Source organism: Paraburkholderia sp. PAMB 6770, assembly GCF_057748135.1.
The window spans coordinates 3,150,079-3,375,879 of sequence record NZ_CM173238.1; the positions used below are offsets into that span (position 1 = coordinate 3,150,079).

The 225,801-nt window shown below is 67.5% G+C and carries 209 protein-coding genes and 2 tRNA genes (1 of these 211 only partly in view); 94 read left to right on the top strand and 117 right to left on the bottom strand.

The features are described from left to right. From AC3AP7_RS14205 to AC3AP7_RS14275, 15 genes are all read right to left on the bottom strand, one after another. Positions 1-952, bottom strand: the 5' portion of a protein-coding gene (locus AC3AP7_RS14205) for an acyl-CoA dehydrogenase C-terminal domain-containing protein (RefSeq protein WP_475761917.1). It extends 836 nt beyond the left edge of the window; the window shows 952 of its 1,788 coding nt (coding positions 1-952); its start codon is at positions 950-952; its stop codon lies beyond the left edge, outside the window. A gap of 97 nt (positions 953-1,049) precedes the next feature. Next, positions 1,050-1,649 carry a TetR/AcrR family transcriptional regulator gene (locus AC3AP7_RS14210; RefSeq protein WP_475761915.1) on the bottom strand — a complete coding sequence of 200 codons (600 nt, stop codon included), beginning with the start codon at positions 1,647-1,649 and terminating at the stop codon, positions 1,050-1,052. A 202-nt stretch (positions 1,650-1,851) separates the two neighbouring features. After that, the gene (gene clsB, locus AC3AP7_RS14215) at positions 1,852-3,108 is read right to left on the bottom strand and encodes a cardiolipin synthase ClsB (RefSeq protein ID WP_475761913.1); all 1,257 of its coding nucleotides are present in this window, start codon (positions 3,106-3,108) and stop codon (positions 1,852-1,854) included. Continuing rightward, positions 3,105-3,581, bottom strand: a complete 477-nt coding sequence (nudB, locus tag AC3AP7_RS14220; RefSeq protein WP_475761911.1) for a dihydroneopterin triphosphate diphosphatase — start codon at positions 3,579-3,581, stop codon at positions 3,105-3,107. Before nudB ends, clsB begins: the two co-directional genes overlap by 4 nt. A gap of 167 nt (positions 3,582-3,748) precedes the next feature. After that, the gene (gene aspS, locus AC3AP7_RS14225) at positions 3,749-5,548 is read right to left on the bottom strand and encodes an aspartate--tRNA ligase (protein WP_475761909.1); all 1,800 of its coding nucleotides are present in this window, start codon (positions 5,546-5,548) and stop codon (positions 3,749-3,751) included. A gap of 71 nt (positions 5,549-5,619) precedes the next feature. After that, on the bottom strand, positions 5,620-6,273 hold the full coding sequence (locus tag AC3AP7_RS14230; RefSeq protein WP_475761907.1) for a DUF502 domain-containing protein: 654 nt from the start codon (positions 6,271-6,273) through the stop codon (positions 5,620-5,622). A gap of 66 nt (positions 6,274-6,339) precedes the next feature. Beyond that, a complete protein-coding gene (locus tag AC3AP7_RS14235; protein ID WP_475761905.1) occupies positions 6,340-6,714 on the bottom strand; it encodes an FmdB family zinc ribbon protein in 375 nt (124 codons plus the stop codon). Positions 6,715-6,851: 137 nt separating this feature from the next. After that, a complete protein-coding gene (locus AC3AP7_RS14240) occupies positions 6,852-7,484 on the bottom strand; it encodes a class I SAM-dependent methyltransferase (RefSeq protein ID WP_475761903.1) in 633 nt (210 codons plus the stop codon). Positions 7,485-7,596: 112 nt separating this feature from the next. Continuing rightward, on the bottom strand, positions 7,597-9,174 hold the full coding sequence (gene ubiB / locus AC3AP7_RS14245) for a ubiquinone biosynthesis regulatory protein kinase UbiB (RefSeq protein ID WP_475761901.1): 1,578 nt from the start codon (positions 9,172-9,174) through the stop codon (positions 7,597-7,599). A gap of 15 nt (positions 9,175-9,189) precedes the next feature. Next, positions 9,190-9,834, bottom strand: a complete 645-nt coding sequence (locus AC3AP7_RS14250) for a ubiquinone biosynthesis accessory factor UbiJ (protein WP_475761899.1) — start codon at positions 9,832-9,834, stop codon at positions 9,190-9,192. A 127-nt stretch (positions 9,835-9,961) separates the two neighbouring features. Further along, on the bottom strand, positions 9,962-10,951 hold the full coding sequence (locus tag AC3AP7_RS14255; RefSeq protein ID WP_475761897.1) for a Tim44 domain-containing protein: 990 nt from the start codon (positions 10,949-10,951) through the stop codon (positions 9,962-9,964). A 36-nt stretch (positions 10,952-10,987) separates the two neighbouring features. Further along, positions 10,988-11,719, bottom strand: a complete 732-nt coding sequence (ubiE, locus tag AC3AP7_RS14260; protein WP_475761895.1) for a bifunctional demethylmenaquinone methyltransferase/2-methoxy-6-polyprenyl-1,4-benzoquinol methylase UbiE — start codon at positions 11,717-11,719, stop codon at positions 10,988-10,990. Between the two features lie 67 nt (positions 11,720-11,786). Next, complete coding sequence (locus AC3AP7_RS14265) at positions 11,787-12,197, bottom strand: gamma-butyrobetaine hydroxylase family protein (RefSeq protein ID WP_475761893.1); 411 nt, start codon at positions 12,195-12,197, stop codon at positions 11,787-11,789. 7 nt (positions 12,198-12,204) lie between these two features. After that, on the bottom strand, positions 12,205-12,633 hold the full coding sequence (locus AC3AP7_RS14270; RefSeq protein WP_475761891.1) for an HIT family protein: 429 nt from the start codon (positions 12,631-12,633) through the stop codon (positions 12,205-12,207). A 34-nt stretch (positions 12,634-12,667) separates the two neighbouring features. Continuing rightward, on the bottom strand, positions 12,668-16,693 hold the full coding sequence (locus AC3AP7_RS14275) for a DUF3683 domain-containing protein (RefSeq protein WP_475761889.1): 4,026 nt from the start codon (positions 16,691-16,693) through the stop codon (positions 12,668-12,670). A 502-nt stretch (positions 16,694-17,195) separates the two neighbouring features. Here AC3AP7_RS14275 and ilvA point away from each other — a divergent pair. From ilvA to queF, 3 genes are read left to right on the top strand one after another with little or no spacing between them, the layout of a single operon-like run. Next, positions 17,196-18,719: a threonine ammonia-lyase, biosynthetic gene (gene ilvA / locus AC3AP7_RS14280; RefSeq protein WP_475761887.1), complete on the top strand. Its 1,524-nt coding sequence runs from the start codon at positions 17,196-17,198 to the stop codon at positions 18,717-18,719. Between the two features lie 19 nt (positions 18,720-18,738). After that, complete coding sequence (locus AC3AP7_RS14285) at positions 18,739-19,656, top strand: 5'-nucleotidase (protein ID WP_475761885.1); 918 nt, start codon at positions 18,739-18,741, stop codon at positions 19,654-19,656. Continuing rightward, a complete protein-coding gene (queF, locus tag AC3AP7_RS14290; protein WP_475761883.1) occupies positions 19,653-20,477 on the top strand; it encodes an NADPH-dependent 7-cyano-7-deazaguanine reductase QueF in 825 nt (274 codons plus the stop codon). Before AC3AP7_RS14285 ends, queF begins: the two co-directional genes overlap by 4 nt. A gap of 76 nt (positions 20,478-20,553) precedes the next feature. Here queF and AC3AP7_RS14295 read toward each other — a convergent pair whose 3' ends face one another. The 3 genes from AC3AP7_RS14295 to AC3AP7_RS14305 form a co-directional block, all read right to left on the bottom strand. Next, on the bottom strand, positions 20,554-20,943 hold the full coding sequence (locus AC3AP7_RS14295; RefSeq protein ID WP_475761881.1) for a RidA family protein: 390 nt from the start codon (positions 20,941-20,943) through the stop codon (positions 20,554-20,556). A gap of 109 nt (positions 20,944-21,052) precedes the next feature. Continuing rightward, positions 21,053-22,534, bottom strand: a complete 1,482-nt coding sequence (locus tag AC3AP7_RS14300; protein WP_475761879.1) for an N-acyl-D-amino-acid deacylase family protein — start codon at positions 22,532-22,534, stop codon at positions 21,053-21,055. A 3-nt stretch (positions 22,535-22,537) separates the two neighbouring features. Next, positions 22,538-23,440, bottom strand: coding sequence for a MurR/RpiR family transcriptional regulator (locus AC3AP7_RS14305; RefSeq protein WP_475761877.1), 903 nt, complete (start codon positions 23,438-23,440; stop codon positions 22,538-22,540). A gap of 149 nt (positions 23,441-23,589) precedes the next feature. On the opposite strand from AC3AP7_RS14305, the gene AC3AP7_RS14310 reads away from it, so the two are divergent. Further along, complete coding sequence (locus tag AC3AP7_RS14310; RefSeq protein ID WP_475761875.1) at positions 23,590-24,867, top strand: amino acid deaminase; 1,278 nt, start codon at positions 23,590-23,592, stop codon at positions 24,865-24,867. Here the strand turns inward: AC3AP7_RS14310 and AC3AP7_RS14315 are convergent. Then, positions 24,831-25,310, bottom strand: coding sequence for a MarR family winged helix-turn-helix transcriptional regulator (locus AC3AP7_RS14315; RefSeq protein WP_475761873.1), 480 nt, complete (start codon positions 25,308-25,310; stop codon positions 24,831-24,833). The genes AC3AP7_RS14310 and AC3AP7_RS14315 overlap by 37 nt on opposite strands. A gap of 31 nt (positions 25,311-25,341) precedes the next feature. Further along, positions 25,342-26,937, bottom strand: coding sequence for an MDR family MFS transporter (locus AC3AP7_RS14320; protein WP_475761871.1), 1,596 nt, complete (start codon positions 26,935-26,937; stop codon positions 25,342-25,344). A gap of 135 nt (positions 26,938-27,072) precedes the next feature. On the opposite strand from AC3AP7_RS14320, the gene AC3AP7_RS14325 reads away from it, so the two are divergent. After that, positions 27,073-27,918, top strand: a complete 846-nt coding sequence (locus AC3AP7_RS14325; protein WP_475761869.1) for an EcsC family protein — start codon at positions 27,073-27,075, stop codon at positions 27,916-27,918. Here the strand turns inward: AC3AP7_RS14325 and AC3AP7_RS14330 are convergent. The 8 genes from AC3AP7_RS14330 to AC3AP7_RS14365 form a co-directional block, all read right to left on the bottom strand. Continuing rightward, entirely contained in the window at positions 27,888-28,832 is a 945-nt protein-coding gene (locus AC3AP7_RS14330) for an alpha/beta hydrolase (RefSeq protein ID WP_475761867.1), read from the bottom strand. The genes AC3AP7_RS14325 and AC3AP7_RS14330 overlap by 31 nt on opposite strands. A 71-nt stretch (positions 28,833-28,903) precedes the next feature. Further along, the gene (locus AC3AP7_RS14335; RefSeq protein WP_475767923.1) at positions 28,904-29,338 is read right to left on the bottom strand and encodes a CHRD domain-containing protein; all 435 of its coding nucleotides are present in this window, start codon (positions 29,336-29,338) and stop codon (positions 28,904-28,906) included. Between the two features lie 428 nt (positions 29,339-29,766). After that, a complete protein-coding gene (locus tag AC3AP7_RS14340; RefSeq protein WP_475761864.1) occupies positions 29,767-34,149 on the bottom strand; it encodes a transporter substrate-binding domain-containing protein in 4,383 nt (1,460 codons plus the stop codon). A 75-nt stretch (positions 34,150-34,224) separates the two neighbouring features. Next, entirely contained in the window at positions 34,225-34,980 is a 756-nt protein-coding gene (gene aqpZ / locus AC3AP7_RS14345) for an aquaporin Z (protein ID WP_475767921.1), read from the bottom strand. 227 nt (positions 34,981-35,207) lie between these two features. After that, positions 35,208-35,852 (bottom strand): response regulator, encoded by a 645-nt coding sequence (locus AC3AP7_RS14350; RefSeq protein WP_475761862.1) that lies wholly within the window; start codon positions 35,850-35,852, stop codon positions 35,208-35,210. Positions 35,853-35,959: 107 nt separating this feature from the next. After that, positions 35,960-36,652, bottom strand: a complete 693-nt coding sequence (locus tag AC3AP7_RS14355; RefSeq protein ID WP_475761859.1) for a response regulator — start codon at positions 36,650-36,652, stop codon at positions 35,960-35,962. A 165-nt stretch (positions 36,653-36,817) separates the two neighbouring features. Continuing rightward, a complete protein-coding gene (locus AC3AP7_RS14360) occupies positions 36,818-37,468 on the bottom strand; it encodes a response regulator (RefSeq protein ID WP_475761857.1) in 651 nt (216 codons plus the stop codon). Positions 37,469-38,071: 603 nt separating this feature from the next. Further along, on the bottom strand, positions 38,072-39,709 hold the full coding sequence (locus tag AC3AP7_RS14365) for a methyl-accepting chemotaxis protein (RefSeq protein WP_475761855.1): 1,638 nt from the start codon (positions 39,707-39,709) through the stop codon (positions 38,072-38,074). A 452-nt stretch (positions 39,710-40,161) separates the two neighbouring features. On the opposite strand from AC3AP7_RS14365, the gene AC3AP7_RS14370 reads away from it, so the two are divergent. After that, positions 40,162-40,965, top strand: a complete 804-nt coding sequence (locus tag AC3AP7_RS14370; protein ID WP_475761853.1) for a bestrophin-like domain — start codon at positions 40,162-40,164, stop codon at positions 40,963-40,965. A gap of 9 nt (positions 40,966-40,974) precedes the next feature. Here AC3AP7_RS14370 and AC3AP7_RS14375 read toward each other — a convergent pair whose 3' ends face one another. Continuing rightward, the gene (locus AC3AP7_RS14375; protein WP_475761851.1) at positions 40,975-42,048 is read right to left on the bottom strand and encodes a Leu/Phe/Val dehydrogenase; all 1,074 of its coding nucleotides are present in this window, start codon (positions 42,046-42,048) and stop codon (positions 40,975-40,977) included. Positions 42,049-42,321: 273 nt separating this feature from the next. On the opposite strand from AC3AP7_RS14375, the gene AC3AP7_RS14380 reads away from it, so the two are divergent. Then, a complete protein-coding gene (locus tag AC3AP7_RS14380) occupies positions 42,322-42,780 on the top strand; it encodes an Lrp/AsnC family transcriptional regulator (RefSeq protein ID WP_475761849.1) in 459 nt (152 codons plus the stop codon). 62 nt (positions 42,781-42,842) lie between these two features. Here AC3AP7_RS14380 and AC3AP7_RS14385 read toward each other — a convergent pair whose 3' ends face one another. Next, a complete protein-coding gene (locus tag AC3AP7_RS14385; protein WP_475767920.1) occupies positions 42,843-43,355 on the bottom strand; it encodes a single-stranded DNA-binding protein in 513 nt (170 codons plus the stop codon). A gap of 120 nt (positions 43,356-43,475) precedes the next feature. Next, positions 43,476-44,636, bottom strand: coding sequence for an MFS transporter (locus AC3AP7_RS14390; protein ID WP_475761846.1), 1,161 nt, complete (start codon positions 44,634-44,636; stop codon positions 43,476-43,478). 265 nt (positions 44,637-44,901) lie between these two features. On the opposite strand from AC3AP7_RS14390, the gene uvrA reads away from it, so the two are divergent. Both uvrA and AC3AP7_RS14400 read left to right on the top strand, forming a co-directional pair. Then, positions 44,902-47,778, top strand: coding sequence for an excinuclease ABC subunit UvrA (gene uvrA / locus AC3AP7_RS14395; RefSeq protein ID WP_475761844.1), 2,877 nt, complete (start codon positions 44,902-44,904; stop codon positions 47,776-47,778). Between the two features lie 34 nt (positions 47,779-47,812). Further along, positions 47,813-48,898, top strand: a complete 1,086-nt coding sequence (locus tag AC3AP7_RS14400; protein WP_475761842.1) for an AI-2E family transporter — start codon at positions 47,813-47,815, stop codon at positions 48,896-48,898. 67 nt (positions 48,899-48,965) lie between these two features. Here the strand turns inward: AC3AP7_RS14400 and purU are convergent, their stop codons facing one another. The 5 genes from purU to AC3AP7_RS14425 form a co-directional block, all read right to left on the bottom strand. Further along, a complete protein-coding gene (gene purU, locus AC3AP7_RS14405) occupies positions 48,966-49,835 on the bottom strand; it encodes a formyltetrahydrofolate deformylase (protein WP_475761840.1) in 870 nt (289 codons plus the stop codon). A gap of 55 nt (positions 49,836-49,890) precedes the next feature. Beyond that, on the bottom strand, positions 49,891-50,739 hold the full coding sequence (locus tag AC3AP7_RS14410; protein ID WP_475761838.1) for an NUDIX hydrolase: 849 nt from the start codon (positions 50,737-50,739) through the stop codon (positions 49,891-49,893). 24 nt (positions 50,740-50,763) lie between these two features. Further along, a complete protein-coding gene (locus AC3AP7_RS14415; protein WP_475761836.1) occupies positions 50,764-51,378 on the bottom strand; it encodes a LysE family translocator in 615 nt (204 codons plus the stop codon). 56 nt (positions 51,379-51,434) lie between these two features. Beyond that, complete coding sequence (locus AC3AP7_RS14420; protein WP_475761834.1) at positions 51,435-52,001, bottom strand: adenine phosphoribosyltransferase; 567 nt, start codon at positions 51,999-52,001, stop codon at positions 51,435-51,437. 95 nt (positions 52,002-52,096) lie between these two features. After that, on the bottom strand, positions 52,097-54,097 hold the full coding sequence (locus tag AC3AP7_RS14425) for a monovalent cation:proton antiporter family protein (protein WP_475761831.1): 2,001 nt from the start codon (positions 54,095-54,097) through the stop codon (positions 52,097-52,099). A 135-nt stretch (positions 54,098-54,232) separates the two neighbouring features. On the opposite strand from AC3AP7_RS14425, the gene kdsD reads away from it, so the two are divergent. From kdsD to AC3AP7_RS14480, 11 genes are all read left to right on the top strand, one after another. After that, positions 54,233-55,216, top strand: a complete 984-nt coding sequence (gene kdsD, locus AC3AP7_RS14430; RefSeq protein ID WP_475761829.1) for an arabinose 5-phosphate isomerase KdsD — start codon at positions 54,233-54,235, stop codon at positions 55,214-55,216. Then, positions 55,216-55,779, top strand: a complete 564-nt coding sequence (locus AC3AP7_RS14435; protein ID WP_475761827.1) for a KdsC family phosphatase — start codon at positions 55,216-55,218, stop codon at positions 55,777-55,779. Before kdsD ends, AC3AP7_RS14435 begins: the two co-directional genes overlap by 1 nt. Further along, on the top strand, positions 55,776-56,375 hold the full coding sequence (gene lptC, locus AC3AP7_RS14440; RefSeq protein ID WP_475761825.1) for an LPS export ABC transporter periplasmic protein LptC: 600 nt from the start codon (positions 55,776-55,778) through the stop codon (positions 56,373-56,375). Before AC3AP7_RS14435 ends, lptC begins: the two co-directional genes overlap by 4 nt. A 33-nt stretch (positions 56,376-56,408) precedes the next feature. Then, entirely contained in the window at positions 56,409-57,080 is a 672-nt protein-coding gene (gene lptA, locus AC3AP7_RS14445; protein ID WP_475761823.1) for a lipopolysaccharide transport periplasmic protein LptA, read from the top strand. A 23-nt stretch (positions 57,081-57,103) separates the two neighbouring features. Then, the gene (gene lptB, locus AC3AP7_RS14450; RefSeq protein WP_475767918.1) at positions 57,104-57,871 is read left to right on the top strand and encodes an LPS export ABC transporter ATP-binding protein; all 768 of its coding nucleotides are present in this window, start codon (positions 57,104-57,106) and stop codon (positions 57,869-57,871) included. Positions 57,872-58,072: 201 nt separating this feature from the next. After that, positions 58,073-59,581 (top strand): RNA polymerase factor sigma-54, encoded by a 1,509-nt coding sequence (locus tag AC3AP7_RS14455; protein WP_475761820.1) that lies wholly within the window; start codon positions 58,073-58,075, stop codon positions 59,579-59,581. 167 nt (positions 59,582-59,748) lie between these two features. Continuing rightward, on the top strand, positions 59,749-60,108 hold the full coding sequence (gene hpf, locus AC3AP7_RS14460) for a ribosome hibernation-promoting factor, HPF/YfiA family (protein WP_475761818.1): 360 nt from the start codon (positions 59,749-59,751) through the stop codon (positions 60,106-60,108). Positions 60,109-60,397: 289 nt separating this feature from the next. Then, positions 60,398-60,913: a PTS IIA-like nitrogen regulatory protein PtsN gene (gene ptsN / locus AC3AP7_RS14465; RefSeq protein WP_475761816.1), complete on the top strand. Its 516-nt coding sequence runs from the start codon at positions 60,398-60,400 to the stop codon at positions 60,911-60,913. A gap of 105 nt (positions 60,914-61,018) precedes the next feature. Then, a complete protein-coding gene (gene hprK, locus AC3AP7_RS14470) occupies positions 61,019-61,987 on the top strand; it encodes an HPr(Ser) kinase/phosphatase (protein ID WP_475761814.1) in 969 nt (322 codons plus the stop codon). A gap of 73 nt (positions 61,988-62,060) precedes the next feature. Beyond that, on the top strand, positions 62,061-62,948 hold the full coding sequence (gene rapZ, locus AC3AP7_RS14475; protein WP_475761811.1) for an RNase adapter RapZ: 888 nt from the start codon (positions 62,061-62,063) through the stop codon (positions 62,946-62,948). Between the two features lie 39 nt (positions 62,949-62,987). Next, complete coding sequence (locus AC3AP7_RS14480) at positions 62,988-63,620, top strand: LON peptidase substrate-binding domain-containing protein (RefSeq protein ID WP_475761809.1); 633 nt, start codon at positions 62,988-62,990, stop codon at positions 63,618-63,620. A 22-nt stretch (positions 63,621-63,642) separates the two neighbouring features. Here the strand turns inward: AC3AP7_RS14480 and mutY are convergent, their stop codons facing one another. Both mutY and mutM read right to left on the bottom strand, forming a co-directional pair. Beyond that, positions 63,643-64,803: an A/G-specific adenine glycosylase gene (mutY, locus tag AC3AP7_RS14485; protein ID WP_475761807.1), complete on the bottom strand. Its 1,161-nt coding sequence runs from the start codon at positions 64,801-64,803 to the stop codon at positions 63,643-63,645. 7 nt (positions 64,804-64,810) lie between these two features. Further along, a complete protein-coding gene (mutM, locus tag AC3AP7_RS14490; protein WP_475761805.1) occupies positions 64,811-65,641 on the bottom strand; it encodes a bifunctional DNA-formamidopyrimidine glycosylase/DNA-(apurinic or apyrimidinic site) lyase in 831 nt (276 codons plus the stop codon). An 87-nt stretch (positions 65,642-65,728) separates the two neighbouring features. On the opposite strand from mutM, the gene AC3AP7_RS14495 reads away from it, so the two are divergent. The 8 genes from AC3AP7_RS14495 to hisC all read left to right on the top strand — a co-directional run bounded on the left by AC3AP7_RS14495 (position 65,729) and on the right by hisC (position 72,908). Further along, positions 65,729-67,570 carry a tetratricopeptide repeat protein gene (locus AC3AP7_RS14495; protein ID WP_475761803.1) on the top strand — a complete coding sequence of 614 codons (1,842 nt, stop codon included), beginning with the start codon at positions 65,729-65,731 and terminating at the stop codon, positions 67,568-67,570. Beyond that, complete coding sequence (gene lolB / locus AC3AP7_RS14500) at positions 67,570-68,223, top strand: lipoprotein insertase outer membrane protein LolB (RefSeq protein WP_475761800.1); 654 nt, start codon at positions 67,570-67,572, stop codon at positions 68,221-68,223. Before AC3AP7_RS14495 ends, lolB begins: the two co-directional genes overlap by 1 nt. A gap of 25 nt (positions 68,224-68,248) precedes the next feature. Further along, on the top strand, positions 68,249-69,130 hold the full coding sequence (gene ispE / locus AC3AP7_RS14505) for a 4-(cytidine 5'-diphospho)-2-C-methyl-D-erythritol kinase (protein ID WP_475761798.1): 882 nt from the start codon (positions 68,249-68,251) through the stop codon (positions 69,128-69,130). A gap of 52 nt (positions 69,131-69,182) precedes the next feature. Then, positions 69,183-69,259, top strand: a tRNA-Gln gene (locus tag AC3AP7_RS14510). 44 nt (positions 69,260-69,303) lie between these two features. Continuing rightward, positions 69,304-70,260, top strand: coding sequence for a ribose-phosphate pyrophosphokinase (locus AC3AP7_RS14515; RefSeq protein ID WP_475767916.1), 957 nt, complete (start codon positions 69,304-69,306; stop codon positions 70,258-70,260). Between the two features lie 151 nt (positions 70,261-70,411). Next, positions 70,412-71,020 (top strand): 50S ribosomal protein L25/general stress protein Ctc, encoded by a 609-nt coding sequence (locus AC3AP7_RS14520; protein ID WP_475761796.1) that lies wholly within the window; start codon positions 70,412-70,414, stop codon positions 71,018-71,020. A gap of 123 nt (positions 71,021-71,143) precedes the next feature. After that, positions 71,144-71,746 carry an aminoacyl-tRNA hydrolase gene (pth, locus tag AC3AP7_RS14525; RefSeq protein WP_475761794.1) on the top strand — a complete coding sequence of 201 codons (603 nt, stop codon included), beginning with the start codon at positions 71,144-71,146 and terminating at the stop codon, positions 71,744-71,746. An 82-nt stretch (positions 71,747-71,828) separates the two neighbouring features. Then, complete coding sequence (gene hisC, locus AC3AP7_RS14530) at positions 71,829-72,908, top strand: histidinol-phosphate transaminase (protein WP_475761792.1); 1,080 nt, start codon at positions 71,829-71,831, stop codon at positions 72,906-72,908. Positions 72,909-72,961: 53 nt separating this feature from the next. On the opposite strand, the gene AC3AP7_RS14535 is transcribed toward hisC, so the two are convergent. The 3 genes from AC3AP7_RS14535 to rsmD form a co-directional block, all read right to left on the bottom strand. Further along, positions 72,962-73,219, bottom strand: coding sequence for a YfhL family 4Fe-4S dicluster ferredoxin (locus AC3AP7_RS14535; RefSeq protein WP_475761790.1), 258 nt, complete (start codon positions 73,217-73,219; stop codon positions 72,962-72,964). 190 nt (positions 73,220-73,409) lie between these two features. Next, a complete protein-coding gene (gene coaD / locus AC3AP7_RS14540; protein ID WP_475761789.1) occupies positions 73,410-73,922 on the bottom strand; it encodes a pantetheine-phosphate adenylyltransferase in 513 nt (170 codons plus the stop codon). 123 nt (positions 73,923-74,045) lie between these two features. After that, entirely contained in the window at positions 74,046-74,660 is a 615-nt protein-coding gene (gene rsmD, locus AC3AP7_RS14545; RefSeq protein ID WP_475761787.1) for a 16S rRNA (guanine(966)-N(2))-methyltransferase RsmD, read from the bottom strand. A 232-nt stretch (positions 74,661-74,892) separates the two neighbouring features. Between rsmD and ftsY the strand changes: the two genes are divergently transcribed. After that, a complete protein-coding gene (ftsY, locus tag AC3AP7_RS14550; protein ID WP_475761785.1) occupies positions 74,893-76,005 on the top strand; it encodes a signal recognition particle-docking protein FtsY in 1,113 nt (370 codons plus the stop codon). 148 nt (positions 76,006-76,153) lie between these two features. On the opposite strand, the gene maiA is transcribed toward ftsY, so the two are convergent. After that, positions 76,154-76,798 (bottom strand): maleylacetoacetate isomerase, encoded by a 645-nt coding sequence (gene maiA, locus AC3AP7_RS14555; protein ID WP_475761782.1) that lies wholly within the window; start codon positions 76,796-76,798, stop codon positions 76,154-76,156. A gap of 28 nt (positions 76,799-76,826) precedes the next feature. After that, positions 76,827-77,525, bottom strand: coding sequence for a fumarylacetoacetate hydrolase family protein (locus AC3AP7_RS14560; RefSeq protein WP_475761780.1), 699 nt, complete (start codon positions 77,523-77,525; stop codon positions 76,827-76,829). A gap of 310 nt (positions 77,526-77,835) precedes the next feature. Here AC3AP7_RS14560 and ybiB point away from each other — a divergent pair, with 310 nt between their 5' ends. Then, the gene (gene ybiB, locus AC3AP7_RS14565) at positions 77,836-78,807 is read left to right on the top strand and encodes a DNA-binding protein YbiB (RefSeq protein WP_475761778.1); all 972 of its coding nucleotides are present in this window, start codon (positions 77,836-77,838) and stop codon (positions 78,805-78,807) included. Between the two features lie 58 nt (positions 78,808-78,865). Here the strand turns inward: ybiB and AC3AP7_RS14570 are convergent, their stop codons facing one another. Beyond that, positions 78,866-79,249 (bottom strand): nuclear transport factor 2 family protein, encoded by a 384-nt coding sequence (locus AC3AP7_RS14570; protein WP_475761776.1) that lies wholly within the window; start codon positions 79,247-79,249, stop codon positions 78,866-78,868. A gap of 443 nt (positions 79,250-79,692) precedes the next feature. Between AC3AP7_RS14570 and rpoH the strand changes: the two genes are divergently transcribed. The 5 genes from rpoH to cydX all read left to right on the top strand — a co-directional run bounded on the left by rpoH (position 79,693) and on the right by cydX (position 84,109). Next, a complete protein-coding gene (rpoH, locus tag AC3AP7_RS14575; RefSeq protein ID WP_475761774.1) occupies positions 79,693-80,628 on the top strand; it encodes an RNA polymerase sigma factor RpoH in 936 nt (311 codons plus the stop codon). Between the two features lie 286 nt (positions 80,629-80,914). Further along, complete coding sequence (gene cydP / locus AC3AP7_RS14580) at positions 80,915-81,175, top strand: cytochrome oxidase putative small subunit CydP (RefSeq protein WP_475761772.1); 261 nt, start codon at positions 80,915-80,917, stop codon at positions 81,173-81,175. Next, positions 81,165-82,757, top strand: coding sequence for a cytochrome ubiquinol oxidase subunit I (locus AC3AP7_RS14585; RefSeq protein ID WP_475761770.1), 1,593 nt, complete (start codon positions 81,165-81,167; stop codon positions 82,755-82,757). Before cydP ends, AC3AP7_RS14585 begins: the two co-directional genes overlap by 11 nt. Positions 82,758-82,799: 42 nt before the next feature. Further along, positions 82,800-83,936, top strand: coding sequence for a cytochrome d ubiquinol oxidase subunit II (cydB, locus tag AC3AP7_RS14590; RefSeq protein ID WP_475761768.1), 1,137 nt, complete (start codon positions 82,800-82,802; stop codon positions 83,934-83,936). Positions 83,937-83,992: 56 nt separating this feature from the next. Then, positions 83,993-84,109 carry a cytochrome bd-I oxidase subunit CydX gene (gene cydX, locus AC3AP7_RS14595; protein ID WP_475761766.1) on the top strand — a complete coding sequence of 39 codons (117 nt, stop codon included), beginning with the start codon at positions 83,993-83,995 and terminating at the stop codon, positions 84,107-84,109. Positions 84,110-84,178: 69 nt separating this feature from the next. On the opposite strand, the gene nagE is transcribed toward cydX, so the two are convergent. From nagE to AC3AP7_RS14620, 5 genes are all read right to left on the bottom strand, one after another. Further along, a complete protein-coding gene (nagE, locus tag AC3AP7_RS14600) occupies positions 84,179-85,969 on the bottom strand; it encodes an N-acetylglucosamine-specific PTS transporter subunit IIBC (RefSeq protein WP_475761764.1) in 1,791 nt (596 codons plus the stop codon). A gap of 59 nt (positions 85,970-86,028) precedes the next feature. Further along, the gene (gene ptsP, locus AC3AP7_RS14605; protein WP_475761762.1) at positions 86,029-88,608 is read right to left on the bottom strand and encodes a phosphoenolpyruvate--protein phosphotransferase; all 2,580 of its coding nucleotides are present in this window, start codon (positions 88,606-88,608) and stop codon (positions 86,029-86,031) included. 12 nt (positions 88,609-88,620) lie between these two features. Beyond that, complete coding sequence (locus AC3AP7_RS14610; RefSeq protein WP_475761760.1) at positions 88,621-89,637, bottom strand: SIS domain-containing protein; 1,017 nt, start codon at positions 89,635-89,637, stop codon at positions 88,621-88,623. Then, positions 89,621-90,724 (bottom strand): N-acetylglucosamine-6-phosphate deacetylase, encoded by a 1,104-nt coding sequence (gene nagA, locus AC3AP7_RS14615; protein ID WP_475761758.1) that lies wholly within the window; start codon positions 90,722-90,724, stop codon positions 89,621-89,623. The genes AC3AP7_RS14610 and nagA overlap by 17 nt, the downstream gene beginning before the upstream one ends. Positions 90,725-90,806: 82 nt before the next feature. Continuing rightward, complete coding sequence (locus AC3AP7_RS14620) at positions 90,807-91,541, bottom strand: GntR family transcriptional regulator (protein ID WP_475761756.1); 735 nt, start codon at positions 91,539-91,541, stop codon at positions 90,807-90,809. 380 nt (positions 91,542-91,921) lie between these two features. On the opposite strand from AC3AP7_RS14620, the gene AC3AP7_RS14625 reads away from it, so the two are divergent. Next, on the top strand, positions 91,922-92,848 hold the full coding sequence (locus AC3AP7_RS14625; protein ID WP_475761754.1) for a bifunctional helix-turn-helix transcriptional regulator/GNAT family N-acetyltransferase: 927 nt from the start codon (positions 91,922-91,924) through the stop codon (positions 92,846-92,848). A gap of 103 nt (positions 92,849-92,951) precedes the next feature. On the opposite strand, the gene AC3AP7_RS14630 is transcribed toward AC3AP7_RS14625, so the two are convergent. From AC3AP7_RS14630 to AC3AP7_RS14650, 5 genes are all read right to left on the bottom strand, one after another. After that, positions 92,952-93,569: an SCO family protein gene (locus AC3AP7_RS14630; RefSeq protein WP_475761752.1), complete on the bottom strand. Its 618-nt coding sequence runs from the start codon at positions 93,567-93,569 to the stop codon at positions 92,952-92,954. Between the two features lie 7 nt (positions 93,570-93,576). Next, positions 93,577-94,482: a heme o synthase gene (gene cyoE, locus AC3AP7_RS14635; RefSeq protein WP_475761750.1), complete on the bottom strand. Its 906-nt coding sequence runs from the start codon at positions 94,480-94,482 to the stop codon at positions 93,577-93,579. A gap of 5 nt (positions 94,483-94,487) precedes the next feature. After that, a complete protein-coding gene (locus AC3AP7_RS14640; protein ID WP_475761748.1) occupies positions 94,488-95,597 on the bottom strand; it encodes a COX15/CtaA family protein in 1,110 nt (369 codons plus the stop codon). A gap of 117 nt (positions 95,598-95,714) precedes the next feature. After that, positions 95,715-96,389, bottom strand: coding sequence for an SCO family protein (locus AC3AP7_RS14645; RefSeq protein ID WP_475761746.1), 675 nt, complete (start codon positions 96,387-96,389; stop codon positions 95,715-95,717). A gap of 52 nt (positions 96,390-96,441) precedes the next feature. Further along, a complete protein-coding gene (locus AC3AP7_RS14650) occupies positions 96,442-97,158 on the bottom strand; it encodes an SURF1 family protein (RefSeq protein WP_475761744.1) in 717 nt (238 codons plus the stop codon). Between the two features lie 87 nt (positions 97,159-97,245). Here AC3AP7_RS14650 and AC3AP7_RS14655 point away from each other — a divergent pair, with 87 nt between their 5' ends. Beyond that, positions 97,246-97,455 carry a twin transmembrane helix small protein gene (locus AC3AP7_RS14655; protein WP_475761742.1) on the top strand — a complete coding sequence of 70 codons (210 nt, stop codon included), beginning with the start codon at positions 97,246-97,248 and terminating at the stop codon, positions 97,453-97,455. A 141-nt stretch (positions 97,456-97,596) separates the two neighbouring features. Here AC3AP7_RS14655 and AC3AP7_RS14660 read toward each other — a convergent pair whose 3' ends face one another. From AC3AP7_RS14660 to AC3AP7_RS14690, 7 genes are all read right to left on the bottom strand, one after another. Then, positions 97,597-98,454: a cytochrome c oxidase subunit 3 gene (locus AC3AP7_RS14660; protein WP_475761740.1), complete on the bottom strand. Its 858-nt coding sequence runs from the start codon at positions 98,452-98,454 to the stop codon at positions 97,597-97,599. Between the two features lie 103 nt (positions 98,455-98,557). Then, entirely contained in the window at positions 98,558-98,773 is a 216-nt protein-coding gene (locus AC3AP7_RS14665; protein ID WP_475767915.1) for a DUF2970 domain-containing protein, read from the bottom strand. Between the two features lie 88 nt (positions 98,774-98,861). Next, positions 98,862-98,996, bottom strand: coding sequence for a cytochrome oxidase small assembly protein (locus tag AC3AP7_RS14670; protein ID WP_475761738.1), 135 nt, complete (start codon positions 98,994-98,996; stop codon positions 98,862-98,864). 82 nt (positions 98,997-99,078) lie between these two features. Continuing rightward, positions 99,079-100,692, bottom strand: a complete 1,614-nt coding sequence (gene ctaD / locus AC3AP7_RS14675; protein WP_475761736.1) for a cytochrome c oxidase subunit I — start codon at positions 100,690-100,692, stop codon at positions 99,079-99,081. Between the two features lie 44 nt (positions 100,693-100,736). Continuing rightward, entirely contained in the window at positions 100,737-102,152 is a 1,416-nt protein-coding gene (gene coxB / locus AC3AP7_RS14680) for a cytochrome c oxidase subunit II (protein WP_475761734.1), read from the bottom strand. A gap of 67 nt (positions 102,153-102,219) precedes the next feature. After that, positions 102,220-102,693, bottom strand: coding sequence for a DUF2244 domain-containing protein (locus tag AC3AP7_RS14685; RefSeq protein WP_475761732.1), 474 nt, complete (start codon positions 102,691-102,693; stop codon positions 102,220-102,222). Between the two features lie 250 nt (positions 102,694-102,943). Further along, positions 102,944-103,909 (bottom strand): methyltransferase domain-containing protein, encoded by a 966-nt coding sequence (locus AC3AP7_RS14690; RefSeq protein WP_475761730.1) that lies wholly within the window; start codon positions 103,907-103,909, stop codon positions 102,944-102,946. 85 nt (positions 103,910-103,994) lie between these two features. Here AC3AP7_RS14690 and AC3AP7_RS14695 point away from each other — a divergent pair, with 85 nt between their 5' ends. Both AC3AP7_RS14695 and trmL read left to right on the top strand, forming a co-directional pair. After that, on the top strand, positions 103,995-104,777 hold the full coding sequence (locus AC3AP7_RS14695) for a phosphoribosyltransferase family protein (protein ID WP_475761728.1): 783 nt from the start codon (positions 103,995-103,997) through the stop codon (positions 104,775-104,777). Between the two features lie 19 nt (positions 104,778-104,796). Continuing rightward, positions 104,797-105,267: a tRNA (uridine(34)/cytosine(34)/5-carboxymethylaminomethyluridine(34)-2'-O)-methyltransferase TrmL gene (gene trmL, locus AC3AP7_RS14700; RefSeq protein WP_475761726.1), complete on the top strand. Its 471-nt coding sequence runs from the start codon at positions 104,797-104,799 to the stop codon at positions 105,265-105,267. On the opposite strand, the gene AC3AP7_RS14705 is transcribed toward trmL, so the two are convergent. The 5 genes from AC3AP7_RS14705 to AC3AP7_RS14725 all read right to left on the bottom strand — a co-directional run bounded on the left by AC3AP7_RS14705 (position 105,240) and on the right by AC3AP7_RS14725 (position 108,236). Further along, entirely contained in the window at positions 105,240-105,791 is a 552-nt protein-coding gene (locus tag AC3AP7_RS14705; RefSeq protein WP_475761724.1) for an O-acetyl-ADP-ribose deacetylase, read from the bottom strand. The two genes, trmL and AC3AP7_RS14705, sit on opposite strands and share 28 nt — an antisense overlap. 123 nt (positions 105,792-105,914) lie before the next feature. Beyond that, positions 105,915-106,913 (bottom strand): NAD(P)H-dependent glycerol-3-phosphate dehydrogenase, encoded by a 999-nt coding sequence (locus AC3AP7_RS14710; protein WP_475761722.1) that lies wholly within the window; start codon positions 106,911-106,913, stop codon positions 105,915-105,917. Between the two features lie 22 nt (positions 106,914-106,935). Continuing rightward, positions 106,936-107,415, bottom strand: a complete 480-nt coding sequence (gene secB / locus AC3AP7_RS14715; RefSeq protein WP_475761720.1) for a protein-export chaperone SecB — start codon at positions 107,413-107,415, stop codon at positions 106,936-106,938. A 138-nt stretch (positions 107,416-107,553) separates the two neighbouring features. Next, positions 107,554-107,814, bottom strand: a complete 261-nt coding sequence (gene grxC, locus AC3AP7_RS14720) for a glutaredoxin 3 (RefSeq protein WP_475761718.1) — start codon at positions 107,812-107,814, stop codon at positions 107,554-107,556. Continuing rightward, entirely contained in the window at positions 107,811-108,236 is a 426-nt protein-coding gene (locus tag AC3AP7_RS14725; protein ID WP_475761716.1) for a rhodanese-like domain-containing protein, read from the bottom strand. Before AC3AP7_RS14725 ends, grxC begins: the two co-directional genes overlap by 4 nt. Positions 108,237-108,377: 141 nt before the next feature. Here AC3AP7_RS14725 and gpmA point away from each other — a divergent pair, with 141 nt between their 5' ends. From gpmA to AC3AP7_RS14740, 3 genes are all read left to right on the top strand, one after another. Beyond that, entirely contained in the window at positions 108,378-109,124 is a 747-nt protein-coding gene (gene gpmA / locus AC3AP7_RS14730; RefSeq protein ID WP_475761714.1) for a 2,3-diphosphoglycerate-dependent phosphoglycerate mutase, read from the top strand. A 487-nt stretch (positions 109,125-109,611) separates the two neighbouring features. After that, positions 109,612-111,195 (top strand): S41 family peptidase, encoded by a 1,584-nt coding sequence (locus tag AC3AP7_RS14735; RefSeq protein ID WP_475761712.1) that lies wholly within the window; start codon positions 109,612-109,614, stop codon positions 111,193-111,195. Between the two features lie 147 nt (positions 111,196-111,342). Continuing rightward, the gene (locus AC3AP7_RS14740; RefSeq protein ID WP_475761709.1) at positions 111,343-112,095 is read left to right on the top strand and encodes a HesA/MoeB/ThiF family protein; all 753 of its coding nucleotides are present in this window, start codon (positions 111,343-111,345) and stop codon (positions 112,093-112,095) included. A gap of 33 nt (positions 112,096-112,128) precedes the next feature. Here AC3AP7_RS14740 and ptsP (AC3AP7_RS14745) read toward each other — a convergent pair whose 3' ends face one another. From ptsP (AC3AP7_RS14745) to AC3AP7_RS14775, 7 genes are all read right to left on the bottom strand, one after another. Beyond that, positions 112,129-113,877 (bottom strand): phosphoenolpyruvate--protein phosphotransferase, encoded by a 1,749-nt coding sequence (gene ptsP, locus AC3AP7_RS14745; RefSeq protein WP_475761707.1) that lies wholly within the window; start codon positions 113,875-113,877, stop codon positions 112,129-112,131. Between the two features lie 198 nt (positions 113,878-114,075). Further along, positions 114,076-114,345, bottom strand: coding sequence for an HPr family phosphocarrier protein (locus AC3AP7_RS14750; RefSeq protein ID WP_475761705.1), 270 nt, complete (start codon positions 114,343-114,345; stop codon positions 114,076-114,078). Positions 114,346-114,420: 75 nt separating this feature from the next. Beyond that, a complete protein-coding gene (locus tag AC3AP7_RS14755; protein WP_475761703.1) occupies positions 114,421-114,873 on the bottom strand; it encodes a PTS sugar transporter subunit IIA in 453 nt (150 codons plus the stop codon). A 222-nt stretch (positions 114,874-115,095) separates the two neighbouring features. After that, the gene (gshB, locus tag AC3AP7_RS14760; protein WP_475761701.1) at positions 115,096-116,064 is read right to left on the bottom strand and encodes a glutathione synthase; all 969 of its coding nucleotides are present in this window, start codon (positions 116,062-116,064) and stop codon (positions 115,096-115,098) included. Between the two features lie 113 nt (positions 116,065-116,177). Next, a complete protein-coding gene (gshA, locus tag AC3AP7_RS14765) occupies positions 116,178-117,467 on the bottom strand; it encodes a glutamate--cysteine ligase (protein ID WP_475761699.1) in 1,290 nt (429 codons plus the stop codon). A 225-nt stretch (positions 117,468-117,692) separates the two neighbouring features. Beyond that, positions 117,693-119,165: an ammonium transporter gene (locus tag AC3AP7_RS14770; RefSeq protein ID WP_475761697.1), complete on the bottom strand. Its 1,473-nt coding sequence runs from the start codon at positions 119,163-119,165 to the stop codon at positions 117,693-117,695. A gap of 29 nt (positions 119,166-119,194) precedes the next feature. After that, on the bottom strand, positions 119,195-119,533 hold the full coding sequence (locus tag AC3AP7_RS14775) for a P-II family nitrogen regulator (RefSeq protein WP_006048089.1): 339 nt from the start codon (positions 119,531-119,533) through the stop codon (positions 119,195-119,197). Positions 119,534-119,962: 429 nt separating this feature from the next. Here AC3AP7_RS14775 and AC3AP7_RS14780 point away from each other — a divergent pair, with 429 nt between their 5' ends. Together AC3AP7_RS14780 and AC3AP7_RS14785 are read left to right on the top strand one after the other, a co-directional pair. Next, positions 119,963-120,217, top strand: a complete 255-nt coding sequence (locus tag AC3AP7_RS14780) for an accessory factor UbiK family protein (RefSeq protein WP_475761691.1) — start codon at positions 119,963-119,965, stop codon at positions 120,215-120,217. Positions 120,218-120,311: 94 nt separating this feature from the next. After that, the gene (locus tag AC3AP7_RS14785; protein ID WP_475761689.1) at positions 120,312-121,841 is read left to right on the top strand and encodes a YifB family Mg chelatase-like AAA ATPase; all 1,530 of its coding nucleotides are present in this window, start codon (positions 120,312-120,314) and stop codon (positions 121,839-121,841) included. 343 nt (positions 121,842-122,184) lie between these two features. On the opposite strand, the gene AC3AP7_RS14790 is transcribed toward AC3AP7_RS14785, so the two are convergent. Further along, the gene (locus AC3AP7_RS14790; protein WP_475761686.1) at positions 122,185-122,757 is read right to left on the bottom strand and encodes a hypothetical protein; all 573 of its coding nucleotides are present in this window, start codon (positions 122,755-122,757) and stop codon (positions 122,185-122,187) included. Positions 122,758-122,910: 153 nt separating this feature from the next. Between AC3AP7_RS14790 and AC3AP7_RS14795 the strand changes: the two genes are divergently transcribed. Continuing rightward, positions 122,911-123,438 carry a TlpA disulfide reductase family protein gene (locus AC3AP7_RS14795; protein WP_475761684.1) on the top strand — a complete coding sequence of 176 codons (528 nt, stop codon included), beginning with the start codon at positions 122,911-122,913 and terminating at the stop codon, positions 123,436-123,438. Between the two features lie 78 nt (positions 123,439-123,516). Here the strand turns inward: AC3AP7_RS14795 and AC3AP7_RS14800 are convergent, their stop codons facing one another. From AC3AP7_RS14800 to AC3AP7_RS14810, 3 genes are all read right to left on the bottom strand, one after another. After that, on the bottom strand, positions 123,517-124,869 hold the full coding sequence (locus AC3AP7_RS14800; RefSeq protein WP_475761682.1) for a sigma-54-dependent transcriptional regulator: 1,353 nt from the start codon (positions 124,867-124,869) through the stop codon (positions 123,517-123,519). Between the two features lie 35 nt (positions 124,870-124,904). Continuing rightward, positions 124,905-126,824, bottom strand: coding sequence for a sensor histidine kinase (locus AC3AP7_RS14805; RefSeq protein ID WP_475761679.1), 1,920 nt, complete (start codon positions 126,822-126,824; stop codon positions 124,905-124,907). 78 nt (positions 126,825-126,902) lie between these two features. Next, the gene (locus tag AC3AP7_RS14810) at positions 126,903-128,195 is read right to left on the bottom strand and encodes a dicarboxylate/amino acid:cation symporter (RefSeq protein ID WP_475761677.1); all 1,293 of its coding nucleotides are present in this window, start codon (positions 128,193-128,195) and stop codon (positions 126,903-126,905) included. Between the two features lie 639 nt (positions 128,196-128,834). On the opposite strand from AC3AP7_RS14810, the gene AC3AP7_RS14815 reads away from it, so the two are divergent. After that, on the top strand, positions 128,835-129,275 hold the full coding sequence (locus tag AC3AP7_RS14815; protein ID WP_475761675.1) for a hypothetical protein: 441 nt from the start codon (positions 128,835-128,837) through the stop codon (positions 129,273-129,275). 14 nt (positions 129,276-129,289) lie between these two features. On the opposite strand, the gene AC3AP7_RS14820 is transcribed toward AC3AP7_RS14815, so the two are convergent. The 5 genes from AC3AP7_RS14820 to ugpQ all read right to left on the bottom strand — a co-directional run bounded on the left by AC3AP7_RS14820 (position 129,290) and on the right by ugpQ (position 134,197). Further along, positions 129,290-130,357 (bottom strand): ABC transporter ATP-binding protein, encoded by a 1,068-nt coding sequence (locus AC3AP7_RS14820; RefSeq protein WP_475761673.1) that lies wholly within the window; start codon positions 130,355-130,357, stop codon positions 129,290-129,292. A gap of 19 nt (positions 130,358-130,376) precedes the next feature. Further along, positions 130,377-131,180: an ABC transporter permease gene (locus tag AC3AP7_RS14825; protein WP_475761671.1), complete on the bottom strand. Its 804-nt coding sequence runs from the start codon at positions 131,178-131,180 to the stop codon at positions 130,377-130,379. Beyond that, entirely contained in the window at positions 131,177-132,103 is a 927-nt protein-coding gene (locus tag AC3AP7_RS14830) for an ABC transporter permease (RefSeq protein ID WP_475761669.1), read from the bottom strand. Before AC3AP7_RS14830 ends, AC3AP7_RS14825 begins: the two co-directional genes overlap by 4 nt. Positions 132,104-132,206: 103 nt before the next feature. Further along, entirely contained in the window at positions 132,207-133,319 is a 1,113-nt protein-coding gene (locus AC3AP7_RS14835; RefSeq protein WP_475761667.1) for an ABC transporter substrate-binding protein, read from the bottom strand. A 95-nt stretch (positions 133,320-133,414) separates the two neighbouring features. Further along, entirely contained in the window at positions 133,415-134,197 is a 783-nt protein-coding gene (gene ugpQ / locus AC3AP7_RS14840) for a glycerophosphodiester phosphodiesterase (RefSeq protein WP_475761665.1), read from the bottom strand. Positions 134,198-134,559: 362 nt separating this feature from the next. On the opposite strand from ugpQ, the gene AC3AP7_RS14845 reads away from it, so the two are divergent. Next, complete coding sequence (locus AC3AP7_RS14845; protein WP_475761663.1) at positions 134,560-135,333, top strand: DeoR/GlpR family DNA-binding transcription regulator; 774 nt, start codon at positions 134,560-134,562, stop codon at positions 135,331-135,333. A 143-nt stretch (positions 135,334-135,476) separates the two neighbouring features. Here the strand turns inward: AC3AP7_RS14845 and lipA are convergent, their stop codons facing one another. From lipA to AC3AP7_RS14860, 3 genes are all read right to left on the bottom strand, one after another. After that, positions 135,477-136,481 (bottom strand): lipoyl synthase, encoded by a 1,005-nt coding sequence (gene lipA, locus AC3AP7_RS14850; RefSeq protein WP_475761661.1) that lies wholly within the window; start codon positions 136,479-136,481, stop codon positions 135,477-135,479. 13 nt (positions 136,482-136,494) lie between these two features. Then, positions 136,495-137,265 (bottom strand): lipoyl(octanoyl) transferase LipB, encoded by a 771-nt coding sequence (lipB, locus tag AC3AP7_RS14855; protein WP_475761659.1) that lies wholly within the window; start codon positions 137,263-137,265, stop codon positions 136,495-136,497. Positions 137,266-137,445: 180 nt separating this feature from the next. Next, a complete protein-coding gene (locus AC3AP7_RS14860) occupies positions 137,446-137,772 on the bottom strand; it encodes a DUF2917 domain-containing protein (RefSeq protein WP_475761657.1) in 327 nt (108 codons plus the stop codon). A gap of 98 nt (positions 137,773-137,870) precedes the next feature. On the opposite strand from AC3AP7_RS14860, the gene AC3AP7_RS14865 reads away from it, so the two are divergent. Then, entirely contained in the window at positions 137,871-138,827 is a 957-nt protein-coding gene (locus AC3AP7_RS14865; protein WP_475761655.1) for a transcriptional regulator GcvA, read from the top strand. Positions 138,828-138,830: 3 nt separating this feature from the next. Here the strand turns inward: AC3AP7_RS14865 and AC3AP7_RS14870 are convergent, their stop codons facing one another. The 8 genes from AC3AP7_RS14870 to AC3AP7_RS14905 form a co-directional block, all read right to left on the bottom strand. Next, positions 138,831-139,100 carry a DUF493 family protein gene (locus tag AC3AP7_RS14870; RefSeq protein WP_475761652.1) on the bottom strand — a complete coding sequence of 90 codons (270 nt, stop codon included), beginning with the start codon at positions 139,098-139,100 and terminating at the stop codon, positions 138,831-138,833. A 166-nt stretch (positions 139,101-139,266) separates the two neighbouring features. Continuing rightward, positions 139,267-140,496, bottom strand: coding sequence for a D-alanyl-D-alanine carboxypeptidase family protein (locus tag AC3AP7_RS14875; protein ID WP_475761650.1), 1,230 nt, complete (start codon positions 140,494-140,496; stop codon positions 139,267-139,269). A gap of 307 nt (positions 140,497-140,803) precedes the next feature. Then, entirely contained in the window at positions 140,804-141,448 is a 645-nt protein-coding gene (locus AC3AP7_RS14880; protein ID WP_475761648.1) for an alpha/beta hydrolase, read from the bottom strand. Between the two features lie 8 nt (positions 141,449-141,456). Next, positions 141,457-141,780, bottom strand: a complete 324-nt coding sequence (locus AC3AP7_RS14885) for a (2Fe-2S) ferredoxin domain-containing protein (protein ID WP_475761646.1) — start codon at positions 141,778-141,780, stop codon at positions 141,457-141,459. 214 nt (positions 141,781-141,994) lie between these two features. Further along, positions 141,995-142,567 carry an ABC-type transport auxiliary lipoprotein family protein gene (locus AC3AP7_RS14890; RefSeq protein WP_475767913.1) on the bottom strand — a complete coding sequence of 191 codons (573 nt, stop codon included), beginning with the start codon at positions 142,565-142,567 and terminating at the stop codon, positions 141,995-141,997. Positions 142,568-142,687: 120 nt separating this feature from the next. Beyond that, positions 142,688-143,650, bottom strand: a complete 963-nt coding sequence (locus AC3AP7_RS14895) for an MlaD family protein (RefSeq protein WP_475761644.1) — start codon at positions 143,648-143,650, stop codon at positions 142,688-142,690. Positions 143,651-143,666: 16 nt separating this feature from the next. Further along, complete coding sequence (locus AC3AP7_RS14900) at positions 143,667-144,545, bottom strand: ABC transporter ATP-binding protein (RefSeq protein WP_475761642.1); 879 nt, start codon at positions 144,543-144,545, stop codon at positions 143,667-143,669. Continuing rightward, positions 144,542-145,675 (bottom strand): MlaE family ABC transporter permease, encoded by a 1,134-nt coding sequence (locus AC3AP7_RS14905; protein WP_475761640.1) that lies wholly within the window; start codon positions 145,673-145,675, stop codon positions 144,542-144,544. Before AC3AP7_RS14905 ends, AC3AP7_RS14900 begins: the two co-directional genes overlap by 4 nt. Positions 145,676-145,841: 166 nt before the next feature. Here AC3AP7_RS14905 and AC3AP7_RS14910 point away from each other — a divergent pair, with 166 nt between their 5' ends. Genes AC3AP7_RS14910 through AC3AP7_RS14920 form a run of 3 tightly spaced genes read left to right on the top strand, consistent with a single transcriptional unit; the run spans position 145,842 to position 147,837 of the window. Beyond that, positions 145,842-146,741 (top strand): biotin--[acetyl-CoA-carboxylase] ligase, encoded by a 900-nt coding sequence (locus tag AC3AP7_RS14910; protein ID WP_475761638.1) that lies wholly within the window; start codon positions 145,842-145,844, stop codon positions 146,739-146,741. Then, positions 146,738-147,553 (top strand): type III pantothenate kinase, encoded by an 816-nt coding sequence (locus AC3AP7_RS14915; protein WP_475761636.1) that lies wholly within the window; start codon positions 146,738-146,740, stop codon positions 147,551-147,553. Before AC3AP7_RS14910 ends, AC3AP7_RS14915 begins: the two co-directional genes overlap by 4 nt. A 44-nt stretch (positions 147,554-147,597) precedes the next feature. Then, positions 147,598-147,837, top strand: coding sequence for a hypothetical protein (locus AC3AP7_RS14920; protein WP_475767911.1), 240 nt, complete (start codon positions 147,598-147,600; stop codon positions 147,835-147,837). A 24-nt stretch (positions 147,838-147,861) separates the two neighbouring features. On the opposite strand, the gene rfaE2 is transcribed toward AC3AP7_RS14920, so the two are convergent. From rfaE2 to AC3AP7_RS14950, 6 genes are all read right to left on the bottom strand, one after another. Beyond that, entirely contained in the window at positions 147,862-148,344 is a 483-nt protein-coding gene (rfaE2, locus tag AC3AP7_RS14925) for a D-glycero-beta-D-manno-heptose 1-phosphate adenylyltransferase (RefSeq protein ID WP_475761633.1), read from the bottom strand. Between the two features lie 245 nt (positions 148,345-148,589). Further along, positions 148,590-149,462, bottom strand: a complete 873-nt coding sequence (locus AC3AP7_RS14930; protein WP_475761631.1) for a ferritin family protein — start codon at positions 149,460-149,462, stop codon at positions 148,590-148,592. Between the two features lie 626 nt (positions 149,463-150,088). Continuing rightward, positions 150,089-151,315: a patatin-like phospholipase family protein gene (locus tag AC3AP7_RS14935; RefSeq protein ID WP_475761628.1), complete on the bottom strand. Its 1,227-nt coding sequence runs from the start codon at positions 151,313-151,315 to the stop codon at positions 150,089-150,091. A 34-nt stretch (positions 151,316-151,349) separates the two neighbouring features. After that, positions 151,350-152,102: a PhaM family polyhydroxyalkanoate granule multifunctional regulatory protein gene (locus AC3AP7_RS14940; protein ID WP_475761626.1), complete on the bottom strand. Its 753-nt coding sequence runs from the start codon at positions 152,100-152,102 to the stop codon at positions 151,350-151,352. A gap of 399 nt (positions 152,103-152,501) precedes the next feature. Further along, a complete protein-coding gene (locus tag AC3AP7_RS14945) occupies positions 152,502-153,425 on the bottom strand; it encodes an enoyl-CoA hydratase/isomerase family protein (protein WP_475761624.1) in 924 nt (307 codons plus the stop codon). Positions 153,426-153,831: 406 nt separating this feature from the next. Further along, entirely contained in the window at positions 153,832-154,824 is a 993-nt protein-coding gene (locus AC3AP7_RS14950; protein ID WP_475761622.1) for a fumarylacetoacetate hydrolase family protein, read from the bottom strand. A gap of 591 nt (positions 154,825-155,415) precedes the next feature. Here AC3AP7_RS14950 and AC3AP7_RS14955 point away from each other — a divergent pair. From AC3AP7_RS14955 to metH, 5 genes are all read left to right on the top strand, one after another. After that, positions 155,416-157,023 carry a DUF3108 domain-containing protein gene (locus AC3AP7_RS14955; RefSeq protein WP_475767908.1) on the top strand — a complete coding sequence of 536 codons (1,608 nt, stop codon included), beginning with the start codon at positions 155,416-155,418 and terminating at the stop codon, positions 157,021-157,023. A 144-nt stretch (positions 157,024-157,167) separates the two neighbouring features. Continuing rightward, entirely contained in the window at positions 157,168-157,956 is a 789-nt protein-coding gene (gene pcaD, locus AC3AP7_RS14960) for a 3-oxoadipate enol-lactonase (RefSeq protein ID WP_475761620.1), read from the top strand. 118 nt (positions 157,957-158,074) lie between these two features. Beyond that, positions 158,075-158,332 carry a BTH_I0359 family protein gene (locus AC3AP7_RS14965; RefSeq protein ID WP_475761618.1) on the top strand — a complete coding sequence of 86 codons (258 nt, stop codon included), beginning with the start codon at positions 158,075-158,077 and terminating at the stop codon, positions 158,330-158,332. A 145-nt stretch (positions 158,333-158,477) separates the two neighbouring features. Further along, positions 158,478-159,551, top strand: coding sequence for a homocysteine S-methyltransferase family protein (locus AC3AP7_RS14970; protein WP_475761616.1), 1,074 nt, complete (start codon positions 158,478-158,480; stop codon positions 159,549-159,551). Continuing rightward, positions 159,548-162,355 carry a methionine synthase gene (gene metH / locus AC3AP7_RS14975; RefSeq protein WP_487362703.1) on the top strand — a complete coding sequence of 936 codons (2,808 nt, stop codon included), beginning with the start codon at positions 159,548-159,550 and terminating at the stop codon, positions 162,353-162,355. Before AC3AP7_RS14970 ends, metH begins: the two co-directional genes overlap by 4 nt. 157 nt (positions 162,356-162,512) lie before the next feature. Here metH and AC3AP7_RS14980 read toward each other — a convergent pair whose 3' ends face one another. Continuing rightward, a complete protein-coding gene (locus AC3AP7_RS14980) occupies positions 162,513-162,839 on the bottom strand; it encodes a DUF1840 domain-containing protein (RefSeq protein WP_475761614.1) in 327 nt (108 codons plus the stop codon). 400 nt (positions 162,840-163,239) lie between these two features. Between AC3AP7_RS14980 and argS the strand changes: the two genes are divergently transcribed. From argS to AC3AP7_RS15010, 6 genes are all read left to right on the top strand, one after another. Beyond that, the gene (argS, locus tag AC3AP7_RS14985) at positions 163,240-165,030 is read left to right on the top strand and encodes an arginine--tRNA ligase (protein ID WP_475761612.1); all 1,791 of its coding nucleotides are present in this window, start codon (positions 163,240-163,242) and stop codon (positions 165,028-165,030) included. A gap of 79 nt (positions 165,031-165,109) precedes the next feature. After that, positions 165,110-165,877 (top strand): SPOR domain-containing protein, encoded by a 768-nt coding sequence (locus tag AC3AP7_RS14990; RefSeq protein ID WP_475761610.1) that lies wholly within the window; start codon positions 165,110-165,112, stop codon positions 165,875-165,877. Between the two features lie 147 nt (positions 165,878-166,024). Further along, entirely contained in the window at positions 166,025-166,663 is a 639-nt protein-coding gene (locus AC3AP7_RS14995; protein ID WP_475761607.1) for a thiol:disulfide interchange protein DsbA/DsbL, read from the top strand. Between the two features lie 16 nt (positions 166,664-166,679). Beyond that, a complete protein-coding gene (locus tag AC3AP7_RS15000) occupies positions 166,680-167,450 on the top strand; it encodes an SDR family oxidoreductase (RefSeq protein WP_475761605.1) in 771 nt (256 codons plus the stop codon). 4 nt (positions 167,451-167,454) lie between these two features. Further along, the gene (locus AC3AP7_RS15005) at positions 167,455-168,276 is read left to right on the top strand and encodes a helical backbone metal receptor (RefSeq protein ID WP_475761603.1); all 822 of its coding nucleotides are present in this window, start codon (positions 167,455-167,457) and stop codon (positions 168,274-168,276) included. 205 nt (positions 168,277-168,481) lie between these two features. After that, positions 168,482-170,080 (top strand): ABC transporter substrate-binding protein, encoded by a 1,599-nt coding sequence (locus AC3AP7_RS15010; RefSeq protein WP_475761601.1) that lies wholly within the window; start codon positions 168,482-168,484, stop codon positions 170,078-170,080. 96 nt (positions 170,081-170,176) lie between these two features. Here AC3AP7_RS15010 and AC3AP7_RS15015 read toward each other — a convergent pair whose 3' ends face one another. Next, the gene (locus AC3AP7_RS15015; RefSeq protein ID WP_475761599.1) at positions 170,177-171,253 is read right to left on the bottom strand and encodes an MBL fold metallo-hydrolase; all 1,077 of its coding nucleotides are present in this window, start codon (positions 171,251-171,253) and stop codon (positions 170,177-170,179) included. 147 nt (positions 171,254-171,400) lie between these two features. Between AC3AP7_RS15015 and AC3AP7_RS15020 the strand changes: the two genes are divergently transcribed. The 17 genes from AC3AP7_RS15020 to AC3AP7_RS15100 all read left to right on the top strand — a co-directional run bounded on the left by AC3AP7_RS15020 (position 171,401) and on the right by AC3AP7_RS15100 (position 188,302). Next, positions 171,401-171,823 (top strand): MerR family transcriptional regulator, encoded by a 423-nt coding sequence (locus AC3AP7_RS15020; protein ID WP_475761597.1) that lies wholly within the window; start codon positions 171,401-171,403, stop codon positions 171,821-171,823. After that, positions 171,820-173,700 (top strand): bifunctional isocitrate dehydrogenase kinase/phosphatase, encoded by a 1,881-nt coding sequence (gene aceK, locus AC3AP7_RS15025; RefSeq protein WP_475761595.1) that lies wholly within the window; start codon positions 171,820-171,822, stop codon positions 173,698-173,700. The genes AC3AP7_RS15020 and aceK overlap by 4 nt, the downstream gene beginning before the upstream one ends. Positions 173,701-173,770: 70 nt before the next feature. Continuing rightward, a complete protein-coding gene (locus AC3AP7_RS15030; protein WP_475761593.1) occupies positions 173,771-174,976 on the top strand; it encodes an acetyl-CoA C-acetyltransferase in 1,206 nt (401 codons plus the stop codon). 29 nt (positions 174,977-175,005) lie between these two features. Next, entirely contained in the window at positions 175,006-175,683 is a 678-nt protein-coding gene (locus AC3AP7_RS15035) for an SDR family oxidoreductase (protein WP_475761591.1), read from the top strand. Between the two features lie 12 nt (positions 175,684-175,695). Next, positions 175,696-176,826: an acyl-CoA dehydrogenase family protein gene (locus tag AC3AP7_RS15040; protein ID WP_475761589.1), complete on the top strand. Its 1,131-nt coding sequence runs from the start codon at positions 175,696-175,698 to the stop codon at positions 176,824-176,826. 23 nt (positions 176,827-176,849) lie between these two features. Then, a complete protein-coding gene (locus AC3AP7_RS15045; protein WP_475761587.1) occupies positions 176,850-177,281 on the top strand; it encodes a YchJ family protein in 432 nt (143 codons plus the stop codon). 625 nt (positions 177,282-177,906) lie between these two features. Next, complete coding sequence (locus tag AC3AP7_RS15050) at positions 177,907-179,187, top strand: dienelactone hydrolase family protein (RefSeq protein ID WP_475761586.1); 1,281 nt, start codon at positions 177,907-177,909, stop codon at positions 179,185-179,187. A 447-nt stretch (positions 179,188-179,634) separates the two neighbouring features. Then, complete coding sequence (gene bioA, locus AC3AP7_RS15055) at positions 179,635-181,008, top strand: adenosylmethionine--8-amino-7-oxononanoate transaminase (RefSeq protein WP_475761584.1); 1,374 nt, start codon at positions 179,635-179,637, stop codon at positions 181,006-181,008. Continuing rightward, entirely contained in the window at positions 181,008-182,195 is a 1,188-nt protein-coding gene (gene bioF, locus AC3AP7_RS15060) for an 8-amino-7-oxononanoate synthase (RefSeq protein WP_475767904.1), read from the top strand. The genes bioA and bioF overlap by 1 nt, the downstream gene beginning before the upstream one ends. Beyond that, entirely contained in the window at positions 182,192-182,911 is a 720-nt protein-coding gene (gene bioD, locus AC3AP7_RS15065; protein ID WP_475761582.1) for a dethiobiotin synthase, read from the top strand. Before bioF ends, bioD begins: the two co-directional genes overlap by 4 nt. Positions 182,912-182,944: 33 nt before the next feature. After that, a complete protein-coding gene (gene bioB, locus AC3AP7_RS15070; RefSeq protein WP_475761580.1) occupies positions 182,945-184,012 on the top strand; it encodes a biotin synthase BioB in 1,068 nt (355 codons plus the stop codon). Positions 184,013-184,228: 216 nt separating this feature from the next. Beyond that, on the top strand, positions 184,229-185,197 hold the full coding sequence (locus AC3AP7_RS15075) for a 2-hydroxyacid dehydrogenase (RefSeq protein ID WP_475761578.1): 969 nt from the start codon (positions 184,229-184,231) through the stop codon (positions 185,195-185,197). Between the two features lie 47 nt (positions 185,198-185,244). Continuing rightward, positions 185,245-186,171: a hydroxymethylglutaryl-CoA lyase gene (locus tag AC3AP7_RS15080; protein ID WP_475761575.1), complete on the top strand. Its 927-nt coding sequence runs from the start codon at positions 185,245-185,247 to the stop codon at positions 186,169-186,171. 25 nt (positions 186,172-186,196) lie between these two features. Then, the gene (locus AC3AP7_RS15085; protein ID WP_475761573.1) at positions 186,197-186,718 is read left to right on the top strand and encodes a YbaK/EbsC family protein; all 522 of its coding nucleotides are present in this window, start codon (positions 186,197-186,199) and stop codon (positions 186,716-186,718) included. Next, positions 186,715-186,942 (top strand): DUF1289 domain-containing protein, encoded by a 228-nt coding sequence (locus AC3AP7_RS15090; RefSeq protein ID WP_475761571.1) that lies wholly within the window; start codon positions 186,715-186,717, stop codon positions 186,940-186,942. Before AC3AP7_RS15085 ends, AC3AP7_RS15090 begins: the two co-directional genes overlap by 4 nt. Next, on the top strand, positions 186,939-187,382 hold the full coding sequence (locus AC3AP7_RS15095; RefSeq protein ID WP_475761570.1) for a MaoC family dehydratase: 444 nt from the start codon (positions 186,939-186,941) through the stop codon (positions 187,380-187,382). The genes AC3AP7_RS15090 and AC3AP7_RS15095 overlap by 4 nt, the downstream gene beginning before the upstream one ends. Further along, a complete protein-coding gene (locus AC3AP7_RS15100) occupies positions 187,379-188,302 on the top strand; it encodes an MBL fold metallo-hydrolase (RefSeq protein ID WP_475761568.1) in 924 nt (307 codons plus the stop codon). Before AC3AP7_RS15095 ends, AC3AP7_RS15100 begins: the two co-directional genes overlap by 4 nt. A gap of 197 nt (positions 188,303-188,499) precedes the next feature. Here the strand turns inward: AC3AP7_RS15100 and AC3AP7_RS15105 are convergent, their stop codons facing one another. Continuing rightward, the gene (locus AC3AP7_RS15105) at positions 188,500-189,390 is read right to left on the bottom strand and encodes an alpha/beta fold hydrolase (protein WP_475761566.1); all 891 of its coding nucleotides are present in this window, start codon (positions 189,388-189,390) and stop codon (positions 188,500-188,502) included. A 310-nt stretch (positions 189,391-189,700) separates the two neighbouring features. Between AC3AP7_RS15105 and AC3AP7_RS15110 the strand changes: the two genes are divergently transcribed. After that, positions 189,701-190,660, top strand: coding sequence for an NAD(P)H-dependent flavin oxidoreductase (locus tag AC3AP7_RS15110; RefSeq protein ID WP_475761564.1), 960 nt, complete (start codon positions 189,701-189,703; stop codon positions 190,658-190,660). Between the two features lie 264 nt (positions 190,661-190,924). Here AC3AP7_RS15110 and AC3AP7_RS15115 read toward each other — a convergent pair whose 3' ends face one another. From AC3AP7_RS15115 to AC3AP7_RS15130, 4 genes are all read right to left on the bottom strand, one after another. Continuing rightward, on the bottom strand, positions 190,925-194,602 hold the full coding sequence (locus AC3AP7_RS15115) for a methylmalonyl-CoA mutase family protein (RefSeq protein WP_475761562.1): 3,678 nt from the start codon (positions 194,600-194,602) through the stop codon (positions 190,925-190,927). Positions 194,603-194,706: 104 nt separating this feature from the next. Then, a complete protein-coding gene (locus tag AC3AP7_RS15120; RefSeq protein ID WP_475761560.1) occupies positions 194,707-195,639 on the bottom strand; it encodes a LysR family transcriptional regulator in 933 nt (310 codons plus the stop codon). Positions 195,640-195,815: 176 nt separating this feature from the next. Further along, entirely contained in the window at positions 195,816-196,907 is a 1,092-nt protein-coding gene (locus AC3AP7_RS15125; protein WP_475761557.1) for a porin, read from the bottom strand. 648 nt (positions 196,908-197,555) lie between these two features. Further along, positions 197,556-198,011, bottom strand: coding sequence for a hypothetical protein (locus AC3AP7_RS15130; RefSeq protein WP_475761555.1), 456 nt, complete (start codon positions 198,009-198,011; stop codon positions 197,556-197,558). Between the two features lie 545 nt (positions 198,012-198,556). On the opposite strand from AC3AP7_RS15130, the gene AC3AP7_RS15135 reads away from it, so the two are divergent. The 9 genes from AC3AP7_RS15135 to AC3AP7_RS15175 all read left to right on the top strand — a co-directional run bounded on the left by AC3AP7_RS15135 (position 198,557) and on the right by AC3AP7_RS15175 (position 210,755). Continuing rightward, entirely contained in the window at positions 198,557-199,582 is a 1,026-nt protein-coding gene (locus AC3AP7_RS15135) for a bile acid:sodium symporter family protein (protein ID WP_475761553.1), read from the top strand. Positions 199,583-199,835: 253 nt separating this feature from the next. After that, the gene (locus AC3AP7_RS15140; protein WP_475761551.1) at positions 199,836-201,683 is read left to right on the top strand and encodes an EAL domain-containing protein; all 1,848 of its coding nucleotides are present in this window, start codon (positions 199,836-199,838) and stop codon (positions 201,681-201,683) included. 367 nt (positions 201,684-202,050) lie between these two features. Continuing rightward, the gene (locus AC3AP7_RS15145) at positions 202,051-203,037 is read left to right on the top strand and encodes a LacI family DNA-binding transcriptional regulator (RefSeq protein WP_475761549.1); all 987 of its coding nucleotides are present in this window, start codon (positions 202,051-202,053) and stop codon (positions 203,035-203,037) included. Further along, positions 203,034-204,320, top strand: a complete 1,287-nt coding sequence (locus AC3AP7_RS15150) for an AGE family epimerase/isomerase (protein WP_475761547.1) — start codon at positions 203,034-203,036, stop codon at positions 204,318-204,320. Before AC3AP7_RS15145 ends, AC3AP7_RS15150 begins: the two co-directional genes overlap by 4 nt. Continuing rightward, positions 204,317-205,228: a carbohydrate kinase family protein gene (locus tag AC3AP7_RS15155; protein WP_475761545.1), complete on the top strand. Its 912-nt coding sequence runs from the start codon at positions 204,317-204,319 to the stop codon at positions 205,226-205,228. Before AC3AP7_RS15150 ends, AC3AP7_RS15155 begins: the two co-directional genes overlap by 4 nt. Before the next feature lie 65 nt (positions 205,229-205,293). After that, positions 205,294-205,515, top strand: a complete 222-nt coding sequence (locus AC3AP7_RS15160; RefSeq protein ID WP_475761543.1) for a hypothetical protein — start codon at positions 205,294-205,296, stop codon at positions 205,513-205,515. 73 nt (positions 205,516-205,588) lie between these two features. Then, positions 205,589-205,834, top strand: coding sequence for a hypothetical protein (locus tag AC3AP7_RS15165; RefSeq protein ID WP_475761541.1), 246 nt, complete (start codon positions 205,589-205,591; stop codon positions 205,832-205,834). 175 nt (positions 205,835-206,009) lie between these two features. Further along, positions 206,010-206,972, top strand: coding sequence for an ion channel (locus AC3AP7_RS15170; RefSeq protein WP_475761539.1), 963 nt, complete (start codon positions 206,010-206,012; stop codon positions 206,970-206,972). A 183-nt stretch (positions 206,973-207,155) separates the two neighbouring features. Further along, positions 207,156-210,755 carry an indolepyruvate ferredoxin oxidoreductase family protein gene (locus AC3AP7_RS15175; RefSeq protein ID WP_475761537.1) on the top strand — a complete coding sequence of 1,200 codons (3,600 nt, stop codon included), beginning with the start codon at positions 207,156-207,158 and terminating at the stop codon, positions 210,753-210,755. Between the two features lie 49 nt (positions 210,756-210,804). Here the strand turns inward: AC3AP7_RS15175 and AC3AP7_RS15180 are convergent, their stop codons facing one another. Further along, on the bottom strand, positions 210,805-212,082 hold the full coding sequence (locus tag AC3AP7_RS15180) for an EAL domain-containing protein (RefSeq protein ID WP_475761535.1): 1,278 nt from the start codon (positions 212,080-212,082) through the stop codon (positions 210,805-210,807). Positions 212,083-212,531: 449 nt separating this feature from the next. Between AC3AP7_RS15180 and AC3AP7_RS15185 the strand changes: the two genes are divergently transcribed. Beyond that, on the top strand, positions 212,532-214,196 hold the full coding sequence (locus AC3AP7_RS15185) for a Na+/H+ antiporter (RefSeq protein WP_475761533.1): 1,665 nt from the start codon (positions 212,532-212,534) through the stop codon (positions 214,194-214,196). Positions 214,197-214,335: 139 nt separating this feature from the next. Here the strand turns inward: AC3AP7_RS15185 and AC3AP7_RS15190 are convergent, their stop codons facing one another. The 7 genes from AC3AP7_RS15190 to AC3AP7_RS15220 all read right to left on the bottom strand — a co-directional run bounded on the left by AC3AP7_RS15190 (position 214,336) and on the right by AC3AP7_RS15220 (position 219,653). Then, positions 214,336-215,643 (bottom strand): solute carrier family 23 protein, encoded by a 1,308-nt coding sequence (locus AC3AP7_RS15190; protein WP_475761531.1) that lies wholly within the window; start codon positions 215,641-215,643, stop codon positions 214,336-214,338. 407 nt (positions 215,644-216,050) lie between these two features. Next, complete coding sequence (locus AC3AP7_RS15195) at positions 216,051-216,437, bottom strand: DUF190 domain-containing protein (protein WP_475761529.1); 387 nt, start codon at positions 216,435-216,437, stop codon at positions 216,051-216,053. A 672-nt stretch (positions 216,438-217,109) separates the two neighbouring features. Continuing rightward, positions 217,110-217,185: transfer RNA gene (locus AC3AP7_RS15200), tRNA-Ala, on the bottom strand. A gap of 65 nt (positions 217,186-217,250) precedes the next feature. Next, positions 217,251-217,595: a c-type cytochrome gene (locus AC3AP7_RS15205; protein WP_475761527.1), complete on the bottom strand. Its 345-nt coding sequence runs from the start codon at positions 217,593-217,595 to the stop codon at positions 217,251-217,253. Then, positions 217,595-218,392: a BON domain-containing protein gene (locus AC3AP7_RS15210; protein WP_475761525.1), complete on the bottom strand. Its 798-nt coding sequence runs from the start codon at positions 218,390-218,392 to the stop codon at positions 217,595-217,597. The genes AC3AP7_RS15205 and AC3AP7_RS15210 overlap by 1 nt, the downstream gene beginning before the upstream one ends. Before the next feature lie 20 nt (positions 218,393-218,412). Beyond that, the gene (locus AC3AP7_RS15215) at positions 218,413-219,000 is read right to left on the bottom strand and encodes a phosphoheptose isomerase (RefSeq protein WP_475761523.1); all 588 of its coding nucleotides are present in this window, start codon (positions 218,998-219,000) and stop codon (positions 218,413-218,415) included. A gap of 182 nt (positions 219,001-219,182) precedes the next feature. Continuing rightward, on the bottom strand, positions 219,183-219,653 hold the full coding sequence (locus tag AC3AP7_RS15220; protein ID WP_475761521.1) for a YraN family protein: 471 nt from the start codon (positions 219,651-219,653) through the stop codon (positions 219,183-219,185). Here AC3AP7_RS15220 and rsmI point away from each other — a divergent pair. After that, positions 219,652-220,524 carry a 16S rRNA (cytidine(1402)-2'-O)-methyltransferase gene (gene rsmI, locus AC3AP7_RS15225; protein WP_475761519.1) on the top strand — a complete coding sequence of 291 codons (873 nt, stop codon included), beginning with the start codon at positions 219,652-219,654 and terminating at the stop codon, positions 220,522-220,524. The genes AC3AP7_RS15220 and rsmI overlap by 2 nt on opposite strands. Positions 220,525-220,716: 192 nt before the next feature. On the opposite strand, the gene AC3AP7_RS15230 is transcribed toward rsmI, so the two are convergent. Continuing rightward, positions 220,717-221,331 (bottom strand): septal ring lytic transglycosylase RlpA family protein, encoded by a 615-nt coding sequence (locus tag AC3AP7_RS15230; RefSeq protein ID WP_475761517.1) that lies wholly within the window; start codon positions 221,329-221,331, stop codon positions 220,717-220,719. A gap of 631 nt (positions 221,332-221,962) precedes the next feature. On the opposite strand from AC3AP7_RS15230, the gene AC3AP7_RS15235 reads away from it, so the two are divergent. The 3 genes from AC3AP7_RS15235 to AC3AP7_RS15245 all read left to right on the top strand — a co-directional run bounded on the left by AC3AP7_RS15235 (position 221,963) and on the right by AC3AP7_RS15245 (position 223,778). Next, the gene (locus tag AC3AP7_RS15235; protein ID WP_475761515.1) at positions 221,963-222,607 is read left to right on the top strand and encodes an MBL fold metallo-hydrolase; all 645 of its coding nucleotides are present in this window, start codon (positions 221,963-221,965) and stop codon (positions 222,605-222,607) included. After that, a complete protein-coding gene (locus AC3AP7_RS15240) occupies positions 222,604-223,230 on the top strand; it encodes a 3'-5' exonuclease family protein (protein WP_475761513.1) in 627 nt (208 codons plus the stop codon). The genes AC3AP7_RS15235 and AC3AP7_RS15240 overlap by 4 nt, the downstream gene beginning before the upstream one ends. 89 nt (positions 223,231-223,319) lie before the next feature. Beyond that, complete coding sequence (locus AC3AP7_RS15245; RefSeq protein WP_475767902.1) at positions 223,320-223,778, top strand: Lrp/AsnC family transcriptional regulator; 459 nt, start codon at positions 223,320-223,322, stop codon at positions 223,776-223,778. A gap of 36 nt (positions 223,779-223,814) precedes the next feature. On the opposite strand, the gene AC3AP7_RS15250 is transcribed toward AC3AP7_RS15245, so the two are convergent. Both AC3AP7_RS15250 and AC3AP7_RS15255 read right to left on the bottom strand, forming a co-directional pair. After that, positions 223,815-225,029, bottom strand: coding sequence for a cation diffusion facilitator family transporter (locus AC3AP7_RS15250; protein ID WP_475761511.1), 1,215 nt, complete (start codon positions 225,027-225,029; stop codon positions 223,815-223,817). Between the two features lie 280 nt (positions 225,030-225,309). Continuing rightward, complete coding sequence (locus AC3AP7_RS15255) at positions 225,310-225,609, bottom strand: H-NS histone family protein (RefSeq protein WP_475761509.1); 300 nt, start codon at positions 225,607-225,609, stop codon at positions 225,310-225,312. Between the last annotated feature and the right edge of the window lie 192 nt (positions 225,610-225,801).

Sequence of the window (225,801 nt, forward strand, 5' to 3'; positions counted from 1 at the left end):
ACGCGAGCGAGTTCTGGTACGCCACTTCTGTGAGGCCGAGGCTCTGCATGCCGACGCCCAGACGCGCCGCGTTCATCATCACGAACATCGCGTTCAGGCCTTTGTTCGGCTCGCCGACGAGCCAGCCCTGCGCGTTGTCGAGATTCATCACGCAGGTGGCGTTCGCGTGGATGCCCATCTTGTGCTCGATCGAGCCGCACCTGATGCCGTTGCGCTCGCCCGGCTCGCCCGCCGCGGTCGGGATGAACTTCGGCACGATGAAGAGCGAAATGCCCTTGGTGCCTTTCGGCGCATCGGGCAGACGCGCAAGCACGAGGTGGACGATGTTCTCGGCCAGATCGTGCTCGCCGCTCGAAATGAAGATCTTGGTGCCGCTCAGCGCGTACGAGCCGTCGCTGTTCGGCTCGGCCTTCGTGCGCAGGATGCCGAGGTCGGTGCCGCAATGCGGCTCGGTCAGGCACATCGTGCCGGTCCACGTGCCGGAGACAAGCTTCGGCAGATAGCGCTGCTGCAACTCGGGCGTGCCGTGCGCGTGCAGGCATTCGTATGCGCCGTGCGAGAGGCCCGGATACATCGTCCAGGCCTGGTTCGCCGAGTTCAGCATTTCGTACAGCGCGTTGTTGACGAACGCGGGCAGGCCCTGGCCGCCGTATTCGGGATCGCAGCCGAGCGCGGGCCAACCGGCCTCGACGTACTGGCTATAGGCATCCCTGAAACCGTGCGGCGTCGTGACGACGCCGTCGCCCGCGTACGTGCAGCCTTCCTGATCGCCGCTATGGTTGAGCGGGAACAGCACTTCGGCGCAGAACTTGCCGGCTTCTTCGAGCACCGCGTTGATCGTATCGGCGTCGAGGTCCGCGTGCTTCGGCATCTGCTTCAGTTCGGCTTCGACATTCAGCAGTTCGTGCAGCACGAATTGCATGTCGCGCAACGGCGCGGCGTACTGTCCCATGACTTTCTCCCAGGTTTGACAGACGCGAGGCCGTCAGCGCCGGTCCGCCGTCGGGACCGGTTCAGCGCCGTGGGATCCGCCGGATCCGCCGGTGCCGCTAGCAGCGCTCGCTTTGATACGAAACGATCAGTTTTTCCAGCGCGGCCCACGTCAGCGGCACGGCATCGGGCAGATGCAGAAAGCGCGCGTCGTGATGCAGACCGAGCGTGAAGCTATACAGTTCGAACAGCATCAGCTGCGGATGGGTGTCCGCGCGCAGATGCCCTTCGTGCACCGCCTGCGAAATGGCGCGCGTGAGCGCGGCACGCCACATCGTGACGCTCGCCACCAGCTGTTCGCGCACCGCGCTGTCGGCCCGGTCGTCGTATTCGACCGCCCCGCTGATGTAGATGCATCCCGTCGTGACTTCCTGAATGCGCCGCTCGATCCAGCGCGACAGCATGGCCCGCAGACGAGGCAAGCCGCGCGGCTCGCGCAGGCTTGGGAAAAACACCTCGTCTTCGAAACGCCGGTGGTACTCGCGCACCACCTCGACCTGCAAGTCCTCGCGCGATCCGAAGTGCGCAAACACGCCGCTCTTGCTCATCTGCATGCGCTCGGCCAGCAAGCCAATCGTCAGACCTTCGAGTCCGTCGCGGCTGGCCAGATCGAGCGCCGCGTCGAGAATCGCGGCTCGGGTTTGTTCGCCTTTTCGCATAGCAGTTTTACCGTTCTTCTGTGACCGAAATAAAATCGAACGGCCGTACTATTATTGAGTGCCGCCGTCCGCGAAACAAGGACTTTATTAGAAACCGGTTTCTAACCGGTACACCGATTTTGCGGCATCCGCCTCGCGGACGAGGAGAATTTTTTAGAATCCGCGATCGCTTGCCGGCCGCGGCGGGCGCGTCGTGCGGGCGCTAGTCGTAGTCGCCGACGGTGATGACCTTCATCACCGCGCGATAGACCGTGTAGGCGAGCCAGTTGAGCAGGCGCTCGCCGGCCGGACGCGCCTCGTAGCGCGCGAGGTCGATCCCGCGCGACTCCCCGAACGCGTCGAGGATCGCATCGCGCAGCGCGCCGATCTGCGGATCCTGCACGAGCACGACATTGGCCTCCTTGTTCAGCATCAGGCTGAGCGCGTCGAGGTTCGACGAGCCGACGGTGGCCCAGTTCGAATCGACCACCGCGACCTTGCCGTGCAGCATCGTCTTCTCGTATTCGGCGATCTTCACGCCGGCGCGCAGCAGCGCACGGTACAGGAATGGCACCGCATAGTCGAGCGCGGCGAACTCCTTGCGCCCGATCACGAGCCGCACGTCGATGCCGCGCCGCGCGGCCAGCACGAGCGCGCGCCTCAGCTTGCGCCCCGGCATGAAATACGGATTGGCGAGCAGCACTTCGTGACGCGCCTGGCCGATCGCCGTCAGGTACGACTTCTCGATCGCCCGACGGTTGATCAGATTGTCGCGCGCGACGAACGCCACAGCCGGCTCGCCGGCGGCGCGCAGGTCGGTGCCGCGCCGCTGGCGGCTGCGGCGGAATCCGCGCACGCTGCGCACGCCGCGCCCGACAGCCGGCGGACGCGGCCCCCCCGGCCGATAGCCGAAGCGGATCCGGTGCCACTGTGTCTCGAATGCGTCGCGCACCTGCGCGACCACGGGCCCCTGCAGTTCGACCGCGAAGTCCCAGCGCGGCAGCGGCAGTGCGGTGCCGCCGTTCAGGTAGTCGTCGACGATGTTGATGCCGCCGCACCATGCATAGCGCTCGTCGACGACCGCGAGCTTGCGATGCGTACGCGAAAGGCCGAAGCGGCCCAACAGATGCGGGTTGTAGATCAGATGCTCGACGCCGCGCTGCGGCCAGTCGTTGAAGAGCGGCAGGCGCGCGGTGCCGATGCCGTCGGTGACCACGCGCACGCGCACCCCGCGGGCGGCCGCGCGCAGCAGCGCGGCGCTCACCGCCTGGCCGGCGCTGTCGTCGCAGAAGATGTAGGTTTCGAGCATGACGTCGCGCTCGGCCGTGTCGATGCGCGCGACCAGCGACGCAAAGTACGCTTCGCCGGTACTCAGCAGCCGGACCTGGTTGCCGGCAGTGAAGTGCAAACGCGACCAGTAACGCCGGCCGAACAGCGTGTGACGGAGTCGCGCCAGTGCGCGCGCGTCACGCACCGTCACCGGATGCGCCCTTTCAGGCGCTGCGGCAACTGCAGGATCGCGTCGGCATTCGACGACGAGAAGCAGCGCGCCGCGGCTTCTTCGTGCGGCAGCCACAACCACGCGGTGTGTTCGCGCGGCGCGAGCGTCACGTCGCAGCGCTGCGGCACCTGCAGGCTGAACCAGTGCTCCGTGTTGCGCGTGACGCCGGGCGCGTAGCGATGCCGCCACACCGGATAGATCTCGTACTCGATCTGATAGCGCCAGTCGAACAACGCATCGCGCGGCAGCCCGGCGGTGCCGATCGCGATCCCGGTTTCCTCCGCGACTTCGCGCCTCGCGGTCTGTTCGAGTGGCTCGTCGAGCGTGTCTTTCGAGCCCGTCACCGATTGCCAGAACCCTGCGCGGTCGGCGCGCTCGATGATCAGCACCTCCAGCGCCGGCGTATGAATGACGACAAGAACGGATTCGGGAATTTTCGGCGATTTCGACATAGCGGTCGGACTTGACGCAAAGCGTGTGCGGTCGTGGCAGCCAGCGTTCGCCTGCGCGCGGCGCGCGATACTGCTGCGACTGTAACGCAAAAAACGAAAAAGGCGCATGGCGCGCCTTTGCTGTGTCGCACAGCGCCGCCGGCACAGCCGGCAGCGCCCGTGTGCCGTTACGCCTTCGGTTCGGGCTGGCGCAGGCGGATATGCAGCTCGCGCAACTGGCGCTCGTCCACTTCGCTCGGCGCTTGCGTGAGCAGGCACTGCGCACGCTGCGTCTTCGGGAAGGCGATCACGTCGCGGATCGAGTCGGCGCCGGCCATCATCGTGATGATGCGGTCGAGGCCAAACGCGATGCCGCCGTGCGGCGGCGCGCCGTATTGCAGCGCGTCGAGCAGGAAGCCGAACTTCGCGCGCGCTTCTTCCGCACCGATCTTCAGCGCGCGGAACACCTTGCTCTGCACTTCCTCGCGATGGATACGCACCGAGCCGCCGCCGATTTCCCAGCCGTTGAGCACCATGTCGTACGCCTTCGCGAGGCAGCGGCCCGGGTCCGTTTCCAGATACTCGAGGTGCTCGTCCTTCGGGCTCGTGAACGGGTGATGCGCGGCCACGTAGCGGTTTTCTTCCTCGTCGTATTCGAACATCGGGAAATCGACCACCCACAGCGGCTTCCAGCCGCTTTCGACGAGGCCGTTCGCCTTGCCGAACTCCGAATGGCCGATCTTCAGCCGCAGCGCGCCGAGGCTGTCGTTCACGACCTTCGCGCGATCCGCCGCGAAGAAGATGATGTCGCCGTCCTGCGCGCCGGTGCGCTCGACGATCGCCTTGATCGCCTCGTCGTGCAGGTTCTTCACGATCGGGCTCTGCAGCCCGTCGCGGCCCTTCGCGACCTCGTTGACCTTGATCCACGCGAGGCCCTTCGCGCCGTAGATGCGCACGAACTCCGTGTAGCTGTCGATATCGCCGCGCGACAGATCGCCGCCCTTCGGCACGCGCAACGCCGCCACCCGGCCGTCTTTCGTGTTGGCCGGCGCGCTGAACACCTTGAAGTCGACGTCCCTGACCGCGTCCGTGAGTTCGGTGAATTCGAGCTTCACGCGCAGGTCGGGCTTGTCGGAGCCGAAGCGGCGCATCGCTTCCGCGTATTCCATCACCGGGAACGGCGCGTCCAGTTCGACGCCGATCGTCACATTGAACACATGACGGATCATTGCTTCGAACAGATCGCGGATTTCCTGCTCGGACAGGAACGACGTTTCGCAGTCGATCTGCGTGAACTCCGGCTGGCGATCCGCGCGCAGATCTTCGTCGCGGAAGCACTTGACGATCTGGTAGTAGCGGTCGAAGTTCGCGACCATCAGCAGCTGCTTGAAGAGTTGCGGCGACTGCGGCAGCGCAAAGAACTGGCCCGCGTTCACGCGCGACGGCACGAGGTAGTCGCGCGCGCCTTCGGGCGTGCTCTTCGTGAGCATCGGCGTTTCGATGTCGATGAAGCCCTGCGAGTCGAGATACTTGCGCACCTCCATCGCGACGCGGTAGCGCAGCCGCAGGTTGTGCTGCATCTGCGGGCGGCGCAGGTCGAGCACGCGGTGCGTGAGGCGGGTGGTTTCGGACAGGTTGTCGTCGTCGAGCTGGAACGGCGGCGTGATCGACGCGTTCAGCACCGTCAGCTCGTGGCACAGCACCTCGATCTTGCCGCTCTTCAGCCCGGCGTTGAGCGTGCCTTCCGGACGGTTGCGCACGATGCCCTTGACCTGCACGCAGAACTCGTTGCGCACGCCCTCGGCGGTGCGGAACATCTCCGCGCGATCCGGGTCGCAGACGACCTGAACGAGGCCCTCGCGATCGCGCAGATCGATGAAGATAACGCCGCCATGATCGCGGCGGCGGCTCACCCAGCCGCACAGCGACACCGTTTGGCCCAGCAGATGTTCGGTCACCAGACCGCAGTATTCAGATCGCATCGACATGATGTTGGTCTTTCGTTATGCATGAGTTGAACGGCGCGCCGTCCCCGTTACCGGGACAGCCTGCGCCGGCATTACAGCGGCGGCTCGATGGTGGTGCGCCGCACGGGCGCAGCCGGCACGGACGGCGCCACGACGCCCATCGAGACGATGTACTTGAGCGCGGCGTCGACGGTCATGTCGAGCTCGACCACTTCGCTCTTCGGCACCATCAGGAAGAAGCCGGATGTCGGATTCGGCGTGGTCGGCACATACACGCTGACATGGTCTTCCTTCAGATGGTTGACCACGTCGCCCCCCGGAATGCCGGTCAGAAACGCGATCGTATAGGAACCGCGGCGCGGATACTCGATCAGCAGCGCCTTGCGGAACGCGTTGCCGCTGCTCGAAAGCAGCGTGTCGGACACCTGCTTGACGCTGGTGTAGATCGGCCCGACCACCGGGATGCGGCCGACCAGCAACTCCCACCACTGCACGAGCTTCTGCCCGACGAAGTTCTGCGTCAACAGCCCGACGACGAACACGAACGCGAGTGTCAGCACCGCCCCGAGCCCCGGCAAACGGTAGCCGAGCAGCCGCTCGGGCTGCCAGGCCGCGGGCAGCAGCAGCAGCGTCTGATCCATCGTGCCGATGATCAGGCCAAGCACCCAGAGCGTGATGGCAAGCGGCACCAGCACGAGCAGGCCCGTCAGAAACACCGATTTGAGCGTCGTTTTTTTCGTCGTCATGTGTATCGCCAGAGAGCCTGCCCGACATTGCCGGGCCCGATGACGCAGCCGCGCAGCGGCCGCGCGCTAGCTGCTGGTGGGCGACGCGGCCGCGGGTGCCGGTGCGGCCGCTGCGCCCGACGCGCCGCCCGCGCTGCTGTCGCCCGTTGCCGCCGTACCGCCGCCGTCGCTTTTCGTCGCGGCCGCTACGCCCTTGTCGTCGGCGGTTTGGGCCGGACTGGCCGCACCGTCGCTCCCCTTGGCGCTTGCGCCACTACTCCCGCCACGGAAATCGGTGACGTACCAGCCGGAGCCCTTCAACTGGAATCCGGCTGCCGTGACCTGCTTGCGGAATGTGCTCTTTCCGCATTCGGGGCAATCGGTCAGTGGCGCGTCGCTCATCTTCTGAAGCACGTCTTTACCGAAGCCGCATGACTCGCAGCGATAGGCGTAAATCGGCATGATTCCTTCCCTGCATTAATCTGATAAACGCTTGCAAAGCCTTGAATTATAGCCGCAAACAATCCCGCGTCCGGATTTTCGGCGGGCGCGGCCTGCGCGGACGCCCGCAGCGGAAACTGGGGGCTCGTCCGCGAAAATCAAGCCGCCTGCCTGCCGCGGCGGCGCCACGTCAGCCAGCGCTCGCGGCCCTCGAACACCGGCAGCGAGTCGCCGACCGGCTCGTCCTCGATCAGTTCGAAGGCCGGGCCGAGCAGCGCGTCGAGCACCGGGCGGTCAATCCCGAACGGCGGCCCCTTCGGCGTCGCGCCCAGAAAAAAGTAGCCGGCGAGCAGCGCGCCGGGCGGCAACAGGTCCGCCATGCGCTGCGCGTAATCGCCCCGGCGGGCCAGCGGCAAGGCGCACAGGAAGGCGCGTTCGTAGATCCAGCCGGGCGCGCCGGCCGGCTGCCACGTGAAGAAATCGGCCAGCTCGACCACCGCCTCGTACTGTCCCAACTGCACGCGCGCGGCCGCCACGGCTGCCGGGGAGAAATCGAGCGCCTGCACGCGACGCCCCTCGCGCGCGAGCCAGAGTGCTTCCCACGCGTTGCCGCAGCCCGGAACCAGCACGGCGGCGTCGGGGTGGCGCGCGGCAAAGCGCTGAAAGCCGGCCGGCACGCCCGCCTGATCCCAGGGCGTGAAACCGCGTTCGAAGCGCTCGTCCCAGAAGGTCGGGGAATCAGGGTCACGGGTGCTGAAAACGGGAACCGGCGGCTGGGTCGGATCGCTCATGAAACACCTCCCGCAGGCTCGCGGCGGATCGGCGCGCCGGCAAGCGAAGTCATGGGGACGGGGCGCGGCCGCGCCACGGCAACCCTCGCGCGTTGCGGCGCGCCTTGCACCGTCAACCGCCGTAAGCCACCGCCAGCCAGGCGCGGGCGGCCACTGCGCCGACGCCCACTGCAATACCGAACAGCAGCAGCCCTTGCAGCAGCCGGTTGGTCCGCCGCTGCTCGATCAGGATCTGCCGGATCGCGTCGTCGTTCTGGCCGCGCGGCCCGTCCTGATGCTGCGCGAGCGCCAGATGGAGCAGCCTCGGCAGCTGCGGCAGCGTCTTGCTCCATTGCGGCGCCTCGATCTTCAGCCGGTCGTACCAGCCGCGCAGGCCGATCTGCTCGTTCATCCAGCGCTCCAGATACGGCTTGGCGGTTTTCCACAGATCGAGTTCCGGGTCGAGCGAGCGGCCGAGCCCTTCGACGTTCAGCATGGTCTTCTGCAGCAGCACGAGTTGCGGCTGGATCTCGACATTGAAGCGCCTCGACGTCGAAAAGAGCCGCATCAGCACCTGGCCAAGGGAGATGTCTTTCAGCGCCCGATCGAAATACGGCTCGCAGACCGCGCGGATGGCGCTTTCGAGTTCCTCGACGCGGGTATTCGGCGGCACCCAGCCGGACTCCAGATGCAGGCTCGCGACACGATGGTAGTCGCGCTTGAAGAACGCCAGAAAATTCTGCGCGAGGTAGTTCTTGTCGAAGTCCGACAGCGCCCCGATGATGCCGAAATCCAGTGCGATATAGCGGCCGAACGTGGCCGGATCGAGGCTCACCTGGATATTGCCCGGATGCATGTCCGCGTGGAAGAAACCGTCGCGAAACACCTGCGTGAAGAAAATCTCGACACCTTCGCGCGCCAGCTTCGGAATGTCCACGCCGGCCGCGCGCAGCGTTTCCACCTGGCTGATCGGCACCCCGACCATCCGCTCCATCACGAGCACCGTCGGCGTGCAGAACTCCCAGTACATCTCCGGCACGAGCAGCAGGCCGAGACCGGCGAAATTGCGCCGCAACTGGCTGCCGTTGGCCGCCTCGCGCATCAGATCGAGCTCGTCGTGCAGATATTTGTCGAACTCGGCCACCACCTCGCGCGGCTTCAGGCGCTTGCCGTCCGCCCACAGGCGCTCGGCCCAGACCGCGATGTCGCGCAGCAGCGCAAGGTCGGAGTCGATGACCGGCAGCATGTTCGGGCGCAACACCTTGACCGCGACCGCCTTGCCCGCGTGCTGGCCGGCCTTCACCTTCGCGAAGTGCACCTGCGCGATCGACGCGCTCGCGACCGGCACCCGGTCGAAGTCGTCGAACAGCACGTCGACCGGCGCGCCCAGCGACTTCTCGACTAGCCCGATCGCCACCTCCGACGAAAACGGCGGCACCTGGTCCTGCAGCTTCGCGAGTTCGTTCGCGATATCGACCGGCAGCAGGTCGCGCCGCGTGGACAGCACCTGGCCGAACTTGACGAAGATCGGCCCCAGACTTTCGAGCGCGAGCCGCAGCCGCACGCCGGGCGGCTGATCGAACTTGCGGCCGATCGTGGTGATGCGCAACAGCAGCCGCACCCGGCGGTCCCTGACGCGCGCGAGCATCATCTCGTCGAGGCCGAAGCGGATGACCGTGTAGGAAATCTTCAGAAAACGCAGCAGACGCATGGTGGAGCCCGGTGACTAGCGCATGCCGCGCGATGGGGCGGCGCTACCCGGCGCACCGGCGCCACGGGCCACGACCTTCTGTTCGACACGCTCCAGACGCTTTTCGACGCGCGCGAGCGTGTCGCGCACCCGGGCCAGTTCCGCGTTGAAGTCGTCGAGTGCGGCGCGGCGCACCAGCTGCGGATTCTCGTCGAGCAGGTACTCGACGACCGCGCCGAGCAGGTTGCGCCCGCTGCGCCGCGCATGCTCGCCTGCCGAGCGCACCGTCGTGGCGACCCGCCATGCCGGCGCGTCGCCGATCAGCCGCGCGAGGTCTTCCTCGGGCTCCCAGCGCAAGTGCTCGGCGAGCTTCGCGATCGCGGTGGCGAACTCCGCGTCGCCCTCGATCCGCACGTGCTTCATCACGGCCGCCTGGCCGCCCTGGACAAACGCCGGCAACGCATCGGACGGCACCGACACGCTGACGTCGCATTGCCGCGCGTCGGTCTCGCCAAGCGCGCCGATGTAGCCGTCCGGCTGCACCACCAGTGTGAGGACCACCGGCGGGCACGCGAGCCTCGCGGTCTTTCCGGCATACGGGGCAAGACGCTCGCGGGCCCAGGTTTCACGGGCGAGCAGATGATTGACAGCGGCAGCGAAGGGCTTGGCGACGAGGGTCATTGAAGGTGACAGGAAAAAACCCGCGCGGGCGAGGTGCCCGCGCGGGTTCCTATTGTAACGTCGGGCCACGCCGGTTCGACGGCCGTCTGCCTCAGCCAGACGGCGATGCGCGACGGGCCGTGCGCGGTCAATGCACCGTCGGCGTGGTGCCGGGCTGCTGGATGCCGGCCAGCAGCCAGCCTTCGTTGCGCTGCGCCGCCTTCGACAGATTCCAGATTTCGACGAACGGCTCGGCCGCGGCCCCCGCCGTCTCGCGGATCAGGCCCGAGAAACGCACGCTCGCGAGCGACTCGCTGCCGCGATCCTCGATGCCGAGCAATTCGGCGTCCAGTTGCACCACGTCGGTCACGTTCGGCTGCGCGCCGCGCGCGTCGAGATCGAGCCTGATCTCGGCAAACATTTCCGGCGTCGTGAATTCACGGATGTCCTCCATGTTGCCGGCGTCCCACGCGGCCTGCAGGCGCACGAAGTACACCTTCGCGCTGCGCAGGAATGCGTCGGTATCGAAGCCTGCCGGCACGGCCGGCGCCGCGGCCGGCACATCACGCTCGAAGCCGGTGCTCGCGTACGGCGCGGCGGCCGCCGGCGCCTCGACCTCCGATGCGCGCGGCATGCCCACGCCGCCGAGACCGGGCACGCCTGCCGCATATGCGGGCGTCGCCGTCTCGCGGCGGCGGCCGACGAAGCGGCGGATCAGCCAGATCGCGGCAAAGGCGATGAGCGCGATGACGATTGCGTTCGCCATCGCACCGGCAAACGCGCCGCCCAGCCCGAAGTGCGACAGCAGCGCGGCAATACCGAGACCGGCCGCGAGACCGGCGATCGGCCCGAGCCAGCGCGAGCGGTTCGGCGTGGCGGCGGCCGCCGGAGCGGGCGCAGGCGCGGCCTGCGCGCGTTGCGCCTGCGTGGCCTGAGACGGCTGGGCGGGCGGAGTCTGACGCTGCGTGAGCGTGGATTGCTGACGGCCGACGCTGCGGCTGCCGCCGAGACGGCGCGCCTCTGCGTCGAGCGCGCCGAGCGTCGCCACGCTCACGAGGCCGACCATGGCTGCCAGTCCGATTCTTCTCGCCCACGCCGCTCGAATCTTACGAGAATATAACAAGCTTTGACCGAACATAGCAGAATTTCCTTTGAAAACGATGGTGAAGGGAACCTAATACTTCGTCCCCACATGAAGTGCAACGACGCCAGCTGACAAATTGTAATATTTGACGCCGTCGAGGCCCACTTGTTCCATCATTGTTTTCAAAGTTTCCTGGTCCGGATGCATCCGGATGGATTCGGCCAGGTACCGGTAGCTCTCGGGATCGTCCGCAAAGCGCTTGCCGAGCCAGGGCAAGACGCGGAATGAATAGACGTCGTATGCCTTCTTGAGCGGATCCCACACTTTTGAGAACTCCAGCACCAGCAGCCGGCCGCCCGGCTTCAGCACGCGGCGCATCTCGGTCAGCGCGACATCCTTGTGGGTCATGTTGCGCAACCCGAAGGCCACGGTGACGACGTCGAAGTAATTGTCCGGAAACGGGATTTTCTCCGCGTCGCACAGCAGGGACGGCGTGATGACCCCGTTGTCGAGCAACCGGTCGCGGCCCACGCGCAACATCGACTCGTTGATGTCGGTGTGCCACACCTCGCCGGACGGCCCCGCCCGGCGCGCGAACGCCTTCGTCAGATCGCCGGTGCCCGCGGCGATATCCAGCACCCGGAAGCCGGGGCGCACGTTCGCCTGCGCGATCGTGAACATCTTCCACGCCCGGTGCATACCGCCCGACATCAGGTCGTTCATCAGGTCGTAGTTCGCGGCGACGGAGTGAAACACGCCCGCCACCTTCTGTGCCTTGTCCTGTTCGTCGACTGACTGGAAGCCGAAGTGGGTTTTGCTCATCGCGTTCGTCCTCTCGCGTATTCTGGGGATGGATGCGCCGCATCCGCGCGGCCCGGAGCCGATCGTATCAGTGACAATGGCCGTGCGCAGCGCCGGCCGGCATCGGCGCGTCGCGGTCGACGCCGGCCGCCGCCAGTTTGTCGAGGTATGCGCGCCACAGTTCGTCCTGGCGGGTCGCGAGGTCGTACAGCAGGTCCCACGAGTACAGGCCCGTGTTGTGGCCGTCCGAGAAGGTCGGCTGCAGCGCGTAGTTGCCGACGCCTTCGAGCGCGGTGATCGTCACGTCGCGCTTGCCGGTCTGCAGCGTCTCCTCGCCCGGCCCGTGGCCGCGCACCTCCGCCGAAGGCGAATAGACGCGCAGCAGTTCGAACGGGACGCGGTACGACGCACCGCTCCCGTATTGCAGTTCCAGCACGCGCGACTGCGCATGCACGATGACACCGGTCGGCACCGGCGTGCCGTGAGTCAGTCCGCTCATGATGACCTCAGGCTAGAGCTTGATCGATTTCGTGCCGCACCGCGTCGCGCAGCAGCGTGGCCTGCGCGCGCCGCGACGACAGCAGCGCCTCGGATACGGTGCGCTGACGCGGCGCCCAGATCGGCAGCGGAAAATGGGGGTCGTTCGAGAAGCGCGGAATCACGTGCCAGTGCACGTGCGGCACCTGGTTGCCGAGGCTCGCGAGATTGACCTTGACCGGCTGCAGCACGCGCCGGATCGCGCGTTCCACCGCGTTGACGACGCGCATCACCCGATCCCGCTGGGCGTCGTCGAGATCCGAAAACTCGGCGACGTGGGCACCCCAGATCACCCGGCACAGGCCCGGGTAATCGTGTTCGTCGGCGAGGACGACGCGCAGCGTGTCGTCCTGCCACAGTACCGCGCCGCCATCCTCGCGGCAAAATACGCAGTCCATCGTCATCCCCGCCCGGAAAAGGTCAGCGCTGTCATTAAACCAGCACGCGCTCGATTCCGCCATGATTCGCGCGCTGCACGTAATCCGTGAGCCAGTTCTCGCCGAGCACGTGGCGCGCCATCTCGACGACGATGTAATCCGCCTCGATACCCGCATCCTCGTTGTAGCGCGACAGGCCCTGCAGGCAGGACGGGCAGCTCGTGAGGATCTTCACGTCGGCGGCGCCCGCCGGCGCGGCGCCCGCCGGTGCGCCGGCGTCACCGACCACCGGAATCGCGCGCAGCTTCGCCGCCCCTTTGCGGATTTCCTCTTCCTTGCGGAACCGCACCTGGGTCGACACGTCCGGCCGCGTGACCGCGAGCGTGCCCGACTCGCCGCAGCAGCGGTCGTTCTTCTCGATCCGGTAGCCGTCGTGCTCCGCGCCCATCAGCTGGTTGACGAGCTTCACCGGGTCCACCGTCTTGATCGGCGTGTGGCACGGGTCGTGATACATGTAGCGCACGCCGTTCACGCCGTCGAGCTTCATGCCCTTTTCGAGCAGGAACTCGTGAATGTCGATGATCCGGCAACCCGGGAAGATCTTGTCGAATTCGTAGCCGGCAAGCTGGTCGTAGCAGGTGCCGCAGGACACCACCACCGTCTTGATGTCCAGATAGTTCAGCGTGTTGGCGACCCGGTGGAACAGCACGCGGTTGTCCGTGACGATCTTCTCGGCCTTGTCGTACTGGCCCGAGCCGCGCTGCGGATAGCCGCAGCACAGGTAGCCGGGCGGCAGCACCGTCTGCACGCCGGCTTCCCACAGCATCGCCTGGGTCGCGAGGCCCACCTGCGAAAACAGGCGCTCCGAGCCGCAGCCGGGGAAATAGAACACCGCCTCAGAGTCGACCGTGGTCGTTTTCGGATTGCGGATGATCGGCACGATCTTGTTGTCCTCGATGTCGAGCAGCGCGCGCGCCGTTTTCTTCGGCAGGTTGCCCGGCATCTTCTTGTTGACGAAGTGGATCACCTGCTCGACCACCGGCGGCCGGCCGACCGTGGCCGGCGGATGGGCCGTCTGCTTCTTCGTGAACTTCTTCAGCAGGTCGTTGCCGAGGCGCTGCGCCTTGTAGCCGACGCCCATCATCGCGGAGCGCGCAAGGTTGATGGTCTGCGGATTGGTCGCGTTCAGGAAGAACATGCCCGCCGCGTTGCCCGCGTTGAACTTCTTCTTGCCCATCTTGCGCAGCAGGTTGCGCATGTTCATCGTCACGTCGCCGAAGTCGATCTTCACCGGGCACGGCGTCGCGCACTTGTGGCACACGGTGCAGTGATCGGCGACGTCGTTGAATTCGTCCCAGTGCTTGATCGATACGCCGCGGCGCGTCTGTTCCTCGTACAGGAACGCCTCGACCAGCAGCGACGTCGCGAGAATCTTGTTGCGCGGGCTGTACAGCAGGTTCGCGCGCGGCACGTGGGTTGCGCAGACCGGCTTGCACTTGCCGCAGCGCAGACAGTCCTTGATCGACTCGGAGATCGCGCCGATGTCGGACTGCTGCATGATCAGCGACTCGTAGCCCATCAGCCCGAAGCTCGGCGTGTACGCGTTGCGCAGGTCCGCGCCCGCGAGCAGCTTGCCCGCGTTGAAGCGCCCGTGCGGGTCGACGCGCTGCTTGTAGGCGCGAAACTCGCCGATCTCGTCGTCCGTGAGGAATTCGAGCTTCGTGATGCCGATGCCGTGCTCGCCGGAGATTACGCCGTCGAGCGAGCGCGCGAGCTTCATGATGCGCGCGACCGCGGTGTGCGCATCCTGCAGCATCTCGTAGTTGTCGGAGTTGACCGGGATGTTCGTGTGCACGTTGCCGTCGCCGGCGTGCATGTGCAGCGCGACGAACACGCGCCCGCGCAGCACCTTCTTGTGGATCGCCTGCGCCTCGTCGAGAATCGGCTTGAACGCGCCGCCGTTGAAGATCTGCCGCAGCTCCGCGCGGATCTCCTGCTTCCACGACACGCGCACGGTGCGGTCCTGCGCGACGTCGAACACGGTCGCGCCGGGCTGGCCGTCCACCCGGTCCGCGAACTTCTCCGCCAGCCCCGCGTAGCCGAGCTGCACCAGATAGTGCTGCGCCTCGCGCAGCGACATGTCGAGCCGGTCGCGCAAAAACGTCCAGCGCTCGCGCACCGCTTTCAGCAGGTCGAGCGCATGCTGCACGCGGTCTTCGAGCAGCTCGGCGCTCGGAATCTCGCTCGCGTCGTCGCTCTTGCCGAGCGGCAGCTTGCCGGACCGGAAGAACGCCTCCAGCGCGTCGACGAGCTGCAGCTTGTTCTTGATCGACAGCTCGATGTTAATGCGCTCGATTCCGTCGGTGTACTCGCCCATCCGGTTCAGCGGGATCACGACGTCTTCGTTGATCTTGAACGCGTTGGTGTGCTTCGCGATCGCCGCGGTCCGGCTGCGGTCGAGCCAGAAGCGCTTGCGCGCCTCGGCGTTGAGCGCGACGAACCCTTCGCCGCTCTTGCCGTTCGCCATGCGCACCACTTCGGAGGTCGCGTGCGCGACCGCGTCCGCATCGTCGCCGACGATGTCGCCGATCAGCACCATCTTCGGAAACGCGTTGCGCTTGCTCTTGGTCGCATAGCCGACCGCGCGCAGGTAACGCTCGTCGAGATGCTCGAGGCCGGCGAGAATCGCGCCGCCCCGCTTCGCCGTCTCGAACAGATAGTTCTTGATCTCGACGATGCTCGGAATCGCGTCGCGCGCCTGACCGAAGAATTCGAGGCACACGGTGCGCGTGTGCGCCGGCATCTTGTGCAGCACCCAGCGCGCCGACGTGATGAGGCCGTCGCAGCCTTCCTTCTGCACGCCGGGCAACCCGGCGAGAAACTTGTCCGTGACGTCCTTGCCGAGCCCTTCCTTACGGAACACGCTGCCGCGGATCGCAAGCGACTCGCTGCGCAGCAGCTTCTCGCCCGGCGCATGCGCGCCGTCGAACCACTTCAGCTCGAAGCGCGCGACCTCGACGTCATGGATCTTGCCCATGTTGTGATCGAGCCGGGTGACTTCGAGCCAGTTGCCCTCCGGGTCGACCATGCGCCACCACGCCAGATTGTCGAGCGCGGTGCCCCACAGCACGGCCTTCTTGCCGCCCGCGTTCATCGCGATGTTGCCGCCGATGCACGACGCGTCGAGCGACGTCGGGTCGACCGCGAACACGTAGCCGGCCTGCTCGGCCGCCTCGGTCACGCGGCGCGTGACGACGCCCGCGCCCGAGAAGATCGTCGCGACCTTGTGCGGCAGGCCCGGCAGTTCGGTCTGCTCGACCGCGCCCAGCTGTTCGAGCTTCTCGGTGTTGATGACCGCGGAAAACGGCGTGAGCGGCACCGCGCCGCCCGTATAGCCGGTGCCGCCGCCGCGCGGAATGACGGTCAGCCCCAGTTCGAAGCAGGCCTTCACCATCGGCGCGATCTCGGCCTCGCTGTCCGGCGTCAGCACGACGAACGGATATTCGACGCGCCAGTCGGTCGCATCGGTCACGTGCGCGACCCGCGACAGCCCGTCGAACTTGATGTTGTCTTTCTGCGTGACGCGCCCGAGCTCCTTCGTCGCGCGGCGGCGCAGCTCGGCCGTCTGGTCGAACTCGCTCGCGAACGCGTCGACCGCGCGGCGCGCGGCGAGCACCAGCGTCTCGACCCGCGCGGCGCGCTCGACGCCCGCGTCGTCGCCGTGCTCGCGCAGATCGGCGCGGCGGCGCTTTTCGATTTCCGACAGCCGGTGATGCAGCGCCTCGATCAGCATCGCGCGGCGTTTCGGGTTGTCGAGCAGGTCGTCCTGCAGATACGGGTTGCGGCGCACCACCCAGATGTCGCCCAGCACCTCGTACAGCATCCGCGCCGAGCGGCCGGTGCGCCGTTCGGCGCGCAATTCGGCGAGCGCCTCCCAGGCCTCGCCGCCGAGCAGACGGATGACGATCTCGCGATCGGAAAACGACGTGTAGTTGTACGGGATTTCGCGCAGGCGGGTTTCGGGGTCGGCAGCCACCGCGGCGGCCGCGCCGTGCGGATCGAATACTTGAGGTGCGTTCATGGTTGGACGACTCGGTAGCTCGGCCCGACCCGCGTGTTCGAAAGCGGGTCGGCCGACGGTGCGCGTGGGGCGCAATTCTGGAAATTTTCTGGTGAGGCGAAGCCCTCGCCGGCGGGCCACACACGCCGGGCGCTTCGCGGCGCTCAGAGGCCGCTACACGATCGTGCGTGGCGGACGTGCCGCTGCGCCGCGGGACGCGATTCTCGCGGGGCGGGCATCAAATGGGCGATCCGAGGCTGCCAGTGCATCTTCCGATCCTTGTTCCAAAACCGGATTCTACCGCATCATCCGCCCGCGCGTTGACGCGTGCGGCGGCCCGCCAGCCCCCGTGCACGGGGCTTTCTGCCGGGCCGCGCGCGCGCCGCGGGCACGCCATTGCCCGACCGGATGGTCGGCCGGCCCACGGCCGCGCGCGCGCCGCAAGGGCGCCGCGTCCAGAATGCCGGCCGATGGCGCTATCATTACAGATTCGTTCCCGACCGACGCGCAGCGCACTACCCGCATGGCCTCTCACGACTACCTGAAGAAAATCCTCACCGCCCGCGTCTACGACGTCGCGCGCGAAACCGAGCTCGAACCCGCGCCGAACCTGTCGGCGCGGCTGCGCAACCCGATTTATCTGAAGCGCGAAGACAACCAGCCGGTGTTCTCGTTCAAGCTGCGCGGCGCCTACAACAAGATGGCGCATACGCCCGCGGACGCACTGCAGCGCGGCGTGATCACCGCCTCGGCGGGCAATCACGCGCAGGGCGTCGCGCTGTCGGCGGCGCGCATGGGCGTGAAAGCGATCATCGTCGTGCCGGTCACCACGCCGCAGCTCAAGGTGGACGCGGTGCGCGCGCACGGCGGCCCGACCGTCGAGATCGTGCAGACCGGCGAATCGTACAGCGACGCCTATGCACACGCGCTCCAGCTGCAGCAGCAGCACGGCCTCACGTTCGTCCACCCGTTCGACGACCCTTACGTGATCGCCGGCCAGGGCACCGTCGCGATGGAAATCCTGAGCCAGCACCAGGGGCCGATCCATGCGATCTTCGTGCCGATCGGCGGCGGCGGCCTCGCCGCCGGCGTGGCCGCCTACGTGAAGGCGGTGCGCCCGGAGATCAAGGTGTTCGGCGTGCAGACCGACGACTCCTGCGCGATGGCGCAATCGCTGAAAGCCGGCGAGCGCGTGATGCTCGGCGAAGTCGGCCTCTTTTCGGACGGCACCGCGGTGAAGCAGGTCGGCGAGGAAACCTTCCGGCTGTGCCGCGAATTCCTCGACGGCGTGCTGACCGTCAACACCGACGCGCTGTGCGCGGCGATCAAGGACGTCTTCCAGGACACCCGCAGCGTGCTCGAACCGGCCGGCTCGCTCGCGGTCGCAGGGGCGAAGCAGTACGCGGAGCGCGAGGGCATCGAGAACCAGACGCTGATCGCGATCACGTCGGGCGCCAACATGAATTTCGACCGCATGCGCTTCGTCGCCGAGCGCGCCGAGGTCGGCGAGGCGCGCGAGGCCGTGTTCGCGGTGACGATTCCAGAGGAGCGCGGCAGCTTCAGACGCTTCTGCGAACTGGTCGGCACGCGCAGCGTCACCGAGTTCAATTACCGGATCGCCGATGCGAACTCCGCGCACATCTTCGTCGGCGTACAGATCCGCAACCGCAGCGAATCCGCGCAGATCGGCGGTCTGTTCGAGGCGCACGGTTTCGCCACCGTCGATCTCACCGGCGACGAACTGTCGAAGCAGCACATCCGTTACATGGTCGGCGGCCGCTCGCCGCTCGCGCGCGACGAACGCCTGTTCCGCTTCGAGTTTCCAGAGCGCCCGGGCGCGCTGATGAAGTTCCTGTCGTCGATGTCGCCGAACTGGAATATCAGCCTGTTCCACTACCGCAACCAGGGCGCGGACTACAGCTCGATCCTCGTCGGCATCCAGGTGCCGACCGCCGAGAACGGCGAGTTCGAGCGCTTCCTGTCGACGCTCGGCTATCCGCACTGGGAAGAGACGCACAACCCGGTGTACCGGCTGTTCCTCGCGTAGCCAGGACAGGACGCAACCGATGGCGCTCTCGCTGCACGACAAGCTGGTCGTTGCGATTTCTTCGCGCGCGCTGTTCGACTTCGAGGAAGAGAACCGCGTGTACGAACAGGGCGACCTGCGCGCGTACGAAACGCTGCAGCGCGCACGGCTTGCCGTGCCCGCCAAGCCGGGGGTCGCGTTTGCGCTGATCCGCAAGCTGCTCGCGCTGAATGCCGGCGCGCATCGCGTCGAAGTGGTGATCCTGTCGCGCAGCGATCCGATCAGCGGGCTGCGCGCCTTCCATTCGTGCCGCGAGCACGACCTGGCGATCGAGCGCGGCGTGTTCACGCGCGGGCGGCCGCCGTTCGGCTATCTGAAGCCGCTCAATGCGGCGCTGTTCCTGTCGGCCAATCAGGACGACGTGCGCGACGCGCTCGCCGCCGGCTTTCCGGCCGCGCGCGTGCTGCCGGAATCGGCTCGCACGGCGAGCCGCTACCCGGACGAGATCCGCATTGCGTTCGACGGCGACGCCGTGCTCTTTTCGGACGAAGCGGAACGCGTCTTCCAGCGCGACGGCCTGCGCGCGTTCGTCGGTCACGAGACCGACAACAAGGACCTGCCGCTCGCCGACGGTCCGCTCAAGCCGCTGCTCGAAGCGCTGCACCGGCTGCAGCGGCTCGCGAACGACGCGGCGCCGACCCGCGCCGCGCCGATGCAGATCCGCACCGCGCTCGTCACCGCACGCTCGGCGCCCGCGCACGAGCGCGCGATCCGCACGCTGATGGCCTGGAATATCGAAATCGACGAAGCGATGTTCCTCGGCGGCCTCGACAAGGGCGCGTTCCTGCGCGAGTTCGAGCCGGACTTTTTCTTCGACGATCAAATCCGCCACTGCGAATCGGCCCGCGTCGTCACCGCGACCGGGCACGTGCTCAGCGGCATCGTGAATGCATCATGACACCCGAACACTCCCCGCTCGGCAAACCCGCCGCCTACACCGAACACTACGACGCGTCGCTGCTGTTCCCGATTGCGCGCAAGGCCGCGCGGGACGCGATCGGCATCGGCGAGCGGCTGCCGTTCTTCGGCACCGACATCTGGAACGCCTACGAGCTGTCGTGGCTCAATACGCGCGGCAAGCCGCAGATCGCGCTCGCCACGTTCTACGTGCCGGCCGACTCGCCGAATATCGTCGAATCGAAGTCGTTCAAGCTCTATCTCGGCTCGTTTGCGCAAACCCCGTTCGAATCGGCCGATGCGGTGCGCGACACGCTGCGCCGCGACGCGAGCGCCGCGTGCGGCGCGAGCGTCCCGGTGCATCTCGCGGGCCCCGCCGAATTCGCGAAGCTGAAGCTCGACGAACCCGCCGGGCTGTCGCTCGACCGGCTGGACCTCGACACCGACATCTATCACCCGGACCCGACGCTGCTGAACGCCGCGCTCGACGAAGCGCCCGTCGAGGAAACGCTGTTCTCGAACCTGCTGAAATCGAACTGCCCGGTCACCGGCCAGCCCGACTGGGGCAGCGTGCAGATCCACTACGTCGGTCCGCAGATCGATCACGCGGGCCTGTTGCGCTACATCGTGTCGTACCGCAATCACACCGGCTTTCACGAACAGTGCGTCGAACGGATCTTCGTGGACATCCTGAAGGCCTGCCAGCCGGTCAAGCTCGCGGTCTACGCGCGCTACACGCGCCGGGGCGGGCTCGACATCAACCCGTTCCGCACCAACTTCAACCAGCCGATGCCGGACAACCTGCGCACCGCGCGGCAGTGAAGCGGTAGCGAAGCCGTCATGAAGCCATCGCGAAAGCAGCCTTGAAGCGGCCATCGGCCGGCGCCGCGCGTCGCGCTCAGCCCTTCGCGGGCGCCTTGTACGCGACGCAGTCCACTTCGACCTTGCAGTCGATCACCATGCTCGACACGACGCAGGCGCGCGCGGGCGGGTGATCGCCGAAGTACTCGCGAAACACCTTGTTGAACGACGCGAAATCGCGCGGATCGTCGAGCCAGACACCGCAGCGGACCACGTGGCTCGCGTCGTAGCCGGCTTCCTTCAGGATCCCGAAGACGTTCTGCAGCGCCTTGTGCGACTGCTCGACGATACCGCCGTTGATCACCTCGCCGTTCTCCATGGGCGTCTGTCCGGACACGTACAGCCAGCCGTCCGCTTCGACCGCGCGCGCAAACGGCATGTGCTGCCCGCCCGTTCCCTTGCCGCCTTCCACACCATATCGCTTCATGCTCTTCACTCCCTGAAAACGCCGGCGGCCCTGTGCGCGCGGCGCACCCGGTCCGCGCCGGCTTGCCGGCTGATCTGCCGGCCCACCCGGACCGGCTCGAATACGAAAATCAGAACGCCCCCTGCGCGGGCGCGTGCGACGCCGTGCCACGCGGCACGAAATGGCCCGCGCGCGCACCGGTCGGCTGGCCGTCGCGATACGACAGCACACCGTTGACCCACACCGCGTCGATCCCGTCGGCCGGCTGCTGCGGACGCTCGAACGTCGCCACGTCGCGCACCCGCGCCGGATCGAACAGCACGAGATCCGCGTGATAGCCGACCAGCACCTCGCCCCGCTTGTCGAGCCCGAAACGCCGCGCCGACAGCCCCGTCATCTTGCGGACCGCTTCCGCGAGCGGCAGCAGGCCGGCATCGCGCGCGTAATGGCCGAGCACGCGGGGAAACGCGCCCCACAGGCGCGGATGCGGCAGCGGATCGTTCGGCAGCCCGTCGGAGCCGACCATCGACGCGGGATGCGACAGAATCCGCCGCACGTCGTCCTCGGACATGTTGTGGTAGACCGCGCCGGCCGGCTGCAGCCGCTGCGCCGCTTCCTGCTGCGTGACGCCCCACTGCGCGGCGATCTCGCTGACGAGCTTGCCGGCCATCTCCGGATGCGGGCGCGACCATGTGACCGTGATGTCGATGTCGCCCGTCACCTGCTTCACGTCGAGCGTCGACGAACTGCGGCTGTACGGATAGCAGTCGCAGCCGATCGGCTGCAGGCGGCGCGCGCCGTCCAGCGACGCGAGCACCTCGACGCTGCGCCCCCAGTTCGACGGGCCCGCGCACTTCAGATGCGAGATCACCACCGGCACGCGCGCGTGCCGGCCGACGCGGTACGCCTCGTCCATTGCGTCGAGGATCGCGTCGAACTCGGTGCGCATGTGCGTCGTGTACAGCGCGCCGGCCGCGGCGAGCGGCTCGGCGAGCGCCATCACCTCCTCGGTCGGCGCCGCGTACGCGGAGCCGTACGCGAGGCCGCTGCTCAGGCCGAGCGCGCCGTGCGCGAGCGCCTCTTCGAGCTGCGCGCGCATCCGCGCAATCTCGTCGCCGCTCGCGGCGCGGTCGAGCCGGTCCATCTGGTTGTTGCGCAGCGCCGTATGGCCGACCAGCGCGCCGACATTGACCGCCGGCTGCGCCGCATTGACCGCGTCCACATAGGCGGCGAAGGTCGGATAGCGGAACGCGTCGCGCTCGCCGAGCAGATTCATCGGATCCGGCGGATCGCCGTCGAGCACCACCGGCGACGCGCTGATCCCGCAATTGCCGACGATCACCGTCGTCACCCCCTGGCTCAGCTTCGGCAGCATCTGCGGTGCGCGGATCACGTGCGTGTCGTCGTGCGTGTGGACATCGATGAAGCCCGGCGCGAGCGCCCGCCCGTTCGCATCGACGACCTCTTCGGCAAGCCAGTTCGACAGGTTGCCGATCGCGGCGATGCGGCCGTCGCGCAGCGCCACGTCGCGTTCGAGCGGCCGCGCGCCGGTGCCGTCGTACAGCTGCGCACCGACGATCAGCGTATCGGCAGCTTCGGGATGCGAATGCATGGCTCAATCTCCCAGGGGTTGACGCTCGCCGCCGCCGCGATGCGCGTCGAGCGCATGCTTCATCCGGCGCAGCAGTTCGCGGCTCTCGTCGCCGAGGCTCACCGCCAGTTCGGTGACGAGCACATCGAGCGCCATCAGCATGGCATAGCGCGACGACGAAGGCTTGTAGATGAAATCGGTTTCGAACGCAACGATCGGGATCACCCAGTCCGCCAGCTTCGCGAGCGGCGACGCGGGCGCGGTCAGCGTGATGAGCCGCGCGCCGTAGCTGCACGCGACGCGGCAGCTTTCGAGCATCTCAGGCACGCGGCCGGTGGTCGACAGCGCGATCACCACGGTGTCGCGCGACAGCGTGCTCGCGACCATTCGCTGCAGCAGCGCGTCCTGATACGTCGCGACCGGCCGCCCGAGGCGCACGAGGCGAAAGCGCATTTCGTCCGCGAGCGCGGTGGAGCCGCCGCCCATGCCGAACACGTAGATCATCCGCGCATCGCGCAGCGCCTGCGCGGCTTCGCCGAGCGGCGCGTGGCACAGCAGCTGATGATTGTGCGTGAGCGCCGTCTGCATCTCCTCGAACACGCGGGTCGCGAGGGACGCCGGGCTCGCCGGCGTCGCCGCGGACGCGGCGCGCGGCAGAAAGCGCTGTCCGACCGCCGCGGCCTGCGCGAGCCGCAGCTTCAGCTCGCGCACGTCCTGGCAGCCGACCGCCTTCGCAAAGCGGGTGACCGTCGCGACGCTCACGCCGGCCTGCTGCGCGAGCGCGCCGATGCTCGCGCGCGCCGCGCCGGTCAGGTCGTCGAGCAGCAGCGCCGCCACCTTGCGCTCGGCCGAGCGCAACTCGGGCGCGCTTTCGGCAATGCGCGCGACAATATCGAAATCGGGCAGCCCGGCAGTCGGATTCAGCATGGGGGACGGATCCGGCGCCGCGCGCGCAAGCGTGTATCAGGCGGCGCCGGGATCTTGGTATTAAATAACATGTCAGCGATCATCGTACTTTCTGTAACATGACAAAGTCAACTTCGCAGTAATTTATCTGGACGATGGAGCAAGGTTAGATGAAAGTTACAAACTATCAGGGCGCCACGATCGATCCGTATAGCAAGGGCCTGGGCATGGTTCCGGGCACGAGCATCCAGTTGCTGGACGTCGGCCGTCTTGAATGGAATCTGCTGGAGGAGAACGTCAGCCTGCCGGCGGCCGTGCTGTACGCGGACCGCCTCGAACACAACCTGAAGTGGATGCAGGCATTCGTCGAGAAGTACGGCGTGAACCTCGCGCCGCACGGCAAGACGACGATGGCGCCGCAACTGTTCCGGCGCCAGCTCGAAACGGGCGCATGGGGCATCACGCTCGCCACCGCGCATCAGGTGCGCGCGGCGTATCACAGCGGCGTGCCGCGCATCCTGATGGCCAACCAGCTGGTCGGACGCCGCAACATGCTGATGATCGCCGAGATGCTAAGCGATCCGGAATTCGAGTTTTACTGCCTGGTCGATTCGGTGGACGGCGTCGTGCAGCTCGGCGAATTTTTCGGCTCGGTGCGCAAGTCGCTGAACGTGCTGCTCGAACTGGGCGTGCCGGGCGGCCGCACCGGCGTGCGCGACGCCGCGCAGCGCGAGGCCGTGCTGGAAGCAGTCGGCCGCTATCCGGACACGCTCCGGCTGGCGGGCATCGAACTGTACGAAGGCGTGCTGCAGGACGAGCAGGCGATTCGCGCGTTCCTGCGCAGCGCGGTCGCGCTCACCCGCGAGCTGTCCGCGGCGGGCCGCTTCGCGCGCCAGCCGGCGATCCTGTCCGGCGCCGGGTCCGCATGGTACGACGTGGTGGCGGAGGAATTCGCGAAGGCGTCCGCGCAAGGACAGGTCGAGATCGTGCTGCGCCCGGGCTGTTACCTGACGCACGACGTCGGTGTCTACCGGAAAGCGCAGACCGAAATCTTCGCGCGCAATCCGGTGGCTCGCGAGATGGGTCAGGGGTTGCTGCCCGCGCTCCAGCTTTGGGCCTACGTGCAGTCGGTTCCGGAGCCGGAGCGTGCGATCGTCGGGTTCGGCAAGCGCGACGCCGCATTCGACGCAGGCATGCCAGAACCCGCCCGCCACTATCGGCCCGGCAATGCGGCGCCGCGCACGCTGTCGGCAAGCGACGGCTGGGAAGTCACCGGCATGATGGACCAGCACGCGTACCTGCGCATCCCGGCGGGCGCGGACCTGAAGGTCGGCGACATGGTGGCGTTCGACATCTCGCACCCCTGCCTGACGTTCGACAAGTGGCGCCAGTTGCTGGTGGTCGACCCGTCCTACCGGGTCGTCGAGGTAATCGAAACGTTCTTCTGAGCGGAGCGCGGCGTCGGCGCACACTCGCCGATCCGCGCTTCGAGCAGTTGCAGCGCGCCCGACAGCGCCGCGAGCGCATCGTCCGGCAAGCCCGCCATCGTATTGTCCAGGAACGCATTGCGCCGCGGCATGCTCGCTTGCGTGACGGCCCGCCCCGCGTCCGTGAAGCGGACGTTGGTGATCCGGTTGTCGCGCTCGTCCATGCTGCGCGAAATCCAGCCCAGCCCTTCGAGCCCCTTCAACTGGCGCGTGAGCGCGCCCGGATCCACCCGCAGGCGTTCGACGAGGCGCTTTTGCGACGCGTCCCCGCCAAGCTCGTGCAACGCGAGCATCACGCGCCAGCGCGGCAGCGGCAAGCCGACCTGCGCCTCGAATGCGGACATGAACGCCCGGTAAGTCCGGCCAAACTGCTGGACGATGGCGACGCGATCCTGTTTTTCCATGGTCTGACGATGCGGCACAAGAAATCGAAGCTCAGTCGGCCATCACGGCCGGCTCGGGCTGCCGGTGCAGCTTGATCGGCGGCACGCGGCGGCTCTGCCAGATCGACACGAGCGCAATCACCGCCGCGAGCGCGATGCCGAGGTGAATCGCCGCGACCAGCGCCTCGCGGGCCGCTTCCAGCAGCATCGCGCCGTCGTGACCGGCCCGGGTGAGCTCGCCGAGCAGCGTCGCCTGCGCGTCGTGATTGATCAGGATCTGCGGATCGCCCATGTCCTTGAACCAGGGCATCGCGTGATCGCGCGCGAGCGCGTTGCGCACGCCGCTCGCGTACATGTGCGTGACGAGCGTGCCGGTCAGCGCGGTCCCGATCATGCCGCCGATCATCCGCAGCGACTGCAGCAGCGCCGTCGCGATCCCCAGGTGCTCGCGGCCCGCGGTCTGCTGCGCGAAGATCGTGAGGTTCGGCATCACGAAACCGAGCCCGAGGCCGCCCACCACCATGAACGACATCAGCAGCCCGAGCGGCATCGCACGCGTGGCCACCACGATGCCGAGGCACGCGAGCGCCATCAGCGTGAAGCCGCTGTAGAGCATCAGATTCGGATTGCGCAGGCGCGGCACGATCCGCCCGTTCGCGATGCTGCCGATCGTGATGAACACGACGAGCGGCGTGATCACGAGCCCCGCCTCTTTCGGCGACATGCCGAAGCCGCCCTGGAACAGCAGCGGCGCGTAGAAGAGCAGCGAGAACATCGAGAAGCCGCCGAGAATCGCCAGCGTGAACAGCGCGGCAAGGCTGCGGTTGCGAAACATGTCGACCGGCAGGATCGCGTTCGGACAGCGCTGCTCCCACTTCCACAGCGCGTATGCGCACAGCACGCTGAGCGCGAGCAGCGCGGCGGCCGACAGCGTCAGCCCGTGCTTCGGCAGCCATTCGACGAACAGCTGCAGCGCGCCGAGCGACAGCGCGATCAGCAGCGCGCCGGGCCAGTCGAGGCGCATGCGCGTGTCGTGCTTCACATGGCGCAGATGCGGCAGATAACGCCAGACGAAGAACAGCGACAGCATGCCGACCGGCAGATTCACGTAGAACACCGACCGCCAGCCGTAATACTGCGTGAGAAAGCCGCCGAGCGACGGCCCGACCGCATTGGCGATGCCGAACGCGGAGCTCATCAGCACCTGCCAGCGCAGACGCACGACCGAGTCGGGGAACAGGTCGGGGATGCACGCGAACGCGGTGCCGACCAGCATGCCCCCGCCGATCCCCTGCAGGCCGCGCGCGAGGACCAGAAACAGCATGCTGTTGGCCATCCCGCACAACACCGATGCGCCGGTGAACACGAGAATCGACGCGATCAGGAACGGCTTGCGGCCGTAGTAGTCCCCGAGCCGGCCGAAGATCGGCACGGTGATCACCGACGTCAGCAGGTACGACGTCGCGACCCACGCGTACAGCTCGAAGCCCTTGAGTTCGGCGACGATCGTCGGCAACGCGGTGCCGACCACGGTCTGGTCGAGCGCGACGAGCATCGTCACGAAAGACACACCGAGCATCGCCATCAGCGACTCGCGGAATGGCAGGACCTGCTTGCTCGAATGGTGAGCGGTGGTGTGTACGGCCATTTTTGTTAGTGCAACAATTGACGCGTCAAACAATGGGGAATCATACCACGGCGTGACGCTCTAACCCGGCGAGCCCCGCAGCGCCAGGCGCGGCGGCGGCATACCGTCACCATTTTCCGGACCTCCGGGAGGACCATGGACTCATTGCCGCTCGTCGAAGCGGGCCTCGACGCCGCCGATCTGCAGGCACTGCGCCGCGCGAAGCAGAGCCTCGAACACCCGGCGCTGGCGATGAAGCTCGCGGGCATCGTCGGCGCGCCGCTTGAAAAGCTGCTCGCGCGCCTGCCCGGCGCCGCGAACGACAAGGTTGCCGAGGCCACCCAGCTTGCGTTGCGCAAATGCCTGCAGATCGCCCGCCGCACGCTCGGACGCACCGCCTCGGCCGACCCGGCCCCGCCGGCGCCGGACAAACCCAGCAATCTGCTGCACAAGTTCGCGGTCGCGACCACCGGCGCGGCCGGCGGCGCATTCGGCCTCGTGGCGCTGCCGGTCGAACTGCCGGTAACGACCACGCTGATGTTCCGCTCGATCTGCGACATTGCGCGCAGCGAAGGCGAGGATCTCGGATCGATCGACACGCAACTGCAGTGTCTCGCGGTGTTCGGCATGGGCGGCATCGCGCCGGCCGACGACGACGCCGACTACGGCTACTTCATCATGCGCGGCGCGCTCGCGCAGGCGGTGTCGAAGGCGTCCTCCGAAATGGCGACGAAGGGGCTCACCGGGCATAGCGCCACCGCGCTGCTGCGGCTGCTGAACACGATCGCGGCGCGCTTCTCGGTGCAGGTGAGCGAGCAGGTGGCGGCCAAGTCCATTCCGGCGATCGGCGCGGTGCTCGGGGCGATGGTCAACACGGTGTTCATGGACCATTTCCAGGCGGTCGCGCAGGGCCACTTCACCGTGCGGCGACTCGAACGCATTTATGGCGCGGAGCGCGTGCAGACCGCCTATCAGGCCATCGACGTCGCCGGCGACGCCTGAGCGCATCCCGCGGACTGCCGCACGAACGTGGCCGCGGCGTCGAGCGCCTGGCGCGCCTCGGGAATGAACGGCGCGAAAATCTGCCAGACGTGCGGCATCTTCGTCCAGATCTGCAACTCGACATCGACGCCCGCCGCTTTCGCATTCGCGGCGACACGCCGCGCGTCGTCCAGCAATACCTCGGTGCTGCCCGCCTGGATGAAGAGCGGCGGCAACCCCTGCAGGTCCGCATAAACCGGCGACGCGTACGGATGCGTCGCGTCCGCGTCGCCCAGATAGACCCGTGCCGCCCGTCCGATCGCCGCGCCGCTGAACATCGGATCGGCGCCGTCGTTGGTCTGCAGCGTGGCGCCGCGCGCCGCGAGATCGGTCCACGGGGAGAACAGCAGCCCGCCGGCAGGCAGCGGATCGCCCGCGTCGCGCAATGCAACCAGCGTCGCGAGCGCGAGGCCGCCGCCGGCGGAGTCGCCCGCTACCACGATCGATTCCGGCGGCGTGCCGGCCGCGACGAGCAGACGATAGGCCGCCAGCGCGTCATCGAGCGCCGCCGGAAAGCGGTGCTCGGGCGCGAGCCGGTAATCGACGGAGAACACCGGCCCACCCGCGCGCGTGGCTAGCGCGAAGACCAGCGGGCGGTGCGAGCGGGGCGAACAGAAATAATAGCCGCCGCCATGCAGATACAGCAGCGTGGGCGAAGCCGGGCGGCGACCGCCCGACGGTTCGAGCCATTCGCCGCGCGGCGCGTCCCCGGGACCGTACTGCTCGCGCAGTTGCCAGCCGGGCGGCACCTTCGGCGACCACACGCGTTTCGCGGTCAGCGCCCGCGCGCCCGCCACGTTGATCTCGGGCCTGAGCGTGGCCGGACGAAACTGCCGGCGCAGATACCAGCATGCGAGCGCACTTTGCCAACTCATCGTGACGCACTCCGTCGAAAAGAAACCGGCATGGTACGGACGAGTTCCGGTGTGCCGCGCGCCCGTCGGGCTCAGTTGACCGGCCAGAGCTGACCGCGAATCTCACCGGCCGGATTCTGCTGCGTCTGAATGCTGAAATACCATTGCCCGTCCATGACATCGGCCACCTGACGCTCGTCGAGCGTCGCCGAGCCTTCGATCGGGCTCGACAGCGCCCCGGACGCGGACGGAATCTCTTCCTCCCCGTTTTGCCCGACGGGTGCCGGCCCATGAAAATGCGCAGCGGTCACGCGGCTCGACAGTCCGGTGTACGTGACCGTCCAGTGCAACACCTGGCTCGCCGTATCGAAGGTAGCATTCAGCATGCCATGGCCGTGGCTGACGCACGGCGGCACTTCGCTCGACGGCTCGAGATCCGCTTTCAGCGCGACGGTATCCGCGCACGCCACGCCGCACGCCAGCGCCGACAGACCGATCACCGCCACGAGGTTCCGCATCCCGCTCATCATTGTTGTCTCTCTCCACGCCGTGCCCGCCGCCGCGCGTGCATGAGGCGACGCGCGACGCCTCCCATACTAAGACAAATCCGCGACCGGACCGTTTCGGCACGGCGTATGCCGATCGATGCCGGGCACCGCGCATCCGCAGCGGAGCACCGGGCCTTTCATCCTTTTGTTATTAACGCACGACATCCGGCATAGGACATACCTGTCCTCTTTAACATTTAAAAATACACAATTGCCGGATTTACACCCAATCAACCCCTGCGAACGCGCTATGCTTCCAAAAGCGAGAAGTGACTTCTTCATCGAAGGAAGTCTCCAATCTTCAACGCGGCTTCGGCCGCGTTTTTTTTTGCATGATCGCGCGCCGCGTGCCGGCGCAGCAGCGTCCGCCCGGGCGACAACCCGGCGCGTCCGGGGCGCGGCGCGGCTCAGGCGAGCAGCGCCGCCTGCTCCTCGATGCCGTCGAGAATCGCCTTGCCCTTGCGCACCAGCGCGAGCCCGTCCGCGCGGCGGCGCTGCGGCGAGCGGCCGGCAAGCCCGCGGCGGTAATGTTCGAGCGCTTCCAGCAGCGGCGGATACTGCAGGACGCCCGCCGCCCCCGCGACGCGATGATGCCACTCCCTCAATGTGGCGAGATCGCTCTGTTCCAGCAGCGACGGCAGTGCATCGAAGTCGTCGCGCATCGAAGAGACGAACGAAGTGAGCAGCGCCTTGACGGTGGACTCGCTGCCCCACAGACGCATCAGGTAGTCGAGGTCCACCGGAACGAATGACTCGCCGGCCTCCTCCCGGGCCTCGGGCGCCGGAACCGGCGCGTCCGGCTGCGCCAGCGCCGGCTGACGCGCGTTGTCCGCGCCGAACCAGCGGTTCAGATGCTCGCGCAGCGTGGCGAGCCGGGTCGGCTTCACGAGCCAGTCGTCCATGCCCGCTTCACGGCAGCGGTTCAGATCCTCGGGCGCGGTATTGGCCGTAATGCCGAGGATCGGCAGGCGGCGCGCGCCGCCCCGTGCGGCCTCGGCCTCGCGAATGAGCCGCGCGAGTTCGTAGCCGGACAGGTTCGGCATGTGGCAGTCGGTGATCAGGCAACCGTAACGGGTCCGTTCAAGCTCGGCGAGCGCCTCGCCGCCGTGATTGACGACGTCGCATGCAAACCCCAGCAGCGCCAGTTGATGCCGGATCAGTTCCTGATTGACCGGGTGATCTTCCGCGACGAGGATCAGCCGGCCGCTCGCGATCGCGCGCTCGCGGTCCGGCGCCCCCGCCGGTGCTTCCGCCTCGACGCGCGCGCGCGCCGGCGCGTTCGACAAGCCGGTCAACGCGGCGGCGCATGCCGCGCCCAGCCCGCGCCAGGAAACCGGATTGACGCTCACCCGCACCGCGTCGTCGGCGATCCGGTAGCCGGTGGGCTTCGACTTCTCGGTGAGGCGAATCACCCGCGGCGCCCCGCGCCCGTCACCGCGCCCGGCCGGCACGTCCATCCCGTCGCCGGTGAAGATCAGATCCACGTCGCCCATCATTGCGGGATCGCGCAGCGCGGGCGCGCCGGGCGGCAGCGCGCGCAGCGCAATTCCGAGCGCCGCGCCGAAATGCACGAGCGCCTGCGCGATCCGGCCGTCTTCGTACACGACGACGCCGCGCCTGCCGCGCAGCGCGCTTGCCTTGTAATCGCGCTGCGCGACCGGCATCGCGAGCCGCACGATCATGCACGTCCCCACGTTCGGCGTGCTTTGCAATTCGAGCCGCCCGCCCATCAGCGCAACGAGCTTGCGGCAGATCGTCAGGCCGAGGCCCGTGCCGCCAAACCGCCGTGTGGTCGACGATTCGGCCTGGGCGAACGGTTCGAACAGGTGCGCCTGCACTTCCGGCGCAATGCCGATGCCGGTGTCTTCGACCGTCATTTCGATGGTCTGCGTGTCGCGGACGTCGTCCAGCACCGCGACCCGCACGTCGACCTGCCCGGCAGGCGTGAACTTGATCGCATTGCCGAGCAGATTGAAGAGGATCTGCCGCAGCCGCACGCTGTCGCCAAGCAGGCTGGCGGCAATCCCGGCCGTCACGTCGACCCGCACCTTCAGCCCTTTTTCGTGCGCGCGGCCGGCGAGGAGACCCACCGCGTTGTCGACCAGTTCGCGCAGGTCGAGCGGCTCCGACTCGATCGTGAGCCGCCCGGCCTCGATCTTCGAATAGTCGAGCAGGTCGTCCAGAATCTGCAGCAATGCGCCGGCCGACTCGTGGATCATGCCGAGCATCTCGTTCTGATCGTCGTTCAGGCGCGTGCGCTCCAGCACCTCGACGAGACCGAGCACCCCATTCATCGGCGTGCGGATCTCGTGGCTCATCATCGCCAGAAAGTCGTCCTTTGCGCGCGACGCCGCCTCGGCCAGATCGCGCGCGCGCGCGAGCTCGTCGGCGCGCGCGCGCTCGGCGCTCGCGTCAACCCAGTAGCCGCTCCAGAGCACGCCGCCGTCGTCCTCCTCGCGCGGCGCGAGCTCCGCCCGCCCCCACTTGAACCCGTCGGCCGCATGCGTGCGAAACGCGATATGCACCGGCGTGCCGCGGCGTGCCGAGCGCTCCAGCGCGGCGAACAGCCTGGGCCGGTCTTCCGGCCATACGAGGCCGAAATCGACCTGCTGGCGCGCCTGGGCCTGATAGGCGCGATCCCCGAGCAGATGCCGCAGGTCGCCGCCGAGATACGGAAACGAGTAGCCGCCCTGCGGGTCGCGCCGCAACTGGAACACGATGAGGGGCAACGAACGCGTGACGTCGAATAGCCGCCGTTCGTTCTCGCGCGCGAGCATTTCGGCGCGACGGATATCGGTGATGTCGACCATCGTGCCGATCAGATACGACGGCTCGCCGTCGACACCCCTGCACAGGTTTGTCAGAAACAGGCCATGCCGGTTCTTGCCGGACGGACCGGCGAACAGCAGCTCCGTCTGGACGGGCTCGCCGCGCGCGAAGATCTCCTGCATCACGCGTTCAAGTTCGACGCCGTTCTGCTCGCCCCACGCGCCGACTTCGCGGCCGGTTCGCCCGATCACCTGCTCGCGCCGCAGGCCGCACGCCTGCTCGTAGGCGCGGTTCACCGCGATGTAGCGGCCGTCGATGTCTTTTGCGGCGAGCGGGTACGGCACGGACTCCATCATCGACTGCTGGAAGTTCAACTGCGCTTCGAGCGCCCGCTCGGTGTTCTTGCGCAGGCGCATCTCGCGTTGCAGCAGCGTGTAGGCGCGCAACGTCACGACGAGGACGACCGCGATGCCGATCAGCAGCGGCAACAGCCGCACCGCCGTCACGCTCCAGACAACGCTGCTGTCCGCGACGCCGCGCACCCATTTTTCGCGAATGCGCTCCTTCTGCGCCGGCGGCATCGCGAGCAGCGCGCGGTCGATCAGACCCGCCAGTTGCGCGAGATCGGGCCGCACCGCGAAGCCGAGCGAATCGGCCTCGCCCACGGTGCCGAGAATCTTCAGCGTGCCGTGATAGGTCTCTTTCAATTCGACGTCGATCGCGGCAACGTTGCCGACGACCGCGTCGACCTTGCCGTCGGCGAGCAACGCGAGCGCATCGGGCAGATTCGGGACGACGGTGACGTTCGCGTCCGGGATGTGGTAATCGGCCAACGAAATCGAGCCCACCGCCTGCGCCGACAACGCGACACGGCGGGTCGAGAAATCGACGAGACCGCGCACCGCGGGTTCGTCCTCGCGTCCGACGATGACGAGCGGATAACTCTCGTAGGGGCGCGAAAACCATGCGCCCCGCAAACGCGGATCGTCGGGCGACGACGTTGCGAGCATCGCCACATCGCCGTGTTCGAAGGCGCGGATCGTCGCCGGCCAGTCGCCCGTTTGAGCGCGCACGAAGTGCACGCCGAGCGTCGCGGCGATGTAATCGAGATAGTCCGCCGCGATGCCGCTCATGCGGCCCACGCCATCGACATAGCTGAACGGAGGCCAGCCGGCGTCGAAACCGACCGTGAGCGGCGGCAGCGCGGCCAGCCACGCCCGCTCGTCCGCGGTCAGGAGGAGGCCCTGCGAAACCGGCGGCGCATCGGCGCCCGGGCCGAGCCAGTGGGTGACGATCTCGGCCTGATCGGCGGGCGGCATCGCCGCCAGCGCGCGATCGAGCCGGTTGCGCAGCGCAGTGCGATCGCGGGCGAGCGCAAAGCGCAGTTCGCTGGACAGCGCGCTGCTTTCAAACGCGATATGCAACCCGGGGAATGCGCGATGCGCAAGCGCATGACGTACCGCGGGCGTGAATCCGACGTAGGCGTCCGCATCGCCGCGCTGGAGTGCGCGCAACGCGGACGCCGTATCGGCGAACGTGACGATTCGCGCGCGCGGGAAGCGCTCGCGCAGAAAGTGTTCCTGCGCGAAGCCGAGTTCGACCGCGACGCGCGCGTCGGCCAGTTGCGCGATGTCGCGTATCTGGCCGACGCGCGCATTGACCACCACCGCCGTGGACGAGCGGAAATAAGGCGCAGTGAAGCTCAGATGATGCTGACGCTCGGGCGTGCGCGCGATGCTCATCATCACGTCGACTTCGCCGCTTGCGGTTGCCGCCAGCAGATGCGGCATATCGGGATACAGCTTCGGTTCGAGCGTCACAGCAGAACCAACGAGCGCCTGCAGATAATCGACGCTGAGGCCGCGCAAATGCCCGCCCTCGAACTGCTCGAACGGCGGCCAGCCGCTGGCGAGCACCCCCACCTTGAGCACCGGCGGCAGCGTATCGCCTTGCGCCGCCGACGCTTCGCCCGCGCCCGAGGGGCGGGCCAGCGCGAACAGCAGCGCAAACAGCGGGAGCATCCGCGCGACGCGCCACAGCAGATGCCAGCGCGCAGCGCGAACAGAGGGAAAGGACGGGCGGCGCACGATGCGGGCTCAGCGTGTCGTGACGGAATGCGCAGCCGGCTTGGCGCGTGTGGCGTCTTGACCGCGCGCGCCGCCGCGCATCAGCGAATAGGCGACGCCGGCAATGATGCTGCCCGCGAGCGGCGCCGCCCAGAAAAGCCAGAGCTGGTCGAGGGCCCAGTCGCCGACGAATATGGCGGGGCCCGTGGAGCGCGCCGGATTCACCGATGCGTTCGTCACCGGCAGCGCGACCATGTACACGAGCGACATGCACGCGCCCTTGGCAAGCGGAGTGGAAAAGCGCGAGCCTGGCGAGCGCGGCATCAGCAGATACGCCATCATCAGCGCGAACGACATGACCAGCTCGATGGCGAGCGCGGAATGCAGGCGGTAATCCCAGGGCGAATGGTCGCCGAACCCGTTGGCGCCGAACTCGCTGCCGGCCAGTTCGAAGCCGGGACGCCCGCTCGCGATACAGACAAGCAGTGCCGCACCCGCCACCGCGCCGACGGTCTGTGCGGCAATGTACGGCACCAGTTCGCGCACCGGGAAGCGGTTGGCCGCGGCGAACCCGACGGTGACAGCCGGGTTGAAATGAGCGCCTGAAATCCGGCCGAGGACGAACGTCGCGGTGGCGAGCGCCGCACCGAACGCCAGCGACACGACGAGCAGGTTGCCGCCCCGCTCCAGCGCGCCCGCATTCAGCACGACGCTGCCGCAGCCGATGAACACCAGCCACGCCGTACCCGCGCCTTCCACGACCAACCGCTTAGCCAGACTTGCCATTTCGTACCCGCTCCGAATCATCATTAGTGAAACCGGCCGCACGTCAACGCCGGAACCATGGCGCATTTGATCTGGATGCCGAATGATGTTCGAAGAGTTAAATATGGCCGCATCTGTCAAGCGCATGCAGCTTGCAAGTATCAGACAGGAACGCAGGGCCAGTAATCGGACAAGTCCGAAACTTTGAAGCTAACCTGACAATCCGGGCGACTTTTCCCTACGTAAATTCAGGTCAGACCCAATTGCTGCGCGTACCGGATCAGCGCGGCGTCCGAGTCGAGCCCCAGCTTGCGCATCGCGCTGCGTTTCTGGGTGCTGATGGTCTTGCCGCTGCGGTCGAGCCGCTTCGCAATCTCATGGATCGGCATGCCGCTCACATACAGGCGGAACACCTCCCACTCGCGCACGCTCAGTACGCCGGCGCGCGGCGGCGGGAGCGCCCCGGCATCGGCAAACATCCGCTTCACCCGTCTCGACAGATAGCTGTCGCCGCACACCGCCACATCGATCGCGCTGACCAGCGAGTCGAGGGTATCGCGCTTGTCGACGATACCGGCCACGCCCATGCAAAGCAGTCCAGACAATGTCGGCGGATGGCAGACCATCGTCAGGATGACGACGCGCGGGCGGTGGGGATAGCGCAGAATGCGCCGCAGCATTGCGGTCGCGTTGCTCTGGCCATCGAGGTCCGGCATGCCGAGATCGGAAACGAGCACGTCGCACGGGCAGGCGTCGAGCACCTCGAGGAGCGTGCGCGCGTCGCACGCTTCCCCGACGACGCGAACATGCGGAAGGGTCTCCAGCAGTTGCCTCACGCCGAAACGCACGCAAGCGTGATCATCGGCCACAACGACTCGAATAGACGGATTCATCTTGTAGTTCTGGAGAGGGTGACCGCCGGCCCCCGCACATCGTGCATCCCCAGGGCCCCGGCGCGTCGTTCAGGTTGTGCCGCGCAACCGCGCGGCGAGGGACGGCATCAGCACCGGGGTTGCCGGGTCGCGCCCGGAAGCACGCCGTGATCCACCACGAAGCGAAACAGGTCGGCATCGCACTGCAGCGACAGCTTTCTCATGGCTGTGCATTTCTGCGCGCTGACCGTCTTGACGCTGCGGCCGAGTCGCGCCGCGATCTCCGACACGCGCCGGCCGGCCGCGTAATGCGTGAGCACTTCGAGTTCGCGGGGCGACAGCAGGTCGCGCACAAAGGCGAAACGCCGCGCGAGCGTGGCGTCGGCCAGCAGCGTGCGCACGGTCGGCCCGACGTAATGTTCGCCGGCCAGCGCGGTGACGATCGCAACGTGGATCAGGTCGATCCGGTCCCGCTTGCTGACGATGGCGCCAACGCCGAGCGCGATGAGACGCCGCAGCGTGTCGACGTCGATCTCCATGGTGAGCACCACGATCGCCGTGCGCGGGAAGCGCAGCCGGAAACGCCGCACCATCTCGAAGCCGACGTCTGCCGCGCCACACGGCATGTGCAGGTCCATCACGACGAGATCGCAGCCGGCGGCCTCCGCTTCGTCGAACAGTTCGACGCCGTCGCTCGCGCGTCCGACGACCTCCAGGTGAGGCTGGCTTGCCAGCAGGTTTTCGACCGCCAGCAGCACGAGCGGGTGGTCGTCTGCGACAATCGCCCTGGCTGGCCTCTTCGTCTCAACCCTTCTGTTCATTCCCGCCACCCCCAGTCGATCGGACTGACATCGCTCGCCTTCCGCGCATCCGGTCTGCGCGACGCGTCTCGCGCAAACCGCTTTCGGACAATATCGGACAGCCTGGTTGCAACGCCATCCTATCCATCGTCTTCACGCATTATTTAGCTATCCAATTCAATGACATCAGATTACACCCTTGCCCTTCAGGTATGCAAACAGACCGGGATCATTTTTGACGCCGATCTTCTTCATCGCTTCCCGCTTCTGACGACCGATCGCGCGCACGTTGCGTCCGCGTGCCCGCGCAATTTCAGAGACCGACATCCCGCGCGCATACATTCCTACGACATCCAACTCGTTCGGCGACAGCGACGGCTCCACCCGACGATCGGACATTGTCCGGTCGTCCTGCCCGAGCCACTGCAGAATCGCCCCGCTGATGTACGCGCGACCCGCGTGGGCGGAACGCACGGCGGCGATCAGTTCGTCCATCGGGGCCAGTTTCGTCAGCAGGCCGACACCGCCATCGGCCATCAGCGCACGCAGAACCGGGATGTTCGTCAGACCCGTCAGCACCACGATGCGCAGGCGCGGCCAGTCGCGCTGCAGCCGCCTGATCAGCGGCAGGCCGTCGGCGGCGTCGCCGTCCGCGAGCGGCATGGACAGATCGGTGACGAGCACGTCGCATGCGGTGGCATGCATCGTCGCGATCAACGCGCCGGCATCCGCCGCCTCCCCGACGACTGCGATGTCGGCGCAACTCGCAAGTGCGGTCCTTACGCCAAGCAGTACGAACGGATGATCGTCTGCCAGCACGACTTGAAGCGTGGTCATCTTGTGTCTCCGGGTTCGCAGGGAAAAGTGGGGCGGTGCAGCGACGGCGTTTATGGAATCAACCCGCAGCGGGAAGGGGAATCGGAGAGTTCTGATTCCGCAGAGGCAAAGTGCGGATATGTCGATACAAGAACGCGTCAGATATCGAGCGAAGGATCGCAACGACGCTCGCGGGATCGCGCGGCGATCAGATGATTTCGCGAGTCTGTCGGAAATAGGCGCGGACAAACCTCAGCCAATGCTGAGTGGACGCCAGATATAAAGGAGAGGGTGCATCAGAAAGGGGGATGTGCTCGAACGGGAACCCGCACGAGACGCCGCGCTGCCTGGCCGGTTCCCGGCCGCTGGAGCGGCGATGGGGCGCCGCGCCCGGCTCTTGCAGCCAGCCAGGCGCACACGCGGACCATCCATGCCGTGCCGTGCCGTGCCGTGCCGTGCCATGCCGTGCCGTGCCGTGCCGTGCCATGCCGTGCCGTGCCGTGCCGTGCCATGCCATGCCATGCCGTGCCTTACCACGCCACCCCGGACCGCCGCGCACCGCAAGCCTTCCGCGGCACACCGGCGCCGGGCGAGCACGCCACAGGCGCCGCCCGCGCCCGGTGCTCAGACCGCGAGCGCGGGCGTGCCGTGCATCGACTCGACGCTCGCTCGCGCGGCGCCGGCAGAGGAAAGGCGAGCGTGTGCCGCGTCGGTGCGGAACACCGCGACCGCCGCGCTCAGACGGCGCGCCTGGTCTTCGAGCGAACCGGCTGCCGCCGCGGCCTGCTCGACCAGTGCCGCGTTCTGCTGCGTGACCTCGTCCATTTGCGCGACTGCGCGGTTCACCTGATCGATACCGGTGCTCTGCTCCGCCGCCGCCCCCGCGATCTCGCCGATGATTGCGCTCACGCGGGTGATCGCCTGCACGATGTCGGTCATCGTGGCGCCCGAGCGCTCGACCAGTTCCGCGCCGCTTTGCACGCGCCCGGTCGACTCGTCGATGACGCTCTTGATCTCCTTGGCCGCACCGGCGCTGCGCTGCGCGAGCGAGCGCACCTCGCTCGCAACCACCGCGAAGCCGCGCCCCTGTTCGCCCGCGCGCGCCGCCTCGACGGCCGCGTTCAGCGCGAGGATATTGGTCTGGAACGCGATGCCCTCGATCACCCCGATGATGTCGGCGATCCGGCGCGAATCGTCGACCATCTGCTGCATCGTTCCCACCACCTGCTGCGTCAACTCTCCGCCCTGCGCGGCGAGCGTCGATGCGCTGTCGGCGAGCGTGCTCGCCTGCCTGGCGTTTTCCGCGGTCTGCCTGACCGTCGAGGTCAGTTCCTCGATGCTCGCGGCGGTCTCTTCGAGCGAGGCGGCCTGCTCCTCGGTCCGCTGCGACAGATCGGCGTTGCCGGCGGCGATTTCGCTCACGCCGGTGTTGATCGAATCGGTTCCGTCGCGCACCGTGCTGACGGTCGAGGTCAGCGCGTCCTGCATCGTGCGCAGCGCGCTGGCGAGACGCCCCATCTCGTTGCTGCTCGTCGCGGCGATCCGCCCGGTCAGATCGCCGCCTGCGATCCGCTGGAACTGCGCGATCGTCGCATCGACCGGATCGACGATCGCGCGAACGAGCACCACGCGCGCCAACCACGACAGCACGAGGGCCGCCGCCATGCCGACCGCCACCGCCACGCTGATTGCGTAGAAGCGGCTCTGCGCCTGCGCGTAGCGTTGCGCGCCGCTTTCGATCTGCAACCGCTCGAGCTTCATCATCGCCTTCTGGTACGCGTTGTAGAGCTTCGGCAGCTTGTGGCCCTGCAGTTCCTCGAAGGTCGGACGGTCGCCGGATTTGAGCGCCGCCAGCGCCGGATCGACGCCTTCGTGCAGGAACGTGTTGCGCGCATCCTGCATGTCCTTGACGAGCGGCTGCGAGTCCGCATCGGCGCCCGTTTCGTTCAGGTAGTGCGCGAGCAGCTTGTCCGACGTCGCGAGGTAGTTGTCGGAGCGGCCCAGCACGGCTTGCGCGCCGGCCTGGTCGTTCAGCGCGGTGAGCGACGCGTACGTCGCGAGCGCGAGTCGCAGCCGCAGCAGTTGGCCGGCGCTGCCTTCGAGGTCCGCAACCGCCGGCGTATCGACCGTGTACATGTGCTGCAGCGACGCGTTGCTCGCGCGCAGCGACAGCAGCCCGGCAGCCGCGCCGATCAGCAGGACGATGCCAAAGAACGCCACCATGACCGTGAGGCATGCGCGGATCGACAGGTTTTTCAACATGAACTGGGTCTCCTTCGGCTAACGGCTGAACGGCGCGCGGCCGTCTGCGTGCGGACGGACCGGAACGCGGCGCGCTGAGCGGGTCCGCAGCCGGAATGACTTTTTTAAACGGACGCCATACACGGAAGGTCAACGGCAAAATTAAAGAGAACTTTAGTTTTTTGAATGCAAACCTTTATCTCTTGTGCCTTACCGGGCGTTGCGCGTTTTCGCGACTCACGCGAAATCCTGGATACTGGCGCCGCCTCCCCGCGCTTGACCCCGGGCACCGCCAGCGCGCTCACCGCAAGGTCGGTCGCGCGTCGCTGCGACGCGGCGGATATTTCGATGCCCGGGAGATGGCGCGGCGCCGCGACTTCGCGCCGGAGGGCGCCTCCGCCTTGCGCCGGACTTGCGGCCACCTTCCCGTTGGCGGACAGTAAGGGGGCCCCTGTTTCGTGGAGTGCCGCATCATGTACGAGATCGGCTCTGCGCTGCTCGTGTTCGTCCTGCTGCTGGCCGGCACGGCTGCAGGCGTCGCGATTCGCCCGTTGCTGCCGGAGGAGCACAAGGCGCATGAGACGGTGCAACTGGTCCAACTGGTGATCGGCATGCTCGTCACGTTCGCGGCGCTCGTGCTCGGGCTCATGACCACCTCGGCGAAAAGCAGTTTCGACAATGTCGGCAATGACTTTCGCGCCTATTCCGCGGACCTGATCCAGTTGAATGCGACATTGCGCGAATACGGGGCCGACGCCCGGCCGATGCGGCAGATGCTGCGTGCCTACACGGCCGCGGCCATCGCCAGCACGTGGCCGCAGGAGCCGCGTCCGCCGGGCGCGTACTACCCGGCGGACATCCCGGTCGAACAGAATTCGGACAAGCTCGAAGACGTCCGCCTTGGCAACATGCTGGACCAGGTGGGCGAGGCCATGCGCAGCCTCGCGCCTGCCGACCTCCTTCGCCAGCGCCTGCTCGCGCGCGCCTTCGTCCAGTTCAACCAGTTGGTCGATGCGCGCTGGAAGCTGATCGAGGAAGCGCACAGCACGATTTCGCAGCCGTTCCTGAAGATGCTGACGTTCTGGCTGTTCGTCATCTTTCTGAGCTTCGGCCTGATCGCGCCGCGCAATGCGCTTGCGCTCGTGACGATCACGCTCGGCGCGTTGTCGATCGCCTCGGCCGTGTATGTGATCGTCGATCTGGATACGCCGTTCACCGGTCCGATCGTGGTCTCCAGCCAGCCGATGCGCGATGCGCTCGCGCACCTGAGCCGCTAGCGACGCGCGTCAGCCAGCCACCATTTTCTCCCGCGCCCACGCCACCGCGGCGCGCGCGGGTGCGGTGCCGGTCAGGCGGACGCGCTCGGCCAGCTCGAACACGCGCGGCCCGATCTTCGCCACTTCGTCGAGCACCGCCTGTTCGTGCGCATCGCCCAGATATTCGCGCACGCAACTGATGATGCCGCCCGCGTTCACGAGAAAATCCGGTGCATAGAAAATGCCGCGCTGGTGCAGCGCGTCGCCTTCGGCGAGCGACAGCAACTGGTTGTTCGCGCCGCCGGCAATCACGCGGAAACGGCACTGTGCGGCCACGGCGACGGTAATCGCTCCGCCCAGCGCGCAGGGCGCGAATACGTCGGCCTCGACGCCAGCGATCTGCCGCGTGTCGACGACTTGCGCGCCGAACTGCTGTTGCGCGCGCATCGTTTTGTCCGCGTCGATGTCGGACACGATCAGCCGCGCACCCGCCCGATGCAGCCGCTCGCACAGATCCCAGCCGACCGACCCGAGGCCTTGCACCGCGACCGACAACCCGTCGAGCGATGCGCGTTCCAGCGCGGCCTCGACCGCTGCCGACAGCCCGACGAAAACGCCGTAGGCCGTGCGCGGCGACGGATTGCCGCCGTATGCATCGCCGACGCGCGGGATGCCGCTGACGAAGCGCGTCGCCGCCTGGACGGAGCGCATGTCGTCGGCGGTGGTGCCGACGTCCTCGGCGGTGATATACACGCCGCCCAGCGATTCGACGAGCCTGCCGAACGCGCCGAAGAGCGCGGCGCGATCGGCGGTGCGGGGATGACGCAGAATCACGGCCTTGCCGCCGCCGAACGGCAGATCGGCCAGCGCGTTCTTGAAGGCCATACCGTGCGACAGACGCAGCGCGTCGTTGAAGGCTTCATGGTCCGACGCGTATTCCCAGTAGCGGCAGCCGCCGAATGCGGGACCGCGCACGGTGCTGTACACGGCGATAACGGCCTGCAGTCCGGTTGCGGCGTCGGACGCTAACACGATGCGCTCATGCGCGGACTCGCCGTGCAGGTTGAAAAGCGTGCCAGCGGCAGTGGAGGTCAATCGGTCCATCTGGATTCCTTCCTTGTGGGCGGGGCTTCGGCCGACGCGCGAGCGGGTCGCGCGCAATACCGCATGGCCTCCGGATCGCGGCGGCATGCGGGTCGGGTCGGAAGCGGCGCCATTGCAGTTGCACTTCGCGACCGGACCGCCAGAGTGTAGGGGCCCCATGCAGGAGGATTGTGCCGTTTTGCCGGAGGGTTCTCCCCATGTTCCCAGAAGCTTTATCTGTAAAATCCCGATTCTGAAAACGATTCTTTTGCCGCCGTGCTGCTGGAGCGCCTCATGAACCTGGACGCAATTGATCGCCGCATCTTGCGCGCGGTACGCAGCGAAGGCCGACTACCCAACGCGAAACTCGCAGAACGCGTGGGCTTGTCCGCAACGCCGTGCTGGAACCGGGTGCGCGCACTCGAAGAAGCAGGGGTAATCGAAGGCTACGCCGCGTTGCTGAACCAGAAGGCACTGGGCCTGCCGGATACCGTCATCATCGAGGTGACGCTCGACAGACATGACGAGCGCACGCTGGAGCGCTTCGGCGAAGCGCTCGCGGACCTGCCCGAGGTTGTCGAGGCGTTTCTCGTGTCCGGCGAATACGACTACCTGATCAAGGTCGCCGTGGCCGGCACCGAGGGTTACGAATCGTTCCTGCGCCGCAAGCTGTATCGGCTTCCGGGCTTCCAGAACAGCCGCTCGATCTTCGCGCTGCGCTGCCTGAAGCGGGCGGTGTCGGTCGAGCCGTAGGAGGAAAGAAAAACCCCGCCATCGAGGCGGGGTTTTTCTTTGCAGCTTCTGCTTGCGGGCGCCTAAAACGGAATATCGTCATCCATCTCATCAAACCCGCCGCCGGCCGGCGCGCTCGGCCGGCTGGCCGCACCGCCACCGCCACGCGGGGCACCGCCGCCCGACGCTGCGCGCGCACCGCCGCTGCGTTCAGCCGGTTCGCGGCTGTAGCCGCCGTCGTCGCCGCCGCCCATCGAACTGCTGCGGCCGCCAAGCATCTGCATCTGGTCCGCGACGATTTCGGTGGAGTACCGGTCCGTGCCGTCCTGCGCCTGCCATTTGCGGGTACGGATACGGCCTTCGATATAGACGGACGAGCCTTTCTTCAGGTATTCGTTGACGATTTCCGCCAGGCGGCCGAAAAACGCCACGCGGTGCCATTCGGTGGCTTCCTTCATCTCGCCCGACGCCTTGTCCTTGTAACGATCCGTCGTCGCCAGGCGAATGTTCGCCACAGCGTCGCCGCTCGGCAGATAGCGGACCTCCGGATCGGCGCCAAGATTGCCGACGAGAATGACCTTGTTCACGGATGCCATGTGTTTCTCCTGTTCAATCCAGTGCGGGCGGCGCAGCACGACGCGGCCCCGCTGTCACGGCCGCCGCGGCCGCCACGTCCGGGATCCGGACTGCGTCCCGGCAGGCCGCCTGCGCGTGTCTTACGCCTTCCTGAGTGGCGGCTGCTTCATGTTCGCCGCGATTATAAGCCAGCAGAACACCAGCCCCGAGCACGCGAAAAACACGATGCTGTCCCCGCTCGTTTTCAGCAGCCAGCCGCCGATCACGCCGCCCATTGCCAGCCCGATCGACTGGGTCGTGTTGTATACGCCGGTGGCCGCACCCTTGCGCGAGCCCGGTGCGAGCTTGGACACGAGCGACGGCTGCGAAGCCTCCAGAATATTGAAGCCGAGGAAGTAGACAAAAAGAATCCCCGCCACGCTCAGAATGGTATGGGGTGCGACGCCCAGCAGCAACTGGCCGATCAGGATAAGACCGACGGCGCTCACGAGCACGGCCTTCATCTTGCCGCGCTTTTCCGCCGCGATGATGGCCGGCACCATCAGCACAAACGACAGCCCCATCACCGGCAGATACACCTTCCAGTGCGAGGCGACCGGCAAGCCGCTCGCCACGAGAATGCGCGGTACGACGAGAAACAGCGCAGTCTGCGTCGCGTGCAGCACCAGCACGCCGAAATTCAGACGCAGCAGTTCGACGTTGTGCAGCACCTCCTTGAACGGCGCGCGCACATGCGTGGGCCGCGGCGCGTCCGGCACGATCCAGAACACCACGCCGATCGCGACGATCGCCAGCACGCCCACCAGCGTGAACAGGCCGCTCATGCCGACCCAGTGGAACACGATCGGCGCGCCGACGATCGCCACCGCGAACGACATGCCGATGCTGCCGCCGACCATCGCCATGGCCTTCGTGCGGTGCTCTTCGGCGGTCAGGTCCGCGACGAACGCAAGTACCGCCGAGGACACCGCGCCCATCCCCTGGATCACCCGGCCGACGATGATCCACTCGATGTTCGGCGCCGCCGCGGCCACGAAGCTGCCGATCGCGAAGATCGCAAGGCCCGCCGCGATCACCGGCTTGCGCCCGATCCTGTCGGACACCCAGCCATAAAAAATGTACAGCAGCGATTGCGTAAGGCCGTATGCCCCCAGCGCGACGCCCACGAGAAATACGTCGTCGCCGCCCGGAATCGTTTTCGCGTAGACCGAAAACACCGGCATGATCATGAACAGGCCCAGCATGCGCAGCGCGAAGATCGACGCGAGCGACGCGGTCGCGCGCATTTCGGACGGGCTCATGCGGGAAGATGTTGCGGACGAAGAGGAGGACATCGGATGCGTGGGTTGAATGAACGGGCCACCTGCCGCACGACGGCACAGGCGGGTCGTGGTTTCGACACGCCGCCACATTGAAAGGTCGCTTTCGAAGGCCCTTCATCGCGGCGCCGGGCCACTGCGGCGCGCGTCGCCACGCACCTTGCCGTGCATGGCCAGCAGCCGGAACAGCGGCCTTGAAAAGTCGTTATAGTAGCAGGTTTAGCCTCTTCTTCTTTCCGCCAGGTTCATGGAACACATCCGGATCCGTGGGGCCCGTACCCACAACCTGAAGAACGTCAACCTCGACCTGCCGCGCCACCAGCTCATCGTGATCACCGGCCTGTCCGGGTCGGGCAAATCGTCGCTCGCGTTCGATACGCTGTATGCCGAAGGGCAGCGCCGCTACGTCGAAAGCCTGTCCGCGTACGCCCGGCAGTTCCTGCAACTGATGGAAAAGCCCGACGTCGATCTGATCGAAGGCCTGTCGCCGGCAATCTCGATCGAGCAGAAGGCCACGTCGCACAATCCGCGCTCGACGGTCGGCACCGTCACCGAGATCCACGACTACCTGCGCCTGCTGTTCGCGCGGGTCGGCACGCCCTACTGCCCGGACCACGACATCCCGCTCGAGGCGCAAAGCGTCTCGCAGATGGTCGACGCCGCGCTCGCGCTGCCGGAGGACACGAAGCTGATGATCCTCGCGCCGGTCGTCACGAACCGCAAGGGCGAGCACGCGGAACTGTTCGACGACATGCAGACGCAGGGTTTCGTGCGCTTCCGGGTCCGCTCGGGCGGCGGCACCGCGAATGAAGGCGTCGCGCAGATCCACGACGTCGATACGCTGCCGAAGCTGAAAAAGAACGACAAGCACTCGATCGACGTCGTCGTCGACCGCCTGAAGGTGCGCGCCGACATGAAGCAGCGCCTCGCCGAATCGTTCGAAACCGCGCTGCGGCTCGCCGACGGCCGCGCGATCGCGCTCGAAATGGACAGCGAGCGCGAGCATCTGTTCAGCTCGAAGTTTGCGTGCCCGGTCTGCTCGTACTCGCTGCAGGAGCTCGAACCGCGCCTGTTCTCGTTCAACAATCCGATGGGGGCGTGCCCCGAGTGCGACGGGCTCGGCCAGATCACGTTCTTCGATCCGAAGCGCGTCGTCGCGCATCCGTCGCTGTCGCTCGCGGCCGGCGCGGTGAAGGGCTGGGACCGGCGCAACCAGTTCTACTTCCAGATGCTGCAAAGTCTCGCGGCATTCTACGAATTCGACGTCGAGCAGGCCTTCGAGGACCTGCCGGAAAAGATCCGCAAGATCCTGCTGTACGGCTCGGGCAAGCAGATGATCCCGTTTTCGTACATCAACGAGCGCGGCCGCGCGTCGGTGCGCGAGCATGTGTTCGAAGGCATCATCCCGAACCTCGAGCGGCGCTATCGCGAGACCGATTCGGTCGCGGTGCGCGAGGAGCTCGCGAAGTACCAGAACAACCAGCCCTGCCCCGCCTGCGACGGCACGCGTCTGCGGCGCGAGGCGCGCTTCGTGCGCATCGGCGCGGACGGGGCCGCGCGCGGCATCTTCGAAATCAGCGGCTGGCCGCTGCGCGATGCGCTCGGCTATTTCCAGACGCTGCGTCTGGAAGGCGCAAAACGCGAGATCGCCGACAAGGTGGTCAAGGAGATCGTCGCGCGGCTGATGTTCCTGAACAACGTCGGGCTCGACTATCTTTCGCTCGAACGCAGCGCGGAGACGCTCTCGGGCGGCGAAGCGCAGCGCATCCGGCTCGCGTCGCAGATCGGCTCGGGGCTCACCGGCGTCATGTACGTGCTCGACGAGCCGTCGATCGGCCTGCACCAGCGCGACAACGACCGGCTCATCTCGACGCTCAAGCACCTGCGCGATCTCGGCAACTCGGTGATCGTCGTCGAGCACGACGAGGACATGATCCGCATGGCCGACTACGTGGTCGACATGGGCCCCGGCGCGGGCGAGCACGGCGGCATGGTGATCGCCGAAGGCACGCCGAGGCAGATCGAGGCCGATGCGGCTTCGATCACCGGCCAGTATCTCGCGGGCGCGCGCCGCATCGACTACCCGGACGAGCGCAAGGCCCCGGACGAGCGCAGCCTGCGGATCGTCGAGGCCTACGGCAACAACCTGCGCCGCGTCACGCTCGACCTGCCGGTCGGGCTGCTCACCTGCGTGACGGGCGTGTCGGGCTCGGGCAAGTCCACGCTGATCAACGACACGCTCTACCATGCGGTCGCGCGCCATCTGTACGGTTCGTCGGCGGAGCCCGCGCCGTTCGAGGCGATCGAAGGCCTCGATCACTTCGACAAGGTGATCAACGTCGACCAGTCGCCGATCGGCCGCACGCCGCGCTCGAATCCGGCCACCTACACCGGCGTGTTCACGCCGATCCGCGAGCTGTTCGCCGGCGTGCCGGCCGCGCGCGAGCGCGGCTACGATCCAGGCCGCTTCTCGTTCAACGTGAAGGGCGGGCGCTGCGAAGCCTGCCAGGGCGACGGCATGCTGAAGGTGGAAATGCACTTCCTGCCCGACGTCTACGTGCCGTGCGACGTCTGCCACGGCAAGCGCTACAACCGCGAAACGCTCGAAGTGCAGTACAAGGGCAAGAACATCAGCGAGGTGCTGGAGCTGACCGTCGAGGCCGCGCACGAATTCTTCCGGCCGGTGCCGGTCGTCGCGCGCAAGCTGAAGACGCTGCTCGACGTCGGGCTCGGCTACATCCGGCTCGGCCAGTCCGCCACCACGCTCTCCGGCGGCGAGGCGCAGCGCGTGAAGCTGTCGCTCGAACTGAGCAAGCGCGACACCGGCCGCACGCTGTACATTCTCGACGAGCCGACCACCGGTCTGCACTTCCACGACATCGCGCTGCTGCTCGAAGTCATCCACCGTTTGCGCGATCAGGGCAACACGGTCGTGATCATCGAGCATAATCTGGATGTCATCAAAACCGCCGACTGGGTGATCGACCTCGGTCCGGAAGGCGGTGCCGGCGGCGGTCAGATCATTGCCCAGGGCACGCCCGAGCAGGTCGCCCGCTCGAAGGCCAGTTTTACCGGCAGGTACCTCGCGCCGCTGCTCAAGCGCGACGCCGCCGCGCAACAGTAACGCCGCACCCGCGGTCTGGAAATGGAAACGCGCGATGACCCAGCGTAACGAGGCGCCCGAAGAAAAGCCCGTGCAGGACCTGCGCCCGCGCCCGGTCAGGCTGACGAGCGACATGAGCCTGCCGAAGCTGTCCGCGGTGGAAACCGGCAGCTACGTGGTGATGCTCGCCGGCATGTGGGCCGTGCTGCAACTCAAGCTGCTCGGCGCGCTGCTCGCCGGGCTGCTCGTCTATCAGCTGATCCAGACCATCGCGCCGCGCATCGAGCGTCATATGCCGGGCCGGCGGGCTCGCTGGCTGGCGGTCGTGCTGCTGTCGGCGGTGATCGTCGGCGCGCTGACCGGCCTCGTGATCGGCCTGATCGACCACTTCGAGGGCGACGTGCCGGACGTGCAGAAGCTGCTCAACCAGGCGATGCAGCTGATCGACGAGGCACGCGACCGGATCCCGCAGTTCGTCGCCAACTACCTGCCGGTCGACGCCGACCAGATGAAGGCGCGCGCCGCTCAGCTGATGCAGACGCATGCGGGAATGCTGCAGCAAGGCGGCAAGAACATCGCGCGCATGTTCACGCACATTGTGATCGGCATGATCATCGGCGCGATCGTCGCCATCGGCGCGCAGCGGCAATCGCAGCGGCTGCCGCTGTCGACGGCGTTCGTCAGCCGCGTGGCCCGCTTCTCGGACGCGTTTCGCCGCATCGTGTTTGCGCAGGTCAAGATTTCGGCGCTCAACGCGGTGTTCACCGGCCTGTTCCTGCTGGTGTTCCTGCCGCTCTTTCACGACCGGCTGCCGCTTGCCAAGACGCTGGTGCTGATTACCTTCATCGTCGGCCTGCTGCCGGTGATCGGCAATCTGATCTCGAACACGATCATCGTCGCAGTGGCGCTGTCGGTGAGCTTTCCGGCCGCCGCGATGTCGCTCGCGTTCCTGATCCTGATCCACAAGCTCGAATACTTCCTGAACGCGCGGATCATCGGCGGACAGATCGAGGCGCGCGCGTGGGAGCTGCTGATCGCCATGCTCGTGATGGAGGCCGCGTTCGGCCTCCAGGGGGTGATCGCCGCGCCGATTTTCTACGCGTACATCAAGCGCGAACTGATCTATCTGCGGCTGGTGTGAGCCCGACCGGGCCCACACACGCATAAGCGCACGCATACGCGCACGCATACGCATACGCGCCCGCGGGCTAGCGGAACACCACCGTCTTGCTGCCGTTCAGCACGACGCGATGCTCGACGTGCCATTTCACCGCGCGCGCGAGCGTCACGCACTCGACGTCGCGGCCGATCGCGGTCAGTTGATCCGGCGTCATGCTGTGGTCGACGCGCTCCACTTCCTGCTCGATGATCGGCCCTTCGTCGAGATCCGTCGTGACGTAGTGCGCGGTCGCGCCAATCAGCTTCACGCCGCGATCGAACGCCTGATAGTACGGCTTCGCGCCCTTGAAGCTCGGCAGGAACGAATGGTGGATGTTGATCGCGCGGCCCGCGAGGCGCTCGCACAACTGCGGCGACAGAATCTGCATGTAGCGCGCCAGCACCACCAGATCCGCCTGGTGATCGGCGATCACTTCGAGCACGCGCGCTTCCTGGGCCGCTTTCGCATCCGGCGTACCGGCCAGCAGCGGAAAATGGTGGAACGGAATGTCGTAGCTCGCGGCAAGCTGATAGAAGTCCTTGTGATTCGAGATGATCGCCGGAATCTCGATCGCGAGCTGACCGGTGCGATAGCGGAACAGCAGGTCGTTCAGGCAGTGGCCGATCTTCGACACCATGATGACGACGCGCGGCTTCACGTTCGCGTCGTGCATCTCCCAGCGCATGCCGAACTCGTCGGCAAGCGCCGCGAACGACGCGCGCAGCGCGTCGAGTCCCGGATCGCCGCCCACCTGCTGGAAGTGCACGCGCATGAAGAATTCGCCGGTGCGGCTGTCGCCGAACTGCGCGGAATCGAGAATGTTGCTGCCCCGCTCGTACAGGAAGCCCGAGACCGCATGGACGATGCCGGGCCGGTCGGCGCACGACAGTTTGAGAATAAAGCTGTGATCGGTCGACATGACCTGGGTGACTCCCTTCTACAGTCCGAAATTCCGAAATGGGATGCGCAGCGCTTCAGCCCGGCTGCGGCGGCGCAAACAGCGCATCGATGCCTTCGCAGGCCTGCGGATCGATCCAGCGCCGGCGCAGCAGGCAGTCGAGCGTCGCGAGGCTTGCGTCGACCGTCAGCGCATTCTCCTCGATCCAGTTCGCCACTTCGTCGATGCGCGCGAGCCGGTGCTCGCCCACTTCGCCGTCCTGATTGCACGGCGCGAAATCGGCAGGCAGCGCGAGATCGTAGACGAAGATCTGCTCGGCCTGCGTGCCTTCCGGCAGCGACTGCAGCACGTGCACGGTCCGCCCGGGCGTCGCGCGCGACGCGATCGGCGCGGGGATGCCGGCCTCTTCCCAGCACTCCTTGACGATCGTCTCCGCGATGCCGAAACCCCAGCCGATGCCGCCCGCGACCACGTTGTCGAGCATGCCGGGATCGGTCGCCTTGGTCGGGCTGCGGCGCGCGATCCACAGCAGCGGTGCGCGATCCGCGTATTCTACGACGCCGTTCAGATGCACCGCGTAGGTCATCGTGCCGAAGAAGCGCGACGCCGCGCGCTCGATATAGGCGAGCGGCGCCACGTCGAACGCATTGCGGATCGCGTACGTCTCGTCGCGCCAGCCGGGAATCCGCCCGTCGGCGGCCAGCGCGCCGATGACCGCGCCGAGCGCCGCGCTGCGCGCATCGAGCGTGTCGAAGCGCGGCGACAGCGTGACGCCGGCCGCATCGATCGCGAATACGTCCGGCCAGCGCGCGAGCAGCGGCACGTCCGCCGCGCGGATCCAGCCGACCGGCTCGGCGCCGATCACGAAGGGCCGGTGGGCGCGCGCCTCGAAGCGGCGCGCGGCAGTGATGCAAGGCAAGGTCATCGGGGCAGCCTCCAAGCGCGGTGTCTAGTCGCGCAGCGCGACGCGGATGCCGATCGCAATGAACGTCGCACCCGCCAGCCGGTCGAGCCAGACGCCGACGCGCGGACGGCGCTTCAGCCACTCGCCGATCGCGCCCGCGCAGACGCCGAACAGCGAAAACACGACAACCGTCTGCAGCATGAACAGCAGCCCGAGTTCGAGCATCTGCAGCGTGACGTTCTGCATGCCGTGCGGCTCGACGAACTGCGGCAGGAACACGAGAAAGAACAGCGTGACCTTCGGGTTCATCATGTTGCCCAGCACGCTCTGGCGAAACACCGTGCGCAGCGGCTGCGCCGCGCGCGCGTGCGCGGTCGCGAGACCGTTGCTGCGCAGCGCCTTGATGCCGATCCAGATCAGGTACACGGCGCCCGCATACCTGATGCACTGGAACGCGAGCGGCGAGGAACGCAGCACGGCCGCCACGCCGAGCGCGGCGAGCGTCGTATGGAACGTGATGCCGGCCGCGAACCCGAGCGCCGCCACGAGCCCGGCGGCGCGGCCCTGGGCAATGCCGCGCGCGAGCACCTGCAGGTTGTCGGGGCCGGGGGCCAGCGTGATCGCCACCGAGGTGGCAAGAAACAGCGCGAAATTGGGCATGATGACGTGCGCGTCGCAAGGAGCAGGAACCGGCGTGCAGGCGCGCCGGGCGCGATTCAGTGGCCGCTGAACGCGGTCACCGTGAACAGCGGCAGGCCGGCCGCGCGCAGCAGCTTCGAGCCGCCGAGCTCCGGCAGGTCGATGATCGCCGCGCCCTCGACCACCACGGCGCCGAGCCGGTCGAGCAGGTTCTTGCCGGCCATCATCGTGCCGCCGGTCGCGATCAGATCGTCGACGATCACGATGCGGTCGCCGGCCGAACAGGCGTCCGCGTGAATCTCGACCGTCGCGTTGCCGTACTCCAGTTCGTACGACTGCGCCTCGGTCCGGTACGGCAGCTTGCCCTGCTTGCGGATCGGGATGAAGCCGATGTTCAGCTCATACGCGAGCACCGGCCCGATGATGAAGCCGCGCGCGTCGAGCCCGGCGATATAGTCGAGCTTCGCGTCGAGGTAGCGGTGCACGAACAGGTCGATCAGGATGCGAAACGTCTTCGGATGCTGCAGCAGCGGCGTGATGTCGCGAAACTGCACGCCCGGCTGCGGCCAGTCCGGCACCGTGCGGATCTGGCTGTGGATGTAACCGGCCGCGTCGAGCGGCGCGCCCGAAAGCGCATTGGACATGATGACTCCCGGCGGATCCGTGGGATCCGGAAAAAGGGCTGAAATCTCGAACGCGGCCGCCGCGGCGAGCACGGCGCCGCGCGCGGCGCCGCCCGTCAGGCCGCCGCGCCGCCCCGGCGATGCCGGGACAGGCGCTCCTCGGCGGTAGCCAGCGCTTCGGGCAGGCCGCGCAGCACGACGATGTCGCTTGCGCGCAGCCGTGTCGACGGATCCGGCTCGACGCCGCGGATGCCGTGGCGGCGGATCGCCGTCACCTCGACGCCGATCTCGAACAGCCCCACTTCGGAGAGCGTGCGGCCCACCGCGTCCGCGTTTTCGTCGACCGGCACCGATTGTAGTCGCACCTGCTCGTGACTGTCGTCGTCGCCGATGTCGTCGGCGCCGTGAAAGTAGCCGCGCAGCAGACTATACCGCGCGTCGCGCATCTCCTCGACGCGCCGCACGACGCGGCGCATCGGCACGCCCATCAGCACGAGCGTGTGCGACGCGAGCATCAGGCTGCCCTCGACGATCTCCGGGATCACCTCGGTTGCGCCGGCGGCGAGCAGCTTTTCCAGATCGGCATCGTCGACCGTGCGCACGATCGCCGGCAGCGCGGGTTCGAGCTCGTGCACGTTGTGCAGCACGCGCAGCGCGGACGGCGTGTTCGCGTAGGTGATCGCGACCGCGGCCGCGCGATGGATGCCCGCCGCGAGCAGCGACTCGCGCCGCGCCGCGTCGCCGAACACCACCGATTCGCCGGCCGCCGCGGCCGCCGCGACGCGATCCGGGTCGAGGTCGAGCGCGACGTACGACAGGCCCTCCTGTTCCAGCATGCGCGCGAGGTTCTGGCCGGAGCGGCCATAGCCGCAAATGATCGTATGGCCGCTTTGCTTGAGGCTCTGTGTCGCGATGCGCGTCATCTGCAGCGACTGCATCATCCATTCGCTCGACGACAGGCGCAGCACGATCCGGTCCGCGTTCTGGATCAGGAACGGCGCGGCAAGCATCGACAGCAGCATCGCGGCGAGAATCGCCTGCAGCAGCGTCGCGTCCACCAGATGCTTGTCGCGGATCAGGTTCAGCAGCACGAAGCCGAACTCGCCCGCCTGCGCGAGCCCGAGCCCGGTGCGCATCGCGACGCCCGGCGCCGCGCCGAACAGGCGTGCAAGCGCGGTGATCATCACCGCTTTCAGCAGGATCGGTCCGACGAGGAACGCCAGCACGATGAACGGGTGCGTCCAGATCACCTTCGGGCTCAGCAGCATGCCGGTGGTCACGAAGAAGAGCCCGAGCAGCACGTCGCGAAACGGCTTGATGTCCTCCTCCACCTGATGCCGGTACGGCGTCTCGGCGATCAGCATGCCCGCGATGAACGCGCCGAGCGCGAGCGACAGCCCGAACTTGTCCGTGACGAACGCCGCGCCGAGCGTCACGAGCAGCAGGTTCAGCACGAACAGTTCCTGCGAGCGGCGCCGCGCGACCACGTTGAACCAGCGCGTCATGAAGCGCTGCCCGACGATCAGAAGCAGCGCGAGCGCGACGACGATCTTCACCGCCGCGAGACCGAGCGCGACCATCAGATCCTTCGACGTGCCGCCGAGCGCGGAGATGATGATCAGCAGCGGCACCACGGCCAGATCCTGGAACAGCAGCACCCCGAAGATGTTGCGGCCGTGCTCCGTCTCGATCTCGAGACGCTCGGCGAGCAGCTTGCTCACGATCGCGGTCGACGACATCGCGAGCGCGCTGCCGAGCGCGACGCTGCCCTGCCACGTGATGTGCACCCAGCGCTGGAGCACGAAACCGAGCCCCACCGCGACGCCGACCGTGCCGAGCACCTGCAGCAGCCCGAGACCGAACACGAGGCGGCGCATCGTGCGCAGCTTGGCGAGCGAAAACTCGAGCCCGATCGAAAACATCAGGAACACGACGCCGAACTCGGCGAGATTCTGCGCGCCGCCGGTGTCCGGCACGATGCCCAGCGCATGCGGCCCGACGACGATGCCGACGGTCAGATAGCCGAGCATCGGCGGTAAATTGAGATAACGGAAAACAACGACGCCCACCACTGAGGCCAGCAGCAAAAACAGCGTCATTTCGAGCGGGGAAATCATCCGAAAGCGTCCCGGTTCGTCGTCGATACCGTCACACGCAAACCGCCGTGCGACAAGGCTGAAGGGCCGAAGAAAGCGGCGGCCGGGCACGCGCGGCCCGGCGCGGCGAACACACGCCTTTGCTATACTCCGCGCATGATAGCGAAAATCAATGGCGACCGGGCGCTCGCGCTGGCCCGGAACGTGCTCGACATCGAAGCGGACGCGGTACGCGCGCTGCAACATCAGCTCGACGACGACTTCGTCGAGGCAATCGATTTCATCCTGAGCTGCCGCGGACGCGTCGTCGTCTCCGGTATCGGCAAATCCGGCCATGTGGCGCGCAAGCTGGCGGCAACGTTCGCGAGCACCGGCACGCCCGCGTTTTTCGTGCATCCGGCCGAAGCGAGCCACGGCGACCTCGGCATGGTCACCGCGGACGACGTGTTCGTCGCGCTCTCCAACTCCGGCGAATCCGACGAGCTGATCGCGATCCTGCCCCTCATCAAGCGGCTCGGCGCGCGGCTGATCGCGATCACCGGCAAGCCGGCGTCGAGCCTCGCGCGGCTCGCGGACGTGCATCTGAACGCCGGCGTGGCGAAAGAAGCCTGCCCGATGAATCTGGCCCCGACCGCCAGCACCACCGCCGCGCTCGCGCTCGGCGACGCGCTCGCGGTGGCCGTGCTCGACGCGCGCGGCTTCGGCCCCGACGACTTCGCGCGCTCGCACCCGGGCGGCGCGCTCGGCCGCCGGCTGCTCACCTACGTGCGCGACGTGATGCGCACCGGCGACCAGGTGCCGATGGTCGCGCCCGAAGCCACCGTGCGCGACGCGCTGTTCCAGCTTACGGCCAAACGGATGGGCATGACCGCGATCGTCGACACCGCGCAGCGCGTGATGGGCATCTTCACCGACGGCGACCTGCGCCGCGTGCTCGAGCGCACCGGCGACTTCCGCGCGCTGCCGATCGCCGACGTGATGACGCACGGTCCGCGCACGATCGGCCCCGACCAGCTCGCCGTCGAGGCGGTGGAACTGATGGAGCGCCACCGGATCAATCAGATGCTGGTCGTCGACGCGCAAGGCAAGCTGATCGGCGCGCTCAACATGCACGACCTGTTCTCGAAGAAGGTGATCTGATGGCCGCTGCGCCCCTAACCGCCACCGACCGCGCCCGGCGCGTGAAGCTGATGATTTTCGACGTCGACGGCGTGCTGACCGACGGCGGGCTGCTGTTCACGGCCGAAGGCGACACGATGAAAGCCTTCAATTCGATGGACGGCCACGGCGCAAAACTGCTGCGCCTCGCCGGCATCGACACGGCGATCATCACCGGGCGCCAGTCGGGCATCGTCGCGGTGCGCGCGCGCGAACTGAAGGTCACGCACCTGTACCAGGGCGTCGAGAACAAGCCGGAAGCCCTGGCCGACCTGCTCGCGAAGACCGGCCTCGCCCCGGAAGACTGCGGCTACATGGGCGACGACTGGGTCGATCTCGCGGTGATGCTGAAGGTCGGCTTCGCCGCCGCGCCGGCCAACTCGCACCCCGAGGTCATCGCCCGCGCGCACTGGGTCAGCGAGGCGCGCGGCGGCCACGGTGCGGTCCGCGAAGTCTGCGACGCGCTGCTGCGCGCGCAGAACCGCTACGACGCGCTGCTCGCGGCGGCGTGCAGCGGCGAAGCGCCGCGGGGCCTCGTCGGATGAACCAGTTCCGCCTGAGCCTGACTTCGCTGATCCCGCTCATCGCGATGGCCGCGCTCGCGGGCATCACGTGGTGGCTGCTGCAGGCGACCCGCCCGCCGCCGCACGAGGGAGAAATCAAGCCGAAGGCGCACACGCCCGACTATTTCGCCGACGACCTCTCGGTGACCGAACTCGACGAATCCGGCGCGACGCAGTACCGGCTCACCGCCGAGCGCCTCACCCATTACGAGGACAACGCGCTCAGCGACCTCGTGAAACCGGCGATCCGCGCGTTCCAGCCCGGCAGGCCGGTGGTCACGGCCACCGGCGACACCGGCACGGTGAACGGCGACGCGTCGATCGTCGATCTGTACGGCAACGCGCGCATCGTTCGCGCGGCCGGCGACGGCGACCCACGCATGCAGGCCGATTCGACCCATTTCCGGGTGCTCGTGAACGACGATGTGATCGAGACCGAAAAGCCGGTTAAACTTCAGCGCGGCCTGTCCATCATGACCGCCGACGGCATGAACTACAACAACGTCACCCGGGTCATGCAGCTCTTCGGCAATGTCCGCGGCGCAATCGCCGCGTCCGACGCGTCCGGTGGCTCGTGAGTCGACCCGGGTAATCCCAACCAGCGTGACCGCATGAACGAATCGTTCCCCCGTTTTGAAACCGGCCGCGCGCGCCTGCGCGCCGCGTGGCGCGCCGCACTGGCCGCGCTGCTGGTCGCGTTGCCGCTCGCCGGCTTCGCGCCGCTGGCGCACGCCGAGCGCGCCGACAAGGACAAGCCGCTGAACATCGAGGCGGACAACATGACATACGACGATCTGAAGCAGGTGACGATCTTCACCGGCCACGTCGTCGCCACCAAGGGTACGATCGTGATCAAGGCGGACCGCGTCGAAGTCCGCCAGGATCCGCAGGGCTACCAGTACGCGACCGGCACGTCGAGCGACGGCCGCCTGTCGTACTTCCGGCAGAAGCGCGAGGGCGTGGACGAATACGTCGAGGGCACCGCGGTGCGCATCGACTACGACGGCAAGCGCGACTTCACGACGCTCACCACGGACGCCACCGTCAACCGCCTGCAGGGGCTGTCGACGATCCTCGACACCGTTCACGGCAGCGTGATCACGTACGACGGCCAGAACGATTTCTATACGGCGAAGTCGGGCAAGGATGTCGCCGGCCCCGGCAACCCGCACGGCCGCGTGCGCGCGATGCTCTCGCCGCGCACCGGCGGCGCCGCGCCGCTGTCCGGCGGGCCGGCCGCGCTCGCGCCGTCCACCTCGCTGAAGGGAGCGCCGAGCCCGTGAACGCCGCCGCCAATCCGCCGCCCCTGTCGCCGCGCAATCCGGCGGGCACCAGCAGCTCGCTCGTGGTGCGCAACCTGAAAAAGCGCTACGGTTCGCGTACCGTCGTCAAGGACGTTTCGCTCGACGTCAAAAGCGGCGAAGTGGTCGGCCTGCTCGGCCCGAACGGCGCCGGCAAGACCACGTCGTTCTACATGATCGTCGGCCTTGTGCCGCTCGATGCCGGCGAAATCGTGCTCGACGGCAAGTCGATCAGCCTGCTGCCGATCCACAAGCGCGCATCGCTCGGGCTGTCCTATCTGCCGCAGGAAGCGTCGGTGTTCCGCAAGCTGAGCGTCGAGGAAAACATCCGCGCGGTGCTCGAACTGCAGCATGACGAAAACGGCAAGCGGCTCGCGAAGGATGCGCTCGCCGCGCGCACCGAGGCCCTGCTCGACGAGCTGCAGATCGGCCATCTGCGCGGCAATCCGGCGCTCTCGCTGTCGGGCGGCGAGCGCCGCCGCGTCGAGATCGCGCGCGCGCTCGCCACCAATCCGAGCTTCATCCTGCTCGACGAGCCGTTTGCCGGCGTCGACCCGATCGCCGTGCTGGAAATCCAGAAGATCGTCCGCTTCCTGAAGCAGCGCAATATCGGCGTGCTGATCACGGACCACAACGTGCGCGAAACGCTCGGCATCTGCGACCACGCGTACATCATCAGCGACGGCTCGGTGCTCGCCGCCGGCGCGCCGGGCGAGATCATCGAAAACGAGAACGTGCGCCGCGTCTATCTCGGCGAACACTTTCGCATGTAAGCCGTTGTCGCCGGGCGAAGCGGCGGGCCGCCGCGCCCCGCCCGCCTCGCCGGCGCGGCCGTCCGCACCGCGGGGCCACGCCCCGCGCCGTGGCCCCGCCCGCCTCGCGCGCGCCGCGTCCCTCCCCCGCAAGCATGTCGTTGCGAGTCCCGCAAGGTATCGCGGTCGTGGCAAACTCTTTACAATGATTCTCAACCTGCCATGAAAGCCAGCCTCCAACTCCGCCTGTCGCAGCATCTTGCGCTGACCCCACAACTGCAGCAGTCCATCCGGCTGCTGCAGTTGTCGACGCTTGAACTGCAACAGGAAGTCGCCACGGCGATCGCGCAGAATCCGCTGCTGGAAAACGAGGACGACTGGATCGCAAGCCCGCTGCGCGTCGCGGCCGACGGCTCGGTGATCGCACAGGCGCCGCAGGCGTCGATGCCCGAGCCGGTGAGCGGCCCTGCCTCGTCATCAAGCGGGGCCGAATCAGCCGAAAACGGCGAGCCGCAAGGCGTCGACGAGTACAACGGCCTCGCCGCCGACGGCAACGGCGACGCGAGCCAATGGAATCTGGACGACTACGGCCGCTCCGGCAACGCATCCGACGACGACGACCTGCCGCCGCTGCAGATTCACGAGTCCAGCACGTCGCTGCGCGATCACCTGATGGCGCAGCTGCGCGTCACCGCCGCCGGCCAGCGCGACCGCGCACTGATTACGTTCCTGATCGAATCGCTCGACGACGACGGTTACCTGAGCGCCACCTTCGACGAAGTGCTGGCCGACCTGCCCGAGGAACTCGAAGTCGACACGGACGAACTCAGCGCGGCGCTCGCGCTGCTGCACAGCTTCGATCCGGCCGGCGTCGGGGCCCGCTCGGCCTCCGAGTGCCTGAAGCTGCAGCTCTTGCGCCTCGATGCCACGCCGACCCGCTCCCTCGCGCTCGACATCGTCGCCCACCATCTGGAACTGCTCGCCGCGCGCGACTTCACGCGCCTGCGCAAGCATCTGAAGGCGAACGACGACGAACTGCGCGACGCGCACGACCTGATCCGCTCGCTCGAACCGTTTCCCGGCGCCGCGTACGGCAAGGCCGAAGCGGACTACGTGGTGCCTGACATCATGGTGCGCAAGACCGCGCAGGGCTGGCAGGCCGAACTGAACCCCGAGGTGGTGCCGAAGCTGCGGATCAATCACCTTTACGCGAACATCCTGCGCAACAACCGCGGCGACCCGGGCAGCGGCTCGTTGCGCCAGCAACTGCAGGAGGCGCGCTGGCTCATCAAGAACATCCAGCAGCGCTTCGAGACGATCCTGCGCGTCGCGCAGGCCATCGTCGAGCGTCAGAAGAGCTTCTTCGTGCATGGGGAAATTGCCATGCGGCCCTTGGTTTTGCGAGAAATTGCTGATACGCTGGGCCTACACGAATCGACTGTCTCGCGTGTGACAACCGGTAAATACATGCTGACCCCTTTCGGGACACTTGAATTTAAGTACTTCTTCGGATCACACGTTTCAACGGACACGGGCGGCGCGGCTTCTTCAACCGCGATTCGTGCACTCATCAAGCAACTGATAGGAGCGGAAGACACGAAATCTCCTCTTTCGGACAGCCGCATAGCCGAACTGCTCGCGGAGCAGGGATTCGTGGTCGCACGGCGCACCGTTGCGAAATACCGTGAAGCCCTGAAAATTCCGGCAGTGAACCTGCGCAAGTCTCTTTAGCCCGCCGCTTTCCGCGGTAGGCATTTTCCGGCCGCTCCGCGCGTTGGCGGACAGGCCGGCCGATGCGACCTGCCAGTAGTCAGTCAACGGGGAACGACACAGGCGAGCCGACCGACCGGTACTGCTCTTTCGTACGGATCAAGTGGCCAATTGCTTGGAGAAGCACTATGAATCTGCAGATCAGTGGACACCATCTCGAAGTAACGCCAGCGTTGCGCGAATACGTGATCACCAAACTGGACAGGGTGCTAAGACATTTCGATCAGGTGATCGATGGCAGTGTTGTCCTCTCGGTCGACAACCACAAGGAAAAAGAAAAGAGGCAGAAGGTTGAGATCAACCTTCATCTGAAAGGCAAGGACATCTTCGTCGAGAGCTGCGACGGCGACCTGTACGCCGCCATCGATCTGATGATCGACAAGCTCGACCGGCAGGTGATTCGTCACAAGGACCGGCTGCAGGGTCATCAGCACGAAGCGATCAAGCATCAGCCGGTGGGGGCGCAGCTCGAAGTTCCCCCGCAATAGCACGAATTAGAAGGATTTCCTCACGACACGAAGCCGCCCGCCAACGGGCGGCTTTTTCGTTAGGCGCGGCCGGCCGTCCCACCGGCGCGGCGCAGGCGAGCCCTTCGCTGCATCTGCGGCCGTGCGGCGCGTGCATGGCGCGCCGCACCATCGAACGCCACCCTGATCTATAATGACCCGGTTAATATCGGGGTCCATTGGGGGGCCCTCGGGGTCCATCGGGGTCAAATCGGCGGGAGTCCTGCGCTTCGCAGATTGCCGTCCAAGTCGTTGTGAGCACCGCGCAAACATGCAGCATCCCACCTACGCCACAACGAGGAGCGTTCAGGCCACGTTTTCGCCTGCCAATATGAATCGTTTAGCCAAAATTCTTCCGCTTGAAAACGTCGTCGTCGGCCTGTCGGTCACCAGCAAAAAGCGTGTTTTCGAGCAAGCGGGCCTGATTTTCGAAAACCAGAACGGCATCGCCCGCAGCACGGTCACGGACAACCTGTTCGCCCGCGAGCGGCTCGGTTCCACCGGGCTCGGCGAAGGCGTCGCGATTCCGCACGGCCGGATCAAAGGTCTGAAGCAGCCGCTCGCCGCGTTCGTGCGCCTTGCCGAACCGATCCCGTTCGAGTCGCCCGACGGCCAGCCGGTTTCGCTGCTGATCTTCCTGCTGGTGCCGGAACAGGCCACCCAGCAGCACCTCGAAATCCTGTCGGAAATCGCCCAGTTGCTGTCCGACCGCGATACCCGGGAGCGGCTGCAAACGGAAGAAAACGCCGAAGCATTGCATCGGCTGCTCACTCAGTGGCAACCTTGATGCGTCGGGCGCGCGTGTGCGCCGCGCGCGTGTGCGCCGCGCGCGCGGCCGCGCTCGGGCAGCTCGCCTGAGCCGGATAACGGCTCAATCTGGAGTCAGGGATTCATGGATACGTCCAGCATCAACGCCCAAAGCATCTTCGACGACAACGCCGCTGCGCTCAAGCTCAGCTGGCTGACCGGGCACGAAGGCTGGGAGCGGGGTTTTTCAGCGGAGACTGTCGCGAACGCGACATCGAGCGCCGACCTCGTGGGCCACCTGAACCTGATTCACCCGAACCGGATCCAGGTGCTCGGCGAAGCCGAGGTCGAGTACTACCAGCGCCAATCGGACGAAGACCGTTCGCGGCACATGGCCGAACTCATCGCGCTCGAACCACCTTTCCTGGTCGTCGCGGGCGGCGTCGCGGCCCCGCCCGAACTGGTGCTGCGCTGTACACGCTCGTCGACCCCGCTCTTCACAACGCCGATGTCGGCCGCCGCGGTCATCGACAGCCTGCGTCTGTACATGTCGCGCATCCTCGCCCCGCGGGCGACGCTGCACGGCGTGTTTCTCGACATCCTCGGCATGGGTGTGCTGCTCACCGGCGACTCCGGTCTCGGCAAGAGCGAACTCGGCCTCGAACTGATCAGCCGCGGCCACGGCCTCGTCGCCGACGACGCGGTGGATTTCGTGCGGCTCGGGCCGGACTTTGTCGAAGGGCGTTGCCCGCCGCTGCTGCAGAATCTGCTCGAAGTCCGCGGCCTAGGCCTGCTCGACATCAAGACGATCTTCGGCGAAACCGCCGTGCGGCGCAAAATGAAGCTGAAGCTGATCGTGCAACTGGTGCGCCGCCCCGACGGCGAATTCCAGCGGCTGCCGCTCGAAAGCCAGACGGTCGACGTGCTGGGGCTGCCGATCAGCAAGGTCACCATTCAGGTGGCGGCCGGCCGCAACCTCGCGGTGCTGGTCGAAGCGGCCGTGCGCAATACGATCCTGCAGTTGCGCGGCATCGACACGCTGCGCGACTTCATGGACCGCCAGCGGCTCGCGATGCAGGATCCGGACAGCCAGTTTCCCGGCAAGCTGATCTAGGCGCAGGCGCGCCCGGCGCGGAGCGCGCCCCCGGACCAGATGCTATGATAAGGCCAACTGATTTCGGCCCACCATGCGCATCATCCTGATCACCGGCATCTCCGGCTCCGGCAAATCCGTGGCGCTGAACGCGCTCGAAGACTCAGGCTACTACTGCGTCGACAATCTGCCGCCGCGCATTCTGCCGCAGCTTGCCGCCTATCTCGCCGAAGACGGCAAGGAGCGCCTCGCGGTCGCCATCGACGCCCGTTCGAGCGCATCGCTCGACGAAATGCCGGCGATCATCCGCGACCTCTCGCAACGGCACGACGTCCGGGTGCTGTTCCTGAATGCGAGCACCCAGGCGCTGATCCAGCGCTTTTCGGAAACGCGACGCCGCCATCCGCTGTCCGGGCCGCCCTTCGCGGACGCCGACGTGCTGAGTTCGCTCGAAGAAGCCATCGAGCGCGAACGCGACCTCGTTGCCAGCCTCGCCGAATTCGGCCATCAGATCGACACCAGCAACCTGCGCGCAAACGTGCTGCGCGCGTGGGTCAAGCGCTTCATCGAAGACGAGCGCGCCGGTCTCGTGCTGATGTTCGAATCGTTCGGCTTCAAGCGCGGCGTACCGCTCGACGCGGATCTGGTGTTCGACGTGCGCACGCTGCCCAACCCGTACTACGACCACGAATTGCGCCCGCTCACCGGACTCGACCAGCCGGTGATCGACTTTCTCGGCGCGCTGCCGGTCGTGCAGGACCTGATCGGCGACATCGAGGCCTTCCTGCAGAAATGGCTCCCCCATTTTCGCGACGACAACCGCAGCTATCTGACCGTCGCAATCGGCTGTACCGGGGGCCAGCACCGTTCGGTGTTCATCGCGGAGACGCTGGCTGCGCGTCTGTCGAACACGGCCAACGTCATCGTGCGGCATCGCGATGCACCGATCGACGTCGGCGAGTCGTCCAAGCTGGTCGCTTAACCGGCCGCATCGCGCGGCCTTAACCGTAAGCGTTGCGCCATGTCCACTGCTGCCGTGCTTGCCGATCTGCCGCTTTTTCCGCTGCATACGGTGCTGTTTCCCGACGGGCTGCTGCCCTTGAAGATCTTCGAGGCTCGCTACCTGGACATGGTGCGCAACTGTCTGCGCGAAAGCGCGCCGTTCGGCGTGTGCCTGCTCAAGAGCGGCGGCGAGGTCGCGCATGCGCAGGAGCCCGCGGTGCCGGAGAGCATCGGGTGCCTCGCCCGGATCGAACAGTGCGATGTCGAAGCCTTCGGCATGCTGCTGATCCGCACACGCGGCACGCGGCGCTTCCGGCTGCTGTCGCACCGCGCCGAAGCGGACGGGTTGCTGGTCGGCATGGCCGAGCCGCTGCCGGACGACCGCCCGCTCGACGACGAGGAGCGGCTCGCGAAGTTCGGCGCCTGCGCCGAAGTGCTCGAACGCATCATTGCAGCCATCCGCGAGCGCGATCAGGACGGCCTGCCGTTTGCCGAGCCGTTCCGGCTCGACGATCCGACGTGGGTGTCGAACCGCCTGTCGGAAGTGCTGCCGATCCCGCTGCGCGCTCGTCAGGCATTGATGGAATTGACCGATGCGGGCACCCGCATCGATCTCGTCCATCATTACATGCAGCAGCACCAGTTGCTCTGAGCACACCCCGCGCGCCGCGGCGCTACAGCAGCGAACCCTGCAGCCCGTCCAGCAGCTTGCGCACGGGCGCCGGCACACCGTATGCGTCGATATCGCGCAGCGCGACCCACGCGGTCTGCGCATCGCCGGCTTCCACGGCCCCCGCCGACGCGGCGTCCGTCGCCGGCGCGAGTTCTGCCATGCGCGGCTCGATATCGAGCCTGAAATGCGTGAACGTGTGCGTGAGCGAGGCGAGCGGCGCAAGCGGCGCCGCGCCGCCGAAGGCGCGCACGCGCTCGGCGAGCGAACGCTCGTCGGCCGCCTCCGGCAGGCTCCACAACCCGCCCCAGATGCCCGACGGCGGCCGCTTCTCAAGCAGCACCTCGTCGCCGTCGCGCAGCACCAGCATCCACGTGCGGCGGGTCGGCACGGCTTTTTTCGGCCGCGCGGCGGGCAGCGCGCGCTGCCGGCCGGTCGTGTGCGCGACGCAATCGGGTGCGAACGGACAACGCGCGCAATCGGGCTTGCCGCGCACGCACAGCGTGGCGCCGAGGTCCATCAGGCCCTGGGTGTATGCGCTCACCGCGTCGCTGCTCGCCTCGGCCGGCAGAAGCGATTCGGCAAGCGTCCACATCGCGTTCTCGACACGCTTCTCGCCGGGAAAGCCTTCGATGCCGAACACGCGCGCGAGCACGCGCTTCACATTGCCATCGAGAATCGTCGCGCGCGCGCCGAATGCAAACGACGCGATCGCCGCCGCGGTCGAACGCCCGATGCCCGGCAGTTCGGCCAGCGCCTCGACCGCTTCGGGAAACGCGCCGCCATGCCGCTCGACCACCGTCTGCGCGCAGCGGTGCAGGTTGCGGGCGCGCGAGTAATAGCCGAGACCGGCCCAGAGCGCCATCACGTCGTCGAGCGGCGCCGCGGCAAGCGCGGCGACGTCGGGAAAGCGCGCCAGAAAGCGTGCGTAGTAAGGAATCACAGTGCCGACCTGGGTCTGCTGCAGCATGATCTCCGATAGCCAGATGCGGTACGCGTCGCGGGTATTCTGCCAGGGCAGGTCATGGCGTCCGTGCGCGCGCTGCCATGCGATCAGGCGCGTCGAGAAGTCGGGCAGAACGCCGGCAGCGGTAGCGGCGGTAGCGGCGGTAGCAGCGGCCGTGGCGGCCGTGGCGGCCGGAGGCGGTGTCAAACGGGAAGGCATGAGGAGTCTAGCGCTGGCAGGTTGGGCAGTAGTAGGTCGAGCGCTGGCCTTGCACGATCTGGCGTACCGGCGTCGCGCACACGCGGCACGGCAGGCCCGCGCGATCGTAGACGAAGTAATCGAGCTGAAAGTAGCCGCTTGCGCCGTCGCTGCCGACGAAATCGCGCAACGTGCTGCCGCCTTTCTCGATGGCGGCCGCGAGCGTCGCGCGCACCGCGTCGGCAAGCCGCTCGTAACGCGCGAGCGAGACACGGCCCGCCGGCGTCGTGGGCCGGATGCCGGCGCGAAACAGGCTTTCGGACGCGTAAATGTTGCCCACGCCGACGACGATCTCGCCCGCGAGCAGCGCCTGCTTGACCGACACGGTGCGCCCGCGCGTGAGCCGGTACATCAGCGCGCCGGAAAAGGCCGGCGAAAAAGGCTCGACGCCGAGCGCGGCGAGCAGCGGATGCGCGAGCACGTCGCCGGCCGCACGCGGATGCCACAACACGGCGCCGAAGCGCCGCGGATCACGGTAGCGCAGCACGAAACCGTCGAAGATCCAGTCCACGTGATCGTGCTTCGCCGCGGCCAGCAGCGCAGCTGAGCCCTGCAGCACGCGCAGCGTCCCGGTCATGCCGAGATGAACGATGAACCAGCCGGCGTCGGTTTCGAACAGCAGATACTTGCCGCGCCGCTCGACGGTGCGAATCACGTGTCCCTGCAAGGTTCCCGCAAGCTCGGGCGGAACCGGCCAGCGCAGCGCGGCCGTGCGCACGTCGACGCGCTCGACGCGGCGTCCGCGAACGTACGGTTCGACTCCCCTTCGGGTAACCTCAACTTCTGGCAACTCTGGCATGTCTAACTGGTCTGCAACTTGCGTGGCGGGTTGTGCGCTTATTGTAGCGAGCGCGTTACAATCGTCCGAAACATTGAACGGATTTCCATGAACTTATCCTTCGTGAAGCTGTTTTCGAGGCGCGAGGCGCGCGCCTCGCGGGTCCCGCACACCGTGTCGGCGCGCCGCCTCGCCGGTGCCGCCGTGCTGGCCGCATGGACCTTCACCGCGCTGCCGGCGCACGCGCAGGCGCCCGAGCCGAACACCGGCGTGAGCGTCGTGTCCGCGCCCGACGACTTCGACATGGAGTGGGCGGACGAAAAGAAGGATCTGCCGAACGTCCCGCTCACGAGCCAGATCGTGTTCCAGGTGCTCGCCGCCGAAATCGCGTTGCAGCGCGACGAGCCCGCGCCCGCCTATCAGACCTATCTGGCGCTCGCGCGCGACACGCACGACCCGCGCATGGCGCAGCGCGCCACCGAAATCGCGCTCGCCGCGCAAAGCCCGACCGACGCGCTGACGGCCGTGCAGTTGTGGCAGCAGTACGCGCCGGATTCCGAACGCGCCGCGCAGCTCGATGCGTCGCTGCTCGTGCTGTCCGGCAAGCCCGAGCAGGCCGAGCCGCTGCTCGCCAGGGAACTCGCGAAGATCCCGGACGAAAATCGCGGCACCGGCATCCTCTCGCTGCAATTGCTGCTCGCACGCGGACCGAACCGCGCCGGCGGGCTGCAGGTGCTGCAGGATCTCGTCAGAAACGACCTGAACCGCCCGGAAACGCAGCTCGCGCTCGCGCGCCAGCAGGTCATCGCGGGCGACCCGGCCGCCGCGCGCAAATCGCTCGAGCAGGCGCTCGTGCTGAAGCCCGACTATCTGCCGGCTGCACTCGCGCTGTCGCAGATGGGCCCGCAGGAGCGCGACGAGGCCATCGCGTCGCTCGACAAGTTCGTCCAGCAGAACCCGAAGTCGCACGACGCCCGCCTCGCGCTGGCGCAGATGTACCTCGCGAGCGACCGCCTCGACGACGCACAGAAGCAGTTCGAGGCGATGCACAAGGACAACGCGGACGACCTCACGCCGCTGATGGCGCTCGCGCTGATCGACATCCAGAAGAAAGACTTCGGCGATGCGCAAGACTATCTGAAGCAATACGCGAAGAAAGCCGAAGCGGTCCCCGGCGAAGATCCGGGCCAGGCCTACCTGTACCTTGCGCAGATCTCGCTCGAACAGAAAGACATGTCGGCCGCCAACCAGTGGCTCGACAAGGTCTCGCCGGCGAGCCAGCAATACGTGGCGGCGCAGATCACCCGCGCGCAGTTGCTCTCGCAGCAGGGCAAGCCGGATGACGCGCGCAAGCTGCTCGCCGACCTGCAGACGCCCGATCCGCACGAGCAGGCCATCATCGCCCGCACTGACGCAGCGATCCTGTTCGATGCGAAGCGCTACCCGGAGGCGGAAGCGCGCCTTGCGCAAGCCACCGCGGATTTCCCGGACGATCCCGACCTCACATACGACTACGCGATGGCGGCCGAGAAAAACGGCCACTACGACATCATGGAAGCGCAGTTGCGCAAGCTGATCGCGTCCGACCCGGACAACGCCCAGGCCTACAACGCGCTCGGCTACTCGCTCGCCGACCGCGGCTTGCGGCTGCACGAAGCGGACAAGCTCGTCGAGAAGGCCTCGGCGCTTGCGCCGAACGACGCGTACATCATGGATAGCGTCGGCTGGGTCAAATACCGGCTCGGCGACGACGCCGACGCCATCAAGCTGCTGCGCAAAGCGTTCACGCTGCAGCCGAACGCGGAAATCGGCGCGCATCTGGGCGAGGTCCTGTGGAAGAGCGGCGACCAGGCGCAGGCCATGCAGGCCTGGCGCGAAGCGCACAAGCTCGAACCCGATAACGACACGCTGCAGAAGACGCTCAAACGTTTCCAGATCAACGATCTCTGATGCCGATTCTGTCCCGCTCCATCCGTTTGTCCCGTCGCGTGCGCGCCGCCGGTGCGCCGCGCCGCGCGGTGTTTTGCCTCGTCGCCGCGGCGGCCGTCGCGCTGGGCGGCTGCGCGTCGGTGCGCCCGCAAGGCCCCGCGCTGTCGAAGGCCGCCACCGAACTCTCCACGCAGACGAGCCGGGCGTATCACGGCCGCTTCGCGATCGACTACGTCGACCAGAACGGCCAGCCGCGCAGCGCGTATGGCAACTTCGACTGGCAGGAAGCCGGCGACACCGTCACGCTGCAGTTGCGCAACCCGCTCGGGCAGACGCTCGCCATCGTGACGTCGTCGCCTGCGTCCGCCTCATTGGAATTGCCGAACCGCGAGCCGCTGACCGCGGACAACGTGTCGACGCTGATGCAGAACGCGCTCGGCTTCGCGCTGCCCGTGGAGGGGCTGCGCTACTGGCTGCAGCCATCGCCGGCACCGACCTCGCGCGCGAAGACCGAAATGGAACCGCAGCAACCGACGCGGCTAAAGCAAATCCGCCAGGACGGCTGGACCATCGACTATCTCGCGTATGCCGACGCACCGGCCACGGGCCCGCGGCGCATCAACCTGAGCCGCAGCCAGCCGCCGCTCGATATCAAGCTCGTGCTGGACCAGTAAGCCGCATCGTCTTTCGTCCCGACTCATGATCGAAACAACCGATTCGCTGCGCGCGTGCCTCGCGCCGGCGAAACTGAACCTCTTCCTGCATATCACCGGACGCCGGACGGACGGTTATCACGCGCTGCAGACGGTATTCCAGCTGCTCGACTGGGGCGACACGCTGCACTTCACACGGCGCGACGACGGCTGCGTCACGCGTCGCACCGATGTGCCCGGCGTGGCGGAAGCACACGACCTCACCGTGCGGGCAGCGCTGCTGCTCAAGCAGCACACCGGCACCCGGTTCGGCGTCGAGATCGAGATCGACAAGCGCCTGCCGATGGGCGCGGGTCTGGGCGGCGGCAGTTCGGACGCGGCCACCACGTTGCTGGCGCTGAACCGTCTCTGGAAACTCGATCTGCCACGCGCGCAGCTCGAGGCGCTCGCCCTCACGCTGGGCGCCGATGTTCCGTTCTTCGTGTTCGGAAGAAATGCGTTCGCGGAGGGTGTCGGAGAAGCATTGGAGGCGGTACAATTGCCGCCGCGTTATTTCCTGGTTGTGACGCCGCGGGTTCATGTTCCTACCGCAGCGATTTTTTCCGAAAGATCGTTGACAAGAGACTCGAAACCCATCACAATTACGGACTTTCTTGCACAGCAAAGTTGCAGCGCAGAATGGCCTGACAGTTTTGGCCGGAATGACATGCAGCCAGTTGTCGTGGGAAAATACGCGGAAGTCGCGCAGGTGCTCGAATGGTTTGATCACATCGCGCCAGCGCGGATGACCGGATCAGGTGCAAGTGTTTTTGCAGCGTTCCAGACTCGCAGCGAGGCGCAAGCCGTGCAAGCCAGGCTACCCGCCGAGTGGAACAGTGCAGTAACGGTAAGCCTCGATACGCATCCACTCTTTGCTTTCGCGTCATAGGTTTTGCGTCGTCGAACGGTCCTACACGGTCGGCGAAGCTCAAAGTTAGTGTAGGGGAGTCGCCAAGTTGGTTAAGGCACCGGATTTTGATTCCGGCATTCGAGGGTTCGAGTCCTTCCTCCCCTGCCAAAAATTCTCGCATATCCTCGCCCCCAGCCAGAAGCAGGTGCATGATGAGCAGCCATGACGGCCTGATGGTTTTTACTGGCAACGCGAATCCCGCGCTTGCACACGAAGTCGTCAAAATCCTCGGTATCCCCCTCGGCAAGGCGATGGTGAGCCGGTTCTCCGACGGCGAAATCCAGGTCGAAATTCAGGAAAACGTGCGCGGCAAGGACGTCTTCGTCCTGCAATCCACCTGCGCACCGGCGAACGACAACCTGATGGAACTGATGATCATGGTCGACGCGCTCAAGCGCGCCTCTGCCGGCCGGATCACCGCTGCCATCCCCTACTTCGGCTACGCGCGCCAGGATCGGCGCCCGCGTTCCGCGCGCGTCGCGATCTCCGCGAAAGTCGTTGCGAACATGCTGGAAATCGCCGGGGTCGAGCGGATCATCACCATGGATCTGCACGCTGACCAGATCCAGGGCTTCTTCGACATCCCGGTCGACAACATCTACGCCACGCCAGTGCTGCTCGGCGACCTGCGCAAGCAGAATCACGAGAACCTGCTGGTCGTGTCGCCGGACGTGGGCGGTGTGGTTCGCGCCCGTGCGCTCGCGAAACAGCTGAACTGCGATCTGGCGATCATCGACAAGCGTCGCCCGAAGGCGAACGTCGCCGAAGTCATGAACATCATCGGCGAAGTGGACGGGCGCACCTGCGTGATCATGGACGACATGGTCGACACCGCGGGCACGCTGTGCAAGGCCGCGCAAGTGCTCAAGGAGCGCGGCGCGAAGAAAGTGTTCGCGTACGCAACGCACCCGGTCCTGTCGGGTGGCGCGGGCGCGCGCATCGCTGCGTCGGCACTCGACGAACTGGTCATCACGGACACCATCCCGCTCGGCGAGGAAGCCCGTTCGTGCGCGAAGATCCGTTCGCTGACGAGTGCCGGTCTGCTGGCCGAAACGTTCTCGCGCATCCGCCGCGGCGACTCGGTGATCTCGCTGTTCGCGGAAGGTTAAGCATTGGCGAAGGCGCCGCGGTCAACGCGGCGCTTTTGCGTAATCGGCACAAACGGACGAAGGTTTGTGCCGTCGAGTCGGGGGCCTCAGCCAGACTGGCTTGCAGGCCCCATTTTTACTGCCTGGTCGCGGGCAGCATTGGAGAAACAAGATGAAAGTCGTCGCTTTCGAGCGTTCTTTGCAAGGTACGGGTGCGAGCCGCCGCCTGCGTAACTCGGGCAAGACCCCGGGTATCGTGTACGGCGCTGGCGCAGAACCGAAAATGGTCGAACTCGACCACAACGCGCTGTGGCACGCGCTGAAGAAGGAAGTTTTCCACTCGTCGATTCTCGACCTGGAAGTGGCCGGCAAGGCCGAAAAGGTTCTGCTGCGCGACGTGCAATACCATCCGTTCCGTCAACTCGTGCTGCACGTGGACTTCCAGCGCGTCGACCCGACGAAGAAGCTGCACACGAAGGTGCCGCTGCACTTCATGAACCAGGAATCGAATCCGGCCGTCAAGCTGTCGGGCGCGGTGATCTCGCACGTTCTGAACGAAATCGAAATCGAATGCCTGCCGGCCGCGCTGCCGGAGTTCCTCGAAGTCGACCTCGCGAAGATCGAAGCGGGCCAATCGGCGCACGCAAAAGACATCGTGCTGCCGGCTGGCGTGTCGCTGGTCGCGCACGTCGAAGCTGAGAACCCGGTGCTCGCAAGCGCGACGGTTCCGGCTGGCGCAGTCTCCGAAAGCAGCGCAGCGGGCGAAACGCCGGCAGCCTAAGCAGAGCGTCATCCTCTCGATCCGTTTCGCTGAAACGGACGATGTGACCCGCCGCGGTTCGCCCCGGCGGGTTTTTTTTCGGTCCTCGAGGGTCGCGCGGCCTGCCGCCGGCCCCTGTCAAACATGATCAAGCTGATCGTAGGGCTCGGCAACCCGGGCGCCGAATACACGGCGACACGACACAACGCGGGCTTCTGGCTGGTCGACCAGCTGGCGCGCGAAGCGGGCGCCACGCTGCGCGACGAGCGCCGCTTTCACGGTTTCTACGCGAAAGCACGTCTGTTTGGCGAGGAAGTGCATCTGCTCGAACCGCAGACGTACATGAACCGCTCGGGCCAGTCGGTGGTTGCGCTTGCGCACTTCTTCAAGATCCTGCCGGACGAAATCCTCGTCGCGCACGACGAACTCGATCTGCCGCCCGGCACCGTCAAGCTGAAGCTCGGGGGGGGCAGCGGCGGGCATAACGGGCTGAAGGACATCTCCGCGCATCTGTCGTCGCAGCAATACTGGCGTCTGCGGATCGGCATCGGCCACCCGCGCGATCTGATTCCGGAAAGCGCCCGCGCCGGCGCCAAACCCGATGTCGCCAGTTTCGTCCTGAAGCCGCCGCGCCGCGAGGAGCAGGCGGTGATCGACGCGTCGATCGAACGCGCGCTCGTGCAGATGCCGCTCGCCGTCAAAGGAGAGCTCGAGCGGGCGGTGATGCAGTTGCATCGCAACGGCTGAGCGCCGCGGTTGCCGTACACGCGCGGACGACGTTTCAATCCGCACCGCACGGGCTGATGCCCGCGCTCCACAGGAGATCCGCTTGAGCCCGTACTGGAGTGACATCGTTCATCGACTGACGCCGTACGTACCCGGCGAACAACCCGCGCTCGCCCATCCGGTCAAGCTCAACACGAACGAGAACCCGTATCCGCCGTCGCCGCGGGTGCTGGCGGCGATTCGCGACGAACTCGGGCCCGCGGGGGATTCGCTGCGCCGCTATCCGGATCCGGCCGCACGCCGGCTGCGTGAAACCGTAGCGGCCCACCACGGTTTGCGCGCCGATCAGGTCTTCGCCGGCAACGGCTCGGATGAAGTGCTCGCGCTGGCGTTTCAGGCGCTGCTGAAACACCGCGAACCGATTCTGTTTCCCGATATCACGTACAGCTTCTATCCGACTTACGCGCGCCTGTTCGACGTCGCCTACCGGACGGTGCCGGTGGACCCACGCTTCGCGATCCACGTCGATGACTTTCTGCAGCCCAACGGCGGCGTGCTGCTGCCGAACCCGAACGCACCCACCGGGCACGCGCTGGCCCTTGACGACATCGAACGGCTGGTTGCGGGGAATGCGGACTCGGTGGTTGTCGTCGACGAAGCGTATGTGGACTTCGGCGCCCAGTCCGCGCTGGCGCTGATCGAGCGCTATCCGAACCTGCTCGTCGTGCAGACGACGTCGAAATCGCGCTCGCTCGCCGGCATGCGGGTCGGCTTTGCGTTCGGCGACACGGCGCTGATCGACGCGCTCACGCGGGTCAAGGACAGCTTCAACTCGTACCCGCTCGACCGGCTCGCACAAGCCGCGGCAACGGCCGCCTACGAGGACGACGAATGGTTTCGCGGCAATTGCGCGAAAGTGATCGGCGGCCGCGAACGGCTCACGGCGGAACTGGTTGCGCTAGGTTTTGACGTCGTGCCGTCCGCGGCGAACTTCGTGTTCGCGCGCCACCCGGATCACGACGCGGCAGCGCTCGCCGCCGCGCTGCGGGCCCGCGAGATTTTCGTGCGCCACTTCAACGCGCCGCGTGTGAGCCAGCATCTGCGAATCTCGATCGGCACCGACGCGGAATGCGCGGCGCTGGTGGAAGCGCTCACGGCGATCATTTGCGCCCGCGCGGAATAAGGCCGTTAGCGACACGGGCGCCGGGCACAAGCTGGCGCAGCGCGCGGGCCTGCTCAGGCGCTTTTTGCCGCCAGCAGCGCGTGATACTTCGCCAGCAGCGCCTCGCGCGTCTCCAGATGCTGCGGATTACGCGGGATACATTCGACCGGGCACACCTGGATGCACTGCGGCTCGTCGAAATGGCCAACGCATTCTGTGCATTTCGCCGGATCGATGACGTAGATTTCGGGCCCCATCGAGATGGCGCCGTTCGGGCACTCCGGCTCGCAGACGTCGCAGTTGATGCACTCGTCGGTAATCATCAGGGCCATACTTCTCTCGCTTTACCCTTCAAAAACAAGACATTGTAGCGCGTCACCGCCGCTTCGCGCGCGGGCGGCGCCCGGGTCGACGAGCGACAGAACGTCTGGCTCACGTGTTGTCATACGGAAGGACGGCACCGTCAGGACGCCCCAGCGCCCTCCCGGCATACCGGGGAGCGCCCCCCGCGGGCGACGCCCGTTACAGCTGGGCGCCCCCGGCGTCGCCTTGTTCCATCAGCGCCACCTTGTCCTGCAGCCATTTTTCGACCGAGGGAAACACGAACTTGCTGACGTCGCCGCCGAGTTGCGCGATTTCGCGGACGATCGTGCCCGAAATAAACTGGTACTGGTCCGACGGCGTCATGAACATCGTCTCGACGTCCGGCAACAGGTAGCGGTTCATCCCGGCCATCTGAAACTCGTATTCGAAATCCGACACCGCACGCAGGCCACGCACGATTACGCGGGCGTTATTGCTGCGGACAAAGTCCTTGAGCAGGCCCTTGAAGCTCATCACCTGCACGTTCGGATAGTGGCCGAGCACTTCGCGGGCGATGTCGAGCCGCTCCTCCAGCGTGAAAAAGGGCTTCTTGTTGCGACTGTCTGCGACGCCTACCACCAGCGTGTCGAAAATGCTCGACGCGCGGCGGACGAGGTCTTCGTGACCGCGCGTCAGCGGATCAAAGGTACCCGGATACACGGCGACTACCATGGCGCTTCTCCTCTTTTCAGACAAATGGGCACGGCAGGCGCGCCAGCGGCGAGGCCGCGGACGCATCCGGCGCCGGGCGCACGTGACGCTTGAGCGTCCGGCGCTTGTGTTTTGGCACGCGCATTATTCCTCATTTTCGCGCTGCAGCAAATGGAAGCGGACCGCACCCGCCTTGCCGTCGCGCACGATCGCCCAGCCCGTCAGCGCGGCGTGTTGCGCCGGCTCGAGCGCAGCGCCCGCCTCCACATACAGAAAGCCGCCCGGGCTCACGAGCGGCACGGCCAGCTCCAGCGCGCGGCCCAGCAGGTCCGAACCGAACGGCGGGTCGAGAAAGACGACCTCGAACGTACCGGGCGCAAGGCCGGCGGCAAGGCGCAGCGCGTCCGCCTCCGCGATCTCCACCGCGCTCGCCGCAAGGCGCTCCCGGATCGTGCGCAACTGCGCGGCAGCCCGCGCGTGGCGTTCGACCATCAGCACCCGTGCCGCCCCGCGCGACGCCGCCTCGAAGCCGAGCGCGCCGCTGCCGGCGAACAGGTCGAGGCAACGCTGCCCTTCGAGACGCTGGCCGAGCCAGTTGAAGAGCGTCTCGCGCACGCGGTCGGGCGTGGGACGCAAGCCGTCGAGGTCGAGAACGGGCAGCGGCGTGCGCTTCCACTGACCGCCGATGATGCGGATCGTGTGCGGTTTGCCGCGGCCGGCGGCCGCGCCTTGCACGTGCGAGGAGGGGGAACGGGGCATGCTGGATTGCGCGATGGAACGATCTGCCCGCGCGCGGCGCGCCGCACCCGGGATGGAGCGCCAACGTTACCACACGACGGCGGACACGCCACCTCGGCCGTCCGGCCAGTACGCGAGCGCGCGGCACGCCTGATAGAATGGGCCTCTCTCGATGCATTGCACCATGCGCCCCATCGCAGCCGCGCCGAACCGGCGGCCGCGCCCGCCGGGCCAGCTCTCACCACGCCAGATCATGTTCAGTTTTTTCAAACGATTCTCGGGATCGAAAGCGCCGGACGACACCCGCAGCGCCACCGAGGCCGAGACGCCGCCGTCGCTTGCCGAAGAGCCCGCGGGCCTTGCGCACGCAGCCTCAACCGGCGCCGCGGTGGTCTCGCCCGACGCCCCGCCGCCCACGGGCGGCGGCACCGCCGAAATCGTGCCGCCGCCCGAGCCGGAAGCCGCCGCGCGGAAATCCTGGCTGTCGCGGCTCAGAAATGGCCTGTCCAAGACCAGTTCTAGCCTCACCGGCATCTTCGTCGGCACGAAAATCGATGAAATGCTGTATGAGGAGCTCGAAACCGCGCTGCTGATGTCCGATGCCGGTGTCGACGCAACCGAATTCCTGCTCGAATCCCTGCACGAGAAGGTCCGCTCGGAACGGCTCACAGACCCGCTGCAGGTCAAGGCGGCGTTGCGCACGCTGCTGGTCGATCTGCTGAAGCCGCTGGAAAGGTCGCTGGTGCTCGGCCGCGCGCAGCCGCTCGTCATGATGATCGCGGGCGTCAACGGCGCCGGCAAGACAACCAGTATCGGCAAGCTCGCCAAGCACCTGCAGAGCTTCAACCAGTCGGTGCTGCTTGCCGCCGGCGACACGTTCCGCGCGGCCGCGCGCGAGCAGCTTGCCATCTGGGGCGAGCGCAACAACGTGACGGTCGTGTCGCAGGAGAGCGGCGACCCGGCTGCCGTGATCTTCGACGCCGTAAGCGCGGCGCGCGCGCGCAAGATCGACGTGCTGATGGCGGACACCGCGGGCCGCCTGCCCACCCAGTTGCATCTGATGGAAGAGCTGCGCAAGGTCAAGCGCGTGATCGGCAAGGCAATGGACGGCGCGCCGCACGAAGTGCTGCTCGTCATCGACGCGAATACCGGCCAGAACGCGCTCACGCAGGTCAAGGCGTTTGACGACGCGCTGGGCCTGACCGGGCTCATCGTCACGAAGCTCGACGGCACCGCGAAAGGCGGGATCCTCGCGGCGATCGCGCGGCAACGGCCCGTGCCGGTTTACTTCATAGGCGTGGGCGAGAAAGTGGAGGATCTGCAGCCGTTCAGCGCGGAGGAATTCGCCGACGCGCTGCTCGGCTAGGCGAGCCGCTCCGAGCCTGTCCGTCAGCGCATTCGTTCGCTGGCGCGGCTATTCCGGCACGCGGGCCGTGCAAGCGCTCCCGCCCGGCGCCGCCTGGGTATCGGTGCCAGGCTCACCGCCCTTGCCGGCGCCACGCACGGGCAACAGGTCACTCGGCGTCCGGCTGCACGCCCGGCGCGGCGCGCGCGAACGCATCGAGCTGCGCCAGGTGGTTCGCGATCCGCTCGATCGTCGGAAAGCGCGCCACGTCGATCTCGAAGCGCCGCGCATTGAACACCTGCGGCATCAGACATGCATCGGCGAGCGTCGGCGTATCGCCGAAGCAGCAGGTGCCTGTGCGCGCGTCGCTCACCAGATGGGTCTCAAGCGTCGCGAAGCCGCTCTCGATCCAGTGGCGATACCACGCGTTCTTCGCGTCCTCGGCCACCCCGAGCGTGTGCTTCAGATATTTCAGCACGCGCAGGTTGTTCAGCGGGTGAATCTCGCAGGCAATCTGCAGCGCAACCGATCGCACGTACGCGCGCTCGGCAGGCGAGCCCGGCAATAGAGGCGGCTCCGGGTGCGTCTCGTCGAGATATTCGATGATCGCGAGCGACTGTTGCAGCACGTGCGGACCCTCGACGAGGGTCGGCACGATCGCGTCGGGATTCAGCTTGCGATACGCCGGCTTGAGCTGCTCGCCGCCGTCGCGCAGCAGATGCACCGGCGCGTAGTCGTAGGGCAGGTTTTTCAGGTTTAGCGCAATGCGCACGCGATACGCAGCCGAACTGCGGAAATAGCTGTAGAGCTTCATGCGTGTAAGTCTCCTCCTCGCCGGCGGGTCAAACGACGCGGACGCTGAATTCGCCGAGCCCGTCGATGCCCCCCTTCATCAGGTCGCCCTTCACGACCGCGCCCACGCCTTCCGGCGTACCGGTGAAAACCAGGTCGCCCGGCTGCAGTTCGAATAGCGCCGAGAGCGATGCAATCGTCTCGGCAACCGACCAGATCATGTGCGACACGTCCGCGCGCTGCCGGTCCTCGCCGTTGACGCTCAGCCAGATCGCCCCTTTGCCGATGTGCCCGACTGCCGACACCGGGTGAACCGGGCCGAGCGGCGCGGAATGGTCGAAGCCCTTCGCGGTGTCCCACGGGCGGCCCATTTTCTTCGCCTCCGCCTGCAGATCGCGACGCGTCATGTCGAGGCCAAGCGCATAGCCGTACACATGCCCGAGCGCCTCGTTCACCGGAATGTCCTTGCCCGCTTTGCCGATCGCCGCGACCAGCTCCATTTCGAAATGCACGTTGTGCGTCTGCGCCGGATACGGGAATTCACCGGTCGCACCCGGCGCCACGTAGACGACGGCGTCGGCAGGCTTGCCGAAAAAGAACGGCGGCTCCCGGTCGGGATCGTGCCCCATCTCGCGCGCATGCGCTTCGTAGTTGCGGCCGACGCAATAAATCCGGCGTACGGCGAACCGCTCGTCCAGCCCCGCCACGGGCACGCCCACCACCGGCGCCGGCGCAAACACGTAACTCATTCCGCTCTCCTGTTGTCGACGAACGCCGCACGCGCGGCGCGAAAGTCCCGAGTGTAGCCCGGTCCGGGGCGCATCGCGCACGAGTCGGGCGTCTCCTGTAACACGGAGTAATCTGCTCCGCTCAGGCAACCGGACGCGGCCGGATGGCCGGCTCGCGCTTGCCAGATCGCCCCGGATGCGATACTTCACTCCTTGAGAGTGCGACATCGCCGCACGATGCGACGCCGGCCGCCACACCGCCGGGGGCCGCCGCCGGCGACGCCGCGCGTCATTTACCGCTGCTTTCGGGCGGCTCACGCCCCCTCGCCCCATGACCGCATCCACCTCCGCTGCCGCCGAATTCGCCTGTGCCCGCTTCATCAAGGAGATCGGCCGCGGGCCGAACGGCGCCCGCGCACTGACGCCCGACGACACGCGCCAGCTCTACGAGGCGATCCTCGATGGCCGCGTCCCGGACCTCGAACTCGGCGCCGTCCTGCTCGCCTACCGCGTGAAGGGCGAAACCGCCGACGAACTCGCCGCCATGCTCGACGTCGCACACGCGTCGTTCGAACCGGTTTATCTGGCCCCGGGCGCGTTCCGCCCCGTTTCGATTCCGAGTTACAACGGCGCGCGCAAGCAGCCGAACCTCGTGCCGCTGCTCGCGCTGCTGCTCGCGCGCGCGGGCGTGCCGGTGCTGGTTCATGGCGTCACCGAGGATCCGGGGCGCGTCACCAGCGCCGAAATCTTCACGCACCTGCAGATTGCGCATGCCCAGTCGCGCGAGCAGGTCGAAGACGCGCTCGCGGCGCGACGCATCGCGTTCGCGCCGGTCGCGACGCTCGCGCCGAAGCTTGCGCGCGTGCTCGACCTGCGCCGGCGCATGGGGGTGCGCAACTCCACCCACACGCTGGTGAAGCTGCTGCAGCCGTTCGCGCCGGCGGGGCTGCGGCTCGTCAACTACACGCATCCGCCGTATCGCGAGAGCCTCACGGCGCTCTTCAGCGCGCATCCGCAGGCGGCCGCCGGCGGCGCGCTGCTCGCGCGCGGCACCGAGGGCGAGGCGGTCGCCGACACGCGCCGTCAGGTGCAGGTGGACTGGCTGCACGACGGCATCTGCGAAACCCGGCTCGCCGCCGAACGCGCCGCGCCCGACGCCCCGGAAGTCGAACTCCCGCCCGCGCGCGACGCCGCCACGACCGCCGCGTGGATCGGTGCGGTGATGCGAGGCGAGGCGCCGGTGCCGGCCGCGATCGAGCGGCAGGTGGAGCTGGTCGTGGAGATTGCGAGAACGGCCGCTTGAGCGCACGCGGTGCACGCTGTGCGCGCGGCGGCCCGCGCCGGCTCCGTGCGGCGCCGGTTTATTCGAGCGCGCAGCGCGTCGCCTGCCACGCGACGAGGCGCCATTGGCCGTCTTCCTGCACGTGGATCGCGGTGTAGGCGATCGGAAACAGCAGCGCGCCGTTGTTCGCCTCCATTTCGATCAGCGCGCGTCCGGTGACGACGCAGGTCTCGCGCCCCACGGGCAGCACGTCCTGCGACTGGACCTCGATCTGCCGGTAGCGGCGACGGCCTGCGGTGATGCCATCGATGAACTGCTGCTTGGTCTCGCGCTTGCCGTTCGTATGGACATAGCTCACGTTGTCCGCGAGCAGTTCGACGAGCAGGGGCCCGTCGCCATCGACCATTGCGCGAAAGCGGTCGCGCTCCAGTCCGCGAATGGCCTCGATCACTTTCGCCGTCATGGCTCCACCCCTTTGCGTGAACGACCCGGCTCGGGCCGCGCTCGCACGCAGTTACGCCGCACGTGTAGCTCGCTGAAATTTATACCAGGATCGGGCTCTTTGATACCGCCGCCGAGGGCCCTCGTTCCGGCGTCGGATCCGGCCGCGAAGATTTCCGGAATACGGTGCCGAAACAGGCAGCCCCATCCCGAGCGACGCGCATGTCAACGCGTGTTCACTACCGATCCCGATAATGGGAAAAATTCCACCTCGCCGGCACGATCCTGCGAAGGGCGTATGATGGCTATTAGGGCGCAATTTTCAATAGCCTTTGTGGAACTCCCACGCAGCCCATCGCTCCAAGTATTAGCACTCAGTGACCCGGAGTGCTAACATCCACGCTGGAGTCGCCGTCTGACCATGCTTTTGTATGATTTTTGCCTGATCTCCAAGGAGTTTGATACGTGAGCAACGCCATGACCCTTCCGAGTACTCTGAGCCCGTCGTCGGCTAAGGCCGCTCCGGCAGGTGCACTGACGCTCGCGCATGCCTCGATGCTGCCCGGGCAGCTCGGCAATATCGACGCCTATATCCAGGCCGTGAACCGCATCCCGATGCTGACGCCGGCCGAGGAACGCCAGTTCGCCACCGAATTCCGCGAACAGGGCAATCTCGACTCCGCGCGGCGCCTGGTGCTGTCGCACCTGCGGCTCGTCGTGTCGATCGCCCGCAATTACCTCGGCTACGGTCTGCCGCACGCTGACCTGATCCAGGAGGGCAACATCGGCCTGATGAAGGCGGTCAAGCGCTTCGATCCGGAGCAGAACGTGCGCCTCGTGTCGTATGCGATGCACTGGATCAAGGCGGAGATCCACGAGTACATCCTGCGCAACTGGCGTGTGGTGAAGGTCGCGACCACGAAAGCGCAACGCAAGCTGTTCTTCAACCTGCGCAGTCACAAGCAGGGCACCCAGGCATTCACGCCCGAAGAGATCGACGGCCTCGCGAAAGAACTGAACGTGAAGCGCGAGGAAGTGGCCGAGATGGAAACCCGTCTGTCGGGGGGCGACATCGCACTGGAAGGCCAGATCGAAGACGGCGAGGAATCGTACGCACCGATCGCGTATCTGGCCGACGCGCACAGCGAACCGACTGCGGTACTCGCCGCGCGCCAGCGCGACAAGCTGCAAAGCGACGGCATCGCCACCGCGCTTGAAACGCTCGACCCGCGCAGCCGCCGCATCATCGAAGCGCGCTGGCTCAACGTCGAAGACGACGGCTCGGGCGGCTCGACGCTGCACGATCTCGCCGACGAGTTCGGCGTATCGGCCGAGCGCATCCGTCAGATCGAGGCGAGCGCAATGAAGAAGATGCGCCACGCACTGGCCGAATACGCCTGAAAGCCGCGCACGCTTCCCGGGTTCACGCTCCGCCACCCGCCCCGCCCTCGCAAGACGGCGGGGCTTTTTGTCGGCATGCGCGCGCGCAAGGTGCCCGCTGTTTTTTGACCTGGCTCAATCCGCTTCGCATTAGCGTCGTCGCAGCATAGCTTGCGCGACCTGATGTCACAGTCTCGCCCTTCCGCAGCGACCTCCCCTGAACTAATATCGTCTGTAGTCGCCAGGACGCATGCGCGCCCCGGATCCGGCCGGCTCGCACCGGCGTGAAGTCGTCCTTCGACCGATCATGAACCTCTCGCTACCCGAAAGGCCCGCCTCCCGCATCACGCTGCGCGAGCGCTTTGCCGCCTGGGCCCGCGGACCGACGTTCGCACGCGACATCGTCATCGTCCTCGCGATCAAGTTCGCACTGCTGATGGTGCTCAAGTACGCATTCTTCAATCATCCGCAGGCGGACAACATGTCGATGCCGCCCGCACTCGTCGCGCAGGCCATCCTGTCGCTGCCTGCAACGCATCCGTCTCAAGGTGATCAACATGCCCGTTAGCGAAGTCGTCGACCTTTCGCGCCTGCAGTTCGCGGTCACGGCGCTCTACCACTTTCTTTTCGTACCCCTGACGCTCGGACTGTCGTGGCTGCTCGTCATCATGGAAGCGGTCTATGTGATGACCGGCAAACAGATCTACAAGGACATGACGCAGTTCTGGGGCAAGCTGTTCGGCATCAACTTCGCGATGGGCGTCACCACCGGCCTCACGCTCGAATTCCAGTTCGGCACCAACTGGTCGTACTACTCGCATTACGTCGGCGACATCTTCGGCGTGCCGCTCGCGGTCGAAGGGCTGATGGCGTTCTTCCTCGAATCGACCTTCGTCGGACTGTTCTTTTTCGGCTGGAACCGGCTGTCGCGCGTCCAGCATCTGGTCACGACGTTCCTCGTCGCGCTCGGCTCGAACCTGTCCGCGCTGTGGATTCTCGTCGCGAACGGCTGGATGAACAATCCGGTCGGCGCCGAATTCAACTACGAGACGATGCGCATGGAGCTGACCAGCCTGTTCGACGTGGTCTTCAATCCGGTTGCGCAGGTCAAGTTCGTCCATACCGTGTCAGCCGGCTATGTGACTGCGTCGATGTTCGTGCTCGGCATCTCGTCGTGGTATCTGCTCAAGCGCCGCGACACCGAATTTGCGCTGCGTTCGTTCGCGATCGCCGCCGGCTTCGGGCTCGCGTCGACCCTCTGCGTGATCGTGCTCGGCGACGAATCCGGCTACCGCACCGGCGAAGTGCAACAGATGAAGCTCGCCGCAATCGAATCGGAGTGGGATACCGCTGCCCCGCCGGCGCCGTTCACGATCTTCGGCATCCCGAACCAGAAGGAAGAACGCACCGACTATGCGATCAAGATTCCGTACGTGCTCGGCCTGATCGCCACGCGCTCGATCGACGACCCGGTGATCGGCCTGAAGGATCTGATGGCTGAGAACGCGGTGCGCATCCGCAGCGGCATGATCGCCTACGGCGCGCTGCAGCAGCTGAAGCAGGGCGACGCGTCCGACGCCGCGAAAGACGCTTTCGCGGCCCACCGCGAGGATCTCGGCTATGCATTGATGCTCAAGCGGTTCACCCCCGACGTGGTGGACGCGACCGCGCAGCAGATCGACGCCGCCGCAAAGGCGACGATCCCGCCGGTGGCGCCGGTCTTCTTCTCGTTCCGGCTGATGGTCGGGCTCGGCTTCCTGTTCCTCGCCACCTTCGTGGCGGCCTTCTGGTTCTGCGCGAAGCGCACGCTGCTGCTCGAACGGCGCCGCTGGTTCCTGCGCTGGGCCGTGTGGGCGATTCCGCTGCCCTGGCTTGCCGCCGAATTCGGCTGGATCGTCGCGGAGGTCGGGCGGCAGCCGTGGACCATCGCGGGCATCCTGCCGACCTCGCTGTCCGCATCGAGCCTCACGACGCACGATCTGCTGCTGAGCCTCGCCGGCTTTATCGTGTTCTACACGGCGCTGTTCATCATCGAGATCACGCTGATGTTCAAGTACGCGCGGCTCGGACCGTCGGCGCTGCACACCGGGCGCTATCACCATGAAACACAGCCGGTGGCGGCGCCGATGTCGACCACGCCCGTCGTCTGATCCGCCGCCGCGCAGCCAGAAGCGAGACTTCAAGGAAAGAACATGGATTACGCCACCCTCAAGATAATCTGGTGGGCGCTGATCGGCGTGCTGCTGATCGGCTTCTCGCTCACCGACGGGTTCGACATGGGCACCACGATCCTGCTGCCCTTCCTCGGCAAGAACGACGCGGAGCGGCGCATCGTCATCAATTCGATCGGCGCAACCTGGGAAGGCAACCAGGTGTGGCTCGTCACCGCCGGCGGCGCGATGTTCGCCGCCTGGCCGCTGGTCTACGCGGCGTCGTTCTCCGGCTTCTACTTCGCGATGCTGCTGGTGCTGTTCGCGCTGTTCTTCCGGCCGGTCGGCTTCGACTATCGCGGCAAGCGCGACGACCCGCGCTGGCGCAATGCATGGGACTGGGCGCTGTTCGTCGGCGGGTTCGTGCCTGCGCTCGTGTTCGGCGTCGCGTTCGGCAATCTGCTGCAGGGCGTGCCGTTCGCGTTCGACAGCGATCTGCGCGTGACCTACCACGGCAGCTTCTTCGCGCTGCTCAATCCGTTCGCGCTGCTATGCGGGCTCGTCAGCGTATCGATGCTCGTCGCGCACGGCGCCGCGTTCCTGAAGATGAAGACCGACGGCGTGGTCGCCCAGCGTGCCTCGGCCGCGCTGCGGATCGCGGCGCTCGTCGCGGTTGCGCTGTTCCTGATTGCCGGCGTGCTGATCGCGACGATGATCGGCGGCTACCAGATCGTCGATCCGGCGCCGCTCGATACAGTCGCCAATCCGCTGCTCAAGAACGTGATCGGCGCGCCGGGGCTGTGGCTCGCGAACTACTCGACGTATCCGTGGATGATGGCCGCGCCGGTGATCGGCGTGTTCGGCGGGCTCGCCGCACTGCTGCTCGCCGGCTCGCGCTTCGAGAAAGCGGCGTTCCTTTCGACGAGCCTCCTGATCATCGGCGTGATCCTGACGGCCGGCTTCTCGATGTTCCCGTTCATCATGCCGTCCTCGCTCGACGGCCGCAGCAGCCTGACCGTGTGGGACTCGACCTCGAGCGCGATGACGCTCGAAATCATGCTCGTCGCGGTGATCGTGTTCCTGCCGGTCGTGCTGATCTACACGAGCTGGGTGTATCGCGTGATGCGCGGCAAGGTCACTGCCGCCGCCCTCGAAGAGAACCGTCACACGATGTATTGAAGCGCGCGTCGCCGCGTGCGGCGGCGCGCAGGTCCCTGCATGAAAAGGAGCACACGATGTGGTATTTCAGCTGGATTCTCGGCATCGGCGTCGCACTCGCGTTTGGCGTCATCAACGTGATGTGGCTCGAATCGCAGCAACCGGTGATCGCGGAAAAGCGCCGCCCGAAATAGCCGGCGCGGCGCGCCCGCGAGGCGTCTCATGCAGCGGCCGCGCGACGCCCGGCACGGCCGCCCGGCCGCTCAGGCTGGCTGCGGCACCGCGCCCGCCGGCCCGGTCGCTGGCAGGCGCGTCGACAACTGCTGTGCGTAGCGCGCAGCCGCCTCGCCCACCACGAGGTGGAACGTCGTCGGGCTCACCCACGCCACGTCGAGCGAGGCGAGACGCTGGCGATCGACCGCATCCGCATCCTTCACGACCACCCGCAGACGCGTCGCCGCGACCGCATCGAGCGACACGATATTCGTTGCGCCGCCGAACACCGCGAGCCAGCGCATCGGCTCCGGATCGAGCGGCCCGCTGGCGGCGCCGGCAGCCGCGACCGGTACCGGCGCAGCGGCAGCCGCGTGCGCGGGAGCGGTCGGCGGGATCGCGTTCAGGCCCTGTGCCATCGCCCGACGGATTTCGTCCGCGATGAGATCCGCTTCGGGCCCGATGATCACCTGCACATTGTTCGCCCCGCGCGCCAGCACGCCGCGCGCGCCAATCGCCTTCAACGCCGCTTCGGATACCCGGCCCGTGTCGGCGACGGTCAGCCGCAGACGCGTCGTGCACGCATCGACGAGCGTAAGGTTCGCCGTACCGCCGAGCGCCGCGATATAGCGCACCGCGCGCGGCGCGTCGAGCGCCGCCGCGCCCGCCGCCGTCACCGGTGAGAGCCCGCCGGCTTCGCCGGCCGACGCCGCGCTGTCATCGGCCGAAACGGGTTCGCGCCCCGGCGTCGCCATGTTGAAGCGGCGAATGAAGAAGCGGAACAGCCCGTAATAGACCACCGCATAGACGAGGCCGATCGGCAGCGCCAGCCAGCCGCGCGTCGACAGCCCGTAGTTCAGCACGTAGTCGATTGCGCCCGCCGAGAACGTGAAGCCGAGGTGAATCCCGAGCGCCGAGCAGATCGCGAGCGACAGGCCGGTCAGCAGCGCGTGAATCACGTACAGCGCCGGCGCGAGGAACATGAAGCTGAACTCGATCGGCTCGGTGACGCCGGTCAGGAACGACGTGAGCGCCATCGAGAACAGCAGGCCGCCCACCATCGCGCGGCGCTCCTTCGGCGCCTCGTGGAACATCGCAAGACACGCCGCCGGCAGGCCGAACATCATGATCGGGAAAAAGCCGGTCATGAAGGTGCCCGCGGTCGGATCGCCGGCGAAGAAGCGATGCAGGTCGCCCGTCACCGGCGCGCCGCCCGGCGGGGTGAAGGTGCCGAACACGAACCACGCAAGCGAGTTCAGGATGTGATGCAGCCCGGTGACGAGCAGCAGCCGGTTCAGCACGCCGAACACGAACGCGCCGAGCGCGCCGGCGGTCGTCAGCCAGTGGCCGGCCAGATCGATCGCCGCCTGCACCGGCTGCCACACGTAGCCGAGCACGATGCCGATCGCGAGACAGGTCAGGCCGGTGACGATCGGCACGAACCGCTTGCCGCCGAAGAACGCGAGGTAATCCGGCAGCTTGATGTCCTTGTAGCGGTTGTACAGCGTGCCGGCGACAAGGCCCGCGACGATCCCCGACAGCACGCCCATGTTCAGCTTGTCGTTGATGTCCTTCATCACCGCGATCTCGACGAGGTAGCCGATCGCGCCCGCGAGCGCCGCCACCCCGTTGTTGTCCTTCGCAAAACCGACCGCCACGCCGATCGCGAACAGCAACGGCAGGTTGTCGAAAATCGCGCCGCCGGCATCCGCGATCATCCTGATGTTGAACACATCGGGTTGACCAAGGCGCAGCAGCAGGCCGGCAACCGGCAGCACCGCAATCGGCAGCATCAGCGCGCGACCGAGCCGCTGAATCTTCAGAAACGGGTTCCCATCCATTGAACGCTCCACTCCATTGTCTCTTGACTATGTCTTGTTATCGGGCAAGGCCTGACGGGTCAGTCCTGCGCCCAGGTTTCGCGGCTCAGGCGACGCACCGCCTGAGCCGATTCGAGCGCGAGCGCATCGCGCGCGCGCTGCCGGCACAACGCGTAATCGAGCGTGCGTACTCGCGCCTTGATGCCCGGCACGGCCACCGGATCGACCGACAGCTCGGTGACGCCGAGCCCGACGAGCAGCGGCACGGCAAGCGGGTCGCCCGCCAGCGCGCCGCACACGCCGACCCACTTGCCGTGGGTCTGCGCGCCCTGCACGGTGGCGTCGACGAGCCGCAGCACCGCCGGATGCAGCCCATCCGACTGCGCGGCCAGATCGGCCTGGCAGCGGTCCATCGCGAGCGTGTACTGCGTGAGGTCGTTGGTGCCGATCGACAGGAAATCCGCATGACGCGCGAGCTGATCCGCGAGCAGCGCCGCCGACGGCACCTCGATCATCACGCCGACTTCGATCGGTCCGCTACGGCCCTGCTCGCGTGCGAACGTGTCGATGCGCGCACGCAGGCTCACCAGTTCGCCTACGTCGGTGACCATCGGCAGCAGGATGCGCACGGCGCCCGCCGGCTGGACCGCGAGCAGGCCGCGCAACTGGTCGTCGAGCAGATCCGGGCGAACCTGCGCGAGGCGGATGCCGCGCAGGCCCAGCGCGGGATTCGGCTCCGGCGGCAGCGTCAGGTAGTCGACCTCCTTGTCGGCGCCCACATCGAGCGTGCGGATGATCGCGGTGCGCCCCGCGAGCGCATCGACGATCGCCTGATAGCTCTGCCGGTGCTCGTCGACGCTCGGCGCCGCGGCACGATGAATGAACAGCAGTTCGGTGCGCAGCAGGCCGACCGCGTCGGCGCCGTTGTCGACTGCGGCGCGCGCGTCGTCGAGCGTCGCGATGTTCGCGGCGACCTCGATCGCCCGCCCGTCGACCGTGACGGCGGCCTGCTGCGACAGGCGGCGGTCCGCTTCGCGCACGCCGGCGAGGCGCGTGCGCTCGAGGCGGGCGCGCTCGACATCGAGCGGCGTCGGCGCGAACTCCAGCCGTCCCGCCGACGCATCGACGACCACCAGCGTGCCCTCGGGAATCGCGTGCAGCGCGTCGCCGAGCGCCACCAGCGCCGGGATGCCGCCCTGGCGCGCGAGGATCGCCGCGTGCGAGGTCGCGCCGCCGCGCGCCATCACGAGCGCCGTCACGCGGCTACGATCGAGCGAGGCGAGATCGGACGGCGTGAACTCGTCGGCGGCGAGCACCGCTTCATCGGGCAGCGCGCGCGCCGCGGCGTTCGTGTAGCCGAGCGCGCGCAGCACGCGCTTGCCCAGATCGCGCAGATCCGCGGCGCGCTCGGCCAGCAGCGGATCGTCGACCTTCGTCAGCAATGCGGTCTGCGCACGGATCGCTTCGCGCCACGCAAAACCCGCGCTCTTGCCGAGACTGATCAGATCGCGCGCGGCATCGAGCAGCGTCGGATCTTCGAGCAGCACGCGGTGCACCGCGAAAATGCCGGCCTCGCCATGCGCGCCGCGCTGCGACGCATCGTGGACGGTTGCGTTCAGCGCAGCGTCGACGCTGGCGAGCGCCTTGTCGAGCAGACGGCTTTCCGCAGCCGACGTGCCGCTCGCGGCCTCGGGCGGTTCGCACTCCGAATCGTCCCAGCGCACCAGCTTGCCGAGCGCGATGCCGGGCGCTGCGCAAACGCCTGCAAGCCTATCCGGCGCAAGCGCGGTGTCGCGCGAGGCCGACTGCGGCGCCGGGGAACCGTAGCGCGCCGGCGTCTCCTCGGTCTCGCCTGGCGCGTCGCGCGTCAGTTCGCGCGCGACGGCGGCGACGGCCGCGGCGGCCTCCTCGCCGACGCCGAGAATCTCGACAGTCGCGCCTTCGCCGGCGCCCAGTCCCAGCAGGCCGACGACGCTTTCGACCGGCGCCTTGCGGCCGTCGTAGCGCACCTCGACGCGGGCCGCGAGACCGCGCACCGCTTCCCGTGCGCGTGCCGCCGGCCGCGCATGCAGGCCGCCCGCATGCACGAGCGTGACGCTCTGGCGCGCCTCCTCGGTGACGTTCGTCGCGTGACGCGCGGCCGCGGCCGCCGCGCCTTCGCGCGCGCGCAGCACGAGCAGCGTCGAGGTGCCGGCGTTCGCCATCCCGGCGGGTGCGCGTTCGACCACTTCGAACGCGTCGCTGTTTGCGACGGCAATCACCGACACGAGACTCGGCGCCTCGCAAGCCACCCGATCGGGGTCGAACTCGATCAGCAGGTCGCCCGCGCGCACATGAGCGCCTTGCTGGACCTTCGGCGCGAAGCCGCGGCCGTTCAGCCCGACCGTATCGATGCCGATATGCAGCAGGATTTCGGCGCCCTCGGCGGTCGCGAGCGTCACTGCGTGGCCGGTGCGCGCGAGGTGCGTGATCACGCCGTCGCACGGCGCAACGAGCCGGCCTTCGAGCGGATCGATCGCGATCCCGTCTCCGAACATGCCGCCCGCGAACACCGGGTCCGGCACCTTTTCAAGCGGCACGACCGGTCCGGTCATGGGCGCAAGCAGAACGATCTGGTCTTGAGCATGGCGCTTCAAGTGTGACTCCTCAACACGTCGCATCTGATGTCTCGATCAATGGGTTTCGGTAACCTTGTTCAGGTGGCGCGGCGCATCGGGGTTGCGCCCGCGGGCTGCAGCAAGGTCCGCAGCCATCACATAGAACGAAAGAATCGCGGCGATCGGGTCGAGCGCCGCATGGGCTGCCGTCACGAGCGGCAGATCCGCCTGCGGCACGTCGGCCGCGGCGGCAAGCAGCACGCGCGCGCCGCGCGCGCGCATGTCCTGCGCAAGCTGGATCAGGCCCGCCTGCTCGGGCCCGCGCGGCGCGAACACGAGCAGCGGATAGTCCTGTCCGATCAGCTCCATCGGACCGTGGCGCACTTCGGCGCTGGAAAACGCTTCGGCCTGGATCCCGGAGGTCTCCTTCAGCTTCAGCGCCGCTTCCTGCGCGATCGCGAGGCCGAGACCGCGGCCGATCACGATCATCCGCTCGACGTCGCGCCATGCGTCGATTGCCGCGCTCCAGTCGAGCGTGCCAGCGTTGTGCAGCGTATCCGGCAGGCGGCGCAGCGCGTCGAGCAGCCCGTCGTCGCGCTGCCAGTGCGCGACCAGTTGCGCCGACATCGACAGCATCGCGACATAGCTTTTGGTGGCGGCAACGCTCAGCTCGGGGCCGGCCGCGAGGGGCACGTGCCACTCGCACGCGTCGGCGAGCGGCGAGGCCGGCGCGTTGACCGCTGCGACGGTAAGTGCGCCTGCTTCGCGCAGCGCGGCCATCGTGCCGACGAGATCGGGGCTCTTGCCCGACTGCGAGAACGCGAGCGCAAGCTGATCGCGCACCTTCAGCGGCGCCTGCTGCAGCGTCGCGACAGACATCGGCAGCGACGCGACCGGCAGGCCGATACGGCTCATCGTCAGGCTCGCGAAATAGCTCGCGGCATGGTCCGAGCTGCCGCGCGCGACCGTCAGCGCGACGTGGCGCGGCTGCTGCGCGAGCACCCCGGCGAGCGCTTCGACGCGCGAGCCATCGGCAAGCTGCGCGGCGACGACGTCGGCCGACGCAAGCGCCTCGTTAAGCATGTTCGACAATCGATTCTCCTTCCACATAGGTCGCGCTCAATGCGAGCGCGCGATCGAACACGACGAGATCGGCCCATGCGCCGCGCGCGATGCGGCCGCGGTCCTCGAGGCCCAGATAGTCCGCCGCATAGCGCGACAGGCGATGCGATACGTCCGCCAGCGGCAGGCCGAGCGACACCAGATTGCGCAGCGCCTGGTCCATCGTCAGCGTGCTGCCGGCGAGCGTGCCGTCGGCAAGACGCACGCCGCCGAGGCACTTCGTCACGTGCTGGCTGCCGAGCCGGTATTCGCCGTCGGGCATGCCGGTGGCGGACGTGCTGTCGGTCACCACATACAGCCGCGGAATGGCGCGCATCGCCGCGCGAATCGCACCCGGATGCACGTGCAGCAGATCCGGGATGATCTCGGCGAACTCGGCATGCGCGAGCGCCGCGCCGACCATGCCCGGATTGCGGTGATGCAGCGGCGACATCGCGTTGAACAGGTGCGTGAAGCCGCATGCGCCGTGCTTCAGCGCCGCCACCGCGTCGTCGTAGGTGCCGAGCGAATGTCCGAGCTGCACGCGCACGCCGCGCGCGGCGATCTCTCCGATGATGTCCATGTGCCCGGCAATTTCCGGCGCGATCGTGACGACGCGGATCGGCGCAACCGACAGGTACGTCAGCACTTCGTCGAGCACCGCGGACACCGCCGCGTCCGGCTGCGCGCCGAGCTTGCCGGGATTGATGTACGGGCCTTCGAGATGCACGCCGAGCACGCGCGACGCCCCGCCCGTGCGCACCCGGGTCACCTCGCCGAGCTCGGCCACCACCCGCATCAACTCCTCACGCGGCGCAGTCATCGTGGTGGCGAGCAGGCTTGTCGTGCCGTGCTTCGCGTGCGTGCGCGCAATGGTTTCGATGGCCGCGCCGCCTTCCATCACGTCGCAGCCGCCGCCGCCGTGCACGTGCAGGTCGATGAAGCCGGGCAGGATGTACGGCGCGTCGTTCTTCGACGGATCGGCCCGCTCGCCGTCGATCGCCGTGATACGGCCGGCGTCGTATTCAAGCGTGCCGTGGATCCATCCGTCGGGGGTGAGTATGTTTCCTGTCAGCATGGGGTTCCTGGATAATACGTAGTACGATATATCGATCGTTGAACGCGCCGCCTCCGGCACGCCGGGATCGCAAGCTGCGCCGCTACTGGCGCAGCTCGGCGACGAAGTCGTAATAGTCGTCGCGGCAGTAAGTGTCCGTCAGTTCGATCGCACGCTGGTCGGCGCTATAGCCAATGCGTGTAATCACCAGCAGCGCAGTGCGCGGCTCGATGTCCATCAGCGCGGCAATGTCATTGGCCGCGTTGACAGCGCGAAAATGCTGCAACGCGCGTACCACCGGCACGCCGCGCTGCTCCAGATAGCTGTACAGCGACACGCCGATCGCTTCCGGGTCCGGCACGACGGCCACCGGCAGCACGGAGTGCTCGACCGCCATCACGATGCCGTCCGCGCGGCGCAAACGCCGCAGGCTCGCCACCGGCGCACCCGGCGACAGACCGAGGTGCATCAGTTCGTCGCGGCCGGCGGGACGCACGTCGCGTTCGAGCCAGACCGAATCCGGGCGAAAACCGCGTTGCTGCATCCGCTTCGTGAAGCCTGTCAGGCGCGACAGCGGATCCTCGACGCGCGGCGTAATGAAACTGCCGGCGCCCGGCGAACGCCGGATCAGGCCCTGCTCGACCAGCAACTCGATCGCCTTGCGCGCGGTGATGCGCGACACGCCGATCGCATCGGACAACGTGCGCTCCGACGGCAGCGCCTCGCCGGCCGACCACACGCCGCAATGAATCGCAGTGGCGAGATTGCGCGCCAGCTGCAGATAAAGCGGCGTGACGTTGCGCGCGTCGGGCATCAGGGCGGACCAGCGTGTTTCCATGGGCTCGGGTCGATCGGGGCGAAGAACTCGGCTTAAAAATGAGAGCCCATTATATAACCAACATAATACCAGTCAACAGAGTGGTCTCAGTTTGGTCTTTTCGCTAGGAACGCCTTGCCAGATAAGGATTTCCGGTGACTTTTCGGGTGTTTCCCGGCACTTTACGGCATCCGTATTTTCCCTGATTCGACGCCGTTCGAGACTCGACATGCGGACCACTGGTCCGCATGATCGCGATCGTGCGACGGCATTCGGATGCGCGCAAACGTCATACCTATATCCCGTATGCATGCTTTGCAGCAGCATTCGCGCTTTTTATATAGGATGGGGTCAAATACAGTGTCGAACGACACGATCGTCATCTCTCCGGGAGCCGTCCGTTGACCGATTCCGCAGCGCTGCAGCGCGCTGAGGCCGTGCGCCGTTTCAACCGGTTCTATACGCAGCACATCGGTGCGTTGCACGAACGCCTGCAAAAGAGCCCCTTCTCATTGACCGAGGTCCGCGTCCTGCATGAACTCGCGCGCGGCAAGGCCGATACCGCCTCGATGCTCGCCCGCAATCTCGGACTCGATAGCGGTTATCTGAGCCGTCTGCTGACGAGCTTCGAGCGGCGCGGGCTGATCAGCCGCCGGCCCTCGGAGTCCGACGCGCGGCAGTCGCTGCTCGCGCTGACCGCACCGGGACGCACCGCCTACGAGCCGCTCGATACGGCCGCGGTCGAGGAAGTGATCGGCGTGCTTGAGCGCTTGCCCGCCCATTCGCAGGAACAGCTGATCGATGCGATGAAGGTGGTCGAACGTCTGCTGAATGCCGGGCAACGCAGCGGCATCATCACGCTGCGTACGCCGCGTGCCGGCGAATTCGGCTGGATCGTGCACCGGATGGCGTCGCTGTACGCGCTCGAACACGCGTGGGACCCGGGGGTCGAGGGCGCGCTTGCGCGCATCGTCGCGGACTTCACGCAGCATCATGACCCGCGCCGCGAAACCTGCTGGATCGCGGAGCAGGAAGGCACGCAGGTCGGTGCCGCGCTGCTCGCGGGCGTTTCGCCGACGCTCGCGCGGATCCGGCTGCTGTACATCGAGCCCGACATGCGCGGGCTCGGCATCGGCACGCAACTCGTCGAGGAATGCGTGCGCTTTGCGAAACGCGCCGGCTACACGCGGCTCATGCTCGCGGCGCCCGCGAGTCTCGCCGAAGCGCGACGCCTGTGCCTGCGTACCGGATTCGCGTTCGTCGATGCCGCGCCCGAGCGCCGCTTCGGCCGGGAACTGACGATGGAGCGCTGGGAGCGAGACTTATAGGGAAAGCGGGGCGCGCGGTGCGGCAGGCAACGGGCGGCCCCCTCGGAGCGGCCGCAATCTGCGGCGACCGGGCGGGCCCTTGCCGGCGCGAGCGCGCGGCGCCTCAGTTGAGCAGCAGCTTCAGGTCGTGCACCCACGGCGCGGTGCCCTGCCCGTCGCGCACGAACAGCCGCAGCTTGCCCGTGGTGTCGAACACGTAGCTCGCGGCCGTGTGGTTCATCGTGTAGTTGTCGGGCGTGGTGCCCGCCACTTTCGCGTAGTAGATGTGGAAGTCTTTCGTGATCTTCTGAAGCTGCGCATCGGTGGGCGGAATGAGTCCGCCGAACGTCGGGTAGAACGCCGTGACGTATTGCGACAGCACGGCCGGCGTATCGCGCGCCGGATCGACCGTCACGAACAGCACCTGGATACGCTTCGCGTCCTGCGGGCCGAGTTGCTGCATCGCTTGCGCGAGTTCGGCCATCGTCGTCGGACAGACATCCGGGCAATGCGTGTAGCCGAACACCAGCACCACCACCTTGCCCTTATAGTCCGCGAGCGTGCGAATCTTGCCGGAGGTATCGGGCAGCGAGAAATCGGTGCCGAATTTCGTATTGCCGGTGATGTCGAGATTCTGGAACGGCGGCTCCTGCTTGCCGCAACCCGCCACCGCCACCAGGCCGGCCAGCGCGCACGCGAGCAATGCTATGCGTGCCGCGCGTCCAAGCACGTTTGTCAGCATGATGCGATTACACCCCGATTACTGCGCGCACATAGTGGTCGATCAGCAGTGCGGCAAATAACAGCGAAAGATAGACGATCGAATAGCGAAACATCTTGCGCGCCAGCGCGTCCGAGTACTCGCGGTAGATGTTCCACGCGTAGCCGAGGAACACCGCGCCGAGCAGCGCGGCCGACACGAGATAGAGCAGGCCGCTCATGCCGGAGATGAACGGCATCAGCGCAACCACGAACAGCACGACCGAGTACAGCAGGATCTGCAGGCGCGTGTACTTTTCGCCGTGCGTGATGGGCAGCATCGGCAGGCCGGCGTTTTCGTAGTCCTTGCGGCGATAGAGCGCGAGGGACCAGAAATGCGGCGGCGTCCAGACGAAGATGATCAGCACGAGAATCCATGCGTCGCCGGGCACGTGGCCGGTGGCTGCCGCCCAGCCGAGCGCCGGCGGCATCGCGCCGGACGCCCCGCCGATCACGATGTTCTGCGGCGTGGCAGGCTTGAGCAGCAGCGTATAGATCACCGCATAGCCGACGAACGTGGCGAAAGTCAGCCACATGGTCAGCGCGTTCGTGAAGGAATACAGGGTCCACATCCCGAGGCCGCCCAGCACCGCCGAAAACAGCAGGATCTGCACGGACGTGATCTCGCCGCGCGCGGACGGCCGCCACGCGGTGCGGCGCATCATCGCATCGACCTTCTGCTCGACGAGGCAATTGATCGCGAAGGCCGCGCCGGCCAGCAGCCAGATGCCGACCGTACCGCCGATCAGGACGGTCCACGGCACCATGCCGCGGGTCGAGAGGAACATGCCGATCACCGCGCAGAACACGGCGAGCTGGGTGACGCGAGGCTTGGTGAGCGCGACGTACTGCGCCACGCGGTTGCCTGGCGTTCGGGAAAGGGTTGTGCTGTCCATGGGGGTCACGCCGGCGCGGCTTCGCGCGCAGGCAAAACGGCGCGGCCGGGGAGGCTGGAAATGATGCGGAAGTTTAGCATAACGAGCAGCAGCAGCAGGATCGCGGCGCCACCGTTGTGGGCGACCGCGATCGGCAGCGGCCACTGCAGCACGATGTTCGACAGCCCGGTCAGGAACTGCACCGCGATCATCAGCAGCACGCCGTTCGCCGGCCGCCGCAGCGACTCGAAGCGGCGCACTTTCAGCGCAAACCACGCCAGGTAGGCGATCACGACGAGCGCGAAGGTCCGGTGCGTCCAGTGGATCGCGACGAGCGCGCTCTGCGTGAGCATTTCGCCGTCGCCGTCGGTGCCGAGCGCGCGCCATAAATGGAAGCCGTGTGTAAAGTCCATCGGCGGAATCCATTGGCCGTTGCAGGTCGGGAAATCGGTGCACGCGAGCACCGCGTAATTCGTGCTGACCCAGCCGCCGAGCGCGATCTGCACGACCAGCAACGCCAGACCGGCGAGCGCCGCCGCCCGCCAGCGCGCCGCTCCGGGCTCGTAGACCGGCAGCGGCGTCTGGCGCGCCGCGAGCCAGCCCAGCGAGCCGAGCAGCGCCAGACCGAGCAGCAGATGGGTCGTGACGATGATCGGCTGCAGCTTCATCGTGACGGTCCACGCGCCGAACGCGCCCTGCACGAGAATCAGCAGCAGCAGCGCGCTCGGCCACCACGGCGACACGTGCAGCGGCCGCCGCCGGATGCGCGCAGCCCACGCGATGACCGTCTGCGCGATGATCAGCACGCCGATCGCCATCGCAAAGTAGCGGTGAATCATCTCGATCCACGCCTTCGACATGCTGACGGGCCCGGTCGGCAGCGCCCGATGGGCGGCCGCGATCGCCGCGTGCGCGATGAACGGCGACGACGTACCGTAGCAGCCGGGCCAGTCGGGGCAGCCGAGGCCCGAATCGGTCAGGCGCGTGAAGCCGCCGAACATCACGAGATCGAGCGTCAGGAAGGTCGTGACCCAGACGAGCTTGCGGAATTTGTTGTCGTCCGCCTTCACCCAGACATAGGAAAGCGGCAACAGCGCGATACAGAGGCCGATCAGGCCCAGTTCCAGTACGAACATCGTTCTAACCTTGTTGCGATGGCACAGCGCCGGCTTGCCGGTTCGACAGCGCCGCGCGGCAATGGTGCAGCAGATCGCCCGTGACGCGACAGGCAGCGCGTGCGGCAAAGCGCCGCATCAGCCGATGCCCGACCACTTGAGCAGCTTTGCCACGTCGACGCGGATCCGGCTCGGGTCGGGATTTTTCGGGAAGCGCATCATCAGGTTGCCGTTCGGATCGACGACGAAGATGTGATCGCCCAGTTGCGTGCCCGCGTCGACCGGCAGCCATGCGGCAAGCTGCGCCGGGTCGGCGACCAGCATGCGGGTATCCGGATACGCATGCCGGATCACCGGCGCGACCGGCCCGGCGTCGGTGCGCAGCCAGACCTCGACGACGCGGCCGCGTTCGAGCCCCTGCGCCGCCCGCACCTGGCGCATGAAGTAGAGCTTCGTCACGCAGGCCTTGTCGCATGCGCTGCCGTCGACCGACACGAGCAGCCAGCGCCCGCGCAGCGACGCGAGCGGCACGCGCGTGCCGTCCTCGCCGGTCACGACGAGCCCGGCGGGAATCGGACGCTGCGGCTCGATCAATGCGCCGTAATTGGTCGTGCCGCCCGAGGGTCTGACCACGTAGTACAAAAAGTACGCCGCGATGACCGGCGCCGCGCACACCAGCGCGAGCAGCAGCAGCGTCCAGCGTCCGCGCTGCCAGGAGCCCGCGGCGCGCGCGCGTCCGGGGCCGCGCGGCGGTGCAGGGCCGCGATCCACGGCCGGGTCGGGCCGCGGCGAACGGGAAGAGTGGGTCGACACAACAATCCTTTCCAGATGATCACGCTGTGATAGAACCGGCGCACGCACGGCCTCATACGCTGCGTGCGCGCTCCTTGAGCGCCGCGCGCCGCGCCGCGTACAGGCCGAGCAGCAAGGCGGCGAGCGCCATCCCCCACCATTGCAGCATGTAGCCGTAATTGCGCGAGACGCCGGTATCCGGCGCCGGCCAGTCTCGCACGAGCGTATCGTGGTCGTCGCTGGTCTGCTGGATCACGAACGGCTGCAGCGGCAAACCGGTTTCGCGCGCATACGCGGCGACGTCGAGATTCTGGCGGATCAACTGATGCGCGGCGGACCCGCCGTGGCCCAGCTCGAACGCGCGCGTCGCGTCGGCGCGCGCGATGCCGTCGATTTCGATCGGGCCCGGCGGCGTCGGATACGGCTTGATCCGCGTGCGATCGTCGACGTTGCGCGGCAGCCAGCCGCGGTTGACCAGCACGTAGCGCCCTGGCGCAAGCTTGAACGGCATCACGACGTAGAAACCGGCGCTGTCCCCGTAAGGCCGGTTGTCGAGATACACCACCTTGTCCGGCAAGAAGGTGCCGAGCGCACGCACACGGTGATACTCGATGTCGTGCAGCGCGACCGGCGCCGCCCCCACAAGCTGCGCCGGAGCGTGCTCGAACTGCGCGATCAGGGCCTCGCGCGCTTCCTTCTGATGCGCGCGATCGCGCTGCCAGAAGCCGAGCCGTACCGTCAGCGCGATCACGGCAAGAATCAGCAACGCCGGCAACCAGCGGATCTTCATGCGCGCCGCGCCCTGCCCCGGCGCGTTGCCGCGCGCGGTGAGATAATAACGGTGTTATGTCCGTATCCGTGGTTTACCACTGAATTCATGCACATCCTGGTTCCCGTCGTCTTCGCGCTGATCATTGCCAGCATGGGCGCGGCGCTGTACTTCATGGTGCACGACAAGGGCAAGACAAAGCGCATGGTCTGGTCGCTCGCCACGCGGGTGGGCCTGTCGATCTCGCTGTTCCTGTTCATCCTGTTCGCCCACTGGATGGGCTGGATCCAGTCCACCGGCATCCCGTACGGCCGCTAGCGGCATCGGGCGCGGGCCGTTGTCCGCGCCTTTGGCTGCGCCTTCGTCCACGCTTCTGTCCACCGCGTTTGTCCACCGTGTTTGTCCGCCGCGTTTGTCCACCGTCGCGCGGGTGAGCGCGTCCCGCCCCCTCGCGCCGTCCTACAGCCAGTACACGACCACGTAGAGCCCGAGCCACACGACGTCGACGAAGTGCCAGTACCACGCCGCCCCCTCGAAGGCGAAGTGGTGGTCGGCGGTAAAGTGCCCGCGTATCACGCGCACCAGCACGACGGTGAGCATCGTGCCGCCGAGAAACACGTGAAAGCCGTGAAAGCCGGTGAGCAGGAAGAAGGTCGAACCGTACACGCCCGACGCGAGCGTCAGGTTCAGTTCGTTGTACGCGTGGTAATACTCGAACGCCTGCATGCACAGGAAGCTCAGCCCGAGGACGATCGTCGCGGCCAGCCAGGCGATCGTCTTGCTGCGGTGATTGTCGCGCAGCGCATGGTGCGCCACCGTCAACGTCGCACCCGACGACAGCAGCAGCGCGGTATTGACGGTCGGCACCGGCCACGGCTGCATCGACTTGAAATGCGACGCCAGATCGGCCGGTCCGGTGTTCGGCCAGACCGCCGAGAAGTCTGGCCAGATCAGCTTGTAATCGAGGCTGCCGAGCTGGTGCATCGCAATTTCGCGCGCATAGAACAGCGCGCCGAAGAATGCGCCGAAGAACATCACCTCCGAGAAGATGAACCAGCTCATGCTCCAGCGGTACGACTTGTCGACGCGCTTGCCGTACATGCCGCCTTCGGATTCGGAGATCGCGTCGCCGAACCAGTGATACAGCGTGAAGAGCAGCCATAGCAGGCCGAGCAGCAGCGTGAACGGCCCCCAGCTTTCGCCGTTGATCCACGACGCGAGCGAAAACATGATGACCAGCATGCCAATCGACGCGCAGATCGGATGCCGGGACGGATGCGGTATGAAATAGTACGGGCTTTCGTTTTGACCGCTCATCGTTGACTCCCCACTTCAGTCCAGTTGTTCCGCTCGATCGGGTTGAACCCCGTTCATCCGTGCTTCCGTCCAACCTGTCCTGCCCGCCGTCCGGGGGCGCCGTTCATCTCACCACCGCGTGCACGACCAGAATCAGCACGCCGATGAAAAGCGCCGCGCCGATCAGCGCCGCCGCGACCACGTGCAGCGGATTGAGCTGCGCGGCGTCCGCCTCGAGATCGCGCCGTTTGCGCACGCCGAAAAACGCCCACAGCACCGCCTTCACCGACTGGACGAAACTGCCCGCTCTGCCGTTGCCGTTGCTGCCGTCGTCGCTCATCGCGTATTCGACCCCGTACTCGACCCCGTATTCGACCCTGTCCGCCTTCACCTTCGGCATGAACCCTGGCCACCCGACGCGCGCGGCGTCATGCGAACCATGCGCGCTTGACGAATATGCCCACAAAAAACAGCATCACGATCGCGAACAGGATCATGCCGAGCCGCACGTTGCCGGCGCGAATCTGCTCCTGCGTACGTCTTGGCGGCGAAGTCCGGGTCATGCTCGCTTCCGTGTGCGCTGCGTCGCGCCGTGTGCCGCGTGGATCCTGCAGCGGCCCCGCCGACGGGCAGGGCCGGCGCCCATTACTCGACCGTCGGCGGATTCTCGAACGTATGGAACGGCGCGGGGCTCGGCACGGTCCATTCAAGCCCCGTCGCGCCTTCCCACGGCTTGTCGCCGGCCTTTTCGAGCTCGCCGCCGCCGCGATACACCGGCAGCACGACGGCGAACAGGAAGTACACCTGCGACAGGCCAAAGCCGAACGCGCCGATCGTGATCACCTGGTTCCAGTCGGTGAACTGCGCCGGATAGTCCGCGTAGCGTCGCGGCATGCCGGCGAGGCCGACGAAGTGCATCGGCAGGAACGCGAGATTGAAGAAGATCATCGATGCCCAGAAGTGGATCTTGCCGCGCGTCTCGTTGTACATCCAGCCGGTCCACTTCGGCGACCAGTAATACCAGCCGGCGAACAACCCGAATAGCGAGCCCGCGACCAGCACGTAATGGAAGTGCGCGACCACGAAATACGTGCCGTGATACTGGATGTCGAGCGGCGCCATGGCGAGCATCAGCCCCGTCAGCCCGCCGAACGTGAACACGAACAGGAAGCCGACCGCGAACAGCATCGGCGTCTCGAAGGTGAGCGAGCCGCGCCACATCGTCGCCACCCAGTTGAACACTTTCACGCCGGTCGGCACGGCGATCAGCATCGTCGCGTACATGAAGAACAGCTGGCCGGTGACGGGCATGCCGGTCACGAACATGTGATGCGCCCAGACCATGAACGACAGGATCGCGATCGACGCGGTCGCGTACACCATCGAGCTATAGCCGAACAGCGGCTTGCGCGAGAACGCCGGAATCACCTGCGACACGATCCCGAACGCCGGCAGGATCATGATGTACACCTCGGGGTGCCCGAAGAACCAGAAGATGTGCTGGTACATCACCGGATCGCCGCCGCCCGCCGCGTTGAAAAACGAGGTGCCGAAGTGGCGGTCGAACAGCAGCATCGTGATCGCGCCGGCCAGCACCGGCATCACCGCGATCAGCAGGTACGCGGTGATGAGCCAGGTCCACGCGAACATCGGCATCTTCATCAGCGTCATGCCGGGCGCGCGCAGGTTCAGGATCGTCACGACAATGTTGATGCCGCCCATGATCGACGACGCGCCCATCAGGTGCAGCGCGAAGATCGCGAAGTCCATGCCCGGGCCCATCTGCGTGGAAAGCGGCGCATACAGCGTCCAGCCCGCCGCGGTCGCGCCGCCCGGCGCGAAGAACGACGAGACCAGCAGCACCGCGGCCACCGGCAGCAGCCAGAAGCTGAAGTTGTTCATCCGCGCGAACGCCATGTCGGCCGCGCCGATCTGCAGCGGCACCATCCAGTTCGCGAAGCCCACGAAGGCCGGCATGATCGCGCCGAACACCATGATGAGCCCGTGCATCGTGGTGAGCTGGTTGAAGAACTCGGGACGCATGATCTGCAGCCCCGGCTCGAACAGCTCGGCGCGGATCAGCAGCGCCATCACGCCGCCGGACAGGAACATGATGAACGAGAAGATCAGGTAGAGCGTCCCGATGTCCTTGTGATTGGTCGCATAGAGCCAGCGGCGCCAGCCATGCGGCGTGCCGTGGGCGTGCTCGCCATGAACGTGCTCGTGACCCGCAATGGGATCGTGTCCGACGCTAGACATGACAATCTCCTCATCCGAATACTGCGGTACCCACCCTTGATCCGTCAGGCGCGCGTACTGATCGGCGCGCGCCGTGTTCTGTCCGCAACCTGCGCGCCGGTCGCCGCGTCCCGTTTCGACGCGCGCGCGCCGGCCGCGTAAAGCGCGCTGGCCGGCAGCGAAGCCTGCGGCTGCGCGGCCGCGCCGCTCGCCGGCGCGCCCGAAGCCGGCTCGGCAGCCGACGCCGCGGCGGCGCCGCTGGCCGCCCCGAGGTTAGCCAGATGATTGCCGCCCGCGGGCAGCTGGCCGTTGCGCGCAGCCGCGACCTGACGCGGCTGCAGGATGTCGCCGGTGTGGTTGCTCCACGAATTGCGCTCGTACGTGATGACCGACGCGATCTCCACATCCGACAGCGTGGGCGCCCACGACGGCATCGCGCCCTTGCCCTTCAGCACGATGCTCACGTGCTGCGCGAGCGGCCCGTTGACGACCTTGCTGCCGTCGAGCGCCGGGAATGGTCCGCCGCCCTTGCCGGTTGCCTGGTGACACACCGCGCAGTTCGACAGGAAGACCTTCTGGCCGCGCGCCATCAGTTCGGCCATCGTGTAGGTGCGGTTCGGATCGTCGGTCGCCGCGGACAGCTTCTTGCGCTCCTGATCGACCCACTTCGCGTAGTCGGCGTCGGACAGCACCTCGACGACCACCGGCATGAACGCGTGCTCCTTGCCGCACAGCTCGGTGCAGAAGCCGCGGAACGTGCCGGTCTTGTCGGCTTCGAACCAGGTATCGCGCAGGAAGCCCGGAATCGCATCCTGCTTCACGCCGAAGGCGGGCACGTACCACGAATGCACGACGTCGTTGGACGTCGTGATGATGCGGACTTTCTTGTTGACCGGCACGACGAGCGGGTTGTCGACTTCCTGCAGATACGTGTCGGTGATCGGCTCGGTGCCGTCGACTTCGGCGCGCGGCGTGGAAAGCGTCGAGAGGAAGCTGATCCCCTCGCCGGGCCCCTTCACGTAGTCGTAGCCCCATTTCCACTGGTAGCCCGTCACCTTGATCGTGAGGTCGGCATTGCTCGTGTCCTTCATCTCGATGACGGCCTTGGTCGCTGGCAACGCCATCAGCACGACGATGATGAACGGCACCACGGTCCAGATGATTTCGACCGTCGTGCTCTCGTGGAAATGGGCCGCCTGATGGCCCTTCGACTTGCGGTGCGCGAACACCGAATAGAACATCACGCCGAACACGCCGACGAAGATCACCGTGCACAGGATCAGCATGAACGTGTGCAGATGGTAAAGCTGCACGGCGATCGACGAAGCGGGCGGCTGGAGGTTGATTTCGTTGACGGCGGGGCCGCCCGGGCTGTCGCCGACCGCCCGTGCCGAACCGGCCAGCAGCAGTCCGCCGAGCGCCAGGCTGCCCATAAGGGCTCGCTTGATTGTTTTCATAGCATCCTTACCCGAATTTTCCATTCAAACCCTCGACCCCGCTGGAAGACCCACCCCTCGCGCCGCCCCGCCCGGCGCAGCTTCAGGACAGCTAACAGCGCCTGAGCCACATGCGCAACTCGCCGGCAAACTGCGCGCGCCGGTATTGCGCGAGGTGCTGCCCAATCATGATCGTCTGGCCGCGCGAGACCAGCCTGATCGGGTCGCGAGGCGTTGCGCCGGGTTCGATGCGCACCCAGTGCGGATTGAATTCGAACTGCGTAAGATTTTCCGCGTTCAGCCGCTCGATCACGAGACGGTTCGGAAACAGCCGGATGCGTTCGTAATCGATGGCATGCCGCGCATAGAGCGCGAACGCGACGCCCACCACGAGCAGCTCGATGCCGGTGAACGGCAGCACGAGCCAGGCGCCGACCACCATCAGGATGAAAGCGATAGCCAGCGAGACCACCGCCAGCGACACGTAGAAGTACACGAACTGCCGTGGCGAAACCGAACAGTTGCGCTTCATGGTCCAGTCTTTCAGGACCGGCTCAGAATCCATCAGCAGATCTGGTGATGCCATCGCTGCCTCCTGGGGATTGCCTCCTACCGCTGCCCTGTTGCTTTTCTCTTCGGTCCAGCGTGCTGCCCGGCCAGGGACGCAGGTCGGGGCGGCAAACTCACGCATTATAGGCGCGTTCGATAGCTGCCACAAGCAACGCCCTGTCGGCCGCAAAGCCATATGCGACAAGGCTTTGCGCCATTTTGACACACCCTCTGACAGACTTCACGCGGCGCGGGTTTCTGCCATCGTGAATCCGCACGCCATCCCCTCATCGCCTCCTGGCCGGACCGTGTCCGATGTCCTCCGGCCGCACGATCCCATGACCTTCGGCCGTCGTGCGCGGCACCGCCTTCCACGCGTGCCCGTAGATCACCTCGAAGGTGAGCGCGAGCGTGCCGTCGTCGCGCCGGCGCGCCTCCAGCGCCGCCAGCAGCGCGCGATGCAGACGCCGCGCGCTGGCCCCTTCGGCCGGTTCGCGCGCGAACGGGTACGCCCCCCAGCGGCGAACGTCGGCAAGCAGCGATTGCGGCGACCGGTAGGTGATCGTGAGCGTCTCCTGATCCATCACCGGAATCTCGAAGCCGCTTTCGACCAGCATGTCGCCGAGATCGTGCATGTCGACGAAGTCGATCACGTGCCGGCGCGCATGCACGCCGTGCGCCGCCTCGACTTCCGCATACGCGCCGCGCAACTCCTTCAGGGTATCGGGGCCGAGCGTGCTGAACATCAGTAGTCCCCCTAGCTTGAGCACGCGCTGCCACTCGGGAAAAACCCGGTCTGGCTGCGGATGCCAATGCAGCGCAAGGTTGGACCAGAGCAGTTCGAACGCGCCGGCCGCGAACGGCAGCGCGGCGAAGTCGGCCTGGGCGAGGCGCGGCCCGCGCGCGCCCAGGGCCTTGCCGAGCGAGGCCGGCAGGAAACGCCGCCAGCGGGTGTCGCCGGCGTCGTGACGCTGTGCCCGCTGCAGCATCGCGCCCGACAGGTCTGTCGCGTAGACGGGGGCTTCGGGAAAACGCGCGCGCAGGCCGGGCAGGTCGTCGCCCGCGCCGCAGCCCACATCGAGTACGCCGGCCGGGTCGATCCTGATGTAGTCGAGGCGCTCGCGCATGCGTTGCGCGATCTCGCGAGGCAGAAACGCGACGTCGTCGAACGTCGCCGCGCGGCGATCGAAGATGCGCTGAAGGCGCCGCGAATCATAGGCCGGACGGCCAGCAGGAGCGGGAGATGAGGACATGAGGGCCACAGGGACGGTACGCGCGAAGTATACTCCTCGCTCCCCGACGACCCTTCGCACGCCGGCTCCGGCATGCGGCCCGCTCATGCGTTTCCAGGCTTCCTCGTTCCGATCCGCGCGCCGGATCGCATCCTGCCCGATCCTGCGTGCGGTGCACTGGCCGTCGCTCGTGCAGGCGCTTCTGCCGAACCTGTGCGCCATCTGCGGCGATTTGTCGCAATCCGTGCTGTGCCGCGGCTGCGACGACGCGTATTCGAACGAGGCCCGGCTGCGCTGCACGGTCTGCGCGGTGCCGCTTGCCTCCGCGCGACCGCGCGCACGGCCGCATTACCGGTGCAGCGACTGCGGCAGCGCGCCGCCGTCGTTCGACGCCACGCTCGCGCTCGCGGACTACCGCGCCCCCCTCGATACCCTCGCCGTCGACCTGAAGTTTCGCGCGAGACTCGCGCTCGCCCGCGAGTTCGCGCGGCGCCTTGCCCGGCTGTCCGGCGATATGCTCGACGCATCGGAGCCGCCCGACGTGATCGCGCCCGTGCCGTTGTCCGCGCGACGCCTTGTCGAACGCGGCTACAACCAGGCCTGGCAAATCGCGAAGCCGCTCGGGAAGACCTTGCGGGTGCGCACCGACGCGACACTACTGCGGCGCGTCGCGCATACCGCCGCGCAATCGCGGCTGGCGCTCGCCGCGCGGCGCGCCAACGTCGAGCACGCGTTCGCCGTGACGGCGCCGGTGCGCGGCCTGCACGTCGGCATCGTCGACGACGTGATGACAACCGGTGCGACCCTCGAAGCCGTCGCGCACACGCTAAAGGCGGCCGGCGCGCGGCGCGTGACGAACTTCGTCGTGCTGCGCACGCCGGACAACTAGCTTTTTACCTGTTCAGATCATGTTCAACGTCGTTCTCGTCGAACCCGAAATTCCGCCGAACACCGGCAACGTGATTCGCCTGTGCGCGAACACCGGCGCGCGCCTGCACCTGATCGAGCCGCTCGGCTTCCCGCTCGACGACGCAAAGATGCGCCGCGCTGGCCTCGACTATCACGAATACGCGCAGATGCAGGTACATCCCGACTGGGGCGCGTTCATCGCGCGCGAAACGCCCGATCCGACCCGGATGTTCGCGTTCACGACGCGCGGCTCAAGCCCGTTTCACACGCATGCGTTCCGGCCCGGCGACTGGTTCGTGTTCGGTGCCGAAACGCGCGGCCTCGACGCGGCGCTGCTCGAACGCTTTCCCAACGAACAGCGTGTGCGGCTGCCGATGCGCCCCGGCAACCGCAGCCTCAATCTGTCGAATACCGTCGCGGTGGTGGTGTTCGAAGCGTGGCGTCAGGCCGGCTTCGAAGGCGGCGCCTGACGGCGCGCGGCCAGCTCGGCCGCATAGCGGGCGAACATCGCGTCGTCGAAGCACGCAAACAGCACATGCTCCAGCGCCGGCACGCGCGGCAGCGTGTCGAGCACTGCGGTGACGGCGATGCCGACCGCTTCGTCAGGCGGAAAACGGTAGACGCCGCAGCTGATCGCCGGAAATGCAATGCTGCGGCAGCGGGCGGCGTGCGCCAGTTCGAGCGCGCGCCGGTAGCACGACGCGAGCAACAGCGGCTCGCCGCTGCCGCCGCCTCGCCAGACGGGCCCGACCGCGTGGATCACGTGGCGCGCCGGCAGGCGATGGCCGCCGGTGAGCTTCGCGTCGCCGGTGGCGCACCCGCCGAGCGGTTCGCACTCGCGCAGCAGCCCGGGGCCCGCGGCGCGATGAATTGCGCCGTCGACCCCGCCGCCGCCCAGCAGCGACGTGTTCGCCGCGTTGACGATCGCATCGACCGCGAGCGTCGTAATGTCGACGACGCGCGCGTCGAGCAGGCAACGACCGGATGTGAGCATGGAAGACCTCGCCGTTCGCGGTTCACACTCAAGCATGGACCGCGGCGGCGCGCGTGCGGTTCAGCCCGGTGAGCCGGGCGGCAAAACGCGGTCCGGCCGAGCGGACCGCGCACGAGGCCAACGTTATTCGGCTTTCGCGTCCCGGCGCAGCAGCGCGCTGACGGCGTCGCGCGGCGCGACGCCGTCGAACAGCACCGCACAGACCGCCTGCGTGATCGGCATGTCGATCGCATGCGCACGTGCGATCGCAAGCACCGCCTGCGCGCACCGCACGCCTTCCGCGACATGGCCGAGCGCGCCGAGAATCTCGCCGAGCGTGCGCCCCGACGCAAGTTGCATCCCGACCGTGCGGTTGCGCGACAGGTCGCCCGTGGCGGTCAGGATCAGATCGCCCAGGCCCGTGAGGCCGGTGAACGTTTCCGCGCGGCCGCCGAGCGTCACGCCGAGCCGCGACATCTCCGCCAGCCCGCGCGTGATCAGCGCCGCGCGCGCGTTGAGGCCGAGACCGAGACCGTCGGCGATGCCGGTGGCAATGGCGAGCACGTTCTTCACCGCGCCGCCGACCTCGACGCCGATCACGTCGTCGCCGGTGTAGATGCGCATCGCGCCGTGGTGAAAGGCCGCGACCGTGCGCTCGCGGCAGGCCGCCGACGCGCTCGCAATCGTCAGCGCGACCGGCAGCCCTTCGCCGACTTCGCGCGCGAAGCTCGGACCGGACAGCACGCCATTACTGGCGTGGCCGGCCAGTTCGGCGGCCACCACCTGATGCGGCAGGCATTGCGTGTCCGCCTCGAAGCCCTTGCACAGCCAGATCAGGTGAGCCGGCACCGTGCCGAGATCGCGCATCGAGCGCAACTGGCCGCGCAAGCCCGCCACCGGGGTCGCGAGCACGCACAGCGCGTCGTCGGCACGGGCGTGTTCGAGCGCGCCGCGGTAATCGGCCTCGATGCGCAGCGCCGCGGGCAGGCTCACGCCCGCCAGATAGCGGCGATTCTCGCGGCGGCTCGCCAGTTCGGCGGCCTGCGCGGGATCGCGCGCCCACAGCAGCGTATCGTGACGCACGGCCAGATGGCTCGCGAGCGCCGTACCCCACGCTCCAGCGCCGAGAACGGCGACTTTCATACCCGGCACTGTGCGCGCTGCGTCAATGCGTGGTGCCGTTCTGCGCCGCGCCGTTGCCTTCCTGCGCGGACGCCATCTGGGCGACGCGCTGCTCGTAGAGCGCTTGGAAATTGATTTCCGCCAGGTGGATCGGCGGGAAGCCGGCGCGCGTGATCGCGTCGGCGATGTTCGAGCGCAGGTACGGGAACAGGATCGTCGGGCACGCGATGCCGACGAGCGGATCGATCTGCTCGACCGGGATGTTGCGGATATCGAAGATGCCGGCCTGCTTCGCTTCGACGAGGAATGCCACTTTCTCGGCAACCTTCGCGGTGACCGTGCCGGTGACGAGGATCTCGAAGACGCTTTCGGCAAGGCGCTCCGCCTTCACGTCGACCTCGACCTCGACCGACGGCATTTCCTGTTCGAGGAAGATGGCCGGCGAATTCGGCTGCTCGAGCGACATGTCCTTCAGGTAGATGCGCTGGATGTTGAAAAACGGCTGCTTGTTCTCGTCGGACATGATGAATGGTTTCCCTGATGTGGTGATGGCGGCCGGCCACCCATGGATGACCGGCCGAACCGGAACGATGCGCCGGCCGGCACGGGCGCCGGCGCACCGGATGGCTCGTGATGCGGCCGCGCGAACCCGCCGCGCGCGTCAGGCCGCCTGCAGCAGCGGCACGAGACCGCCCGCGCGGTCGAGCGCGGACAGGTCGTCGTAGCCGCCGACGTGCGTGTCGCCGATGAACACCTGCGGCACCGTGCGGCGGCCCGTGCGGCTCATCATCTCCTCGCGGCGCGCCGGGTCGCGGTCGATCAGCACCTTCTCGATCTGTTCGACGCCGCGCGACTTTAAAAGACGCTCGGCCATCTGGCAATACGGACACACCTGCGTGCTGTACATGACGACCTTGTTCACTTCGCAACTCCTTGTTTCACGACCGGCATGCCGGCCTGCTGCCATGCGTTCAGTCCACCCTGCAGCACATGCGCCTCGGCGTAGCCGGCTTCCTTCACGGTGCGCAGCGCCTTGCCGGACTGCTGGCCGTTCTGGCAGACGAGCAGCACGGGCGTGTTCTTGTTCTTCGCGGTCTGGCCGAGCTTCGCCTGCAGCTCCGCGAATTCCAGATGGCGCGCGGACGGCAGATGGCCGCCCGCATAGTCGGCCGCGCCGCGCAGGTCGATCACGACCGCGTTGCGGCGGTTGATCAGCTGGGTCGCCTCCGCAGCCGACAGGCCGCCGCGCCCGCGCCGGTTGAGGGCTGGCCACAGGAGCAGGCCACCCGAGATGAGGAAGATCGCGATGAGGACAAGATTGGTGTAATCGGTGAAGAACTTCACGGAAAATCCGCCGAAAAAGAGAGAAATCGGAAAGAGGCAATCCGCCCATTATAAAATAACCGGCTGCCGCGATGGCGACGCCCCGAGGGCCCCGCCCGCCGGCTGCGTTTTACCGCTTCCTCACTACCGACCGGCCATCTTATGTACACACTCGTTCTCATCCGCCACGGCGAATCCACGTGGAACAAGGAAAACCGCTTCACCGGCTGGGTCGACGTCGACCTGACCGAGCAGGGCGCGCGCGAAGCGCAGCAGGCCGGCGCGCTGCTGAAGGAATCCGGCTATACGTTCGACATCGCGTACACGTCGGTGCTCAAGCGGGCCATCCGCACGCTGTGGCACGTGCAGGACCAGATGGACCTGATGTACATCCCGGTCGTTCACTCGTGGCGTCTGAACGAGCGCCACTACGGCGCGCTGTCGGGACTGAACAAGGCGGAAACCGCCGCGAAATTCGGCGACGCGCAGGTCCTCGTCTGGCGCCGCAGCTACGACACGCCGCCGCCCGCGCTCGAACCGACCGACGCGCGCACGTCCTACAGCGACCCGCGCTACGCGAAAGTGCCGCGTGAACAGTTGCCGCTCACCGAATGCCTGAAGGACACCGTCGCGCGCGTGCTGCCGATGTGGAACGAATCGATCGCCCCCGCGATCCGTTCCGGCCGCAAGGTGCTGATCGCCGCGCACGGCAACTCGATCCGCGCGCTGGTCAAGTATCTGGACAACATCTCGGACGACGACATCGTCGGCCTGAACATTCCGAATGGCGTGCCGCTCGTCTACGAACTGGATGCCGATCTGAAGCCGCTCAAGCACTACTATCTCGGCGACGCCGACGCGATCGCCGCCGCCCAGGCCGCGGTTGCGAAGCAGGGCAAGGCGGGCTGAGCGACACCCGCCACTCCGGCACCGCCGCCGCTCGCGACGACGCGGCGCCCGCCGCGAGCAGCCGGCCGGGTGCGCCGTCGAACCGGCCTGCGGGCGCCCTTCAAATACGCGGCAAAAAGCTTACAAAGCGTTTCGAAATTTGCGCGAGCCCCACGCGAGCCCCCGAGAAAGTCGCGCGGGCGCGAGCGCCCCAAGGCCGATGCCGGCGGCCCGCCCCTGCGCCACCGGGCCCATCCGCGTCAATTCAGCCGTGCGCAAAACAGCGCGAATCGCGGCCCGGCGCGTGCGCCGGCGCGCCCTCGTGCGCGCGCCGGGCCGCGCGCACGCGGCAACACGCGAGAACCGCGCCGCGTCACGAACCTGCGCCGCGCTGCACTGTCGAACACCGATTATCAGCGCTGTGCACTGCCCCGGCAGGTGTGCAGTTATACTTGTCCGTCCCCGATCTCATTGACGCTGCCACGCTCTCCCGACCGCAACAGACTCTATGCGAAAGAACCTGAAAAATATCGGCCTGATTGCCGCGGGCCTTGCTACCGGCGTATTTGCTACCCTGCAACTGTCCGCCTCGGCCCAGCAACCCGCCAGCAGCGCCGCTGCCGCGCCGCTGCCGCTCGACCAGTTGCGGCTGTTCGCCGAAGTCTTCGGGCAGATCAAGCATGAATACGTCGAACCGGTCGACGACAAGAAGCTGATCGTCGCCGCCATCAAGGGCATGGTGTCGAGCCTCGACCCGCACTCGTCGTATCTCGACAAGACCGACTATCAGGAACTGCAGGAGCAGACGAAGGGCAGCTTCGCGGGCCTCGGCATCGAAATCTCGTCGGAGGACGGCCTGATCAAGGTGATCTCGCCGATCGAGGACACGCCCGCGTTCCGCGCCGGCATCCGGCCGGGCGACCTGATCACGCGCATCAACGACAAGCCGGTGCGCGGCATGACGCTCGACCAGGCCGTCAAGCAGATGCGCGGCGAGCCCGGCACCAAGGTCACGCTGACGATCTTCCGCAAGACCGACGACCGCACGTTCCCGGTCACCGTCACGCGCGCGATCATCAAGGTGCATAGCGTGAAGATGAAGATCCTGCAGCCGGGCTACGCGTACATCCGCATCACGAGCTTCCAGGAACGCACCACCCCCGACCTCGCCGCCGAGCTGAAGAAGATCGCGCGCGAGCAGCCGCACCTGAAGGGCCTGATTCTCGATCTGCGCAACAACGGCGGCGGTCTGCTGCAAAGCGCGGTCGGCGTGGCGGGCGCGTTCCTGCCGCCGGACTCGGTCGTGGTGTCGACCAACGGCCAGATTCCCGAGTCGAAGCAGGTCTATCGCGACACCTACGACAACTACCGTCTGCCGTCCTTCGACAGCGACCCGCTGAAGGACGAGCCCGCCATCTTCAAGACCGTGCCGATGATCGTGCTGACGAACGCCTACTCGGCATCGGCATCGGAAATCGTCGCGGGTGCGCTGCAGGACCATCACCGCGCGATGATCATGGGCAAGACCACGTTCGGCAAGGGTTCGGTGCAAACGGTGCGGCCGATGACCGCGGACACCGCGCTGCGTCTGACCACGGCGTACTACTACACGCCGAGCGGCCGCTCGATCCAGAACAAGGGGATCCGCCCGGATATCGCGGTGGACCAGTACGCCGACGGCGATCCGGACGACGCGCTCGTCACGCGCGAGGTCGACTACTCGAACCACCTCGCCAACCTGCAGGATCCGAACGAGAAGAAGGAAGAAGAGCAGCGCGAGAAGGAGCGCATGGAAGAACTGCGCGTGCTCGAAGAGCAGAACGACAAGAAGACGCCGGAAGAGCGCGAGAAGGAACGCGACCGCAAGCCGGTCGAGTTCGGCTCCGCAGACGACTTCATGCTGCAGCAGGCCATGAACGAGTTCGAAGGCAAGCCGGTGATCCGCTCGAAGTCGCTGATGGAGCAGGCCTTTGCGCAAACCAGGCCAGAGCCGTCGGCCTCGGCGCCGATCGCCGTGAAGCCGGCTCTGCCGGCGGCGGCCTCGGCCACCGAGCCGGCATCCGCGCCGGCACCGGCCTCGCAGGGCAAGTAAAGTCCCCCACGGGTCTTCGCCGCACACGGCGAAGACCCGCCTGTCTCCCGCGCGCTTAAAATAGCAGTCTCACCACGCGCGCAGCGGGCCGCCGTCTCCCGATCGACAGGCCCCGCGCCGCCGTGCAACCTGCCGGTGCGCTCCCCGATGAACGACGAACAACTGCTCCGCTATTCCCGCCACATCCTGGTCGACGAGCTCGGCATCGAGGCCCAGGAGCGCTTTCTGGGCGCGCACGCCCTCGTGATCGGCGCGGGCGGACTCGGTTCGCCGGCAGCCATGTATCTCGCGGCAGCCGGCGTCGGCAAGCTCACGCTGGTCGACGCCGACACCGTGGACCTGACCAATCTGCAGCGCCAGATCCTGCACGTGACCGCCTCGGTCGGCCGCCGCAAGGTCGATTCCGGGCGCGACACCCTCGCGCAGCTGAACCCGGACGTGATCGTGGAGGCCGTCGCGCAGCGGGTCGACGACGCCTGGCTCGACGCCGCCGTGCCGCGCGCGACGGTCGTACTCGATTGCACGGACAACTTCGCGACGCGCCACGCGATCAACCGCGCGTGCGTGGCGCATCACGTGCCGCTCGTGTCGGGCGCGGCGCTGCGTTTCGACGGACAGATCAGCACGTTCGACCTGCGCGACCACCATTCGCCCTGCTACGCGTGCGTGTTTCCGGAAGACCAGCCGTTCGAGGAAGTGGCCTGCTCGACGATGGGCGTGTTCGCGCCGACCGTGGGCATCATCGGCGCCATGCAGGCGGCCGAGGCGCTGCGTGTGATTGCCGGGATTGGCACGCCGCTGGTGGGCCGGCTGATGATGCTCGACTCGCTGCGCATGGAGTGGAACACGATGCGCGTGGCGCGTCAGCCGGATTGCCCGGTCTGCGGCCACGCGCATTGAGCGGCAACGGCGCCGGCGCGGAGCGCCGCGCGCTCAGACTTCGGCCACCCGTTTGAGCGCCGCCTGCACCTCTTCCGGTTCGAACGAAGCCAGCACGTCCGCCACCGGCTTGTCGAGCGTCTTCAGGTTCGAGCGCAGGATTTCCTGCTTCACGACCAGCAACTGGCTCGGATGCATCGAAAACTCGGTGAGCCCCATGCCGAGCAGGAGGCGCGTGAGCGCCGGGTCGCCCGCCATCTCGCCGCACACCGACACCGGCACGCCCGCGCGCTTCGCCTCGCGCAGCGTGAACGCGATCAGATGCAGCACCGCCGGATGCAGCGGATCGTACAGATGCGCGACCGAGTTGTCGGCCCGGTCGATTGCGAGCGTGTACTGAATCAAATCGTTGGTGCCGATCGACAGGAAATCGAGCCGCTTCAGGAACAGCGGCAACGCGATGGCCGCAGCCGGAATCTCGATCATCGCGCCGACCTGCACGTTCGGGTTGTAGGCGATGCCGGCCGCGTCGAGCTGCCGCTTCGCCTCGCGGATCAGGTCGAGCGTCTGGTCGATCTCCTGCGCATGCGCGAGCATCGGCACCAGGATCTTCACCGTGCCGAAGGCCGACGCGCGCAGGATCGCCCGCAGCTGCGTGAGAAACATCTGCGGCTCCGACAGGCTCCAGCGAATCGCGCGCAGCCCGAGCGCCGGGTTCGGTGCCGATTCGTAGCCGTCGCCGCTCATCGAATCGAGCGGCTTGTCCGCGCCCACGTCGATCGTGCGGATCGTGACCGGCATGCCGCGCATCAGCTCGACCGCGCGCCGGTAGGCGGCGAACTGCTCCTCCTCTTCCGGCAGCGCGTCCTTGTGATTCATGAACAGGAACTCGGTGCGGAACAGGCCGATGCCGGTCGCGCCGGCATCGAGCGCCGCCTGCGCGTCGTCCGGCAGTTCGATGTTCGCGTACAGTTCGATGCGCGCGCCGCACAGCGTCTGTGTCGGAGAAAACTTCAGGCGCTGCAGCTTGCGCTGCTCGAGCGCCTTTTCGCTTTGCCGGTAGGTGTACTCTTCGAGCACGATCGGCGCCGGGTCGACGATCACGATGCCATGGTCGCCGTCGACGATGATCAGATCGTCCTGGCGGATCAGCGCGCTCGCGTGCGGCACGCCGACCGCCGCCGGGATGCCGAGGCTGCGCGCGACAATCGCCGTGTGCGACGTGCGGCCGCCGAGGTCGGTGACGAAGCCCTGGAACGTCTGCGTCTTGAACTGCATCATGTCCGCGGGCGCGATGTCGTGCGCCACCACGATCATTTCATCGCAGGCGCCGTGACCGTTCTCGACGAGGCCGGACGGCGACGCGCCCGCGAGCGCCTTCAGCACGCGTTCGACCACCTGCTCGATGTCCGCCTTGCGTTCGCGCAGATACTCGTCTTCGATGTCGTCGAAATGGCGCGACAGACGTTCGAGCTGTTCGGTGAGCGCCCACTCGACGTTGTAGCGGCGCGTGCGGATCAGGTCGATGGTTTCCTGCACGAGCATCGCGTCGTTCAGGATCATCGAGTGCACGTTGATGAACGCGCCCATCTCGCTTGGCGCGTCGGCGGCCAGATCTTCGCGCAGCGCGTCCAGCTCCTCGTGGACGACCTGCTGCGCCGCACGGAAGCGCGCAACTTCACCCTCGATCTGCGCCGGTTCGATCAGATAGTGGTCGACGTCGAGTGCGGCCGGGGCGATCAGATACGCTCGCCCGATGGCAATACCGCGTGACACGGGAATCCCATGCAGCGTGAACGACACGCGCACCTCCTCTAGTTGTATGACGCTGCGGCTACCCGCTGCAATGCTCTCAGACCATCGCGCCCATTATAAATTCCGGCGCGCCGAAACGCGGGTTGGAGCGGTGTGCAGCGCAGCACGCGAGCCCTGTGCGAGCCGCCGAAAAAAGAAACGCCACGGCATGCCGTGGCGTCGCGATGAACATGAGGCCAGAGGGACTCACTGGCCTTCGCCGAATTTGTCTGCAATCAGTTTCAGCAGCGCGTCCATCGCGTCCTTTTCGTCTTCGCCCTCGGTTTCGATCACCACGGTGCTGCCGATGCCCGCTGCAAGCATCATCACGCCCATGATGCTTTTCGCGTTGATGCGCCGCCCGTTGCGGCTCATCCAGATTTCGGACTGGAAGTTACCCGCGAGTTGCGTCAGTTTGGCCGACGCGCGCGCGTGCAGCCCCAGCTTGTTCACGATAGTCGTTTCCTGTTGCAGCATGTGATGTCCGATGCGCGGGTGTTGAACAAATAAAGCGTTGAAAACTTCAGGCTCGCGCCTGGCCGCGTGCGGGCCTCAGGATCGCGGCGGCGCGGCCGGCAGGCAGTCGCCCGGACAGGGCGGCGCGACTGGCGCCGGCGTGCCCGGCGCGATGGTCTGCACGCCCTTCGTGGCGCCGTCGAGCGCCTTTTCGACCAGCGTGCCGAGCGGCGTCGCGCGGTAGCAGACCGCGCGCAGCAGCATCGGCAGATTCACGCCGACCAGCACGCGCACGTCCGGCAGCGATGCGAGGCGTGCGGCGATGTTCGACGGCGTCGCGCCGAACATGTCGGTCAGCACGAGCGCACCGTTGTCCTCGCGAAGCCGCTCGATCTCCGCATGCGCGAACGCGACGACCTGGACGGGATCGCAGTCCGGCGACACGTCGATCGCACCGATTCGCGCCGGCAAGCCGCCGTAAACATGAGCGATACAGTCGCGCAACGCGGTCGCGAGCGGCGCGTGCGCAATGATCAGAATGCCTGCCATGTCAGTCTTGCTGCAAAAAACGGCCCTTACGCGTGGCCCGGGCGGACGCCCGCCAGTCACCCCTCGACCGGCCGATGGTCCGGGGGTCCGAGCGGCGCGCGCCGTCACCCGGCCGGATGACCGGGTGACAGGTGACGCCCGCCGCAAGCTCCACATTGTAACAGCCTGCTTTTCGCCGCTTTTCGCCGCTTCGCGCGCGCCCGGTGCGGCGGCCGGCCCGTGTCAGCGCGGCGCGGCCGCCGCCCGCTCGAGCGCGTCGACGAACATCGCCGCGACGTCGAAGCCGGTCTGATCCATGATTTCACGAAAGCAGGTCGGACTCGTGACGTTGACTTCCGTCAGCCAGTCGCCGATCACGTCGAGCCCGACCAGCAGCAGACCGCGCGCGGCGAGCACCGGTCCCAGCGTGGCGGCGATCTCCTCGTCGCGCGCGCTGAGCGGCTGTGCGCGCCCGACGCCGCCCGCCGCCAGATTGCCGCGCACCTCGTTGCCCTGCGGGATGCGCGCGAGCGCATAGGGCACCGCCTTGCCGTCGATCAGCAGGATCCGCTTGTCGCCATCGCGGATCTCCGGGATGAACTTCTGCGCCATCACCGAGCGCTCGCCGTCGTGACTGAGCATTTCGACGATCGACCCGAGGTTCATCCCGTCCGCCTTCACGCGGAACACGCCCATGCCGCCCATGCCGTCGAGCGGCTTCAGGATCACGTCGCCATGCTCCGCATGAAACGCGCGCAAGCGCTGCGCGTCGCGCGTCACCAGGGTCGGCGACACGAACTGGCGGAACTCGCCGATCGCGAGCTTCTCGGAGTGGTCGCGGATCGCCTGCGGCCGGTTGAACACGCGCGCGCCCTGACGCTCGGCCAGTTCGAGCAGCCACGTCGACGTCACGTACTCCATGCCGAACGGCGGATCCTTGCGCATCAGCACCGCGTCGAAGCTTGTCAGCGCGCGCGTGACGACCGGCTGCGCGGCATACCACGGCGAGCGATGGCGATCCTCCAGCGCGCCGACGATCCCGAACGGCCGCACCGCCGCCTCGACGTCGCCGCCGCTCACCCACGCGAGATGCGACGGCTCGCACGCATACAGCCGGTGTCCGCGCGCGGCCGCCTCGGCCATCATCGCGTAGGTCGAATCCTTGTAGATCTTGAAGTGATCGAGCGGATCGGCAATAAACAGAATATCCATGGGCATCCTCGTCCATCCGTTCGGGACGGCACGTCATACGTTAATCGGGAGGGAGCGGGAGCGCGCCTGCAGGCGGTACGATACCGCGAAGCCGCGGCGCGCGCTGACGCCGCTCAGACCTGGATCGCCTCCGGATCGGTCTTCTCCAGCTCGACCGACGCCGCCAGCAAGCCGAGCCGCGCGACGACGCCGTACATGTAGAAGCGGTTCGGCGGCGCGGCGCCGGGCTTCGCGTGCGCGTCGGGCAGCGCGGTGTGCTCGAAGCCGAGCGGCACGAAGTGCATGCCGGGCGCATTGAGATTCTGGTCGCGCTCGCGGCTGCCGTGCACCCGGTAGAAGCCGCCCACCACGTACCGGTCGATCATGTAGACCACCGGCTCCGCCACTTCCTCGCCGATACGCTCGAACGTGTACACGCCTTCCTGCACGATCACGTCGTGCACGTCGAGGCCGTCTTTCGTGGTGGCCATTTTCGCGCGCTCGCGGCTCGTGAGCGCGGCGACTTCGGACGCGTCGTGCACCGTCGTCACGCCCATCCCGTACGTGCCGGCGTCCGACTTGATCACGACGTACGGCTTCTCCGCGATGCCGTATTCGCGATACTTCTTCGCAACCTTCTTCAGCACGCCGTCGATGGCATCGGCGAGCGCTTCCTCGCCGGTGTGCGCCGGAAAATCGACACCCTCGACGTGCGCAAAGTACGGGTTGATCATCCACGGATCGATTTCGACCAGCTTCGCGAACTTCTTCGCGACGTCGTCATAGCACGCGAAATGCGTCGACTTGCGGCGCACCGCCCATGCGGCGTGCAGCGGCGGCAGCAGATACTGCTCGTGCAGGTTTTCGAGGACCGGCGGGATGCCGCCCGACAGGTCATTGTTCAGCAGAATCGAGCACGGATCGAAGTTCTTCAGCCCGAGCCGGCGCGCGGAGCGTTCGAGCGGTTCGAGCACGATCTTCTGCCCGTCCGACAGCGTGATCGTCACCGGCCCGGCGATCCCCTCGTCGAGCGTGCCGAAGCGCACGTTCAGCCCCGCCTGGCGCATGATCGCCGCGAGCCGCGCGACGTTTTCGAGGTAGAACGCATTGCGCGTGTGCCGCTCGGGGATCACCAGCAGGTTTTTCGCGTCCGGACAGATTTTCTCGATCGACGCCATGGCCGCCTGCACCGCCAGCGGCAACACTTCGAGCGGCAGGTTGTTGAAGCCGCCCGGGAACAGGTTCGTGTCGACTGGCGCGAGCTTGAAACCCGCATTGCGCAGGTCGACCGAACAATAGAACGGCGGCGTGTGTTCCTGCCATTCGAGCCGGAACCAGCGCTCGATCGCGGGCGTGGCGTCGAGGATCTTCCGCTCGAGGTCGAGCAGCGGGCCGTTTAACGCCGTAACGAGGTGCGGAACCATGGATCACTCGCAGACTGGAGGAAACGATTGTAGAGCAATTGCAGGGCCTAACTGGGGACGGTTTCTCCGTTCGCAACCCTGTGCATATGCATTCTTGCTATCGCGCCGATAGTCCGCATGCCGGCGAAAGCCCGGCGTCCCGCCCAAAGAAAAGGCCCGCCGGAAGGCGGGCCAAAGTCGCTGTGCTTGCTACGTGAACCGTTTATCCCTGGAAACCTCGGGGTCTTATTCGACGTGCTCGCCGTGCAGGCTCACGTCCAGACCTTCGCGCTCTTCCTCTTCCGAGACGCGCAGGCCCATCACCATGTCGATCACCTTCAGCAGGATGAAGCTGACGACACCGCTGTAGATCAGCGTGGTCAGCACGCCCTTCGCCTGCAGGATCACGCTGCCGTCGGCGCCGCCGATGTCCTTGACCGCGAACACGCCGGTCAGCAGCGCGCCGACGATACCGCCGATGCCGTGCACGCCGAAGCAGTCGAGCGAATCGTCATAGCCGAACTTGCCCTTCAGCCACGTGGCCGACCAGAAGCAGATCACGCCTGCCGCCACGCCGATCACGAGCGAGCCGCCGACGCCGACGAAACCCGAAGCCGGCGTAATCGCCACGAGACCCGCCACCGCACCCGATGCGATACCCAGTGCCGACGGCTTGCCCTTCGCGATCCACTCGGCGAACATCCAGCCGAGCGCGGCCGCTGCGGTCGCCACTTGCGTCGCGAGCATCGCGAAGCCGGCACGGCCGTCCGCCGCCACCGCCGAACCCGCGTTGAAGCCGAACCAGCCCACCCACAGCATCGCCGCGCCGACCAGCGTCAGCACGAGGTTGTGCGGCGCCATGATTTCCTTGCCGTAGCCCACCCGCTTGCCGAGCACCAGACAGCAGACGAGGCCCGCGATACCCGCGTTGATGTGCACCACCGTGCCGCCCGCGAAGTCGAGGATGCCCGCCGCAGCCAGCCAGCCGGTCGGTTCCCAGACCATGTGCGCGATCGGCGAGTAGACGATGACCGACCACAGCGTCATGAACACGAGCATCGCCGAGAACTTCATGCGATCCGCGAACGCACCCGTGATCAGCGCCGGCGTGATGATCGCGAAGGTCATCTGATACACGCAGTAGACCGTTTCCGGGATCGTCGGCGCGAGGTGGCTCACCGTCAGCGTGGTCGCCTTGTCGCCCTTGATGTAGGCCATCCCGGCGAGCATCACGCGCGAGAATCCGCCGATGAACGAGCCCCCTGGCGTGAACGCGATGCTATAGCCGATCACCACCCAGACGATCGACACCACGCAGGTGATCGCGAAGCTTTGCATCAGCGTCGCGAGCACGTTCTTCTTGCGGACCATGCCGCCGTAGAAGAGCGCGAGACCGGGGATCGTCATGAACAGCACGAGCGCGGTGGAGGTCAGCATCCACGCGGTGTCGCCGGAGTTGATCTTCGACGAGTCGACCATGAACGGTGCGGTCGGCGCGGCCGGTGCGGCAGCCGCAGCGGCGGCAGCCGACGCGTCGGCCGGCGCGGAAGCAGCCGGCGCGGCAGGGGCGGAAGCGGCCGGCGCGGCAGGTGCGCTTGCCGTCGTGTCGGCCGCCGCGGAGGCGGCTGCAGGTGCCGAAGCGTCGTCCGCGAGGGCGGCGCCGATGCCGCCCACGAGCAGCGATCCGGCCATCAGCAAGGACATCAATAATTTGCGCATCTTCGTTTCCTCTTTGTCGCTGTCTTGTATTACAGGGCGTCCGCCCCGGTCTCCCCGGTGCGAATGCGGATCACTTGTTCGATCGGCGTGACGAAGATCTTGCCGTCGCCGATCTTGCCGGTGCGCGCAGCGCGCTCGAGCGCCTCGATGGCCTGATCGACGATGTCGTCCGAGACCGCGGCCTCGATCTTCACCTTCGGCAGGAAATCGACCACGTACTCGGCGCCGCGGTACAACTCGGTGTGGCCTTTCTGACGCCCAAAGCCTTTCACCTCGGTCACCGTGATCCCCGAGACGCCGATGGCCGACAAGGCTTCGCGCGCCTCATCGAGCTTGAACGGCTTGATGATTGCGGTAATCAGTTTCATGAAAATCCTCGCTGTAGTTGCGTAACCCGGTTGCGTAACCTGTTTGCTGACCTGTTCCCCTGAACTGTTGCGTCAACGCTCAGCGATGTGCCCACGCTGCGTCGATGCACAGGCGGAAAAAAATCCCGCCGATGCGCGCGGGGCAGTAACAGCAACTCGCATGCCATGTTGCGGTCCAATGCGCTCGAAAATCGCGGAATGCGCTGCGCACGCCCGCCCCTGGCCGTACGGCCAACGCAGCCGGGGCGCGGTGGCGCGTCGCGTGGATCGTTGTTAGAGTGTCCGCAGGGTCCGGGCGGGACAACGCGCACCAAAGGCGGTCATGCCCGGGCGCATCGCGAGATCACATGCACCAGGATCGGTCACGAGCGATTTCGGGGCACAGGCGCAACGACATATGCACATTTTTTGTGCATCAAGGGGAACACCATGAAGCAGCCAAACGACGTCTTCAATGATCTGCAGGCCCGCGTGAGCGACCTGCTGCGCAACTCGCCGGCGAAGGATGTCGAGCGCAACGTCAAAGCCATGCTGTCGCAGGGCTTTTCAAAGCTCGATCTGGTGACGCGCGACGAATTCGACACGCAGACCCAGGTGCTGGTGCGCACGCGCGCGCGGCTCGAAGAGCTGGAGCAGCGCGTCGCGGAGCTCGAGCAGAAGCTGCTCGCATCGCACGCGCAGTAACGTCGCGCGCCACCAGAACGGCAGGCGGCCGTGAAGTCACGCGTGCTTTGAGAGGCTGGCGGCGCCGCAAACGCGCCGGCTTTCAGGAGGAAACATGTCGCTTGCCGTGGTTCGCAGCCGCGCGCCGGCTGCTGGCCGCGCGCCGGAGGTCACCGTCGAGGTGCACCTCGCCAACGGATTGCCTTCTTTTTCTATCGTCGGCCTGCCCGACCTCGAAGTACGCGAGAGCCGCGAGCGCGTGCGCGCCGCGCTGCAGAACTGCGGCTTCGACTTCCCGGTACGCCGCATCACCGTCAACCTCGCGCCCGCCGATCTGCCGAAGGAATCGGGCCGCTTCGATTTGCCGATTGCGCTCGGCATCCTCGCGGCAAGCGGACAGATTCCGGCCGAGGCGCTCGCACATCGCGAATTCGCGGGCGAACTGTCGCTCTCGGGCGCGTTGCGGCCGATGCGCGGCGCGTTCGCGATGGCGTGCGGCACCGCGCGCAACGGCGCGCCGCACGCCCCCGAGCTCTATCTGCCCGCCGCCAATGCGGCCGAAGCGGCGCTCGTCCCGGGCGTCGACGTCTATGGGGCGGCCGATCTGCCGTCGCTATGCGCGCATCTCGCGGGCGCCGAGGACAGCCGGCTGCGGCCCGCCACCGCACCGCCGCCCGACACCACGGCGGCGAGCCCGCTGCCCGACATGGCGGACGTGATCGGCCAGCGCGGCGCGCGGCGCGCGCTCGAAGTGGCCGCCGCCGGCGGACATCACATGCTGATGATCGGGCCGCCGGGCGCCGGCAAGTCAATGCTCGCGGCACGCTTGCCGGGGTTGCTCCCGCCGCTGTCCGACGACGAAGCGCTCGTCTGCGCCGCACTGCTTTCGGCCAGCTCGACGGGATTCTCCCGCGCGCAATGGCGCCGGCGGCCATTTCGCGCGCCCCATCATTCGTCCAGCGCGGCGGCGCTGGTCGGCGGCCGCAACCCGCCGCAGCCCGGGGAAATCACGCTCGCGCATCTGGGCGTGCTATTCCTCGACGAATTGCCCGAATTCGACCGGCACGTGCTCGAAACGCTGCGCGAACCGCTCGAAGCGGGTCGGATCACCATTTCGCGGGCAGCCCGGCAAACCGACTTCCCCGCCGCCTGCCAGTTGATCGCAGCCATGAACCCCTGCCCGTGCGGCTGGCGCGGCGACCCGAACGGCCGCTGCCGCTGCACGCCCGAAGTGGCCGCGCGCTATCGGCGCAAGCTGTCAGGACCGCTGCTGGATCGCATCGACATCCAGATCGAAATGCCCGCGCTCGCGCCGGCGGAGCTGTCCGCCCGCCAGGTCAGCGCAAGCGAAGGCAGCGCGGCCATTTCCGCCCGGGTGAGCGCCGCACGCGAGCGGCAGCACGTGCGCCAGGGCAAAGCGAATCGCGAACTCAATGGTCGCGAGGTCGACGCGGTGTGCCGCCCCGACCCCGCCGGCGAAGCCCTGCTGCGCGAAGCGGGCGAGCGCTTCGGCTGGTCTGCGCGCACTTACTACCGGGTTCTCAAGGTCGCGCGGACCATTGCGGACCTCTCCGGCGACAGCATGCCCAGCAGCGCGCAGATCGCCGAAGCGGTCCAGTACCGTCGTGCACTGGACGGCAGTTAGCGCGTGGGAACAAGCGAAAAAATAACTGTCAAGACTTGACTTATGCACATAGGAGTCGGATCGATATATCGGCCCGTGTCGAAAGCGCAGGTTTACCCTGGATCACCCAACTTATTGATTTTTATACGCTTTACATTTGATCCCGCGTACATGGAGCCCGATGGAATGCCCGCATGACGGGCATTTCCGCGAATCGGCCGCCGTTTTTCCACAAAGTTATCCACAGGACGGCCGGGTAAAACGGGAAATCCCTGCCAAATCCGTCTGTTAGCTCGACAAGTTACGGAGGAACTTTCAGTTTGCGAGGCGATCTACGTCACCCGCGCGATACGCATCCGGTCGCTCAGTGAAGCGTGAACGAACCAAAAAACTGGTCGACCTGTTCCTGTGGCAGCGGTGCCCGGGCAATGATCGCCACCTGATACACACGCCGGTCCCGCGCGGCAAGACGGGCGTAGATCAGACGCGTTTGCTGCTTCGCGCCGGCCTTGCCGCTGACGGTCATCGCGAGTCCCGCCACGGAGCCGCCGCCAGCAACCGGCACCTGCACGGGCTGTGCGTCCGGCGCCGCGCCCACGTTGCGCGCAAGCCCGTCGCGCAGGAAATCGAGCGCCTTGCGCCGCAGCGCCGGATCGTCCGACGGCAGCGTCAGCGTGCCGATCGCAAATACGCCGCCGCCCGCCTCGGCGGTTTGCATCGCCATCGGCATCGACGTGCCGTCAATGTCGATCTCGCGTGCATCCTCGTGCGGCTTCGCGGGCAGCGCGACCGTATAGCCGTTCTGCTCGCTCGTCACCGTGCGCCAGTCGTAGGCCGGCGAACACGCGGCAAGCGCGGCAACCCCCGCCGACAGGCACAGAAGCCCCGCGGCGAAGCGGACGCGGGTCGAGCGGAGCAGCAAAGCGAGTCGGCGCATGAGTCTCCTGGCGGACCACCGGCCCGGCCAACATATGACGACGGAAAACCCCATTATCCGCCGAAGGTTTGCGCGCCGCCGCCGGCCGGGATTGGCGCTACAATAAGCCGCGCGATATTCCGTGCGTCGCTCACGCATCCCGAGGTCCTGCACATGAGCCCTACTCCCGTCTCCCTGCGCGCTCGCCCGCTGTACTACCTCGCGGCGGCGCTCGTCGCCGGCGCCATTGCGGTCGCGGGCTACTTCGCGTTCAACAACCAGCAGCAGGTGCCCAACGCCACCTTCACGCTGCTGTCCGGCCAGAAACTGACCACGGCGGAGCTGAAGGGCAAGGTCTACCTCGTCAACTTCTGGGCGACCAACTGCGACACCTGCATGCAGGAAATGCCGAAGATGATCCAGACCTATGACCGGTTCAAGGGGCAGGGACTGGAATTCGTCGCGGTCGCCATGAATTACGACGCGCCGATGTACGTGATGAACTACAGCGAGACGCGTCACCTGCCGTTCAAGGTGGCGATGGACGACGGCTCCGCCGCGAAGCAGTTCGGCAACGTGCAGCTCACCCCGACCACGTTCGTCGTCGACCGCAACGGCAAGATCCTGAAGCGCTATGTGGGCGAACCCCAGTTCACCGAACTCGACCAGTTGCTCCAGAAAGCATTGAACAACACGGTCTGACGCAGACCGGCCAGGCTCCCTCCACGCGCCGGCAGCGGGTCCCCGCTGCCGGCGGGTGGCGTTTGTACGGCACCGACGTCAGCGTTCGCCGTCGCCGCGGGCCGCGAGGCCATAGCGCTTGATCTTCTCGTAGAGGGTCGCCTTGCCGAGCTGCAGGCGGTCGGCTGCGGCCGCCACGACGCCGTTCACCTGCTCGAGCGCCTGCGCGATCACCGCGCGCTCGAACTGCTCGACGCGCTCCTTGAGCGACTGCGAGTCGTCCGCCGCGTCGGTAGCCGCCGGTGCGCCATCCTCGGCGACGCCCAGCACGAGACGATCGGCCGCGTTGCGCAATTCCCGGACGTTGCCGGGCCAGTCGCGCTGCATCAGGCTTGCGCGCTGGCGATCGGTGAGGATCGGCGCGGGCCGCTCGTAGCGCACGGCCGCATCCAGCAGGAAATGCTCGAAAAGCGGCACGATGTCTTCGCGACGCTCGGCGAGCGGCGGCAGCGCGATCGTCACGACATTCAGCCGGTACAGCAGGTCGCGGCGGAAGACGCCGGCCGCAACGAGTTCCAGCATGTCGCCCTTGGCCGCCGCGACGATCCGGCAATTGACGCGGATCGACTGGTTCGAGCCGAGCCGCTCCAGCACGCCGTCCTGCAGCACCCGCAGCAGCTTCACCTGCAGCCCCGGCGGCATGCTTTCGATTTCGTCGAGGAAAAGCGTGCCGCCCGATGCATGTTCGAGCTTGCCGATCCGGCGCCGCGCGGCGCCGGTGAACGCGCCCGGCTCGTAGCCGAACATCTCCGATTCGAACATCGGCTCCGGCAGCGCGCCGCAGTTGACCGCGATGAACGGCTTGTCGCGCCGCGGCGACAGCTCGTGCAGGCTGCGCGCGATCAGCTCCTTGCCGGCGCCGGTATCGCCATTGATCAGCACGGACGCGTCGGTCGGCGCGATGTTGGCGATCAGCCGCCGCACCTGCTCGATCGCGGGACTGCGCCCGATGATGCGCGGCGCGACCGTCTGTTGCCCGGCCAGCTCGCGGCGCAACGCAAGGTTTTCGAGCACCAGCGTGCGCCGTTCGAGCGCGCGGCGTACCGTTTCGATCAGCCGCTCCGACGCGAACGGCTTTTCGATGAAGTCGTAAGCGCCGTCGCGCATCGCCTGCACGGCCATCGAGATGTCGCCGTGGCCTGTCACGAGGATCACCGGCACGTCCGGTGCGCGCTCGCGGCATTGCGCGAGCAGGTCGAGCCCGCTCATGCCGGGCAGGCGGATATCGCTCACGATCACGCCGGGAAACCCGGCATGGACCGCGCGCATGGCCGCCTCGGCCGACGCGTGTCCCGTCACGTCGAAACCGGCGAGCTGCAGGCTTTGCACGCTGGCGCGGCGCACCAGTTCGTCGTCCTCGATATACAGCACTGCCAGACTGGTGTTGACCATCTTCGTTACCTGTTCCGAAACATCGGCGCGCGCCGTCAGTGGCCCGCCGCAAGCGAGTCGGCCGCCGGCACCCGCGAGCGGCGCAACGTCAGCACGAACAGCGCGCCGCCGTCCGGCGCGTTGCACGCCGTGAGCGAGCCGCCGGCATCGCGCGCGATCGACGACGCAATCGCAAGCCCGAGCCCGAGTCCCTGGCCCATCTCCTTCGTCGTGAAAAACGGCTCGAAAAGCCGCGGCAGCACGTCTTCCGGGATACCCGGACCATTGTCGCGCACGGCGACCGACAGCGTCGTTTCCGCCACCTCGATCGCGATGCCGATGCGCGGCGCCGGCACGTCGACGATCGCATCCAGCGCATTGCCCAGCAGATTGATCAGCACCTGTTCGAGCCGCAGGTCATCGCAATGCACGACCAGGTCCGGGTGCGCGTGCGACGGATCGAATTCGCCGCGCGCGCCGGCGTGTTCGTCGCCCAGCGTGCACGCGACCTCGACGCCCTGCAGGCGGCGCTGCAGCAGCGTCCGCACGTTCTGCAGCGCGCGCGCGAGCGGCGCGCAGGCGTTGCGCGGCCGCGCACGGCCGACGAACAGCTTCAGCTGGTTCGTGATCTTGCCCATCCGCTCGGTGAGGGCTGCGATCGCTGCGAGGTTCTCCTGCGCGGCCGCCTGATCGCCGCGTTCGAGCAGCACTCGTGTGTTGTCCGAAAAGCCGCGCAGCGCGGCGAGCGGCTGGTTCAGCTCGTGCGTGATCCCGGCGGCCATCTGCCCGAGCGCGGCGAGCTTGCTGGTCTGGACCCGCTCGTCGTGCGCCGCGCGCAGCTCCTGCTCGGCGCGGATGCGCTCGCTCACCTCGCGCGTCAACTGTTCGTTGGCCTGCGACAGATCCGCGGTGCGCTCGGCAACGCGCTGGTTCAACTCGGCATAGGCGCGTTGCAGCAGCGCGCGGCTGCGCAGCACTTCGCGAATACGCGCGCGCCGCATTCGCCAGTAAAACGCGAGCAGCCACAGCGACACATAGGCGAGGCCCGCGACGATCGCCGCGTTGCGCGCGTCGGTATCGACCGGCTCGACACTCGCCATCGTGATCAGATGCCAGTCGGGCTCGCCCATCGCGCGGCGCGACGCGAGATAGCGCGGCGCATAACGGCCGCCGCCGATGCGCACGATCTGCGCGTGGTCCGCCAGGACGCGCTCGATCGTCACGGGCAGCGGTGCGAGGTCCTGCTGCGCGTACTGGCGCGTCTGATAGATGGAATCGGCGACGGCGCCGGACAGCGGGCGCACCGTGTGATATTTCCACGCCGGCACCGAGGACAGGAAGATCACGCCGTGATCGTCGGTGACGATGAGCGGCTCCGACGCGTCCGCGCCCTGAAACCATTCGAGGTTCAGCTTGACGACCGCGACGCCGACGATCTTGCCGCCGAGCCGCACCGGCTGCGAAACGTAGTAGCCCGGATCATGCGAGATCGTGCCGATGCCGAAAAAGCGCCCGACGCCGCCCTTCATCGCTTCGACGAAATACGGGCGAAACCGGTACTCGACGCCCACGAAACTCTGCGGCTCGCGCCAGTTGCTCGCGGCGACGCACAGGCCGTCGGCCTGGATGATGTAGGTCGCGGTCGCGCGCGCACGCAGATTGAGGTCTTCGAGGTAGCCGTTGGCGCGTGCGACGTTTTGCGGGGTCGGCGCGACGAGCGCCTGCTGCACGAACGGATGTTCGCCGAGCAGATAAGGCAGCGATTCGTATCGTTCGAGCGTGCTCTTCAGCGCACCGGCGGTCCGGTCGGCCCGCGCCGACGCGTTGCGCTGCAAGCTCGCGATACCGCGCTGCCACGTGACATGCCAGGTGAGACCGCACGCCACCACGAGCCCGGCGACGAGCGCGAAGAGAATCAGCAGGCGGCGCGTCACGTTGACAGATTCCGGTGGAGGGGTGCGGCTATTGTGGCACATCGGGCGTGGCGCAAGAACCGGCGCACCCGCGTGCGGGCCGCCGGCATCCGCCGGTGCGCCACCGCGCACCGCGCCCGTTCATGCGCCTGCGGTTTCAGTCGCCGTCTCGCTGGCCGGCGCGAGGCCGTGCAGCGTCGCGCGCAGCTTGCTGCGGTCGAGCTCCTTCTCCCATGCGGACACGACGACCGTCGCAACGCCGTTGCCGACGATGTTCGTCAGCGCGCGGCACTCGCTCATGAAGCGGTCGATGCCGAGAATCAGCACCATGCCGGCAAGCGGAATGGTCGGCACGACTGCGAGCGTCGCCGCGAGCGTGATGAAGCCGGCGCCGGTCACGCCGCTTGCCCCCTTGGAGGTGAGCATCGTCACGGCGAGCAGCGTGAGCTGCTGCGTGAGCGTGAGGTCGGTGTTGGTCGCCTGCGCGATGAACAGCACGGCCATCGTCATATAGATGTTGGTGCCGTCGAGGTTGAAGGAATAGCCGGTCGGCACGACAAGCCCGACCACCGAGCGCGAACAGCCGAGCCGCTCGAGCTTTTGCATCAGTTGCGGCAGCGCGGCCTCTGAGGAACTCGTGCCGAGCACGATCAGCATTTCCTCCTTGATGTACGCGATGAAGCGCAGCACGTTGAAGCCGACCAGCCGCGCAATCGCGCCGAGCACGACGACGACGAACAGCACCGAGGTCAGATAGAACGTGCCGATCAGCTTGAGCATCGGCAGCAGCGAGCCGATCCCGTACTTGCCGATGGTGAACGCCATCGCGCCGAATGCGCCGATCGGCGCGAGCTTCGTGACGATGCGCACGACGCCGAACAGCACGCTCGACAGGCTTTCGATCAGATCGGTAACGGGCTTGCCGCGCGGGCCGAGCGTCGCGAGCACGCTGCCGAACAGCAGCGCAATCAGCAGGATCTGCAGGATTTCGCCTTGCGCGAACGCATCGGTGATCGTGCCCGGGATGATGTGCATCAGAAAGTCGACCGTGCTCTGGCCGTGCGCTTTGGCGGCAAACGAGGCGACCGCGTTGCCGTCGAGCGTGGCCGGATCGACGTTGAAGCCGGCGCCCGGTTTCAGCACGTGGGTTGCGATCAGGCCGAGCAGCAGCGCGAAGGTCGACACGACTTCGAAGTACAGCAGCGCCTTGCCGCCGACGCGACCGACCTTCTTCATGTCCTGCATGCCGGCAATGCCGGTCACGACGGTGCAGAAGATGATCGGCCCGATCACCATCTTGATCAGCTTGATGAACGCGTCGCCGAACGGCTTCATGTCGACCGCGAAGGCCGGCGAATAATGACCGAGCGCGATGCCGACGATGATCGCGGCGATCACCTGGACGTAGAGCACTTGATAGAGAGGTTTCTTCACGTTAATTCCTGCGATGTGGGTGAGCCTGGAGGCCTGCCACGCTGTGCATCCATGCGAACGAATCGACGTTGCGCCTGCGCACGGCAACGGGCCGCGACGAGACGACGGATTCAGAAAAGAGGGAACGGGGTGTCGGGCATCGATGTCTCCGTGATGTAGTTGTCGGGCCGTGACGGCCACGCTTGGGTTTTGCAAGGTCGATGCCAGCGCAAAAGACGCATTTGCCTATGATTTTTAACGGAATTTTGTCCAGGACAAGTCAGACGCGTCCGGATTTCCGGATTTCTCTGCCGCGGGGGATCGGGGTTTCCGGAAAGCCGGACAGCGAGAACGGCGACGGCGTGAACGATGGCCGCCGCCGGCCACCCGTGCGTCGCGGGCAAAAAAAAGCCTTCCCTGGAGCGGGAAGGCCTTCTCAAAGCCATATCGGAGTCTAGTTCTGCGTGGGCGTTCGGTACGGTCAAGGTCACTGCAACGCCCACGACTTCATCTTAGGTGCATCGTATCGGTTTTACCGTTAAGGATTGTTAAGTGGCGCGCGGTGGTCGCGTAGGAAAAAGCGAGCGTTTCGTCCTATTTTTCCGACGATCGAAAACCGTCACACGATAAATGCTAGCCTGCGCGTTTTGCCAACGCGCCATGCCGATGAAGATCCGTGCGCTTGTTCTTTGCTCGACGCTCGGCGTGAGCCTGCACGCCCTCGCCGCTCCGGCCACACCCCGCGCATTTTATGAAACCTGGACGGTCACGGACGTCGTCGGCTACAGCGACATTTCCGATGGCATTCCGGCGGCCAGACGACTACTCGGCCAGAAGATCACGATCACCCGCCGGGAGATAACCTTCGACGGCGATACGTGCAGACCGCGCGCCGGCTTCACCGTGACGAGCGTGGATACGGACTCGACGCTGCAGAGCACGTATCAGGTCGACCGGACGGACACCGGGCTGCCACCGCGAACGCTGTTCCTCGACAGTGCCGAAGGGTGCGGAGGCATCTTCCGCATGGATGCGCACCGTATTCTGTTCGGCCGCTTCGGGGTTGTCGTGCGTGCGGTGAGCAGCCGGCCGTCGCCGTAAGCGGCACGACGCGTCTAGGCACCCTCTTCGAGCACCAGCAGGTTCTCGTGCGAGAAACCCAGCGCGACCGGCTGGCCGCGCTCGGGCAAGCGGCGATTCGGATCGTTGAACACGTCGAGCGAAATCACCGCGTCGCGAATCCGTGCGCGAATGCGCACGATCGCGCCGAGGAAGTTCACGTCCTCGACCGTCGCCGCCAGCGAGTTGCGCCCCGCCGCCGGCGACTCCAGAGCAATCGCCTCCGGGCGCAGCGCGAGCAGCCGTTGCCGGCCGGCATCGCCCGCCGGCAAGGGCTGCGACGTCACGAGCTCCTGTCCGTCCACCGCCATGCGCCCGCTCGCCGGATCGATCACCTGTCCCGACAGGATATTGAGCGTGCCGACAAACGACGCCACGAAGCGCGTGCGCGGATAGTTGTAGATCTCCGACGAGGTGCCGATCTGCTCGACGCGCCCCTCGTTCATCACGACGATGCGGTCGGAAATCGACAGCGCCTCCTCCTGGTCGTGAGTCACGAAGATCGACGTGATGCCGAGTTCGCGCTGCAGCGCGCGAATGTCCTGTCGCAGCGAAATGCGGATTTTCGCATCGAGCGCCGACAGCGGCTCGTCGAGCAACAGCACCTGCGGTTTGCCGGCGAGCGCGCGCGCCAGCGCCACCCGCTGCTGCTGGCCGCCCGACAGTTGCCACGGGTAGCGCTCGCCGAGCTGCGGCAGCTTGATCAGGTCGAGCATCTCGGCCACCCGCTTGCGGACCTCCTCCTGCGGCCGGTGCGCGACGCGCAGCCCGAAGCCGATGTTGTCCGCCACCGTCATGTTCGGAAACAGCGCGTACGACTGAAACACCATGCCGACGTTACGCTGCCGCGTGCGCAGATGCGTGACGTCGCGTCCGCCGAGACGGATCACGCCGCGCGTCGGCGACTCGAAGCCGGCGATCATCCGCAGCACGGTCGTCTTGCCGCAGCCCGACGGTCCGAGAAACGTGATGAATTCGCCGCGCTCGATCCCGATGTCGAAGTGATGCAGCGCGGTGTGCGTCCCGAACGCCTTGTGCAGGTTCTCGATTTCAAGGAATGCCATGCTGTGCCGCCTCAATTCGTCAGGGTTTGCGTCCGGCGAGCGGGCGCGCCGGACCGCGCGCCGCACCGAACACCTGGATCAGTCCCATCGACGCCCACGTGATCACGAACGCGATGATCGCAAGCGCCGACGGCTCGTACGCACGGTTGGCGCCGATCAGTTGCAGGTACGGACCGAACGCGGGCCGATCGAGCAGGCTCGCGATCGTGAACTCGCCGATCACCACCGCAAACGTCAGAAACGCGCCCGACAGGATGCCCGAGCGGATGTTCGGAAAGATCACCTTGAACAGGATCGCCGGCCAGTTCGCGCCGAGACACTCGGCGGCCTCGGTCAGCGTGCGCACGTCGACCGACGCGAGGCCCGCATCGACCGAGCGGTACATGTACGGCAGCGACAGCGTCGTATACGCGAACACGAGCAGCAGGTCGGTCGCGCGGTCGCTGCCGGTGAACGGCAGCAGCGAACTGCTGTTGTAGATGTGCAGATAGCCGAACACGATCACGATCGCCGGAATCACGAGCGGCAGCAGCGTGATGAACTCGACGACCGGCCGCAGCTTCGGCAGACGCAGGCGCACCCAGTACGCGGTCGGCACGACCAGCAGCACGCCGACGACGATCGTCAGCAGCGCCATCGCGACCGAGTAGGCGAACGACGCCTGGAACTGCGTGTCCGCCAGCACGACCTTGTAGGCCGCGAAGCTGTATTCGCCGCGGCGCATCTTCAGGCTGAAGTCGAACGTCGCGATCAGCGGAATCAGGAAATACAGCGAGCCGACCACCACGGCCGTCCACGCTCCCACGCGCGATTGCCGGTTCATCGCCGCCCCCTCTCCGCGCGAGCGCGCAGCCAGATATACCCGCCGTTCGACAGGCCCGTCACGACGATCATCCCGAGTGCGAGCGCGTAGCCGAGATTCGGGTTGTGCAGCACGTCGCCGCGAATCTGCGCATACAGCAGGATCGGCACGATATTCAGCGAGCTGCCGGTGAGCGCATACGCGGTCGCCACCGCGCCGAACGCGTTCGCGAACAGCAGCAGCGTCGCGCCGAGCACGCTCGGCCACAGCACCGGTAGCGCGATGTGCCGCCAGTACTGGAACGCGGTGCCGCCGAGGCAATCGCAGGCCTCGCGCCATTCGCGCTTCAGCCCGTCGAGCGCGGGCGTGATGATCAGCACCATCAGCGGAATCTGGAAATACAGATACGTCAGCGTGAGACCCGAGAAGCTCAGGATGCTGAAACCGGTCGCATACAGGTTCAGCCCGAGGTATTTCCTGAGCAGCAGCGTGACGAGGCCGACGCGCCCCAGCGTGCAGATGAACGCAAACGCGAGCGGCACGCCCGCGAAGTTCGACGCGACACCGGAGAAGGTCATGAGGGTCGGACGAATCCAGCCCGGCAACTGCCCCTGCACGGCCGCCCACGCGAGCAGCAGGCCGAGTGCGGCACCGCCCAGCGCCGACGCGGCGCTGACCTTGAAGCTGATCCAGTACGCGTCGAGCACGTCCGGCTCGAACAGCGCGCGGAAATTCGCGAGCGTGAGATGACCGTGCGCGTCCTGGAACGCACCGACCATCAGAAAGCCGGTCGGCAGGATCAGGAACAGCAGCGCGAACACGAAGAACGGTGCAACGCCGAGCCACACCAGCAGCCCGGACGCCCGGGATGGCGCCCGCGGCGTCGGAACCGGCGACGCGCCCGGCTCCGGCTGCGCCGGCATCAGATCCGTTGAAGCGGTCATAGATCACCCTGGATCGAGCGGGCGCGCGCCGCAACCGCACGCGATGACGCCCGCGCGCGGCCGCGATCGTCCGGATGCGCCGGCGCGCCCGTCTGGTTTCGTCTTACTTGACGTTCGCGCCCACCACGCTATCCCACTGCCGGGTGATCGCGCTCTTCGACGCGTCCTGCGCAGCGAGGCTCGGGAACACGGCCGCCTTGTACGCCTGCGCCGGCGGCAGCTTCGCCAGCAGCGCGGCCGGCACCTTCTTCGCCGCCACCATCGCATTGAAGCGGACCGGGTGGCAGTAGCCGGCCAGCCAGCCGAGCTGGCCTTCGTCCGAGTACAGATACTCCATCCACAGCTTCGCCGCGTTCGGATGCGGCGCGTACGCGCTGATCGCCTGCACGTACACGCCGGCCACGACGCCCGTCTTCGGCACGATCACGTCGACCTTCGGGTTGCCCTTCAACGTGTCGCGGTCGGCGAGGGCGAGGTAGTCCCAGCGCACGATGATCGGCGTCGTGCCCTGCGCGAGCGACGCCGCCTTGCCGATCACCGGCACGAAGTTGCCGCTCTTGTTCAGGTTCGCGAAGAATGCGAGGCCCGCCGCGTCGGCCTTCGCCGCATCGCCCTTTGCCGCGGACAGGCCGGCGCCGTACACCGCCTCGATCGCCTGATTCGCCGAACGCGGATCGCCCGCGAGCGACACCGCGTTGCGGTAGTCGGACTTTTGCAGATCGCTCCAGTCGTGCGGCACCTTGTCGATCATGTCGGCGTTCACTTCGAACGACAGCACGCCATAGTAATCGCCGTACCAGTAGCCGTCCGGATCCTTCTCGTCGGCGGGAATGTCCTTCCACGTCGACACCTTGTACGGCTGCAGCAGCCCGGCGGCTTTCGCGGAGGGCCCGAACGACAGGCCGACGTCGATCACGTCGGGCGCCTGCGGCCCCTTGTTGCCCTTGTTCGCCTTGATCGCCTCGATTTCGTCGCCCGAGCCCGCATCCGGATTCAGTTCGTTGATCTTGATCCCATACTTCTTTTCGAAGTCGGCGATCATCGCGCCATAGCCGCACCAGTCGTGCGGCAGCGCGATCACGGTGAGCTGCCCCTCCTGCTTCGCGGCGGCGACGAGCGCCGCGGACGGCGCGGCGAACGCGCTGCCCGCACTCGCCGCTGCCAGCCCCGCGACACCTCCGATCGACACAACACGGCTCAGCCACGTGCGGTTCATAGTCGTTCCCATCCTCTGCCGAAAATTGCTACGTTAGGAAAGCGATCCGCGACACCCCGTCGCGACGCGCCGCGCAGGCGGCGCGCCGGCCCTGTCTATGCCGTCTGATGCGGCGTGCCGGACAGGTCGGGGGGAAGCATGTCGGGGCGGTCGGTGCAGATCATGTCGACGCCCCATTGCGCGAGCAACTGCGCCCGCGCGACATCGTTCACGGTATAAGCGAGCACGCGCAGCCCTTCCGCGTGGATTTCGGCCACCAGCGCCGCGCTCAGATACCGGTGGCTCGCGTGCAGCGACACGCAGCCCAGTTCGCGCACGATCCGGCGCCAGTCCGCCGGCACCGCTTCGAACAGCATGCCGCGCGGCAGCGCCGGCGCGGCGTCGCGCGCCGCCGCGAGCGATTCCTGCGAGAACGACGACAGCAGCGGCGCGCTCGGCTGCCCCTGCCACAGACGCTGCGCCGCTTGCGCGACAAGGCGTCCGGTCAGCGCGTCGCGGCCGGGGCAAGGCTTGATCTCGATGTTGGCGGCGATGCCGTCGCGCGCGCAGCGCTGCGCGGTGTCGGCAAGGGTCGGCAGGCGCTCGCCGGCAAAGCGCGGATCGCGCCACGCGCCGGCGTCGAGCTGCGCGAGCGCCGCCCACGGCTGGACGGCGGCGGGCCCATGACCATTGGTGGTGCGGTCCAGCGTGTCGTCGTGCAGCAGGAAGATCTGGTCGTCGGCGGACAGTTTTGCGTCGAACTCGACCATCCGGTAACCGTGGCGCGCGCACACATCGAAGCCGGCGAGCGTGTTTTCAGGCGCCAGCGTGCCGCCGCAGCGATGCGCGACGAGCCGCGGATACGGCCAGCCGCCGGTACGATCGATCCCAGTTCCCACGTCTGTACACCTTCGAAGTCAAGCGGAATGGCCGCTCGCCGTGCGCCGTGCGCGATCCGCATGGACATGAACGCGAGTTTAGTATGGCGGCCGTCTGTTGCGTGCGGTTGGCCAGACGCGACGCCGGATGTTCGAAACGGGATGGTTCAATTCCTTTTCGAACATTCCGTGTTCGGATTGCCTGTCAGGCCGATAATGTGCGAAGGCTAAATTTAAATACCCAAATTTGCAAGGCCACAAAAAAATACAACACAAAACGGGTAGAGTCGCGCACCTGACACTGTTTCGACACATTGCTGTGTCAGTGATGGGGTCGGGCAACATCGCCTTTGGACAACTTCGTTCAGCAAAGGAAGAACGGCATGTGGCAGGAAGATCGTCACCAGAGAATTCGCGCTTTGCTGTCGACGCTGCAACGCGTTTCGACTGAGCGGATCATGGCGGACCTCGGTGTGTCGCGCGAAACGGTCCGGCGCGACCTGCTCGATCTCGAAGCGCTCGGTGCACTGCGCCGCGTGCACGGCGGCGCCATCACGCCCGCCGACGAAGCGCCGATCGCCGAGCGCGCGCATACGCGCGTGAAGTCGAAAACGGCGATCGCGCGCGCGGCCACCGGCGTGGTCGCGAGCGGGCAGACGCTGTTCATCGACGCCGGCACGACGACTTCCGCGCTCGCCGACGAACTGGCGAAGCTCGCCAACCTGACGATCGTGACGAACTCGATCGACGTTGCGCTGAAGCTGCGCGGCCCCGGCGAGCGGCAAGGCGACGCGGCCAACGAAGTGATCCTGCTCGGCGGCGCGATCAGCGACCGCGCGATGGCGACGGGCGGCAGCTCGACGGTGCTCGACATCCACCGCTACCGCGCCGACCTCGCGCTGCTGTCGCCGGTCGGCATCGATGCGCGCCACGGCGCGACGAACTACGATCAGTCCGAAGCCGAAGTCGCGCGCGCGATGGTGGCCAACGCGGACCGCGTCGTGATCCTCGCCGATTACAGCAAGATCGGCCAGCGCAGCCGCATTGCCTATTGCCCGCCCGAAAAGATCGATATCCTGATCACCAACAAACGGGCCGGCGATTCAGCCGATTTTCCAGCGCTGAAAAAGAAGCTGCCGCGCGTGATCGTTGCCTGATCAGTGCCTGATCATTGCCTGATCGACGCGACGCTGCGGAGCGGCGCCGCGCCGCGTGCGCAACGTGCAGCAACAAAAAGCCCGCATCGCGTGCGGGCTTTTTTGCGGGTCCGGCGAATGCGGCGCTGCGCCGCCGCGCGCGCTCAGACGACGCCCGCGCCGTGCGCCTGCACGTCCGCGTGGTAGCTCGAACGCACCATCGCGCCGACGGCCGCATGCGTGAAGCCCATCTTGTACGCTTCTTCCTCGTACATGCGGAACGTGTCCGGGTGCACGTACGCGCGCACCGGCAGATGGTGCTCGGACGGCTGCAGGTACTGGCCGATCGTCAGCATGTCCACGTCGTGCTCGCGCAGATCGCGCATCACCTGCAGGATTTCCTCTTCGGTCTCGCCGAGGCCGACCATCAGGCCGGACTTCGTCGCGACGTGCGGATGCAGCGCCTTGAAGTCCTTCAGCAGCTTCAGCGAGTGCGCATAGTCCGAACCGGGACGCGCTTCCTTGTACAGCCGGGGTACCGTTTCGAGGTTGTGATTCATCACGTCGGGCGGCGCGGCGTTCAGGATCGCCAGCGCGCGATCCAGCCGGCCGCGAAAGTCCGGTGTCAGGATTTCGATGCGCGTCTCCGGCGACAGCTCGCGCGTCTGACGAATGCACTCGACGAAATGCGCGGCTCCGCCGTCGCGCAGATCGTCGCGATCGACGCTCGTAATCACGACGTACTTCAGCTTCAGCGCCGCAATCGTGCGCGCGAGATTGAGCGGTTCGTCGGCATCGAGCGGATCGGGACGGCCGTGGCCCACGTCGCAAAACGGGCAGCGGCGCGTGCACTTGTCGCCCATGATCATGAAGGTGGCGGTGCCCTTGCCGAAGCATTCGCCGATGTTCGGGCAACTGGCCTCCTCGCAGACCGTGTGCAGGTTGTGCTCGCGCAGAATCTGCTTGATCTCGTAGAAACGCGAGTTGCCGGTGGCCGCCTTCACGCGGATCCAGTCGGGCTTCTTCAGCTTCTCGATCGGCACGACCTTGATCGGAATGCGCGCGGTTTTGGCCTGCGCCTTCTGCTTGGCATTCGGGTCATACGCGGCGGCGGCCGCTGCGGTATCCGGGGCGGCAGCGCCGGCGAGGTTCGCGGTAACGTCAGTCATTGGTTCGATCCAGTCAGGCGGTCTCGACGCCGGCCTGCGGTTGGGCGACGGCGGCGGGCGTGCCGTCGATGTTTGCGGTGAGGCGGGCTGCCAGTGTGCGGGCTACGTCGTCCCAGCCGGCACTCGCGCCCAGCGCCGCCATGTCGATGGTTTCGAGCCCCGCGTACCCGCACGGGTTGATGGCCAGAAACGGCCGCAGGTCCATCTTCACGTTCAGGCTCACGCCGTGATAGCTGCAGCCATTGCGGATTTTCAGGCCGAGCGCCGCAATCTTCGCGCCGGCATGCGAACCGGCGTGCGCGCCGGGCGCGACGTAGATGCCCGGGGCACCCGCCTTGCGTTCCCCGGCGAGATTATACGCTGCGAGCGTGTCGATCACGGCCTGCTCGATACGCGTGACAAGCTCGCGCACCATCAGCTTGCGCCGGCGCAGATCGAGCAGCAGATAGGCGACGACCTGCCCCGGCCCGTGGTACGTGATCTGTCCGCCGCGATCGACCTTCACGAGCGGAATGCCGCTGTCGGCCGCGAGCAGATGCGCGGGATTACCGGCCTGGCCCAGCGTGAACACCGGCGGGTGCTCGACGAGCCAGATTTCGTCGGACGTGTCGGCGGTCCGTGCATCGGTGAACGCGCGCATTGCCGCGAAGCTCGCCTCGTAGGGCTCGACACCGCGCCAGCGCAGCAGCGCGCCGGCAGGCGCGAGCGGTCCGGCAGACGGGGCCGGATCGGCAGAACGGGGGACGGATGAAGCAGAAGAGGAAGAAACCGGCGTGGCGCACATGATGTCGAGAGTTTACCGAAATCCGGCATTCCTCGCCGGACGCCACCGGCACCCCAACCCTCGCTTCGAGACGCGCGCCGCTTCAGCGCCCCCGGCGCACCCTGGCGCGCGTGGCCGGTTCGCGGACGGCCCGGCGCGCGCGGCGACCGGCGCCCGTCGTCGCGCCCGGGCCGCCGCTGGTCAGACGGTGCGCCAGCCGGCGCGTCCCGGCAGCCCCAACCGGTCGGCGAGCCGCATCAGCCAGTCGAAGCCGCGCGCATCGACTCGCGCCGGCACCGCGAACGCGACCTGCGCGCACGCGCCGCGCTCGACTCCCAGCCACAGGCGCTCGCCGCGCCGCAGCCGCAGCACGCGTCCCGGTTCGAGCCAGTAGTCCTCGACGTCGTCGCTGCGCGTGAGCCACACCGGCGCACCGCTCACCACGAGCCGCGTGCTGCGCGCCACCCGCATCGGCACCGTCTCGCCACCGCGAATTTCGAACGTGATACTGGAGGAAATTTCCCGCATGATGCCCTCTCGAAAAGTCGTTTGATGGCTACAATCGTAGGCGTAGCAAGGGCTTGCGCAAAACGATCAATTTTCGCCCTTATGTGAGAAAAATTGCGATGGACCTTCGCCAGTTGCCCAGTCTGAACGCGATCAAGGCTTTCGAGGCGGCCGCTCGTCACGAGAGCTTTTCGCGCGCCGCGGACGAGCTGTTCGTCACCCACGGCGCGGTCAGCCATCAGATCCGCGCGCTCGAGGCCGAGCTGGGCGTCGTGCTGTTTGCGCGCGACGGCAAACGCGTGCGCCTCACCGAGGCAGGCCGCCGCTACGCGAGCGCGGTGCGCGATGCGCTCGGCGCGCTCGCCGACGCCACACGCGACCTTCGCGCCGGCGACCGCGAGCGGCGCCTGGTGGTATCGATCCTGTCGTCGTTCGCCGCGCGCTGGATCACGCCGCGTATCGGCGGCTTCATCGAGGCGTATCCGCAATGGGACATCGAGCTGCTGTCGACAAACTCGCTGACCGATTTCACCCGCGACGACGTGGATGCGGTCATCCGCTTCGGCTTCGGCAAATACGCCGGCCTGCATGCGGAACTGCTGCTGGAGGAGATTTTCTTTCCCGCGTGCTCGCCGGCCTTCAACGGCGGCGCTCTGCCGCGCACGCCGGCCGAACTCGCCCCTATGCCGCTGCTGCGCTCGGACGACGAGCTATGGCGCCCGTGGCTCGACGCCGCCGGCCTCACGGAGGTGCCCGAACCGCGGCGTGGCGTGCTGTACCAGGATTCGTCGAATCTGCTGCAGGCCGCGATCGACGGCCAGGGCATCGCACTCGTGCGGCGCTCGCTCGCCACGCAGGAAATCGTCGCGGGACGGCTCGTGCGGCTGTTCGACGTGGATGGCCCGAGCCCGTGGCAGTACTACTTCGTATGCCCGCCGCACGCGCTGCAGACCGAGCGCGTGCGGGCATTCCGGGACTGGGTGTTCGCCGAGGCCGGCCGGTTCCGGCTGCTCTTCAATGCGACCTGCGGCGCGGGGCGCGCCGTACCGCCCACGGCCGAGGCGCCGCGGGCCTGATGCTCACAGCACGACCTTGACCATCGGATGGCCGGTGAGCGCGCGGTAGATGTCGTCGAGATGCGCGCGGCTCGTGGCCCGCACCGTGACCGTCAGGCCCGTGTACGTGCCGCCGCTCGACGGCCGGGTCTCGACGCGCGACGCGTCCAGACCGGCGTCGAACTGCCGGACCACCGCGACGATCGTCTCGGCAAACTCGGGATGCGACTTGCCCATCACCTTGATCGGGAAATCGCACGGAAATTCAAATAACGAATCGTTGTCGGACTGCATTCCTCACTCCTTGCGGACCGCCCGCCAGGCGCCGCACGCCGGGCGCCAGGCGCCGCGCCACACGCCTCAACAGGCCGCGATACACCGCGATGCGCCGCGGTACGGCCGCACGGGGCATGCGGCCCCATGCCACCCGGCGCGCGGCGGTGCCGGCGCCGCCTACCGCTTACTTCTTCTTGTTGAACATCAGCATCAGCGAATCCCACGCGCGGCCGAGCACGCCCGCCTGCGGCACCGGCTGCAGCGCCACCACCGGGATCTGCGACAGCACCTTGCCGTCGGCGACCACCTTCACCGTACCGACCTGCTGGCCGGCGCTGATCGGCGCAATCAGCGGTTCGTTCAGGTCGACTTCGGGCTTCACCTTGCTGCCCATGCCCCGTGGCACCGTCACGAATTCGTTGCCCTTCACGCCGACGCTGACCGTATTGACGAGGCCCTTGTAGACGCGCGGCGTGCCGACCGCCTGACCGGCCTTGTAGAGGCGCACCGTGTCGTACGCGCTATAGCCGTAGTCCAGCATCTTCATGCTGTCCACGACGCGATCGTGCTCCTTCACTTCGCCCATCATCACCGTCACGAGGCGGTTCGTCGCATCCGGCACGCCCGGCAGCGGACGCTTCGCGCTCGCGATCAGGCAGTAGCCGGCCGCCTGCGTGTGGCCGGTCTTCAGGCCGTCGACGCTCGGATCGGTCCACAGCAGCCGGTTGCGGTTGAACTGGCGAATCTTGTTGTACGTGAATTCCTTGATCGCGAAGATGCTGTAGTACTCGGGAAAGTCGCGGATCAGCCGTACCGACAGGAGCGCGAGGTCGCCTGCGCTCGTATAGTGCCCCGGGGAGGGCATCCCGTTCACGTCCGCATAGTGCGTGTGCGTCATGCCGAGGCGCTTCGCCTCCGCATTCATCATGTCGACGAACTGCGCCTCGCTGCCGCCGACCAGTTCCGCCAGCGCGATCGCCGCGTCGTTGCCCGACTGGATGATCATCCCGTACACGAGGTCGTGCACCGAAACCGGCTTGTTCGCCTCGATGAACATGCGCGATTCGTCGGTCTTCACGCGGCGCACCGCGTCGCTCGGCATGACGATCTGGTCCATCGAGATCTTCTTGCTCTGCAGCGCCTCGAACACGAGGTACGCGGTCATCAGCTTCGTGAGCGACGCGGGCTCGACGCGCTCGTCGGGATTGCCGGATGCGAGCACCTGGTTGCTAGTGGCGTCCATCAGCACCCACGAGCGCGCGTTCACCGCGGGCGGCGGCACCTGCGCGAACGCGGTGCTCGCGACGAGCGTGACGGGCAGCACGGCGCCGAGCGTCACGGCGCGGCTGAGGGAACGGGGAACGAAGGACGGGAAAGACGCGAGGGGCGAAAGGCCGGAGAGGGGAGAACGCATAGGATCGATTCGGGCAGAAATGTGCACCGCGCCCGGGGGCGCGCAGTTTGGAAGAGCCGGTCGGCGAGCGCTAGCCGCGCAAAAAGGCGGCGCGGCGCCCGTTGGACTTCCGGCCAGACGATCGGTTCGCGCAGCACGCCCGGCGACAGACGCCGAAACGACGCGCCATCAGCGGCAAGAGCGGCGCTGCGCGCAAAAAAGAGCGCTCATTATACGCGCGCGCGCGGCCCGGACTCGCGGCTTGCCCGATGATAAATTTTCATTTCGCGCGTACCTGTACCCCATAAAACGCACGCGGGCGGGGGCGTCAGCGCCACGCGTCGACGATGATGCGCTTCAGGATGTGCAGCTTGCGATGCAGGAAATGCTCGGCCCCCGGAATCACCACGACCGGCAATTCCTGCGGCCTCGCCCAGTCGTAAACCGATTGAATGGGAACGGTCTCGTCCAGTTCGCCGTGAATCACGAGCGTGTTTTCCGGCACCGGCGCAACCTCCCAGCGGCTCGCCGCCGTGCCGACGAACACCATCCGCTCGATGCCCGCCTGCTCGGCAAGCAGCCGCGCCGCGACGTGCGACAGCACGAACGTGCCGAACGAGAACCCCGCGAGCACCAGCGGCAGCCCGGCCTGCCCCGGCTGCGCGCGCATGTGATCGAGCAGCGCGCGCAGGTCGTCGCGCTCGCCGATCCCGCCGTCGTGCTCGCCTTGCGTTTGCCCGACACCGCGGAAGTTCGAGCGGTAGGTCGTGTAGCCGAGCTGCACGAGCGTGCGCGCGAGCGTCTGCGCAACCTTGTTGTCCATCGTGCCGCCGAACAGCGGGTGCGGATGCGCGACCAGCGCAATGCCGCGCGGCGGCGCGCCATTTTCGCGGGTCGCGTCGGGCAGGTCGAGCGCCACCTCGATGTGGCCGACCGGTCCGTCGATCAGGAAGCGTTGCGTGTGTCCGTTCATCGCGCCGCCTACCGGTCGATCTTCAGACGCTCGACGACCTCGCCGCGCGCGAGATGGGACTCGACGATCTCGTCGATGTCATGCTCGTCGACATAGGTGTACCACGTGCCTTCCGGATAGACGACGATCGTCGGCCCCTCTTCGCAGCGGTCGAGGCAGCCGGCCTTGTTGATGCGCACCTGGCCGGGACCGGCGAGGCCCAGTTGCTTGACGCGCTTTTTGGCGTGCTCCTGCATCGCCTGTGCGTTGCAGTTCGCGCAACTCGGGCGCTCCGCGCCGGGTTCGCGCTGGTTCAGGCAGAAAAAGACGTGGTACTTGTAGAAAGAGTCCATGGTGTAGGGAGGACGAGACGGAAGGCGGCGGGCGGCACGGGCGACGCGCGGTTCTGGCCTGCGCGGGCGCCGCGGGTGGATCGATGCGTGGGTCGATTATAGCGAGGGGCCCGCGCACGCGCTCCGACGCACGCGGGGACGGAACGCAAGGGCGCGGTGTATGGGGTGCACGGGACGCACGGGACGCACATGGCGTACGTCGCGCCCCGCCCGCTCAGTGCGTCAAAGCAAGCGGCTGCGCGCCCACCCACGCGGCAATCTGCGCGACCAGCGCGTCGCTCGCGGCCGCCAGCGCCTGCGCGCCCCCTGCGGCGTCCGGCGAGGGCGCCGGTGTCTGCACGGTGAACGTGCGCTGCGCGAGCACCTCGCCGCGCCGCATCAGCGTCGCCCGTGCGTGCACGAGCGCGTGGCTCGCGCTGCGGCTGTCGAACACCTGCTCGAACGCATCGAGATCGACCTTCAGCACCGGTGCGCGCACGCTGTCGGCGCCGGTCAGCACCGTGCCGCGCTGCGACAGCGCATCGCGCAGCCGTTGCGTGAGCAGTTGCGCGGGCGGCATCGACCAGCGGCTCTGCGCGTAGGCGGCCGTTTGCTGGGCATCCGCGTAACCGAGTCGATAGATCAGCCCGTCCGTCGACAGCGTCTGCGGCGCCGTCACCGCGAGCACCTTGAGCGGCGGCAGCGCGCCGCCGCCGTTCGCGGCGGTGTGCGGCGCCGGACCGAGATCGTAGCGGACCTGGGCTGCGCCCGGACTCGTCGCGGCGCAGCCGCCGAGCACGCCGAGCATGCCGGCCGCGACGAACGCCGCGCAGGCGCGCCCGCGCGCGCGCAGAGGAGAGAACGGAGCGGACGGGCGGCCCGTCAGCGGGCCGGTGAACGAGCGTGCCATCGGAAGGTTCCTTTCAGATCAGCGAGCGGCATGCGCCGCGGGCCATGCGAAGCCCGGTTCGCCCGGACCGGGCGCGGGCGGCGGCGCGCCGAACAGGAGGCTGCGCGGGCTCGCGCTGAACACGCCCGCCGCCTGATCCACCGAGCGGACCGCCGAGCGCACGTCGTCGGCGAGCGCATCGACCCGCGGCAGCGTGTCGTACCCGACCCGCGCGGACAGATCCTGCAACGTCCCGTTCATCGCTTCGAGCGCGTCGCCCGCCTGCTGCGCGGCGGTGCCGACCTTGTTCAGATTCGTCTGGAACGGACCGTCCGGACGGTTCAGGCTGGCGATCAGCTGGCTGGTCGACGCGAGCGTGCGGTCGAGCGCGTCGATCGTCTGGGGCAGCTTGCCGGCCGCCGGCTGGAGCTGCCCGGTCAGCGCGGTCACGCCGTCGGCCGCGTGCTGCAGGCTCGCCGCGGTTGCCTGCAACTGCTCGCGCATCTGCGGCGAGAGCATCGCGTTCACGTCGTCGGCGACGACGTCGAGCTTGTGCAGCAGCGCATCGCCGCGCTCCTGCAGCTGATCGAGCAGGCCTGGGCGCATCGGGATCTGCGCGACGGCCTTCGCCGACGAAGGCAGCGGCCTCAGGTCGCGGCCGGTGTCGTCGAGCTGGATGAACGCGATGCCGGTCACGCCCTGCAGGCCGACGCTGCCGTAGGTCGAATGCGTGATCGGCGCGTGCTGGTCGACGAGGATGCGGATCACGATCTGCCCCGGATGATTCGGGTCGAAGCGGATCGTCTGCACCTTGCCGACGTCGAGCCCCCGGTAGCGCACCGACGCATCCGGGTAGAGCCCGGTGACGTTGGAGCGCGCGATCAGGTCGTACGGCACGCGCACCGTACGGTCCACGTTGAACAGGAAGCCCGCCGCCGCGATCGCCACGAGCAGCGCCACCGTGAACAGTCCCGCCCAGAAGGCGTGCGATTTGTTTTCCATGATCAGGGTTCCAGACTCACAGCGACGGCTGCGCCGATACGCCGGCAAACGCGGCCGGCGGCAGCTTCGCGCGGCGCTCCGGCGGCAGCGCCAGCAGCGCGCGCCGGCCGCGCAGACCGAGAAAATACTCGCGGATAAACGGATGATCGATGCCCGCCGCTTCCTCCACCGGCGCGGCCACCAGCACCTTGCGGTCGGCCAGCACCGCGACGCGCGTCGACAGCGCGATCATCGTGTCGAGATCGTGCGTCACCATCACGACGGTCAGACCGAGCGCGCGATGCAGCGTGCTCACCAGTTCGACGAACTCGTCCGATGCCTGCGGATCCAGCCCGGCCGTGGGTTCGTCGAGAAACAGCAACTCCGGTTCGAGCGCGATCGCGCGCGCGATGCCCACCCGCTTGATCATCCCGCCCGACAGCGCCGACGGCATCTTCGACGCATGCTTGCACGGCAGCCCCACCATCTGGAGCTTGAGCATCACGATGTCGCGCAGCAGGTCCTCCGGGATCTTGCCGAGTTCGCGCAGCGGCTGCGCGACGTTGTCGAACACCGACAGCGACGAGAACAGCGCGCCGCGCTGAAACAGCATGCCGGAGCGGCTGCGCATCAGCAATGCTTCGGCGGGCGTGATCGTCGCGATGTCCTCGCCGAACAGGCGGATCGTGCCCGACGACGGCCGTTCGAGCGCGAGGATCTGGCGCACCAGCGTGGTCTTGCCGGACCCGGAGCCGCCGACGATCGACACGATCTCGCCGCGCCGCACGTCGAAGTTCAGATGCTGATGGACGAGGTTGCGCCCATAGCGCTTGGTCAGATCGATCACCTCGATCACCGGCGCGGCGGCGGCCGCCGCCGGCGCTTCGTGCGGGGTCGCGGCGAGCGGCGCGCTCATCCGAGCCCCACGTTCTGGAACAGGATCGCGAACACCGCGTCGGCCAGAATGACGACCGTGATCGACGTGACGACCGAGGCCGTGGTGCCCTCGCCGAGGCTCTGCGAATTGGCCTTGATGCGAAAGCCGAAGTGGCAGCCGACGATCGCGATCAGCATGCCGAACGCGACGCCCTTGCCGAGCCCGATCCACAGGTTCGCGACCGGCACGACGTCCGGCAGCGCGCGCATGAAGTAGCTGAAGTCGATGCCGAGCACCAGCTTCGCGGCGAGCGCGCCGCCGGTGAGCGCGACGATGTTGGTCCACATGACGAGCAGCGGCATCGCGACGCCGAGCGCGAGGATGCGCGGCAGGATCAGCCGCAGCCCGTGCGGGATGCCCATCACGCGCATCGCGTCGAGCTCCTCGGTCACGCGCATCACGCCGATCTGCGCGGTGATCGCCGAGCCCGAGCGCCCCGCGACGAGGATCGCCGAGAGCACCGGCCCGAGTTCGCGGATCACCGCGAGCCCGAGAATGTTGACGATGTACTGGTTCGCGCCGAACAGGCGCAGTTGCTGCGCGGACAGATAGCTGAGCACGATGCCGATCAGGAACGCGACGAGCGCGAGGATCGGCAGCGCGCGCGCGCCGGCGTTGTAGACGTTCGCGGAAATCTCCGTCCACGGCGTGATCTGCGGCTTGCGCGCGATCGCGAGCAGGTCCAGCACGAAGCGCCCGAACATCGCAACGCCGCCGTAGAGATGCTCGGCGAACGAGAAAAGGCTGAGCCCGAGCCGCGTGAACGGATCGAGCCGCACGACCGGCTCGGGTGTGTCGCGCGCGCTGTCGAGCAGCGCGATGCGGTCGAAGATGTCGCGCTGCGTGTCGCTCAGCGCGACCAGGCCGGCCGGCAGCCTGCGCCCCCAGACCCGCCACAGCGCCTGCCCGCCGACGTGATCCAGCCGCTCGACGCGCGACAGATCCCATTGCAGGCCGTCGCGGCCCACGAGCGTGCGCAGGCGCGGGACGACCTTGCCGGTGGCCCGGTCGCGCGCGAGCGCGAGCGCCGTCCACTGCCCGGAGAGCTGGATGACCTTGCCTTGGCTACCTGCCGCGACTTCAAGGCCGGGAGGAGTGTCGTCGTTCAAGGAGCGCTGGAGTCGATGAGATCGGATCAGGGCCCATTGTAGCGAACGCGGCATCCGGAGGCCTCGACGGCGCGCGGCGCGGCGCCGGCAGGCCGCCGCGTGCGCCGGACAAAGACAGCGACAGCGCGGCGCCGCCGGGGGCGGCCCTGTCGCTACAATACGAGGCATGAACGCTACTGCCTCCCCCTCCGGCGCCACGGACGACTGGCGCATCGACCGCGAGCGCGCGGTCGCGCTGTTCGGCGCGCATGCGCACGACTGGCCCATCGAGATCGTCGAGGAAACCGGCTCCACCAACGCCGACCTGATGGCGCGCGTGAAGGGGCTGCCGCGTCGCGCGGACGCGCTGCCCCGCCCGATCGTGCGCGTCGCCTATCTGCAAACGGCCGGCCGCGGCCGGCGCGGGCGCACCTGGTACGCCGAGCCCGGCAACGCGCTGCTGTTCTCGGTGGCCTGCGTGCTGCCGCGGCCGCTCGCGGGGCTCGCGGGACTGAGCCTCGCGGTCGGCGTCGCGCTGGTCGACGGGCTGCGCGCGCTGCCGGTCGACGGGCCGGGGCAAATCGCGCTGAAGTGGCCGAACGACGTGCTGCTCGAAGGCGACAAGCTGGCCGGCATCCTGATCGAAACGGCGTGGAGCACCGCATCCGCGAGCGCGGTCGTGATCGGCATCGGCACCAACGTGAAAGGCGCGGATGCGCTCGCCGCGCGCGTCGCCGAGCTCAATGCCGGCACCCCGGCGCAGGTGCGCGGCACCGAGCCGACCGCGCTGTCGCGCGCGTTGCCGAACGCGAACCTGACCGACACGCTCGCCGCCGAACTGAACGCGCTCGAACCGATGCTCAAGCGCTTCGGCGCCGAGGGCTTCGCGCCGTTCCAGCGGCGCTGGAACGCGTGCCACGCGTATGCGGGCCGCGAAGTCGTGCTGATCGAGCAGGGCGCCGAACTCGCGCGCGGCATCGCGGCGGGCGTCGACGAACAGGGCCAGTTGCTGCTCGACACCGCCACCGGCCGCGCAGCCATCGCGACCGGCGACGTCTCGCTGCGCCTCGCCGACACCCCCCGATGAACGGCGGCCCCTACCTGCTGATCGATGCCGGCAACAGCCGGATCAAATGGGCGCTCGCGCAGGACGACGGCACGCTCACGGCAACCGGTGCGTTCGCTCACCGTGACGACGCGCCGTCCGCCGCCCCGGCTCGCGCGGCGATTTCGGCGTGGCAGGACTTGCCGCGCCCGGGCGGCGCATGGCTGTCGAACGTCGCCGGCGCCGCGGTCGCGCAACGGCTCGACATGCTGCTCGACGCGCATTGGCCCGGCCTCGCGTGCACGACGATTCGCGCCTGCGCGCGGCAATGCGGCGTGACGAACGGCTACACGACGCCCGCGGCGCTCGGCAGCGACCGCTGGGCCGGGCTGATCGGCGCGCACGCGGCGTTCCCTGGCGAAGCGCTGCTGCTCGCGACCTTCGGCACCGCGACGACGCTCGAAGCGCTGCGCGCCGACGGCCTGTTCGCCGGCGGCCTGATCGCTCCCGGCTGGACGATGATGATGCGCGCGCTCGGCGAGCAGACCGCGCAATTGCCCACGCTCGACGCACAGACGGCGCGCGCGGCGCTCGCCGCGGGCCGCGCGTTCCTCGGCACCGATACGCCGGGCTCGCTGTCGGCCGGCTGCCTGCTCGCGCAGGCCGGGCTCGTCGAGCGGACGTGGCGCGATCTGCAGGACGCATGGGGCGAGCCGGTGCGGCTCGTCGTGAGCGGCGGCGCCGTCGATGAAGTGGCAGCCGCCCTGAAAGTGCCGCATACTCGCCACGATTCGCTCGTGCTGTCGGGCCTCGCGCGCATCGCCGCCGACCGTGCCGCGATGCGGCCCGCGTGACCCGCCGCGCCGATACACGTAGCCCCCGGATGGAGACTGACTCGATGCTGCGCTGGCTGATCCCTCTTCTGATTATCGCGAACCTCGTCGCGTTCGCGGCAATGCGCGGCGTATTCGGGCCGCTGCCGTACGCGGGCGCGCGCGAACCGGGCCATCTGAACCGCCAGGTGCATCCGGAGTGGCTGAAGGTCCAGCCGCTGTCGGCGGCTCAGGCGGCCGATCTCGCGGTGGTCGGCGGCCCGGCGCCGACGCCGCCGATCGCCGCCTCTGCGCTGCCGCAGTAACGCGCGACGCGCCCGGCGGACGCGTCAGGAATGGGCGCGGACCCGCTTGAGGAGCGCCGTCGTCGAGCGGTCGTGCTCGAATGGAATCGCCAGCGCGCGGCCGCCCCAGCCGCGCACCAGCGCGGATTCCGGTAACGCGTCCATGTCGTAATCGCCGCCTTTCACCAGCACGTCGGGATGCAGCGCCTCGATCAGCGCGACCGGCGTCTGTTCCTCGAAGCCCACCACCCAGTCCACGCTTTCCAGCGCCGCGAGCAACGCCATGCGGTCGGCCTGCGCGTTGATCGGCCGGTCGTCGCCCTTGCCGAGCCTGCGCACCGACGCGTCGCTGTTCACGCCGACGATCAGGCAGACGCCGAGCGCCTTCGCGTCAGCGAGGTAGGTCACGTGGCCGCGATGCAGGATGTCGAAGACGCCGTTCGTGAACACGACCGGACCGGCGAGCGACGGGCGCAGCGCTGCAAGCGCCTCGCGCGTCGTGAGCTTGCGTTCGAAATGAGCTGCCATGGAAAAGTCGAAGAAAACGGAAAACGGATTGCCGCCACGATACACGCGATACACGCGATACGCAGGCTTTCAAAGGCAAGGCGCGCGTGCGCGCGGCGGTTGGGCCGGAACGCGCTGCACCGGGGACGCGCGGCCCCGCTGACCGGCCGGCCGGCAAAAACACTGCGGCCCGGCGGGGCTTGCGCCGGCCGGGCCGCGACTGCAACAGCGAACGTGATGGCGAATGCGACTGCCGGAGGCCGGCGTCAGGCCGGCTGGCCGGCCGACTTCTGCGCAGCCTGCAGGCGCGCGACCACTTCCTTGCGGTAGCGGTTCAGCTCCTGCGCGGTGCCGAACGTGTGCTCGAACAGCAGCGACAGATTGTGCAGGATCCGGTCGACCACCTTCTTTTCCCAGCCGTCGTCGAAGCGGATCTGCTCGTCGAGCCAGCGCTCGAGCCACTCGGGATCGGGCAGGCGCGACTGCACCGTGTCGCGCGGGAACAGCGACTGGTTCACGTGCAGGTTGGTCGGATGCAGCGGCTTCTCGGTACGGCGCGCCGACGCCATCAGCACGCCGATCTTCGCGAACGAGGCGCGCGCGACGTCGCCGAAATTGCCCATTGCCTTCTTCATGTAGCGCAGATAGGCGCCGCCATGACGCGCTTCGTCGCGCGAGATGGTCTCGTAGATATGCTTGATGACCGGCTCGGTATGCCATTCGGCCGCGCGGCGATACCAGTGGTTCAGGCGGATTTCGCCGCAGAAGTGCAGCATCAGCGTTTCGAGCGGCGGCGCGGGATCGAACTCGAAGCGCACCGCGTGCAACTCCTCTTCGGTCGGCACCAGTTCGGGCCGGAAGCGGCGCAGATATTCCATCAGCACCAGCGAATGCTTCTGCTCCTCGAAGAACCACACGCTCATGAACGCGGAGAAATCGCTGTCGTGATGATTGTCGCGCAGGAACATCTCCGTGGCGGGCAGCGCCGACCATTCGGTGATCGCGTTCATCTTGATGGTTTGCGCCTGCTCGTCGGTCAGGAGCGATGCGTCGAACTTATCCCAGGGGATGTCCTTCTCCATGTCCCATCGAACGGACTCGAGCGATTTGTAAAGTTCCGGATAAAGCATGGTGTTCATAGTCCCACCCCTGTTCTGCCCATTGCGACGACTGTTTGTGTCTGTGACAACTCTTGCCCGGCCGCGGACCTACCCCGTGCGCGCGCAAGCCAAGTATCGAATTTTACGCGGGAATCGGCCGCCCAGATGCACGGGCCAGCCAGGGAGTCGTGCTGCTTCGGGTGCCCGCGCACGCGCCTTGCGCACGGCGCTCGCGCCTGCTCGCCCCCGTTCGACCCCGACGGGCGCGCTCGCCAGCCGGCGCGCAAGCGGCCCCGGACGGACGACGCACAAGACTGTCGCCACCCGTCCAAAGGCCGGATAAAACCTACGTCATGATAGCACGCAGCCTTGCCTGATCGGCCTGACAGGCGGTTGCACGCGCGCCCATGTTGATCTTTGTCAACAGCGTGCCTGACGCGCGTGTCGCGCCCGTGAATGGCGGCGCGCGGCCTGGCTGCGGGCGGGGCATGCTGTGTCTGCGCTGTGTCTGCGCTGTGTCTGCGCTGTGTCTGTGCTGTCTGTGCTGTCTGTGCTGTCTGTGCTGTCTGCGCTGTCTGCGCCGTCTGCGCCGTCTGCGCCGTCTGCGCCGTCCATGCGCTTTCCATCCGCCGTCCATGCGCGGGTCCGTACGCTGAGCCGCCCCGCTAACGCGCGTCGCCTGCGTCGCCGCTTCGTACCGCGCCGCCGCCGTCCATCAGCGATCCGGGATGCGCGCCGTCGCCGGTCTCGCCCGCCAGCCATCCCGCGATGCGCTCGCGCTGCGCCAGCGCATCGCGCCGACCGAGTTCGATCAGCTCGCGAGTGAACGCGCTCTCGAACAGCAGGTAGCTCGCAAACGACGCGCCCGACGCGCGATTGCCGCCGACCGCGCCGAGCAGCCCGCGCACCGTGAGCGGCAACCGCTCCAGATGCCGCGTCGCGATCAGCTCGATGCGCTCGCTCGGCGCGATCGTCAGGACATCGACATGACGCCAGCCGCTTTCCGGCTCGACGGTGTGCGGCAGATGCTCGACCATCCGGTTCACGTGCTCGATGCGCTCGATGTCGGCGCCCAGCGAATCGAGAAACACGCTTGCAAGCACCTGCTGGCCGATCTGCGCGAGCGACGGATAGCCTTCGCCGCTCGCGCTCGCCGGCACCTCGGGTCGCGGCGCGCCCGCGCCGATCACGACGATGCGGCTCGCGCCGAAGTGGATCGCGGGGCTGAGCGGAGCGATCTGGCGGATCGAGCCGTCGCCGAAGTACTCGCGGCGGCCGTCGAGTTCGAGCGGCACCGCCGGAAACACGTACGGAATCGCCGCCGACGCGAGCAGGTGCGCCGGCGTCAGTGCGACCATGCGCGCCGAGCGCTGCGCGCGGCGCCACGCGTGGATCGGCTGGTCGGACTGGTAGAACGTGACATGCTGCCCCGACGAGTAGCTGAGCGCGGTGACGGACAGCGCATGCAGCGCGCGCGTCTCCAGCATGTGGCCGATGCGGTGGAAGCTGAGCGACGTGTCGAGAAAGCGCGCGAGCGGCGCATTGTCGAGCAGCGCGCGCGGCGAACGGCGCGCGGCCCAGCCGAACGACATCGCCGCGAGCCAGCGTGCACCGGCCGCGACGACGCCCGGCCAGTCGGTGCGATAGACGTGGTTCGCGCGCATCGCCGACCACACGTGCACAAGGCGATTGGCCCCGTACAGGAAGTCGTCGGCATGGCTCGCAAGCGACGTCGCATTGATCGCGCCGGCCGACGTCCCGCAGATCACCGTGAACGGCGACGCGGCGCGCGCCGGCGCGACCTCGCGAGCGATTTCGGCCAGCGCCTGCAACGCGCCGGCCTGATACGCGGCGCGCGCGCCGCCGCCCATCAGAACAAGCGCGAGCCGCATGCTCAGGGCCGCGCGCCGGGCACGCAGGCGCGCTTCATTCCGGTTGCGGCGGCGGCTTCTTCGCCGTGGCGCGCGGCCGGCTGCCCGCCGCGCCCTTTGCCGCCGGCCCGCGTTTCGGGGCGGCCGCCTTGCCGGTGTCCTGCTTGCCGGCCTTCGCCGCCGCGGCGGTGCGCCCGGCCGTGCTCGCCGCCCCGCCGGCCGCCTCCGCCGCACCAGGCGGCGTCATTGCAAACTGGGCGATCTGGTTGAACTGCGATTGCAAGAGATTCCACCACGCCGACGCATCGAACCCCGGCGCGCCCGCCGCTTCGTCCGCCTGATGCGAGGCGCCGGCCGCGCCAGCCGCACCCGGCGGCGCCGTGTCGGGCTTCGGCCCGGGGGCGGGTGAAGGCGCCGGCGCGGGCTTCGGCGGCGCGGCTTCCGGCTGCGCCATCGATTGCTGCGCGAACGCGCCGAACGCGCGCAGCGTGGCGAGCGTCGCCCGCTGCACTTCGAGCGCCTGGATCGCCGACTGCAGCATGTTCAGGTTCAGCTTCAGCCACTGCTCGACCGCGCGCATGTCGGTGATGCGCTTGTCGAGTTCCTCGACGCTGGTGAGCGGCGCCATCATGTCGGACATCATCGACAGCGACGGCCCGAGGCCGGGCGCCGCCGCGGCCTGGCCGCCCGGAAACGCGGAGCCGAACGGCGACAGACGCATCATGTCCCACATGCGATCGAGCATTTCCGCAGGCGGAAAGCCGGGAAAGCCCGGGAACGGCGGCGCAGAGCCGGATGAATCGGTCATGCTAGTCTCCTCGCGGCAAGCGAAAACGGGGGGCGTGCGATCTGGCACGCGTTTCATCCGATCATACCGCGCCGCGCGCGGTTCTCACATCGTCGCGGACCCGGGCTTCGCCCGCCCGCCCGGCGGCCGGGCGTGGGTGCTTGGGTGCTTGGGTGCTTGGGTGCTTGGGTGCTTGGGTGCTTGGGTGCTTGGGTGCGTGGGTGCGTGGGTGCGTAGGTGCGTAGGTGCGTAGGTGCGTAGGTGCGTAGGTGCGTAGGTGCAGGCAGGCGGGCACGCGGGCGGCTGGGCGGCTGGGCGGCTGGGCGGCTGGGCGGCTGGGCGGCTGGGCAAGCAGGCAAGCAGGCGGGCAGGCGGGCAGGCGAAGCCTACTCAGCGAGGCGGCCCGGTACTCGCGCACCGTCATGCATCGCCCTCGCGCCGGCGCCCGGCGGCATCGCGAGGCGTCTGTGTCTGCCCGGCGGCATTCGCGCCGCCCTCGCCGGCCGCCTGCGGCGAGCCGAACACCGGAGCCCGCCGCTCGCGCAGGGAACGCACCCCTTCGTGCACGTCCGGTCCGGCAAAGCCCATGAATTCCAGCGCAAGCGACGTATCGAAGGCTGGCCCCGCCGAGCGCAGCCAGTTGTTCAGCGCGTAGCGGGTCCAGCGGATCGCGGTCTGCGAACCCTGGGCAAGCCGCGTCGCAATCTCGAATGCCTTCGGCAACAGCGCATCCTCGTCGACTGCGAGCGACACGAGTCCGATGCGCTCGGCTTCCTCGCCGCTCAGCGGCTCGCACAGCAGCAGGTAGTACTTGGCCTTCGCCATCCCGCACAGCAGCGGCCAGACGATCGCCGCGTGATCGCCGGCGGCGACGCCGAGGCGCGTATGGCCGTCGATGATGCGCGCGCTTTTCGCCGCGATCGAAATATCGGCGAGCAAGCCCGCGACCAGTCCCGCGCCGACCGCCGGCCCGTGCATCGCCGAGACGATCGGCTTGCTGCAGTTGATCACGTTGTAGACGAGGTCGCGCGCTTCCTGCCACACGCGCGTGCGCACCGCGAAATCGGTCGCCATCTGCTCGACCAGATGCAGGTCGCCGCCCGCCGAAAACCCTTTGCCCTCGCCGCGAATCACCGCGACGCGCGCGTCCGGATCGCGGTCGATGTCGCGCCAGATCTCCGCCAGTTCGCGGTGCATCTGCGCGTCGGCCGTCGCGAGGCCGCTGCGGTTCGCGCCCGCGCCGTTCATGATCACTTCGAGCACGCCGTGCGGATGGCGCAGCAACTGCAGCGCCTGATAGTGCGCGTAGAAGTCGGGGGTGTCGGGCGGGGTGTCGGGCGGCATGGCGGATGTCCGGGAAAGCGATGGCGGGTTTTTTCGGTGTGCGGTGTTTTGCGGTGCGCGGTGTTTTGCCGTGTGCGGTTTCTTGCGGTGCGCGGTTTCTTGCGGTGCGCGGTTTCCTGCGGTGTGCGGTTTCCTGCGGTGCGCGGTTTCCTGCCGTGTGCGGTTTCCTGCGGTGCGCGGTGTTTTACCGTATCCGGTTTCCTGAGGTGTGCGGTTTCCTGCCGTGCGCAGTTTCCTGCACTGCGCGGTTTCCTGCACTGCGCAGCTTCTTGCGCTTTGCGGCCGGGTGCGCCCGCTGGCGGCCGACGCGTCGCCGCCGGCGCGACCCAACCGTCATTCTGACCCGGCGCGCGCCGCTCCGGGGATCGGGCGAAACCCGTCCGCGCGCCGCGGCGTCCGACGAAGATCAGCGACCCGCGTGCGGCTCCGCGACGCTTTGCTCGATCGCGCCGAAGATCGACTTGCCGGCTTCGTCGAACATCTCGATCTTCACGGTATCGCCGTACTTCATGAACGCGGTCTGCGGCGCGCCGTGCTCGATCGTTTCGAGGCAGCGCTTCTCGGCGATGCAGCCGTAGCCGCGCTTCGGATCCTTGTTCGACACCGTCCCCGAGCCGACGATCGAGCCCGCGCGCAGGTTGCGCGTCTTCGCCGCGTGCGCGATCAGCTGGCCGAAGTGGAACACCATGTCGGTGCCCGCGTCCGGCTGGCCGACTTTCCGGCCGTTCCAGTGCACGATCAGCGGCCGGTGCACGCGGCCTTCGCGCCAATTCTCGCCAAGTTCGTCGGGCGTCGCCGCGACCGGCGCGAACGACGTCGCAGGCTTGCTCTGGAAAAACCCGAAGCCTTTCGCCAGCTCGTCCGGGATCAGGTTGCGCAGCGACACGTCGTTCGCGAGCATGACGAGCCGCACCGCCTTCAGCGCCTGCTCGGGCGTTGCGCCCATCGGCACGTCGGACGTGATCACGGCCACCTCGGCCTCGAAGTCGATGCCGAACGCCTCGGACGCACAGACGATGTCGTCCTCCGGTCCGAGGAAGTCGTCGCTGCCGCCCTGGTACATCAGCGGATCAGTCCAGAATTCGGGCGGCATCGCGGCGCCGCGCGCGCGCCGCACCAGTTCGACGTGATTCACGTACGCCGAGCCGTCCGCCCACTGGAAGGCGCGCGGCAGCGGCGCCATGCAGTCGGCGGCGTCGAACGGGAACGCGTGACGCGCGCGGCCCTGGTTCAGCGCGTCGTACAGTTCCTGCAGCTGCGGTGCGTAGAAGGTCCAGTCGTCGAGCGCGCGCTGCAGCGTCGGCGCGATCGCGTCCGCTATCGCGGCCGTGTGCAGGTCGCGGGAGACGACGATCAGTTGACCGTCGCGCGTACCGTCCTTCAGCGAGGCAAGTTTCATAAGTGGAGTGAGCCGGGTGTCGGTGACGATAGAAGGAATCTATTCTACGATGACGAATCGTCGTCGAATCGCCGCGTTTGCCACGCCTTCGCCACGCGTCTACCAGACGCGTACCCGGCGTGTGCTACCCGCCCGCCCCGCATCGGGCCGGCGCACCCGACGCCGGGCTGGGCGCTCGCGCGGGAAGCGACATCGGCGCGCGACGAACCTCGCGGCTTCACGCCGCCGGACCGATGCCGCGGGACCATGCCGCCAGACCATGCCGCCAGACCATGCTGCGGGACCACACCACCGGACCGATGCTGCGAGACATGCTGCGGGACCACACCGCCGGACCGATGCTGCGGGACCATCCCGCCGCACCGAAGCACGCGCATCGCGCCTGCCGCGCACCTGCCGGATGGCGCGACCGCCCCGATCTTACGGTTCGCATTGCAGCAAGGGCGCGCCATCCGCCCCACGCATGGCTCAAGCCCGGCGGCAGGATACCCCCGCCGCCCGTATGGAACACATCGCACCGGCGGCAGGTCGAACCGGCGCGCAGTGCACCGCCCTCAACCCCTTGCCTCGCTTCAGGAAACTTTCTGCCCGATGTCATCTCCGTCCGCCGTCAACCGTTCTGCTCGCCCCGGCCCCCACGCCGGGCCGGCGCGCCCGCGCGGCGGGTGGCGCTGGGTGTCGGTGCTGGTCCTCGTGATCGGCCTGCACTGGCTGGCGGCGCAATGGATCGAACGGGTGCGCGGCTTCGCGCCGGTCGAACATCCGGTGCACGTGCCCGTTCAGGTCGCGCTGCTCAAGCCGGAGCGCGTCGCGCAGCAGCCCGCGCAAACCGCCGCGCCCGCGACCGCTGCGGCCGCGCCGGCCGGACCCCCGCACCCGCACGTGATGACAGCCACCCAGACGCCGGAGGCGCAGGCAAACCGGGCCGCGCAGGCGCGCCGCGCCGCCGCAGTCAAAGCCGCCGCAGTCAAAGCCGCCGCAGTCAAAGCCGCTGAAGTCAAAGCCGCCGAAACCGGGGCCGAAGCACGTGCCGCCGCTGCGGCACGCCTCGCGCAAGTCGCCCGGGCCGAGGCCGCCGCGCGCGCGACGGCCGCCGCGCAAGCCGCAGCGGCGCAGGCTGAAGCCAGCGCGGCGGCCACGGCCGCATCCCGAGCAGCCGCCGCAGCATCCGCAGCATCCGCAGCGGCGAACGCCAGCGCGGCCGCGGCCGCCCGCGCGGCTCACGCGGCGCCCGGCGTGCGCTTTTCGGTCCCGCCGTCCGGCAATCTGCAGTACGACACTTTCTACAACGGCGTGCGCAACGAACCCGGCACGATCCGCTGGGAAAGCCACGACGGCACCTACCGGATGGTCGTTTCAATGCCGCTGCCGTTCGTCGGTACGTTCACCTACGAAAGCCGCGGACACATCGACGCATGGGGCCTCGCACCGGACGAGTACATCGAGAAGCGCGGCCGCCGGCCGGAAGACGTATCGGTCTTCGATCGCACTTCGCGACAGATCGAATTCACCCGAACGGCGGCGCGCGTGCCGATGCCCGACGGCGCCCAGGACCGCTTCAGCATGGTGATGCAACTCGCCAGCCTCGTGCGCGGCGACCCCGATGTGTACAAACCGGGCGTCACGCGGCAGTTTTTCGTCGTCGATAACGACAGCGGCGAAATCTGGCCCATCGAAACGATCGGCGACGAATCGGTCGGCACGCCGCACGGCTTCGTCATGGCGCGCCACTTCATGCGCCTGCCGCGCCATCCGGGCGACCGGCGACGCATCGACGTGTGGCTCGCGCCGGCCCTCGGCTGGCTGCCGGTACGACTCGTGCAGACCGAGCCGAACGGCACGCAGATCGAGTTGCTGTGGCGCGGGCCGCTGCGCGAACCGGACAGCGCCGCCGCGACGCCGCCCGCCGTCACGACGCCGGTAACCGCCGCGTCCGGCGCCGGCGCCGGCGCCACAGCCGAAGCAAACGCCAACGCCAACGCCAACGCCAATGCCAATGCCAACGCCAATGCCAACGCCAATGCCAATGCCAATGCCAATGCCAATGCCAAAGCAAACGCCAACGCAAACGCAAACGCAAACGCCACCGCAACCGCCGCCCCGAGCGCAACGCCGGATGGTCAAGCCGCCCCAGCCGGCGCCGGCGCGGGGCCCCGCACATCGGCACCGCCCGCCGCGCTTCCGGCCGAGAACCCCTGACCGGACGCAGGGCTTTGCGCCCGCCCGGGCACCGCGCCTGCGGGAATGGCGCTTGCTGCCTCCACCGGGGTGCAGCCGCGCGCCCGGCAAACCGCCAGGCCGGCCGCGCCCCCTGAACTCCGTCAAGACTTCGAAGGAGCCCGCATGCAAGTGAACCTCAACGGCATCGACACGCGTTACGTGCTCAGCGATGAAGGCGGCGGCCCCTCGCTCACGTTCATTCACCAGCTCGGCGGCGACCTGTCCGTCTGGGACCAGATGGCCGGCTATTTCCGCGACGACTACGCGGTGCTGCGCTACGACGTGCGCGGACACGGCGCCACCGCGGCATCCGCCGCGCCGTTCGGCGTCGTCGATCTTGCCGCGGACCTCGCCGCGCTGCTCGACGCGCTCGGCATCGAGCAGACGCACCTGGTCGGCCTGTCGATGGGCGGCATGATCGCGCAGCAGTTCGCGCTCGACCATCCGTCGCGCATCGCCACGCTCACGTTGTGCGACACCACGGCCGGCACACCGTCCGACAGCCGCGCGGTGTGGGACCAGCGCGCCGCGGCGGCGCGCCGCGACGGCATGGCCGCGCTGCTGCCCGCCACGCTCGACCGCTGGCTCACGCGCGATTTCCAGGAAGCGCACCCAGAAGCGGTCGAACCGATCCGCGACGTGTTCACGCGCACCTCGCCCACCGGCTATGCGCTCGCCTGCGCCGCGCTGCGCGACTTCGACGCGCAGGCGCGCCTCGGCGAGATTCGTCTGCCCACGCTCGCGGTCGCGGGCCGTCACGACACCGGCACGCCGGCCGCAGCCACGCAGGCGCTCGCCCACGCGATCGCGGGTGCGCAGTTCGAGCTGCTCGACGCCGCGCACCTCGCACCGATCGAGCAATCGCACCGATTTGCCGCGCTGCTTGAAACGTTTCTCGCCAAAGGGGTCTAACCTGAAGGTCCGCAGTCTTGCCAGCGTCACGGCGGACCCACCCCTTGAATTCCACACCATGCGCTCCATTTATGGCGTAGGAAAGGCCCACAAGCCATCGGAACATAGGAGTGTCGCCATGCAAATGATCTACAACAGCCCCAATTACTGCGTCGTGGAATTCCCGCCGCAGGACGGCCCGGTTGCAATGAAATCCGGCGGTTACGAAATTGTCGACAAGAACCTGCAGCGCGAAATCTACCTGGACGGTGTCATGGCGGCGCGCTTTCGCGAGCACGTCGCGCGGCTGATCGAAGGCGAACCCTCGCTCGACGAAGTCGACGAATTCCTCGGCCAGTTCGACAGCCTGATGCATCAGCCCGTCGTGCTCCACTAACCGCGCCCGCTTCGGCGACACGCCTCGGAACCCCGCCCCGGCGGGGTTTTTTGTTGCCCCGCGTCCGGCCCCCGCCGGGCAGCGGCATCCGGTAGCGGCTACAATAATGAGTTTCCCGAAAAGCCGGCACACGCCTATTTCCGCCATGAACCAGCCCGCTCCCATCGCCCGCGCAGCCCGCGAGGCCGCCTACACGCGCGGCGCCGACCTGCCCGCGCTGCTGCGCTCGCGCATCCTGATCCTCGACGGCGCGATGGGCACGATGATCCAGCGCTACAAGCTCGACGAGGCCCGCTATCGCGGCGAGCGCTTCAAGGACTTCGGGCGTGACGTGAAGGGCAACAACGAACTGCTGTCGATCACGCAGCCGCAGGTGATCGGCGAGATCCACGCGCAATACCTGGCCGCGGGCGCCGACATCGTCGAGACCAACACGTTCGGCGCGACCCGCGTCGCGCAGGCCGACTACGGCATGGAAGACCTCGCCGTCGAGATGAACCTCGCGTCCGCGCAGCTCGCGCGCGCGGCCTGCGACCGCTATACGACGCCCGACAAGCCGCGCTTCGTCGCCGGCGCGATCGGACCGACGCCGAAGACCGCGAGCATCTCGCCGGACGTGAACGACCCCGGCGCGCGCAACGTCACCTTCGACGAGCTGCGCGCGGCCTACTACGAGCAGGCGAAGGCGCTGCTCGACGGCGGCGTCGACCTGTTCCTCGTCGAAACCATCTTCGACACGCTCAATGCAAAGGCGGCGCTGTTCGCGCTCGACGAACTGTTCGACGACACCGGCGAGCGTCTGCCGATCATGATCTCCGGCACCGTCACCGATGCGTCGGGCCGCATTCTGTCGGGCCAGACCGTCGAAGCGTTCTGGAACTCGCTGCGCCACGCGAAGCCGCTGACGTTCGGGCTGAACTGCGCGCTCGGCGCGGCGCTGATGCGTCCGTACATCGCCGAGCTCGCGAAGCTGTGCGACACCTGGGTGTCGTGCTACCCGAACGCCGGCCTGCCGAACCCGATGAGCGACACGGGCTTCGACGAGCTGCCGGCCGATACGTCGGGTCTCCTGAAGGAATTCGCGCAGGCCGGCCTCGTGAACGTCGCGGGCGGCTGCTGCGGCACCACGCCCGAGCACATCGCCGCGATCGCCGCCGCGCTCGCCGACATCAAGCCGCGCAGCTGGCCCGGCCAGTACCGCGAGCGCGACGCCGCCTGAGCGTCGCGCACCGCCTCGTCACGCCCGCAGTCCTTGACGCGCCCGCCTTTCGCGCCGCACGCACGCAACCGAACCGTTCACACGCCATGACCGATCACACCCTGCGACTCTCCGGCCTCGAGCCGTTCAACGTCACGACCGGGACGCTTTTCATCAACGTCGGCGAACGCACCAACGTGACCGGCTCGAAGGCGTTCGCGCGGATGATCCTCGGCGGCCAGTTCGACGACGCGCTCGCGGTCGCGCGCCAGCAGGTCGAGAACGGCGCGCAGGTGATCGACATCAACATGGACGAGGCGATGCTCGATTCGCAGGCGGCGATGGTCCGCTTCCTGAACCTGATCGCGTCGGAGCCCGACATCGCGCGCGTGCCGATCATGATCGACTCGTCGAAGTGGGAGGTCATCGAGGCCGGCCTGAAATGCGTGCAGGGCAAGGCGATCGTCAACTCGATCTCGCTGAAGGAAGGCGAGGCGTCCTTTCTCCACCACGCGAAGCTGATCCGCCGCTACGGCGCAGCCGCCGTCGTGATGGCGTTCGACGAGCAGGGTCAGGCCGATACGTTCGCGCGCAAGACCGAAATCTGCCGGCGCTCGTATAACGTGCTCGTGAACGAGGTCGGCTTTCCGCCCGAAGACATCATCTTCGACCCGAACATCTTCGCGATCGCCACCGGCATCGAGGAGCACAACAACTACGCGGTCGACTTCATCAACGCGACCCGCTGGATCAAGCAGAACCTGCCGTACGCCAAGGTGAGCGGCGGCGTGTCGAACGTGTCGTTCTCGTTTCGCGGCAACGACCCGGTGCGCGAGGCAATCCACACCGTGTTCCTGTACCACGCGATCCAGGCGGGGATGGACATGGGCATCGTCAACGCGGGCCAGCTCGGCGTGTATGCGGAGCTCGACCCGGAGCTGCGCGAACGCGTCGAGGACGTCGTGCTGAACCGCCGCGCGGACGGCACCGACCGGCTGCTGGAAATCGCAGACCGCTTCAAGAGCGGCGCGGCGAAGAAGGAAGAGAACATCGAATGGCGCAGCCATCCGGTCGAGAAACGCCTCGCGCACGCGCTCGTGCACGGCATCACGACGTTCATCGTCGAGGATACCGAAGAAGTGCGCGCGAAGCTCGCCGCGCAGGGCGGCCGCCCGATCGGCGTGATCGAGGGTCCGCTGATGGACGGCATGAACATCGTCGGCGACCTGTTCGGGCAGGGCAAGATGTTCCTGCCGCAGGTCGTGAAGTCCGCGCGCGTGATGAAGCAGGCAGTCGCGCACCTGATCCCGTTCATCGAGGAAGAAAAGCGGCAACTCGCGGCCGCCGGCGGCGACGTGCGCTCGAAGGGCAAGATCGTCATCGCCACGGTGAAGGGCGACGTGCACGACATCGGCAAGAACATCGTGTCGGTCGTGCTTCAGTGCAACAACTTCGAAGTGGTCAACATGGGCGTGATGGTCCCGTGCAACGAGATCCTCGCGAAGGCGAAGGTCGAGGGCGCCGACATCATCGGGCTGTCCGGGCTGATCACGCCGAGCCTCGAAGAAATGGCCTACGTCGCCGCCGAAATGCAGCGCGACGACTACTTCCGCGTGAAGAAGATTCCGCTGCTGATCGGCGGCGCGACCACCTCGCGCGTGCACACCGCGGTGAAGATCGCGCCGCATTACGAAGGGCCCGTGGTCTACGTGCCGGACGCGTCGCGCTCGGTGTCGGTCGCGTCGAGCCTGCTGTCCGACGAAGGCGCCGCGAAGTACCTGGACGAGCTGAAGACCGACTACGAGCGCATCCGCACGCAGCACGCGAACCGCAAGGCGCAGCCGATGGTCTCGCTCGCCGCCGCGCGCGCGAACCGCGCGAAGCTCGACTGGGCCGGCTACCGGCCCGTGAAGCCGAAGTTCATCGGCCGGCGCGTGTTCCGCAATTATGACCTGAACGAACTCGCGAACTACATCGACTGGGGGCCGTTCTTCCAGACCTGGGATCTGGCGGGCCCGTATCCGGCGATCCTGAACGACGAAATCGTCGGCGAATCGGCGCGCCGCGTGTTCTCCGACGGCAAATCGATGCTCGCGCGCCTGATCCAGGGCCGCTGGCTGCAGGCCAACGGCGTGATCGCACTGCTGCCGGCCAACACGGTCAACGACGACGACATCGAGATCTACACCGACGAATCGCGCACCGAAGTCGCGCTGACCTGGCGCAACCTGCGCCAGCAGACCGAGCGCCCGGTCGTCGACGGCGTGCTGCGGCCGAACCGCTCGCTCGCCGACTTCATCGCGCCGAAGGACTCCGGCGTGGCCGACTACATCGGTCTGTTCGCGGTGACCGCGGGCCTCGGCGTCGACGCGAAGGAAAAGCAGTTCGCCGACGATCACGACGACTACAGCGCGATCATGCTGAAAGCGCTCGCCGACCGCTTCGCGGAAGCCTTCGCCGAAGCGCTGCACGCGCGCGTGCGGCGCGACCTGTGGGGCTACGCCGCCGGCGAAGCGCTCGACAACGACGCGCTGATCGCCGAGCAGTATCGCGGCATCCGCCCGGCGCCGGGTTATCCGGCCTGCCCGGATCACCTCGTGAAGCGCGACATGTTCCGCGTGCTGCAGGCCGAAGAGATCGGCATGAGCGTGACCGAATCGCTCGCGATGCTGCCGGCCGCGAGCGTGAGCGGCTTCTATCTCGCGCATCCGGACAGCACGTATTTCTCCGTCGGCAAGATCGGCGCGGACCAGCTCGACGACTACGCGCAGCGCGCCGGGCTGTCGAAGCAGGACGCCGAGCGGGCGCTCGCGCCGCAACTGTAGACGGCCAACTGGAGGCACGCCCCGGTTCGCGCAGGCGCCGCATGGGGCGCGCTCTTCTCAGGCGCGGCGGACGGGAAGCGGGCCGTGCACAACTGTGCCGCATCGCGCGGCGGCAATGCGGCGGGAATCGTATGAAGAAGCGGACCCGAGGCCCGGCTCAGATGCCCCAGACGATATCGGCGTTTTCCTTCTGCGCGGCGCGCAGCATGTCGAGAAACGGAAACGCGCGCTGCGCGAGGCCGATCGGCAGTTCGTGGTGCTCGTGCCCGTCCTCGCCTTCGTGAAAGTGCCCTTCGTGTTCGGCGAGTTCCTGCTTGTTGGTCGTGATCGCGGCTTCCAGCCGGGCGATCGCGCCGGACACTTCGTCATGGGTAATCACCCCGCGCTCGCCCAGCCGCTTGCCGACAATGCCGACCAGAAACTGCGCGAGATTCTCCAGCATCACCACGTCGGGTGCGGCTCGGCATTTGAACGTAATCAGCATGGCTGTTCCCCATTCGTCTTGTTGGAATGACGCGCCCGCCGTGTTCATCCGACAGCCGGCGCGCATGGAGCGGGCACACTGCCCGGAGCCGACGGCCGTGGCCGTTGCCCGTGCACCTCAATGGACATATTAGCACCTGCTAAAATCCCTCTGGACGGAAAAGCGCGCCGCGCGACACCGCCCGGCGCCGCATGGCCGGCCGCTGCATCGGCGCCCGCCCGCGCTGCGTCGCCACGGTCTGCGCGCTCGCGCGCCGGCGCCCCGCGAGCGCGGCCCGCTGCGGCCGCCGCGCTCGCGCCGGACCGCGCGCAAGCGTCTGGCCCGCCTTTTCCACGCCTTCGATGAAGCCGCCGCCGCGCTTCGTCGTTCTGCCTCACTGGACCCGCAACAGACATACAGCATGCTGCCCGCACAAAAAGAAACGCTCGAAACGCTGCTCGCCGACGCCGTCAAACAGGTCGCCGTCGCCACTCAAGGCGCGGCCGACGCCGCGTTCGTCGCCCCGGCGATCACGCTGGAGCGCCCGAAGGTCGCCGCGCACGGCGACCTCGCGTGCAATGTCGCGATGCAGCTCGCCAAGCCGCTGCGCGCGAATCCGCGCCAGCTCGCGCAGCAGATCGTCGAGGCGGTGCTCGCGCATCCCGCCGCCGCGGGCCTCGTGGAAGGCGCGGAAGTCGCCGGCCCGGGCTTCATCAACCTGCGGCTCAGCGCGGCGGCCAAGCGGGCGGTGATCGGCGCGGTCTTCGCGCAGCGCGACGCATTCGGCCGCTCGGCGCGCGAAGCCGGCAAGCGCGTGATGGTCGAGTTCGTGTCGGCCAATCCGACCGGCCCGCTGCATGTCGGGCACGGCCGCCAGGCGGCGCTCGGCGACGCGCTGTCGAACGTGCTCGCGTCGCAGGGCTACGACGTGCATCGCGAGTTCTACTACAACGATGCGGGCGTGCAGATCCACACGCTCGCCGTATCCACCCAGGCGCGCGCGCGCGGCCTGAAGCCCGGCGATACCGGCTGGCCCGAAGCCGCCTACAACGGCGATTACATCGCCGACATCGCACGCGACTACATGAACGGCGCCACGGTCGCCGCGAAAGACGGCGAGCCGGTCACCGGCGCGCGCGAGCTCGACAATCTCGAGGCCATCCGCCGCTTCGCGGTCGCCTACCTGCGCCACGAGCAGGACATGGACCTGCAGGCGTTCGGCGTGAAGTTCGACCAGTACTACCTCGAATCGTCGCTGTACGCGGACGGGCGCGTCGGACAGACGGTGCAGGCGCTGATCGACGCGGGCAGGACCTACGAGCAGGACGGCGCGCTGTGGCTGCGCACCACCGACGACGGCGACGACAAGGACCGCGTGATGCGCAAGAGCGACGGCACCTTCACGTACTTCGTGCCCGACGTCGCGTATCACGCCGCGAAGTGGGCGCGCGGCTTCACGAAGGTCATCAACGTGCAGGGCTCCGATCACCACGGCACGATCGCGCGCGTGCGCGCCGGCCTGCAAGGGCTCGGCATCGGCATTCCGAAGGGCTATCCGGACTACATCCTGCACAAGATGGTCACCGTGATGCGCGACGGCGAAGAAGTGAAGATCTCGAAGCGCGCGGGCAGCTATGTGACGGTGCGCGACCTGATCGAATGGTCCGGCGGCGCCGCCCCCGGCTCGGAAGCCTCGCCCGAGCTGCTCGACGCGGAGACGATCCGGCGCGGCCGCGACGCCGTGCGCTTCTTCCTGATCTCGCGCAAGGCCGACACCGAGTTCGTGTTCGACATCGACCTCGCGCTGAAGCAGAACGACGAAAACCCCGTCTATTACGTGCAGTACGCGCACGCGCGGATCTGCTCGGTCATCAACGAATGGAAGACGCGCTACGGCGCCGACGAGGCGATCCTGCCCGGCGTCGATCTCGCGCCGCTCACGACCGAGCGCTCGCTCGCGCTGCTGCAGAAGCTTGCCGCATACCCGGACATGCTGCAGCACGCAGCCGACGAACTCGCGCCGCACGCAGTCGCCTTTTATCTGCGCGAACTCGCGGCCGAGTTCCACTCGTTCTACAATGACAGGGCCGAGCGTGTGCTCGTCGACGACGAGGCCGCACGCCACGCGCGCGTTGCATTGCTCGCCGCGACCCGTCAGGTGCTGGCGAACGGCCTTGCGACGATCGGTGTCTCTGCTCCCGAAAAGATGTAAGTGCTCCGGCACGACATGCACGCGGCCGTCGCTATAATCGCCGGCCGTTCCTGGATTCTTTTTGCAGGTGATTCAAACGATGGCAAAACCGCGCCGCACAACGAAACCGTCAAAGCAAACCGGGGGAACCTTTCTCGGCATCGTGCTGGGCCTGATCGTCGGCCTTGCCATCGCGGTAGTGGTCGCGCTGTACATCACCCGGGCCCCGTCGCCGTTCGTATCGAAGGTGAGTCCGCCGGCCCCGTCCGACACCACCGCGAGCGCCCCGCAAATCGACCTGAACCGCTCGCTGCAGGGCAATTCGCCGAGCCAGCCGGTCGCGCCGGGTGCGCAGCCGCCGGCCGCCGCCCCGGCGCAGGGTGCCAACCCGGCGACGCCGGGCCTGCTGCAGCAACCGCAAATCGTCGAAGTGCCGGGCAATGGCGCCAGCGCGCCGGCGGGCGGCAATGCCGCGAACAACGGGCAGTCGAACGGCCTCGCGGTCGCGCCGCAGCCTGCGCCGGCGCCCAGCGAAGCCGCGCCGGCGAAGCGCGCCCAGACGGCGCCGCCGCCGGCCGCCACGGCTCAGGCGCCCGCCAAACCGGCGGCCAACGCCGCGCCGGAGGCGAACAGCGGCTACTTCCTGCAGGTCGGCGCGTACAAGACGTCGGCCGATGCCGAGCAGCAGCGCGCCCGGCTCGCGTTCCAGGGCTTCGAGTCCAAGGTCACGCAGCGGGACGCGGGCGGTGTCACGTACTACCGGGTACGCATCGGTCCGTTCGCGAAATTCGACGACATGAATGCGGCCCGTCAGCGCCTGTCGGAAGCCGGCATCGACACGGCCGTCATTCGCTTTACGAAACAATAACGAAACCACACCGGCCGCCGTCCGGCGCTGCTGAACCTCATCGGGCAGCGCCGGTCTGAAACACACGACAGCGCGGCGCCGCGGCCGGAACTTCGACTTGCGGCGCGCCGCCGCGCCACGTTACTTCGCCTAACCGGGTCTCAAGACATGAAAAAACTGTTGAGCGTTTTGTTCCTCTCCCTTGGCCTCGCCGCGGCCGTTGCCGAAGCGTCGCCGTCCGCGCCGGTGGCCGGCAAGGACTACACGGTGCTGTCGCCGGCCCAGCCGGTGGACGTGCCGCAGGGCAAGATCGAAGTGATCGAATTCTTCTGGTACGGCTGCCCGCACTGCAACGAATTCGACCCGTACCTCGAAACGTGGATCAAGAAGCAGGAGCCGGATGTCGTCTTCAAGCGCGTACCGGTCGCGTTCCGTGCCGATTTCATTCCGCATTCGAAGATGTACCACGCGCTCGACGCGCTGGGCCTCGCGCGTCAGCTGACGCCTGCCGTCTTCAACGAAATCCACGTGAAGCGCGACTACCTGCTCACGCCGGATGCGCAGGCCAAGTTCCTCGCCACGCAAGGCGTCGATCCGAAGAAGTATCTGGAGGCGTACAACTCGTTCTCGACGCAAAGCGACATCCAGCGCGACAAGGCGTTGCTCGACGCGTACAAGATCAACGGCGTGCCGACGCTCGTCGTGCAGGGCAAGTACGAAACCAGCCCGTCGGCCACCGACAGCTTGCCGGGCACCATCCAGGTGCTCGACTACCTCGTCGCGCAGGTCCGCGCAAAGAAGATGTAAAACCGCGCGCGCCGGCATGACTTCGCCCCTGAAGGTCTTCATCACCGGCGCATCCAGCGGGATCGGCCTCGCGCTCGCCGCCGAATACGCGCGGCGCGGCGCGATTCTCGGGCTCGTCGCCCGCCGCGGCGACGCGCTCGCCGCGTTCCGGCAGTCCCATCCCCAGCATCCCGTATCGATCTACGCGGTCGACGTGCGCGACGCGGACGCGCTCGCGCAAGCGGCGCAGCAGTTCATCGCCGAGCACGGCTGCCCCGACGTCGTCATCGCGAACGCCGGCATCAGCCGCGGCGCGCTGACCGGCCACGGCGACCTCGCGGCGTTTCGCGACGTGATGGACGTCAACTACTTCGGCATGGTCGCCACCTTCGAGCCGTTCGCGGCCGCGATGAGCGCGGCGCGCAAGGGCACGCTGGTCGGCGTCGCAAGCGTGGCCGGCGTACGCGGCCTGCCCGGGTCGGGCGCGTACAGCGCGTCGAAAGCGGCGGCGCTGCGCTATCTCGAAGCACTGCGGGTCGAGATGCGGCCGCGCGGCGTGCGCGTCGTGACGATCGCGCCCGGCTACATCCGCACGCCGATGACCGAGCACAATCCGTATCCGATGCCGTTCCTGATGGACGCGGACCGCTTCGCCGCGCGCGTGGCGGACGCGATCGCACGCGGCGTCGCGTTCGCGATCTACCCGTGGCAGATGCGGATCGTCGCGATGCTGCTGCACGTGCTGCCACGCTGGCTGTACGACCGCGCATTCGAGCGCGCGCCGCGCAAACCCCGCGCGGCCGGCTAGCGCGATGAACACGCCCGCGCCCGATGCGGCCGGCGTCGTCCACGAACCCGCCGGCGCCGACGCGAGAATCGTCTCGCTGGTGCCGAGCCTCACCGAACTGCTGTTTGCGCTCGGCCTCGGGCGACAGATCGTCGGGCGCACCGGGTTCTGCGTGCATCCGCGCGAGCAGGTGCGCGCGGTGCCGAAAGTCGGCGGCACCAAAGCGGTCGACCTCGACGCGATCCGCGCGCTGCGGCCCACGCATCTGATCGTGAACATCGACGAAAACGAGCGCGACACGGTCGAGCAATTGTGCGGTGTCGTGCCGCACATCGTCGTCACGCATCCGCGCACGCCGCACGACAACCTCGCGCTCTATGCGCTGTTCGGCGCGCTGTTCGGCTGCGGCGACGCCGCGCAGCGCCTTGCCGCCGCGCTCGAAGCACGGCTCGCGGCGGCCGCGACGGCCGCGGCCACGCTGCCCGACACCCGCGTGCTCTATCTGATCTGGCGCGAGCCGTGGATGACGGTCGCACGCGACACCTACATCTCGGCGATGCTGCGGCTCGTCAACTGGCACACGCTGCCCGCCGTGCAGGGCGGACCGGCCGGCGCGGCCCGCTATCCGTCGTTCGACTTCGACGCGCCGTGGTTCGCCGGCGTCGAGCGCGTGCTGCTGTCGAGCGAGCCGTATCGTTTCACCCGCGCGCATCGCGACGCGCTCGCCCGCGATCCCCGTTTCGCGGGCAAGCGGATCGATCTGATCGACGGCGAACAGATCGCCTGGTACGGATCGCGCGCAATCGAAGGCATCGACTATCTGCTGCGCTACGCGAACGCACCGTGATGCTCGCCGCGCGCACCCTATGCTTATTCCGGATTGTCGGTTGTCGCGCGATGCGCCCTTCGATAAGCTTTTGCGTGGACGGGCGCGCGAAGCCGCCCTGCACCGCCGCTGCAAACCGGCGACAATGAAGCCCGCCGCCGGCGCGCCCCCCGCCCGGGCTGCCGGCAGAAATCACAATCAGATTGCGCCTGTAACCGGAGATCCTATGCGTTGCACACTGCCCGTGGCCGTCGCGGCCACTTTGGGTGCCCTGCTCGTCGCGGCGCCCGCGTTGGCGAAGCCGCTGACCGTCTGTACCGAAGCGAGCCCCGATGGCTTCGACGTGGTCCAGTACAACTCGCTCGTCACGACCAACGCGTCCGCCGACGTGATCTTCAACTCGCTGGTGGCATACGACGAAGCGCAGAAAATGGTGGTGCCGTCGCTCGCGCAGCGCTGGGACGTCAGCGCCGACGGCCTCACCTACACCTTCCATCTGCGGCCGAACGTGCAGTTCCAGACCACGCCGTGGTTCAAGCCGACGCGGCCGCTCGACGCGGACGACGTCGTCTTCACGTTCACCCGGATGCTCGACGCGAGCAACCCGTGGCACAAGATTGCCGGCCCGAGCGGCTTTCCGCACGCGCAGTCGATGGGCCTCGTGAAGCTGATCCGGTCAGTCACGAAGGTCGACGGCGACACGGTGCGCTTCACGCTGAACCAGCCGGACGCCACCTTCCTGCCGATCCTGACGATGGGCTTTGCGTCGATCTACTCCGCCGAGTACGCGGACCAGTTGATGAAGGCAGGCAAGCCCACCGACCTGAACATGCACCCGGTCGGCACCGGCCCGTTCGAGCTGCAAAGCTATACGAAAGACGCCGTGATCCGCTATGACGCGAATCCGACCTACTGGGGCCCGAAGCCGAAGGTCGACCGGCTGATCTACGTGATCACGCCGGACGCCACCGTGCGCGCGCAAAAGGTGAAGACGGGCGAATGCGACATCGCGCTGTCGCCGAAACCGCTCGACGTGGCCGACGCACGGCACGACAAGGCGCTCGCAGTCGTCGAAACGCCCGCGTTCATGACAGCGTTCGTCGCGCTGAACACGCAGAAAAAGCCGCTCGACAACCAGAAGGTGCGGATCGCGCTGAACATGGCGTTCGACCGCACGACGTACCTGAAGGCCGTGTTCGACAACACCGCGACGCCCGCGGTGAACCCGTATCCGCCAAACACGTGGAGCTACGACAAGTCGGTGAAGCCGTGGCCGTACGATCCGGCCAGGGCCAGACAGATGCTCGCCGAGGCGGGCTTTCCGAACGGCTTCTCGACCACGATCTGGGTGCGCCCCGGCGGCAGCGTGCTGAATCCGAGCCCGAAAACCGGCGCCGAACTGCTGCAGGCCGACTTCGCGAAGATCGGCGTGAAGGCGGACGTCAAGGTGGTCGAGTGGGGCGAGCTGATCAAGGAAGCGAAGCAGGGCCAGCACGACACGCTGTTCATGGGCTGGGCCGGCGACAACGGCGATCCGGACAATTACCTGTCGCCGCTCTTTAGCTGCAACGGCGTGAAGTCGGGCATCAACTTCTCGCGCTTCTGCGACCCCGCGCTCGACAAGCTGATCGCCGAGGGCAAGGCCACCGCCGATCAGGCGGCGCGCACGAAGGTCTACGAGCAGGCCCAGCAGATCATCCACGACGAGGCGCTGTGGATTCCGCTCGGCTATCCGACCGCGGCGGCGATCACGCGCAAGAACGTCACCGGCTATCACGTGAGCCCGTTCGGACGACAGAACTTCACGGCCGTTTCCGTGCAATAGACGTCTTCGCGCGGCGTCACTGCGTCACGCCGCATCATGCTGCAAGAACGGGCCCGGTGCGCTGCGCACCGGGCCCGTTCCGTTTGCCGCGCGCGTCTAGCGCTTCGTCGCGAAGCGGATCACGCCGTCGGCGTCGTGCGTACGCACGAGTTCGCCCGCGAGCCACAGCAGATGCAGGTGCGCGAGCGCCTCGCCCATCGCGAAGGTCATCTGGTGGATGTCGAGCGCACGGCGGAACATCAGCGGCACGATGTCGGCGGCGCTGCGCGGCTGTTCCGCACAGGCCGCGCGCACCTCCGCGAGCCGCGCATCGTGATGCGCGCGCAACTGTCCGATGCGCGTGAGCACGCCGCGAAACGGCTTGCCGTGCGACGGCAGCACCAGCGTGTCGCCGGCCATCGTCTCGTAGCGCGCCAGCGACTCCAGATACAGCGCAAGCGGATTGCCTTCGGGCTCGATGTCGAACACCGACACGTTCGTCGAAATGCGCGGCAGCACCATGTCGCCCGAGATCAGCAGCCCGTCGGCCTCGCAATGCAGCGCGCAGTGTTCGGGGGAGTGGCCGAAGCCCGTCACCACCCGCCAGTCGCGCGCGCCGATCCGCACCACCTCGCCCTCGCGCAGCCGCCGGTACTGGCCGGGCAGCGCCGGCACGAGACTCGGGTAATAGCTCTGGCGGCTGCGCAACTGGTCCAGCGCAGCTTCGTCGGTGAGCCCGTGACGCGCGAAGTGGCGCGCCGCACCCTCGCCGCCCGCGTTCGAGCCGTCGCCCGCGGCCATCACGCGCGCCTGCATGTATTCGCCGAGCGTCATCCACAGCCGCGCGCTCCAGCGCGCCCGCGCGCCGCCCGCGCACACCCAGTGCGCGAGCCCGATATGGTCCGGATGGCAATGCGTGACGATCACGCGCAGCACCGGCAAGCCGCCCAGCAGCGTGTCGAACACCTGCTCCCAGTTCGACTTGATCGTGTCCGACGTAATGCCGCAGTCGACCACGGTCCAGCCAGGCTGACCGTCGATCTCGTCGCGCAGCAGCCACAGGTTGATGTGGTCCAGCGCGAACGGCAGCGGCATGCGCAGCCAGAACATGCCGGGCGCCGCCTCGAAGGCGTGGCCGGCGTCGGGCAGCGTGTCGCCGAACGGGTAATCGAGTTGGTGTTCGAGTGCATTCATCGTGGAGGACTTCCTCTGCAGGCCGCGTCGCGCAGGTCGCTCGGCGACCCGGTTGCGCTTTGCTCAAGTTGACGATAACGTAAACGTCGATTCTAGCGTTCCTGCCGACTTTTTGCCCGGCCACCCGTCCGTTCCGAAGCCGTTCCGATGACTACGCACTACACGATCACCGAGCTTGCCCGCGAATTCGACGTCACGCCGCGGGCCATCCGCTTCTACGAAGACCAGGGTTTACTCGCACCGAGTCGCGAAGGCGCGAGCGGGTTGCGGCGCGTCTATTCGAGCCGCGACCGCACGCGGCTGAAACTGACGCTGCGCGGCAAGCGGCTCGGCTTCACGTTGTCGGAGATTCGCGACCTGCTCGACCTGTACGAGTCGCCGACCGACACCGCCGCGCAGTTGCAGGCGTTTCTCGCCACGGTCGCGCGACATCGCGCGGTACTCGAGCGTCAGCTCGAAGACCTGCACGCCACGCTCGACGATCTCGCGCAATACGAAGCCCAGGCGCGCACGCTGCTGGATGGCGAGGCGCCTCGCGCCCCGGCGGACACCGCGGCACGCCCGGCATGAATCACTTTCCGAAACTGCTGTCGTCGCAGATCGGCTTCGACGTCGCGCAGACGATACTCGAAGGCTTCGACCGCCACTACCGGATCTTTCGCGACGCCGCGCTGCACGCGCGCACGCTGTTCGAGGCAGCCGACTGGCACGGTCTGCAGCGACTCGCGCGGGAGCGCATTACTTCGTACGACGAACGGGTTGAGGAATGCGTCGTCGCGCTCGAAGACGAATACGACGCGGAGAACATCGAAGGCGAAATCTGGCAGCAGATCAAGCTGCACTACATCGGCCTGCTCACCGCACACCGGCAGCCCGAGTGCGCGGAGACGTTCTTCAATTCGGTGTGCTGCAAGATCCTGCATCGCTCGTACTTCAACAACGATTTCATTTTCGTGCGGCCGGCCATCTCGACCGAATACCTCGAAAACGACGAGCCCGCCGCGCAGCCGACCTACCGCGCGTATTACCCGGGCCGCGACGGCCTTGCCGCGACGCTCGAGCGCATCGTCACGAACTTCCAGCTGGACACGCCGTTCGAGGATCTGCCGCGCGACGTCGGCTGCGTGATGCAGACGCTCGCCGACACCTTCGGCGCATTCGACGCGGCGGCCAACTTCCAGATCCACGTGCTGTCGTCGCTGTTCTTTCGCAACCAGTCCGCGTTCATCGTCGGGCGCATCATCAACGGCGATGCGCTGCTGCCGTTCGCGGTCCCGGTGCGGCACGCACGCGCCGGCAAGCTTGCGCTCGACGCGGTACTGCTCGCGCGCGACGCGCTGCAGATCCTGTTCAGCTTCGCGCATTCGTATTTTCTGGTCGACATGGAAGTGCCGTCCGCGTATGTCGCGTTCCTGCGCACGATCATGCCCGGCAAGCCGAAAGCGGAGATCTACACGTCGCTCGGTCTGCAGAAGCAGGGCAAGAACCTGTTCTATCGGGACCTGCTGCATCACCTGTCGCATTCGAGCGATGCCTTCGTGATCGCGCCGGGCATCAAGGGGCTCGTGATGCTGGTATTCACGCTGCCGTCGTTCCCGTATGTGTTCAAGCTGATCAAGGATCAGTTCCCGCCGCCGAAGGACACCACGCGCGCGCAGATCCAGGCGAAATATCAGCTCGTGAAGCGCCACGACCGCGCGGGCCGCATGGCCGACACGCTCGAATATTCGAGCGTCGCGCTGCCGCTCGCGCGCCTCGACGACGCGCTCCTGCGCGAGCTCGAAAAGGAAGCGCCGTCGATGCTCGAATACGACGGCGATCGCCTCGTGATCCGCCATCTGTACATCGAGCGCCGCATGACGCCGCTGAACCTGTACCTGCAGAACGGCAGCGACGCGCAGATCGCGCACGGCATCCGCGAGTACGGCGACGCGGTGAAAGAGCTGATCCAGGCGAACATCTTCCCCGGCGACATGCTGTACAAGAATTTCGGCGTCACGCGCCACGGCCGCGTGGTGTTCTACGACTACGACGAGATCGAATACCTGACCGACTGCACGATCCGCGCGGTGCCGCCGGCACGCTACGACGAGGACGAACTGTCCGGCGAGCCGTGGTACGCGGTCGGCCCGCACGACATCTTCCCGGAAACCTACGGGACGTTCCTGCTCGGCGATCCGCGTGTGCGCCGCGCGTTCATGGAGCAGCACGCGGACTTCTTCGACCCCGCGCTGTGGCAGCGTCACAAGACGCGTCTGCTGCAGGGCGAGGTGCCGGATTTTTTCGCTTACGAACGAGGCGTGCGCTTCTGCGTCCGCTACCCGGAGCGCTTCGCACAACCGGACGCGCCGCCGCTGGCGGGTTCCGGTACGAAGCCCCCCGACAACGCACCCGACGCACCCGACGCACCGGACGCACCCGACGCGCCGGCTGCGCGCATCGCGTGAACGCCGCGCACGCGGGTCTGCGCCGCACGGCGGCCGGCACGCATCACTGCTGTGATCAAGGAGCTGAACCATGAGTGAGACAAAACCCGGGAACGCCGCCGATCCGATCGTGATCGCCTCCGTCGCCCGCACGCCGATGGCGTCATTTCAGGGCGAATTCGCGTCGCTGGGCGCCCCGCAGCTTGGCGCGGTCGCGATCCGCGCCGCCGTCGAGCGCGCCGGCCTGCAGCCCGGCCAGGTCGACGAAGCCGTGATCGGCTGCGTGCTGCCGGCCGGCCAGGGTCAGGCGCCCGCGCGCCAGGCGGCGCTCGGCGCCGGACTGACGCTCGCCACCGGCTGCACGACGGTCAACAAGATGTGCGGCTCCGGCATGCGCGCGGCGATGTTCGCGCACGACATGCTGGCCGCCGGCTCCGCGGACGTGATCGTCGCCGGCGGCATGGAAAGCATGACGAACGCGCCGTACCTGCTGCCCAAAGCCCGCGCCGGCATGCGCATGGGCCACGGGCAGGTGCTCGACCACATGTTCTGCGACGGCCTGGAGGACGCATACGACAAGGGCCGGCTGATGGGCACCTTCGCCGAGGAATGCGCGGCTTCGTTCGATTTCACGCGCGAAGCGCAGGATGCGTTCGCGGTCGAATCGCTGCGCCGCGCGCGGCGCGCGAACGAAGACGGGTCGTTCGGCTGGGAGATCGCGCCGGTGACGATCGCCGGCCGCGCGGGCGACGTCGCGATCGCGCGCGACGAGCAGCCGTTCAAGGCCAACCTCGACAAGATTCCGACGCTCAAGCCCGCGTTCAGCAAGACCGGCACGGTGACGGCGGCCAATTCGTCATCGATCTCCGACGGCGCCGCGGCGCTCGTGATGATGCGCGCATCCACCGCCGCGCGGCTCGGCGTGGCGCCGCTCGCGCGCGTCGTCGGCCATGCGACTTTCGCGCAGGCGCCCGCGCAGTTCACCACCGCGCCGATCGGCGCGATCAGCCGGCTGTTCGGCAAGAACGGCTGGCGTGCCGAGGACGTCGATCTCTACGAGATCAACGAGGCGTTCGCGGTCGTGACGATGGCCGCGATGCGCGAGCATCGTCTCGCGCACGACAAGGTCAACGTGAACGGTGGCGCCTGTGCGCTCGGCCACCCGATCGGCGCGTCGGGCGCGCGCATCGTCGTGACGCTGATCGGCGCGCTGCGCGCCCGCGGGCTGAAGCGCGGGGTCGCGGCGCTGTGCATCGGCGGCGGCGAAGCGACGGCGATGGGCGTCGAACTCCTCTAACACTTCTGTCACGCATCGCAGGCGAACCGATGAAAACCGTGTTGATCGTGGGGGCGTCGCGCGGCATCGGCCGCGAATTCGTGCGCCAGTACCGGCAAGCCGGCTGGCGCGTGCTCGCCACCGCGCGCGACGACGCCGCCCTCGAAGCGCTCGAAGCGCTCGGCGCACAGGCGTTCCCGCTCGACGTGCGGGTGCCGGAAGACATCGCCGCACTCGGCCTGAAGCTCGACGGCGCGCGGCTCGACGTCGCGCTGCTGGTGTCCGGCGTCTACGGGCCGCCCACCGAGGCCATCGAACCGGTAAGCGCCGAGGATTTCGACAAGGTGATGATCACCAACGTGCGCGGTCCGATGCAACTGATTCCGCTGCTGCTGCCGCGCGTCGAGGAGGCGGGCGGCGTGCTCGCGGTGCTGTCGAGCCGGATGGGCAGCATCGCCGAGGCGACCGGCACGACCGGCTGGCTGTATCGCGTCAGCAAGGCGGCGCTGAACGACGCGCTGAAAATCGCTTCGCTGCAGGCGCGGCGCGCGACCTGCGTCGCGCTGCATCCGGGCTGGGTGCGCACCGACATGGGCGGGCCGCAGGCCGCGATCGACCCCGCCCGCAGCGTGAGCGGCCTGCGCGAGATGCTCGCGCAGGCCGCCGCGATGCACGACACATTCAACGGCCGGTTCTTTCAGTACGACGGCACCCAGCTCGACTGGTAAGGATACCCAATCATGTTGCTCGACGAGGATCATCGGATGGTGCGCGACGCGGTGCGCACGTTCGTGCGTGAAGCGGTCGCCCCGCACGCCGCGCAGTGGGACCGCGAGCGCACGTTCCCGAAAGACGTGCACCGGCAGCTCGCCGAACTCGGCGCCTACGGCGTGCTGGTGCCGCAGGCATACGGCGGCGCGGGACTCGATGCGCTCGCGCTCGCGCTGATGCTGGAGGAAATCGCGGCCGGCGACGGCGGAACGTCGACCGCGATCTCCGTCAACAACTGCCCGGTCTGCAGCATCCTGCTGCGCTACGGCAGCGAACAGCAGAAGCGCGACTGGCTCACGCCGCTCGCGCGCGGCGAGATGCTCGGCGCGTTTTGCCTGACCGAACCGCAGGCGGGCTCGGATGCGTCGGCGCTGCGCACCCGCGCCACGCGCGACGGCGACGCGTACGTGCTGAACGGCGTCAAGCAGTTCATCACGAGCGGCAAGAACGGCCAGGTCGCGATCGTCATGGCCGTCACCGATCCGGCGGCCGGCAAGCGCGGCATCAGCGCGTTCATCGTCCCCACCGATACGCCGGGGTACGTCGTCGCGCGCGTCGAGGAGAAGCTCGGCCAGCATTCGTCGGATACCGCGCAGATCGTCTTCGACGACTGCCGCGTGCCGGCGGCGAACCTGATCGGCACGCCCGGCGAGGGCTACCGGATCGCGCTGTCGGGACTCGAAGGCGGCCGCATCGGCATTGCCGCACAGAGCGTCGGGATGGCGCGCGCGGCATTCGAAGCGGCGCTCGCGTATGCGAAGGAGCGCGAAAGTTTCGGCGCGCCGCTGTTTGCGCATCAGGCGGTGCAGTTCCGTCTCGCCGACATGGCGACGCGGCTCGAAGCCGCGCGCCAGATGGTCTGGCACGCGGCCGCGCTGAAAGACGCCGGCGAGCCGTGCCTGACCGAGGCGGCCATGGCGAAACTGTTCGCGTCCGAAGCCGCCGAGCGAATCTGCTCGGATGCGCTGCAGATTCACGGCGGCTATGGCTACCTGAGCGATTTCCCGGTCGAGCGCATCTATCGCGACGTGCGCGTGTGCCAGATCTACGAAGGCACGAGCGACATCCAGAAGATCCTGATTGCGCGGGGCCTCGGCTGAGCGCCCCCGCCCGTTTTCCGACCATGCAACGACCTGACGAATGCCCCTGCGGCGGCGCCGCGCCGAATCCCGCGTCTCACCCGAAAGCCCCGCGCTACGCGGATTGCTGCGGCCGCTTCATCGACGGCGGCGCCGCCGCGCCGAGCGCGCTCGAACTGATGCGCTCGCGCTACAGCGCCTACGTGCTGGGCGCGAACGACTACTTGCGCGCGACATGGGCGCCGCGCACCTGTCCGGCCGCACTCGACGCGGACCCTGGCGCGCCTGACGCGCCGCGCTGGCTCGGCCTGCAGATCCGCCGCTTCGCGGCACGCGACGACGCGCACGCCGAAGTCGAATTCGTCGCGCGCTACAAGATCGGCGGGCGCGCGCACCGGCTGCACGAACTGAGCCGCTTCGAGCGCGGCGACGACGGCCGCTGGCGATACGTCGACGGCGACGTCAGCGAGCGCTAGCGCACCCGCGCACCCGCGCGACGCGTGCCCGTGCGCGCGCGTCGCCGGTGACGGGAGCGCGCCGCCTTTCTTTCCTTTCCCGCCCTTTCTCGTCCTTTCCCGCCCTTTCCCGTCCCTTTCCGCTCCCTTCCCCTCCTTTCCCGTCCGCGCTTGCCCGCGCCTTCCGTCTGTTGGACGGCCGCCACACCGGTCATTTCTGCCGCTTCCCCGCACGCGCGCGGCGCGCGCCGGCGTCGAGCACTGCGAAGCTTCATCCGGGGTTCTCCTGAATTGCACAAACGGAATTTGTCATGCCAGGATGCCCCCATAGGCTGTACAACAACACATCGCGAGCGGCGCGTACCGGCCGCAAGCGAATCGGCCCTCACCTGTGCACCCCGTCGGCAGACGGGCCGGCCAGTCGCCGCACAGGATGCGGCCTTGTGTTGTTCGTCATCGGCGCGTGGGGTCGCGTCGGCCAGGTTGTCCGGTCATCCCGTGCATTCCCGATCCGCCTGCATGCGCCACGCGCGCAACGCAGGCATGTGCTGTGTTGTCGCGTCGATTGCAAGCCAATCGTCAACCGGCCACGGCGATGCACGGGTGACCGAAGTTTTAAGGACGTACTTCAACGCAGGTGTGGCGAATGGGTTGCGGAAAGTTTTTGACTGCGGTGTTGTGGCTCGGGGCGTCGCTCGCCTGCGCTGCCACGCTCGCGCACGCCGATCCGCTCGCCGTCCCGCAGGGCGGGCCGCTCGCGCAGGCCGCCGTGCGGCCGCTGTCGCTCGACGACGACGCCTATCTGCCGCCTGCCAGCCTGAAAGAGCAGATCATCCGGATCCCGGTCGACCCGACCGGCAAGATCACGCTCGAAACCACGGTCTACAAGCCCGACGGTCCGGGCCCGTTCCCGATGGTCGTCTTCAATCACGGCAAGATGCCGGGCGATCCGCGCCTGCAGGCGCGCAGCGATCCGCTGCCGTTCGCCCGCGAGTTCGTGCGCCGCGGCTACGTGGTGGTCGCGCCGAACCGCGAAGGCTTCGCGCAGTCGGGCGGCACCTACCAGCAGGACGGCTGCGACGTCGAACGCAACGGTCTCGGCCAGGCCGCCGACGTCGCCGCCACGATCGCGTACATGGTGAAGCAGCCCTATGTGGACGCGCAGCATATCGTCGTAGCCGGCACGTCGCATGGCGGACTGACGACGATCGCTTACGGCGTCGACGCCGCACCGGGGGTGCGCGCACTGATCAACTTCTCCGGCGGACTGCGCCAGGACGCGTGCACGGACTGGCAAGGCAATCTGATCCACGCATTCGGCACCTACGGCGAGCACGTCCGGGTGCCGTCGCTGTGGCTGTACGGCGATAACGACTCCATCTGGTCGCGCCCGCTCGTCGCCGACATGTTCAGCGCCTATCTGGCGCACGGCGCCCGCGCGAAGATGGTGGACTTCGGCACCTACAAGAACGACGCGCACCGGCTGGTCGGCGATCGCGACGGCGTGCGCATCTGGTGGCCGGCCGTCGAGGCATTCCTTGCGCGCGTCGGCATGCCGACCGCGGTGCAGTACCGCGTCGCCGTGCCGGTGCCGCCGAAGCCGAGCGATTTCGCGGCGCTGGATGCGGTCCGCTCGGTGCCGTACGTCGATGCATCCGGCCGCGCCGGCTACCGCAACTTCCTGCATCAGTACCCGAGCCGCGCGTTTGCGGTCTCCGACACCGGCGCCTGGTCATGGGCCGAGGGCGGCGACGATCCGATGAAAGTCGCGATCGCGAACTGCCAGAAGGAAAGTGCGGACCCGTGCCGGCTGTATGCGGTCAACGATTCGGTCGTCTGGACCGACGGCAGCTCGCAGACCGCGAGCACCGGGCCTGCCGCCAACAACGCGCCGCAAGCCGTCCCCAACGCGCTGGCGAGCCGCTAGACCCCGGTTGCGGAGCGCTTGACCGGGCAGTGCGCGAGGCGCGCATCCCGCGCCTGACCGCACCCCATCCCCTCCGTTTTTCCTCATATGTAACCGGCTGCATCGCTGGATCGCGTCGCCGCGCCCGATGACCTCGGCCTGATTTTTTTGCGCAAGCCCCTATGACTTTGCCGTCGTCATCTGCGCGCAATTCTGCCGTTCTGGCGCGAACCGTTCCGAGCTGCGCCGAACTGCGCCAAACCCCTGATTCGACAGGAAAAAGCCGCACGCGCGAGGGCGTGCAATGGAGCGGAGAACGCGCTAATCTCACATCCGCCGCAGCTTCGCTGCCTCCATCCACGCCCTCGGGAATCGACGCACCCCGGCGCGCCGCCTCGCCCAACCGCTGCACCCGCACGAAATCAGGCACGCCGCGTCGCTGCCGCGATGCCCCGTACCGGAGTTGTCTTGAACACATTCGCTCGTCCTCTTGCACCCCAGGACGCCCCGCAAGACTGGGTCGCCCGCAGCCTGCGCGCCGTCTGGCATCCGTGCACGCAGATGAAACACCATGAGCGCCTGCCGCTCGTTCCCGTCTCGCGCGGCGCCGGCGCCTGGCTGTACGACCGCGCGGGCCGCCGCTACCTCGACGCGATCAGTTCGTGGTGGGTGAACCTGTTCGGTCACGCGAATCCGCGCATCAACGACGCGCTGAAAGCGCAACTCGACACGCTGGAGCACGCGATGCTGGCCGGCTGCACGCACGAGCCGGCGGTCGAACTCGCGGAACGCCTCGGCGCGCTGACGCAGCATACGCTCGGCCACGCGTTCTTCGCGTCGGACGGCGCGTCGGCGGTCGAGATCGCATTGAAGATGAGCTTTCACGCGTGGCGCAACCTGGGCCGCGCGGACAAGACCGAATTCATCTGCGTGGCCAACGGCTATCACGGCGAGACAATCGGCGCGCTCGGCGTGACCGACGTCGCGCTGTTCAAGGAGGCCTACGCGCCGCTGACGCGCCGCGCGCATGTCGTGGCGTCGCCGGACGCGCGGCTCGCCGCGCCCGGCGAAACCGCCGCCGACGTCGCGCAGCGCGCGCTCGACAGCGTGCGCACCCTGCTCGCGGCGCGCGGCGCGCGGATCGCGGCGCTGATCGTCGAGCCGCTCGTGCAGTGCGCAACCGGCATGGCGATGCACGATCCGTCGTACCTGGCAGGACTGCGCGCGCTATGCGACCAGTACGACGTGCACCTGATCGCGGACGAAATCGCGGTGGGTTGCGGCCGCACCGGCACGTTCTTCGCGTCCGAGCAGGCCGGCGTGTGGCCGGACTTCCTGTGCCTGTCGAAAGGCATCAGCGGCGGCTATCTGCCGCTGTCGATCGTGCTGTCGCGCGACGCGATCTATGCGGCGTTCTACGACGACGACACGACGCGCGGCTTTCTCCACTCGCATTCGTACACCGGCAATCCGCTCGCGTGCCGCGCCGCGCTCGCGACGCTGGACCTGTTCGCGAGCGACGACGTGCTCGCCGTCAACGCACGCAAATCGCGGACGCTGCGCGCCGCGCTCGCGCCGCTCGCCGCGCATCCGCGCGTGCGCAGCTTCCGGCAGTGCGGGACGATCTTCGCGTTCGACGCCGCGCTCGACGACGCCGCGCAAGCCGCCGCCTTCTCGCGCCGCTTCTTCGAGAACGCGCTGCAGCGCGAACTGCTGCTGCGCCCGATCGGCACGTCCGTCTATCTGATGCCGCCGTACATCCTGAGCGACGACGAACTGCATCTGCTCGCCGCGCGGACGCGCGAAACCTTCGACGCAACGCTCGCGGAGGCCGCACGATGATGCCGCCGCTCGATCGCCTCGAACAGGCGCTGCGCGAGCTCGACGCGCAGCAGCTGCGGCGTCGCCGCCGCATCGCGGATACGCCGTGCGCGGCGCAGATGACCGTCGACGGACGCGCGCTGACAGGGTTCGCCAGCAACGACTATCTCGGCCTCGCCGCGCATCCGCTGCTGGTTGCCGCGCTCGCCGAAGGCGCGCGGCGCTATGGCGCCGGCAGCGGCGGCTCGCATCTGCTCGGCGGGCATTCGCGCGCGCATCACCAGCTCGAAGACGAACTCGCCGAATTCGCCGGCGGCTTCGTGGATGCGCCGCGCGCGCTGTACTTCAGCACCGGCTACATGGCGAATCTCGCAACGCTGACCGCGCTCGCGGGACGCGGCGCGGTGCTTTTTTCCGACGCGCTAAATCATGCGTCGCTAATCGACGGTGCGCGTCTGTCGCGCGCCGATATCCAGATCTATCCGCACGCCGATACCGACGCATTGAGCGCGATGCTCGATGCTTCGGATGCCGAAACGAAGCTGATCGTCACCGATACGGTCTTCAGCATGGACGGCGACGTCGCGCCGCTTGCGCGGCTGCTCGCGCTCGCGGAGCGGCACGGTGCGTGGCTCGTCACCGACGACGCGCACGGCTTCGGCGTGCTCGGCCCGCACGGGCGTGGCGCGATCGCCGGGGCCGCGCTGCGCTCGCCGCATCTGGTATCGATCGGCACGCTCGGCAAGGCGGCCGGCGTATCGGGTGCGTTCGTCGTCGCGCACGCGACGGTGATCGAGTGGCTGATCCAGCGCGCCCGGCCGTACATCTTCACGACCGCGTCGGTGCCGGCCGCCGCGCATGCGGTGTCCGCGAGCCTGCGCATCATCGGCGGCGCGGAAGGGGACGCGCGGCGCGCACATCTGCAGCAGCTGATTGCCCGCACGCGCACGATGCTGAAGGCGACCCCATGGCTGCCGGTCGATTCGCACACCGCGGTGCAGCCGCTCGTGATCGGCGCGAACGACGCGGCACTCGCGCTCGCCGCGCGGCTCGACGAAGCCGGCCTGTGGGTGCCGGCGATCCGCCCGCCGACCGTACCGGCCGGCACGTCCCGGCTGCGCATCTCGCTGTCGGCCGCGCACTCGCACGCGGATCTCGACCGTCTCGAAGCCGCGCTGCATGCGCTCGCCACGGAGGGCGTGCAATGAGCGCCGCGCTTTCGCTGTTCGTCACCGGCACCGACACCGAGATCGGCAAGACCTTCGTGTCCGCGGCGCTGCTGCACGGCTTCGCGCGCGCCGGTCTGCGCGCGGCCGCGATGAAGCCGGTTGCCGCGGGCGCATTCGAGGTGGATGGGGTCTGGCACAACGAGGACGCCGATCAGCTCGACGCCGCCGCCAATGTGCCCTTGCCGCCCGACATCCGCACCCCGTATCTGCTGAAGGCGCCGGCCGCGCCGCATATCGTCGCTGCGCACGAGCATGTGGTGCTCGATATCGGCCGCATCGTCGCCTGCCATGCGCAGGCGGCGCAGCAGGCGCAGGTCGTCGTCGTCGAAGGGGTGGGCGGCTTTCGCGTGCCGCTGACCGACACGCACGACACGGCCGATCTCGCGGTCGCGCTGAATCTGCCGGTCGTGCTCGTGGTCGGCATGCGTCTCGGCTGCATCAGCCATGCGCTGCTCACCGCGGAAGCGATCGCCGCGCGCGGCCTGCCGCTCGCCGGATGGGTGGCCAACCGCATCGATCCGGCGATGCACTTCGCCGACGAAAACATCGACGCGATCCGCACGCGGCTCGCGCAGCAGTACGGCGCGCCGCTCATCGGCCGCATCCCGCATCTGCAGCCCGCCTCGCCCGCCGCGGCAGCGGACTGCCTCGACACGGCCGCGCTCTTGCAGACGCTGCAAGCCGCGCGGCGCTGAACGATTCCCACGCTATTCCAGAGGAGCGATTCCATGACCCAGCTTCACCTCGACCGACCGCAGGCTGCCGACGCGCCCGCGCCCGCATCCGACGTGTCCGCCGCGCGCTGGCGCGTCGCGGACGTCGTCGCGCTGTACGAACTGCCGCTCAACGACCTGCTGTTTCGCGCGCAGCAGGTCCATCGCGAGCACTTCGATCCGAACACCGTGCAACTGTCGACGCTGCTGTCGATCAAGACCGGCGGCTGCGAGGAAGACTGCGCGTACTGTCCGCAATCGGTGCATCACGACACCGGGCTGCAAGCCGACAAGCTGATGGCCGTCGACGACGTGCTCGCCGCCGCGCGCGTCGCGAAGGAGAACGGCGCCACGCGCTTCTGCATGGGCGCGGCGTGGCGCAATCCGAAGGACCGCCATCTCGAACCGATCAAGGACATGATCCGCGGCGTGAAGGCGATGGGCCTCGAAACCTGCGTGACGCTCGGGATGCTCGAACCGCATCAGGCCAAAGGCCTCGCCGACGCCGGTCTCGACTACTACAACCACAACCTCGACACGTCGCCGGAGTTCTACGGCCAGATCATCTCGACGCGCACCTACCAGGACCGGCTCGACACGCTCGAACGCGTGCGCGACGCGGGCATCAACGTCTGCTGCGGCGGCATCGTCGGGCTCGGCGAATCGCGCCGCGAGCGCGCCGGCCTGATTGCGCAGCTGGCGAACATGGACCCCTATCCGGAATCGGTGCCGATCAACAACCTCGTGCAGGTCAAGGGCACGCCGCTGACCGGCACGGATGCGATCGATCCGTTCGAGTTCGTGCGCACGATCGCAATCGCGCGCATCACGATGCCGCGCGCCATGGTGCGACTGTCGGCCGGCCGCGAGCAGATGGACGAAGCGCTGCAGGCGATGTGCTTTTTCGCGGGCGCGAATTCGATCTTCTACGGCGACCAGTTGCTGACGACCGGCAATCCGCAGGCCGAAGCGGACCGCACGCTGCTCGAACGCCTCGGCATGCGCGCGGAGCACGCGCAGCAGTTGCCGCGCGACGCGAGCGGCTGCGCGCACGGCTGCGACGGGCACGCCGCCGCGAACTGAGCGCGCCGGCGGCGGGGCGTATCGCGGATGCGCGCCCTGCCCCGGGCGGACGCCGCACAGGGAAAGTAAAATAGGCGCTCACCCTCACCATGGAGGAGACGCCATGCCGCTCGCCCCGCCCGCCCCGTGCCGTGTGCTAGCGCCGCTTCACGTTGCCGTTGCGCCGACGCGCCCTGAATTCAGGGGCTCCGGCAACCTCGGCCAGCGGTTCGCCCCATGACGCGCGCGACGACCGGTCCGCGCCCGCAGATCATCCTGTACACGCCGTTCGACGACGCACCGGCCTGGCTCGACGACTTCGCGCGCCGGTTGCCCGACGCCGCGCTGCGGACATGGCAGCCGGGCGACGACGCCCCCGCCGATTACGCGATCGTCTGGCGGCCGCCGCGCGACATGCTCGCGGGCCGCACGGACCTGAAGGCGGTCTTCAACCTCGGCGCGGGTGTCGATGCGATCCTCGCGCTCGAACGCGCCCATCCCGGCACGCTGCCGCGCGGCGCGCAACTGGTGCGCCTCGAAGACAGCGGGATGGCCGCGCAAATGGCCGAATACGTCACGCACGCGGTGCTGCGTTATCTGCGCCGCTTCGACGAATACGCGGCACTGCAGGCGCAGCGCCGCTGGCAGGTGCTCGATGCGCACCCGCGCGGCACGTTCACCGTCGGCGTGCTCGGTCTGGGCGTGCTCGGCGCGCATGTGGCGCGCGCGCTCGTGCCGCTTGGCGTGCCGGTGCGCGGCTACAGCCGCGGCGCGCGGCATATCGAAGGCGTCGACACCTTCGCGGGCGACGCGCAATTCGACGCGTTCCTCCGCGGCGTGAAGGTGCTCGTGAACCTGTTGCCGCACACGCCGGACACGCACGACGTGCTGAACCGCAACACGTTCGCGCGGCTCGCGCGCGGCGCGTATCTGGTCAACGTGGCGCGCGGCGCGCATCTCGTCGAGCAGGACCTGCTCGACGCGCTCGCCGACGGGCAGCTTGCCGCGGCAACGCTCGACGTATTCCGCGAAGAGCCGCTCGCGGACGATCATCCGTTCTGGCGCGAGCCGCGCATCACGATCACGCCGCACAGTTCCGCGCAAACGCTGCGTGAGGAAAGCGTCGTGCAGGTCGCGCAGAAGATCGGCGCGCTCGCGCGCGGCGAGCCGATTACTGGCGTGGTGAACCTCGAACGCGGATACTGACGTCACGACGCCCCCATTGAGCCGCCCGATGCGGCAGGAGACTCATCATGACCATCCCGCAAACCGTCAAGATCGTCGAAGTGGGCCCGCGCGACGGACTGCAGAACGAAAAGACCTTCGTGCCGACCGAGGTCAAGGTCGAGCTGATCGACCGGCTCTCGGCGGCGGGCTTTCGCAACGTCGAGGCGGCGTCGTTCGTGTCGCCGAAATGGGTGCCGCAGATGGCGGACGGCGCCGACGTGATGGCCGGCATCGCGCGCCGCCCCGGCACGGTCTATTCGGTGCTCACGCCGAACCTGCGCGGCTTCGAAGCGGCGCTTGCGGCGCGCGCCGACGAGATCGTGATCTTCGGCGCCGCGAGCGAGGCCTTTTCCCAGCGCAACATCAACTGCAGCATCGCCGAAAGCATCGCGCGCTTCGAACCCGTGGCGCGCGCCGCGAAGGAGCACGGACTGCGCGTGCGCGGCAGCGTGTCGTGCGCGCTCGGCTGCCCGTATCAGGGCGAGGTGCCGGTCGCGTCGGTGGTCGATGTCGTCGAACGCTTCGCCGCGCTCGGCTGCGACGAGATCGATATCGCCGATACGATCGGCGTCGGCACCGCGCAGCGTACCCGCGCGGTGTTCGACGCCGTGACGCGGGTCTTCCCGCGCGAGCGCCTGTCGGGCCACTTTCACGACACCTACGGCCAGGCGCTGGCGAACATCTATGCGTCGCTGCTCGAAGGCATCGCGATCTTTCACGCGTCGGTCGCGGGGCTCGGCGGCTGCCCGTACGCGAAAGGCGCAACCGGCAACGTCGCCAGCGAAGACGTGCTGTACCTGATGAACGGTCTCGGCATCGAGACCGGCATCGATCTCGCGCAGCTGGTCGCCATCGGCGACTTCATCTCCGGCGCGATCGGCAAACCGAACGTATCGCGCGCGGGCAAGGCGCTGCTCGCGAAAGCGCGCAGCGAGCAAGGCACGTGCGTCTGATCAATCCGCGACTGGAACCTCCCCGATGACGGACCCTCTCCTCTCCCCCACCGACGATCTCGACGTGCTGCCGGACTCGGCCCGGCGCGTCGCGTTGCTGCTGCGCGAACGCGGCCATGCCGGCCGGATCGTGATGCTGCCGGCGACCGGCAAGACCTCGGCGGAAGCCGCCGCCGGCCTCGGCTGCGAGATCGCGCAGATTGCGAAGTCGATCCTGTTTCGCCGCCGCGACGACGACGCGCCGGTGCTCGTCGTCGCGAGCGGCGCGAACCGCGTCGACGAAAAGAAGGTCGCCGCGCAGGTCGGCGAGCTTGCGCGCGCCGACGCGAAGTTCGTGCGCGAGAAGACCGGCTACGCGATCGGCGGCGTCTGTCCGATCGGACATGCGACGCCGCCCGTCACGCTGATCGACGAGGATCTGCTCGCGCTCGGCAGCCTGTGGGCGGCCGCCGGTCATCCGCATGCGGTGTTCAGTCTGTCGCCGCAGGAGCTGGTCGCGCTGACCGGCGCGCCGGCCGCCGACGTCGCGCTGCGCGAGCCCGCATGAGCACGCATCCGGACGCGGCCGGGCCGGCCGACGCACCGGTGCCTTCGCCGTGCATCAACGTGTGCCGGATGGACGACGTCACGGGCTGGTGCGAAGGCTGCCTGCGCACGATCGACGAGATCGGCGCCTGGCCGCAGTACGACGACGCGGCGAGGCGCGCGGTCTGGGAAGCGCTCGATGCGCGGCACGCGCAGTGGCTCGCGCGTCACGCGCCGCCGCGATGAACGCGCCGCCCCGCGTCGTCACGGTCGGCGAAACCTTCGGCGCGACGCTCGCGCTGAGCGCCGCTTCCGTGAAGGCATTCGCGACGCTGGTGAACGACCTCAATCCGCTGCATCACGACGAGGCCTACGCGGCGCGCAGCCGCTTCGGCGGATTGATTGCGTCCGGCACGCAACCGTCCGCGCATTTCATGGCAATGCTGGCGACGCATTTTTCGCGCTACGCACAGCCGCTCGGCCTCGAATTCGACATCAAGCTCAAGAAAGCGGTGCTTGCCGACGACACGCTGACGATGACGTGGCGCGTCTGCGCCGCGCACTGGAAGGCCTCGCTCGGCGGCGACCTCGTGCAGCTCGAAGGCTGCGCGCTCAACCAGCGTGGCGAAACGGCAATGCTCGGCACCTCGACCCTCCTCGTGATGCCGAAGACCGACGCACGATGACAACGCTGCCTGCATCGATCCGCGTATTCGAGCGCGGCTGGCTGTCGTCGAACAACGTGCTGCTCGTCGACGCCGCGCGCAGCGCACTCGTCGATACCGGCTACGCAACGCATGCCGGGCAGACGCTCGCGCTCGTGCAGCACGCGCTCGGCGAACGGCCGCTCGATCTGATCGTCAACACGCATCTGCACTCGGACCACTGCGGCGGCAACGCGCGTCTGCAACAGCACTGGCCGCGCTGCCGCACCGCGATTCCCGCGGCCGACGCGCAGGCAGTGCGCGCATGGGACGACACGCGCCTCACGTTTCGCGCGACCGCCCAGACGTGCGAGCGGTTCCGGTTCGACGACACGCTCGCACCGGGCATGCAACTGACACTCGGCGCGCTCGACTGGCACGTGCTCGGCGCAGCGGGCCACGACCCGCACGCGCTGATTCTGCATCATGCCGAAGAGGGCATCCTGATCAGCGCGGATGCGCTCTGGGAGAACGGCTTCGGCGTGATCTTTCCGGAACTCGCGGGTGAAAGCGGCTTCGCGGAGCAGCAGGCGGTGCTCGACACGATCGCGGCACGCGATGTGCGCGTCGTGATTCCGGGCCACGGTGCGCCGTTCACGAACGTCGCGCTCGCGCTCGAACGCGCTTACGCGCGCCTTGCATGGTTGCGCGCGGATCCGGCGCGCAATGCGAAGAACGCGCTGAAAGTGCTGATCGTGTTCAAGCTGCTCGAAGTCCGCGCGCTGCGCTTCGACGCCCTGCTTGCGCTGCTCGACAACGCGCCGACGCTGCGCGCGGCCGCCGCGATGCTCGCGCCGCGCACCGCCTGGCCGGCGCTGCTGAGGGAACTGATGACGGGACTGTCGGGCGCGGATGGACCGCTGGCGGTGGACGGCGAGCGCATCGTCGCACGGGGCCGCTAGGCGGCCCCTCGACATGCGAGGCTGACAAAAAGAAAGCCGCGCGCCATGACTGGCGAGCGGCGTAATTCGTTTGACGTGATCAGCGTCGACTCAAATCATACCTTTGCATGCGCGACGGCCGCATCGGTGATTTCCCTGTGGCTGCGCGACGGCCGCAGTATCCGTACGCGCAAGCCTACGCGCGCCTCATGCCGCGCTCAGTGATCGACCGTCGCGAAGAACGCCTGCATTTCGTCGAGCAACGCATCCGGCGCTTCTTCGGGAATGTAGTGCCCGCACGCGAGCGCGCGGCCGCTCACGTCGCGCGCGACATGACGCCATTCCGCGAGCGCATCGAAACACTGCGCGATCACGCCATTTTCGCCCCACAGCACGCGCAACGGACACGCGATCTTGTGACCGCGCTCGATATCCGCGCGATCGTGTTCGAGATCGATGCTCGCGGACGCGCGATAGTCCTCGCACATCGCGTGCACCGCGCCTGGCTGGCGCAACGCGGCGCGATACGCATCGAGCGCCTCGGGCGCGAACGGCGCGAGCCCCGCGTGACGGCCGCCCATCACGCGCTCGACATAGACGTCGGGATTGGCACCGATCAGCGTCTCCGGCAACGGCGCCGGCTGGATCAGGAAGAACCAGTGGAAATACAGCGTGGCGAACCTGCGATCGGTCGCTTCGTACATCGCGAGGGTCGGTGCGATGTCGAGCAGCATCAGGCGCTCGATCGCATCCGGATGATCGAGCGCCATCCGGTGCGCGACACGCGCGCCGCGATCGTGCGCACAGACGAGAAAACGCTCGAAGCCGAAGTGCCGCATCACCGCGATCTGATCGGCCGCCATTGCGCGCTTCGAATAGGTGGCGTGCGCGGGATCGCCGGGCGGCTTGGCCGATGCGCCGTAGCCGCGCAGGTCGGTGGCGATGACGGTGAACTGCTTCGCCAGTTGCGCGGCGCAGCGATGCCAGATCAGGTGCGTCTGCGGATGCCCATGCAGCAGCAGCAATGGCGGCCCCGCTCCGCCCTTGACTCCGTAAATGTCGACGTCGCCGCTGGCGACCCGAAACGGTGTGAAGTCTTCGAAGGACATGGTGTGTCTCTTGTCGTTGTCGGTCAATCCATTGTAGAGGGGCGATGTTTCAACGCGGGGTGGGAAGGCCCACGTAAAGGTAGAACCTGAACACTCCTTCGAACCGCGCTCCCGCCTCGAAGAGGCTGCGCTTCGCCTATAATCGAACGATCGTTCTTATCCGGCGGCGGCAGCGCGGATTGCAGCCACGACGCGCGCTTGCGCACCGTACGCACGATGCCCCGGCTACACTGGGATTCGCCGCCCACGTCAACCATGTCCGCCAGGCCAGGTGCGCCGCGCACCGGCCGGCCCTCAGGAGACTCGCACCATGGCATTGCCCGCCGTCCTGCAGCGCCTTACGCTGCCTGTCGTCGCCTCGCCGATGTTCATCGTCAGCTATCCCGAGCTCGTGCTTGCGCAGTGCAAGGCCGGCATCGTCGGCTCGTTCCCGGCGCTCAACGCGCGCCCCGCGGAACTGCTCGACGCATGGCTCACGCAGATTCAGGCGTCGCTCGCGGAGCACCGGGCCGCGCATCCGGATGCGGTGATCGGGCCGATCGCCGTCAACCAGATCGTTCATCAGTCGAATGCGCGGCTCGAACACGACATCCGCGTGTGCGTCGAGCACAAGGTGCCGATCTTCATTACGAGCCTGCGCGCGCCGGCACGCGAAATCGTCGATGCGGTGCACAGCTACGGCGGCATCGTGCTGCACGACGTGATCAACCTGCGCCATGCGCAAAAGGCGCTCGAAGCCGGCGTCGACGGGCTGATTCTCGTCGCGGCCGGGGCCGGCGGCCATGCGGGCACGATCTCGCCGTTCGCGCTGGTCGGCGAAGTGCGCCGCATCTTCGACGGTCCGATCGTGCTGTCCGGTGCGATCGCAACCGGCGACGCGATTCTCGCCGCGCAGGCGATGGGCGCCGACCTCGCTTACATGGGCACACGCTTCATCGCGACGCGCGAAGCGCATGCGGTCGACAGCTACAAGCACGCGATCGTCGATGCGCAGGCATCGGACATCATCTACACGAACCTGTTCACCGGCGTGCACGGCAACTACATCCGCGAGAGCATCGTCAACGCGGGGCTCGACCCCGATGCGCTCCCCGAGTCGGACAAGAGCAAGATGAACTTCGGCAGCGACAAGGCGAAGGCGTGGAAGGACATCTGGGGCGCGGGCCAGGGCGTCGGACTGATGAGCGATGTGCCGAGCGTCGCGGAGCTGGTCGAGCGGCTCAAGGGCGAATACGACGCGGCGAAAACGCGCCTGGGCATCGCGCACTGACGAGCGCGCTGGTGGCGTGTGCTTGGGCGTGTGCTTGGGCGTGTGCTTGGGCGTGTGCTTGGGCGTGTGCTTGGGCGTGTGCTTGGGCGTGTGCTTGGGCGTGTGCTTGGGCGTGTGCTTGGGCGTGTGCTTGGGCGCTTACATGTGCGCGTGCATGGGCCCGTGCATGGGCACACGCATATGGGCACGCCTTCGCCCGCGCGCGGCCAGTGCGCCCTACGTGCGCACACGGCCTGCGCGCGCCGGCAGCGGCAGCGGCAGCGCTCACATGCTGCGCCGGTACTGCCCGCCCACCTCGAACAATGCGTGCGTGATCTGTCCGAGCGAGCAGACGCGCACCGCGTCCATCAGCACCGCAAATACGTTCTGCTCGTCGATCACCGCGCGCTTCAGACGCGCGAGCGCCGCCGGCGCCGCGTCGCGATGACGTGCCTGAAACGCGCGCAGCCGCGCGAGTTGCGCCTGCTTCTCATCGTCGGTCGAGCGGGCGAGCGGAATCGGCGGCGGCGCATCGTGTGCCTGCGGATTCACGAATGTGTTCACGCCGACGATCGGGTATGACCCGTCGTGCTTGCGATGTTCGTACAGCATCGATTCGTCCTGGATGCGGCCGCGCTGATAGCCGGTTTCCATCGCGCCGAGCACGCCGCCACGCTCGGTGAGCCGGTCGAACTCGGCCAGCACTGCGGCCTCGACCAGATCGGTCAGTTCGTCGATGACGAAGCTGCCCTGGTTCGGGTTCTGGTTCTTCGCCAGCCCCCACTCGCGATTGATGATCAACTGGATCGCGAGCGCGCGCCGCACCGACGCCTCGGTCGGCGTCGTGATCGCCTCATCGAACGCATTCGTATGCAGCGAGTTGCAGTTGTCGTAGATCGCGATCAGCGCCTGCAGCGTCGTGCGGATGTCGTTGAAGTCGATCTCCTGCGCGTGCAGGCTGCGGCCGGACGTCTGCACGTGATACTTCAGCTTCTGGCTGCGTTCGTTCGCGCCGTAGCGCTCGCGCATCGCGACGGCCCAGATGCGGCGCGCGACGCGGCCGAGCACCGTATATTCAGGGTCCATCCCGTTCGAGAAAAAGAACGACAGGTTCGGTGCGAAATCGTCGATCGACATGCCGCGCGCAAGGTACGCCTCGACATAAGTGAAGCCGTTCGCGAGCGTATAGGCGAGCTGCGAGACCGGATTCGCTCCCGCCTCGGCAATGTGATAGCCGGAGATCGACACCGAATAGAAGTTGCGCACGTCGTGCTCGACGAAGTACGCCTGAATATCGCCCATCACCTTCAGGCTGAATTCGGTCGAGAAGATGCAGGTGTTCTGCCCCTGATCCTCCTTCAGGATGTCAGCCTGCACGGTGCCGCGCACGTTTTCCAGCGCGCGGCGGCGCGCGCCGGCGAGCTCGGCCGCGTCCGGTGCCCGCTGCTGCTGCGCGCACTGCGCATTCAGACGCTCGATCTGCTGGTCGATCGCGACGTTGAAAAACATCGCGAGAATTGCCGGCGCGGGTCCGTTGATCGTCATCGACACCGACGTCTCGGGCGCGCACAGATCGAAGCCGTCGTAGAGCGCTTTCATGTCGTCGAGCGTCGCGACCGACACGCCCGAGTTGCCGATCTTGCCGTAGATGTCCGGGCGCTCGTGCGGCTCTTCGCCGTAGAGGGTCACCGAGTCGAACGCGGTGGACAGACGCCGCGCGGGCATCCCGGCCGACAGCAGCTTGAAGCGCCGGTTGGTGCGTTGCGGATCGCCCTCGCCGGCGAACATGCGGGTCGGATCCTCGTTCTCGCGCCGGAACGGAAAGACCCCGGCCGTAAACGGAAAATGGCCGGGCAGGTTATCGAGCATCAGCCAGCGCAGAATCTCGCCGTGATCGACGAACTTCGGCAGCGCGATCTTGCGGATCGCGAGGCCCGACAACGTCGGGACGGCGAGCGCGGTGCGGATTTCGCGATCGCGGATGCGCACGACGTGCTCGTCGCCGGCATACGCGGCCACCGTGTGCGGCCAGCCGTCGAGCAACGCCCGCTCGCGCGTGCCGAGCGCAGCCGCGCGCGCGGCGATCAGCGCATCCAGTTGGGCTGCGGCCGAGGGGGAATTTGCTGCTGGGGCTGTGCCTGTGCCTGTGCCTGTGCCTGTGCCTGTGCCTGTGCCTGTGCCTGTGCCTGTGCCTGTGCCTGTGCCTGTGCCTGTGCCTGCGTTCGAATTTGCCGCGGCATCCGCACCAGCGCTCCCGGACGGACCGCCGTCGTCCGTGCCGGCGGCCAGATCCGTGGCGGCGGAAGACGGCGCGTGCCGCGCGCGGTGCCCTTCATGCGCAGCGAGCGCTTCCAGCAGCATGCGGCGCGCCTCGATCAGTTGCCAGCGTTCGCGCGCGACGCATGCCTGCGCGTCCGCGTGCTGCCGGTAGCCGCGCACCGCCTGCGCGACGTCGGACAGGTAGCGCACGCGCGCGGGCGGCACGATCCAATGGCCGCTGCCCGAATGGCGCACGCGTTCGAGCCGCGGCAGCGCGCCGCCGCCGTCGCGCAGCCCATGCGCGCGCAACGCAGCGGCGAGATGCTGATACAGCGCGGTCACGCCGTCGTCGTTGAAGCGCGATGCGATCGTGCCGAACACCGGCATCGCTTCGGGTGGCTCGGCGAAGCTGCCGCGATTGCGCTGCACCTGCTTCGCGACGTCGCGCAATGCATCGATGGCGCCCTTGCGGTCGAACTTGTTGATCGCCACGCAATCGGCGAAGTCGAGCATGTCGATCTTCTCAAGCTGGCTCGCCGCGCCGAACTCGGGCGTCATCACGTACAGCGACGTATCGACGTACGGCACGATCGCCGCATCGCCCTGCCCGATCCCCGACGTCTCGATGACGATCAGGTCGAAGCCCGCCGCCTTGCAGGCCGCGATCGCCTCGGGCAGCGCGGCGGAAATCTCGCTCGTCGCCTCGCGGGTGGCCATCGAGCGCATGAACACGCGCGCACCGTGACCCCAGTCGCCGATCACGTTCATCCGGATGCGATCGCCCAGCAGCGCGCCGCCGGACTTGCGGCGCGAAGGATCGATCGCGAGCACCGCAATCGACAGCGCATCGCCGTAATCGAGCCGCGCGCGGCGGATCAGCTCGTCGGTCAGCGACGATTTTCCCGCGCCGCCCGTGCCGGTGATGCCGAGCACCGGCACGCGCGCATGCTGCGCGGCGCGGGTCAGCGTATCGCGCAGTGCGCCGTCGACGCTCCCCGCTTCGAGCGCGCTGATCAGTTGCGCGAGGCGGCGGAACGCGCCGGTATCGGGGGCAGACGGGCTGTGCGTGGCGCGGGGGGATCCGGATGCGTGATCGCCGGGCGACGGCGTGCGGCTGCCGAAGCCGTCGGGCGGCGCCGCCGCGTCCCCGCGCAACGCCGCGCGCAACGGCGCCGCATCGAGCCCGGCGAGCATCGCGAGCGCCTGCGCCGTGGCGCCGCCTGTGTCGGCGTCGTCGCGGCAGTGCGCGATCATGTCGTCGATCATGCCTTGCAGCCCGAGCCGCTGACCGTCCTGCGGCGAGTAGAGGCGGGTGACGCCGTCGCGCTGGAGCGCGGCGATCTCGTCGGGCACGATCACCCCGCCGCCGCCGCCGAACACCTTGATGCGCTCGCCGCCGCGCGCGCGCAGCAGTTCGACGAGATAGCGGAAATATTCGACGTGGCCGCCCTGATAGCTCGACACCGCGACGCCGTCTGCATCCTCCTGCAACGCGGCGGTCGCGACTTCGTCGACGGAGCGGTTATGGCCGAGATGGATCACCTCGACGCCGCTTGCCTGCAGGATGCGGCGCATGATGTTGATCGACGCGTCGTGGCCGTCGAACAACGCGGCGGCGGTCACGAAACGCAGCCGCCGCAGCGGCTGCCGCGAACGCGACGGCTCGTGGCCCTCGATGCGTTGCGGCGCGGAAAGATCCGTCATGTCTCCCCCAAGATCGTTGTGCGAGTCGGGATGCTGCTCCCAGTATAACGAAACGATCCCGGGGCTCGCGGCAGCCGCGCCCCCCCGCATGCGCGCCGCGGCGCTCAGCTGACGGCCAGTTGCCTGATCTGGTCGAGCGACGGCCACAGCGCCTCGTCGGCAAAACGCGCCGCCAGAAAATCGACGAAGGAGCGTACCTTCGCGGACAGGTGCCGCCGGCTCGCATACACGACGTGAATCGGCAGTTCGCGCGGCGGCACCTGCTCGACCAGAAGCGGCACGATGCGGCCCGCGGCGAGATCGTCGCCGATCACCTCCGTGCCGAGCATCGCAATGCCCGCGCCCTGCAGCACGAGCACCCGCTGCGCTTCGAGGTGGCTCACGATCAGGTTGCCCGACAGACGCACGCGCGCGCCGCGCTCGCCGCCCGCGCCGAACTCGGGCGCCACGCCGGTGTACTGCAGATAGTTGTGGCTCGCCAGATCGGCCAGCGTGCGCGGCGTGCCGTGCCGGCGCAGATACTGCGGCGATGCGCACAGCACCAGATGCGCGGTCGCGAGCGGCCGCGCGATCAGCGACGACGACTTCAGCCCCGACGGCGACGCGCGGATCGCGACGTCGTAGCCCTCGTCGATCAGCTCGACCACGCGGTCCGACAGCGTGATCTCGACCGTGACCTGCGGATACTGCGCCGCGTAATCGGCCACGGCGCTCATCACGTGACTGAGCCCGAACGCCGACAGCGACGACACCCGCAGCCGGCCCTGCGGCACCACGCTCGCCGCGCTCACCGCCCGCCCGGCCTCATCGAGTTCGGCGAGGACCTGGCTCAGACGCTCGTAGTACTCGCGGCCCGCCTCGGTCGGCGCGACGCGGCGCGTCGTGCGGTTCAGCAGCCGCGCACCGAGCTGCTGTTCGAGATGCATCACGTGCTTGCTCGCCATCGCCGCGGACATCTCCATGCGCTCCGCCGCCCCGACAAAGCTGCCCACTTCGATCACGTGGCGAAACACTTTCATGCTGACGAGGGTATCCATGGCAATCGCTCGCGGCGGGAATCAATCCGCGTCATTTTGCCGTCTTTATCAATCCGGCGTCAGCAAAGCGCGCGGCGGCGCCTGCCAATGGCGAGCGGGCAAAAAAACACCCCCGCCTCGTCGCCGGGGCGGGGGTGCCGGGTTGCCTCGCGGGCGGCCGCCGCGGCGGCACGCCTTTAGAACTTCGAACGGATCCCGACGCCGAACGTATCGCCGGACGACTGGTTCGTGAAATGATCGTACATGTAGGCCGCGTACAGGTCGGTGCGCTTCGACAGCGGATAGTCGTAGCCGAGCGCCGCGGTCTGGCGGGTCTGGTCGAGACCGCCGCCGTCGCGCGAGTACGCGTACGACGCCATCACCGTGCCGGTGCCGAGCGGCACCGACACGCCGCCCTGCGCGGTGTTCACATGCCAGCTGCCGATGGTCTGCGCGTCATACGTGTACATGTACTGACCATAGAACTTGATGAACTTCAGGTCGTACGACATGCCGAGCTGGCCGACGCTCTGGCTCTTCATGCTGGTGAGCCCGACGCTTTGCGCGAGCGAGTCCAGATCGCCAGGCGCGTCGTTGAAGTTCACGTACTGATAGACGCCGGTTGCCGCGAACGCACCGTGGAAATAGAGGAATTGCGCGCTCCACTTCTTCGCGCCGTTCTGGCCCGCCGTATTGCCGAGCCCGTACATCACGTTGGCGGTCAGGCCGTTGTAGCTCGGCGACGAATACTCGATCGCGTTGTTCCAGCCCGAATCGCCGACCACGCCCTGATCGGTCGTGTAGGTCGGGAAGGTGCCGAGGCCGAGGTACGTGTGCCAGACCATCGGCGAGAATTCGTACGAGTCGACGAACGGGTTGAACAGGATCGTCGAGACGAACAGCGGCGTCGTCAGGCGCCCCGCCGACACCGTGCCGTACGGCGACTCGATGCCGACGTACGCGTTACGCGAAAAGAACGTATCGCCGGTGAAGCGGCCGTACTGGCCGTTTTGCGGCAGGAAGAAGTCTTCCAGCGCGAAGATCGCCTTGTAACCGCCGCCCAGGTCTTCGCTGCCCTTCAATCCCCAGTAAGACGTGGACATGCCGCCGCCGGACACCTGCGCCGCGCTTTGTCCGTTCGGAAACTTCTGGGCGCCGACCCATTCGTCGATCTGGCCGTAGAGCTGCACGCTCGACTGGGCAAACGCGGACGACGCGCCGGCCACGAGCCCCGCCGCCAGGCCGAGCTTTGCGGTGGTGGTGAGCGCGCGGCGGAAAGAACTGTTCATGTGATCTCCTGTCTTTGTCGAAAAAAATTCTGGCTGTGCGGCGGGCAAACTCGTGCCAGCGATTGTTCTGCGTCCGCTGGATCGTCGAGCTAATGTGGGCGGGTCTATCTTTGCGGACCATTTATGCGGACAAAAATACGCGTTGTTATTGCGGGTATATCGGTCTGATTAGTTTTGTCGCTTATTGACCTGGCCATGGCGGAGCGCCATTCGGCACGCTGCTCACGCCGATTACGACACCCCGATGCAGCAAGGCTTTGCGGGCAATGCCGGGGATCACGGCCGCCAGTCGCTGCGCACCGGCTGTGCGGCGCGGGCAGAATGCGGCGGCGTCGGCGGCATCCGCAAAGGGCACGAAAAGACGTGGCCGCCGCAAAAGTGTGGCGTACATACGTCACTCCGGCGCGAGAGAACGCGAGAACGAGAGAACGAGAGCGCGCGCGAGACGATGCGGGACGACGCGGGACGACGCGAGACGACGCGGGACAGCGCGGGCGGCGGCCGGCGAAGGGCGAAACCGTCGGCGCGGGCCGCGACGAGGCCCCCGCGCGCCGCGCATGAGCCCCTACGGCGGATCATGCGGACGAAGCGAGACCACCGCACGCGGCGGCACCCAACGACGAGAAACGGAAGTGTGACGACGACCGGCTAAGGCCAGTTGCGGAAGAACGGCAGCGGCGACGAATGCGGCGCATAGCCGGGCGGGCGCGGCACCCGCTGCGGCGCAGCCTCGCGCTCCTCGTTGTAGCGGGTAACATCCGCGCGGATCGAGCCGGCGCGGATCAGCGACGCATCCTCGGGCGGCTGCGGCACCTGACGGCTTTCGGCGCTGACTGGCGTGACCGTGCCCGCGTACCGGACGTACTGGTAGACGCGACGCCCAGCGACGCGGTTGCCGCGTTCGCCCTCGGCGGCCTGCGCGAACGCACGGCGCTCGCGGCGCTGCGCGTGCGCGACCCGGACCGGGCCCGGCGCACCGCGACCGTGGAAGGCTTCTGCGCGAACCGCGTGGCCGCCCCCGTGCGGGTATGCGGGCGCGGCATGGACGAACGGGCACAACGCAGCGAGCCCTGCGCCCATCAGCCATTGCGTTGTCCTCGACACCCGTCCAGCCACCATGTTCCACCTGCCCGAAGACCCGCCTGAAGCGCGCCGTCGGAGTTGCGGCGGCACCTGTTACCGGGCATGCACAACGCGTGCGGATGACGCTGCGCCGCAAGCCCGACGGCCTTTGTGCAGTAATTTATGGGCCGCCCGGAGGGGTGTCGAGTTCAAAAGTGTTAGGCCCGATGCGGGCTTGTAACACCATGTTACGGCCATCCGCAACGGCCTCTTCGCGGATGGCGAAGCCCTTCGCCGGAACGCCTGGGATGCCGAAATTCGCCCCGTAGCGTGCGCCCCTGAAGCACACATCCGGACCGTGCCCGACGATGCGTCACCCCGGTGCGCAGCCGCAAATTCCTGGCCGATCCGCTCGTCCTCACCCCGTCTGGCAAAATCGATGCAGTCAACTCATTAATTGATACTGCAAATGAATTTGCTTTTTTAATGTCTTTAGATTATTAATAGACACGCTCCCGTTCCCAGCCAGGTCCCCACCGCCACGCCGGATGCCCGGTGTACGCGCGATTCGCATTGAGATCGTTCAAATGGTTCGCCCCAAGTACCTCCCCGATAACTTCACGCTCAGTCTCGTCTGCACGGTGGCGCTCGCCAGCCTGCTTCCCGTGCACGGACGCGCGGCGGTCGGGTTCAACTGGCTGACGAACCTCGCCGTTGCGCTGCTGTTTTTCCTGCACGGCGCCAAGCTTTCGCGCGAGGCGATCATTGCGGGGGCGACGCACTGGCGCCTGCATGCGGTCGTGCTGCTGAGCACGTTCGTGCTCTTCCCGGTGCTCGGGCTCGCGCTCAAACCGCTCCTTTCGCCACTTGTGACGCCGGCGCTCTATGCGGGTGTCCTGTTCCTCTGTGCGCTGCCGTCGACGGTGCAGTCGTCGATTGCGTTCACCTCGATCGCCAAGGGCAACGTGCCGGCGGCCGTGTGCAGCGCGTCCGCGTCGAGCCTGCTCGGCATTTTCATCACGCCGGCGCTGGTCAGTCTGATCGTCACGCGGGGCGCAAGCAGCGGCACATCCGCGTGGCACACGGTGTGGAGCATCGTGCTGCAACTGCTGGTTCCGTTCGTTGCCGGACAGTTGCTGCGCCCGGTGATCGGCCGCTGGATCGAACGCCATCGCGGCGTGCTGAAGTTCGTCGACCAGGGCTCGATCCTGCTGGTCGTCTACGGCGCATTCAGCGACGCGGTCACCGAAGGCTTGTGGCATCACACGTCGCTGGGCGCGCTCGGCGGACTGGTGCTGATCAACGTCGTGCTGCTCGCGCTCGCGCTCGCCGCCACGATGTTCGGCAGCAAGCGGCTGGGGTTCAGCCGGGCGGACCAGATCACGATCATCTTTTGCGGGTCGAAGAAAAGTCTCGCATCCGGCGTGCCGATGGCAAAAGTGATTTTCGCCTCCCAGGCGCTCGGCGCCGTCGTGCTGCCGCTGATGCTGTTTCATCAGATCCAGCTGATGGTATGCGCCGCGCTCGCGCAGCGCTGGGGCGCGCGCGACACCAGCGCGGAAAAGGCGTCCGCCTCGCGCGACCGGGGCCACTCGGCCATGGCGCGCCGCTAACACACAGCACGCATCGTAGAACGAATTCACTCTCGCGCCCTCCCTGAGCCTGTCTCGTGAACACCGCCGTGAGGCGGCCTGACAGTGATTTCAGCGCGAAAAGCGACCGCCGTCTGCCTGGCCGGATGGCCAGCGCGCGGCAAACCCGTCGCCGCCACCGCACCAATCCGGTGCGCGCGTTCACTAAAAATTCATTTAATTTGTCGCGCGGCGGGCCGATATGCTGAACGATTCATCGCTTTGGCCCATCGCCATGCCACTTCGCCCGTCTCCCCAGCCCAGCGCGCCGAGCATCGGGGACCTGATCGCCCGGCGCGCGCTGTCCGCCGTCTTCCAGCCCATCGTCGATTTCGACAGCGGTGCGATTCTCGGCTATGAAGGCCTGATCCGCGGTCCGGCGGGGACGTCGCTCGAAAGCCCGTTTGCGCTGTTCGCGCAGGCCGCCGCACAAGGCTGCGTGATCGAACTCGAACGCGCCGCGGCGCGCCAGTGCATCGAGACGTTCGCGCACCTGGGACGGGACGGCAAGCTGTTCCTGAACTTCAGCGCCGGCGCGCTGCGTCATCTCGCGCACCAGCGCGACGACACGCTCGCGATCCTGCGCCACACGGGCATCGAGCCCGAGCGGATCGTGATCGAGTTGACGGAGCAGAACGCGATCCCCGATATCGACACGTTTTTGCCAGCCCTGTCGCTCCTGCGCGCGGCCGGCGCACAGTTCGCGCTCGACGACTACGGCACCGCGAACGCCAGCATGAACCTGTGGGTGCGGCTGCAGCCGGACGTCGTGAAGATCGACCGCTTCTTCATCCACGACATCGCGAGCGACCCGCTGAAGTTCGAAGCGGTGCGCGCAATGCAGCACTTCGCGAATGCGAGCGGCGCCCAGCTGGTGGCCGAGGGCATCGAAAACGAAGCAGACCTGATCGTCGTGCGCGACATGGGCATTCGCTGCGGCCAGGGCTATTTCTTCGGGCGCCCGGACCCGCTGCCGCCGCGGGCGATCGCCGACGACGCGCGCGCGGCGATCCGCGCGGACCACATCGCCGTGTTCCCGGAAGCGACGCGCACCGCGAGCCCCTCGCCATCGGGCGGAATGGCCGCAGCCAGGATGCTGGTGCGCGCGCCGGCGCTGCAGCGTCACGCGACCAACAACGACGTACTCGACCTGTTCAACGGGTCGCCGGGCCTGCACGCGGTGGCCGTCGTCGAGAACAACGAACCGATCGCGCTGATCAACCGGCGCGCGTTCATGGACCGCTACGCATTGCCGTATCACCGCGAACTGTTCGGCAAACGGCCGTGCCTGCTGTTCGCCAACGCGTCGCCGGTGATCATCGAAAACTCGATGAGCGTCGAGCAGATGGCGAAGCTGCTCGCCAGCGACGATCAGCGCTACCTCGCGGACGGCTTCGTGATTACCGATCGCGGCAAGTACGCGGGCCTCGGCACCGGAGAGAGCCTCGTGCGCGCGGTAACGGAAGTGCGCATCGAGGCGGCGCGCTACGCAAATCCGCTCACGTTCCTGCCCGGCAATATTCCGATCAGCTCGCACATTGCGCGGCTGCTCGACAACGACGCGGCCTTTTACGCGTGCTATGTGGACCTGAACCATTTCAAGCCGTTCAACGATCAGTACGGCTACTGGCAGGGCGACGAAGTGCTGAAGTTCGCCGCCGTGGTGCTCGCCGACGCATGCGATCCGACCCGCGACTTTCTGGGCCACGTCGGCGGCGACGACTTCCTGATCCTGTTTCAGAGCGAGGACTGGCGCGCGCGCGCCTTGCGTGCGATCGACGCCTTCAACGAAGGCGCGCAGGGCTTCTATGCGCCCGCCGACCGGCTCGCGGGCGGCATTGTCGGCGAAGACCGGCGCGGCAACACGACGTTCTTCGGCTTCGTGACGATGGCGATCGGCTGCGTGCGCGTCGAACCGCACGACCGGCTGGCGCGCTACGGCAGCGAAGCGATCGCATCGGTCGCGGCGCTCGCGAAACGGCGCGCGAAGCAGGCTTCATCGGGCTTCGTGCTGATCGACGCGGATGAAAGCGCAACGCTGCTGCGCGGGCACGCCGAACAGCCGCACAACGCGTTCGGATAGCGGCGTACAGCGTGGCGGCCATGCCGAGGCCGCCCGCCGGGCACGCACACGCGTGCGGGGCTGCGCGTCGGCTTCCCCGCTTCCCCGCCGCCTCCCTTTTTGTCGCTTCGCCATGCGGCAGGCCCCCCATCGTCCCAACCGCTTGCCCCGTCACGCCGATGAGGCTGCGCCCGCAAGCGCATCGCCCCTGTTTAGACAATTTTACTAAACAACAATAATCCAACAAACACCCCTATCTACGGGTATTTACGCGTGCAAGTCGAGCGAAACACGACGCTCTTTTCGCATGTTTTACTATACAATCGCCGACAATCATCCGACGCCGGCCGGCCCGCCGGTCCCGAACCCACTGCCCGCCGAGAATCCGATGGCCGCCACAATCCGCGATGTCGCCCGCGCCGCCGGCGTGTCGATCGGCACCGTCTCGCGCGCGCTGAAGAACCAGCCCGGCCTGTCCGACGCGACGCGCGTGAAGGTCGTTGCGGCCGCGCGCACGCTCGGCTACGACGCCGCGCAGCTGCGCACGCGGATTCGCCGGCTCACGTTCCTGCTGCATCGGCAGCACAACAATTTCGCGGCGAGCCCGTTCTTCTCGCACGTGCTGCACGGCGTCGAGGACGCCTGCCGCGAACGCGGCATCGTGCCGTCGGTGCTGACCGCCGGTCCGACCGAGGACGTGCTGCAGCAGTTGCGGCTGCACGCACCCGACGCGGTCGCGGTCGCCGGCTTTGTCGAACCCGAGACGCTCGACGCGCTTGCCGCGCTGCAGCGCCCGCTCGTGCTGATCGACCTGTGGGCGCCCGGCCTGCGTTCGGTGAATCTCGACAACGCGGGCGGCGCGGCGCTCGCGATGCGTCATCTGTTCGCGCAGGGGCACCGGCGGATCGCGTTCATCGGCGGCTCGCTGGCGCACTTCAGCATCGCGCAGCGCGCACTCGGCTATCGCCGCGCGTTCTTCGAGGCGGGGCTGCTGTTCGATCCGTCGCTCGAAACGACGATCGACGCCGGCCTCGACCCCGACACCGGCGCCGCGCGCGCGATGCAGCGCCTGCTCGACGCGGACGGCCCGCACCCGTGCGCCGTATTCGCCTACAACGACGCCGCCGCGCTGGCGGCGCTGCGCGTCTGCCTCGCGCGCGGGGTGCGCGTCCCGCAGGACATCGCGATCGTCGGCTTCGACGACATTCCCGCCGCCGCGCATGCCACGCCGCCGCTGTCGACCATCGCGGTCGACAAGGAGGCGCTCGGCCGGCACGGCGTCGAACTGCTGCTCGCCGACGCGCCCGCCGAACCCGAAATCACGCTGCCCGTCCAACTCGTTGCCCGTGCCAGTACCCTGGTGAAAATGCCATGACGCCCTCCGAAACGACCTCATCGCGCCCCACCGGCGCAGCCCCGCAGGTTCCGCCGGTCGACCGCTTTCGCGACCGCGCCTTCCTGCGCGCGCACATCGACGACACGCTGCGCTTCTATGCACCGAACGTGTTCGATCCGGGCGGCGGCTTCCATCACTTCCTGCGCGACGACGGTTCGGTCTACAACCGCACGACGCGCCACCTCGTGAGCAGTTGCCGCTTCGTCTTCAACTATGCGATGGCGTGGCGCGAGTTCGGCGATCCGCTGTATCTCGACTATGCAAAGCACGCGCTGCACTTCCTGCGCGACGTCCACTGGGACCCGGCGCACGGCGGCTACGACTGGGAAATCGAATGGCGCGACGGCCACAAGCGCACGCTCGACGGCACGCGCCACTGCTACGGCCTCGCGTTCGTGCTGCTCGCGTACGCGCATGCCGCGATGGCCGGCATCGAGGAAGCGCGGCCGATGATCGGCGCCACCTTCGAGCTGATGGAGCACCGCTTCTGGGACGCCGCCGCCGGCCTCTACGCGGACGAAGCGACGCCGGACTGGCGCGTGAGTTCGTACCGCGGGCAGAACGCGAACATGCATGCCACCGAGGCGCTGCTCGCTGCCTACGAGGCGACCGGCCATCTCGTCTACCTCGATCGCGCGGAGCGCGTCGCGTCCAACATCACGCTGCGCCAGGCGAAGCTGTCACAGGGGCTCGTGTGGGAACATTTCCACGCGGACTGGTCGGTCGACTGGCACTACAACGAGGAAGACAGCTCGAACATCTTCCGTCCATGGGGCTTCCAGCCGGGCCATCAGACCGAGTGGGCCAAGCTGCTGCTGATCCTCGAACGCCACCGTCCGCTGCCGTGGCTGCTGCCGCGCGCGATCGAACTGTTCGACGCGGCGATGACGCGCGCATGGGACGACGACCACGGCGGCCTCTACTACGGCTTCGGCCCGGACGGCACCGTCTGCGATCACGACAAGTATTTCTGGGTGCAGGCCGAAACCTTCGCGACCGCGGCGCTGCTCGGCCGGCGCACCGGCAACGAGCGCTTCTGGGACTGGTACGACGAGATCTGGCGCTATAGCTGGACGCATTTCGTCGATCACCAGTACGGCGCGTGGTATCGCATCCTCACCTGCGACAACCGCAAGTACAGCGACGAAAAGAGTCCGGCCGGCAAGACCGACTACCACACGATGGGCGCCTGCTACGAAGTGATGACGCACGCGCTGCCCGACGCAGCCTCGAACCACGCCGCTTCCCGGTCCGCATCATGAGCACGCTCTCCGACTTCCCCGTCTTCGTCTCCGCCGGCGACATCCTCACCGACCTCGTGCGCACCGGCGACTCGCAATGGCTTTCGCGCCCGGGCGGCGCCGGCTGGAACGTCGCGCGCGCGGTCGCGCGGCTCGGCCTGCCGACCGCCTGCGCCGGCTCGCTCGGCGTCGACAACTTTTCCGACGACCTGTGGAACGCGAGCGTCGCGGCCGGTCTGGACATGCGCTTCATGCAGCGCGTCGAGCGTCCGCCGCTGCTCGCGATCGTCCACCAGACGCATCCGCCCGCGTACTTCTTCATGGGCGAAAACGGCGCGGATCTCGCGTTCGATCCCGCCGGCCTGCCCGCGGGCTGGATGTCGCATGTGAAGTGGGCGCACTTCGGCTGCATCAGCCTCGTGCGCCAGCCCCTCGGCGACACGCTCGCGACGCTCGCGGCCACGCTGCGCGCGCGCGGCGTGCGGATCAGCTTCGACCCGAACTACCGCAACCTGATGGCGCACGGCTACGCGCCGACGCTGCGCAAGATGGCCGCGCTCGCGGACCTGATCAAGGTCTCCGACGAAGACCTGCGGCTGCTGTTCGGCACCGCCGAAGACGACGCGCTCGCGCAGTTGCGCGCGATGAACCCGCGCGCCACCGTGCTCGTCACGCGCGGCGCGGACAAGGCGACGCTGATCGACGGCGAGACGATCGTCGAGGCGCGGCCGCCGCGCGTCGAGGTGGCCGATACGGTCGGCGCCGGCGACGCGTCGATCGCCGGCCTGCTGTTCAGCCTGATGAGCTCGCCCGGGCGCGACTGGGCGGCACACCTCGCCTTTGCGCTCGCCGCGGGCGCCGCGGCGTGCCGCCACAGCGGCGCGCATTCGCCGACACTCGACGAAGTGGTCGCGCTGCTGCACGGGTGAAACGCGTCGGGTAAGCGTCATATCCGCGTGCTACGATGAAATCTCCCCTTTGCTGGAGAGGCATCATGGAGGACGTCACCTATACCAAGGGGCTCTACACGGCCACCGCCACGGTGCGCGAAGCAGAGGGCGGGCAATATCAGGGGATCGTGTCGCTCGCTCGCGACGAGGGCGACGAAGTCGAGACCACGGTCTACGAAGTCGAGGGCGTGTCCGCGTCCGCGCAGGAGGCGCTTGAAGAAGCGAAGGCGCTCGCGCATCGCATCCTCGGCGAAATCGAGCTTTAGCGGAGCCGGCGCCGCGCGCGCCCTCCCGCGACGCGTGACGGCGTTCGCTCCTGTCATCCGTGAGGAGGCGAACATGGCCGAACAGCTCTTTTCCTATGGCGTCTATTCGATCCGCGTGCGCCCGCTCGCGCTGCAAGGCGCGCGCTGGGACGCGGAGTACGAGATCCGCCAGGACGAACGCGCCGTCCAGGCGTGGACCACGGTCGGCGGCGACGCCGGCTACCCGGACGAAACCGGTGCGGTCGATGCCGCGCACCGTCAGGCCGTGGCGGACATCGAGCACGGCGCAGGCATTCCGAAGCCGCGGGCTTTTCCGTGAGGGCGAGCCGGCTGCGCTGTCCGGGCGCAGCAGACTCGCCGTCCAGACGCCGCAGACGCGCATTGCGGGCCCGGCCCGCCGCGCGATCAGGGCGCCGCGTCCCGGGCGACCGCGCTACGCGAGCGGCCGCGCCGCATGCTACGCTTGCCGCGTCCCCCCAGCCCGAACCCACGCGATGGCCGCCGACACGCCCGACGACTCCCCCGCCCGCGCCGCCGACCCCGCCTCGCGCAAGCGCCGCTACTCGACGCGCGACGGCCACCGCGTTCAGGTGAATTCGCGGGTCATCTATGTGCACGGCATTCCGGTACGGTTCTGGCAGGACCTCTATCACCGCGCGCTGATTGCGAGCTGGCCCGCGTTCTTCAGCTCGCTCGCGACGCTGTTCCTGTTGCTGAACACGCTGTTCGCGGTGCTCTTCCTGCTCGGCCACGCACCGATTGCGAACCAGTTTCCGCCGGGTTTTGCCGGTGCGTTCTTTTTCAGCGTCGAAACGCTCGCGACGGTCGGCTACGGCGACATGCATCCGCAGACCGTATACGGCCATCTGATCGCGACGCTTGAAATCTTTGTCGGGATGTCGGGCATCGCGCTGGCGACCGGGCTGATCTTCACGCGTTTCTCGCGCCCGCGCGCGAAGATCCTGTTCGCGCGCCACGCGATCGTGCGGCCGCTCGACGGACGCATGACGCTCGTCGTGCGGGCCGCCAACGCGCGCCACAACGTGATTGCCGAGGCGCGCGCAAAGCTGCGCGTGATGCGCCGCGAGACCACCGTCGAAGGCTACACGTCGCTGCGCATCCACGACCTGGCGCTCGTGCGCGACCAGCAGCCGATGTTCCTGCTCGGCTGGATCCTGATGCACGTGATCGACGAAGGCAGCCCGCTGTTCGGCGAAACCGCCGAATCGCTCGCTGCGCGCGACGCATCGCTGCTCGTCACGGTCGAGGGCTTCGACGAGACCACCGCGCAGACGATGCAGGCGCGCCACGCATGGGACAACGGCGAGATCCGCTGGCAGCATGCGTTCGTCGACCTGATCCACGAATCCGATGGCGTCACGCACTTCGATTACGCGGATTTCGACGCGGTCGTGCCGCTCGACGCGATACCGCCCGTCGAGCCGCACACGCCCTGAGCGCCGCGCGCCGCGCCGCATGCGGGCAGATCCCGCTCGAAACCCCGCGGATTCGCGCAGCACTTCCCTCAATCGCTGCGTCCCGCGAGCAAAGTAGCAAAAACATTCTCGAATCGGCGCGAAAAAATAGAGTCTCGTCTGGCGCTGCGCGACCGCGCGGACCGATAACAACGGAGACTCACCATGACTGCCCGCCTGCCGGTCGACGGCACGCCCGCCCTCGCCGACTACCAGCTCAGCGACAATCTGACCGCAACACACGGCCGCATCTTTCTGACCGGCACGCAGGCGCTCGTGCGTCTGCTGCTGATGCAGCGCGCGCTCGACCGCACCCAGGGCCTGAATACCGCGGGCTTCGTCAGCGGCTATCGCGGCTCGCCGCTCGGGATGGTCGACCAGCAGTTGTGGAAGGCCCAGAAGCGGCTGGCGGCAAGCGACATCCGCTTTCTGCCGGCGATCAACGAGGAGCTGGGCGGCACCGCGGTGCTCGGCACGCAGCGCGTCGAAGCGGACGCCGAGCGCACCGTCGATGGGGTGTTCGCGATGTGGTACGGCAAGGGGCCCGGCGTCGACCGCGCCGGCGACGCGCTGCGGCACGGCAACGCGTACGGCGCGTCGCCGCACGGCGGCGTGCTCGTGGTGGCGGGCGACGATCACGGCTGCGTGTCGTCGTCGATGCCGCATCAGAGCGACTTCGCGATGATGGCCTGGCAGATGCCGGTGGTGAATCCGTCGAACGTCGCGGACATGCTCGAATTCGGCCTCTACGGCTGGGCGCTGTCGCGCTTCTCGGGCGCGTGGGTCGGCTTCAAGGCGATCTCGGAGACGGTCGAGTCCGGCTCCACCGTCGATCTCGACGCGCTGCGCACGCAGTGGACCGCGGACGCGGACTTCACGCCGCCCGCCGGCGGCCTGCACAACCGCTGGCCCGACCTGCCGAGCCTGTCGATCGAGGCGCGCCTCGCGGCGAAGCTCGACGCAGTCCGCCATTTCTCCCGCACGAACAGCATCGACAAGTGGATCGCGCCGAGCCCGCACGCGGACGTGGGCATCGTCACCTGCGGCAAGGCGCATCTGGATCTGATGGAGGCGCTGCGCCGGCTCGACCTCACCGTCGCCGACCTGGAGGCCGCCGGGGTGCGCGTCTATAAGGTGGGCCTGTCGTTTCCGCTCGAAATGACGCGCATCGACACGTTCGTCGCCGGCCTGTCCGAGGTGCTGGTGATCGAGGAAAAGGGGCCGGTCGTCGAACAGCAGATCAAGGACTTCCTGTACAACCGCCGCGACGGCGCGCGTCCGCTCGTGATCGGCAAGCACGCCGCCGACGGCAGCGCGCTGCTGTCGGCGCTCGGCGAATTGCGGCCGTCGCGGATTTTGCCGGTGTTCGCACACTGGCTCGCGCGCCACCGTCCCGCGCTCGATCGCCGCGAACGCGTGGTCGATCTGGTCGCGCCGCAGATTCTTTCGAACGAGGCGGATGCGGTGAAGCGCACACCGTATTTCTGCTCGGGCTGCCCGCACAACACGTCGACGAAAGTGCCGGAAGGATCGATCGCGCAGGCCGGCATCGGCTGCCACTTCATGGCGTCGTGGATGGAGCGCGGCACCACCGGCCTGATCCAGATGGGCGGCGAGGGCGTCGACTGGGCCTCGCACTCGATGTTCACGAAGACCCGTCACGTCTTCCAGAATCTCGGCGACGGCACCTACTTCCACTCGGGCATCCTCGCGATCCGCCAGGCCGTGGCGGCCAAAGCGACCATCACCTACAAGATCCTCTACAACGACGCGGTCGCGATGACCGGCGGCCAGCCGGTCGACGGCAGCATCTCGGTGCCGCAGATCGCGCGGCAGGTCGAGGCCGAAGGCGTGTCGCGCTTTGTCGTCGTCAGCGACGAACCGCAGAAGTACGACGGCCATCACGACCTGTTCCCGCGCGGCACGACGTTCCATCCGCGCAGCGAACTCGACGCGGTGCAACGCATGTTGCGCGACACCGAAGGCGTCACCGTGCTGATCTACGACCAGACCTGCGCGGCGGAAAAGCGCCGCCGCCGCAAGAAGGGCGAGTATCCCGATCCGGACCGGCGACTGTTCATCAACGAGGAAGTCTGCGAGGGCTGCGGCGATTGCGGCGTGCAGTCGAACTGCCTGTCGGTCGAGCCGGTGGAGACGCCGCTTGGCCGCAAGCGGCGCATCGACCAGTCGTCGTGCAACAAGGACTATTCGTGCGTGAACGGCTTTTGTCCGAGCTTCGTCACGGTCGCGGGCGGCAAGCTGAAGAAGGTCGCCGGCGCCGCCTTCGACACCGACGCGCTCGCCGCGCGGGTCGCGGCGCTGCCGCCGCCGGCCACGCTGCTCGACGCGGCGCCCTACGACATCCTCGTGACGGGTGTCGGCGGCACGGGCGTCGTCACGGTGGGCGCGCTGATCAGCATGGCCGCGCATCTGGAGGGCAAGAGCGCATCCGTGCTCGATTTCATGGGCTTCGCGCAGAAAGGCGGCTCGGTGCTGTCGTTCGTGCGCGTCGCCGCGCGCGACGAATGGTTGAACCAGGTGCGCATCGACACGCAACAGGCCGACGTGCTGCTCGCCTGCGACATGGTGGTCGGCGCGAGCGCCGACGCGCTGCAGACGGTGCGTCACGGGCGCACGCACATCGTCGTCAACACGCATGCGATTCCGAATGCGTCGTTCGTGCAGAATCCCGACGCGAATCTGCACGCCGATGCGCTCATCGACAAGATGCGCCATGCGGCCGGCGCCGAACGTATCGCGTCGTGCGATGCGCAGGCGCTCGCGCAGCGCTTCCTCGGCGACACGATCGGCGCGAACCTGCTGATGCTCGGCTTCGCGTGGCAGCTCGGGCGCGTGCCGGTGTCGTTCGAGGCGCTCATGCGCGCAATCGAACTGAACAACGTGGCCGTGCCGATGAATCAGCTCGCGTTTGCGGTGGGCCGGCTCGCCGCCGCCGAGCCGGGCGCGCTCGATGCGCTGTGGGAAGCGCGTCACGGCGCCTCGCCCGTCGCGCGGCGCGACGCGTCCGACACGCCCGAAGCGCTGATCGCGGATCGCGAAGCGCGTCTTGCCGCCTACGGCGGCACGCGCTACGTGCAGCGCTACCGTGCACTGCTCGGCGCGACGCAACGCGCAGCAGCCGCACTCGACGCCGCGCAGCAGGCGCGCCTCGTGCGCGCGGTGGCGACGACCTTCTACCGCTTGCTCGCGGTCAAGGACGAGTACGAGGTCGCGCGTCTGCACGCGGATCCGGCGTTTCGCCGCGCGCTCGAAGCGCAGTTCGACGGCACGGCCGGCAAGGACTTCAGCGTGACATTCCATCTCGCGCCGCCGTCGCTGACGCGCGCGAAGCACGGCGCGGCACCGGCGAAGAAGGCCTTTGGCGCGTGGCTGTGGCCGGTCCTGCGCGCGCTCGCGCGCTGCCGGACGCTGCGCGACACGCCGCTCGATCCGTTTGGCCGCACGCTCGAACGCCGCATGGAACGCACGCTCGCGAGCGATTACGAAACAACGATGCAGCGCGCGTTCGCGCTCCTCACGCGCGAGAACGCCGACGACGTCGCGGCGCTCGCCGCGCTGCACGCACGCGTGCGCGGCTACGGCCACGTGAAGCTCGCGAACCTCGCGACGGTCAAGCGCAGCGAACGCGCATGCGCCGCGCGCCTGCGCCTCGACGCCGCCACCGGCGCGGCGGTGCAGCAGGCGCTCGACGCGGCGAAAGGCGTCGGCGGCCTGCGCGGGATTCCGGTCGTCGTCGCGAAGTGAGCGGCGCGCGGCACGGGCCGGCCGGCTGGGCCGGCGGTCCGTGCCGCGTCTAGACGTCCGCGTCCTCGCTCCAGTCGATGTCGCCGCACAGCACGCAGGTCTGCCCGCCGACGTGGATCGCCATCGACAGCGTCACGCACGGAATCGCCTCGTTGATGGACAGATACGGCCGGGTCGCATGCACGCGCCCCGGCGTGCTGATCGCCGCGCGGAAATACGGCCGACGCAGCCAGTTCGCACCCTGCGCGTCGGCGAGCGGCAGGAAGCGCGTTTCGTGAGTCGCGCGATCGGCGCGCCGCACGACGTTGCGGCCCGCCTGGCGACCGCGCTCGTCGAGCAGGTAGCAGCGCGCGGCGTGATCGAGCGCGAGGAAATTCCAGCACACCTCGTCGAGCGGTTCGCCGGCGGAGAGCCGCTCGGCCGCCCGCTCGAACGCCCGCAGGTAAGGCGCAAGCCGGCTCGCGTTGCGGCGCTCGCGCGCATGCGTCTGCGTGCGGTAGCGCTCGGTGACCTCGCTGATGCAGGTCACTGCCTGCGCGCTGTCCGCGAGCCCCGGATGCGGCCGCCCGAAGAAGAAGCCCTGCACGAAATCGGCATCGCACGCGAGCGCCATCTGCGCCTCGTGCTCGGTTTCCACGCCTTCGATCAGCACCAGCTTGCCGGCCTCGTGCAGCAGCGCGACGAGGCCGGGCAGGATCGTCGCCATGTCCGCGCGATGCGCCGCGTGCGACAGCATGATACGGTCGAGCTTGACGATGTCCGGATTCAGCTGCCAGATCCGCTCGACGTTCGAATGGCCGGCGCCGAAGTCGTCGAGCGCGATCAGAAAGCCGAGTTCGCGAAAGCGCCGGACCGCGTCGGCGAGACGCTCCAGGTCCTCGGCGCGCTGTTCCAGCACTTCGAGCACGATCCGCCGCGGCGGCAATTCGAGCCGCCGCAGGTTCGCGAGCAGCGCCGCCGCGTGGTACGGATCCGTGAGCGCGCCCGGGTGCACGTTCAGAAACAGCCATTCGCACTGCGCGCCGAGCTTCCTGAAATTTTCGAGGTGCAATGCCTGCGCGAGACGATCCAGATGCAGCAGATCGCCGACGCGCGCGGCCTGCCCGAATACGTCGAGCGGCGACACGGCCCGGTCGAGCGTATCGTGCGCGCGCAGCAACCCCTCGTAGCCGACCGCGCGCATGTGCGACAAGCTGAAAATCGGCTGAAACACGCTGGTCAGCTCCAGCTCGCCATGTCGCGCGGAGTAGCGTTCCAGCCCCGAGGTCATGCTCACTTCGAAGCCATGCGGCACGCTGGCCGTCCTGTCCTGTTGCGCAATCGTCATGCATTCCTCTCTGGTGAGAGCCGGGTGAGGCGCGCAGGCGCGACGAGCGGCCCGGTTCTCAAAATGTGCGTCATCGGCGCAGGTTAAGCAAGCTCCGTGCGCACGCAAGCGCACGCTCAAGCGGCATTCGCCGGCCCGGCTGCACCGGCGACAGCGGCGCGCATCGCCGCAGGGCGCGCCGCGCACTCCGGTGGTGCAACGCGGCGGCCCGCTTTGTCCGGCTTCCGATCGCATGCACGGCGGCTGCGCATCCGCTGCGGGCGCGCACCATCGTTTCGCGCGAGCCGCAGCCGGCGCTCGCGCGACGCACGCGATCCGGGCAGAACGGTCCGGCAATTGCCGGTCGCGGCGCGTGCTCGGCTACACTGCGGCCTTCTGCCTCGCGCGGGCTCCGCGCGGACGCGCGTCACGAGCGCATCCGCCGCCCGGGCTCACCTGTCACGTATCCGATGGACATCGTTTTCACCGTTCTGATCCTGCTGCTCGCAGTCGCGGTCTCCGGCATCGCCAGCCGCATGCTGCCGTTCAAGCTGCCGCTGCCGCTCGTGCAGATCGCGCTCGGCGCGCTGCTCGCGTGGCCGAGCTTCAACCTGCACGTCACGTTCGACCCGCAGATCTTCATGATGCTCTTCATTCCGCCCCTGCTGTTCGCGGATGGCTGGCGCATTCCGAAGCGCGAATTCTTCATGGCGCGGCGCGCGATCCTGATGCTCGCGTTCGGCCTCGTGTTCATGACGGTGCTCGCGGTCGGCTACTTCATTCATGCGCTCGTGCCGACGATCTCGCTGCCGGTCGCGTTCGCGCTGGCCGCGGTGCTGTCGCCGACCGACGCGGTCGCGCTCGCCGGCATTGCCGGCAAGAACCGCATTCCCGCGAACCTGATGCACATCCTCGAAGGCGAAGCGCTGATGAACGATGCGTCGGGGCTCGTTGCGCTCAAATTCGCGATCGCCGCCGCGCTGACCGGCATGTTCTCGCTGCGCGAAGCGTCGCTCAGCTTTGTCGAAATCGCGGCAGGCGGCCTCGCGACGGGCGCGGCGGTCAGCTGGCTGTTCAGCCTGTGGTCTGCGCGCTTTCTCGGCATGGACGACGAGACCGACCCCGCGCCCGGTGTCGTGATGACGTTGCTGATTCCGTTCGCCGCGTACCTGTTCGCCGAGCACTTCGGCTGGTCCGGGATTCTCGCGGCGGTCGCCGCGGGGATGACGATGAACTACACGAGCATCGCGCGCGCCGCGCCGGTCACCGCCCGCATGCGCGCGGCCAGCACGTGGACCATGATCGAGTTCGTCTTCAACGGGATGGTGTTCATCCTGCTCGGCCTGCAGTTTCCGCACATTCTCGGCCGCGCGCTGATCGACGCGCACGAAACCAGCGACAGCCAGGCGGCGCGGCTGATCGGCTACATCGCCGCGGTCACGCTCGCGCTGTACGCGCTGCGCTTCGTGTGGGTATGGCTGCTGCGCTGGTTCGCGAGCCGCGGCGCCGCGAAGCAAGGGATGACGAGCGCGGTGCCGGGCTTGCGCACGGTCTCCGTGACGACGGTGGCCGGCGTGCGCGGCGCGCTGACGCTCGCGGGCATCCTGTCGCTGCCCGTGACGCTGCCGGACGGCACGCCGTTGCCGGGCCGCGACCTCGCGATCTTCATCGCATCGGGCGTGATCCTCGCGTCGCTGCTGGTGGCGGTGGTGGCGCTGCCGCTGCTGCTGCGCGGCTGGCGACGCAGCCGCGATCCGCACGCGGCCGAGGAACAGTTCGCGCGCACGCTGGCCGCGCAGGCCGCCATTCGCGCGGTGGACAGCCTGCACGAACAGACGGGCGCCGACGCCGGCGATCCGGCCTATGTGTACGCCGCCGACGTGACGGCACGCGTGACGGACGGCTACCGCCGCCGCCTCGCGACCTTCGGCGACGATCACTCGCCGCGCGAGCAGGCGCGCCGCGCCGAGGAACTCGAATTCCAGATGAAGCTGGCCGCGATGCGCGCCGAGCGCGCCGCGCTGCTCGGGTTGCGCAGCAAGCAGAAGATCAACGACGAGACGCTCAACAAGCTGATGCGCGAAGTGGATCTCTCGGAAGCCGCGCTGATCACGCGCGGCAGGGCGCGCAACTGACGGTGACGGTGACGGTGACGGTGGCGGTGGCGGTGGCGGTGGCGGTGGCGGTGGCGGTGGCCGCGTTCGCGTGCGGGACATCCGCTTGCGAACGCGGCCGAGTGACGTGTGGGTGCGTGTCACCGCACCTCGGCGCCCCTCAAAGCGCCGGCTGCTGCGTGGTCTTGCGGCGCAGCAGCGCGTGCAGGATGATCGCGCCGAACGTCGCGGTGCCGATGCCGCCAAGCCCGAAGCCGCCGAGCTTCAGCGAGAAATCGCCCGCACCCAGCACGAGCGTGACGGCCGCGACGATCAGGTTGCGGTTATCGGAGAAGTCCACCTTGTTGACGACCCAGATGCGCGCGCCGGTCACCGCGATCAGCCCGAACACGACGATCGACACGCCGCCCAGCACCGGCCCCGGAATCGTCTGGATCACCGCGCCGAACTTCGGCGAGAAGCCGAGCCCGAGCGCGATCAGCGCGGCAATCACGAACGCGAGCGTCGAGTAGATCTTCGTGACCGCCATCACGCCGATGTTTTCCGCGTAGGTGGTGACGCCGGTGCCGCCGGAGAAGCCGGAGACGATCGTCGCGAGCGCGTCGCCGATGAACGCGCGGCCGATGTAGCCGTCGAGGTTCCGCCCGGTCATCGCGCTGACGGCCTTGATATGCCCGAGATTCTCGGCGACGAGGATCACCGCGATCGGCGCGAGCAGCGTCATCGCCTGCGGGTTGAACACCGGCGCGGTGAAATGCGGCAGGCCGAACCACGCGGCGTGCGCGACGATCGCGAAGTCGATCGGCTGGCCGAGGCCCATCCCGTTGGTAACGATCGCGTAGATCACGTAGGCGGCGATCAGCCCCAGCAGGATCAGCAGGCGCTGCACCATGCCGCGCCCGAACACTGCGACCGCCGCGACGCACAGCACGGTGACGAGCGCCATCCACGACGCGAAGTTGCTGCCGCTCACGCTCTTGACCGCGATCGGCGCGAGATTCAGGCCGATCACGCAGACGATCGCGCCGGTCACCGCGGGCGGCATCAGCGTCTCGATCCAGCGGGTGCCGATCGCCATGACGATCAGCCCGATCACCGCATACACGACTCCGCACGCGATGATGCCGCCGAGCGCGACCGCGATGTTCGCGTTCGGTCCGTGGCCGGCATAGCCGGTGACCGCGATCACGAGCCCGATGAACGAGAAACTCGATCCGAGGTAGCTCGGCACACGGCCGCCGACCACCAGAAAGAACAGCAGCGTGCCGATGCCCGACATGAAGATGCACAGGTTCGGGTCGAAGCCCATCAGCAGCGGCGCAAGCACCGTGGAGCCGAACATCGCGACCACGTGCTGGATGCCCATTGCGAGCATCTTCGGCCACGCTAGCCGCTCGTCGATGTTGACGACGCTGCCTTCGGCAGCCACGGGCTGGACGCGCCAGCGCGGAAAGTATGAATCGGCCATGGCCGGGGGCTCCTCTATTGGTGTGTTTTTGGCAGGACGAGGTCGCGATCGGCGCGCGCCCCGCGGCGCGGGCCAACCCAGTGACGAATCACGCGCGAGTGTACGAAGAGCGCCTCGCCCTGGCAAGCAGCGCGCATAATTCCACGCCCCGTCGCGCGGGGCCGGCCCACGCTTCGGGATAGGCGCGTGAAATCAGGCGGATCAAATTTGGGAGTTGTCTGATTGATTCAAATTCGCGTCTGTTTAGACTCAAACGGCTGCGTGCTCACTGTGCGCATGCGATGTTGTAACTCTCCGACTCCCCGCTCACGCCCCACGGTATGAGCGGGTTTTTTTTGTGCCGCGCCGTGTCCGGCCGATGAGCGACGGCGTGTGACGCGATGCGTCGACGCGCACGCATGCGGCGGTCAATCGGGTTGGGACATGTCGTCAGTGCCGGTGCCGGTGCCGGTGCCGGTGCCGGTGCCGGTGCCGGTGCCGGTGCCGAGCAGATCGTATTCGACCGGGCTGCGCGTGTAGAACAGCGGTACGCCGCCGCGACCGAGCGCGTCCAGTAGCGCATCGACATGCGCATCGTCGGCTACGACCGTCACGACCGCCGGCTGCTCCGCCAGTTCGAGAAAGTGCGCCGCATGATACTTGCCGTGCACGTCGATGCGCTCGCTCGCCTCGATAACCGTTGCGCCGTCGATTCCGGCTCGCTGCGTTTCGTCGAGTATCCACTCGACGATCGTCTTGTGATGCGTATGGCGGTTCTGGTTATCCGCGTATATCGACAACTGACTGCCTTTCATCGGGCGCTCCGGTAGGTTCATCGAGCCAGCTGGCTGCAAAATGCCAGCGGGTCGCGCTGTCTAGCATAACCAATGCATGACCGCGGCGGACAGCAAGTGCATACGCACCGCCCGCAAGAACCTTTATTTGACAATAAATGTTCATTATTTCAGTGCATTAGAGATAAAAAATGAGCCTCCGTGTACCTATACGACACATGTGCCCGGAGTACATTTCAACGGTCTGGTGAAGCGCAACGAAGCCTCGACGCGTCCGCACGGACCGTGCTGCCGGTACGCTGGCGCCGTGCATCGGAGACGCCTGTTGGCCCCGGCCCGGGCGGAGAGTGAGCCGGCCTCGCGCCGAGCACCCAGGGAAATATTCAGGATAACGATGCAATCATCGTCTAGCTGGATCGGCTGGGCGCGCGTTGCCCCTGCCGCGCGCGCGAGATGATCGTGCCAGGGCGGCGTTACCGCGCCATCGCTGCCAAGCGGCGCCAGGTCATCCGGCTTTGCGGTTCGCGCGGGACTGCACGCGTTGCCGGTCCGGCGACGTATTGGTGCGAGCCGCATCGGAGCAGTCCGCCGTGGCGCACCGGACCGTTGCGCCGGCCAGCACGGTACGTAGCGAGACGGCCGACCAAAACAAAAAGGGTTACAGGTATTTAGCCTGTAACCCTTTGATTTTCTTGGTGGAGAGGAGGAGGATCGAACTCCCGACCTTCGCATTGCGAACGCGACGCTCTCCCAGCTGAGCTACCCCCCCAACGATTTCGAGATTCTAGCACAAGGTGCCGCGCGTTTGCCATACGGCGCGGCGCGCGGCGTGCTTCATTTCATCGGTGCGCCAGCCAGTACCCAGGCGACGACGGTGCGGATATCCGCATCGGTCATCGACGGATGCGACGGCATCGGAATCACGCCCCAGACGCCCGAACCGCCGTTCCTCACCTTGTTCGCGAGTATGGCCGGCGCCTGCGGGATGCCCTTGTACTTCGCCGCGATCTGATGGAACGACGGCCCGACCCGCTTGCGATCGACCGCGTGGCACCCCATGCACGCATTGGCGCGTGCAATCGCAAGACCGCGCGGCGCGTTGCTCGCGTGCGCCGCCGATACCGTTCCGAGCAGCGCGAGCGCGACGCAGACGCCGCGCCATGACGCGCGCGCGGACATCACTGACTGCTCCCCGGCCCGGCCGGCACCGCAGCAGGGGCGGGCGCGGACGGCACAGGCGCTGGCGAAGCGTCGAGCGGCCGCTCGCTCACTGTCGCGTCGGGCACCGCGCCGACCGTCGCATCGGTCGTCGGCGGGGGCGGCGGCGCAGCCGGTGCGCTGGCGGCCTCTTCGGTCGGCGGGGAGGAGCCGTCCGGCGGCAAGATGTACTGGAACACCTTCACCACCTGCACGACGCCCGGCACTTCGCTTGCCGCATCGGCACCGCGCCGCCCCTCGTCGCGGGTGACGAGGCCCATCAGGTAGATCGAGCCGTTCTCGCACACCACCTTGAAGTTGTTCGCGGACAGGTTTTTCTCGGCCACCAGCGCCGCCTTCACCCGCGTTTCGAGGTAGGAATCGTTGGCGCGCGTGGACAGGTCGGTCGCCGGCCCGATCGTCAGCGCGTTCACAATCGTGTTCACGTTATTGAGGTTGCGCACGATCTGCTCGGCCTGCTGCCGCGACGCATCGTCGGGCACCTCGCCGGTCAGCAGCACGCGGCGGTTGAACACCGTGACGTTCACGTGCGCCTGCTGCGGCAGATTCTCGTTGATCTGCGCGAGCGCCTTCACCTGGATCTCGCGATCTTCGGTTTGCGCGCCGAGCGTGCGACGGTCCGTCGCCATCAGTGCGCCCCCGCCCGCCGCACCGGCGACCAGCAGGAAACAGCCTTGCAGCGACGCCGACAGCGCCGCCGCCATTCCAATCACCAGTGTGGTTCTCACCACGTTCGTCTTGATGCGAAATGCGCTCATCAACTAGCTCTCCGTCGGAATCAGTCTTCGCCAAGCAGCATCGTGTCGATGCCGTCGCACAGGCAATGAATGGTCAGCAGATGCACTTCATGGATACGCGGGATACGCCCGGCCGGCACGCAGACCGAAATGTCGGTGTCGGCAAGCACGTCGTGGATCTTGCCGCCGCCGTTGCCGGTCAGCGCGACGACGATCATTTCGCGTTCGTGCGCGGCCCCGATCGCCGCGAGCACGTTCGCGGCGTCACCCGACGCGCTGATCGCGAGCAGCACGTCGCCGGGCTGACCGAGCGCCCAGACCTGCTTCGCGAAGACCTGCTCGAACGCGTAGTCGCTCGCGATCGCGGTCACCGCGGACGTATCGGCGCTCAATGCGATGGCCGGCAGCCCCGGCCGCTCGCGCTCGAAGCGGCCGATCAGATCGGCGGCGAAATGCTGCGCGCCGGCAGCCGAACCGCCGTTGCCGCAAGCGAGAATCCGGCTGCCGTTGGCGAGCGCCATGAACATCGTGTCGATTGCAGCGGCGATCGGCATCGACAGGGCTTCGAGGGCTTCCAGCTTCAGCGCCGCGCTATCGCGGAAGTGCTGTTGAATACGTTCGACTGACATCGAGTCTCTGTGTGTTACCGCGAATCGGCCGCTCGCACGCGGCCGCGTTGTCAAGACAATGGGTGCCGGCTGCCCCTGCCGGCCGCGCGACCCAGCCCGCCGCGGCACCCGGCGTGCGTACCCGGCAGGCGCGCACGCGAGCGCAAGTTTAGCGCACTCGGATGCGTTCGCCGCGCCGCGCATCAGACTTCGTCGGCCCGGAATGCGTCGCGCAGCCACACGAGCCGCCCCGCTTCGAACGCGACCACGTCGAACCGGCATGCCGGCTGCGCCGTCCCGAGCGCCGCCAGGTAATGCTGCGCGGCGCGCACGAGGCGCCGCCGCTTGTGAACCCCGACGCTCGCCGCTGCGCCGCCATACCCGCTGCGGGCCCGCGCGCGCACTTCGACAAACACCAGCGCGCCGTCCCGGTCGCGCATCACGAGATCGATTTCGCCGCCGCGGCACACCACGTTGCGCGCGACGAACCGCAGCCGCTGCCGCTGCAAAAACGTCAGCGCGCGTGCCTCGAACGCTGCTCCGACGCGTTTGGACTGCACGCGCGTGGAAAAGTTGTCGACCTTCGCGCGCGCTTCCCCGGCGCGGCGCGGAAGTGCGGCGGGGGCGTGGCACAATGGCGCCCTCGGCCCGTCTGTCTGCGTCTTCTGTCTCATGACTCCTCTTTCCGAACTCGCGCAAGGGCAGCACTATCCCGCTGCCGCGCTGTATGTGGTGGCGACGCCGATCGGCAACGTTGCCGACATCACGTTGCGGGCGCTGCACGTGCTCGGACTCGCCGACCGCATCGCCGCCGAGGACACGCGCAACACCGGCCAGCTGCTCGCCCGCTACGGGATCGCGAAACCGCTGGTCGCCGTGCACCAGCACAACGAGCGCGCGGCGGCCGCGCGCATCGTCGAGCATCTGCAGGCGGGCGAACGCGTTGCGTATGTGTCGGATGCCGGCACCCCCGGCATCTCCGACCCTGGCGCGATCCTCGTGGACGCGGTGCGCGAGGCCGGCCTGCCGGTGATCCCGCTACCGGGCGCGAGCGCGCTCGCCACCGCGCTCAGTGCGGCAGGCAACTGGGTGGCGACCTTCTCCTTCCTCGGCTTCCTGCCGCCCAGGGCCAAGCAGCGCGCGGCCGCGCTGCAGGCGCTCGCGGCGCATCCGCATGCGCTGGTGTTCTACGAAGCCCCGCATCGCGTTGCGGAAACCGTTGCGGCGCTCGCAGACACGCTCGGCACCGAACGCAGGCTGCTGATTGCCCGCGAGCTCACCAAGTTACACGAGGCGCTTCACTGCTGCACCCTGGCCGAAGGGCCAGCATGGCTTGCCGCCGATCCGAACCGGCAACGCGGCGAGTTCGTGCTGGTCGTCGAAGGCGCGCCGCCCCATGCGGCGGGCGAGCACGATCACGATGCGCTGCTGGGCTTGCTGCTGGAGGAGATGTCGGTCAGCGGCGCGGCGAAGGTCGCGGCTGCGATCACGGGTGCGTCGCGCAACACGCTCTACACGCGCGCGCTGGCGCTGAAGCAAGACTGACGGGGAAGGACGGTGCGGGGCGCCACGGGCCGGCACCGCGCCGGTTGCTTGGCGGGCGCACCTGGCGCGCTCGTGGCAGGCACACTCACGGCAGGCGCGGTCTGCCGCGCAAGCGAGGTGCCGCCGGCGGCCGGCGCAGCATTGGCACGGCGCTGCGAGGCGCGCCGTGCGGGTTTCGGAAACGCGCTACGCTTACCGGCTCTCGCTATTCGACGCGAGCATCTCGGCCTGCTCGATCTTCGCTTCTTGCGGCGACAGACCGTCGATCTGCACGCGCGCGGTGCCGGCGTGCTTGATATGCAGCATCTGGGCGGCGGCCACCGACAGGTCGATGATGCGGCCGCGCACGAACGGGCCGCGATCGTTGATGCGGACGATCACCGCGCGGTGGTTTTCGGGGTTCGTCACGCGCACGTATGAACCGAGCGGCAGCGTGCGGTGCGCGGCAGTCAGCGCATGCATGTCATAACGTTCGCCATTGGCGGTGCGCCGGCCGTGGAAAAAGCGGCCGTACCACGACGCCCGACCGGTCTGATGAAAGCCGGCCACGTTCGGCGCGCCGTCGGTAAGCGGCTTCGCATCGGCCAGCGACGCGCCGTGCGCGCCCGAGGCAGGCGTGGCTGCGCTGTCGAACGCGGGCGGCGCCGTAAATGCGCCCGAAGTGCCGGAGGCGTCCGTCTGCAGGGCTTGCGTGCCGAGCGGCGCGGTACTGCCTGCCTCGTTCGTCGCGTTCGGCGGCGTCGCGCAGCCGGCGAGCAACAAAAAGGCAAAAAGACTCCCCAGACTTCGGGATGACCGAGTTTTCATAAGACGTGCAATCACAGTGTCGAGCCGCATCACGCGATGGCTGCGTGTTGCTGCGACTCCGGCGGAAACGGGCTCACGCGCGCTGCGCCGCAAAGCGCAGTACGCCAATAGCCCGCACGCGGCACACTACGCCGCTACCGCACGGTTAGTTCTCACGTCTGGCGCAACCTGTCCCCGGCAGCCTGACCAGACCCCACAAGCCGCCTTCGAACATGGCAATCACGTCCGTGCTCGCCCGACAACGGCGCGCAGGAACGGCGGCGTAGGCCCCACCCAGCGTCACGGCGGAAAGCCGTAGCAGGCGCGTGGCGCCTGGCTGGACGAGACGTGTACATCGGAAGCTTCCGATGCTGGATTTGCCGTCGATACGCCGACGGCACTTGCTTGACGGCGATCGGCACCCCATTTTTGGTGGAAATGCATCGCCCTTGTGGCAGTACGGTCTCCCGTACGTATGGGCGCATTATACCCAAAACATAAAGGCAGGACCTCGAACTGCCCCGAATCCCGATGAATTTTCACTATGACGGTAAAAATGGGCATTGTGAAGGCATCCGTTCGGCATATCGTCAGGGGCCTTCGCACGCCGGTACAATCAAGACTTTTCGCCCGGCGCCTCCCGCATCCCGTCATGAAAGTCACGCTGATCCCCGTCACGCCGTTCCAGCAGAACTGTTCGCTGCTCGTCTGCGAGGCAACAGGACACGCGGCGATCGTCGATCCCGGCGGCGACCTCGACCTGATCAAAGGCGAGGTCGCACGCCAGAACGTGACGGTCGAAAAAGTGTTCCTGACGCACGGGCATATCGACCATTGCGCGGGCGCGAGGGCGCTGGCCGCCCACTACGGCGTGCCGATCGAAGGCCCGCACCCGGACGAGCGGTTCTGGCTCGACAAGCTGCCGGACCAGAGCGCGCGCTTCGGCTTTCCGGCTGCCGAAGCGTTCGAACCGGACTGCTGGCTGCACGACGGCGACACGGTCCAGTTCGGCAACGAGACACTCGAGGTGTATCACTGCCCCGGTCACACGCCGGGCCACGTGGTGTTCTTCAGCCGCGCGCATCGTGTTGCGCTGGTCGGCGACGTGCTGTTCGCGGGCTCGATCGGCCGGACCGATTTCCCGCGCGGCAACCACGCCGACCTGATCCGCTCGATCCGCACCCGGCTGTGGCCGCTCGGCGACGACGTCACGTTCGTGCCCGGCCACGGCCCGACCTCGACCTTCGGCGAGGAGCGCCGCACGAATCCGTACGTCGCGGACGGAGTCGGCTCATGAGCGCCGAAATCTATGTGAGCACCGACGTCGAAGCCGATGGCCCGATCCCCGGCCCGCATTCGATGCTGAGCTTCGCATCGGCCGCGTACACGGAAGACAAGCAGCTCGTCGCCACCTTTTCGGCAAACCTCGAACTGCTCGACGGCGCGAGCCCGCATCCCGTCCAGGAAGCCTGGTGGAAAACCCAGCCGGATGCCTGGGCGGCCTGCCGCCGCGACCTGCAGGCGCCAGCCCTGGCGCTGCCGCGCTATGTCGAATGGGTCGAGGCGCTGCCCGGCAAGCCGGTGTTCGTCGCGATGCCGGCCGGTTTCGATTTCACCTTCATGTTCTGGTACATGATGCGCTTCGCGGGCCGCTGCCCGTTTTCCTGGTCAGCGCTCGACATCAAGACGCTCGCCTTCGCGATGACCGGCCTGCCCTACCGCAAATGCATCAAGCCGCGCCTGCCGCAGCGCTGGTTCGACGATCATCCGCATACCCACGTCGCGCTGGACGACGCGATCGAGCAAGGCGCGCTGTTCTGCAACATGCTGGCCGAACTGCACGAGAGCCGCGCGGCTGCGCCGGCCGCGGCAGATAGGGACGACTCAGGGCAAAACGCCGCCGTCAAACCGGCAAATTAGGGAATCTCCCTCGCCAGAGCCGGTCTGCATTGCGTTTCGTTTTCGCGGCCTCTACCATTCAGTCAATGGCGACCGCAACGGAGGCGCAGTTGACACTCGATACGTTCTCTCAAAAGATCCTGCGCCTGTTGCAACTCGACGCGCGCCGCTCGGTCCAGGAAATCTCCGACCAGGTTGGCCTGTCCAGCACGCCGTGCTGGCGGCGCATCAAGGACATGGAGCAGTCGGGCATCATCCAGCGCTATACGGCGCTGCTGGATCGCGAAAAGCTCGGGTTGCACGTCTGCGCGCTCGCCCATATCCATCTGACGCGGCATACCGAGGGCGGCGTCGAACAGTTCGAGCGGGAAATCGCCACCTGCCCGGAAGTCACCGAGTGCTACAGCACCACCGGTGAATCGGACTACATCCTCAAGATTGTCGCGCCGGATATCAAGGCCTACGACACGTTCCTGCACGAGCGCATCTTCAGGATTCCCGCTGTCGCGCAGGTCCGCACGAGCGTCGTGCTGCGCGAAATCAAGTTCGATACCCAGTTGCCGCTGTGATGCGCGCCGCGCCCGGCACGCAGCCGGGCAGCGCCGCTAGGGCGCGCCGCGCCCCGCCTCCGACGCCTGCGGCGCGGCGCCGGTCGCGGGCGTAGCGCCCTCCATCACGCGCGTCACGCTCAGCCGGCGCGCACCGAGCCGGCGTTGCAGCGCGGCGAGGTCGAGCGGCGCAAGCCGCTGCGCATCGTCCTGCGAACCCGCCGGTCCCCGTGCGGGCAGCGTGAGGTCGACGTCGAGCCCGGCACTCAGATAATGCAGATTGGCTGCGGCGAGCCGTTCGCCATGACGCGCAAGCGTCTGTTCGATCTCGGCGAGCACGCGCTCGCGCGGCGGCAGATCGACCGGCGGCCGCGCAAGCGCGTCGTTTTCGGGATCGACGTGGATCAGCGCGTCGAGCACCCGCATATCTTTCAGCACGCGCGCCCGCGCGCTCTCCGCGATGTAGTGCCCCTCCGACACCGAAATCAGCGGATCGACGAGGATGTGCGCATCGACGAGCGCGAGATCGCCCATCTTGCGGGTCCGCAGTTCGTGCACGTCGCGCACGCCGGGGGTGCCCAGCAGCAGCGTGCGCAGCTCGGCGGTGGCCGCCTCGTCGAGCGCGCGATCGGACAGGTCCTGCAGCGCATCCCAGCCAAACGTCCAGCCCATGCGGGCCACCATGAAGCCGACGATCGCCGCGGCGATCGGGTCGAGCAGACGCAGGCCGGCGAGGCTGCCCACGATGCCGATCGCGACCACCAGCGAGGACGCCGCATCCGAGCGCGCATGCCACGCGTTCGCCACGAGCAGCGCCGAGCGCACCCGCTGCGCTTCACGCAGCATGTAGCGGAACAGCGCCTCTTTCGACACGAGCACCAGCAGCGCCACCGCGAGCGCGCTCAGGTGAACCGCCGGAATCTCCTGCACGTGCGTAACGCGCTCGCCGGCGCGCCACAGCATGCCGACACCGACCGCGATCAGCAGCGCGCCGAGAAACAGCGACGCGACTGTTTCATAGCGGCTGTGGCCGTAATTGTGGTCGGCATCCGGCTTTGCGCCGCCATGCCGGTTGGCAAGCAGCACGACAAAATCGGAAACGAGGTCGGCCAGCGAATGGACGCCGTCGGCGACCAGCGCCTGTGAATGCGCGAAGATGCCGACAATAATCTGTAGCAGCATCAACAGCGTATTGAGCACGATACTGACAAGCGTGCTTTTTCGTGCGACCTGCTGCTTCTCTGCCGTTTGGGCGGCGAACGTGGCGGACATGACAGTGTGCGGAATTCGAAATGGCCGAATTCTAACCGCCAGCGTGTGGCAAATTGCTTAAAGCCCCTAAAATTTTCTTTTAAATCATATGCTTATCTAAACGGTAAGCATTCGCGTTTCGAATTCGGATGACATGCGGATCGCCCGCAGGCGTCGGCGCGAGCGGCCCGATGCGTCGCGCCACGCGTCAAAACGCATATTTACAAAAAGAAACCGCCCAGCCGGGGGCCTGGGCGGTTTCTGGTCGCGGCCCGCGAAGACACGGGTCACGTCGAAACACTTAACGCTGGATCAGGAATTTTTCGCGGTCCTTACCGGCAATCCAGCGCGGCGGTTTGCCGCGGCCGGACCACGTGCTGCCGCTATCCGGGTCGCGATATTTCGGCGCCACACCGGCACGCGGACGGCCCGCCTTGGCCGCCTTGCCGCGGCCGCCGCCGAGTTCGGCCAGCGTAATGCCATAATCGGCCATCTTCTGCTTGATCTCGTTCAGCACTTCGGCGTATTCGTGCGCCTTTGCTTCCTCAATCTGCTTTTCCAGCTTCTCGCGTTGTGCGAGCAGTTCCTTGTACGAAGACATAGATTCCCTTGTGGTTTGGATAAAAGCCTCCGGTCTCAAGCCGGTTTGAGCTTTGAAGTGGTTCCCGCCTCGGAATTTGCCAGCGAGATTAACACAAAATAGAAAGCATGGAAAAGCGGGATTCTCCAGTCAATTTTGAATTGTTTCAAAATCGTTCAGCAGAAGTGGCATGGCGCAATCTTGATTAACGAT

What these genes read in the sequence shown, in the direction of transcription:
- AC3AP7_RS14210 (WP_475761915.1), bottom strand. Translation starts at nt 1,649, where the DNA reads ATGCGAAAAGGCGAACAAACCCGAGCCGCGATTCTCGACGCGGCGCTC.
- nudB (WP_475761911.1), bottom strand. Translation starts at nt 3,581, where the DNA reads ATGTCGAAATCGCCGAAAATTCCCGAATCCGTTCTTGTCGTCATTCAT.
- aspS (WP_475761909.1), bottom strand. Translation starts at nt 5,548, where the DNA reads ATGTCGATGCGATCTGAATACTGCGGTCTGGTGACCGAACATCTGCTG.
- AC3AP7_RS14230 (WP_475761907.1), bottom strand. Translation starts at nt 6,273, where the DNA reads ATGACGACGAAAAAAACGACGCTCAAATCGGTGTTTCTGACGGGCCTG.
- AC3AP7_RS14235 (WP_475761905.1), bottom strand. Translation starts at nt 6,714, where the DNA reads ATGCCGATTTACGCCTATCGCTGCGAGTCATGCGGCTTCGGTAAAGAC.
- AC3AP7_RS14240 (WP_475761903.1), bottom strand. Translation starts at nt 7,484, where the DNA reads ATGAGCGATCCGACCCAGCCGCCGGTTCCCGTTTTCAGCACCCGTGAC.
- ubiB (WP_475761901.1), bottom strand. Translation starts at nt 9,174, where the DNA reads ATGCGTCTGCTGCGTTTTCTGAAGATTTCCTACACGGTCATCCGCTTC.
- AC3AP7_RS14250 (WP_475761899.1), bottom strand. Translation starts at nt 9,834, where the DNA reads ATGACCCTCGTCGCCAAGCCCTTCGCTGCCGCTGTCAATCATCTGCTC.
- AC3AP7_RS14255 (WP_475761897.1), bottom strand. Translation starts at nt 10,951, where the DNA reads ATGTTCGGTCAAAGCTTGTTATATTCTCGTAAGATTCGAGCGGCGTGG.
- ubiE (WP_475761895.1), bottom strand. Translation starts at nt 11,719, where the DNA reads ATGAGCAAAACCCACTTCGGCTTCCAGTCAGTCGACGAACAGGACAAG.
- AC3AP7_RS14265 (WP_475761893.1), bottom strand. Translation starts at nt 12,197, where the DNA reads ATGAGCGGACTGACTCACGGCACGCCGGTGCCGACCGGTGTCATCGTG.
- AC3AP7_RS14270 (WP_475761891.1), bottom strand. Translation starts at nt 12,633, where the DNA reads ATGGACTGCGTATTTTGCCGCGAGGATGGCGGCGCGGTACTGTGGCAG.
- AC3AP7_RS14275 (WP_475761889.1), bottom strand. Translation starts at nt 16,693, where the DNA reads ATGAACGCACCTCAAGTATTCGATCCGCACGGCGCGGCCGCCGCGGTG.
- ilvA (WP_475761887.1), top strand. Translation starts at nt 17,196, where the DNA reads ATGGCCTCTCACGACTACCTGAAGAAAATCCTCACCGCCCGCGTCTAC.
- AC3AP7_RS14285 (WP_475761885.1), top strand. Translation starts at nt 18,739, where the DNA reads ATGGCGCTCTCGCTGCACGACAAGCTGGTCGTTGCGATTTCTTCGCGC.
- queF (WP_475761883.1), top strand. Translation starts at nt 19,653, where the DNA reads ATGACACCCGAACACTCCCCGCTCGGCAAACCCGCCGCCTACACCGAA.
- AC3AP7_RS14295 (WP_475761881.1), bottom strand. Translation starts at nt 20,943, where the DNA reads ATGAAGCGATATGGTGTGGAAGGCGGCAAGGGAACGGGCGGGCAGCAC.
- AC3AP7_RS14300 (WP_475761879.1), bottom strand. Translation starts at nt 22,534, where the DNA reads ATGCATTCGCATCCCGAAGCTGCCGATACGCTGATCGTCGGTGCGCAG.
- AC3AP7_RS14305 (WP_475761877.1), bottom strand. Translation starts at nt 23,440, where the DNA reads ATGCTGAATCCGACTGCCGGGCTGCCCGATTTCGATATTGTCGCGCGC.
- AC3AP7_RS14310 (WP_475761875.1), top strand. Translation starts at nt 23,590, where the DNA reads ATGAAAGTTACAAACTATCAGGGCGCCACGATCGATCCGTATAGCAAG.
- AC3AP7_RS14315 (WP_475761873.1), bottom strand. Translation starts at nt 25,310, where the DNA reads ATGGAAAAACAGGATCGCGTCGCCATCGTCCAGCAGTTTGGCCGGACT.
- AC3AP7_RS14320 (WP_475761871.1), bottom strand. Translation starts at nt 26,937, where the DNA reads ATGGCCGTACACACCACCGCTCACCATTCGAGCAAGCAGGTCCTGCCA.
- AC3AP7_RS14325 (WP_475761869.1), top strand. Translation starts at nt 27,073, where the DNA reads ATGGACTCATTGCCGCTCGTCGAAGCGGGCCTCGACGCCGCCGATCTG.
- AC3AP7_RS14330 (WP_475761867.1), bottom strand. Translation starts at nt 28,832, where the DNA reads ATGAGTTGGCAAAGTGCGCTCGCATGCTGGTATCTGCGCCGGCAGTTT.
- AC3AP7_RS14335 (WP_475767923.1), bottom strand. Translation starts at nt 29,338, where the DNA reads ATGAGCGGGATGCGGAACCTCGTGGCGGTGATCGGTCTGTCGGCGCTG.
- AC3AP7_RS14340 (WP_475761864.1), bottom strand. Translation starts at nt 34,149, where the DNA reads ATGCTCCCGCTGTTTGCGCTGCTGTTCGCGCTGGCCCGCCCCTCGGGC.
- aqpZ (WP_475767921.1), bottom strand. Translation starts at nt 34,980, where the DNA reads ATGGCAAGTCTGGCTAAGCGGTTGGTCGTGGAAGGCGCGGGTACGGCG.
- AC3AP7_RS14350 (WP_475761862.1), bottom strand. Translation starts at nt 35,852, where the DNA reads ATGAATCCGTCTATTCGAGTCGTTGTGGCCGATGATCACGCTTGCGTG.
- AC3AP7_RS14355 (WP_475761859.1), bottom strand. Translation starts at nt 36,652, where the DNA reads ATGAACAGAAGGGTTGAGACGAAGAGGCCAGCCAGGGCGATTGTCGCA.
- AC3AP7_RS14360 (WP_475761857.1), bottom strand. Translation starts at nt 37,468, where the DNA reads ATGACCACGCTTCAAGTCGTGCTGGCAGACGATCATCCGTTCGTACTG.
- AC3AP7_RS14365 (WP_475761855.1), bottom strand. Translation starts at nt 39,709, where the DNA reads ATGTTGAAAAACCTGTCGATCCGCGCATGCCTCACGGTCATGGTGGCG.
- AC3AP7_RS14370 (WP_475761853.1), top strand. Translation starts at nt 40,162, where the DNA reads ATGTACGAGATCGGCTCTGCGCTGCTCGTGTTCGTCCTGCTGCTGGCC.
- AC3AP7_RS14375 (WP_475761851.1), bottom strand. Translation starts at nt 42,048, where the DNA reads ATGGACCGATTGACCTCCACTGCCGCTGGCACGCTTTTCAACCTGCAC.
- AC3AP7_RS14380 (WP_475761849.1), top strand. Translation starts at nt 42,322, where the DNA reads ATGAACCTGGACGCAATTGATCGCCGCATCTTGCGCGCGGTACGCAGC.
- AC3AP7_RS14385 (WP_475767920.1), bottom strand. Translation starts at nt 43,355, where the DNA reads ATGGCATCCGTGAACAAGGTCATTCTCGTCGGCAATCTTGGCGCCGAT.
- AC3AP7_RS14390 (WP_475761846.1), bottom strand. Translation starts at nt 44,636, where the DNA reads ATGAGCCCGTCCGAAATGCGCGCGACCGCGTCGCTCGCGTCGATCTTC.
- uvrA (WP_475761844.1), top strand. Translation starts at nt 44,902, where the DNA reads ATGGAACACATCCGGATCCGTGGGGCCCGTACCCACAACCTGAAGAAC.
- AC3AP7_RS14400 (WP_475761842.1), top strand. Translation starts at nt 47,813, where the DNA reads ATGACCCAGCGTAACGAGGCGCCCGAAGAAAAGCCCGTGCAGGACCTG.
- purU (WP_475761840.1), bottom strand. Translation starts at nt 49,835, where the DNA reads ATGTCGACCGATCACAGCTTTATTCTCAAACTGTCGTGCGCCGACCGG.
- AC3AP7_RS14410 (WP_475761838.1), bottom strand. Translation starts at nt 50,739, where the DNA reads ATGACCTTGCCTTGCATCACTGCCGCGCGCCGCTTCGAGGCGCGCGCC.
- AC3AP7_RS14415 (WP_475761836.1), bottom strand. Translation starts at nt 51,378, where the DNA reads ATGCCCAATTTCGCGCTGTTTCTTGCCACCTCGGTGGCGATCACGCTG.
- AC3AP7_RS14420 (WP_475761834.1), bottom strand. Translation starts at nt 52,001, where the DNA reads ATGTCCAATGCGCTTTCGGGCGCGCCGCTCGACGCGGCCGGTTACATC.
- AC3AP7_RS14425 (WP_475761831.1), bottom strand. Translation starts at nt 54,097, where the DNA reads ATGATTTCCCCGCTCGAAATGACGCTGTTTTTGCTGCTGGCCTCAGTG.
- kdsD (WP_475761829.1), top strand. Translation starts at nt 54,233, where the DNA reads ATGATAGCGAAAATCAATGGCGACCGGGCGCTCGCGCTGGCCCGGAAC.
- AC3AP7_RS14435 (WP_475761827.1), top strand. Translation starts at nt 55,216, where the DNA reads ATGGCCGCTGCGCCCCTAACCGCCACCGACCGCGCCCGGCGCGTGAAG.
- lptC (WP_475761825.1), top strand. Translation starts at nt 55,776, where the DNA reads ATGAACCAGTTCCGCCTGAGCCTGACTTCGCTGATCCCGCTCATCGCG.
- lptA (WP_475761823.1), top strand. Translation starts at nt 56,409, where the DNA reads ATGAACGAATCGTTCCCCCGTTTTGAAACCGGCCGCGCGCGCCTGCGC.
- AC3AP7_RS14455 (WP_475761820.1), top strand. Translation starts at nt 58,073, where the DNA reads ATGAAAGCCAGCCTCCAACTCCGCCTGTCGCAGCATCTTGCGCTGACC.
- hpf (WP_475761818.1), top strand. Translation starts at nt 59,749, where the DNA reads ATGAATCTGCAGATCAGTGGACACCATCTCGAAGTAACGCCAGCGTTG.
- ptsN (WP_475761816.1), top strand. Translation starts at nt 60,398, where the DNA reads ATGCAGCATCCCACCTACGCCACAACGAGGAGCGTTCAGGCCACGTTT.
- hprK (WP_475761814.1), top strand. Translation starts at nt 61,019, where the DNA reads ATGGATACGTCCAGCATCAACGCCCAAAGCATCTTCGACGACAACGCC.
- rapZ (WP_475761811.1), top strand. Translation starts at nt 62,061, where the DNA reads ATGCGCATCATCCTGATCACCGGCATCTCCGGCTCCGGCAAATCCGTG.
- AC3AP7_RS14480 (WP_475761809.1), top strand. Translation starts at nt 62,988, where the DNA reads ATGTCCACTGCTGCCGTGCTTGCCGATCTGCCGCTTTTTCCGCTGCAT.
- mutY (WP_475761807.1), bottom strand. Translation starts at nt 64,803, where the DNA reads ATGCCTTCCCGTTTGACACCGCCTCCGGCCGCCACGGCCGCCACGGCC.
- mutM (WP_475761805.1), bottom strand. Translation starts at nt 65,641, where the DNA reads ATGCCAGAGTTGCCAGAAGTTGAGGTTACCCGAAGGGGAGTCGAACCG.
- AC3AP7_RS14495 (WP_475761803.1), top strand. Translation starts at nt 65,729, where the DNA reads ATGAACTTATCCTTCGTGAAGCTGTTTTCGAGGCGCGAGGCGCGCGCC.
- lolB (WP_475761800.1), top strand. Translation starts at nt 67,570, where the DNA reads ATGCCGATTCTGTCCCGCTCCATCCGTTTGTCCCGTCGCGTGCGCGCC.
- ispE (WP_475761798.1), top strand. Translation starts at nt 68,249, where the DNA reads ATGATCGAAACAACCGATTCGCTGCGCGCGTGCCTCGCGCCGGCGAAA.
- AC3AP7_RS14515 (WP_475767916.1), top strand. Translation starts at nt 69,304, where the DNA reads ATGAGCAGCCATGACGGCCTGATGGTTTTTACTGGCAACGCGAATCCC.
- AC3AP7_RS14520 (WP_475761796.1), top strand. Translation starts at nt 70,412, where the DNA reads ATGAAAGTCGTCGCTTTCGAGCGTTCTTTGCAAGGTACGGGTGCGAGC.
- pth (WP_475761794.1), top strand. Translation starts at nt 71,144, where the DNA reads ATGATCAAGCTGATCGTAGGGCTCGGCAACCCGGGCGCCGAATACACG.
- AC3AP7_RS14535 (WP_475761790.1), bottom strand. Translation starts at nt 73,219, where the DNA reads ATGGCCCTGATGATTACCGACGAGTGCATCAACTGCGACGTCTGCGAG.
- coaD (WP_475761789.1), bottom strand. Translation starts at nt 73,922, where the DNA reads ATGGTAGTCGCCGTGTATCCGGGTACCTTTGATCCGCTGACGCGCGGT.
- rsmD (WP_475761787.1), bottom strand. Translation starts at nt 74,660, where the DNA reads ATGCCCCGTTCCCCCTCCTCGCACGTGCAAGGCGCGGCCGCCGGCCGC.
- ftsY (WP_475761785.1), top strand. Translation starts at nt 74,893, where the DNA reads ATGTTCAGTTTTTTCAAACGATTCTCGGGATCGAAAGCGCCGGACGAC.
- maiA (WP_475761782.1), bottom strand. Translation starts at nt 76,798, where the DNA reads ATGAAGCTCTACAGCTATTTCCGCAGTTCGGCTGCGTATCGCGTGCGC.
- AC3AP7_RS14560 (WP_475761780.1), bottom strand. Translation starts at nt 77,525, where the DNA reads ATGAGTTACGTGTTTGCGCCGGCGCCGGTGGTGGGCGTGCCCGTGGCG.
- ybiB (WP_475761778.1), top strand. Translation starts at nt 77,836, where the DNA reads ATGACCGCATCCACCTCCGCTGCCGCCGAATTCGCCTGTGCCCGCTTC.
- AC3AP7_RS14570 (WP_475761776.1), bottom strand. Translation starts at nt 79,249, where the DNA reads ATGACGGCGAAAGTGATCGAGGCCATTCGCGGACTGGAGCGCGACCGC.
- cydP (WP_475761772.1), top strand. Translation starts at nt 80,915, where the DNA reads ATGAACCTCTCGCTACCCGAAAGGCCCGCCTCCCGCATCACGCTGCGC.
- AC3AP7_RS14585 (WP_475761770.1), top strand. Translation starts at nt 81,165, where the DNA reads ATGCCCGTTAGCGAAGTCGTCGACCTTTCGCGCCTGCAGTTCGCGGTC.
- cydB (WP_475761768.1), top strand. Translation starts at nt 82,800, where the DNA reads ATGGATTACGCCACCCTCAAGATAATCTGGTGGGCGCTGATCGGCGTG.
- cydX (WP_475761766.1), top strand. Translation starts at nt 83,993, where the DNA reads ATGTGGTATTTCAGCTGGATTCTCGGCATCGGCGTCGCACTCGCGTTT.
- nagE (WP_475761764.1), bottom strand. Translation starts at nt 85,969, where the DNA reads ATGGATGGGAACCCGTTTCTGAAGATTCAGCGGCTCGGTCGCGCGCTG.
- ptsP (WP_475761762.1), bottom strand. Translation starts at nt 88,608, where the DNA reads ATGCGACGTGTTGAGGAGTCACACTTGAAGCGCCATGCTCAAGACCAG.
- nagA (WP_475761758.1), bottom strand. Translation starts at nt 90,724, where the DNA reads ATGCTGACAGGAAACATACTCACCCCCGACGGATGGATCCACGGCACG.
- AC3AP7_RS14620 (WP_475761756.1), bottom strand. Translation starts at nt 91,541, where the DNA reads ATGGAAACACGCTGGTCCGCCCTGATGCCCGACGCGCGCAACGTCACG.
- AC3AP7_RS14630 (WP_475761752.1), bottom strand. Translation starts at nt 93,569, where the DNA reads ATGCTGACAAACGTGCTTGGACGCGCGGCACGCATAGCATTGCTCGCG.
- cyoE (WP_475761750.1), bottom strand. Translation starts at nt 94,482, where the DNA reads ATGGACAGCACAACCCTTTCCCGAACGCCAGGCAACCGCGTGGCGCAG.
- AC3AP7_RS14640 (WP_475761748.1), bottom strand. Translation starts at nt 95,597, where the DNA reads ATGTTCGTACTGGAACTGGGCCTGATCGGCCTCTGTATCGCGCTGTTG.
- AC3AP7_RS14650 (WP_475761744.1), bottom strand. Translation starts at nt 97,158, where the DNA reads ATGAAGATCCGCTGGTTGCCGGCGTTGCTGATTCTTGCCGTGATCGCG.
- AC3AP7_RS14655 (WP_475761742.1), top strand. Translation starts at nt 97,246, where the DNA reads ATGCACATCCTGGTTCCCGTCGTCTTCGCGCTGATCATTGCCAGCATG.
- AC3AP7_RS14660 (WP_475761740.1), bottom strand. Translation starts at nt 98,454, where the DNA reads ATGAGCGGTCAAAACGAAAGCCCGTACTATTTCATACCGCATCCGTCC.
- AC3AP7_RS14665 (WP_475767915.1), bottom strand. Translation starts at nt 98,773, where the DNA reads ATGAGCGACGACGGCAGCAACGGCAACGGCAGAGCGGGCAGTTTCGTC.
- AC3AP7_RS14670 (WP_475761738.1), bottom strand. Translation starts at nt 98,996, where the DNA reads ATGACCCGGACTTCGCCGCCAAGACGTACGCAGGAGCAGATTCGCGCC.
- ctaD (WP_475761736.1), bottom strand. Translation starts at nt 100,692, where the DNA reads ATGTCTAGCGTCGGACACGATCCCATTGCGGGTCACGAGCACGTTCAT.
- coxB (WP_475761734.1), bottom strand. Translation starts at nt 102,152, where the DNA reads ATGGAAAATTCGGGTAAGGATGCTATGAAAACAATCAAGCGAGCCCTT.
- AC3AP7_RS14685 (WP_475761732.1), bottom strand. Translation starts at nt 102,693, where the DNA reads ATGGCATCACCAGATCTGCTGATGGATTCTGAGCCGGTCCTGAAAGAC.
- AC3AP7_RS14690 (WP_475761730.1), bottom strand. Translation starts at nt 103,909, where the DNA reads ATGTCCTCATCTCCCGCTCCTGCTGGCCGTCCGGCCTATGATTCGCGG.
- AC3AP7_RS14695 (WP_475761728.1), top strand. Translation starts at nt 103,995, where the DNA reads ATGCGTTTCCAGGCTTCCTCGTTCCGATCCGCGCGCCGGATCGCATCC.
- trmL (WP_475761726.1), top strand. Translation starts at nt 104,797, where the DNA reads ATGTTCAACGTCGTTCTCGTCGAACCCGAAATTCCGCCGAACACCGGC.
- AC3AP7_RS14705 (WP_475761724.1), bottom strand. Translation starts at nt 105,791, where the DNA reads ATGCTCACATCCGGTCGTTGCCTGCTCGACGCGCGCGTCGTCGACATT.
- AC3AP7_RS14710 (WP_475761722.1), bottom strand. Translation starts at nt 106,913, where the DNA reads ATGAAAGTCGCCGTTCTCGGCGCTGGAGCGTGGGGTACGGCGCTCGCG.
- secB (WP_475761720.1), bottom strand. Translation starts at nt 107,415, where the DNA reads ATGTCCGACGAGAACAAGCAGCCGTTTTTCAACATCCAGCGCATCTAC.
- gpmA (WP_475761714.1), top strand. Translation starts at nt 108,378, where the DNA reads ATGTACACACTCGTTCTCATCCGCCACGGCGAATCCACGTGGAACAAG.
- AC3AP7_RS14735 (WP_475761712.1), top strand. Translation starts at nt 109,612, where the DNA reads ATGCGAAAGAACCTGAAAAATATCGGCCTGATTGCCGCGGGCCTTGCT.
- AC3AP7_RS14740 (WP_475761709.1), top strand. Translation starts at nt 111,343, where the DNA reads ATGAACGACGAACAACTGCTCCGCTATTCCCGCCACATCCTGGTCGAC.
- AC3AP7_RS14750 (WP_475761705.1), bottom strand. Translation starts at nt 114,345, where the DNA reads ATGCTGCAACAGGAAACGACTATCGTGAACAAGCTGGGGCTGCACGCG.
- AC3AP7_RS14755 (WP_475761703.1), bottom strand. Translation starts at nt 114,873, where the DNA reads ATGGCAGGCATTCTGATCATTGCGCACGCGCCGCTCGCGACCGCGTTG.
- gshB (WP_475761701.1), bottom strand. Translation starts at nt 116,064, where the DNA reads ATGGATATTCTGTTTATTGCCGATCCGCTCGATCACTTCAAGATCTAC.
- gshA (WP_475761699.1), bottom strand. Translation starts at nt 117,467, where the DNA reads ATGGTTCCGCACCTCGTTACGGCGTTAAACGGCCCGCTGCTCGACCTC.
- AC3AP7_RS14770 (WP_475761697.1), bottom strand. Translation starts at nt 119,165, where the DNA reads ATGCGCAAATTATTGATGTCCTTGCTGATGGCCGGATCGCTGCTCGTG.
- AC3AP7_RS14775 (WP_006048089.1), bottom strand. Translation starts at nt 119,533, where the DNA reads ATGAAACTGATTACCGCAATCATCAAGCCGTTCAAGCTCGATGAGGCG.
- AC3AP7_RS14780 (WP_475761691.1), top strand. Translation starts at nt 119,963, where the DNA reads ATGAAGCAGCCAAACGACGTCTTCAATGATCTGCAGGCCCGCGTGAGC.
- AC3AP7_RS14785 (WP_475761689.1), top strand. Translation starts at nt 120,312, where the DNA reads ATGTCGCTTGCCGTGGTTCGCAGCCGCGCGCCGGCTGCTGGCCGCGCG.
- AC3AP7_RS14790 (WP_475761686.1), bottom strand. Translation starts at nt 122,757, where the DNA reads ATGCGCCGACTCGCTTTGCTGCTCCGCTCGACCCGCGTCCGCTTCGCC.
- AC3AP7_RS14795 (WP_475761684.1), top strand. Translation starts at nt 122,911, where the DNA reads ATGAGCCCTACTCCCGTCTCCCTGCGCGCTCGCCCGCTGTACTACCTC.
- AC3AP7_RS14800 (WP_475761682.1), bottom strand. Translation starts at nt 124,869, where the DNA reads ATGGTCAACACCAGTCTGGCAGTGCTGTATATCGAGGACGACGAACTG.
- AC3AP7_RS14805 (WP_475761679.1), bottom strand. Translation starts at nt 126,824, where the DNA reads ATGTGCCACAATAGCCGCACCCCTCCACCGGAATCTGTCAACGTGACG.
- AC3AP7_RS14815 (WP_475761675.1), top strand. Translation starts at nt 128,835, where the DNA reads ATGCCGATGAAGATCCGTGCGCTTGTTCTTTGCTCGACGCTCGGCGTG.
- AC3AP7_RS14820 (WP_475761673.1), bottom strand. Translation starts at nt 130,357, where the DNA reads ATGGCATTCCTTGAAATCGAGAACCTGCACAAGGCGTTCGGGACGCAC.
- AC3AP7_RS14825 (WP_475761671.1), bottom strand. Translation starts at nt 131,180, where the DNA reads ATGAACCGGCAATCGCGCGTGGGAGCGTGGACGGCCGTGGTGGTCGGC.
- AC3AP7_RS14830 (WP_475761669.1), bottom strand. Translation starts at nt 132,103, where the DNA reads ATGACCGCTTCAACGGATCTGATGCCGGCGCAGCCGGAGCCGGGCGCG.
- AC3AP7_RS14835 (WP_475761667.1), bottom strand. Translation starts at nt 133,319, where the DNA reads ATGAACCGCACGTGGCTGAGCCGTGTTGTGTCGATCGGAGGTGTCGCG.
- AC3AP7_RS14845 (WP_475761663.1), top strand. Translation starts at nt 134,560, where the DNA reads ATGTGGCAGGAAGATCGTCACCAGAGAATTCGCGCTTTGCTGTCGACG.
- lipA (WP_475761661.1), bottom strand. Translation starts at nt 136,481, where the DNA reads ATGACTGACGTTACCGCGAACCTCGCCGGCGCTGCCGCCCCGGATACC.
- lipB (WP_475761659.1), bottom strand. Translation starts at nt 137,265, where the DNA reads ATGTGCGCCACGCCGGTTTCTTCCTCTTCTGCTTCATCCGTCCCCCGT.
- AC3AP7_RS14860 (WP_475761657.1), bottom strand. Translation starts at nt 137,772, where the DNA reads ATGCGGGAAATTTCCTCCAGTATCACGTTCGAAATTCGCGGTGGCGAG.
- AC3AP7_RS14865 (WP_475761655.1), top strand. Translation starts at nt 137,871, where the DNA reads ATGGACCTTCGCCAGTTGCCCAGTCTGAACGCGATCAAGGCTTTCGAG.
- AC3AP7_RS14870 (WP_475761652.1), bottom strand. Translation starts at nt 139,100, where the DNA reads ATGCAGTCCGACAACGATTCGTTATTTGAATTTCCGTGCGATTTCCCG.
- AC3AP7_RS14875 (WP_475761650.1), bottom strand. Translation starts at nt 140,496, where the DNA reads ATGCGTTCTCCCCTCTCCGGCCTTTCGCCCCTCGCGTCTTTCCCGTCC.
- AC3AP7_RS14880 (WP_475761648.1), bottom strand. Translation starts at nt 141,448, where the DNA reads ATGAACGGACACACGCAACGCTTCCTGATCGACGGACCGGTCGGCCAC.
- AC3AP7_RS14885 (WP_475761646.1), bottom strand. Translation starts at nt 141,780, where the DNA reads ATGGACTCTTTCTACAAGTACCACGTCTTTTTCTGCCTGAACCAGCGC.
- AC3AP7_RS14890 (WP_475767913.1), bottom strand. Translation starts at nt 142,567, where the DNA reads ATGCTCGGCGTGCTCGGCGGCTGCGCCGCGACGAGTCCGGGCGCAGCC.
- AC3AP7_RS14895 (WP_475761644.1), bottom strand. Translation starts at nt 143,650, where the DNA reads ATGGAAAACAAATCGCACGCCTTCTGGGCGGGACTGTTCACGGTGGCG.
- AC3AP7_RS14900 (WP_475761642.1), bottom strand. Translation starts at nt 144,545, where the DNA reads ATGAGCGCGCCGCTCGCCGCGACCCCGCACGAAGCGCCGGCGGCGGCC.
- AC3AP7_RS14910 (WP_475761638.1), top strand. Translation starts at nt 145,842, where the DNA reads ATGAACGCTACTGCCTCCCCCTCCGGCGCCACGGACGACTGGCGCATC.
- AC3AP7_RS14915 (WP_475761636.1), top strand. Translation starts at nt 146,738, where the DNA reads ATGAACGGCGGCCCCTACCTGCTGATCGATGCCGGCAACAGCCGGATC.
- AC3AP7_RS14920 (WP_475767911.1), top strand. Translation starts at nt 147,598, where the DNA reads ATGCTGCGCTGGCTGATCCCTCTTCTGATTATCGCGAACCTCGTCGCG.
- rfaE2 (WP_475761633.1), bottom strand. Translation starts at nt 148,344, where the DNA reads ATGGCAGCTCATTTCGAACGCAAGCTCACGACGCGCGAGGCGCTTGCA.
- AC3AP7_RS14930 (WP_475761631.1), bottom strand. Translation starts at nt 149,462, where the DNA reads ATGAACACCATGCTTTATCCGGAACTTTACAAATCGCTCGAGTCCGTT.
- AC3AP7_RS14935 (WP_475761628.1), bottom strand. Translation starts at nt 151,315, where the DNA reads ATGCGGCTCGCGCTTGTTCTGATGGGCGGCGGCGCGCGCGCCGCGTAT.
- AC3AP7_RS14940 (WP_475761626.1), bottom strand. Translation starts at nt 152,102, where the DNA reads ATGACCGATTCATCCGGCTCTGCGCCGCCGTTCCCGGGCTTTCCCGGC.
- AC3AP7_RS14945 (WP_475761624.1), bottom strand. Translation starts at nt 153,425, where the DNA reads ATGCCGCCCGACACCCCGCCCGACACCCCCGACTTCTACGCGCACTAT.
- AC3AP7_RS14950 (WP_475761622.1), bottom strand. Translation starts at nt 154,824, where the DNA reads ATGAAACTTGCCTCGCTGAAGGACGGTACGCGCGACGGTCAACTGATC.
- AC3AP7_RS14955 (WP_475767908.1), top strand. Translation starts at nt 155,416, where the DNA reads ATGTCATCTCCGTCCGCCGTCAACCGTTCTGCTCGCCCCGGCCCCCAC.
- pcaD (WP_475761620.1), top strand. Translation starts at nt 157,168, where the DNA reads ATGCAAGTGAACCTCAACGGCATCGACACGCGTTACGTGCTCAGCGAT.
- AC3AP7_RS14965 (WP_475761618.1), top strand. Translation starts at nt 158,075, where the DNA reads ATGCAAATGATCTACAACAGCCCCAATTACTGCGTCGTGGAATTCCCG.
- AC3AP7_RS14970 (WP_475761616.1), top strand. Translation starts at nt 158,478, where the DNA reads ATGAACCAGCCCGCTCCCATCGCCCGCGCAGCCCGCGAGGCCGCCTAC.
- AC3AP7_RS14980 (WP_475761614.1), bottom strand. Translation starts at nt 162,839, where the DNA reads ATGCTGATTACGTTCAAATGCCGAGCCGCACCCGACGTGGTGATGCTG.
- argS (WP_475761612.1), top strand. Translation starts at nt 163,240, where the DNA reads ATGCTGCCCGCACAAAAAGAAACGCTCGAAACGCTGCTCGCCGACGCC.
- AC3AP7_RS14990 (WP_475761610.1), top strand. Translation starts at nt 165,110, where the DNA reads ATGGCAAAACCGCGCCGCACAACGAAACCGTCAAAGCAAACCGGGGGA.
- AC3AP7_RS14995 (WP_475761607.1), top strand. Translation starts at nt 166,025, where the DNA reads ATGAAAAAACTGTTGAGCGTTTTGTTCCTCTCCCTTGGCCTCGCCGCG.
- AC3AP7_RS15000 (WP_475761605.1), top strand. Translation starts at nt 166,680, where the DNA reads ATGACTTCGCCCCTGAAGGTCTTCATCACCGGCGCATCCAGCGGGATC.
- AC3AP7_RS15005 (WP_475761603.1), top strand. Translation starts at nt 167,455, where the DNA reads ATGAACACGCCCGCGCCCGATGCGGCCGGCGTCGTCCACGAACCCGCC.
- AC3AP7_RS15010 (WP_475761601.1), top strand. Translation starts at nt 168,482, where the DNA reads ATGCGTTGCACACTGCCCGTGGCCGTCGCGGCCACTTTGGGTGCCCTG.
- AC3AP7_RS15015 (WP_475761599.1), bottom strand. Translation starts at nt 171,253, where the DNA reads ATGAATGCACTCGAACACCAACTCGATTACCCGTTCGGCGACACGCTG.
- AC3AP7_RS15020 (WP_475761597.1), top strand. Translation starts at nt 171,401, where the DNA reads ATGACTACGCACTACACGATCACCGAGCTTGCCCGCGAATTCGACGTC.
- aceK (WP_475761595.1), top strand. Translation starts at nt 171,820, where the DNA reads ATGAATCACTTTCCGAAACTGCTGTCGTCGCAGATCGGCTTCGACGTC.
- AC3AP7_RS15030 (WP_475761593.1), top strand. Translation starts at nt 173,771, where the DNA reads ATGAGTGAGACAAAACCCGGGAACGCCGCCGATCCGATCGTGATCGCC.
- AC3AP7_RS15035 (WP_475761591.1), top strand. Translation starts at nt 175,006, where the DNA reads ATGAAAACCGTGTTGATCGTGGGGGCGTCGCGCGGCATCGGCCGCGAA.
- AC3AP7_RS15040 (WP_475761589.1), top strand. Translation starts at nt 175,696, where the DNA reads ATGTTGCTCGACGAGGATCATCGGATGGTGCGCGACGCGGTGCGCACG.
- AC3AP7_RS15045 (WP_475761587.1), top strand. Translation starts at nt 176,850, where the DNA reads ATGCAACGACCTGACGAATGCCCCTGCGGCGGCGCCGCGCCGAATCCC.
- AC3AP7_RS15050 (WP_475761586.1), top strand. Translation starts at nt 177,907, where the DNA reads ATGGGTTGCGGAAAGTTTTTGACTGCGGTGTTGTGGCTCGGGGCGTCG.
- bioF (WP_475767904.1), top strand. Translation starts at nt 181,008, where the DNA reads ATGCCGCCGCTCGATCGCCTCGAACAGGCGCTGCGCGAGCTCGACGCG.
- bioD (WP_475761582.1), top strand. Translation starts at nt 182,192, where the DNA reads ATGAGCGCCGCGCTTTCGCTGTTCGTCACCGGCACCGACACCGAGATC.
- bioB (WP_475761580.1), top strand. Translation starts at nt 182,945, where the DNA reads ATGACCCAGCTTCACCTCGACCGACCGCAGGCTGCCGACGCGCCCGCG.
- AC3AP7_RS15075 (WP_475761578.1), top strand. Translation starts at nt 184,229, where the DNA reads ATGACGCGCGCGACGACCGGTCCGCGCCCGCAGATCATCCTGTACACG.
- AC3AP7_RS15080 (WP_475761575.1), top strand. Translation starts at nt 185,245, where the DNA reads ATGACCATCCCGCAAACCGTCAAGATCGTCGAAGTGGGCCCGCGCGAC.
- AC3AP7_RS15085 (WP_475761573.1), top strand. Translation starts at nt 186,197, where the DNA reads ATGACGGACCCTCTCCTCTCCCCCACCGACGATCTCGACGTGCTGCCG.
- AC3AP7_RS15090 (WP_475761571.1), top strand. Translation starts at nt 186,715, where the DNA reads ATGAGCACGCATCCGGACGCGGCCGGGCCGGCCGACGCACCGGTGCCT.
- AC3AP7_RS15095 (WP_475761570.1), top strand. Translation starts at nt 186,939, where the DNA reads ATGAACGCGCCGCCCCGCGTCGTCACGGTCGGCGAAACCTTCGGCGCG.
- AC3AP7_RS15100 (WP_475761568.1), top strand. Translation starts at nt 187,379, where the DNA reads ATGACAACGCTGCCTGCATCGATCCGCGTATTCGAGCGCGGCTGGCTG.
- AC3AP7_RS15105 (WP_475761566.1), bottom strand. Translation starts at nt 189,390, where the DNA reads ATGTCCTTCGAAGACTTCACACCGTTTCGGGTCGCCAGCGGCGACGTC.
- AC3AP7_RS15110 (WP_475761564.1), top strand. Translation starts at nt 189,701, where the DNA reads ATGGCATTGCCCGCCGTCCTGCAGCGCCTTACGCTGCCTGTCGTCGCC.
- AC3AP7_RS15115 (WP_475761562.1), bottom strand. Translation starts at nt 194,602, where the DNA reads ATGACGGATCTTTCCGCGCCGCAACGCATCGAGGGCCACGAGCCGTCG.
- AC3AP7_RS15120 (WP_475761560.1), bottom strand. Translation starts at nt 195,639, where the DNA reads ATGGATACCCTCGTCAGCATGAAAGTGTTTCGCCACGTGATCGAAGTG.
- AC3AP7_RS15125 (WP_475761557.1), bottom strand. Translation starts at nt 196,907, where the DNA reads ATGAACAGTTCTTTCCGCCGCGCGCTCACCACCACCGCAAAGCTCGGC.
- AC3AP7_RS15135 (WP_475761553.1), top strand. Translation starts at nt 198,557, where the DNA reads ATGGTTCGCCCCAAGTACCTCCCCGATAACTTCACGCTCAGTCTCGTC.
- AC3AP7_RS15140 (WP_475761551.1), top strand. Translation starts at nt 199,836, where the DNA reads ATGCCACTTCGCCCGTCTCCCCAGCCCAGCGCGCCGAGCATCGGGGAC.
- AC3AP7_RS15145 (WP_475761549.1), top strand. Translation starts at nt 202,051, where the DNA reads ATGGCCGCCACAATCCGCGATGTCGCCCGCGCCGCCGGCGTGTCGATC.
- AC3AP7_RS15150 (WP_475761547.1), top strand. Translation starts at nt 203,034, where the DNA reads ATGACGCCCTCCGAAACGACCTCATCGCGCCCCACCGGCGCAGCCCCG.
- AC3AP7_RS15155 (WP_475761545.1), top strand. Translation starts at nt 204,317, where the DNA reads ATGAGCACGCTCTCCGACTTCCCCGTCTTCGTCTCCGCCGGCGACATC.
- AC3AP7_RS15160 (WP_475761543.1), top strand. Translation starts at nt 205,294, where the DNA reads ATGGAGGACGTCACCTATACCAAGGGGCTCTACACGGCCACCGCCACG.
- AC3AP7_RS15165 (WP_475761541.1), top strand. Translation starts at nt 205,589, where the DNA reads ATGGCCGAACAGCTCTTTTCCTATGGCGTCTATTCGATCCGCGTGCGC.
- AC3AP7_RS15170 (WP_475761539.1), top strand. Translation starts at nt 206,010, where the DNA reads ATGGCCGCCGACACGCCCGACGACTCCCCCGCCCGCGCCGCCGACCCC.
- AC3AP7_RS15175 (WP_475761537.1), top strand. Translation starts at nt 207,156, where the DNA reads ATGACTGCCCGCCTGCCGGTCGACGGCACGCCCGCCCTCGCCGACTAC.
- AC3AP7_RS15180 (WP_475761535.1), bottom strand. Translation starts at nt 212,082, where the DNA reads ATGACGATTGCGCAACAGGACAGGACGGCCAGCGTGCCGCATGGCTTC.
- AC3AP7_RS15185 (WP_475761533.1), top strand. Translation starts at nt 212,532, where the DNA reads ATGGACATCGTTTTCACCGTTCTGATCCTGCTGCTCGCAGTCGCGGTC.
- AC3AP7_RS15190 (WP_475761531.1), bottom strand. Translation starts at nt 215,643, where the DNA reads ATGGCCGATTCATACTTTCCGCGCTGGCGCGTCCAGCCCGTGGCTGCC.
- AC3AP7_RS15195 (WP_475761529.1), bottom strand. Translation starts at nt 216,437, where the DNA reads ATGAAAGGCAGTCAGTTGTCGATATACGCGGATAACCAGAACCGCCAT.
- AC3AP7_RS15205 (WP_475761527.1), bottom strand. Translation starts at nt 217,595, where the DNA reads ATGTCCGCGCGCGCGTCATGGCGCGGCGTCTGCGTCGCGCTCGCGCTG.
- AC3AP7_RS15210 (WP_475761525.1), bottom strand. Translation starts at nt 218,392, where the DNA reads ATGAGCGCATTTCGCATCAAGACGAACGTGGTGAGAACCACACTGGTG.
- AC3AP7_RS15215 (WP_475761523.1), bottom strand. Translation starts at nt 219,000, where the DNA reads ATGTCAGTCGAACGTATTCAACAGCACTTCCGCGATAGCGCGGCGCTG.
- rsmI (WP_475761519.1), top strand. Translation starts at nt 219,652, where the DNA reads ATGACTCCTCTTTCCGAACTCGCGCAAGGGCAGCACTATCCCGCTGCC.
- AC3AP7_RS15220 (WP_475761521.1), bottom strand. Translation starts at nt 219,653, where the DNA reads ATGAGACAGAAGACGCAGACAGACGGGCCGAGGGCGCCATTGTGCCAC.
- AC3AP7_RS15230 (WP_475761517.1), bottom strand. Translation starts at nt 221,331, where the DNA reads ATGAAAACTCGGTCATCCCGAAGTCTGGGGAGTCTTTTTGCCTTTTTG.
- AC3AP7_RS15235 (WP_475761515.1), top strand. Translation starts at nt 221,963, where the DNA reads ATGAAAGTCACGCTGATCCCCGTCACGCCGTTCCAGCAGAACTGTTCG.
- AC3AP7_RS15240 (WP_475761513.1), top strand. Translation starts at nt 222,604, where the DNA reads ATGAGCGCCGAAATCTATGTGAGCACCGACGTCGAAGCCGATGGCCCG.
- AC3AP7_RS15250 (WP_475761511.1), bottom strand. Translation starts at nt 225,029, where the DNA reads ATGTCCGCCACGTTCGCCGCCCAAACGGCAGAGAAGCAGCAGGTCGCA.
- AC3AP7_RS15255 (WP_475761509.1), bottom strand. Translation starts at nt 225,609, where the DNA reads ATGTCTTCGTACAAGGAACTGCTCGCACAACGCGAGAAGCTGGAAAAG.